Genomic DNA, 226,455 nt, shown 5'->3' on the forward strand with positions numbered 1-226,455 from the left:
GTCGCGCCAATGGTACTGCGTCTTAAGACGTGGGAGAGTAGGTCACCGCCAAACCTAGAAAAGAGCTAATTCTCTCAATACGATAACAATACAAACAAACACAAAACGCCGTCAGCTGAATAAGCTGGCGGCGTTTTGCTGTTCGAGAGGTGGCAGGGGGTAAGCGTTGCTTTTGCACCTACAGTTCGAAATGCGTGGAGACATAAACAATCTGGCCTTCAAGAAAAAAGAAGTTCACGAACACACCGCATTTTTTTCTGAATACGAAACGGCGCAGAAAGCCTTTGGATGGCTCACAAAAGCTGATGGTTTGATCAGCCGTATATTTGCGGGAGCAAATACCTCTCCCAAAAACAGCCATCCACTCTCTTTGAAATAGGGTTCCAAACTGCTTCCATCGCAATCGGTGCCGACAAGAGTCAAAAGAGTCTTCCTAAATCTGCTTTCATTTATGTCGCGCGCATCAAAGCTTTCGCGTGCTTCGATCAATCCCTTGAGCGGCGCTTCTTTGAGTAAGCTCCCACAATCTTTAGCGAGCAATGGGGTAGCAAGCAGAGGCAACATGACCAGAGATGCAGTTAGAGTTATGTAAGGAAAGTGCATGAACGAGTTGATCCGTGAATTGGCAATGAGAACTCTAAAGGTTGTAAGCTATTAGTCGAGGCTGATGTCTGCCAACCAAACCAAACCAACCAACGCCGCCTCGACACAGAATCGGAACAAGATAGCTCGGCACTCCGTTCGAGAGATCATCCAACGAAACGGCATCTCCCTTCCGCATTCGCCCCACCCCGTGCTAGCCTAGCTTGCTGAGGAGGGGCCAATGGAGAAACTGCTGCTTTCAGATATCCTCGTGCTGGCCGCTGCTGGCATGTTCGTCTTGGGATACCTGATTATCAATCAGGTGATCCTGCGCGTCATGCTGCTGATCGGCACAGCACTGTATATCTGGTATTATTTCGTCGTCGCACCAACGCCTCTGTGGCCGGCCATCTGGGCGAGCTCGGCAACCGGATTTGCTAACATAATCGGCCTTTCTGGGCTGTTACTTCGTAAATCACAATTGTCGATCCCGCGAAGGTTCAGTGATCTTTACGTTCATTTCGACATGTTGCCACCAGGAGACTTTAGAAAGCTGATGCTGGTGGCCCAGCGACGATCCCGCCCGGCGGGTTACCAATTAACGCAGGACGGCGTTGAAGTTCAAAAACTTTGCTACGTCGTTGCTGGAACAGTGACGGTAAAGAAGTTCGGCAACTCTTTCACGATGCCAGGCGCCAGTTTCGTTGGAGAGGTTTCCTTTCTTACTGGCAATTACGCGTCTGCGTCGACGTACCTTTCGCATGAAAGTGACGTTCTGGAATGGGATGTTGGCATGTTGGAGCGGCGGGCAGCGCGAGACGTTCGTTTCCGGTTGGCATTAGACGCCGTAATTTCTCTGGATCTTGCACAAAAGGTTGCGCGCGCCGGAACGCAAGGTGTTGCCGGCGCTAGGCTAACGTAACCTAACTCTGCTCAAGTCAGGACCCGCCGGTCGCGCAACGCAGGAACCGTTCGATCTGGACCTGAATGCCCGACCATCTCGACAGCAGGCGCGCGGGGTAGTCCATGACAACGTCAATTGATTGGGCACGCATGTAATGGGTGCACGTCTGGTTGAACTGTCCTTGTGCCGCTCCGCATTCCAGCACGGCGGTAAGGGAACCATTTGCATCCATTGCGGTGAAGACCCTTCCAGAGGTGCCTCTGTCAACTTTGGAAAGCCGGGTCAGGCCGAAATTGTATGGCACTGAGGCGATCGCGTTCTCGCCCTGCACGGCAACGATGCCAGTCAGGTTGGCCGCAACCTCGTCCAGATCGGCAAAATCGCCAATAAGAAGCGTGACAGGCGCGATGCCATCGGTGTCTGGGTGATGTGTGGCTGTTAATCTACGCGTCTGTTCACGACTGACCGGCAAAGCGTTTCCAATCATCATCCGAAACAACAACGACCCGTGCCGCATTCCGCTTTGCTGATCAAGCCGGTCTTCCAGATAGACCTGCGGCAGGCTGATCTCCACCTCGCGGCCTTCAAGGCTCATATCGAGGTAGAGCACCACCATTTCAGCATCGTCGGTGAATTGATTGCAGGGATCCAGCGCGGGCGTGTTCAAAAGGGTGTCATAGCTGACAGCTTGCGCTGGTTGGCTGGTTGCCAGCGCGATAAGGCTGCAGGAGATGAGCACGGAACCTGTCTTCACCCGCTAAGTATGCGCTTTTGGTGACGTCTCGGCAAATTCGGCGGTTTTTCGGGCGGGCGATTGGCCTGCATTTACCTGGTCGGAACCGAGATGCGAAGCTGGAGGGATTCCAGTCCCGGATTGACCGGCACGATGTCACCATTCGACCGATGATCAAGCGAGACGCTGTAACGCACCCCGTCTGCGCGCTCATATCCGGCATCTATGCCCGAACGAAACTCGACCGGATGGCCCAGTACTGGCCCATGATCGCGCAACCAGATGCCGGGCATAAAGGAAAACTGCGCAAACGACCTGCTGCCCCACAAATGAAACGCATTCACCGCGCCCACACCGATCCACACATCGCCCAGACTGTCCACCGAGGCGCCGATGGTGGGTTGAAAAGGGCCGAAGCTGAGCGGTAGGTCGTGGCGATAGTAAGCCTCGGCCCCGATGGAATCGGCCTCGAATATCAGTTTGCCTGCTGAGGCGACGTGGCGGGCCACGGTGGCTGCCGGTTTCACGCAGCCCGTATCGCAGTGATTGACCCACATGTCGATCAACCCTGTGAGCAAAAACAAGACTGCCAGCGTGCCGTCCATTGCAATAACCTTCCGTGTTCTCAGACAGTTAATCGAACGAACAGACAATGTCACGCAGTCGCAAAAGGGAACTGGCTTTTGTTCTAGTTTTTTGCCGAATGCGCTTGTGGTTCGCAGACTGTGAGCCTATATACACCGCATTGGCGCGGGATGGAGCAGCCCGGTAGCTCGTCAGGCTCATAACCTGAAGGTCGTAGGTTCAAATCCTACTCCCGCAACCATTGAAACCGACACCCCGCCCGTAAAACGGCGGGGTTCGTCGTTTTTAGGTGCCGAGAACGCCAAGATCGCGGCCAACTCGCCATACAATTCAATGTCATGACAGTCCGGCGCGTTTTCATTTGGATGCAGCCGGACTTCCGACACCAAGGACCGCAATAGTTCAATAGCTTGCGGCCTCGTGTTCTCCTCGTACAAGCTGTCGGCAAGATCATGAATCTTCTCTGCATAAACCTGTGCCAATGACGGATGCAAAAGAATCGGCTCTTTATCGGGGATTGCACTGAGCTTGACGGAAAGTTCTTTCTTGCGATCTTCAAGTTCATCCAGTTTTGGGCGATTGTATACTTGACAAACCCATAGACTAGGCGGGTTGTGTTTCATGCCATTTGGCAATGACCGCACAAAACGGCCCCACATGAATACCTGAAACAACAGGTTTGCTAGCGCCATTCGGTGTAAATTCGCAGTAGTCGTTTTCGTCACAGGTGTAGGTTCCGATAACCTCACCATTCTTAGTGAAGACATCGCCGCTATCCGCTGGAAAACCCTCAAGGGTCACATGCCAATGATCCATCAGTCGGCCTTCTTGTCGTCCGGCTTCTGCTTCGCCAGCTTGCGCAGATTCTCATTAAACCGTTCTTCGTCGTCGTCCGTCTCTAGTTCGCGGGCGGCTTCTTTGAAGCGGTCAAGTTGGCTTTTGTCTTGCGTGCTCAAACAACTCTCCATCGGTGGAACTGTCGGGGTAACAAATTTTCAACTTGTTACCGTTCCGGCAGTCGAATTTATCGGACAAATGAAGCAAATCATCATGATCATATGTATGCATGGTTTCAATGCTCCACCTGAGAGCGGACGCCAGATGTACGGCGTCTTGATATTTACTTAAGCCGGTTGTGTCCCGCCAAAGCTGACGCCCCATTTCCGCGATATCTACAGCCATCGGAATTGGCTTTATAAATTGCTGTCTAAAGATATCCGATATCTTTTTGCCATTGTCTTCCGACATTGGTTTCTGCTTGGAGGATTCCTTGCCAATCCGGCGACACTCAATCATCGACAACGTGGACGTCCAAATTTCGGCTTTGCCGTCTCTCGCCCAGCCGTAGACGATTTCCAACTCGCGCTGCTTGTCAGCCTCACCATTCAGCAGGCCGATAAATGCGCAGGTGTCCCAATAGAACTTTCTAGGTTTAGCCAACGGCATCACCTCTCAACAGATCAAGGTGTTCGTCCATTGATTTATCGCCCAATACGTCAAATTTCTTGAGATCATTTATCGTAATATCAGTCCACGGCACGTCCTCAAAGTCGTCGATGTCGGCACGCTTTAGGTCGCCATCCGAGTTGTAATGAAGCGCTCCAGTCAGGTTTACTCTGTGTCCCTCCCAGACCTCACTCCAGTTGTGTGCCGGACCTATCTTTTCAGATAATTCCTCAGACAATACGCATGTGAACTTCTTCTCAGATAAGCGATCGATAACATCAAGAGCAGGCTTACCATTCCATCTCGTTAGACCAGAGATTTCGCCTTCAACTGTTCCGTATTCGGTGCGTTGCCAATCCGGCTTGCTCTCACGCTCTGCTATTTCAGCGCGTTCAATCGCAGCTTTCGCTTTCTTCGCATTCTGCGGGCGAATACTAAACGGATCACTCCCCGAAAACGCAATTTCCGTTCTTGTTATGGTGCTAGTATTTCTTTCGATCACCCGCTTAAGTGCTGGCATTGCATCAATGACAACACCGCCGACACGGCCTTCCAGCAGGTCTTTAACATCTTTCTCCAGAAGGCCGGATACGCGGTTAGCTTCCAAAACAACCGACAACTCTGGCTTAGATGGGAACGGCTCTGCCATCAGAGTAAATGGGGGGCTGTTTGTGTGGGCCTCGGTTAGACGCCACACAATCTGTCGTTCATTTGGGTTAACCGCCTCGGAGCGCTCTAAGGCTTCGATCATGTCCAGCACTTGGTTCAGAGCGTCAGACACAGTTAAGAACTCCCCTGCCAAGGGGTCCGGATAGACCGTCACTGAAAACGTCTTAGCCATACTTGTCCTTCTTTGGCCGCTTTATGCGACCACCGATGAGCCACGGTATGTCAACCGCTTGCCCTTAACTGACACTAACAAGTTAATGCCTCGTTGTGAATCATCTACTCCATTTGCGACCCGATTATTGTAACGGAAATCAAATTCCGCAGCATAGCGGTGAAGGTGCTGTTTACCGCAGTGCTGATAGACACCCTTCATGCCGCGCTTGAAGATGCTGTAGAAGCCTTCGACCGTGTTGGTGTGCATTTTGCGATCCTCCAGGTTCACATACTCACCAGCGCTGTGATTGGTCCAACCATGGGCTTCAAACACGCGGCCAGCGCCGATGTTTTGATACTGACGGGCTTCGTCGGTCATAACATACGCTTCTTTGGCGATGTTCTCTTGCAGGATAGGGATCAGAGTGGACTTTTTGAGGTCGTCCACAACGATAGACTTGGCGCGTTTCGTGGCGCGATCCACCAGCGTCAGCATTTTCATCTTGTGAGAACCGCCACGGGCCTTTGGGTGCTTAGTCACGCCCGGTTCTTTGCCGATGAAAGTTTCATCGACCTCCACAATGCCACCATCGTTGCCGAAGCCAGCCAGCGCACCGTCGCGCATGCACTCGCGGATGCGGTGCGTCAGGAACCAAGCGGATTTATAGGTGATGCCCAGAACGCGGTGCAGTTGGTGGCTGCTGATGCCCTTCTTGCTGGACACCATCAGGTGAATGGCTTGCAGCCACAGGTGCAGCGGCAGGTGGCTTTCTTCAAATATCGTGCCTTTGCGCACAGTGAACTGCTTACGGCACTCACGGCACTTCCACAGGCCGTGGCGCTCAACGCCTTCCGGGTTCTTCTTGCTGGGCTTAGAACGGACGCCCACGAGAGGATAGGCGCAATCCACAGCGCCGCAATGCTGGCATACCGGACCATCGGGCCAGATGATGCTTTCAACGTGCTTAAAGGCTTCGGCCTCGTCGTACATGTATGGTTTGGTAAGAACAGACATTGTGGGTTTCCTTAACTCTATGAGTTATATGTAGGAATTCGCCTTGGGTTTGTCAAGTATACAATTACCCAGTTTTGTCTTCATCGACGCATGGAACATCCCTTCGCTGATTGCGTCCACAATCTTGGCGATTTTGGATAAAACAGTACGAAGTTCGGCTTCCAATCTGGTGTGGCTGGACGTGTTCTCAACTTGAAGCCTGTTCCATTCGCGATGATATTCTGACACAAACTCTGCCATCAGCGCTGGATGCATCAGTTTCTGTTTCAGGCCCTTCAAAACGCGATCTTCCACCTCTTTGCGTTTGATGAGCAGACGATTGTCGCAGGTGCCCTTATTGCGAGCAGAGGCGCAGCCGTATTTGGACTTGTTCATCAACGTGTATGACCCGCCACAACATCCACACTTAAGCAAGCCTGAGAAAAGATGTTTGACGCGCCGAGCCGCCCCAAGGGTTTTACCGCCGCGACCTTCGGGCGCTGCGACTATTTCATGCCGGATTGCTCCTTGCCGATGTTTGACGCGGGCCCAGAGATCGTCATCAATTATGCGCAAGTCCGGGACCTCATTCCGAACCCATTGATCTTCTGAATTTAGGCGGGCTTGGCGTTTTCCAGTGACTGGATCTTTAATATAGCGTTGTCGATTCCAAACACGCTGGCCGATAAACAGTTCGTTATTTAGAATGCCGGTTCCACGTTTCTAATTGCCCGAAATGGTTGAGAACGACCACGTTCCAGTCCCTTTGCCAGATCTTGGCGCGGGCACACCTTCGGCATTTAGGGCGACAGCAATCGCCCGGGCTGAAAGGCCGGTTTCGTAGTCTTCAAAGATCCGCCTTACGACGCGCGCCTCTTCGGCACTAATAACGAGATCCCCTGTACTCCAAGTTCCATCAGGTAGAAGCTGTCGATCAAGGCTTTAGCCATAACTGCGTCCGCCTCCAGATTTACCGGCAACAACGCGTCCCTCAAGTCCGCGATGGGTCTTTTGAGCGAGGTTCTTTAGAAACAAGGCATTCATCGTGCCGCCAAGGCCGATGTGCATCTCGTTGATCTCGCCTTCCGCCTTAGTGACGATATCAACACCCAGAAACCTCATACGTTTATGAAGGGCTGCGATGTGTTCTTGATCCCGAGACAAACGATCAAGCGTGAGCCTCCCCCTTTGAAGTGGTCCGTCCCTATAGTTGGGAAACGGAGGGCCATAAATGGCCATCAAGAGACCCAAGCCCGAAGAGATTGTCGTGAAGTTGCGGCAGGTTGAAGTTCTGATGGGGCAAGGAATGCCTCGGATAGATGCAATCAGACAAATCGGTGTGACTGAGCAAACTTACTACCGCTGGAAGAAGAAGTACGGCGGAATGGGCACAGAACAACTCAAGGAACTGAAGCGGCTACAGAAGGAGAACGAGCGGCTTCGGCGAGCTGTTTTGGACCTGACGCTGGACAAGTTGATCCTGTCCGAGGCCGCAAAGGGAAACTTCTGAGCCCATCCCGTCGCCGTGCCTGCATCGATCATGTGCGCAGCCAATTGAAGGTTTCCGAGCGTCGCGTTTGCCGCGTCTTGGGCCAGCACCGATCCACACAGAGACGCGTGCCGGTTGGTCGGACTGACGAAGACCGTCTGGTTGCGGACATGATCGAGATGACACGTCAGCATGGGCGATACGGTTACCGTCGGATTGCCGCTCTGCTGAGAGATGCAGGCTGGCAGGTGAACGATGAACGTGTCGAGCGCCTATGGCGGCGATGCTGCTGAACGCGCTGACACCGCCGGACACCGTACCACTTGTATCCGTGGCCGATCTGCGTGATGTGTCGGATGCGAAAGAGGAAGCGCTCAACGCTTGGGACGCGCGGCTTGAGAGTATCTTTGCTGAGTATCACTCCCATCCGCAACGGTTGCGCCCGGTGCGCGCGGTCATGGAAGAACGCCTGCTGCGTGCTTTCGCAGGTTTGTTAAACCAACTCCGGTAGGAAGACCTTGGGATTGAGCAATACATCTGGCGCTCGCAAGATGATGCGAAGGTACGCAACAGCCACGCTTCATATGATGACCGTGTATTTCGCTGGGACACGCCACCGGAAGGCGGGCACCCGGGCGAGGCGCACAACTGTCGGTGTCATGCGGAACCCATCGCGCCGGGAGTGCAAAGCAACGTCGTGCTCGCTGATTTTGCACCCACCGCAGATAGCTTTCCGAACGGCAATGGTACTGTACGACGCTTGAGCAATGGATTGCTCGCGCGATCACCCGCAGGGTTGGCGGCCTATGCTGCCCTTGAAGCCAGTAACCAACTTCAAGCTTTCACCCGGGCAGCAAACCGACAGCAAGTGCGCGATGCGGCAATCATCATGGGCGCTGACCTAGGTACAGTGGAGGGCATCCTCGCAGCACAAGCGTATGCTGTGGCGAGGGAACTTGCCGAAAACGGCTTCTTGTCTGATGTGCCTGAACGGGGTAACCGAGCAAAGATTATTGCGGAAGCCATTGGCCTGTATGAAATGTACCAGCCGGGTCTGTTCACGCTGCCAAACGAGGAGGCGGCAGCAGCGGTGGAACTCGCCCGCCAGCTAGCCGCTGAAGCACTGGCCACGATGGAAGCGAGTCGGCTCATCCCGGTGGACGGCGAACTGGCGCAGGGCTGGGTTGAGGTGTTCCCTGAACTTACGGAAGATGAGCGCCGCTTGGAGCTACTGCCGGGCTTCACACCGGAACGGATCGAGCAGTGGCTTGAAACGTATCCGATTGAAGATTTAGGTCTGCCTAACCACACCGGATCGCCGATCCCTGATGATCCGACCGACAGCATCATTTCGACTCCGATCCCAGAAGAAACCGGGCCGAATATCGTTGCAGTCCAACCAGGTGAGCCGACTCCGATCAATCCAAGCGATGACGAAGCCACTCAACGCGGGCATCGCCGAGAAAATGAATCCGCGCAGATTCTGGGGCAGAATGGCTTTGACATCATACAGAACCCGGTGATCGACGGACCAAAACGTCCCGATTATTTAATCAACGGAGAGGTTTACGATCACTACGCACCGTCAAATGACCGCGCCCGAAACATTTGGTCCGAAGTCAAAGGCAAAATCGAAAGGGGGCAGACTGAAAACACTGTCATTGGTCTTTATGATAGCAATGTAGATGAAGACGCTCTTCGACAACAGTTTGAGAACTGGCCAATTGAGGGGCTTGGCGATGTGATTATCATTCGCTCTGACGGAACCATTGGGAGGCTGTGATGGCTATCGAGTATCATATTTACACCGATCTGAACATCGAAACGTTGACGAGCCGAACCGAAGCTGCCGCCAAAGGTACGCAAGATCTCTGGGAAGGTTGGTGGGTTAACGATGACCTGGGTCCGTTCCACGAGGAGATCATGGAGGATTACGGTGACCAAAAAGGGTACAAAACGAGAATGACATCGCGCCATTTCAAGGATCGCAGCGTCGAGGCGCGCGCTAGATTAATTGAGTTTTTTGACTCCCTGCCAGGAAGGAAACTCATTTTGAACGGCGACAGCTTTGTCGATTACCGCAAGAGCTGAGAGCAAGAGCAGCCATTGGTGCATTTGCAGCGAAAGCTCACTTTGTCCCGCGATACAGTCGTTCGCCTATAGCCCTATTTCGCGGTTGCAGCGAATGGCCGCAATGTCGGACCGCACTGCAGCATCGCAGGGTAGCGCTGGATGTCGGCTCTGGGCCGTCCTTGTCACCGGCCGGAGCCAAGACTGGGCAGGTGCTGCGCTGCCTTCGACGGCGGCTCTGAGCCCGTCCTCAACACAGGCTTCAGTTAGTTTGGCCAAGGTTCGGCATGGCATCCGAAGTCGCCTCTGAGTCCAATCAGGATAAGGTTCTTTCCAATTTGACGATAATTTATAGTATCACTCTCTGAACGCCTCACTCTGGAATTGTGCCATGCTCTTTGAAGATATCGTCAACCTGAACCTGCATCCGGTCACCCAACCTGACTACAGCGCTGAGTGTCGCGCAAAGCTTGATAGCGAGGGGGTATTGGTGCTTGAGGATTTCATTAGTCCCGCCGCTCTGACCCTGATGCATGCTGAAGGCACCGCTGCACAGGATAAGGCCTATTTTTGCGCCCAAAGTCACTCGGTCTATCTCACACCTGATAATCCGGCGTATCCAGACGATCATCCTGCGAACCGCAAAGTTCTGTCGTCCAAAGGATGCATTTGCGACGATGTGATCGGCGCGATGTCCCCTTTGCGGGTCCTCTATGATGAGCCGACCTTCCGGGATTTCGTGGCCGAGACCACCGGCCAGACTGAGTTGCACCCTTACGCTGATCCGCTTTCATCGATCAACGTCCACTACGCCAACCGCGATCAAGAACTGGGGTGGCACTTTGACAATTCGAGCTTTGCAATCACCTTGCTCATCCAGAAACCGGATGCTGGCAGCCGGTTTGAGTACGTTAAGGGGTTGAGGGACGCGGACGCTGGCGAAATGAACTATGACGGTGTGGATGAGCTGTTTCGTGGAGCCATTCAGCCGCAGGTTCTGTCCATGGAGCCGGGAACTTTGGTTTTATTTCGTGGACGAAACTCAATCCATCGCGTCACTCCCAACGAGAGCGACCGGACACGAATGCTTGCGGTTTTGGCCTACAACGCTGAACCTGGCGTGACACTGTCCGAAAGCGCTAGAATGACGTTCTATGGCCGTTTGGATTAGAACTCAAAACACAGAGCGGTTGCCTACGATTTGAGGCTAATTCGCTTATGCCGACTTCGGTCGGTGCGCTCTCGCAATGGCAAAATGGAGTGACAGCTTCATCCCGCACTGTGCGAGCTCACCACTCCAGAGATTGTGCGCAAGCAGCGAACGGCAGGTTCGACGGGCCGCGCCGCAGCATCTTGACCGGACGCTGAACGGCAGGAAAGGGCCGTTGGTGAAGACGGCCCGATAGCGTTAGATTGCAATAGCCTCCGCAATCGCTAGGGCGTCCTCCAACTCGACACCAAGATACCGAACTGTGCTGTCCATCATTGTGTGACCCAGCAATAGCTGAACCGCCCGTAGGTTGCCTGTCTTCCTGTAGATCTGCGTGACCTTGGTGCGCCGCATCGAATGTGTTCCATATGCGCTCGCCTCCAGTCCAATAGATGTGATCCAGTCGCGCACGATCCGCGCGTACTGTCGCGTCGAAATGTGTAGGCGCTCATGGAACCGACCCGGCCAAAGGTACTCTGAGCCGATCATGAGCTCATCCTCCATCCACTTCTCGACAGAGGCACGCGTGCCTTCGGAGATCTCGAAGCGCACGGGTTTCTGTGTCTTACTCTGCAAGACAGATGCCCGTTCCTTGATCTGATCCGACGCCATCACATCGACGGCTTTCATCTTCACCAGGTCACAGCCTCAGAGCCTGCTGTCGATCACCATGTTGAACAGTGCGAGGTCGCGATGGTTCTCGGCCAATTCAAGTCGCACCCGGATTGCCCATACATGCTTCGGTTTCAGCGGTCGCTTCTGGCCGACGATGCGTCCCTCGTTCCAAGCGGGGCGAAGTGCGCGAATGGCAGGTAGGTTTGGTGTTTGAATAACTGATCCTCTAATCTGCCATGCCCTCCCACAACGACAACCCGACGTTGAAGCGCCATTTTATCACAGAATACAGCATTGCCTCCGAGGGCTGCTGAGAGCCCTCCTGCTTATTGGCGACTTGCGCAGAATCCGGCGCGGTCGGCGATAATCGACTTTCGCTTCAAACATGCAATAGTAGTCGGCACCGATAGTGAAGCATATTCGAACAGACATTGGCTTTCTGTGAAATGCCACACCTGAGCAGATCGATCTGGTACCTCAGATATCGTGCGATGCAGCTACGCGACCTAATTGAGTGATACAGTGGGTTCGCTCGTTTCAGCAAACGATTACGAGGCATCGAAAGCGTCGGTTTGGACCCAGAAGTGAGCAGCAGATGCATGCCAGCCCTTCTCGTTTTGAACATGACAAAACACTGACAATCCAGTTCATCCAGTTGAAGGCGTGCATTCGCTAAACTGGATTCGAGGTGCGAACCCAAATGTGCCAGAACCGAGACTGAAGGATAGAACAAATGACCAAGCAAAATGACAAAGCACTTTCCCGCCGCAAGGCATTCACTGCCATCGGTGGCCTGGCTGTGGCCGCCTATGTGGCACCCACATTGACCACACTTTCTGCGGCACATGCCGCCAGTTCGTCTTCATCCGCCAGCCCAGCTTCGGCGGCGAGCCCGGCCTCCAAAACAAGCCCGGCCTCGAAAGTAAGCCGTGCCTCGGCCACCAGCCGACCTTCGAGCTCGTCAAGCTCCTCTTCACCAAGCTCAACGTCGTCTCCGACATCCCCAAGCGGCCCAAGCAGTCCCAGCAAGTCGATGACGCAAAGCGAGTGCAGAGACTCCGGCGGCACAGTCGTTACGCGCGATGATGGAGTTTCGGTTTGTAGCCGAAGCTAAGTCGGAAATATCTCATTCGAAACACCCGGTCTGCTTGCAATTCATTTGCTGGCAGACCGGACTGCTTTAGGGCACGTTGGAAATTGAGTAGGATGAGCGGAACCAGCTCAGGATTGAAACGTGGCAAATACGCGATATCTGAATTTTGAAGGTTTGAATCACTCCGTCGCGCTTGAAAACGCGGCGCCTTTAGAGACGATGGTGTCGGAGGTATTGTCCGCGTGGCCTCATCAGATTTCCGCGACACAGCCCCAAAACCCACCATTTGTCACAATCAGACCAGCGGATGACGGTCGGTGGTCGTTGGTGACCGAAGACGCGCCATCCGACGTTCGGATTTGGGACTCAGTCAATACCGTCTGTGATCTCGTGGCGGAAACGGCTTGGGAACGTCTGCGGTCCGAGCCTGAATTGCTTTGCCTACACGCCGCGGCTGTCAATTTCGATGGACGGTTGGTTGTCTTCCCCAATGCGCGGCGCGCGGGCAAGAGCACGCTTGCCATTGCGCTGGCGCGGCTTGGTCGGCAGCTTTACACGGACGACTTCTTGCCCGTGCGAATTGATGCAAGCAATCAGACTTGTCTTGGTATTGCGAATGGGGCACCGCCACGTATTCGTCTTCCGGTTCCGCAAGGCTTCAGCGATGCTTTTCACGCGTGGGTGGGTCAGGATCGTGGCCCGTCAAATCGACAGTACAAGTATCTTTTGGACGCTCAGATAGCGCCACATGGAGAAACATTGCCGCTTGGCGCAATGGTGGTGCTTGATCGGCAGGATGATCCGGTCGAACCAGCCCTCGCCCCCATGGCGCGCGAGGATGCGCTGGAAAGCCTGATCTCTCAGAACTTTGCCCGCACACGACATGCTGGCGCGATCCTGAAATCGATCGACGTGATCACGCGGCACCTTCCGATCTATCGGTTGAGCTATCACAGTGGTGAGGCTGCAGCAGAATACCTATCGAACCATGCCGATTTGAAATCGCTTCCCGCGGCTCAGTTTGCAGAACTTGCACAGGATGATCGCCAAGCGCCGTTGAACCAGATTGGCCAATCGACCCCCGAATTCGCGGCGGTGCGGCAGTATGTTCAGGCAACGAACGTGACCGAGACGCAGGCGGGCAACGACAGTTTTCTTGCAGATGGCACAGGTTTGGCCATTTTTCGATTGAACCCGGTCTCGACTGCGATCTGGCGGTTGCTGGAAGAGCCGACCGATCTGGACGAAGTCGTGTCCCTTCTGGCAGCAGCCTTTCCCGATGTCCCCGCAGATCAGATCACCACTGATTGCGAGCAGTTGATGCGTGGTCTGGCCGAGGCGCGTCTGATCCTGCCGGTGGCTTCAAAGGTTGCGGCGCAATGAAACGCAAAAATCGCATATCACGCCGCGAGGCTTTGAAGCGTCTGGGCTTGGGCGCGGCCGGCGCCTATATCGCCCCTAGCTTAGCTGGATTGAGCATGGCCAGAGCCGCATCAAGTTCATCGGCACCGTCGCCTGCAAGCAGGGCAACACCCCCAAGTCCGGCGTCACCCGCTTCCCGCCCTAGCCCAGTGAGCAGAGCGAGCGCCCCTTCAGATCCAAGCCGACCAGGCGGTCCAAATGGTCCAAATGGCAACGGTGGGTCGCAGCCGAGTGGCCCTAGCGGACCCGGCAAATGCAAACGATCTGCGATTTCAGGGGACGCCCAGATATCGCGCCGGGATTACCAACGTGCGCAACGCGCCATTTCGCGTGGTGACGCGCGACCGTTGCGCGAAGTGCTAAGCAACGTTCGCGCCAAACACCCCGGGAAAGTTTTACATGTCGGGTTTTCCGAGAACGGGACCAGACCGACCTTCAACGTGTTGATTGTTGGGTCGTCTGGCGCCGTGATTTCGGTGACCGTTGACGCCAAATCCGGCCGAGTCACAAGCATGCGGAAGTGCTGAATGCGTATTCTGATCGTCGAAGATGAACAAAAGATTGCGGAACTGATTGCCGATGTTCTGAAAGGCGAAGGCCTTGTCCCCGAGATCGCCCGGGACGGGGAAGAAGGATGGTTTCTCGGCAGCACCGAAAGCTATGCTGCGGCGATCCTTGATATTGGTCTGCCCAAACGGGATGGGCTTTCGGTTCTGCGTAGCTGGCGTGATGAAGGCCAGGATATGCCGGTTATTTTGCTGACCGCTCGGGCAAACTGGAACGAACGGGTCGAAGGCATTGATGCAGGCGCGGACGACTATCTGGGAAAGCCCTTTCAGATGGAAGAACTCATCGCACGCCTTCGCGCGTTGCTGCGGCGTTCAAGCGGGCAGAAAACAACGACATTGGAAGCCGGACCGCTGCGTATTGACCTCAGACAGATGCGCGTGTCCATCGACGGGCGCCCGTTGAAGGTCACACCTTTGGAGTACCGGCTTCTCAATTACCTCATGCACAATCGTGGTCAGGTGGTTGCGCAAGAGGAGCTTGCCGAAAACATCTACTTCCGAGATCAGGAGCCCGACAGCAATGCAATTGAAGTCCTGGTCGGGCGCTTGCGCCGCAAGATCGGTGGGGATGTGATCGAAACGCGACGCGGGTTTGGCTATATGATAGCTGAAGATCCGCAATGAGGATGTCGCTAAGCCTGCGTCTGTTGCTGGCGGCTGCCATCACGACCACACTGGCGCTGGTCGCGACGGTTATCGTGTTCAACTTCTTGTTCCGGCTGTATTTTGAAGACCGGGCGCGCGATGAGCTGGAGACTTACCTCCTACTTTTGACCGGCAACATTGGCGTAAGCGCTGTCGGTGAAGTTGAAGTCACGCCCATATCGGACCCTCGGTTCAATCAGGCCTTGTCTGGCTATTACTGGCAAATCCAAGTTGATGACAAAGATCCCGTTCTGTCGCCTTCGTTCTGGGCGGCGCCTTTGGCGTTGGATCGCCCGGATGCGCCGGGGGTCATCTCGTTTGCCAACGTCATCACAGATGCAGGTGGGGCGGTCGCCGTCGCGAGTTGGGTGATCACGATCGGAGAGGGCGCCACCCAGCGAGAGGTCTTTCTGGCGATTGCCATTGACCGCGAAGACCTGGATCTGTCGGTTTCAGGATTTCTGACCAACTCTGTTATTTGGCTGGCCATATTGGGCCTGTTTCTGTTCGCGGCGGGTTGGGTTCAGGTCAAACTTGGGCTGAACCCACTGAAAAAAATTCGTTCAGAAATTGGCGATGTCAGCAAATCGCCCAAGGTGCGGTTATCATCGGATTATCCGTCCGAGGTTTTGCCGCTTGTTGAAGAAGTGAACCAACTTCTGGATGCAAATGCAGAGGCACTTGAACGGGCCCGCTCACGCGCCGGAAATCTGGCGCATGGTTTGAAAACCCCGCTGACGATCATGCACGGAGTCGAACGCAAGTTGCGCCGTGGCGGGAACGATGCGCTTGCCGACGAATTGATGTCGGAAATCACCAGCATTCAACACACGGTCGAGCGTGAACTGGCGCAGAGCCGCGACAGCCATCAGAGACGGCGGCGCTGTGCTATTCACCCGATTGCCACCCGTCTGCATCGCGCCCTGAGCCGCCAACCCGGGGCCGAGCACATTCAATGGGATATCGAAGTGCCTGAGACCTTGTATGCACCCTTTGATGAGTTTGATTTGACTGAACTGATGGGCAACTTGCTTGATAACGCGATGAAATGGTCGGAAAGTCTTATCTGCGTGCGGGCCGGGCAGGATGGCTCGCACGCTTTCCTGTCCGTCGATGACGACGGCTCCGGCATTCCGGACGCTCAGATATCTTCCGTTCTGAAACGTGGCGGTAGACTCGACGCAAAGCAACCGGGGGCGGGTCTGGGTTTGACCATTGTAAACGATATGGCCCAAGCGCACGGCTGCGTTCTGTCGCTCCAACGCTCATCACTAGGGGGGCTGAGCGCGCGCATAACGTGGTCGGTGAGCCGCGCGTAAACAATGTCTTACAGCTTCCGTCCTGCAGCCCAAATCGACAGAAGGTTTGTCCGCACTGTCGTCACTCAGTGTGCGAAAATGCTGCACGATCCACGATCGGCAGGAATGCGAAAGCTGCATCGCGGCGGCAAAGGGGCCTTTGCCGTCTGTGGTGCGCAACCGATGGTCGTGTCGCGCGGTCCAGATTTCGGTCTCTTCGATATCCTCGACCGGCCCGCGGCAGATGAATTTCAACATCAGGCCCATCTCGACGATGAAGCTGAAACCAAGGCCGACCATGATCCGAAACGCCCAGAACAGCGGCCAGACATTCGGGACCGTGTCGTCGGCGGCCTGTTTGATCTGCGCTTCGGTCGCGTCACGCGGGTCATCCAGATAGCGATTGAGCAGATAGGCATAGCCTAGATTGCCGCCGTGATCCTCAAACACTGCGCGCACGGCAGGCGGCGTTTCGCCCCGTTGTTCGCGGATCGTCATCAACGCATCATAGGCGATCATGCCTGACCGGATACGATCCTCGGATTCCGCAACAAGTTCGTTGATGCCCGGCATTTCGTCGTCAACGATCCGTGCCAATCAGCCCAATCACCCATGAAAACCAAAACGCTAAAATCAGCAGGACGGCGGGCAGTATCGCGACCCGCACCATCGCGACGTGATACCGGGTTATCCAGGGCTGAAGCAGGGGCAGCTTCTGCACGATCAAGACCGCGATCTCGGCCGAACCGGCATCGGTGCGCGCCCGCGCCTCGCGCCCGATCAGCGCCGCACGTTCCCGCGTGATCCTCTGGTCGGCGGCGTCGAACAGCCATTTCCCCGCGCGACGGTTGAGCCCCGCACGCAGGACCCCGCCCAGCACAAAGATCAGGGCTGCAGGGCCGGTGCGGCCCATGTCGCCTGATACCCAACCCGAAATGGCCCATGCCAGCGCCGCCCCCTGAATAGGCCAGACCAACCCCGCAAAAACCGCAAACGTTCCCGCAATACGCAACGGCCTGGCAACGGGCCCGACAATGCGTGCGCTCGCGCGCTGCGATACAGTCGCATAGCCATTTCCGGGTGCTCTATTTGACGTCGCCTGTGGTTCTGATGCAAGATTGCACACCACCCCTCATGTCCTCAAAACACGGTACAAGGCGGGGATCACCAGCACAGTCAGTAGGGTTGACGAGGCCAGTCCGAACAGCAGCGAAATCGCCAAGCCCTGAAAAATTGGATCGTTCAGGATCACTGCCGCGCCGATCATCGCAGCGAGTGCTGTCAAGAGGATCGGCTTGAACCGTACAGACCCGGCTTCAAGCAGCACCTCTGTCAGTTCGCGGTCCGGCGTTTTGGCGTGCCGGATGAAATCAACGAGCAGGATCGAGTTGCGCACGATGATCCCCGCGAGCGCGATAAATCCGATCATCGAGGTCGCTGTGAACGCGGCGCCAAACAGCCAGTGGCCACCGAGAATCCCAATGAAAGTCAGCGGCACCGGCGTCAGGATCACCAAAGGTAATTTGAACGACCCGAATTGACCGACTACGAGGATGTAGATGCCCAGAAGCGCGACAATAAAGGCGGCTCCCATGTCGCGGAACGTGACCCACGTGACCTCCCATTCGCCGTCCCAAAGCAAGGTTGGGTGGCTTTCATCCTGTGGCTGGCCATTCAGCGCGATGATGGGTTTGGGCAGATCGCTCCAGTCCTGTGCGTCAAGCGCGTCCTGAACAGCGAGCAGGCCGTATAGCGGTGCCTCAAAGCTGCCTGCAAGTTCAGCCATCACCATTTCCGCCGCGCGCGCATTGTGGCGGAAAACTGGGAACGATGCGCGTTCCTCAGTGATCCGCACCACGTCGCCAAGTTCAACGACGCTGCGGTCGCCCGGCAAGACGTTGGCCGGGATCGGCGTCGTCAGGAAATCTTCTCCAAGTGTGCGTTGCCCGATCGGTCGCTCTAGCCGGATCGGGATAGGTTGCCGCCCGCCGCCACGGTGCGAATACCCAACCGTTATACCACCGTTAAGAATTGCAATTGTGTTGAGCGCGTCCGCCTCTTGCACCCGAAAAAACTCGACGTCATCTGTGGATACCGTCGCGCGCAACCGTCGGGCCGGAACACCATAGGAGTTGTCGATGTCGACGATGAATGGAACCGACCGAAAGGCGGTTTCAACGCGCGCCGCCACCGCACGGCGGGTGTCGGCATCAGGCCCATAGATTTCTGCCAGCAAGGTCGCTAGCACAGGAGGGCCCGGGGGGGGTTCGACCACCTTCAGGTTGGCTCCTGGCACAACCTCTAGTTCAGAAAGACGCTCGCGGATACCGAGTGCAATTTCGTGGCTTGATCGGTCGCGGTGGTCCTTCCCAAACAGGTTGATCGCAACGTCGCCCTGTTCTGGCAATGCCCGCAGGTAGGAATGGCGCACGAGGCCATTGAAGTTGAACGGCGCGGCAGTGCCAGCGTGGGTCTGAACCGAACGCACCTCTGGCAGGTCCAGGACGATCCTGGCAACCTGTTGTGCGACAGCGTCAGTTGCCTCGACCGAGGAACCTTCCGGCATGTCGATCGCAACCGACAGTTCGGATTTGTTGTCAAACGGCAGCAGCTTGACCGTCACATCCTGCGTGTAAAACAGCGCCACTGAGGCGAGCGTCAAGACCGTAACCCCCGCAATCAACAGCCAGCTTCGGGCCTTGGTCGCAAGGATCGGTGTGGCAACGGCGCGATACATCCGGCCAAGCGCGCCGCCTTGCGCGTCTTCGTGATGCGACGGCGCAGATTTACCTGCCGCCTTCAGCATCAGCCAAGGCGTCACCGTCACCGCGACAAAGAAGGAAAAGATCATTGCGGCAGACGCATTTGCCGGAATTGGGCTCATGTAGGGACCCATCATGCCGGACACGAACAGCATCGGCAGCAAAGCGGCCACTACGGTTAAGGTCGCGATGATCGTCGGATTGCCAACCTCTGCCACCGCGTCAATTGCGGCCTGACGCCGGGGCCGGTCGTCTGCCATGCCCCAGTGACGGGCGATATTTTCGATCACAACAATCGCGTCATCGACCAGAATCCCGATGGAAAAGATCAGCGCGAACAACGACACGCGGTTCAGCGTGTAGCCCATCAACCACGACGCAAACAGCGTCAGCAGGATTGTCACCGGAATGACAAGCGCCACCACAAGCGCTTCGCGCCGCCCAATGGCGACCCAGACCAGCGCGATAATGGAAACGGTCGCAAGGCCTAGGTGATAAAGCAGTTCATTCGCCTTCTCGTTGGCGCTTTCGCCATAATCCCGAGTGACTTCAATGTGCATGTCGTCGGGGATCAGCCCGCCTTCCAACGCCTCGACCCGGTGCAACACCGCTTCGGCCACCAGCACCGCATTTGACCCTGCACGTTTTGCAACGGCAAGGGTGACGGACGGCACCCTCGTGACGACGTCTTCGGATTTCGTCACGGTGGACACAAGAAGTTCCCCGCGGTCAGATGAAAAACCAACATCCGCGACATCACGCACGTAAACCGGGCGATTGTCCCGTGTAATCAGCAGAAGGTTGGCGATCTCTTGCGGCGAACGCAGGGTCTCTCCGGCCAAAAGGGAAATCTGTTGCCCCGCGTCGCGAATGCGACCGGCAGGAAACGCGGTATTCGCGCCCGCGACCTTGTTGGCAAGTTGTTGAAGTGTCACGCCATAAAGCGCCAGCCGCGCCGGATCAGGTGCAACCCGCAACATTTCGGGTGTTTCGCCCACGATATAGGTCAGGCCGACATCCGGTATCTTGGCAACCTCGGTGCGCAGTTCCCGTGCGATGCGGGTCAGATCGTTGGGCGCTATCCGCGCAGCTGCCTCAGGTGTCGGAGACAGCGTGAGCGCAAGGATGGCAACGTCATCAATGCCACGTCCGACGATCATTGGTTCGGGCACGCCGACGGGAATACGGTTGAGGTTCGCGCGCACCTTGTCATGCACACGCAGCACGGCGGAATCCCCGGTGGTGCCGACTTCGAAGCGTGCTGTCACGACCACCTGATCGTCGAAAGATTGCGAATAGACGTGTTCGACGTCTTCGATGCTCTTGACGATGGTCTCAAGCGGCTCGGTGATCAGTTTGACCGCATCATCGGCTTTCAACCCATCGGCCCGAACATGAATATCAACCATAGGAACGGAAATCTGCGGCTCTTCCTCGCGCGGCAAGCTAACCAACGCGACGAGGCCGAAGACAAAGGCCGCAAGCAGGAACAGTGGCGTCAACGGCGAGGTAATGAACGCCCGCGTCAGCCCGCCCGCGATGCCCAGCGGTGTCGAAGGCTGCGTCACGGGGTCACCACGATGTCGCCGGGGGCAAGCCCACTCAGAACCTCGACCATTGCCGCGCCATCCTGAACGATGGGTTCGCCAAGCACGACTGCGCGATCCATGCGATCGTCGCCTACCATAACAACTACGAAATCGATACCTGATCGCGTTTCGACCGCGACCTCGGGTACCAGCAAAGTCATTCTTTTCCCGACCGGCAACTCAACAAGCACGCGCGAATTGACGAACGCGGTGTCGAGTTTTTCGAACTCCACATCTGCGATCACGCGGCCATTTTCGATTTGGGGATAAAGCTTGGCAACCCGGCCAGCGATATCCGCGCCCTCCGCATGCATCCTTATCTCTGCGCCCTCAGCCAGCGACGTCGCATGACGTTCGGGGATCGCGAGCCGCAGGAAAAACCCGCCGCCACCGATTAAGGCTATCGGCTCTCCTGGTAATATCACCGCGCCAAGCGTCGCAGGCACCGACAGCACCCGACCTTCGCCAGGGGCCAGCACCCCGCCTTCCGTCGCTTGTTGGGTGATCACGTCGCGCTGCGCTTCGGCTGTGGCGATCTGGCTGCGCAAGACATCGACAACCGTACGCAACTGATCAAGGCGCTGCACGGTTGCCACACCACGATCGACCAGCTCCTGCCCGCGTAAAAGTTCACTTTCAGCCGTCGAAAGCTGCGCCTTGAACGCGGTAATCTGCGCTTCTAGCGCAGCAATTTGAAACACGATTTTGTCGTCGCCGACCAAGGCGATCTGCTGGCCAGATTTGACCAGATCACCCTCGGTCACCGAAAGCTCGACCACCAACCCGCCAATCCGCGCCCGCGCTGGTACCGTTTCCCTTGCTTCAACCCGGCCATAGACGGCTTTCCATTCCGTCACGGATGTTTCGGCAAGGGTCAATGTCTCAGCCCAAGCCGATCCAGCAGTTAGCAAGCTGGCTATCAGTATCGCGATGCGCATTCCACTGTCCTTAAAAGGCTTTACCAGGTTTCACACCGAGCATCGTAAAAATCCAGGCCGCCGGGCAGAACCCGGTGAACGCTGATTGCAATAGGTTTGCGCCAACAAAGACCGTCAGCCAGACGAAATAGGAAGAAACCAAGTAAGTCAGCGCGACTGAGAGGAGGGTCATAAAACCCGCAAAGGCAAAGACTGTGCGATCAAGTGACATTGTTCCAATCCCTTTTGTCCATCAATGTGGTTTGCATACTAAATTCGTTTTCGAGCAGCCACTTGGTGTCGAGGAGGAAGGCAATTATCAGAGGCTGGCTTAGAGCAGGATGTCCCGAAACCGCGCCAACCACCCCCGCTCTGCCACTTTTCGCGCAACTCATACGCCGCAATCGTGCCACCAAGCCCTGTGCCTACATCAACAATTTGGGCCATTGTGTTGCCTCCTGATTTCTAAAGGCCGCAAGGCATTCCCGACGCGGAATCGCAGCAACTACTTTACAGGAAATATAGGCGGTCAGCCCTTAATCGGAATGATTTGGATCAACTTGGTATTCGCGATCCAGACGGACAGACGCGTGCTTCTTAGGTGTCGAATGCTACCGTCGTTGCAATAATTCCAGTGCCAGCTTCGAGACCTCGTGCAACGCCTCTTGCGGAGCGGAATCTGCCGCTGCGGCCAGGGCTTCCAGAAACCACGCAACGAACGGCGTTGCCTCAACCTGACCTTGTCTTCCCTTCCGTCCCTCCTGCAACGCCGCATAATAGCCGGGCTTGTCGTGCTTGATCTGGCGCGAAAGCGAGAACGGCGAAGGTTGGGCAGTCGCAAAAAAATGCTCGACGATCATGCGTCCGATCCGACCGTTGCCATCCTGGTCCTCCCCCACTGAAATGGTCCGCCCTTATAGCTAGGAAACGGAGGAAAAGAGTTGATACCCTTGTTTGGGCTGGCCTGCCATCCGAGAACTGGACCACTTAAGTGGGGCCGATCAGCGATGCGATGACAACTCAAGTGGTTAACCACAGGCTAATATTTGTTTCCGAACAAACCGCTATGTCGCTTCAAACCTACGCGGCCAGTTGGCGGCAAAGTATGCTGCGTCGACTGTGAAAGTTAGCCTCTCCAAAGATGGTGTTTTGGATATCTGCTCTGCATTAATGTCTTGGGTTAATTTTGCGAATGGCAGCAAATTCCGCGATCCGGCCGACCTTGGCTTCCCAATGCTGCGATCTCCACTAACTTCTGCTTAGGGGAAGTCTCAGCGGCGGGAGCGACGGGGTCAAGGTCCGCTATGGGCCGCGGGCGTTGTCGCCGCCACGCAACGGCTAGAATGGACGTTGATGTCCCGTGTTTGTGAGCGCACACGCTCAACCACATCACACAAAAATTACCGGCCGCAGAATTTCTGCGGCCGGTAGAACTTTAATATGAATTGTTTAAAATTAGTTTTCGCTGGTCAGTAATCTGTCGAAGAATAAGATTTGTCAGATGCGCTGTAACTCTGATCGTCAGAGTAGCAGCCCGCGAGAGCCAGAACGCCAGTCACAAGAATAACGATACGTGTCATAAGAATTTCCTCCGATTAGTTGCGAACTGCGTCCCAGACACCGCCGACACCGTCTCCGGTCACGTCGCCGCGCGCTGAATCGCCTGCCCAAAAATAGAGCGGCTTGCCTTTGAGGGTCCATTGGCGCGTGCCATCTTTTCGATCGATTATCCCCAATGCGCCATCGGCTTCGGCGGACGCTCCAGCAGTGAAAGGAGGCCACGATGTCGCGCAGTCATCGTAGCAGTTCGACTTGTCCTTGGCGTCTTTTCGGAATGTGTAGAGTGTCATGCCAGTTTTTGCAGAAACGATAACTTTACCGATGTCAGAATTGACGGCAGCCAATGTCTGAGCCGAAGCTGCGGTGCCCAGAATGGTGAAGGCCACGATTACAGAAATAAGATTGCGGTTCATGATATTTGATCCTTCCTAATTTTGTTCATTCAATGTGGAGCTCGTCTGCCCTCACTGCTGACCATTACGCATCGGCACCCGCAATTATTCCCGCTGTTCAGAAAAAAGTTGAATTTTTTGACTTTGCGAAACGTAAACACCTTGAAACATTGATATGGAGAAGGTGGTGGACCGCGCGATTGAACTGCAGACCGAATGGCAAGAAAGTTGCATCGTTGGACCTGTCGTTACACTAAGGGCGTATCTTCCGCGCATTCACTCCAGGGAATATCGAGAGGTTGGATTGTCGACTGAACTGAAACCAGCTCTGATCGCGTTTTTGCCGAGGCTAAGACGATTTGCGCGGTCTTTAACGCGATCTGTGAGTGAAGCAGATGATCTTGTTCAGGACGCCTGCTTGCGCGCGCTGAGCCGGTCAGAACAATGGGATCCTTCCCAACCCTTAGATCGATGGATGTTTCGTATCACACGAAACCTCTGGATCAGCGAGATTCGCAAACGCAAGGTACGTTTGGGTCAGGGCCATGTGCCGGCGGACGAAACGCATGAACTGCAGACCACTGATACAGGCGAGGCACACCTTGCCGCAGCGCAGTTGCAAAGCCGCGTTTTCGCCTTACCTGACGAATTGGCGGCGGTGCTTATGACGGTATCGGTGGAAGGCTATAGCTATGCAGAGGCGGCAGAGCTATTTGATATCCCGGTTGGCACTGTAATGAGCCGCGTTCATCGTGCCAGAAAAGCCTTGGCAAAACAGATTGCGGAAACCAAGGGAGCAATCCAGTGACGCAGTATGAGGACAAACTGAGCGCGTTCCTTGACGACGAGTTGTCGGTTGCGGAGAATCGCGAGATCGAAGAGGCGTTGGCCAGTGATCCCAAGTTGCAATCCGCTCTGGAAGATTTGATGGCGGCAGACGTGTTGGCCAAGGAAGAATTTGCGGCAATGCTTGACGAGCCTGTTCCATTTGAGTTGGCATCCGCCATTCAGAATGCGCAAACGAAAACGACAGCGAATGCGTCCTCTCCCCCTAAAGTGCTTAGTAGGTTGACCACCGCAACTGCGATAATTGCCTTGGCGATTGGTGGTTTGTTTGGGTATCTGGGTGGTGCCGCGCAAAACGCTCAACTTGCCTCAACACCAGACTGGCTTGCGAGTGTCGCCGAATATCACACTGTGTATGCGGGCCAAAAGCGGCATCTGGTAGAAGTTGGAGCCGACGAAGCCGAACATATTCAGGCTTGGCTTTCCAAGTCGGTGGGATCGGATGTCCGCATTCCGGATCTTTCCGACCAGGGTCTAACCTTTCAAGGCGCTCGTCTATTGGTGGCGAGCGGGAAACCTGTAGCACAATTGATGTATACAGATGCAAACGAACGTGTCGTGGCCTTGTGCCAAATCAAATCAAGTAAACCGCTGGGTGAGTTTGTAGAACGCAATATAAATTCGTTCGATATGGTGACATGGGGCGCAGCAAACGCCAACTTCGTGGTGATCGGAGACGAAGGACAGCATGATCTGAACAGGATTGCTCAGGCAGCCGCGGCACAGGTTTAGAGCTTGGAGTTTAAATACCAATTGCATTCGCAGCCGGGCTATTGGGAGCATTTGCCACATCTTCAAGTGCTGCAGCGCCGCCTGTAAGACCGAACTTTCGGGGGTCTGTTCCGGTAAGGGGCGGGGTCGTAGGTTAGTGGAACCAGCCGTTCATGTGTAGCGGGGCGAATGCCTCGATCAAGCTCAAAGCTACGGGCATGCAGTCGGTAGATAAGGATTGAGTTTTTTGTCGAGGACTTCGAAACGTATCCGCCTTTTCGACCAGTTGTAGAACTGCGTTTCTTCTTCAGATGGTGCGATCAAGACGGCATGATAATCAAGAAGTATAGTGCCAGTCGGACCCGTTCTATCGTCGCGACTTCGGGAAGGCGCATCTCCCAAATGGAACTTAGTTCGGTGTCATAGCGAACAGGTCTTGGCACTAAAATACACGCTTCATCGGTATTGCCAGGTGCTCCACGATGAACATACATTCCTAACGCTGAAGCCCAAGACCAACTTGCGAGAAGAAAAAGAACCCAGGGTCCCATACTAAGAAACCGCTCTGAGGTTTGGCTGGGTGCTGAAATGCTTGCAATCTTATGTAGATAGCCAGCTAATCCCATGACAAAAAATAAGGTGATTGCCCCGTCAACCGTTGTTCCTATTGCCCAGATCGCAAAAACAAGTAACGCCCCGCCGAACAAAACGAGGACGGCGAGCACCGACAATGCTTTAGCTGACCGAGATGCAATGGGAGGAGGTCGCTTGGCATATCCTCTCCGTCAGTGGATTGCAGCCTGAACTGTTTGCGTGGTTGCTGTGGGGTGGTGAGAAAACTCGATGTGATCATGTGCATATCATTGCGGCACGCCAGACATTCACTGGACGTCCCTTGGAGGTTCTCACATCGGTCCGTGAGACGGAACGACTGGAGCGCGATCTCCGCGAACGCTTGCAGCTCGGCGAGCTCCCGTGGCAAGCCACATAGGAATTGTGCAGTGAGTGCACCTAATGACTCTAAGGTAAACCAGCCCATTGCGGGCATTCAGCGGTCCGATACTTGTTGGATTGCGACTTTTGCAATCCTGAACGTGGCCGTGGTCGCGGCATGGAGTGGGACGGTGGATGTGATGCGATCACAAACTGTGAATGGGCTGCGGGCGTTCCAAGTTCACTAACAGCGCACTTTTTTGCGAATAACCTAGTAGCGAGTTGGTGCCAGACCCGCTTGGAACCAGTTGAGAAAGCTGACAATCGAATAGACGGGTCGCCCTGTGATCTTTGCGATATCTGCTGCATAGGGTGCCATGTTGGTGCATTCGAGCACGATTGCGCCAACGGTTTCCCGCCTTAAAACGAGCCGCTGTGCCGTCGCGTGCATTTCAGCTTGGCAGGCTGCAAAATTCATGTCTGGCAAATCGTCGAAAACCGCCGTGGCAAACGCTCCGTCACGCGGCAATCCTTCTATTGGCAGGTCGTCTCGTGCGCCCGCCGCGCGCAAATGCGCTGCACTCAGGCTCTCTTTTGATATTGTCAGAATACCGGCTTCTTGGTTTGTGGGCAGCGTCGCTTCCACCATCGGCACCTGCATCAAAGGCGAGCTGGCAAAGGGGACACCTAAGGCGTCTTTTAGCTCATCTTGCATGAGCGACAGGAATCCGCAGGAAGTTGTTAGCCCTGCGCACCCGTCGGCAATTAACTCGCGTCCGACCTGAACAAACCCGTCCAAAAGGGCACGAGGGTCTTCGTGTACTACTTTTTGGGCACTTGCTCCGCCGACCGCGCGCATATGAACAGGGAAGTCCCATGTGTGTTGGTGTCCGATATCGCCAAGCGGACGCGGAAAGCTTGTTTCTAACATCAATATTCCGACGGCGGCTTTTCCCATGTCGTTTCCTATTTCGCCCGTACGATAGGCTTGCCATCAACAGTATAGGGCTGAAGTTCGGTCAAAAGCAGCTTCATGAATTCTTTGCCGAGTTGCGAGAGCGGTCGCGTGGCAGAGGTGATCACGGCCATATCCATAACAATTGAGGGTTCGAAACGACGGGCAATAAAGCGGTCATCATAGTCGAACTCCAATCCGAAACGGTCCAGCAACGCAACGCCCATACCTTCCTTCACGAAGGCAAGCAGGTTCTTGAACAAATGCGAATGCACCCTGGCTTTTAACGGGATATCCGATTTTTCAAACGCCTCGCGCAGTCGTCGCTGTGTGATATGATCAGGCCCCATCACCAAGAAAGGCTCGCCTTTCAAAAGCTCAGGGGTGAGCACATCGTATCGCTTCAGAGGATTGCCTTTGTGCAGCGCAATGCGCGTTTCCACATGCAATGGGTAATATTGCAGCGTGTCATAGAGCATCGGCATCTCGCATATCCCGATCTCGAACAGTCCCGAAAGGACCCACTCCTGAATTTTGGAGCTATATTGCGACTGGAACGAAATGTTCATATCCGGTCTGGTTTCTGCAAACTCGGCGATCAGCTTGGGCATAAACCCGAACGACATGGAGTGTTGCGAGGCGATCTGCAGTTGCCCAGCCTGCTTGTTTTGCAAATCAACGACGGTCTGAGTGACATGGTCAAGTCCACGCACCACAGTGTCAATCTCGCGGTGCATCAGCTCTGCCTCAGGCGTCGGGACAAGTCGGCCTTGCAAGCGTTCAAAAAGCATTAACCCGGTCTGGCGTTCAAGTTGGGCCAGTAGGTTTGAAATCCCCGGCTGAGAAATTCCCAAGGACTCCGCTGCGCCAGTGACGGTGCCGGTCTCAATGATGGCATGAAAAGCCTGAAGCTGTCGGAAGCGTAGCCGCATATCTTTAAGTATCACTTTAAGTTATGTGATTGCCAGCAAATAGTATTGGAAATGATACCCAACGACTGCCAGACTGAATTTCAACCTTGAAGGAAAGCTGCTCAATGACATCAGAGCATATTATTGTTATCGGCGCCGGAATTGTCGGCACGTCTTCAGCCATCTGGCTGCGCCGGGCGGGGTATGATGTCACGCTTCTTGATAAGGGCGAGCCGGGCATGGGTGCCTCTTATGGAAACGGCGGAATTCTGGCCAGTTGCTCTGTGGTGCCTGTCACTGCGCCCGGCCTTCTCAAGAAAAGCCCGACATATCTCGCCGATCCGAATTTCCCGCTTTTCCTACGCTGGAGCTATGTGCCCAAACTTGTGCCATGGCTGATCAAATACATGTCCCACGCAAATGAGGGCGACACACGCCGCATTAGCCAAGGTCTGGCGACGATTGTCGGCGACAGCCTTGAGCAACATCAGGCTTTGACGGCGGGCAACAGGGCCGCGAAATGGGTGCAAGAAAGCGACTATAGTTTTGCATACCCTGACCGCAGCGCATTTGAAGCAGATGCGTTCGCTTGGCAACTGCGCGGCGAGGCGGGGTTTGACCCCGCGTTCATCGAAGGCAACGCCGTTCAGGAAGCGGAGCCGATCTTAGGCCCGAAGACGAAGCTTTTGGCAGTGCTCAAGAACCATGGGTTCATTCTGAACCCCGGCTCGTACGTAGGAGATCTTGTCGAGCAGCTTAAAGAGATGGGCGGTAAGTTTGTTCAGGCGGAAGTCAAAGATTTTGAACTTGGCGGCGGTCAAGTCAGTGCAGTGGACACCAACCTGGGTCGCATCCACTGCGACAAGGCCGTTGTTTCATCGGGAGTCTGGTCCAAACCACTGATGCAGAGACTGGGCCTGAACGTCCCGCTTGAAGCCGAACGTGGCTATCACATCATGTTCAAAAAACCGAACCTCAAGCCCAACAATCCGATGATGCTGACCGCTGGGAAATTCGTTACCACAGCGATGGACCAAGGCGTGCGATGCGCAGGCGTGGTCGAGTTTGGGGGGCTAAGCGAGAAGCCCTCAAAAGCACCGCTGAAGCTGCTGCGCCGAAAAGCGCAAGAGATGTTTCCAGACCTCACCTACGAGAGTGACGAAGAATGGCTTGGCTATCGTCCTGCGCCATCTGATAGCTTGCCCCTAATCGGTGAACTTCGCGAAACCGGCGTTTTCACAGCGTTTGGCCATCACCACATTGGCCTGACTGGTGGACCCAAAACGGGTCGTCTGGTTGCTGATATGATTGCTGGAAACCACACCAATAACGATATTCGCCCCTTCGAGCCAATGCGCTTTGCGGTGGGCAAATAACCAAGACCAATAAACAATAACTCAGGGAGAGAATGATGAAACCACTAAGCAAAACAATAAGCACCGCCGCCATGACAGTGGCGCTTGCGATGACGGGCACAGCCGCAATGGCTGAGCAATGGGACATGCCTATGGCCTACGCGGCGACAAACTTCCACTCGGAAATGGGTGTCGTATTTGCAGATAAAGTGCGCGAATATACCGGCGGCGAGATCGATATCACGGTTCATCCCGGTGGCTCGCTCTTCAAAGGTGGCGAAATCAAGCGCGCCGTCCAAACTGGTCAAGCCCCGATCGGCGAACGCTTCATGTCGGCCCACGCTAACGAAGCCCCGCTTTTGGGCTGGGACAACCTGCCATTCATTGCAACGACCTATGAGCAGAACGACAAGCTTTGGGCTGCGGCCAAAGACAAGGTGAACGCACAGCTATCCGATCAGAATCTCGTTGTGCTCTACACATGCCCATGGCCGGGGCAGGGCTTCTATTTCAAGAAAGAAGTCACCTCGTCGAAAGACACTCAAGGGGTAAAGTTCCGCTCGTACAACACGGCCACGGCCACTTTTGCGGAAGAACTGGGCATGATCCCTGTGCAGGTTGAAGCGGCTGAGCTGAGCCAAGCGTTGGCGACAGGTGTGGCAGAGGCGTTCATTTCGTCAGGCTCGACAGGTTATGACCGCAAAGTATGGGAAACCCTGACGCACTATTACAAAGTGAACGCATGGCTGCCGCGCAACTACGTTATGGTCAATAAGGGCGTCTGGGAAGGCCTGAGTGCGGACATGCAAGCCAACGTCCAGAAGGCCGCCGATGAGACAAGCACAGCATGTGCCGCTAAGTCGTCAGAGCTTGCCAACTGGTATTTTGAACAGCTGGAAGCCAACGGAATGAAAGTTGAAGACGCGGATGCCGAGTTCCTTGCCGAACTTGAAGTCATCGGCGCGAAAATGACAGCCGACTGGCTGGCGGAAGCGGGCGAGGATGGCCAAGCTATCCTTGATGCATACAACGCCAACTAAGCATAAAGGCAGCGGTCCCAGACAATCCGGGGCCGCTGCCACACTTTTCCAGGGGAAATTCGATGCGAGATTGGCAACCATTATTGGGGCTGCCCTTATGGGTCTGGCTCTTTGTGTTCCCAGCGCTTCTGGCGCTCTTTTGTCTCTGGCAGGGCCCCAAGGCAGCGGCGCTTTTATCGCCCGTCTGGAGGTTTCTCGACAAAGTCTACAAGGCAGCCGGTGCATTGGCCGCATGCTTTATGGTGCTGATTTTGTTGCTGATCATCGGCCAGATGATCGCCCGCTGGTCCAGCCTCACCTTCCCCGGATCGACCGAGTATGCAGGTTACGCCATGGCCGCGACATCCTTTTTCGCGCTGGCCTATACGCTGACGCAAGGTGGCCACATCCGCGTGTCCGTTCTGCTTAATCTTAACAGGCACACCAAGTTCTGGCTTGATGCTGGGGCGATGTTCATTGCCGCCATTACAGCCACATATTTTGCGCGCTACGCGATCAAAACCAACATCATGTCCGAGATGCTCAACGACCGCACACAAGGACAAGACTTCGTCCCGGAGTGGCTGCTGACGTTCTTCTCCATGTTCGCCAACTCTCCTGCTAAATGGGCAGAAATGTGGGCCAAGACGGGCTCTGAATGGGTTTACACACCCGTCTGGCTGCCACAGCTGCCGATGTCGATTGGCACGGTGCTGCTGGCAATCGCAATCTGGGATTATCTCACTCGGCTCCTCGCTCTTCGTGAAAGTCAGATTCACGGGGAGGTTCTGGAATGAGCGAACTTTACGCCACAGCGATTTTCCTTTTCGTGCTCTTCACCCTTCTGGGAGGCTCCGTATGGATCGGGCTCGCGCTAATGGGCGTGGCTTGGGTTGGTATGGAGCTGTTCACGACGCGCCCCGCAGGGGATGCGATGATCACCACAATCTGGACTGGGGCCTCAAGTTGGACCCTTACGGCCTTGCCGCTGTTTATCTGGATGGGCGAGATTTTGTATCGAACGCGATTATCCCAAGACATGTTTCGTGGCCTTGCGCCATGGATGCGCTTCTTGCCCGGGGGCCTTTTGCACACCAACATCGCGGGCTGCACAATCTTCGCAGCGGTCTCTGGTTCATCCGCCGCGACCCTGAATATGGTTGGCAAAATGTCGATCCCCGAGCTGCGCAAGCGTGGTTACCCCGAGTATATGATCATCGGAACATTGGCGGGTGCGGCGACGCTGGGGCTGATGATCCCGCCGTCCCTTACACTGATCGTCTATGGTGTGACGATCAACGAAAGCATAACCAAGCTTTTCATGGCAGGTGTCTTTCCCGGCCTCGTCTTGGCGGGGCTGTTCATGCTCTACATTATGGCCTGGCACTTCATCTACAAAGACCAGCGCCCAGAACCGGAACCTGCCATGCCGCTTGGCAAGCGCCTTTCCGAAAGCCGCTTTCTGCTGCCGCTTTTCGGGCTTGTCTTCGTGGTCATTGGCTCGATGTATCTTGGCTATGCGACGGCGACCGAGGCCGCCGCCGTTGGTGTCGTCGGGGCGCTCGCGCTTTCAGGGATGCAAGGCTCGCTTGATTGGGAGACGTTCAAAGACAGCCTGATGGGGGCCACGAAAACCTCGGCCATGATCGCCTTTATTCTCATGGGTGCGGCGTTCTTGTCGCTTTCGATGGGCTTCACCGGCCTGCCACGCGCGCTGGCTGAACTGATCGAAAGTTACAATCTGTCGCCCGTGGCGCTTATCGCTGTGCTGACAGTTTTCTACCTGATCCTCGGCATGTTCATGGACGGCCTGTCCTCGGTGGTTTTGACAATGGCCATTGTTGAACCAATGATCCGTGCTGCAGGCATCGATGTGATCTGGTTTGGTATCTTCCTTGTCGTCGTGATTGAAACCGCGCAAGTCACGCCGCCGATCGGTTTCAACCTTTTCGTGCTGCAAGGTATGACCCGTCACGATATCGGATATATCGCCAAAACAGCGATCCCCATGGTTGGCCTCATGTTGCTCATGGTGGTTATCTTGGTGATCTGGCCCGAGCTGGCCACATGGTTGCCCAACAACATCCGCCAAGGTCCAGGCGGTTAAACCACGATGCTAGAGGCGCTGGGACTTATTGCGCGCTACGGGCGCTTTGTGCTGGTGGGTGGTCTTGGTGCAGGACTTGTCTTGCCCGGGGTTGCTCTGGCGCTTCGCCCTTGGCTAAGCGAACTGGTCTTGCTTTTGCTTTTTCTCACTGCGTTTCGCGTTGGCCTGCCCGCTGCGCTGGAAGGGTTGAACCAAACTCGTAACACGCTTGGCGTTGTGCTCGCATACCAACTGGCATTGCCCTTGCTTTGCATCGCCGTCTTCGCCGGTTTTGGCCTCGCTCAAAGCCCCGTTGCCATTGCGCTGACGCTCATGCTCTCCGCCCCGTCAGTGACGGCAAGCCCGAACATGGCAGTGCTGCTCGGACACTCGCCCGAGCCGGGGTTTCGGTTGCTCATCCTTGGCACGTTGATCCTGCCGCTTACGATTATTCCCATTTTCTGGGTCTCACCTGCGCTTGGTAGCCTGCCGGAAGCGATCCATGCCGCGTTACGCCTAGGCCTATCGATCTGCGCCACAATCGCATTGGCCTTCATACTGCGCGCAGTTCTGCGGCCTGACATGCACAGGTCCGAGATCCACGCGCTTGACGGGCTGACCTCGCTCGCTCTGGCTGTGATCGTCGTCGGCCTGATGAGCGCCGTTGCGCCCGCATTGTTGACCGCCCCTAGGACGCTTGCAAAATGGCTTGTTGTCGCCTTAGTTGCCAACCTTGGCATACAGACACTGGCCTATCTGGGGTTACGTCGCATTGGCGACGCGCGCACCGCAGCACCCATGGCCCTGGTAGCCGGAAATCGCAATGTTGCGCTTTTCCTCGTCGCCTCGACTGCGACCCAAACTGACGAGTTTCTTTTGTTTTTGGGGTGTTATCAGTTCCCCATGTACCTCACCCCGATCCTTATGCGGCGACTTTTTGGGAGAGGATAGAAAGGGTGATCAGGCGGGTTGAGAGAAAAGCCGCGAGCTATCAGGCTACGGGTCACATGCTCCAATACAACGGTAAGGTAATGTCGTTTGTGACGACTGATTGATTAATTTGCGTCGGCTTGGAGCATACCTGACGTTTGATGAAACAAACTGATGCGCCGTCCAGCAACGCCGACTGGCTTCGGGCGTCCGTGTTAGGCGCGGATCAGCTCTGCCGCGGTCAGCATCGTTGAAATCTCGTCGGCGGAAACATGTGCTATTGCATCTAGAATGCTCAAACCCGGCACGAAGCCCGCTATGCCTTGGGGATATTCGGGAAGGGTGGGGTTCAGAAACCAAAGCGAGATATCCGCCTTGGCAAAGCTTTCGCCATCATAGAGCGCCTTGCCACCGATCATATTGACATAACTTTCAGCGCCAATCGCCCGGCACGCTGCGATGATCCGTGCCTGGCCGGTCAGGTCTGGGTCAAGCGACAGGTCAGAGGTGCGCCGGATCACTGTATTGATCCCCAATGCTGCGCAGGTCCGCTCCAACGCAAAGCAGGTGGTGTCGGTGAAATCCGCGGGCTTGTCTGCATCGGTGATATGCTCGGCCACCGCCGCCACAAGGTCGGTAGCTAAGGAAACATAAGGGGCCTTGGCATAAGAGCTGACGATGGTCTTTCTGAGCTTTTCCAAGGCCAAGACCGCAGCATGGCCGAATGTTTTGTTACAGATCAAATCCATTCGGGGATGCTTGTTGACGGGTATGGTGAACAGGAATTCCTGCCCCCCCACGAGCAATCGGTTGCGATGCATCCAACCTTGCTGAATGAATTGAACATCGTCCAATAACCAAAACTCATCCGCTGCCGAGATAAGCTGGAAATACCCAAGATAGGGGAAAAGATAGGGCTGCATGATGGCAACCCTGCGCGGTGTTTTCCCGTCCGTCATCGCTTTTGGCTCAATAAGACGTCCGGGTCGTGCACCGGGCGTGCGCGCATCGTCGCGTATAGGCGTGACCAGTTTTCGAACCGTGCGCGTTCCTCGGGCGGTAACTCTTGGTAGGCTGGCTTGTCATAAGGTTCTTGCAGGGCAAGATCGGCGCGCAACGCGTCTAGCGTTTCAAATCGACCAAAGGGCGGCTTGTCGGCGCGCACGCTTTCATAGCCAAAAACCTCCATCAACGGGCCATTCACGGCTTCGATATAGGCGATCGCATCATCGGACAATTCGTCCAGAAACTTGTTTGAATTGCCCGACAAAAGCGGCTTGTCCAGATTGGACCACATGGCGGAGCGTTTGGCATCGGATTGCGCGCTTCTGCTTTTTTCCGAAAAGCGCAGCATTTCGGGGTCAAACTCCAACTCAAGTTCGTCGCACACCCGTCGCAACTCGGCCTCGGGTTCGACAATCAGATCTTCATAGCGCAACATGCCAACCGGCGTTTGCGCAGGAAGTTCAGATTTCGCCTGAAGATAGCCGGTCTGATCTTGGTTCCAGCGCTCAGCCGCCCGAAGGACCCCGCCGCGCATCACAGGTCCATTGACCCACGACACTGCCATATCGCGAGGATCTCGGGTCATGAACAAAAAGCGCGGGCGCGTGCTTTGCGTTAACAACATCGGCAGATACCGGAACGAGGAGTTTTCCTTGGTGAACACATGTGCCTTGCCACCGCTGCGGGCTTCAGCGGCATAAAGGGCGGCGGCCATCTCGCCTGCATGGGTCAGATCGGTCAAAAGCGCCGCACGCCGCGTCAATGTCCATTCGTCAATTGCCCAGTGACTGACCTTGGCGTCAAAAAGATCAAGAACTGCCCCGCGCAGTTCGTCGCTGCTGACGGCATAGCGGTTGGCACATTCGCTCATCACCTTGAACAAATGGGCCGCACCGGGCGCCGAAACGTCGGGATGGGCGTCGAAAATCTTGGCAATCAAATTGCTGCCTGAGCGTTCTGAACAGAGCAAAAAAATAGGCGCGTTCAAAAGGGCCATTTAGCGGCTTCCATCTGCTGCGGTTTTTTCTCCAGCACGCACCATCGCGATGATCTGCGCGATGATATCTTCGTTAGAGGCCAGTCGCATTTCTGGGGCATTCGAAAGGCTGAACACATGGTCAAACAAATGCTGCGCGTTGGGAATAGGCGTTGCCGAAAGGTCTTTCGGGACAAGCGGGCGGTAGTATTTGCGCATGATGACCGGCCCGCTAGCTGCGTCGATATCAACGGGGACAGGCGCTAGAAAAGCGGTATGGGCAAGAGGTGATATGGTTTCGACATCACCGGCGAAGGGGCGAATATCAAGGCCGGTATCAATCACAAGCGACTTCATCCGCCGTTCTTGAAATTTATAGAATTGCCGCCAATAGGGCATGCGTTCCAGCCGGTCGATAATCGCCGCCGCCGAAAGGTCGCTCAGCTTGAAGTTTGAGGCACAGAAATTTGCGCTGTCGGGCAGTCTTGCCGCGTAATTCACAAGCGCGCGGATCGTTTCGTCTTGATCGGCGTCACAAAGGATGAACCCGCCTTCGCCCACGCCCCAAGGTTTGGTGTGATGGGCCGAGATTGTTTCTATCGGGGCATGTTTTTCGCCAGAGCTCGCAGGACGGTCAAAAAGGCCCGTCGCATTGTCGACCACAAAGCTTTTGCCGTGGCGTGAACAAAAATCTGCAACATCATCCCAATCGGATTGGGTCGCGAAGACATTGGTATAAATAACGCCATCGTAGCTAGAAAGCGGCAACGCCTTCAAAGCGTCAAGGTCAAAGCGCCCCTGCGCGTCGCAATCAATGATCTGTGTTTCCGACAGCGGGCCAACCTTGCAGGAAAAAAAGTTAAAGGCACTTGCGACCCAGCGAAACCCCGGCGACTGGGCCTGTAATTCATGAAGCCCGCAGGCCAAATGCAAAGCTGACGTTCCGTTGTTCACAGCGATGACGCGTCGATGTGCGGGAACGTTGGTCAGGGCCGCGACCATCGATTCCAACAGCGCCGCGACAGGGCCGCCATTGGCATGGTGGTTGGCTGCAATCGACAGCGACAGAAGTTCCGCCATGCGCTGATGGTCATAGATTTTATTCTCAATGAACTGGATCGGCCCTTGGGAAAAGGGGGCAGACAATTCGTCGTTTGAGGCGGGTTCGGGTACGTCCGCAGCCGTCGCCAATTCAACCAGTTTGGGATCACGCAGGCCGTACCGGCGGGTGTACGAGTTTTCGACCCCAAGCAGGGGGGTGTTCAATTTTGGTAAGGCTGCTGCCAACTGGCGCTGATAGACAGATGTCCAGTTTGATCGCATCGCGGTCTCGGGGCTGAAGGCGGCTAGTGTGCCACCAAGATCGACGAACTGAAAACGAGCGAACTTCTCCCAGGCTTTGAAGGCCAGCCAAGTTGTTAGTGATCCGCCCGCGGCACCAATGACGAGCGGCAAGCGTGCTGTATTCTGGTGTGCTTCCAACGCTGAGCAAAGCTGCTCAAGGATATTCTCACGCTCAAGGCGCGCTTGACCCGCATCGACGATTATGGTGGTCAGTGAGGCAAGGCCAAGCGCGTCGATCAGCGCACGATTGCTGTCGTTGCCGATAAAAATCACATCGCGGTCGCGCAGTGCATCGGTGAATTTGTGCAAACTACCTGTGATCGCCGCAACCTTGAATTCGTGGCCTGAGAACCCTTTTTCCACCACATTTTCGCAATGCACGTCTGGCACGAAATGCTCAATCAACGCTTCGCAAACCGCGCGGTTTTCGTATGGTGTTCCCTCAATCCGGTCAGACGCAGGCCATGGCACCAGTGAGGCCACGAAATGCATACCATCATCGGGTCGCGCTGCATCGCGCATGAAGCCTAGAAGCTCAGCCAGCATCCCGCCTTCGGCAAACATACTGCCACCGATGCCAAGCATTTCGTCCAGCGTTTTGCCAGATGTGGTCAAGATTTTGTCGCGGGCGACGCCAAGCCTTTCGAGTTTCGCAAGGCGTTCCCAAAAGCCGTGGTTGATTTTGCAGAAGGCGAAGCGTTCGTTACCTTCCATCAGGCGCAAAACATGTTCAAACCCGGGTTGATCCACGTCTAGAACTGGTGCTGCGCGGAAACCCTCGGCGCGGTCGTGCATCAAATAATCAGCATATCCAGACGGGTCGGCTTCTGAGGCCGTATTTTTGGGACCTGCCGAAACTAAATTCAGCGCGCGTTTGATGAGCTTCAATGTCAGATCCCTTGACGGGTGGTGTTGCAATTTGAAGGCGGCCGGGTCCAATAAATCGTCAGCCATTAATGGCTGAGACCATGATTAATGCAGCCAACCGCACAATTGACAGCACTAAACCAGAATCGCGCGACCGTCCATGGATTAGCACCCGTCTGCACAAGCACGAATTCGGCTAGGGCGAGGCGAATACTGCTGCGGCGTTGTTGCGATCTGGCCTGCGATACCGGAAGCATCAGATCGCTGATAGGCCAGCATTTGTGTTCAACAGGAATTGTGTGAAAATGGGGCTGCTTGCTGCGCCGATGGCACGCGCGTTGCCGCCGATGCTACCAGCCTCAATTTGCGGAGCAACAAGGCCCCTCGTGTCTTGGTTGACCAGATATCGCCGGACTCGTTCGACCAATTCGTTTCGGACGCCTTCGGGAAAAGCGCCGTCAATCAGGATCGCTTCGAAGTCGATGACTGCACAGATCGACAGCGATGCTTTGGCAAGCTCTTGCGCGGTTTCGCCGATCCAAGGTTCGACATAACGTGCCAAAGACGTCCAGTCTTGCGGGGTCTGCCAAAGGATTTCCGGGTTCAAACCAGCTTCAATCAATCGCGATTCCAGCAAATGGATCGAGGCCACATCGATCAGTTGTCGGCTTTCCCCCAAAGGGCCAGTGCTGCGCATAGAGCCCAGAGCACCGGCATTGCCTTGGTTGCCCTCAAACACCGTATCGTTCAAAACGACGCCCCCACCGACGAACGAGCCTATGAAGAAATAAGCATAGTCGCGCAAATCTTTTCTATCGCCATAAAGGTGTTCAGCCCGGCAGGCTGCGGTCGCGTCATTCACGACAAAAACCGGAAGATCGCTGAACTTCCCGACCTCCTTCGCAAAGTCGATGCCTTTCCATGATTTGAACATTTCGGCGGGTGCCCCGATCAGGTCATGCCATTTCCAAAGCTCAAATGGTGTGCCGATGCCGATGCCGCAAATGCGCCGATGGATATCAGGGTCCAGGTCGTCGGTCAGTGTGGCAAGGCCCTGTTCAAGAAAGCTGAACACGGCGTCAGGCAGTGGGTAGGCATAAGATGTATCAACCTGCGCGCGCACATTGCCCGCGAAATCCAAAAGAAGAAGGGTCGCGCTGCGGCGCCCGATTTTCAGCCCAAGTGACAGCACCCCATCGGGGTTCAGTTCCATAGGGATTGACGGCTTGCCCACTTTGCCGCGGATCGGTTCGCCGCGTTTAAGGATGCCGTCCTTTTCAAGTTTGCGCAGGATCACCGAAACCGTCTGTGGTGACAGACCCGTTTTGCGGGCCAAATCAATTCCTGGCATCGCGCCACGGCGTTGCAGCATGGAAAGAAGTAGCCGCTCATTGTGGTCGCGAACCCCCCTTTGGTTCACGCCGCCACTTCTGTCGTTTATTGTTCCGCCATCCATAACGCCGACCATATCTCTCTCTCCCGCAACGAGAAAGATGCCCATGGTCAATTAATAAGTAAAGTTTATTTATTTATTGACAGCGCTAACAGAATCGGTCCTTTTGGATATCAACCTGCGGCGGGAAGAGCGTCCGGGTCCGGATCGGGGAGGAGCCTGATCCAATGAGATCCACAATGATCCTTGGGAGGATATCATGAGAAAACTACTGACTTCTTCAGTTCTGGCACTGACCGCCATCGCTGGCACCGCTTCTGCGGATGGGATCAGCGCATGCCTGATCACCAAGACCGACACCAACCCGTTTTTCGTTAAGATGCGTGAAGGTGCAGAAGCAAAAGCTGGTGAACTGGGCATCACCTTGAACAGCTATGCAGGCAAGGTTGACGGCGACCATGAAGCACAAGTCGCCGCAATTGAGACCTGCATCGCAAATGGTGCAAAGGGCATCCTTTTGACCGCATCGGACACCAGTTCGATCGTTCCCGCAGTACAGCAGGCACGCGATGCTGGTATACTTGTCATTGCGCTGGATACTCCGCTTGATCCGGTTGACGCGGCAGATATGACATTTGCGACTGATAACTTCCTTGCTGGCGAACTGATTGGTCAATGGGCAGCAGCCGCACTGGGTGATGAGGCGGCAAACGCCAAAATTGCGATGCTTGATCTGGCGGTCAGCCAGCCCACTGTCGGCGTTCTGCGCGACCAAGGCTTTCTGCAAGGCTTTGGCATCGAGCTTGGTGACCCAAATAAATGGGGCGACGAAACCGACCCGCGGATCGTTGGTCACGACGTGACGGCAGGCAACGAAGAAGGCGGTCGCAAGGCGATGGAAAACCTGCTGGCCAGTGACCCGATGATCAATGTGGTCTATACGATCAACGAACCGGCTGCGGCTGGTGCCTATGAAGCGTTGAAGGCGATTGGCCGCGAAAACGACGTTCTGATTGTTTCGGTTGACGGTGGCTGCCCCGGCGTTGCCAACGTCAAGGACGGCGTCATTGGTGCGACGTCACAACAATATCCGCTGCTGATGGCGTCCAAGGGCATTGAGGCGATCGCTGCTTGGGCTGCCGACGGCACCAAGCCCGAGGCGACGTCTGGCAAAGCCTTCTTTGATACCGGTGTTGCACTGATCACAGACCAGCCCGTGGACGGTGTCGAAAGCATCGACTCCACCGAGGGTGCCAATCTCTGCTGGGGTTGATTTAGCCCAACTAAGCCGAAATGGTGAAAGACAGGGCGGGACATTTCCTGCCCTGTCACGAAACTCACAATAGCTCCAGAAGGGAAAGCAGATGTCCCAGTCAGACGATTTTGAGGCCGTTGCGTCGAGCGCGTCATCCGATGTCGCCTCATTCGATGGCCACTCAAAAGGGTTCATTGACCGCTTCCACAGCGCGCTGCACACAACGCCTGCGCTTGTCCCGCTGATCGTGCTTGTCGCGGCGATTGCCATTTTTGGGGCACTTCTGGGAAGCAAGTTCTTTTCCCCCTTTGCGCTGACACTGATCCTGCAACAGGTGCAGATCGTTGGCATCGTGGCGGCCGCGCAAAGCCTTGTCATTTTAACCGCTGGTATCGACCTGAGTGTTGGCGCGATTGCAGTGATATCTTCGGTGATCATGGGCCAGTTTACGTTCCGCTATGGCGTGCCGGTTGAATTGGCCGTCGTATTTGGTTTGATTGTCGGAACGGGGATCGGCTTTGTGAACGGCTGGTTGGTCGCTGCGATGAAACTGCCGCCATTCATTGTCACACTGGGTATGTGGCAGATTGTTCTGGCGGCCAATTTTCTTTATTCGGCAAACGAAACCATTCGCAGCCAGGAAATCGCTGAAAACGCCCCGCTACTACAACTGCTGGGCGCCAAGTTCAATATTGGCGGAGCCGTCTTCACCTACGGCGTCATTTTCATGCTTCTGCTGGTCCTTCTGCTGGCCTATGTGTTGCGCCACACCGCTTGGGGCCGCCATGTATATGCAATTGGCGACGATCCCGAAGCCGCAGAGCTTGCCGGGGTGAATGTAAAAAGAACGACGATTTCGGTTTACGCTCTGGCTGGTCTGATCTGTGCCTTTGCTGGTTGGGCCTTGATCGGTCGCATCGGGTCAGTGTCTCCCACGTCGGGCCAATTGCTCAATATCGAAAGTATTACCGCTGTCGTCATTGGGGGCATCTCGCTCTTCGGCGGGCGGGGCTCGATCTTGGGCACGCTTTTCGGTGCTCTGATTGTCGGGGTGTTCACACTTGGTCTGCGGCTTTTGGGCGCGGACGCACAGTGGACCTTCTTGCTGATCGGCGCTCTTATCATCGCGGCTGTCGCCGTCGACCAATGGATCAGAAAGGTAGCAGCGTAATGGAACCGATCTTAAAAGGCCGTGGACTTGTAAAACGCTACGGCAAAGTGACGGCCCTTGACCATTGTGACTTCGACCTGATGCCGGGCGAGATTCTGGCCGTCATCGGCGACAATGGCGCGGGTAAAAGCACCCTTATCAAGGCAGTGTCGGGTGCTGTCGTTGCGGATGCAGGCACCGTGACGATGGACGGTGAAGAGGTTCGCTTCGCCAACCCGATTGAGGCCCGTGAGGCCGGAATTGAAACCGTTTATCAAACCCTTGCAATGTCTCCGGCCCTATCGATTTCCGACAACATGTTTATGGGGCGGGAGCTGCGGCGTCCCGGCTTTCGCGGCAAGTGGTTGCGTCAGCTGGATCGCCCCGCGATGGAGAAATTCGCCCGCGACAAGCTGACTGAACTTGGGTTGATGACAATCCAGAACATCAATCAGGCAGTCGAAACCTTGTCGGGTGGGCAACGCCAAGGCGTCGCCGTCGCCCGCGCCGCCGCTTTCGGGTCCAAGGTTATCATCCTGGACGAACCCACCGCCGCCCTTGGCGTCAAGGAAAGCCGCAAGGTGCTTGAACTGATTCAGGACGTGAAGTCGCGCGGCATTCCGATCATCCTGATCAGCCACAACATGCCCCATGTGTTCGAACTTGCCGACCGCATCCACGTGCATCGGCTGGGCAAACGGCTTTGTGTGATCGATCCGAAAGATTATACCATGTCCGATGCAGTCGCCTTTATGACTGGGGCAAAAGAAGCACCCGAGGCCGCGTGAAACCCCCGGCCTTGACCATAGCCGAATTGGCAGAACATGTGCGTGCTGCACCGCGCAAAGGAACCCGACGTTTGGTCGCGGTTGGGGGCGCGCCTGCCAGTGGGAAATCCACCTTGGCCGAGGCGCTTGCCGATCACCTGACGAACGATGGCTGCCCCGCAAAAGTCGTGCCGATGGATGGGTTTCACCTGCACAACCAAATCCTAGTGGAACGGGATTTGCTGAACCGCAAAGGCGCGCCGCAGACATTTGATGCGCAGGGTTTCCTGCACCTAATCACCCGCCTGCATGACGAGCCCGAGGTCTTCTTCCCCCTGTTTGATCGGGACCGCGACATCGCGATTGCTGGTGCGGGTCTTGTTGATCAAGACTGCAACACCGTGATTGTCGAAGGCAACTACCTGCTTCAAGACCTCCCGATCTGGCGCGACCTGCGTGCCCATTGGGATCTGGCGCTGTGCTTGGAGGTTGAGGAACAAGTGCTGCATGATCGGCTTGTCGCACGTTGGCTGAAACACGGGCTATCGCCCAAACAGGCAGAGGTTCGCGCTGCGGAAAACGACCTTAAGAACGCGCAGTTGGTTCGGCAGTTTCAATTGCCTGCCGACATCATCGTCGCATCCTGATCCCTACGGCGCATGATGAATTCGCCAGTTAGATGTATCGTTCTATACGGCTAGCGCCATGGCCACGCACCTATATAGAAATACAAGAAGCAAGGGCCTCGCCATGAATATTGATCAACTGCGAGCACCACGTCACCAGTTTGACACGCCCGAGCATCGGGATTGGCTGCGCGCGGATGCAAAACGGCAGTTTGCCTTTTTCAGCGCCAGCCTGCGACCGGACGATGGGTTCTATGTTCTGGGTCATGACGGTGCGCCGCTTGATGACAGCGTGCAGCAGCTGCACACGACGACCCGGCTGACCCATTCCTATGCTTTGGGGAAGCTTGCGGGGCAGAGTGGCTGCGACGCGGTGATCGACAAGGGCATGTCTTTTCTATGGAGTCATCACCGCGATGGGCAGCATGGCGGGTATCTGTGGGCGTTAGACGGCGGTGCAATGCATGACGCGCGCAAGCTGGCCTATGGGCATGTCTTCGTCCTGCTGGCAGGGGCCAGCGCCAAACTGGCCGGTCACCCGGATGCCGACCGATTGATCGACGATGTGACCGCGGTGCTGGATAAGAGGTTTTGGGAGGACGAAGCCGGACTTTTCTCCGATGAACTGAACCGCGATTGGTCACCGTTTTCGAACTATCGCGGCATGAACGCCAACATGCACGGGGTCGAAGCGCTTTTAGCGGCTTATGAGGCAACCGGGCGCGAGCGGTATCTGCAACAGGCTGGCCGCGTTCTGGACTTCTTCATCGGCAAAATCGGCCCGCGTGAAAACTGGCGGCTGCCCGAGCATTACACCGAGGACTGGCAGATTGACCGTGGCCATAGCGGCGACCCGATGTTCCGCCCGGCCGGCACCACACCCGGCCATTCGTTCGAACTTGCGCGGCTCTTGATGCAATATTGGGATTTACGCGGGCGGCCCGACGACACCTCGCGCGATGCCGCTTGGGCGCTGGTCGAGCGCGCGTTGACCGACGCATGGGATGTCGAGAACGGTGGGTTGTTTTATACGCTGGAATTCGGCGGGTCGCCCGCCATTCGCGATCGATATTGGTGGCCCGTGACCGAGGCGATCGGCGTTCTTGCCAGCTTCCTGAAGCTTGGAGGTACTGACGTGCAAGTCGATTGGTACGCCCGCTTGTGGCAGTTCGCGGATACGCATTTCATTGATCATGATCGTGGCGGCTGGTATCCGGAAATTGACGTTCAGGGTAAGCCGACTGTCACACAGTTTCACGGCAAGCCGGATATCTACCATTCGATCCAGGCATGCCTGTTTCCGCTGACGCCAAAACTATCGCGAATGGCTGGGCATTTGCGCGGCGTTCTGGGTGACTACGTCTAATAGTGCATCGACATGATGTGCGTCAAAGCGTGATCCGATGGATTTCGGCACCTATTCTATGTCCGGGTTAACATAGTTTTGTCGCGCCGGACCCGACGGCCGACGGCACGACATGACTGAAAGAGGATCAAATGTATAAGAAAATTCTTGTTCCGATGGCGCTGGACCACGGTATCTCTGCCAGGACGCTTGAGATTGCGAACAACCTGTTGGCAGAGGGTGGCGAAATCACGGCACTGCACGTGCACGAAGCCCCACAGGGCGCAGTTAGCGCTTATCTGAGCGAAGATATGTTGCGTGACGGGTTGGAAACTGCCCGCGAGATTTTGGAGCAGAAAACGGCTGGTCTGAAAGGCGTGACACCGGTTCTTTTGCAAGGTCACACCGCGCAGACCATCGTCGACTACGCACATGAGAATGACTTTGATTGCGTCGTGATTGGATCGCACAAACCCGGCCTGACCGATTTTTTCCTGGGATCAACGGCAGCGCGCGTGGTGCGCCACTGTCGCTGTGCCGTTCATGTGCAGAGAACCAGCGGCTAACAAGCCGAATTCAAAGAACCTCGCGGAAGAGTGCGGTTAGGTTCTCTTCGGTCAGCTCAATTGGATTTCCACCGCAGGACGGATCAATCAGCGCGCCTTTCACCAGCGTTTCGATGTCGGGATTGCCTACACCAAGTTCGCTGACGCGCTTTGGGATGGCTAGGCTGTCGTTGAAGTCTTGAACGAAGCTCTGGAAGCCCTCAAACCCGCCCTTGATCCCAAGGTATCCGGCGGCCAGATCAAATCTGTCTTTGATCGCGGGCGCATTGAATCGCAGCACTGCGGGCATACAGATCGCGTTCGTGGTGCCGTGGTGAGTGTGATACATCGCGCCTATGGGATGGCTAAGCGCATGGATCGCGCCCAGCCCTTTCTGGAAAGCGGTCGCACCCATCGCAGCCGCGCTCATCATATTTGCACGGGCTTCGATATCGGTTCCGTCGGCATAGGCTCGGGGCAAGTTGTCGATGACCAGCTTCATTCCCTCAAGGGCGATCCCTTGGCTCATCGGGTGATAATGCGGGCTTGAATAGGCCTCAACGCAATGGGCGAAGGCGTCCAACCCGGTGCCCGCTGTGATGAATTTCGGCATGCCGACGGTCAGCTCAGGGTCACAGATAACGACGCTGGGCAGCACTTTGGGATGGAAGATGATTTTCTTTTCGTGGGTTTGGGAATTGGTGATGACGCTTGCGCGCCCGACTTCCGACCCAGTGCCAGCGGTGGTCGGCACGGCAACGATAGGGGCAATTGCGTCGGCATCCGCACGCGTCCACCAATCGCCAATATCCTCGAAATCCCATACCGGTCTGGTTTGCCCAGCCATGAAGGCGACCACCTTGCCAAGGTCCAAGCCCGATCCACCCCCGAATGCGATGACCCCGTCATGCCCGCCCGCGATGTAGGCTTTGACGCCATCCGTCAAATTGGCCTCGTTCGGGTTCGGATCGACCTGCGAAAACAAACCGTGCCCCAGCCCGGCGGCCTCCATGATGTCCAACGTGTCCTTTGTGATCGGCAGATCAGCCAACCCCTTGTCTGTGACCAGAAGCGGACGTTTGATGCCGGCATGTTTGCAGGCTTCAGGCAACTCCTTAATCCGGCCAGCGCCAAACTTGATTGCGGTCGGATAGGACCAGTTTCCAACAAGGCTCATGATGTTACCTTTTTTAGATGATAGGATTTCGGACGCGTGAGGTTCTGGTAGCCGATCACAGACAAACCACCCCCGCGCCCAGTGTTTTTGCAGCCTGTCCAGCACAGACCCGGATCAAGATAATCTGCGCGGTTCATAAAGACCGTGCCGGTTTCGACCTGATCGCCAACGGCCTGCGCACGCTCAAGGTCACGGGTCCAGAGCGAAGCGGTCAAACCAAACTCGCTGTCATTCATCAGGCGGATCGCCTCGGCATCATCCTTGACGGACATGATGCCAACAACCGGGCCAAAACTTTCGTCGCGCATCACACGCATGTCGTGGGTCACATTGGTCAGAATCTGAGGGGTCAGATAGGCACCGCCATCGTCTTCCGGGAACCTGTTGATATGCGCCTTTGCGCCATCTGCCAGCGCTTCATCAATTTGCGCGCGCACTTCGGCCGCGAACCGCACATTTGCCATCGGGCCAAGTGTGGTCGCCGCGGTCAGCGGGTTGCCCAGCTTGTAACCTTTCACGATCTCAACCGCCTTGGCGACGAATTCGTCAAACAGGCTTTCATGCACATAGATACGCTCGATCCCGCAACAGCACTGCCCGGCGTTGAACATGGCACCGTCAATCAGGGTGTCGACTGCCGCATCCAGATCGGCGTCGTCCATGACATAGCCGGGGTCTTTACCGCCAAGTTCGGTGCCGACACCGGTAAAGGTGCCCGCCGCTGCACGCTCCATCGCTTGCCCGCCGCCGACCGAGCCGGTGAAGTTCACGAAATCAAACGCATTGCCCGCGATCAGATCGTTGGTCACATCATGCGACAGGAAGATGTTCTGAAAGACGCCTTCGGGAATGCCAGCCGAATGGAAAGCCGCTGCCATACGCTCGCCAACCAAAAGTGTCTGGGTCGCGTGTTTCAGCACCACGCTGTTGCCAGCGATCAAAGCCGGCGCAACCGTGTTGATCGCGGTCATGTAGGGATAATTCCACGGGGCCACGACAAACACGACACCGTGCGGAATGCGCTTGATATAACGCTTGAACGTCGCGTCTTCGCCGACTTTGATATCGGCCAGAGCCTCCGCTGCGATGGTGGCCATATGCGTCGCACGCTCGTTGAAGCCACCGAACTCGCCGCCATAGCGCACCGGACGACCCATCATATGGGCAAGTTCCGGCACAATCTCGTCATTCATCGCGCCGACGGCCGTAACCCCTGCCTGCACAAGGTCGATACGCTCTTGAAGCGGACGTGCAGCCCATGCCGCCTGTGCGTCGCGCGCCCGACCCACCACAGCAAACGCGTCCTTGCGTGACAGCGCCTCACGCGTTGCAAAAACCGACCCGTCAATCGGTGACACACAGTTCAATACCTGGCCCATGACCCAACTTCCTCGTGCTTTTTCTGGCTAAAAATATCCCCGCCGGAGGCAAGAAATCTCTGTTTACGCCCGTTCAAACCCGCGCGCGATTTCCCAATCGGTCACCACGCTTTCAAATTCTTCGATCTCGACCTCGGCAGCGCGGGTGTAGTGATCCACGACATCATCCCCCATCGCCGCGCGCAACATGGTTGACCCATGCAGCGCATCGCGTGCGGCTTGCAGGTTGCCCGGGATCATCCCTGTGTCGCCCTTATAGGTGTCGCCAGTTGATGGGGCTTGCAGGTCCAGCTTTTCCTCGATTCCAGCAATCCCGGCGGCCAACATCCCAGCCATCGCCAGATAGGGGTTCATATCAGACCCCGGAATGCGGCATTCGACGCGCACCGCCTTGGTGCCCTCACCACAAAGCCGATAGCCCGCAGTGCGATTGTCGACAGACCAGATGATCCGCGTGGGCGCAAACGTCCCCTTCATGAACCGCTTATAACTGTTGATGTAGGGCGCCATAAAATAGGTGTAATCGGGCGCGTATTTCAAAAGCCCCGCCATGTAGTTCTTCATCAGCGCGGACATGCCAAGCTTGTCGCTTTCATCGACGAAAGCGGGCTTGCCGTCTTTCCACAGCGACTGGTGCACATGGGACGAGCTGCCGACCTTGTCGCGATGCCATTTGGGCAGAAAACTTGCCGCGTGACCTTGTTGCCACGCGATTTCCTTGATCGCGTGCTTGGCGATGGTGTGATAGGCGGCGGTGTCCATCGCGGGGGCGTATTTGATGTTCAGTTCTTCCTGACCACACTCGGCTTCGCCCTTGGAGTTTTCAATCGGCAGACCGGCGTTCCACAGATGATTGCGGATCGGCCGCATCACGTGCTCTTCCTTCGTGGTTTGCAGGATGTGGTAGTCTTCATTGTAGCTTGAGATCGGCGTCAGATCGCGAAAGCCACCTTTGCTGATTTCATCAAAGCTTTTCTCGAACAGGAAAAACTCCAACTCGGTCGCGCACATGGCGTCAAAGCCCATCGCCTCAAGTCGGGCGACCTGACGTTTCAGGATTGCGCGCGGTGAATGGGGCACGTCTTCATGTGTGTGGTGGTCCAGAACATCGCACAGCACCATGACCGTGCCGTCCAGCCACGGCACCGGGCGCAGCGTGTCCAGATCGGGTTTCATGACATAATCGCCATACCCGTTTTCCCAACTGGTCGAGGCATAACCGTCCGGCGTTGCCATCTCTAGGTCCGTGGCCAGCAGGTAGTTGCAGCAATGGGTTTCCTCCCACGCGCCCGCAACGAAGTGGCCTGCGTGGAACCGTTTGCCCATCAGGCGGCCCTGCATATCGACAAAGCACACCAATACGGTATCGACCTCGCCCGCCGAGGTTTGGGACTTCAGATCATCAAAAGAAAGAGATGGCGACATTATTGAACCCTCTGAGAGTGAGCCGGGCGAGGTCCCCCGCCCGGCAAGTTATTGTGTGCAGATTACCCGTAACGGTACGGACGACCAGCTTTTTGCATGTCTGAGTTATATTTCTTGATGATGTCCACGACCTTCGCCTTGGTTTCGGACTCTGCCGCAATTTCATCCCAGAATTTGACAGCGGCGTCTTCGACTTGTGCCCATTCGGCGTCGGGAATGGTGGTCAGTTCCATCTTGGGACCATCCACGCGCAGGCTGGCTTCACCACCCCAATACCACCACTGGCGATAATAATGCGACTGATCACAGCAGACACGGAACAGCGTTTGCAGGTCTTCTGGCAGCTCGTTCCAGCGATCCATATTGGCGAAGAACGACCCGGCCCATGCACCCGAGATGTTGTTGGTCAGGAAGTAATTGGTCACATCAGCCCAACCGACGGTGTAATCCTCAGTAATGCCGGACCATGCGATGCCGTCAAGTTCGCCAGTTTGGACCGCAACTTCGATGTCCTCCCATGGCAATGTGACGGGCACGACGCCGAACTGCGCCAAGAAGCGGCCAGCCGTTGGGAAGGTGAACACGCGTTTGCCCTTCAAATCCTCAAGCGAATTGATCGGGTCTTTGGTGGCAAAGTGGCATGGATCCCATGCGCCTGCGCTAATGTGTTTCACGCCAACCGCAGAGTATTCCGCGTCCCAGATCTCGTTCAGGCCGTATTGGTTGAACAGGACCGGTACATCGAGCGAGTAGCGTGACGCAAACGGGAAGTATCCGCCAAACACGGTGACTTCGGTGGGTGACGCCATCGAGTCATCATCCGACTGCACCGCGTCAATCGTGCCGCGCTGCATCGCCTGAAACAGCTCGCCTGTGGGCACCAACTGGTCGGCGAAGAACAACTCGATCTGCATCCGGTCGCCAGCGATTGTGTTGAACATATCAATTGCAGGCTTGACCACATGCTCGGCCAATGCGGCCCCAGCATAGGTTTGCATCCGCCATTTGATCGTCGATTGGGCAAGCGCGGGTGTGGCAAGGGGCGCGGCCAATGCACCGACACCTGCGCCAGCGATAAACTTACGTCTCGTAGTCATTTGTCTTTCTCCTTGTTGCAAATTGCTTCGGCCCGTTTGCCCGAGCTCTTAATTCTAGTTTCCGTAAACCCATCCCGGCAGCCATAGAGCGATTTCCGGGAAGATGATGACCAGAGTCAGGGCCAGCACCATCACCAACACGAAGGGCAGGATGGAGCCATAAATGTCGCGCAACGTGATTTCCGGCGGCGCCATCGCACGCATCAGAAACAAGTTGTAGCCGAAAGGCGGCGTCATATAGGCGATCTGAGTCGTTATTGTGTACAGCACACCATACCAGATCAAATCGAACCCAAGGGCGGCGACCAGCGGCACATAAAGCGGGGCGACGATCACCAACATCGCCGTGTCGTCCAGGAACGTTCCCATCAGGATAAAGCTAAGCTGCATCAGGATCAGGATGACCCATGGGTTCAGGCCAAGACGTTCTGTGAACAAGGTCTCGATCGCCTTCACGGCGCCCAATCCGTCGAACACAGCCCCAAAGGCCAGGGCTGCAAGAATGATCCACATGAACATGCAACTGATGCCCAGCGTCATGCGCACGGATGTCTCGAATACTTCCTTGGTCATTCGCCCCTTGAAAACGGCTGCAAGAAAGGCGGTTATCGCGCCGATAGCAGAGCTTTCGACCAATGATGTCCAACCGTTCACAAAGGGCACCATCATGGTCGCGAAAATGATCAGCGGCAGCATGCCGGCGCGCAGCAGCGCCAGCTTTTCTGACATTGGAATGTCGCGTTCTTCCTTTGGAAGCGCCGGGCCAAGGGTCGGGTTCAGGTGGCAGCGCACAGCGATATAGATGATGAACATCGCGGCCATCATCAAACCCGGCAGGACGCCCGCCAGCCACAATTGCCCCACCGGCTGGCGCGCGATCATGGCGTACAGCACCAGCACAACCGATGGTGGCACCAGAATGCCAAGCGACGACCCGGCCTGAATGACACCCGTTACCATCCGTTTGTCGTAGCCCCGCTTCAGCAGTTCAGGCAGGGCAATCGTCGCGCCAATGGCCATACCCGCCACGCTGAGGCCGTTCATCGCCGAGATCAGGACCATCAGGCCGATTGTCCCGATTGCCAGCCCACCTTTGAGCCCACCCATCCAGACGTGAAACATCTTGTAGAGATCGTCGGCAATCTTTGATTCCGACAACACGTAGCCCATGAAAATGAACATCGGCAGGGTCAGCAGAGGGTACCATTTCATCAGTTTCATGGCCGATGAAAAGGCAAGGTCATAGCCGCCTCTGTCCCCCCAAAGGACAAGTGCCGCAATCACCGCGACAAAGCCAATCGCGCCAAACACCCGCTGGCCGGTCAAAAGCATCGCCATCATGGTTGCAAACATGAAGATCGCGATCATCTCATACGACATGATCAATCTCCTCGCCGCGCAGGCGCAGTATGTCTTTGAACAGTTCGGAAATGGCCTGAAGCAGCATCAGCGTGATCCCGGTGCACATGATCACTTTGATCGGCCAGAGATAGGGCCGCCACGCTGTGGGGCTGCGCTCGCCACCGTAGCTGAAGGAATATATTGTGCTGTCGACGCCGCCCCACAGCAGCACGCCCAGATAAAAGATCAGGAACATCACCGTAATGATGTCGATGGCGGCCTTGCGTCGTGTGCTCCACCCGCCGTAAAGCAGATCCATCCGCACATTTGATCCCATCTGGATCGAATAGGGCCCGCCCAAAATGTAATAGGTCACCATCGCAAATTGCGCCATTTCCAACGTCCAGAGCGATGGGTTGAAAAAGGTTTTCGAAATCGACGACCATAGCAGGATCGCCATCATGACGAAGATGCCATACATGGTGACCCGGCCAACCCGATAGTTGATTTGATCAACGATGCTGATGAATTTGCGAAGCGCTGTCATGGTCTGGCGATTTCCAATGGTTTGCGGGCTGCAGCGACCATGTCCAGTGTGTCGGCGATGTGGTCTGCCATGACCTCGGCAGTGGTCGGAGTGTCGATCAGGTCGTTTCGTATCTCGATCATGACATTGTCCAACCCGCGTGTTTCGCCGTGTTTGGCCAGCGTATAGGTCACGCCGTCACGGGCGGCGTAGGGCTCGTTTATCGCCGCACGATAAGAGCCTCGATCTTGCTCAATCTGCACGGCTGCATTTGCGATCTTACTGTTGCTGTCATGCAGATACCCAAGGTCGAGCATCCTGCGTTCGCCATGAAAAATCGGCGTGAAACTGTGGATCGTGACAAGCAGCACCGGGGCATCCGCGCGCGCCATCTGTTGATCAATCACGGCGTCCACCGCATTGTGAAATGGCACGTGAACCATATCGAAACGGCGCTGCTTTTCGGCGGCGGGTAAGTTCGTATTGCCGGGAATGTCAAACACTTCGCTGCGGGCAGGGATGCAATCCGGCGCTTCAAGCGGGCGGTTGCAGTCATAGACCATGCGCGAAATCTGGCCTGCGACAAGCGGGGCATCAAGTCGCGCGCTAAGGTATTTTGCGACATCCAGCGCGCCGATATCCCATGCGGCATGAGAAAGGCGCGCGTCGTCAGTCAGGCCAAGTCCTTCGTATTCCGGTGGAATGAAAGGCGAGGCATGCTCACAGACCAGCACGACCGGCGATTTGCCCGCAGCACCAATCAGCATAGCTGCAGGCCAAGCTGTCTTGCGCATATTCCTTGCCCCCCCGTTTGGCGTTGTGTAATTATCACTACAGTGAGCCAGCTTGTGTCAAGAAATATTCTGTAGTTATCTCTACATCGCGCCAATGACTGATAGAAATGGTGACAAATGGGAAAGAAACCTCTCGTCAAAGACCGGATCAGGGAAAAGCAGGACGAGCTGACTGCGGCTGAACGGCGGCTGACGGCCACGCTTTTGGACGATTCGCTGGTCGCGGGGTTGCAGTCGATCACCAAACTGGCCGAAAGCGCCGAAGTCTCAACGCCCACGATTATTCGTTTGGCCCGCAAGCTGGGATATCAAGGCTTTCCTGACCTGCAAGACGCTATTCGCGACGAAATCGCCGCCCAGATGAAAGAGCCGCTGGCAAAGCTGGAAGCCGCAGAACTGTCGGGTGGGAAAGATCATATTATCAGTCGATTCGCCGAAGCCGTGTCGCGCAATATCAACCGCACGCTGGAACGTCTTGATCTGGAAGAATTTGACAAGGCCGCAGCCCTTTTGTCCGACCCCAATCGACGGCTTTACCTGCTTGGCGGGCGGATCACCCGGTCAAACGCGCATTACTTTTTCAACCATTTGCAGATCATCCGACCCGGGGTGACGCAGTTGGATTTCTCGCCCAGCGTCTGGCCGCAATCGCTTCTAGACATGGATGAAAACGCGACGCTGATCGTATTTGATATTCGACGGTATGAAAAAGAACTGGAGCGTTTGGCGAAATTGGTGGTCGATCAAGGGGCGAATATCGTTCTGTTCACCGATCAGTGGGGGTCACCAATCGAACGATATGCCACGTTTTGTTTTCGAAGCATGGTCGAAGTGCCGTCAAGCTGGGATTCAACGCTGGCGATTAACTTCATGGTCGAAGCTCTTGTGGCCGAAATCCAAAGCCGCAGCCACAGCGCAGACCGCATCGCAGCCTTGGAAAACATGATCGGCGAATCGCGGATTTTTCGAAGCAACTGACCAAGCAGGTTGGCCGCTTCAATATGCTTGGCGCGTGGACGGGTTCGTTCAGCCGTTGTCAGGCTTGTCGATGAGTCCCTGCATCTTGCCGATTGCCGCGCGCATCATTTCTTCCAAGCCAACACGCACGCGGTTCGCCAGTTCAACAAACTGCTCCATCGCAGGCTGTAGGGCTGGGATGCGTTCGCCGATCGAAGGTGCAAAAATATAGAGTATGGTCAACAGACACGCCAAAACCACCACAAGGATGAAACCACGGCGGAACCCATTGGGGCTGGCCACTTCGCCGTCGACACCGTCGACTGTTGAGCCGTCGGTATCACCTTCAGGCGCGTCGAGCGTCGAGTTGATTTCTTCAATATCAGGCAGGACATCGCGACGCTTGATGTCGTCGGGCGTCAGCGGTTGTTCGTCTTGTTCCGTGGCTTGCTCATCGGACGTTTCGCGCTTGGTGGCGTCTGGCCCGGCCCCCGGCGCTTCGTCCAGACCAAGATCGGGCTGGGTTTCAAGGTTTTCGCGGTCGTCCTCTCGCGCCTTAAGTTCGCGTTCGGCTTCTTCTTGCAAGATACTGCGAACGCCATCATCCAGCTTTCGCGCGGCTAGGGAAGGCGCTTCGCCATCATCTTCGCCATCCTCGGCTTGTTCGTCCGACGTGTCCGGTTCGGCGGGCGCGGTTTCAAGCGGGGCGTCGCCGTCTGCCTCCTCGTCATCAAACTCGTCTATATTATCAAAGGGGGATGGCGTAGCTACTTCGTCGACTTCAGCGCTGGCTTCAACATCAGCTTCAACACTGACTTCAGCATTAGGTGCCAGTTGAAACCACGCGTGGCCGCAATTGGAACACTGAACATCACGCCCGGTTTCGGGCATCACGCGATCATCTACTTCGTACTGCGCGCCGCAACTTGGGCAAACCAGACGCATATTTTTTCCTCGACCCCTGCCGTTCAGCTAGGGTTTTCCCTGCCATTTCGATCTCAATATGGCAGTTTCACTGCGAAAATCAAACCATTGCAAGCACTGCATTGAAACAAATGCTTAGCTGAGGCAAAACTGTCGCCAAGCAAAAGCGAGGACCGCGCATGATCGAGCTGCAACAAGTGTCCTACGGATATGGGGACAGCACGCTTCTATCTGACATTACCATGAAACTTGCACCGGGTTCGTTTCACTTTCTGACAGGCCCTTCCGGGGCCGGGAAAACGACACTGATCAAGATGTGTTATGGCGAACTGATTGCAACGCAGGGGCGGGTGACGCTGTTTGATCAGGACGCGCAACACATGTCGCGCGATGATGTGGCGAACGCGCGCAGGCGGATCGGTGTTGTTCATCAGGACTGTCAGTTTCTGGATCACCTAAGTCTGGCCGAGAACGTGTCACTGCCTTTGACCGTTTCAGGGCGCAGTCTTGCCAACCCGTCCGAGCTTGACGACCTGCTTGCATGGGTTGGCCTGTCTGAGCAGCGTGACGCCAAACCGCCGGAACTGTCGGGCGGCGAACGTCAGCGGGCCGCGCTGGCTCGTGCCGTGGTGACGTCGCCGGATGTGATATTGGCGGACGAGCCAACAGGCAACGTCGATTGGGACATGTCGCTTCGCCTGCTCAAGCTGCTGGTCGAACTGAACCGCATGGGCAAGACGGTGTTGATCGCCACCCATGACATGAACCTGATCCGATCGACCAAGGCGCAGGTGCAGGCGCGTGTTTTGCGTATCTCTAATAAACACGTCAATCAGGCGGGAGCGGATTTATGAACGTGCGTTTAAGCACTTTGATGCATTTCGTGGCAGGCGACGCGCAGGCCGACCGCGTCGTGCCACCGACCGGGTTCACTGCACGTCTGACAGTATTTGCGGCAGCCTCGATGGCTTTTTTGGCGGTGTTCGCGTTGGCGCTGTCCTTGGCGACAGGTCGTCTGGCTGATCGCTGGGGCGATGCGCTTGCCAAAAGTTCGACCATCCGCATCACTGCGCCGGTTGATCAGATGGACGCGCAGGTGCTGGCCGTGATGGAAGTGCTGGCGACGACCCCCGGCGTGAAAGAGGCCCGCCCCCTCAGCGACGACGAACAACGCGCCTTGCTAGAGCCGTGGTTCGGGCCAGACCTGCCACTTGATCAGTTGCCCATCCCGAAGCTGGTCGAGGTGATCGAGGATGCGGATGGATACGACCCGGAAGGCCTGCGCGCCCGCCTGACGGGCGAGGCTCCGGGTGCCATACTGGATGACCATGCGCGCTGGCGTGAACCGCTGGTGCGCGCTGCCAAGCGCTTGCGCGCGCTGGGTTTCGTAGCCATCGTGCTGATAACGGCGCTGGCTGGTGTGGTGATCACCCTTGCCGCGTCCGCCGCGCTGTCGGCAAATGAGCAAGTGATCCGGGTGCTGCGGCTGGTTGGGGCGCATGACAGATACATCGCCCACGCCTTTGTGCGTCGCTATACCCTGCGTGCGCTGGGCGGCGCTGTTGTCGGCACGGTGTTGGGCAGCTTGGCAATCCTGCTGCTGCCATCCGCCGGGGATCAGGGGAATTTTCTGACTGGACTAGGATTTGAGCGGTGGGAATGGCTCTGGCCTGCCCTCATACCGCTTTTCGCCGCCCTTGTCGCGTTTTTGGCCACCCGCCAAACCGCCCAGAATGTCTTGCAGGAGAAACGCTGATGCGTCACGCATTCCAATGGCTCCGCTCGCTCGTGTTTATCGTCCAAATGTACATCATGTTGGCAGTCATCGGCTTCGGTTTTGTTCCGCTGATCTGGTTCAACAAGAAATATGCGATGGTTGCCATTCACAGCTATTGCCGCTGGGTGCGCTGGACCGCGTCATGGATGATCGGGTTGCGTTCGGAAATTCGCGGCGACCCACCGAGTGATGAGGTGCTGATTGGTGCGAAACACCAGAGCTTTTTTGACATTATCTTGATCGCAAGTGCAGTCCCCGCGCCGAAATACATCATGAAGAAGCAACTGACCTGGGCGCCGGTGATTGGGCTGTATGCAAAGTATACGAACAGTATTCCCGTGGATCGCGGCAAGCGCGGGCAGGCGATCAAGCAGATGGTTGAAGATGTCCGCTCTGGCACCGCAAAGCCGGGGCAGTTGGTGATTTTCCCGCAAGGCACACGGGTCGCGGCGGGTGCCAAGAAGCCTTATAAGGTCGGAACCGGGGTGCTTTATCGCGAAACCGGGCAACCGTGTGTGCCTGCCTCAACCAATGTCGGCGTGTTCTGGAAGCGTCATGGCATCATGCGTTATCCCGGCCTTGCGGTGGTCGAATTTCACCCCCGGATCGAACCGGGGCTATCGCTTGAAGACTTCATGTCAAAGCTGGAAGAGACGGTTGAAGCCGGGTCCAACGCGTTGATGAAAGAGGCCGGGCTTGAGGTCGAAACTTGATGGATTTTATTGCCACCCTTCAGGACTTAGAGGCACATTACGGAACCCCCGGCGAGGCATCTTTGGTAAAGGTCGCACGCCACCTGACGCCGACCTATCGAAAATGGATCATGGCCTCGCGGTTTTGCGTTCTGACGACCGTCGGGCCCGACGGCACTGATGGCAGTCCGCGCGGCGATGATGGCCCCGTGGTGGTCGAACTGGACGCCCAGACCTTGGCCCTGCCTGATTGGCGCGGCAACGAGCGGATCGACAGTCTGCGCAACATCGTGCGTGATCCGCGCGTGTCGCTGATGTTCATGGTGCCGGGATCAAACAATGTCGTGCGGGTCAATGGCGAGGCTCGGCTGACCGCTGACGCCCCGCTGCGCGCCCGGTTTGAGAAATCTGGCAAGCTACCCCGCACGGTCATCGTTATCCACATTCACGAGGTCTATTCCCAGTGTGCCCGTGCCATCATGCGTGCCGGTTTGTGGACGTCCGGCGATGAAAGCGCGGGACTTCCGACAGTGGGCGACATGCTGAACGAAATGACCTCGGGCGCGTTCGACGGTGAAACCTATGACAAGACGTGGCCGGACCGGGCCAAGGCAAGTCTTTGGTGAGGGTTGATCCACGCAGTGCCGTTAGGAAGCGCTGAACTGCTCAAACGCCTCGCGCGCCTTAGCGCTGTATGAGATAGACGGACCGCCACCCATATAAGACGCCATTGCCAGCGCCTCGTTCAATTCGTCCAGCGTTGCCCCAAGCCGCACCAATGACCGCACATGAAAGCCGATGCAGCTGTCGCAGCGGGTCGAGATGGCAATGCCAAGCGCGATGAACTCTTTTGTCTTCTCGCTCAGCGCGCCATTTGTCTTGGCGGCTGTTCCCATCTGGACGAAGCCTTTCAGGGTTGCGGGAATGTCTTTGGCAAGATGATTGATGTTGCCTTCGGTCTCGGCAAGAAATGATTTCCAGTCCACGAATGATCCTCCTTGGGGGTCACTCGTGACTATCATTTGGGTCAGGTCGCAAACCAACCCCGCCCACGAAGACGTGATGGGTGCGCGGGGTGCCAAATTGGCCGATCTTTAGGCAGCCAGCCCCTTGGCACCCATTTTCAGGAACTTTTCACGGCGCTCTTTCAACAGCGCGTCGCCCTTCTGGCGCTTCTTCAGTGCCTTCAGCTCGGCTTCGATGGCCTTGCCGACGGCGTTGATGGATTCGCTGCGACCGCGTTGAGCGCCGCCCATCGGTTCGGGGATGATCTGGTCAATCACGCCCAGTTGCTTCAGGTCCTGAGCGGTGAGGCGCAGCGCCTCGGCGGCTTCGCGCATCTTGTCTGAATCCTTCCACAGGATTGACGCGCAGCCTTCCGGGCTGATTACCGAATAGATCGAATGTTCAAGCATCATCACAGTGTTGGCGGTGGCCAGCGCCACTGCGCCACCTGACCCGCCTTCGCCGATGATCACCGAGATCACGGGGGACTTCACATTCAGGCTGCGTTCGGTCGACCGCGCGATCGCCTCGGATTGGCCGCGTTCTTCGGCACCTTTGCCGGGATAGGCGCCGGGGGTGTCCACCAGCATGACAATCGGCAATCCGAAGCGGTCGGCAAGATCCATCAGGCGGATCACTTTGCGGTAGCCTTCAGGGCGGGCCATGCCAAAATTGCGTTCAATCCGTGACTTTGTGTCATTGCCCTTTTCCTGACCCATCACAACGACGGGAACGTCGCCCAGCCGTGCAAGCCCGCCCATAACGGCGTGGTCATCGGCAAAGTTGCGGTCGCCGGCCAGCGGCGTATATTCGGTAAACAGGGCTTCGATATAGTCCTTGCAATGCGGCCGGTCAGGATGGCGGGCCACCTGACATTTCCGCCACGGGGTCAGATCTTTATACAGTTCTTTCAGAAGGGCGCTGGCCTTGGCGTCCAACCCTGCGGCTTCGCCCTCCACGTCCATCTCTTTGTTGGCGCGGGCAAGGGCGCGCAGTTCCTCGGCCTTGCCTTCGATTTCAGCCAGCGGTTTTTCGAACTCAAGATAGTTGGTCATGGGTCAGCCTGATTGCGTATCGTTCCTAGCTATATGCCGCTTGCGGCGCGGCAATACAACTGCTGCTCTTTTCGTTTGGTGTGCAAGTTGGCAAGATTTGTGCGCTCATCCTGGGGCAAGAAGAACGTGGAAGAGCTTGAAGGAGCTGCCATGCGTTACGAAGACCGATTGCTGCGCGTGCTGACCTATATCCACGACAATCCTGATGGAGATTTGTCGCTGGACCAACTGGCGGACGTCGCCGCCATGTCGCGGTTTCACTGGCATCGCGTGTTTCACGCCATGACCGGCGAAACCTGCGCGCAGGCGGTGCGCCGGATGCGTCTGCATCGTGCGGCGGGGCGGCTGGTGCGTGAAGATACCCCGGTCGAGGTCATCGCCCGCGACTGCGGCTATCCCAACCCCCGCAGTTTCGGTCACGCGTTTCGCACGTCATATGGCAAGACCCCAATAGCCTTTCGCGCAACCGGCCGGCTAGACGCCCCGGTGCTTTTGCATCGAACAGGAGAGATCAAAATGTATCCAATTGATATTCGTGAAACTGACGCGCGTCGCGCGATCGGCCTGCCTCATAAGGGCGCTTACATGAACATCGGAAAAACGTTCGAGGCCGCGTCGGCCATGATCGCTGCCCGCAATTTATGGCCCCAATGTGGCCCGATGCTGGGCCTGTATTATGACGATCCCGACTCGGTTGCCGAAGATGACCTGCGCAGCTTTGCTGGGGTCGAATGGCGCGGTGAAGATGTTCCGGATGGTTTTGAAGTTGTGGATATTGCGGCAGGGCGTACGGCCGTTTTGACCTTCAAAGGGCCATATGCGACGCTCAAATCCGGCTATGACACGTTGTATGGCGAGTGGTTGCCGAAATCTGGTGAAACGCCTGCCAATACGCCTTGTTACGAGGTTAATCTGAACGACCCGCGCGACACGGACCCTGACGAGTTGCTGACCGAGATTTACTTGCCGTTGGCGTGAATTGATGCGTGGCGGGCCATTCGACCCGCCACGATCAGGTTTCAGATCAGAGCGCCATGTCGATCAGTTTCGCAAATTGTGCTTCACTCAGCACCTGACGCCAATGATCGGTGCAGTTTGACCGCATCATCACCAACTTGACCTCGTTCGCGCCGATCTTGTCGGCGATGGCTTGGCGTTCGTCAGAGGGGGCACCTTCCACGATGGCTTTGCGAAGGTCGGCGCGCAATTGCACCGTTTCAGCCTCCAGCGCTTTTCGGACGGCTGGCATGGTTGCGACCCAATCCTTCAGGGCGGCGCGCTGGGTTTCGTCCAGCTCCAACGCGTCCATGTTTTTGGCCAGAATGCCGGTCAATTGGATGACAGGGCGCGACAGGCCAGTCTGCGCCGGGTTTGAGGGTTGCATTTGCGCCAGAGCAGCGCCGGTCAGGCTAAGGCTAAGGGCGGTGGCGAAAAGAAGCGGTTTCATTATTGAACCTTTCAGATTGGGTTGCGTCCCCAAGCGGGCCTCGTCATGACCCAAGCCCAACCTATCCCCCCTACGTGCGATTCCCATGCGACCGGATGCCCTGCGACAGGGTGTATCAACAGAAAAGGCCCCGCGCTGGGCGAGGCCTTTTCTGTAAGGGATTGGCGATCAGCTGTTTGCGATCAACTCAGCCTGCGCCACGATCACTTCGGCTTGTTTGATCGAGGCGATGTCGACCAAGCGGCCCTTATAGACTGTTGCGCCTTCGCCATTTGCCTTGGCTTGTTCCATCGCGGCCAGGATTTCGCGTGCTTCGGCTACGGCCTCATTCGATGGGGTGAAGACGTCGTTGGCCAGCGCGATTTGTTTCGGGTGGATGGCCCATTTGCCAACCATACCCAACGTGGCCGAGCGTTTCGCCTGCGCGACAAAACCTTCATCGTCCGAGAAGTCGCCAAACGGGCCGTCAACCGGCAGCACACCATGCGTGCGACAGGCGGCGACAATGGCGGCCTGCGCCCAGTGCCACGGGTCCGACCAATGCTTTTCGCCCTCGCGCAGCATGTAGTAGTTTTCCTGCGTGCCGCCGATACCGGTGGTTTGCATTCCCATTGACGCAGCGAAATCGGCAGCCCCCAGCGACATCGCCTGAAGGCGCGGTGAAGACGCGGCGATGGCTTCGACATGGGCAATGCCGGCAGCGCTTTCGATGATCACTTCGAATGCGACGGGTTTCGTGCGCCCTTTGGCGCGTTCAATCGCGGTGACCAGCGCGTCGACGGCATAGACATCCTCGGCGCACCCGACTTTCGGGATCATGATCTGGTCCAGACGCTCGCCTGCTTGCTCCATCAAATCGACCACGTCGCGATACCAATAGGGCGTGTCCAATCCGTTGATGCGAACGGATACGTGCTTGGTGCCCCAGTCGATGGTGTTGATCGCCTCGATCGCGTTGGCGCGCGCCATGTCCTTGTCCGAAGGCGCGACGCTGTCTTCCAGGTCAATGTTAATCACATCGGCGGCCGAGGTCGCCATTTTTGCGAACAGTTTGGTATTCGACGCCGGGCCAAACAACTGGCAGCGGTTCGGGCGGGCTGGGGCGGTGGGTTGGATGCGGAAGGACATGTGTCGCCTTTCAGTAATGAAGTTGCGATTTCTCGGCTGCAATCGTTATTAAATTGCCGCGATATCCGCAAGATCATTTTGCACTCGCAGAATCTCCGCTTTGCGGCAGTGCAGCAAGCCGAGTTTTCTTTCGCCATTCGCAAGCTGGTGGGATAAACTACACTCGTGGGTCACTTCTGCCGAAGGTTCTTCGAAAAGATCCCTGCCTCACGCGAACTTAGCAATCTATTTCTTCTGATAGTCGTGAATTATCCCTCTGCAATTTTCTGAAGAGGGCGCGCGCATGATCAAGACACCATATCTTCTGTTTTTGGGCGATGTGCCCGACCAACTGGCGGCGAAGGTGGCTCAGGGCATCAAAGACTGGCGCCCGGAAAATGCCGTGGGCCAGCTGCGGCTGGACGGCTGTGGCGCCGATCTTGGCTTGGCCGACATGACGTTGACGGAAGCGAAGGCGGCAAGTGCCAAGACACTGGTCATCGGTGTGGCCAACCGTGGTGGCGTGATCTCGCAGGCGTGGAAAAAGGTGCTGGTGATGGCGCTTGAGGAAGGGTTCGACCTTGCGTCGGGCCTGCATAACCTTCTGCGCGACGAGCCCGATCTGGTCGCGGTGGCCGAAGCAACCGGGCAAGAGCTGCATGATGTGCGCCTGCCCGAAGTCAAATACCCGATCGCCAACGGCGTAAAGCGCACCGGCAAGCGTAGCTTGGCTGTTGGCACGGATTGTTCGGTTGGCAAGATGTATACGGCGCTGGCGATGGATAAACTGATGCGCGAACGCGGGATGAAATCGACCTTCCGCGCCACCGGGCAAACCGGCATCCTGATCACCGGGGACGGCGCGCCCTTGGATGCGGTGGTGGCGGATTTCATGGCGGGATCGGTCGAATATATCTCGCCCGACAACGACCCTGACCACTGGGATTTGATCGAGGGGCAGGGGTCGCTGTTCCATGCCTCGTATTCCGGGGTGACGATGGCCCTGATCCATGGCGGCCAGCCCGATGCGCTGATCCTGTGCCACGAACCCACGCGCGAACATATGCGCGGACTGCCCGATTATCAGCTTCCATCGCTGGAAGACCTTCGCGATGTTGCCTTGACCTTGGCAAAGGTGGTCAACCCAGCCTGTCAGGTGATCGGTATTTCGGTCAACACGCAACATATGGCTGAAGATGCCGCCACGTCCTATCTGGCAGAGCTTGAAGCCAAGATGGGCCTGCCCGCCACCGATCCGTTCCGGTTTGGGGCCGACAAGCTGGTGGATGCGTTGGCGGCGGTCTAAGTTGCCGTTCAGGCTAAACAGGGGGCAGACATGAAAATTTCGGTCACGGCAGATGTGTTCAAGCTGGCGCAGGTTTTCACCATCTCGCGCGGGTCGCGCACCGAGGCGAAAGTGCTGACTGTTCGGATCACGGATGGCGATCATCAAGGCTGGGGCGAATGTGTGCCTTACGCGCGCTACGGCGAAACGCTTGAAAGCGTCACGGAACAGATCATCGGCCTGCCCGCTGATGTGACGCGTCAGGCGCTGTTGGACCTTCTGCCAGCAGGCGCCGCGCGCAACGCCGTGGATTGCGCCTTGTGGGATCTTGAGGGCAAGCGCGCGGGCAAACGTGTCTGGGAACTGGCTGGCCTGCCCGAACCGGGGCCCGAGATCACCGCTTATACCCTGTCACTGGCCGAACCCGCCGAGATGCAGGCGCAGGCCGAAATACATGCCCATCGCCCACTATTGAAGATCAAGCTGGGCACACCCAACGACATGGCCCGGCTTGAGGCAGTGCGCAAAGGGGCGCCCAAGGCCCGCATCATCGTGGACGCAAACGAAGGGTGGTCGGCCGATGTCTATGCCGACCTTGCCCCGCACCTTGTGCGGCTGGGCGTCGATCTGGTCGAACAACCTCTACCAGCAGGCGAGGATCATGCGCTGATCGGTATGGATCGCCCGGTGCCGGTTTGTGCCGATGAAAGCTGCCATGATCGCGCCAGCTTGCCGGGGCTGAAGGGCAAGTATGACGTGGTGAACATCAAGTTGGACAAGACCGGCGGCTTGACCGAAGCGCTGGCGCTGCGTGATGCCGCCTTGGCCGAGGGGTATAAGGTCATGGTTGGCTGCATGGTCGGCTCATCACTGGCGATGGCGCCTGCCACGCTGGTCGCGCAGGGCGCGATGGTGACGGATTTGGACGGGCCGCTTTTGTTGGCGGAGGATCGCGATACACCGCTTGAGTTTGACGCCAAGGGTGTGCACCCCCCCACGGCGCGTTTGTGGGGGTGAAGGGATTAACTGCGCCCGGCGATTTGGGTCAGGAACACGCCCAACCCCATAACGGCGATCCCAGACACGCGCCAAAAGGTCAGCGTGCTTGGCTGTGCGCCGAACAGGCCGAAATGGTCGATGGCAGCGGCGGATACAAGCTGGCCCAACAGCACAAAAAACACCGCATTTCCAACCCCGAAGCTGGGCGCAACCCAAGTGATGGTCAGCACATAAAACGCCACAAGACAGCCCGCGAAGAAAAGATGCGGCGGCGCGCTGACCGCGCCTTTGAGCGAGCCACCTGCGAACAGAAACACGATACCCGTGGTCAGCAGGGCCACAAGAAACAAGATGAAACCCGCAGAAATCGGCGACCCCAACCGCTGCCCCAGCGCCGCATTCAACGCGGCCAAAATTGGAATGCCAATCCCGGCGGTCAGCATGATGGCGGCGGATTGTGTCGCAGTCGGCATTGGAATTCCCTTTTGACTCTTTCGATGACCCGAGTATCAACAGCCAGAACAGGAAACGCCGCGCGGGTCAACGCACCCCGCACGCGTCACACCAAGGAGATCAGACATGACCCGCACCGTTTACGTGAACGGAGAGTACTTGCCCGAAACCGAGGCCAAAATCTCAATCTTTGACCGTGGCTTCCTGTTTGCCGACGCGGTGTATGAAGTGACCAGCGTGCTGGGCGGCAAGCTGATCGCATTTGACGGTCATGCCGAACGTTTGCAGCGGTCGCTGAACGAGTTGGACATGGGAAACCCGATCTCGACCGATGATCTGTTGGAAGTTCATCGGGAATTGGTGCGTCAGAACGATATCGACGAAGGGCTGATCTATCTTCAGATCTCGCGCGGGGCCGCCTCTGATCGCGATTTTGCGTTCCCGGACCCTGAAAAGGTGATGCCGACCGTGGTTCTCTTCACCCAGTCGAAGCCGGGGTTGGCCGCGACTGTGAAGCCGATGAAAGTGATCTCGATTGATGATATCCGCTGGGGTCGCCGCGACATCAAGACGGTGCAACTGCTCTACCCCTCAATGGGGAAGATGATGGCGAAGGCTGCCGGTGCTGATGACGCTTGGATGGTGGAGGACGGCTACGTCACCGAAGGCACGTCGAACAACGTCTATATCGTGAAAGATGGCAAAATCATCACGCGCGCGCTGTCCAACGACATCCTGCATGGGATCACCCGCGCCGCTGTGTTGCGCTATGCCGAAGAGGCGCAAATGGAGGTCGAGGAACGTAACTTCACCATCGAAGAAGCCCAGAACGCGGATGAAGCCTTCTTCACCTCGGCCTCCGCTTTCGTGATGCCGGTCGTACAGATCGACGACAAACCACTGGGTGGTGGCGAGCCGGGCCGGGTGGCACTGCGCCTGCGCGAAATTTATCTGGATGAAAGCCTGAAAGCGGCGGTTTGAACGTCATTTCGCGGGCAAGGGGAAGGGTCGCGCATGCGGCCCTTTTTCATTTCTGGGTCAGAAGAAAGCAGCCGCTGTCGCGTTGCCACTGCCCCGGCCCCAGATCGTAATCTTCGACCAGTTCGGGGCGTTCAAATCTGGCGCAAAGGCGGTAAGACGTTGCCGACGTTTTTTCGTAGACATATGGCGCATCTGTCACCGGATCAGCCATCGGCAGTTTGTCGGCGCAACGTTCATCGGTGGCGAGCGTATTGGGCACAGCGTCGTCCAGATCATAACGGCAGGCAACAAAGGACTGTAATTCACGTAGATCAGCCAGACGCGCCATGTCACGTTTTTCGGCCCGCGCGGCGATCGGGCCACCCGTGACCATCAAACCGGCCACAATTGCCGCCGCGACCAGCCCACCAATCAGCAAGGGGGCAAAGGTGTCACTTTGCATCGGCGCCCTCGTATTCTTCTTGTCTGAAATAGGCGAAAACTGACCCTGCGACACCCGCCACCACCAGTGCCTTGAGGATAAAGCGCAGCGTCAAGTCACCGCTGAGCAGCGCATAGATCACCGCCATCAGATCGCCCAACAATGAAATAGAGGCAAGGAATAGCGTCACATAACCAAACCATTTGCGAACTCCTGAACGACGCTTGCCGGGATCGGCCTTCGTGGCCTGCACGGTGCGGCGGTTCAGAACAAGGAAGGTTGGGGTGAAAACGACAAGGGCCGCGATGGACCAACGTGTCGAATTAAGCGCATAGCGGCCTTCACCTTCCACAAGCGGGTCGGCGACCCAATGGTCGATGAGGCTATGCAATAGCGCAACGAGGTGCCATGCCGTCATCGCTAACGCGACGAACATGATGCCATAAAAGAACGCCTCGCGCGCGGACACATAGGGGCGCGGGCGGGGGACCGGGGTGGGGAAGTCAATCTCGGCCCACGCGTCCAGCGCTTCTGCGACTTCGTTGGGTGCCCAGCCGGATCGAGACAGCGCAGATCGAATGTCGTCGCGACTTTTCCCGGCCGCTAAAGCGTCGCGGGTGAACTCGGCAAGTTGATCAGATGGGCGCATCGGGCACCTCCTATGAACTGGTTACAAGGGCAGATTGGCACCGCGATAGGATGTCGGCCAAGTTCAGTTTTTTGGGTCCAGCACGTTTTCTTTGAACGCAACTTCAAAGGCGGCTTGTTTGTCTGGGCTGGCGTCGGATTGATGCTTCGCCTTCCAGTCGTCATAGGGCATGCCGTAATATGCCTCGCGCCCCTCGGCTTTCGACATTTCGATGCCACGTTCGCTGGCGGCTTCCTGATACCAGCGCGACAGGCAATTGCGGCAAAACCCGGCCAAATTCATCATGTCGATGTTCTGAACGTCCTGACGGTCTTCCATCAGATGCTTTTGCAACCGGCGAAAAGCGGCGGCTTCAACTTCGATACGGGTTTGGTCATCCATGGCGTGTCCTTTGGATCGATAGGGTCGCATTAATAGGTGGGGACAGGGCGCCTAAGGTCAACCTTTGACGTTGGCGCCCCCTAGGAAAGGGAATGCCCGCGTCTTTGCAGATCACAGCCTGATTTTCGCCAGTGTTTCGGTCAGGACCGGGGCCAGCCGCTCTGCCCAGCCGCGTTGTTGATCTTCGGTTTCGATCAGGTCATTGCGGATTTCGATCAGCACATTGACCCGACCGGGCAATACCGCGTGACGGTCGATGCTGTCGCCATCAAGATGGCCGCCGTAAGGTTCGTTTTCACCGACGCACAGGTCCGGCTCTTCCCTCAGGCGCGCGATCAAGGGCGTGGCAAGCCGGCTGTCACGATCATGAAGAATGGCGATGTGCCAGGGCCGCATTTCGCGCCCTTGCAACTGCGCCGTATAGGAATGCATCGCTACGATCACCGTGTTGTCCTGCCGGGAAGCCAGCCGGCTGACCGCTGCGTGATAGGGGTGGTAAAGCGCATCAAGCCTGCGGGTCCGCTCAGCCTCGTCCACGTCGCGATTGGCGGGAACCACCGTTCCGTCGTAAAGCTTCATCACAAGCGTCGGATCATCCTCGCCCCGGTTCGGGTCGATCACAAGACGCGAGAAGTTCGACAGAATTGCAGGCGCGTCCAGCAGCTCGGACAGGTGGCGTGTGACGCCCGCTGCACCGACATCATAGGCGATATGGCGGGCCATATCTTCGGGCGCGACGCCCAGATCGCCGCCACCCACGCAGGGTGGCACGGTATTGGTCGCGTGGTCGCAAGTGATCAGCCAGCGCGATGGCCGATCCTCGCCAAGCATGTGATAGGGGTGGTATGTCATGTTTGTGTCATTCATATTTGCCAGACCCGTTTATGCGAGCCTTTTGGTAAGCGCCAGTTGTCAGCGCTAACATTTTCGGGCATAGAACAAACGACCCGAATTTTAGCCCAAATTAAAGGAGATGTGCCCCGTGAGACGCCATCGCAACGTCAAGATTGTCGCCACGCTCGGCCCAGCTTCCAAAGATTACGATACGATTCGCGCCTTGTTCGAGGCAGGCGCCGACGTGTTCCGCATGAACATGTCGCACGGAACCCATGACGAACAACGCGAGCGCCACGCCCTCGTGCGCAAAGTCGAAAAGGACATGGAGCGTCCAATTGCGATTCTTGCCGATTTGCAGGGACCCAAGCTGCGGTGCGGGGTCTTTTCCGCAGGGGCTGCCGAAATCGAAGAAGGTCAGGACTTCCGCTTCGATCTGGACAAAACCCCGGGCGAAGGGCATCGCGTCTGCCTTCCACACCCGGAAATTTTTGCGGCACTGAAAGCCGGATCGACCCTGCTGGTGAATGACGGCAAGTTGCGCATGAAGGTCAAGGAATGTGGCCCGGATTTCGCCAATTGCATCGTCGAAGTTGGCGGCACGATTTCTGATCGAAAGGGCGTGAACGTGCCGGACGTCGTATTGCCGCTGGCCGCTTTGTCGGACAAAGACCGCGCCGATCTGGAATTTGCCTGCCAATTGGGTGTCGACTGGTTGGCGCTTAGCTTTGTTCAGCGTGCCGCAGATGTTGAAGAGGCGCGCGAACTGGCGAAGGGGCGTGCCGCCATTTTGTCGAAAATCGAAAAACCTGCGGCCGTGGATGCGTTTGATGCGATTTTGGAGGCCTCTGACGGGATCATGGTCGCGCGTGGTGACCTTGGGGTTGAATTACCGGTTCATGCAGTTCCGCCAATCCAGAAACGCCTTATCCAGCTTTGCCGCCGTGCGGGCAAGCCAGTGATTGTGGCTACACAGATGCTAGAAAGCATGATCGAAAGCCCAATGCCCACAAGGGCCGAGGTCTCGGACGTGGCGAATGCCATTTATGATGGCACGGATGCTGTCATGTTGTCGGCAGAAAGCGCCGCAGGTCAGTATCCGATCGAGGCTGTCGCGACGATGAACGCCGTTGCGGTTGAGGTTGAGCACGACCAGACCTATCTGGATCAGGTTGATGCCCACCGTGTGGCATCGCGCAGCGGAGTTGCCGATGGGATCGTGGCGGCTGCCCGCGAGATTGCCGAAACAACCGAGATCAAAGCGATCTGTTGTTTCACACAGTCGGGCACAACTGCGCTGTTGACCTCGCGCGAACGTCCGCGCGTACCGATCATTGCTCTGACACCCCTGCGTGGCACAGCGCGGCGGTTGTGTCTGTCATGGGGCACAAACTGTTTCGTCACACCCGACGAGGTTTTGCGATTCAAGGCGGCTGTCGTCTCGGCGGCGCGTGCAGCACGCAGTGCTGGATTTGCCACGGAAGACGACCAAATCGTTGTCACCGCCGGTGTTCCCTTCAATGTTCCGGGTACAACAAATATCCTTCGTGTCGCCCCATGTGACGAACGGCAAATTTTTGCCACAGATCACGAGTAACCTGTTTTCCGCGCAACAGGGGTGGGGTGTCGAGGAGTGAGTTATGAGGGAAGACACGTTTATGGTTGTCGGGATTGTGGTGCTTGCGCTGTCGATTCCGTCTTTTTTGTCCGCGATCCGGGAAGGTCGGGCGCCAAGGGTGCCAGCGATCATGTTCATGATTGGTGGCGGGCTGATTGCCCTTGCGATCTTGCATCGGCCCGGCGGCTATCAGATCGAGGATATTTTTACCGCGTTCCGCACCGTTTTCGGTCGCCTGAAGGTGATGCTGGCGGCCTAGATAGTTTGCCTGCCACAGCGGGCAGAATCCACTTGCCAGCCTGATTGATTCCGCCTATACGCCGCACTTCATGCGCGACCGGCTCAAGTGGCATGCCGAGTCGTGCAAACACCGAACCCATGAAGGAGACGGAAATGCCCAAGATGAAGACCAAGTCGAGCGCGAAGAAGCGCTTTAAGGTTACAGCGACAGGTAAAGTCCTTGCAGGTCAGGCCGGCAAACGCCACGGCATGATCAAACGCTCTAACAAGTTCCTGCGCAATGCGCGCGGCACCACAACCCTGTCCGCCCCCGACGCCAAGATCGTCAAGGGCTTCATGCCCTACGATCGTTAAGAGGAGATACTGATATGTCCCGCGTTAAAGGTGGAACCACAACTCACGCCCGTCACAAAAAAGTCGTCAAAGCTGCAAAAGGCTTTTATGGCCGTCGCAAGAATACCTTTAAGGTAGCGCGCCAAGCCGTCGACAAAGCGAACCAATATGCAACCCGTGACCGCAAGAACCGCAAGCGCAACTTCCGCGCCCTGTGGATCCAACGGATCAACGCAGCTGTGCGTTCGCATGACGAAACACTGACCTATTCGCGCTTCATCAACGGCCTGACCATGGCTGGTGTTGAAGTGGACCGTAAGGTTCTGGCCGATCTGGCCGTGCACGAGCCCGACGCGTTCGGTGCGATCGTTGAAAAAGCACAGGCTGCTCTGGCTGCTTAAGCCAAGCCGCATTTGAATACGGAAAAGCCGTTGGGGAAACCCGGCGGCTTTTTTGTTGGGTGAGGGATGGATGTCTGGTGTGCGGGACTTTTCTGCCGTTCGAATGTTGTACCAACTCTTTCCATGAGGCATCTTTCGCACATGGAAAATGCTGAATTGCGAAGTCTACTTCAAAAATTAGTCGAAACCTTCAATGAGGTCCCAAAGCCAGAGCCGCTTTCCTCATTCGAAAATTCGCACGATGACGAGGAAGTTGCGATCTTCAATAGCACCAATTGGGAAACTGCTACCTATTGGGAGTTTTGTCATGGGCTTGAAGGCTGGATTATTTGCTCACCAGAAACAAGAGTTTACCTGACCCCTCGACTGTTAAGAATGTTACTCCTTAGGCAGGATGGCAAACACGAGGGCGCAGCGGACAACCTTTCGTTCGAGTTACTTCCACACCTTCAAGAGCCGACAGTATTTGGCTTGCTGAACTCTGGACAAATGTCGGCTGTAATCGACGCAGTCGCCTATGTTGATCGTACTCGTTGGTACCCAAGTGGAAGCGATGCGGCAGGTGACTTGGCACGGTGTTGGGGGCTTCAAGATAGTTGAACTTCGGGCTCAAAGCCGACATTCCCATATTTTTCACCCCCAAATGTCGATTTTGCCGATCCTCAATCGTCTGGTACACAGAAAGGCCTGAAGCCTTTCCCAGCAGATGAAAGGAAAGACCATGCAATACATGCTTCTGATTTATGGCCAGGAGGGCACTGGCCCGCAGCCCGGCACCGACGAATTCGGCCCGTTCATGCAGGGCTACATGGACTTCACCCAAAAAATGAAGGACGCGGGCAAGCTTGTTTCGGGCGACGCGTTGCAGCCGATTGCGACCGCGACCACCGTGGCTGTGCGCGATGGGAAGTCGGAAACCCTCGACGGCCCTTTCGCTGAAACCAAAGAACAGTTGGGCGGCTATTACCTGCTTGATTGCCCCGATCTGGACGATGCCCTGAAATGTGCGGCCGAAATTCCGACCGCCAAATACGGGCGCGTCGAAGTGCGCCCCGTGGTTATCTGGGACTGAACCCACATGCTGCCCCCGGTTGAAGTTCGCGCGCTTGTCACGCGATTGATCCGCGAAGACTGGGGGCGCATTCTGTCGTCGCTCGTCTCCTCGACCGGGGATTATGGGCTTGCCGAAGACAGCTTGCAGGATGCGGTTGTGTCGGCGTTGGAACAATGGCCGCGCAAAGGTGTCCCCCGCCACCCGGACGCCTGGATGATCACTGTGGCGCGCCGCAAAGCGCTGGACCGGATCAGGCGAAGCCAGACGGCACTGCGCAAATCGAGCGATTTGACCCTGTGGCTGGAACAACACCGCAATGATCCCGAGGACCGTGCGATGATGATCCCCGACCACCGGCTAGAGATGATTTATACCTGCTGCCACCCCGCGCTTGAAGAAAAGTCGCGTGTCGCCCTGACCCTGCGCGCGCTGGGCGGGCTGACCACCGCCGAGATAGCCGGGGCATTTCTGGACAAAACCGAAACCATGGCGGCCCGCCTGACGCGGGCCAAGAAAAAGCTGCGCGCGGCAGGTATCGCCTTCAAACTACCCGAACCGGAGGACTTGCACGACCGCACGGATGCGGTGCTGCGGGTGATTTACCTGATCTTTACAGAAGGCCATTGGTCTTCGGACGGGCAAATGTCGCGCACCGATCTGGTGAACGAGGCGATCCGGCTGGGCCGTATCCTGACCGGGCTATTGCCGGACCATGCCGAGGCAAAGGGGCTGCTGGCCCTGATGCTGCTGGGTGACAGCCGCCGCCTGGCACGCAAGGGCGACGATGGTGCCTTCTTGCCGCTAGAGGCGCAGAACCGCGCCCGTTGGGATCGCGCCAAGATCCGCGAAGGCGGCGCGCTGGTCGAAACGGCGCTGTCTATGGGACCGGCTGGCCCCTATGCGATACAGGCGGCAATCAGCGCACTTCACGCCAATGCTGCCAGCTTCACCGCCACCGATTGGCCACAGATCGTGGCACTTTATGAGGTGCTGGCCCAACGCCAACCCAACCCGATTGTGCGGATCAATCAGGCCGCTGCCCTGTCTTATGCCAAGGGGCCACAGGCTGGGTTAAGCCTGCTGGACACGCTGTGCGTCGATGACAAACTGAACGGGTATCAACCCTATCACGCCTGTCGCGCCGATCTTCTGGCGCGGCTGGGGCGCAGGCAGGACGCCGCTGCAAGCTACCGCACCGCGATATCCCTTGCCGTCGCGCCGGAAGACAAAGCGTTTCTTTCAAACCGCCTTCGCGCCTTGACCGCCCCCTGAGCACCCGCGCCCGCTTGCCATTTTGCCCTGCATTCGCTAGCTGGAAGCGGTGCGACGCAAAGGGGCTGACATGGACGACCTTAGAACAAAATACCTTGATGCAATCGGCGGTGCTGCGGACGAAGCGACACTGGAAGATATCCGCGTGCAAGCCGTCGGCAAGAAGGGCGAAGTGGCCTTGAAAATGCGCGAGCTGGGCAAGATGACGCCGGAAGAACGCCAAGTCGCTGGCCCCAAGCTGAACGCACTGAAGGACGAGATCAACTCGGCCATCGCCGCCAAGAAATCCGGGCTGGCTGATGCCGCGCTGGACGAGCGTTTGCGCACCGAATGGCTGGACGTGACCCTGCCGGGCCGCCCGCAACGCCAAGGCACCATCCACCCGATTTCGCAGGTCACGGAGGAGATCAGCGCGATCTTTGGCGACATGGGTTTCGCGGTTGCCGAAGGTCCGCAGATCGAAAGCGACTGGTATAACTTCGACGCCCTGAACATCCCGGCGGACCACCCCACCCGGACCGAGATGGACACCTTCTATATGACCATGCCGGACGGCGACGAGCGTCCGCCCCACGTGCTGCGCACCCATACCAGCCCCGTGCAAATCCGCGCGATGATGGCGCAGGGTGCTCCGATCCGCGTGATCGCGCCGGGCCGTGTTTACCGCGCCGATTACGACCAGACCCACACCCCGATGTTCCATCAGGTCGAGGGGCTGGCGATCGACAAAGATATCTCGATGGCGAACCTGAAATGGACGCTGGAAGAATTCTGCCGCGCGTTCTTTGAAATCGACGGGATCGAACTGCGCTTCCGCGCCTCGCACTTCCCCTTCACCGAACCGTCGGCCGAAGTCGACATTCGCTGCTCGTGGGAAGGCGGCACCCTGAAATTGGGCGAGGGCGACGACTGGATGGAAATCTTGGGCAGCGGCATGGTGCATCCGAAAGTGCTGCAATCGGCGGGCGTGGACCCGGACGAATGGCAAGGCTTCGCCTTCGGCCTCGGCATCGACCGTCTGGCCATGCTGAAATACGGCATCCCCGACCTGCGCGCGTTCTTTGACAGCGACCTGCGCTGGTTGCGACATTACGGGTTCAGCTCGCTGGATGTGCCGACGATGCGTGGGGGGTTGAGTAGGTGAGTGCCTCAGCCCTAATTGCTGCGACTATCGGCTCTGGAACTGCGTTGTTCATCGCTTTTGTCGCCTATCCAATCCAAAAAAGAAGAGACAGACGGCTATTAGTTGAAACTGAGCGCAGGCATGCATATCGCCGCTTTGTTACTGAAGCGGTTGGCTATTCTAGGATCAGAACTGATTCTGGGTCAGAACTGGAAGAAACCATTCGTGGACTAGCCAGCGCAGCTCATGAGCTGGCACTTTATGCTCCGCCGGAAGTCATGCGTCTGGCAAAAAATTACATATACTCCGAAACGGTCCTTCAGGCAAAAAAATCCGCGTTGCCGAAGGAAGAGTGGAAGAATCTCGGACACAATCCTCATGAGGTTCAAATGTTCACTGCCATGCGCAAAGACCTTTTTGGAGACAAAGACCTGTCAAATGATGAGATCCAGGCGTTTTTGCGGCTTGAAATCTTGGAAGAGGACAAGACATGAAATTCTCTGTCTCCCGACTGACCAACCACCTCGACTCCACAGCATCCGTGGGTGAATCCACCGATACCTGCACCAAACCGGAGCTTTCCCAATGAGCGACGACGACATCGAAGACCTGCAAGTCACCTATCCCGGCGCCGGAACCTTCAAGTTTGGCGACAGTGCCAAGCTGTCGGCCAAGCTGATCAAGCGGGTGCGGGCGGGGCAGAAGCATGCGACCTCTGGCGCTCTACGAGACTTCGCGGACGACCCGGATGCGATGCCCAAGGTCGGTCGCTGCGATATCGCGGCAAACTGGGACGGCACGCCTGCGCTGGTGATCCGCACCAAGTCGGTCGAACAAGTCCGGTTTTGCGATGTCACCGAGGAATTGGCCCATGCCGAGGGCGAAACGCTGGAAGGGTGGCAACGGGGCCATAAGGCCTATTTTGAACGCAACGGCGGGTTTGATCCCGAGATGATGTTGCTGTTCGAACATTTCGAAGTGGTTGAAGATTTGGCAAGCCGACCGGCGATGCAGACAGAGGATAAGACATGAAATTCACACTCTCCTGGCTGAAAGATCACCTCGACACCACAGCCTCGGTCGATGAAATCGCGGACGCCTGCACCGATCTGGGGCTGGAGGTTGAGGGTATCTATAACCCCTTGGACCGTCTGGGCGCGTTCACGCTCGCCAAGGTCAAATCGGCTGAAAAACATCCCGACGCGGACCGTCTGAAAGTCTGCACCGTGGAAACCAACGAAGGCGATGTACAAATCGTTTGCGGCGCACCCAATGCGCGCGAGGGGATCACCGTGGTCCTCGCCAAACCCGGCGATTATGTGCCCGGCATCGACGTGACGCTCTCGGTCGGCAAAATCCGTGGTGTCGAAAGTCACGGTATGATGGCGTCTGAGCGCGAGTTGGAGCTGTCCGACGAGCATGATGGTATTATCGAGCTTCCCTCGGGCGAGGTGGGCGAGAAATTCGTCGACTGGCTCGCCGCCAATGACCCCGCGCTGGTCGATCCGGTGATCGAGATTGCGATCACGCCGAACCGCCCCGACGCGCTGGGCGTGCGCGGCGTTGCGCGTGACTTGGCGGCGCGGGGGCTGGGCACATTGAAGCCTCTGAAAGAGCATAAGGTCAAAGGCAACGGCGCCAGCCCGATCAATGTGACCATCGACGCCGACACCAAAGACGCAAACCCGCTGTTCATGGGCCGTCTGATCAAGGGCGTGAAGAACGGGCCGTCGCCGGCGTGGTTGCAAGCGCGTCTGCGCGCGATTGGGCTGCGCCCGATCTCGGCCCTTGTCGATATCACCAACTTCTTCACCTACGACATGAACCGCCCGCTGCACGTGTTTGACGCCGACAAGGTCAAAGGCGACCTGCGCGTGCATCGCGCCAAGGGGGGCGAGACGCTGATGGGGCTGGACGAGAAGGAATATACCTTCGCGCCCGGCATGGTCATCATTTCGGATAATGAAGGTGTGGAGTCCATCGGCGGCATCATGGGCGGTCTGCCCACCGGTGCGACCTTTGACACCACCAACGTATTTCTAGAGGCCGCGTTCTGGGACACGAAACAAATTGCCCGCACCGGGCGTGCTCTGAAGATCAATTCCGATGCGCGCTATCGCAACGAACGCGGTATCGATCCGGCCTATAATGCGCAGGCGATCGAGGCCGCGACCCAGATGATCCTTGATCTTTGCGGCGGTGAGCCGTCGGACGTGGTGACTGCTGGCGAAGTGCCGGATACAAGCCGTGCTTACAAGCTGGACACTGACCGGGTGCAATCGCTGGTCGGCATGGACATTCCGGCGGATGAACAGCGCAAGACGCTGACCGCGCTGGGTTTCACCATCAAGGACGGCATGGCCCATGTGCCAAGCTGGCGCCCCGACGTGCAAGGCTCGGCCGATCTGGTCGAGGAGGTCGCGCGGGTGGCGAGCCTGACCAAGTTGGTCGGCAAGCCGCTGCCGCGTGCCCATGTGGGCGTGCCCAAGGCGATCCTGACGCCTTTGCAGAAACGCGAAGGCATGGCGCGCCGCACCGTGGCCGCGCTGGGCTACAACGAATGTGTGACCTACAGCTTCATTGATGAGGGCAGTGCCAAGCGGTTTGGCGGTGGGGCAGATGTGACGCAGTTGCAAAACCCGATCTCGTCCGAGATGAGCCATATGCGCCCGTCTTTGCTGCCCGGTCTGCTGCAAGCCGCCGCCCGCAACCAGGCGCGCGGTTTCATGGATCTGGCGCTGTTCGAGGTTGGTCCTGTGTTCAGCGGCGGTGAGCCGGAAGAATATGAACAGATGGTCACCGGCATCCTCGTCGGCCATACCGGCCCGCGCGACCGGTTTGGCGCGCGCCGTCCCGTCGATACCTATGACGCCAAGGCGGATGTAGAAGAGGTGCTGAACGCCATCGGCGCCCCTGCCAAGCTGACCTATGTGCGCGACATGAACGCGTGGTGGCACCCCGGACGCTCGGCCAAGCTAGGGCTGGGGCCGAAGAACATCCTTGGCGCGTTTGGCGAGCTACACCCGAAAGCGATTGCCGAGATGGACGTGAAAGGCCCCGTTGTGGCCTTCGCTGTGCATCTGGCGAAGGTGCCGTTCCCGAAAGCCAAAGGCACAGGGCGCGGCGCGCTGGGGGCCAGTGATTTGCAACCCGTCGAACGCGACTTCGCCTTCGTGGTGGATGCCGACGTGGAGGCGATCAACTTGGTGAACGCCGCCGCCGGGGCCGACAAGGCGCTGATCGTCGACGTGAATGTCTTTGACGAATTCATCGGCGGATCGCTTGGCGAGGGCAAGAAATCCCTCGCCATCACCGTGCGCCTGCAACCGCGTGACGCGACCCTGACCGACAAGGACATCGAAGCGGTCAGCGCCAAGATCGTTGAGAAGGTGGGCAAGGCCACTGGCGGCACATTGCGCGGCTGAACTGACTCGCGTGGCCCTAAGGGGCTGCACCAACAAGGAGGAATGACATGACCCTGAACGTATACCTGTCCGGCGAGATTCACACCGATTGGCGCGAGCAAATCATCGACGGCGCGAAGGGGCTGGATGTCACGTTTTCGTCGCCCGTCACCGATCACGATGCCTCGGACGATTGCGGCGTGGATATTCTGGGTGCCGAGGACAACAAGTATTGGCACGACCACAAGGGCGCGATGGTGAATGCGATCCGCACACGCAAAGCGATCGAGGATGCCGACGTGGTCGTCGTCCGGTTTGGCGAGAAATACCGCCAGTGGAACGCCGCGTTTGACGCTGGATATGCCGCCGCGAAAGGCAAATCCCTGATCGTTTTGCAGCAACCCGAACATGACCACCCCTTGAAAGAAGTCGACGCAGCAGCGCTTGCTGTCGCGCGCGAACCCCATCAGGTGGTCGAGATCCTGCGCTATGTCCTGACAGGCAGCATAAGCCGCTAGGCATTCGTCAACAATCTATGGGTAACAGCAGACTGTTTTTCCCCACGAAACAATATGCAAACGTGAATGTTTTGCGCTAGGCTTCGCGCAGGTCGGTGGAAACACGCCGGCAATTTATGTGTAGTGAGGACAGTATGCTTTCAGAATTCAAAGACTTCATCGCCAAGGGCAATGTCATGGACATGGCTGTTGGTATCATCATCGGTGCCGCATTCACCGCCATTGTCAGTTCACTGGTGGCTGATCTGATCAACCCGATCATTGGGTTGTTCATGGGCGGCATTGATTTCACCAACATGTACGCCACCCTGTCCGGCACCGTCCCGGAAGGTGCGTCGCTTGAAGCGGCGCGCGAAAGTGGTGCCGCCGTGTTTGCCTATGGGTCGTTCATTATGGCGATCATCAACTTCCTGATCATCGCTTATGTGGTGTTCATGTTGGTGCGTTTCGTCAACAAGGCGAAAGACGCAGCCGCGAAGGACGAAGAAGCCGCAGAAGAAGCCCCCGCTGGCCCATCTGAGGTGGACCTGCTGGTCGAAATCCGCGATGCGTTGAAGAAGTAGCACCGTCGAACAGACACTCGGTAAGGGCGCCCGCAACCCGGGCGTCCTTTTCTTTTGGCTTTTTTGTGAAGCGTCTGGTGAAGCGGTGTTTTTCGTTTGACACTGGACGCGGGCCAGCATACATCGGCCCCCGATGTGAGATGGCGTGGTAGCTCAGCTGGTTAGAGCACAGCACTCATAATGCTGGGGTCGGCGGTTCAAGTCCGCCCCACGCTACCACATCCGGCAACGTCCTGTGTTTGCAGGAAACCAGCAAAAGAAAGCCCCGCCATGTGTGGGGCTTCTTTTGTTTTTGGGGCTTCATTTCAAGTGATAGGTCAGCGCGCTTTTGATCAGCAGTCGCAAGGTGTCACGGGGCAGATCTTGCCCGTCCGTGAAATGAATGGCGCGGTTGCCGTCATAGGTGAAACCGTCGGGAAACAGGGTCTGAAAATCTGACATAAGTGTCGTTTGGCAGTGGACGAACAACGCAAAGCCGCCGGATTTTGGGACGCCCAGGCGGATCGTTGTGCCGGATTTGCTGTCAGGTGTCAGATAGGCGGGTTGGCCCCACTTCAACGTCTCTTCAATGCGTCCAACACCGGGTGTCTCTTTCGCGGTTGTGAAAATCAGACGGCGTAAGTCCAGAAGCCCCGCTCGCGCGTCGGGCGGGAAGCTATCAAACGTGTCGGCCACAGCCGCGTTTGCGAAAAGAGGTGAAAGGTCGGGCATGGAGACAGGGTGCTGCCCCGCCGCCCATGTGTCAAAGAAAAAGCCCCGCCAGATGGCAGGGCTTTTCCAAATCTTGGTTAAACGTCAGATCTTCAGCGCATCTTCTGCCGAGATATAGTCGATGCCAAGCGCTTCACCCACTGCGGCGTAGGTCAGCTTACCCGCATGAACATTCAACCCGTTCAGCAGATGTTCGTCATCCTTGCAAGCTTGCTTCCAGCCCTTGCCGGCCAGTGCCAGCATGAAAGGCATCGTGGCGTTGCCAAGTGCGATGGTCGAGGTGCGGGCAACCGCACCTGGCATGTTGGCCACGCAGTAATGCACAATGCCGTCCACGTCGTAGATCGGTTCGGCATGGGTGGTGGCCTTTGACGTTTCAAAGCACCCGCCTTGATCGATGGCAACATCCACCAGAACGGACCCCGGTTTCATCAAGGACAATTGTTCGCGGCTGATCAGCTTGGGCGCTGCTGCGCCGGGGATCAATACGGCACCAACCACCATATCAACGCGCGGCAGCAACTCGGCCACAGCCGCCATGTCGGAATACTGCGTTGTCAGCCGCCCCATGAACACATCATCCAGATATGACAGACGCGGCACAGAACGATCCAGCACGGTGACGTTCGCGCCCATGCCGACAGCGACACGTGCTGCAGCTGCGCCCACCACGCCGCCGCCGATGATGGCCACGTTGGCCGGGCGCACGCCGGGCACGCCACCCATCAGCACGCCGCTGCCGCCATTGGCCTTTTGCAGCGCCCAAGACCCGCTTTGCGGCGCCAGGCGACCGGCAACCTCGGACATCGGGGCCAGCAGGGGCAGGCCGCCACTGCGGTCCGTCACGGTTTCATAGGCAATCGCGGTGCACCCGCTGTCCAGCAGGTCTTTGGTCTGTTCGGGGTCCGGGGCCAGGTGCAGATAGGTGAACAGAAGCTGCCCTTCGCGCAGCATCTTGCGCTCAACGGCTTGCGGTTCCTTCACCTTCACGATCATGTCGGCCTTGGCGAACACTTCTTTCGCGGTATCCAGAACGGTGGCGCCAACGGCGACATAGTCGTCGTCCATGAACCCGGCGCCGACGCCAGCGTTGGTCTCGACGATGACGCTGTGACCGCGTGCAATCGCTTCGCCTGCAGCAGCGGGCGTCAGACCAACGCGAAACTCCTGCGGTTTGATTTCTTTCGGGCATCCGATCAGCATGGGGTATCCTCCTCATTCCCTATCGTCGGTTAATTCGATCTTTCAGGGGACAAGTTTGCGCGCATCTCTGCGCAATTGCTTTGAAAAGAAGTGGCGCAGGTGATAGGAAGTGTCGAATAAATCACCGCAATGATGCCAAAGTGCGCAAGAAGTTTGTGAGAAAATGGAACTGGACAGCATAGACCGTCGCATCCTTGGGGTGTTGCAACGCACGGGCCGGATATCCAACTCGGACCTGTCCGAGCGGATCAACCTTTCCCCTTCTGCCTGCCATCGCCGGGTGCAAAGGCTTGAGGCCGATGGTTATATCCGTGATTATGTTGCGTTGCTGGATGCGCGCAAAATGGGCTGCCCCTCCACCATTTTTGTCGAGATCACTCTGTCTGGTCAGGCGGATGAGTTGCTGGATGCGTTCGAACGCGAGGTCGCCTTGGTCCCCGATGTGCTGGAATGTCACCTGATGGCCGGGACGGCGGATTATATTCTGAAGGTCGTCGCACAAGACACCGAGGACTTTGCCCGCATTCACCGTCAGTATCTGGCGCGGCTTCCGGGGGTGCAAGGGATGCAAAGCTCGTTCGCGCTGCGCACCGTGTTTAAAACCACTGCGCTTCCGGTTTAGGCCGCGCGCGCGGCCAGTGGTTGCTCTTTCACCGGCAAGTGGACGATGGCCGAAAAGGCACCGACGCCGACGCCAATCCACCACACCATGGTATAATCGCCGAACGCGTCATACATCCGCCCGCCCAGCCAAACACCCAGGAAGCTGCCCAACTGGTGTGAGAAGAAGACGATCCCATACAGCGTGCCCATATAGCGCAGCCCATAGATATGCGCGACCAGACCAGAGGTCAGCGGAACCGTGGCCAGCCACAGCGACCCCATTGCGATGGAAAAGACGATGACGGATGTCGGTGTGATCGGCATCAGGATAAACAGTGCGGCGACCACAGTCCGCGCCGCATAAATCCCTGCCAGCAAGTATTTCTTGGAATAGGTCTTGCCCAGATAACCCGCCAAGAGCGTGCCCGCGATGTTGGCCAACCCGATCAGGGAGATCGAGATTGCCCCCAGCGCCGACGTGGTCGAAACGCCGATCGTCGCCAATGTGCCAGAGGGGTCAATCGCGCCACACATCTCGGTCACGAAGGCGGGAAAGTGGGCGGTGATGAAGGCCAGCTGATAGCCGCAGGAAAAGAAGCCCAGAAAGATCAGCGCGAAGCTGGGATCGCGCATCGCCTTGGTCAGGATCTGACCCATGCTGTCTTCAAGTTCGGCTTTCGACGCGATTGTTTCGGTCTTCATCAGGGGAAGCAGCGCCAGCGTTGCAAGGATCGCGGCGGCGAAGATGACGAAGACGTTCTGCCATGGCATGAAGCCCAGCAGGTATTCCGCCAGCGGTGCGCCGAACACCTGACCTGCCGACCCCGCAGCAGTCGCGATGGCCAGCGACATAGACCGGTTGTCATCGCTGGCCGCCCGCCCAACAACGGCCAGAATCACACCGAAGCCCGTGCCAGCGATGCCGAAGCCCACGGCGATTTCTAACAGTTGGTGCGCTTCTGGTGTGACCGCATAGGACGACGCCACAAGCCCCACCGCATAGATCAGCGCCCCCATGATGATGGCCTTGCGGTCTCCGATTTTTTCAGCGATAGCCCCAAAGATCGGCTGCCCAATGCCCCACGCCAGATTCTGGATGGCAATCGCCAACGAGAACTCGGCACGCGGCCAGTTGAACTCGGTCGCAATCGGGATCTGAAACACGCCAAAGCTCGCGCGGATCGCGAAGCTGACAAGGATGATCAAACAGCCTGCCACAAGGACGGGCGTGATAAGGGGTGCGCGTGTCTCGGTCATCCGGGTACGGTCTGCGAAATCGACCAACTGGTCAATTCTTCGTTCGTCATGGGCCACTTCATCTTTCCTTATGGGTGGAAGCATCTTATTCCTCGGCTATGACAAGCCTGATCGAGATTTATGAGACCCTGGCCCAGAAGGGCGAGATCACCCGCGACCCGGCACAAGAGGCCTGTCTGCCCGCGCTGGAAGACATCCGCGCGCATCTGGAGGCCGCACCCACCCGCAAGCGGGGCATTCTGGGCGGGTTGTTCCACAACAAGGTCGAGGACGTGCCGCAAGGGCTGTATCTGTGGGGGGGCGTCGGGCGCGGCAAGTCCATGCTGATGGACCTGTTCGTCGACAGCCTTGAAACATCCGCCAAGCGTCGCGTCCATTTTCACGCCTTCATGCAAGAGGTGCACGAGGGCATGGCCGCCGCACGTAAGACAGGCGTCGATGATCCGCTGTCCCCGGTGGCCGACAAGATCGCTGCCGATGTGCGCCTGTTTGCCTTTGATGAAATGCAGATCACCGACATCACCGATGCGATGCTTGTGGGCCGTCTGTTTGAAAAGCTGTTTGATGCGGGCGTCGTGGTGGTCACGACCTCGAACCGGCACCCGGACGAACTGTATAAGGATGGGCTGAACCGACAGTTGTTCCTGCCCTTCATCGCCCTGATCAAGGATCAGATGGTGGTGCATGAACTGGTCAGCCCGAATGATTATCGGCAGGACCGTCTGGCGGGTGAACAAGTGTATTTCACCCCCGCTGGGGCTGAGGCGCGTAAGGCGATCGACGCAATCTGGCGTGACCTGACCGGAGGTGATGCCGAGCCTTTGACCCTGACCGTCAAAGGGCGCGATGTCGTCCTGCCTGCCTATCGCAATGGGGCGGCAAGGGCCGGGTTCCATGACCTGTGTGGCGCGATGCTGGGGCCGGGGGATTATCTGACCATTGCCAACGCGGTGAAGCTTTTGGTGCTGGAAGATATCCCGCGCCTAAGCCGGTCGAATTTCAACGAGGCGAAGCGGTTCGTAACTCTGATCGACGCACTTTATGAGGCGAAGGTCAGGTTGATCGCATCTGCCGCCGCCCAGCCCGAAATGCTGTATGTCGAGGGCGAAGGCTCGTTCGAATTTGAACGCACCGCCAGCCGCTTGCGCGAAATGCAGGATAAGGATTGGGGTGGCGAATAAAACGGGGCCGCCCTTTGGCGACCCCTAGGTCATAACCCGCCCGCCTAACTTACCGCATCGTGACTGACAGAACGTAGGCGTCAGCGCGCCGACCGCAGGAACAAGAAAACACCAGTGCTATTGCTGCACTAAGCGTCGTGATCCAAGGTCGGGGAAAGGTATGGCAGGGGCGGTCTCAGTTTCGTTTGCATAGGCGGTGGAGTTTGTGATCACAAACAAACACGCCACGTTTTGCATCACCCGAAACATGAGACCCCCCGGTCATATGTACTGCTCGACAAGCCGTTCACTTATTGTGAACTTTACCTGAAGAATACCCTATTTGTAGAGGCTAACCACTTATTTGGCAACGGTTTTCACCGAATCACTTGCCGATTCGTTTGATGAGGAAAAAGTGATTCTTTTCGGGGGGTTGGTAGGCGAAGTGAATCCAGATCGGGGTCGCTCGAGAAAATTAATTTGTAATCACGTTGTGCGTTTCCGGTGGGACTAGCCGTTCTCTCGCAATACATTTCCGGCCAAATACAGCGAACCGCAAATCAAGATACGGCTTTCGGGTGCATGTTCTGTGATTTCGGCAATCGCCTCAGCAACCGACCCCGCCTGCGATGCCGCTAGTCCAACTGCCGCGGCTTCGCGCGCCGTAATGTCTGCTGGCAGGGTGTTGGCCTCGCCGGGAATAGACACTGCTGTAAGGCTTTCGGCGACACGCGCCAGTGGGCGCAGATATCCGGCGATGTCCTTGGTGTTTAACATGCCGCAGATCAAATGGGTTGGCCGCTTGGGCATATCCGCCAAAACCTTCGCCAAGGTCTGACCTGCCGCCGGGTTGTGTCCGCCGTCCAGCCATAGCTCGGCATCACCGGCGGCCTTCGCCAAGGGACCGTCGCGCAGGCGTTGCATTCGGGCGGGCCATGTCACATCGCGCATCGCGGCCCCGCACGCGTCTTCGTCAAACCCAAGCTGGCGCAGGGCGGCGACAGCAGCACCGGCGTTTTCCATTTGGTGAGGGCCGATCAGGGCTGGCATCGGCAGGTCCAGCAGGCCCGTTTCATCTTGAAAGACAAACCGTCCACGCTCTTCCCACATGTGCCAGTGCTGGCCGTGGGCGAACAGGGGGCAGCCCTGCTTCGCGGCGCGCGCCTCGATCACCTCAAGCGCGTCATCAGGTTGTGGGCCGACGATGCAGGGCACGCCGCGTTTCAGAATGCCTGCCTTTTCACCAGCGATGGCGGCGAGAGTGTCGCCCAGAAACTGCGTGTGGTCGATCGAGATCGGCGTGATGATCGTCAACTCTGGCTTGGCCACAACGTTGGTCGCATCCAACCGTCCACCCAGCCCCGTTTCCAACAGTGTAAAATCGGCGGGGGTCTCAACGAAGGCCATGAGCGCCGCGACGGTCGTAATCTCAAAATACGTGATCGTCTCGTCACCATTGGCAGCATAACAGCGGTCGAGCACGTCGGTCAGGGCGTCCTCGTCGATCAACGTGCCGGCCAGCCTGATGCGTTCATGGAACCGCGCCAAATGCGGCGAGGTATAGGCGTGCACGCGCTTGCCCGCCCCCTCAAGCCCCGCACGCAGCATGGCCTGGGTCGAGCCTTTGCCATTTGTGCCCGCCAGATGGATCACCGGGGGCAAGCGGTCTTGTGGATCACCAACGGCGTGCAAAAGTCGCCAAACCCGGTCCAACGTCAGATCAATGATCTTTGGGTGAAGGGACATCATCCGCTCTAGGATGACGTCCGAACCGGAGGCGCTCACGTCTTGGGAGCCTCGTCTTTGGGCTTGGCGGGGGCGTCTTCGGGCTTTTCTTTGGTCTCGACCACATCCTCCGGTTTGGGCAGATCGCCCATCACGGCGGGGCCTTTGCCAGTCAACATGCGCAGGATGGTGACAAGTTCGTCTTTCATATCCTTGCGATGGGTGACGCGATCCAACATGCCGTGGTCCAACAGGTATTCGGCACGCTGGAAGCCATCAGGCAGCTTTTCACGGATGGTTTGTTCGATGACGCGGGGGCCAGCAAAGCAGATCAAAGCGTTGGGTTCAGCAATATGAACATCGCCCAACATGGCATAGGACGCCGTCACACCGCCGGTGGTCGGGTGGGTCAGCACGACGATATAGGGAAGCCCGGCCTCTTTCAGCATCTGCACGGCCACGGTGGTGCGCGGCATTTGCATGAGGCTAAGAATACCTTCCTGCATCCGCGCGCCGCCTGCAGCGGAAAACAGAACCAGCGGGCGTTTGGCAGCCACGGCGCGTTCGGCGGCGGCGATGATCGCGTTGCCGACATACATGCCCATGGACCCCGCCATGAAGCTGAAATCTTGCGCGGCGGCGACGATGGGTGTGCGACCAATCTTACCTTCGGCCACCAGCATCGCCTCACGTTCGCCCGTGTCTTTGCGGGCTGCTTTGATGCGGTCGGGATATCTTTTCTGGTCTTTGAAATGCAAAGGGTCGTCAAGCGGGGCGGGCACGTCGACCTCGGTGAAAACATTGCCGTCAAACAGCGCGTGAAACCGTTCACGCGGGGTAATGCCCATGTGGTGGTCACAACTGGTGCAAACGTTCAGGTTCTCGGTAAATTCGCGGTGAAACAACATGGTTCCGCATTCCGAGCATTTGGTCCACAAATTCTCGGGCACCTCGCGGCGTGAGAAAAGCGAGTTGATACGCGGGCGGACGTAGTTCGAGATCCAGTTCATCGCCTGTCTTCCTTGATCGGTTTCGTTTTAACTAGTCCGCTTGTGCGGTATTTGCAATTGGCTGGTTGCGCTGAGTGAACAGCCACCACAGCGCAAAGGCCGCTAGCACAAGAAAGGTTTGCGACAACATTGACAATGTCATCTGCGCGCCGGTCAGGTCCATTTCGGTCAGATACAGCGAAAAACCGTCCAGCGTTCCTTTGGTGCCGGAAAAGACCAACATCGCATTGTTCCCGAAATGCAAACCGGCGGCAGCACCGATATTTCCCGTGCGCAGGGTGACAACGGCTAGAACAATACCGATGACGGTTGTGTGGATCACGTAGAAAATCGCGTTGATGCCATAGGCGTAGGGGTCGTAGTGCAGCAGTCCAAAGGCCAGCGACGGCAAGATCGCCCAGATCCAGATCGACCGGAAACGTGCCCGAAGTTGTTGAAGGATATAGCCTCGAAACACCAGTTCTTCGGCGAATATCTGTAACAAGACCAACCCCAGTGCAGGCACAATCAGCAGCGCCCAACTGGCAAGGGCCATGGATTGCTGGGTCGGGGTGTCCGTGATGGGCGTCAAGAAAAGTGGCTGCAAAAATTGCAAGATGACGGCCGCAATACTGATGCCAATGGCGACCAACAGGCCGCGGCGGAAGTGGTGCCAGTTGACCCGAAGTGCAGGTCCGAACAGGCTGCGAAAACCACGCTTATGTAGCGTTCTTACGGCAATCCAGAGGCCAATATGATAGCCTAGAAACGTCAGAAAAAATATCGACGCCTCGGCAGGTGTTGACGCATCAAGAATCTTTGCAGGGTCCGTGCCCAGCAGTTTTGCACCAACAATGAAGACGGCAAATGTGACCGCAAAAAATGCGGCATGAATGATGACGATGCCCAGCAGAGTCCGCCAAATCTGATTGCGGGGATAGGCCGGGGACCAGAAACTCTCGGCGGTGTCATGACTTTCGGGGGTGGGGGAAATGGACAATTGGATACCTGACTATAAGAACACTTGGCCGTTATGATGGGCGCGATCTGACGGATGGACAACCGGGATTAGTTGGAGGCATTCTAGGATTTTACAAGTTTATGCCCGGAACGCGTTGCGCCGGGTTGGGGGTGTAATGGATCGACAACTGAAAAACAGCCGTGCTGGTGCTTTGCGCATAGGGGCGGCAATCGGAATTCTGATCGGCCTGACCGGCTGTCTTGGCGGTGACGGAAAGTTCGGGCCGAAATTGTCAGACAGCGCGATCTTCTCGAACGAACGCGCGACACCGCGCGCCGATCTGGTGCGCGCAAAATCCGTCATGGGCGGGTTGGTGACCATCGCCGCGCCGAAAGGCTTCTGTATCGACACAAGTGCGCATCAAGACACCTCGTCAGGTGCGTTCATTCCTATCGGTGCCTGTGCCGCGTTAACCAAAGACGCCGGCGACCCGAAACCCGCAAAGCCCGCGTTCCTGACGGCAACTGTTCTTCCGATGCCGGTCCAGGCAGCGGCTTTGCCCAATAACCCCGACGCCCGCATGCGAGAGGCCCGTGCCTTTGTCCAAAGCGACAAAGGTCGTGCGGCGCTAAGCCGGGCGGGCAATGCCGGCACCGTTACCTTAATGGACATGAAGTCCGCTTCAAATGTGCTTTTTGTGCGGGTGAGAGACACGTCTGATGGTCTGCCCTTTGCGCTGTCAAACACGACATGGCGCGCGTTTTTCGAATTGAACGGGCAGCTTGTGACCGCCAGTGCAACGGCTTTCGCCGATCAACCCTTCGGTCAGGGCAAAGGCTATGAGCTGTTGAAAGATTTCGTCGCGGCCATCCGCAAGGCCAGCCCGAAGGTCTAGGGCGGCGGCTCACGGGGCGCGTCAGGTGGTTTGCGCAAACGAACCTATTCTGTTTTAAGAATGAACACCGAAAGCAGGCGAATCTTAGCAGGGCAAGAACACATCATGTTGCGACGTGTGAACGGTATCCTTGATCAATGGTTGCAGCGACGTGCATTGCAGCGTTGGCAGTCGGCCTTGCAGCAGGCCCAAACCCTTGACCTTGCATCGTTGCGCGCAGTGCGCGGTCGCGCGCGGCAAATGCGTCAGGCGTTGGACCGTGTGCTTCATGTGGCGGATGGCCGTCTGACGCTGCCATTGATCGGGTCGGATGCCATCCAAAAGCCGCTGCATTGCGACTGGGCCTATCGACCAGAGCTGTGGCGCGGCCCGCTGTCGCCCCCCGGCCAAGCCGCCGTGGAAAGCAAGGCGACATTCGGCGGCGAGGCAACGCTGTTTCACGATTGCCGGGTTTCCGAACTGACAGTCCGGCAGGTGCGCAACACACGCGAAAGCGACTTGGCCCCGTTTGGCCTGCGAATGGATGTGTTCGGCTTTGACGGATCTTTCCTGTCGTTGGTGATCGAGCTGCCTCAATCGGCAACTGACGGACTGAAACGCAACCATCTTGTCCGCCTGACCACGCTGGTCGAGATGGAGAAACCGTTAGAGGTGTTTGCCCGCCTCAACATTCAGCACGGCCCCAACACCGAACAAATCGTTCGCGCTCTGCCCGACACGGACGCCGAGGCGGTCGTCGAATTTGATCTTGCCTACACCAATCTGAACGAGAAGCGGGTCGACCGAATGTGGGTCGACCTGGTCTTTGAAAACCCCGAGATGAGCCAGGTGATCCTGCGCGATGTAACGTTCAGCCGACGCCCGCGGGCCGAGGTCTGATCCCGAACCGACTGGATAAGGAGCGTGAGGTGACGAAACTTCAACTGGCAAAGGCGCGCATTCAGGCGGGCATTTGGGAAGGCGTTCTGACAACGGCTGACGCGCAGGATGCGGCCCCGGCGCTTGAAGTGACGCATCTGACCCAAACCATCGACGGCGTGACGGTCACGCCGCACCCCGATCGGGCTGGTGCGTATTTTGTGAAAGTCCCGATCCCGGCGGATGCCCTGACAGAGGGCGTCCAGACTTTCGTGATCGCGGATAAGGAAAGCGGCGTGCAACTCGACACGTTCTCGATTGTGACGGGGCAGCCGCTGGAAACCGATATCCGCGCCGAAGTCGACCTGCTGCGCGAAGAACTTGATATGCTCAAGCGTGCGTTTCGCCGCCACTGCATGGAAACTGGCTAGGCCATGTCACGGCTTTTGGTCAGCGCCTGTCTGATGGGACAAATGGTGCGCTATGACGGCCGAGCCAAGACCTTTGTGCACGCGTGTTTGACAAGATGGGACGCCGATGGCCGCGTCGTCCCGTTTTGCCCAGAACTGTCGGGTGGGCTTGCTATCCCGCGACGGTCGGCCGAGATTGAACCGGGATATAACGGCGATGATGTCCTGGCTGGGCGTGCCAAAGTCGTTGACTGTGACGGCGCAGACGTGACCGCCGCTTTCGTCGCTGGCGCGCGGTTGGCGGTTGATCTGGCCCGCAACCGCGATTGCAGCTATGCATTGCTGACCGAGGCCAGCCCGTCCTGCGGATCATCCCTGCTTTACAGCGGGCATCACGATTGCACGCGACGGGCGGGGTTTGGTGTCACCACCGCAGCCTTGCGCGCGGCTGGGGTTACCGTTTTCGCCCCAGATCAGATCGACGCACTGGCGGCGGATTGCGCATGGTAAGCCGTGTCGGTTACGCAGCGTTTCGAATGACAGCGTCTGTGACCTCGTCCAGATTTGCCGCAACTGACAGGAGACCGCCCGCATGACAAGCTATCCGACCCTTCTCGCCCCCCTTGATCTGGGCTTCACGACCCTGAAGAACCGCGTGCTGATGGGCTCCATGCACACCGGGCTAGAGGAACGTGGCGACTGGCCGCGCGTGGCCGAGTTCTATGCCGAACGTGCCCGTGGTGGGGCGGCGTTGATCGTGACCGGCGGTATGGCCCCGAACCCCGAAGGCGGTGTGTATCCGGGCGCGGCAGGTCTTTACACCGACGAGGATATCGCCAACCACCGGATCGTCACCGACCGCGTGCACGCAGAAGGCGGCAAGATCGCCATGCAGATCCTTCATGCCGGGCGTTATGCCTATGGACCGGATTGCGTGTCTGCCAGCCCGATCAAATCGCCCATTTCGCCTTTCCCGCCGAAAGAGCTGGACGAGGATGGAATCCAGAAACAGATCGCCGATTTCGCCACCGCCGCCGTCCGCGCAAAAGAGGCGGGCTATGACGGGGTCGAGGTTATGGGGTCCGAGGGTTATTTTCTGAACCAGTTTCTTGTCACCCACACCAACAAACGCGAAGACCGCTGGGGTGGGTCGTATGAAAATCGGATGCGCCTGCCCATCGAGGTCGTGAAAGCCGTGCGCGCCGCTGTTGGGCCTGAGTTCATCATCATCTATCGACTGTCGATGATCGACCTTGTGCCCAACGGATCGACCTTCGACGAGGTTGTCCAACTGGCCAAAGAGATCGAGAAAGCGGGCGCCACCATTATCAACACAGGCATCGGCTGGCACGAGGCACGCATTCCGACCATCGCGACCTCGGTCCCGCGCGCGGCCTTCACGTGGGTCACGAAAAAGCTGATGGGGCAAGTGTCGCTGCCGATCATCACGTCAAACCGGATCAATCACCCTGACGTGGCAGAAGAGGTTCTTGCGGGCGGCGCGGCAGATATGGTGTCGATGGCACGGCCTTTCCTTGCCGACCCCGATTTCGTTGCCAAAGCGGCCGAGGGTCGCGCGGGCGACATCGCCCCCTGTATCGCGTGCAACCAAGCCTGTCTGGACCATACGTTCGGCGGCAAGATCTCGACCTGCCTGGTAAACCCGCGCGCCTGTTATGAAACCGAGCTGCGCTATGACATGATCGACACGCCCAAATCCATCGCCATCGTGGGCGCTGGCCCCGCGGGTCTGTCCACCGCGCTGGTGGCAGACGAACGCGGCCACAAGGTCACGCTGTTTGATCGGGCCGATCAGGTGGGTGGTCAGCTGAACATGGCCAAGAAAATCCCCGGCAAAGAAGAATTCATCGGACTGGTCGATTGGTATGACCGGATGGTCGCGGCCTCGGACATCGACCTGCAACTGGGCAAAGAGGTCACGGCGGATGACCTTGATGGGTTTGACGAGGTGATCATTGCCACCGGTGTTATCCCACGCGATCCGGGGATCGACGGGCAGGGGTCTGACAACGTCCTGTCCTATATCGACGTGCTGCGCCACGAGGTGCCGGTGGGCGACCGCGTGGCCATTATCGGCGCGGGCGGCATTGGGTTCGACGTGGCCGAGTTTCTGACGCAAGCGGGCGAAAGCCCGACCGAAAACCTTGAAGAATGGCTCGCCGAATGGGGCGTGGCCGATCCGGCCAAAGCGCGGGGTGGGCTGTCACCCGACGGTCCGAAACCCGAAGCGCCCGCACGCCACGTCACCCTGATGCAGCGCAAGGCCAAAGCGCTGGGCAAGGGGCTGGGCAAAACGACCGGCTGGATTCACCGCGCGACCCTGAAGATGAAAGGGGTCGAGATGGTGGGCGGCGTAAACTACGAGCGCATCACCGATGAAGGGCTGATGGTCTCGACCGGCGAGGCGCGCGAAGATCCGCGCGTGATCGAAGTCGACAACGTCATCCTTTGCGCAGGCCAAGTCAGCGACCGCAGCTTGGCGGACGCGCTAGAGGCGCGTGGAAAGACACCTCATGTCATTGGCGGCGCGGATGTGGCCGCGGAGCTTGACGCCAAACGCGCCATCGACCAAGGATCGCGCTTGGCGGCCTCGCTCTGATCTGATCATGTGATCCGGGGTAGCGCCGCGGAGGTCACATGGTTTTCATCGCCGTCTTTGCCGGGCTTATGCCCGTCTTTCTTCTGGTCGGGCTGGGTGGGCTGTTGCGCAACCGCTTGTCGGTGAACGCGTGGCAGGGGCTGGATCGCCTGAACTTCGAGATTCTGTTCCCCGCGCTTCTGTTCGTCGCGGCCGCCAGCCGCCCCATCGAGATTGAAAAGCTGGTAATTATGGCCCCGGTGGTGTGGGCGATCCTCTCGGTCGGTTTGGGGCTTGGTTGGCTGGTTCGCCATGTCGGGCCCGACCGGTTTCTGGATTTCGCGGGTGCTTGGCAGGTTGGCTGGCGCTTCAACACAGCCCTTGGTCTGGTCGCGGTTGAGCTGCTGACCCATGGCGGCGCTGGCGAAATGGCTGTGGCAGTCGGTATGGGTGTGCCCGTGGCAAATCTGTTCGCCGTATCTGCCCTGTCACGCGGCGGGGCGCTGGGCTTCGGGGCGACGGTGGCGAAAATCGCCCTGAACCCGTTCCTGCTGGCAAGTCTTGGCGGCGTGGTGTTCGGCCTGATGGGCTGGCGCCTGCCCACGCCCATTATGGCACCGATCGAGATGTTGGCGCGCGCAGCGATCCCCATCGCGCTTTTGTCCATCGGCGCGACGATGAACTGGGGCGCGCTGGCGCGGCTGGATCGTTTTAACGGCGCGATATGCGCCATCAAGTTGGTGGCTCTACCTCTGTTCGCACTGGCAGTTGGTTTGGTCTTCAACCTCGATCCGGCCATCGCCTCGTTGCTGGTGGTGTTCGCGGCTCTGCCCACCGCGTCCGCCGCGCATGTGTTGGCATCTGCTTTTGGCGCGGACCGAAATCTGGTGGCGACGTTGATTGCGCAGACCACTTTATTGGCCGCGATCAGTTTGCCGATTTGGATCAGTCTCGCAGAGCTAATCTTTTCAACGAGATAGCGCCCTGTCGTCGTTTCCAGACCCACAACGATCCCTGCAATTACCCCCGTATTGTCTGTTGTTCTTCACAGTCTTGCCCCAATTCAAACCGATACAGGTCAGCACTGGGGTGTAATAGTGGAAAGAGTGAAATGGATCGACTGACCGAAATGGAAGCCTTCGCCACTGTTGTGGATCAAGGCGGATTCACGGACGCTGCCAAGAAGATGGGGATCTCGAAATCGGCGGTGTCCAAACATGTGTCCAGCCTAGAGGCGCGCCTTGGCGCCCGGCTTTTAAACCGCACAACGCGACGAGTCAGCCCGACCGAAATTGGCCTTGCCTATTACGACCGCGCACGCCGGGTTTTGAACGACGCGGGCGAGGCGGATGCGCTCGTGACTTCGATGCAATCTGCCCCGTCGGGCATTTTACGAATATCGGTTGCGACGGATTTTGGAGTCAATCATCTGAGCCCGGTTCTGGGTGAGTTTCTGCATGATTTCCCTGACGTGCATGTGAATATGGATTTGGCCAACCGCTATGTAGAGCTGATTTCCGAAGGGTTCGATATGGCGATCCGTGTGGGAGAGTTGGAAGACAGCTCGTTGCGCGCGCGAAAAATCTCGACAACCACCCGCCGAATGGTCGGCAGCCCCGCCTATTTCGAGCAGTATGGTCGCCCCACGCGCATCGACGATCTGAATGAACACAAGCTTCTGCATTATTCGAACCAGAGTTCGGGCAATGTCTGGAAAGTTCCCGCCCCGTCAGGTGAGATGCGGCAAGTCCGCTCGGCAGGTTGGCTGAGTGTGAATGACGGCCAATCCCTTCTGAACGCTGCCATTTCCGGCCTTGGCATCGCCTATCTGCCAAGCTTTCTTTATGCAGACGCGTTGGAACAAGGCTTGGTGGTCGACGCGATCCCAGACTTGCCGAAGGATGTTCAAGGTATTTATGCCGTCTATCCGCCGGGCCGGTTCACCCAGCCCAAAGTGCGCGCGTTCATCGACTTTTTGGTGCACGCCTTTGCTGATAAGGGGCCGGACCACTGGTAGGCGCGACCGGCACCTATTCGGTGCTGGTCAGAACCGCCTCGACCCGCCGGTTCAGCTCGCGCCCTTGCGGGGTTAGGTTGGCGGCAAGCGGCATCAAAAAACCGACGCCCTGCGCCGAAAGTTGTGCGGGGTTTGCGCCGTAAAGCTTGATCAGACTGTTCATCACAGATGTCGCCCGTTTGCGTGACAGGGCGACGTTACCGTCAAGACTGCCTTCTGCATCAGTGTGCCCCACCAGAATGATCTGCCGTGCAGGGTTCTGAGCCAGATATTTCGCAAGCTCCGCCAAAACGGGCACGTCTTCGTCGGTTAGCTGCGACGACCCCGTTGCAAAGCTTAGTCCGCTAAGGACCGTACGCCCGCTGGTTTCAAGCTGTTTGCCAATTGGACCCGACGGCTGAACGCGAACCGTGGTCGTCGAGGTGGTTTGCGGGGCCGAGACCTTGGTATTTGTGCTGCCCGCAGGGCTGACTTGCACCAGTTCGACAAAAGCATCCTCTTTCGACCGACTGACCAGAAGGCCGGCAAACTGGTCGCCCTTGCGCGCGCTCAGATAATGAAAGTCGCCCAGATCGACATACATGTCCGGCGCCTTGAAGTGCCCGACCTCGAAACGGAAATCATAGCCTCCGCAGGATACGGTCTGGCATTGCAACAGGATTTCATAACCGTCTGCGACCAACTGATCGCGCAAGCTGACCAGAATTTGAAAGCTTGTCTGGCTTGTGCCGTTCACTTTCCAAGCCTGCCTGTTGACCTGCCCTTCAGCGGCAATGGTGGGAACTGTTTCGCCATCAAACCGCGCGACCGCGAGGTTGGCGCGCGCCGCATCTTGCTTATCACTGGCCCGCAGCTTCGCACCGGCTGGCAGATCAAGGGCGTAGGCCGGCGACGTTGCAAAAGCGCAGGACATTACCAAGAATCCCAGTCGAAATAGTCGGGACATGCAGATCACCGATGGTTTGCGTGATAGGCGTCGTTGGGTTGCATGCCCACAGCCGATGCCATGCGGTTGGACATCGAGAAAAACCCGACAGTCGCGGCAATATCCCAGATATCGCGATCCGAAAAACCGGCCTGCCGCAGCGCTTCGCGGTCGGCTTCTTGTGTTTCGGACGAGGTTTTGGTGATCTTCTCGGCAAAGCTCAGCATGGTGTGCTGGCGGTCGTCCAGATCGGCCATGCGCCAGTTCATCACCAACGCTTCGCCCAGCTTCGGGTTGCCGGACAGTTCGCGCACCGCGGCTCCATGGGCGACTTGGCAATACCAACACCGATTGATCGAGCTGACGACCACCGCGATCATTTCACGTTCCAGCTTCGAAAGCCCGCTGTCGCCCAGCATCAGCTCGTTATACATATCTGAAAACGCGCGCAATTTTTCCATGTCGAAGGCATAGGCCTTCAGAACATTTGGCACCAATCCCAGCTTTTCGTCGCATATGTCGAAGTATTTCTGAATATCTTCGGGCAGGGGATCGACCATCGGCAGGTTCAGCGCCGTGACACCAGAGTTGTTATGTTTCATCGTCGTTCATCCCTGCGATGGCTTGGTGCGATAATGGTAATGCCCGACAAGGTGCATCCCTATATTTGTATAAAGCGGATTGGCTGCATGGTTGCCTTGGGTCACGATCAGGGCGATATATTTCGCGCCTTGCGATTTGCCCCAGATGGCCGCTTGTTTCAGCAGGTTCAGACCAGTGCCCTGACGGCGCAATTCCTTGTCCACATGCAGGGCGTGAACCATCGCAATGTCTTCATGCAGCCCGACAAACCCGACGCCTGACGGGGTGTCGTCGGTGCGGGCCAACAGGCCGGTCTTTGGGCATTTTGCCCGCTCCATCACTGCGCGGCGGGCTTCGCCCACGCCGCCTGCGTTCCACAATTCGTGCATGATCGACAGCGTCGGCCAAATTGAAAACGCCGAAACGGGCGGGGGTGCGTTTTTGGTCAACTCGTCGATCCCGATGACCCAAAAATTCACTGGATCGACGATATGATAACCGTGCTTTTCCAGCATATCATCCAAGTGTTCGTCGCCGTGGCGGATCTGAAACAACGGGTTCATACCCAGCTCTCGCATCGCTTTTTCGGCAACCGGCAGGTCGGCTTCGGTGGTCGGCCAATTCTCGGTCGCCGCCGAGACGCGCTTGCCGCCACCCGCGCCATCACGAATGACCCATGCGCCAACGCGCTTTGTGTTGGCGGGTGGCCAGGTTGCCTCGCACGCCTCGATGATAGCGTCAACGCTGGGAAGCTCGTTTTTCATGTGTCCTCCGGAAAAAGCTTAGAAAGGGTCTGGGCTGCAGCGTCAAGCCGGGCAGCGTCGGTGCCGCGGATCACGACGTTAGCGCCAAATTGCCCGTTTTCAATGAATGGATAAGATCCGAAACCGAGGTCGGCATAGTCTTGCGCCAGTTTACCAAGGGGCCCGGCGATCTCGCTCTCGGCACTCTCGATCCGCACAGATATGGATTGCAACGGGGTGCCGCCCGTTAAGCCGGGCAAAACACTGTCGACCATCGCCTTAAAAATAGAGGGAACACCCGCCATCACATGGACATTTTCCAGCGTGAAGCCGGGCGCGACTGACACCGGGTTTTCGATCAAGGTCGCGTGGTCCGGGATGCGCGCCATGCGTTGGCGAGCTTCGTTGAACTCCTGACCCTTGGCGGCGTAATGGGCCGCCAGCAGGTCGCGTGCATCGTCGCGGATGTCGATATGGTCTCCGAAGGCTCGCGCAATACAGTCGGCGGTGATGTCGTCATGCGTCGGGCCGATCCCGCCTGAGGTAAAAACATGATCATAGCTTTCAGAAAGAGCCTTCACAGCAGTTTCAATCGCGGGGGCATCGTCCGAGACGACGCGCACTTCCTTCAGATCGATCCCACATTCGGTAAGCTTACCCGCGAGGTGATGCGTGTTCGCATCCCTTGTCCGGCCTGACAAAATCTCGTCTCCGATTACCAACATGGCAGCTGTCGGGTTGGGCATAACTTGCTCCTTTCCTACTTCCGGTATAGGCCCGCGTTATGAAATTTCCCAGCCCTCTTGTGCCCGCAACGCTCATTCGCCGCTACAAGCGCTTTTTGGCGGATTGCCTGTTGGAGGACGGTCGCGAAGTGACGGCCCATTGCGCCAATCCCGGTTCGATGATGGGGCTGGCTGAGCCGGGTATGAAAATCTGGCTGGAACCCAACGACGACCCCAAGAAGAAGCTGAAGTTTGGCTGGCGGTTGGTCGACCATGAAAACGAGCATTTCACCGGCGTTGATACCTCGGTGCCGAACCGCGCTTTGCGCGCGGCGCTAGAGGCACGTTCGGTCGCTGGTTTGGGCGAATATCATACGGTTCGGGCGGAGGTGAAATACGGCGAAAACAGCCGCATCGACTTTCTGTTGGAAGGCCCGGGTCTGACCTATGTCGAGGTGAAATCAGTGACCCTGTCCCGCCAGCCCGGCTTGGCTGAGTTCCCCGACAGTGTGACCGCCCGCGGCACCAAGCATCTGGGTGAGCTTGCGAAAGTGGTCGGGCAGGGGCATCGCGCAGTGATGCTCTATCTTGTGCAGCGCACGGATTGTGACCGGTTTGATCTGGCCCGTGACATTGACCCGACCTATGCCGCTGCGTTTGTTGACGCGCGCGCCGCCGGGGTCGACCTCATCGTGCTGGGCACACAGATCAGCCCCGATGGCATCCATGTCGCGGCCCCTCTGGCGTCTTTGGCCTGAACATCCTATTTAGGGGCGAAGCAAGAGGACCAACCCATGGACGACACGATGCGCGTGACCAAAGAAGGCATTCGCCTATACGACCCTTCCGACTTTGCCGGAATGCATAAGGCGGGACATTTGGCCGCCGATATTCTGGACCGGATCGCGCCGATGGTGAAGCCGGGTGCCACCACCGCCGAACTTGACGCCGCGATCGAGGCAATGGTGGACGAGGCCGGCGCGGTGTCTGCCACCATTGGGTATAAAGGCTATAAGCACGCGTCCTGCATTTCGTTGAACCATGTGGTCTGCCACGGCATCCCCGGATCGAAAACGCCCAAGGGCAAGAACGAGAAGTCAGCGCGCAAGCACGACGAATTGATCGACGGCGACATCCTGAACGTTGATGTGACGGTGATTGTGGACGGCTGGTATGGCGACACAAGCCGCATGTATAAGGTCGGCACGCTGAAGCCTTTCGCAGAACGTCTGATCCAAGTGACTCATGATGCCCTGATGAAGGGGATCGAGGCCGTGCGCCCCGGAAACACGTTCGGAGACATCGGCCACGCCATCCAGTCCCATGTGGAAAGCCAGCGCATGTCAGTGGTGCGCGATTTCTGCGGGCACGGTCTGGGGCAAGTGTTCCACGCCCCACCCAATGTGCTGCATTACGGGCGTCCCGGTATGGGCCCTGTGCTGGAAGAAGGCATGTTCTTCACCATCGAGCCGATGGTCAATCTGGGCCGCCCGGAAACCAAGATCCTTGCCGATGACTGGACAGCGATCACCCGCGACAAATCCTTGTCGGCGCAGTTCGAACATTCGGTCGGGGTCACGGCGGATGGGTGCGATATCTTCACGCTGTCGCCTGCGGGAAATTTCCATCCAACTTGGGGTTAAGCGCGCCGGTTGACTTGGGGGAAACTTCTACCGTTTCTCTCCCTTGACCGCAAAATATCCTTTTGAATTCAGGGTGTTTCTGTTGCCGATGTCCTTCGGTTGGGATTCCTTCGCTTTTCCGTTTGCACTCGCAGAAACTCGTGCCTAGGTTCCATATGCCGACCCGCAAGAGGTGGGGCGGCTTCCGCGACACTCATGCGCGGCTGTTTCTACGAAAAACGGAGGGTGTCCCATGACCCACTTCCGCTCCTTCACCCCGAAATCCATCATCACATCCATTGGTGCCGCCGCAGCTTTACTGCTGTCGACCAACGCGACCGTTGCCGAAGAAGTGACGCTTCGCTTTCAGCATTTCGTGTCGCCCTTATCGGCGAACCCGACCTATTTCATGGCCCCATGGGCCGAGAAAATCGAGAAGGATTCCGGCGGACGCATCAAGGTCGAACTTTACCCGGCCATGCAACTGGGCGGCAAAGCCACCAGCCAGTATGACCTGATCCGCGACGGCGCGATTGACGGCGGCTGGGTCATTCCCGGCTATCAACCCGGTCGTTTCCCCGAAGCCGAGGCGATGGAGCTGCCCTTCATGGTCACCAAATCCGGCGAAGAGGCGTCGAAAGCCGCGTGGGTCTATACCCAGAAATATCTGATGGATGACTTCGCGGATGTGAAGGTGATTGCCGCCCACATGCATGGGCGCGGGATCGTTCACAAGAAGGGCGATCCGATTGCTAGCGTCGCGGACTTCAAGAATCTGAAGCTGCGCGGCCCGTCGCGGACCTCGACCCTGCTATTGGACAAGCTTGGTGCCACGCCGATTGGCATGCCCGTGCCCGCCTTTCCCGAGGCGCTCGCAAAAGGTGTGGTCGATGGTGGTGTGATCACTTGGGAAATGTCGCCGTCGCTGAAGCTGAACGAGCTGACGGACAGCCACACCGATGTTGCGGGCGATAAGTCGCTGTATAACCTCTATTTCATCTGGGCGATGAACAAGAATGTCTATGAGGGGCTGCCCGACGACCTGAAGGCCGTGATCGACGCGAATTCAGGCTTTCACACGTCGGCTCTGGCAGGTCGCGCGCATGATACCGGCGACGTGGTTGGGCGCGAGAAAATGGCGGCAGACGGCAATGCCATTGCAGAATTGTCGGAAGATGAGACTGCCAAAATTCGCGCGCTGGGCGACGAAGTCATCGCCGAGTGGATTGAGGACATGAACGGCAAAGGCCTTGATGGCGCTGCGATGGTGCGCGACGCGCAGGCGGCGGTGTCGGTCACGCGGGCGCAGTAAGCCGCAGAAATTTTAGCAAAGGGCCGTCCCTCGGGGCGGCCCTTTTGTCATGCGCGTCCCACTCGTTCGAGGATCGAGATTGTCGTATCCCCATATCGCCGGGCATCCAGCAATTCGACCCCGTCCGGGGGCGTGATCGCCGCGCTTTCTTCCCAAACGATCAGCGCATCTGGCGCGACCCATCCGCCCTTGATCGCGGCGTCCAATGCTTTTTCGCCCAACCCACTGCCGTAAGGTGGATCAAGAAAGATTAGGTCGTGGGGCTGCCCATCAGGCAAACGCGTCGCGTCACGTTTCACCACTGTCACGTCATCCGCACATCGACACTTGGCGATGTTTTCGCGGATCAGGGACAGCGCTTTGCGCCCATCATCCACGAAGGTCACATGGGATGCGCCGCGCGACAGGGCCTCAAGCCCCAACGCGCCGGTGCCAGCAAACAGGTCCAGCACCCGTGCGCCCTCTATCGGGTCGCCAAAACGGCCGCCGATCAGCATGGAAAACAGGCTCTCGCGCACCCGGTCGGTGGTCGGGCGTAGATGCGCGCCCGCGTCGCCTTTACCAACATTGGCCAGCGCCAGCCCACGAAAACGGCCTGCGATGATCCTCATTTCAACAGCGGTTTCAGGTCTGATGCCGAGTCAGCGACAATCGCTTTGTCCGGCGACTTGCCGCTTTCGAGCAGCCGTTTGCCGACCATATGGGCGCGCGGGTCGTTCATCGCGTCAACCGCCAGCAGCGTATCGCCCTGAAAATACCAGAAGCTCGCGCTGGCGTCGTCGCCATCACGGCGCGTGACCACGTTGTCGTAGCCCACATTGAGCCCGGCAATCTGAAGCTTCACGTCATACTGATCCGACCAGAACCACGGGGTGGCGATATAGTCTACGTTTTTGCCCATTATGTTGCGGGCGACAATTTCGGCCTGATCAATGGCGTTTGGAACGCTTTCCAGCCGGATGCGGGCGCCATGATAAGGGAAGGACGCACAATCGCCAGCCGCCCAGATGGCGGGATCGGACGTGCGACCCAGCGCGTCGGTCTGGATGCCGTTGTCAATTTCCAACCCGGCAGCCTCGGCCAAGGCGGTGTCCGGCGCGATGCCCACGCCGACAATCGCGAAATCCACCTCAAGCGTAGTGCCGTCAGACAAAACGGCCCCGGTTACGCGTCCGTCACCTGTCAGTCGGTCCAACCCAACCCCTTCGCGGATATCGACGCCGTGGGCGGTGTGCAGAGCGCGGAAATAGTCCGAGGTTTCGGGTGCTGCGACACGTTGCAGGATACGGTCTGCCATCTCAACAAGGGTGACCTTCAGGCCCTTCTTGGCAGCGACGGCCGCGGCCTCCAACCCGATATAGCCGCCACCGATGATCAACACGCGGCGGCCTTGCGAGAACTCCGCCGCCATCCGGTCCACGTCATCAAGCGTGCGCACAACATGAACGCCCTCAAGTGCGCCGCCGATTGAGGCAGGCAGACGGCGGGGCACGGACCCGGTGGTCAGCGCCAGTTGGTCATAGGGGAGTTTCTCGTCCCCGATCACCACCTGATGATTGGCCGTGTCAATTGCGTCCACATATGTGCCAAGACGCAGGGTGATGTTGTTTTCCGCATAGAAACTCTCGGGGCGCAGATACAGTCGCTCCACTTCCATCTCGCCCAACAAATAGGCTTTGGACAGCGGCGGGCGCTGATACGGCGGCGCAGTTTCAGCCCCGATCAGCGTGATATCGCCGTCAAAGCCAGAGTTCCTTAGCTTGGCTACCAAGGATGATCCGGCTTGCCCGGCACCGATGACAACAATGTGAGACATGCGGGACTTCCATTCTTACTGACCTGACGCGGTTTGCAGACTATGACTAGAGGAAGGAGAAACACAATCAAGGAAGTCAAAAAATGAGCATATCAGTTGGTGACAAACTGCCAGGTGCGACGTTGTTACGGATGGGTGCGGACGGACCTGAAGCGGTCGAACTTTCGTCTCTGACGGATGGGAAAAAGGTTGTGATTTTCGCATTGCCCGGCGCCTATACCGGCACTTGCACAACCGCGCATGTACCCAGCTTCATGCGCACAAAGCCTGAGTTTGACAAAAAAGGCGTGGACGAAGTCATTTGTATTTCAGTGAATGATCCCTTCGTCATGCAGGCTTGGGGTGAAAGTACAGGGGCGACAGCGGCGGGCATCACGATGTTGGGAGACGCCGAAGGCGCGTTTACCAAAGCGGTGGGAATGGTATTCAACGCGCCGCCCGCAGGCCTGATCAATCGCTCGCGTCGCTATGCGTTGTATGCTGAAAACGGGGTGGTGAAAGTGTTGAACGCCGAAGAAAACCCGGGCGTGTGCGAAACATCAGGTGGCGAGGCGCTGTTGGCGGAAATGTCCGCCTAGTCGCCTTCCTCGACTGTTGTTTTTCGAAAGGGGCCGTACGAGGTGAGGATGTCAATCTCCCCTTCGACGGTCTCTTTTTCTGCGGTCAGGAATTGTTCGACGGCATCGCGAAAGCCCGGCTCGGCGATCCAGTGCAGTGAATGGGTGGTGACGGGCAGATAGCCGCGGGCAAGTTTATGTTCGCCCTGCGCTCCAGCCTCGACCCGGTGCAGTTTGTGTTCGATTGCGAAGTCGATGGCCTGATAATAGCAAAGCTCGAAATGCAGGCAGGGATGGTGTTCGAGCGCGCCCCAATAGCGGCCAAACAGCGTCTCGCGCCCGATCACGTTCAGCGCGCCTGCGACCGGGTGATTGTCGCGCAAGGCAAGGACCAACAGCAAATCGTTACGCATCGTGTTGTGCAGCTCGTCAAAGAAGTCGCGTGTCAGGTAGGGGCGGCCCCATTTGCGCGCGCCGGTGTCTTGATAGAATTGCCAAAAAATATCCCAGTGATGCGGTTGGATATCCTCGCCCGTCAGGGTCACAATCTCGCCGCCGAAGTTCTGCGCTTGTTTGCGTTCGCGTCGTATCTGTTTGCGCTTTCGCGAACTCAGGTTTTCCAGAAAGCTGTCGAAGTCGCGATAGCCGTGGTTTTCCCAGTGAAACTGTTGACCAATCCGGTGAAGCAGGCCCATCTGTGCGCCAGCCTGCGCCTCGTCTTTTGTGCAGAAGGTGACATGGGCGGAACTCAGGCTGTTCTCGGCCGCAATCTGAACCATGCCTTGCACCAGTCCAGCGCGCCCAATTGTTTCATACCCGGGGCGCGTTAAGAAACGTCGCCCGGTGACTGGGGTGAACGGGACAGCCAGTTGCAGCTTGGGGTAATACTGTCCGCCAGCGCGTTGAAAAGCGTCGGCCCAACTGTGATCAAAAACATACTCGCCCTGACTGTGTGTTTTGCCGAAAAGCGGCGCGACGGCGATGATCTGCCCTTCCGCATGAACACTTAGATAATGCGGCTGCCAACCAGTGCCTTGGCCGACGCTGGCCGAACGTTCCAGAGCCAGCAAAAACCGATGCGTTGTGAACGGGTCAATTGGGCGGGCGCCGTCAGAGACCTCGGGGCAGGCACAGGCATCCCAATCCTGCGCGGTGATACTGGCAAGGCTTTGGTGGGTGTGAATTTCGATTTGAGTGTCTGTCACCGGAACATTGGGCCCAACTCAGCGCGCGCGGTCAAGCCGCATAGCCTTCGAAGGTTATGTTGTCGGCAATCTTGCGCGCTTCGATCTCAGCTTCCTTCGACCGGATGGTCCAGCACAGGACCGGAACACCCTGCGCCTTCAGGCGCGCAACAGCCGGGTTGTGCAGATCGCGGGCGTCATGGCTGATGAAGCTTGCGCCAACCCGCTCGAAATCCGGGATGTCCCGCAGGTATTTGCGCGTGGCTGCCGGAACGAGGGAGTTATTCTTGTGCAAGAACGCTTCTGTGGTCAGGCCAAGCGCCCGCCCGCTGTCATGGGCGGCGAAGGCAGCAACCGAATGCGGGTTGAACGACATCACAGCGACGTCGCCGACATAGCCGTCCAACGCTTCGGCCGTCGCCTTTTCCAGCGGACCAGTACGGGGGCCCATCGCCCCATCCTGGTCTTTCATTTCAACCAACACCGGCACACGACCGGCGACGATTTCCAGAACCTCGCCGAACGTGGGGACGCCTTCGTGACCATGGTTCAGGGTCATAGCGCCCAATTCGACCGAGGAACGCTGCTGGATCGGCCCTTTCTGCCCGGTCAACCTGCCCAAATCATAGTCGTGAAACACCATGGCCTGCGCGTCTTTTGACAATTGCAGATCAATTTCGATCCCATACCCCGCAGCGATGGCAGCAAGGATAGCGGCGCGCGAGTTTTCGGGGCGACCCGCCGTGATATCGTGAAGCGCCCGGTGTGCAATGGGGCGCGTCAGAAAGCTTTCGGGTAATGGGGTCGGGGATCGGGTCATTTGATCTGGAAGATGCCTTCGATTTCGACCGCGACTCCGAAGGGAAGGCTGGCGGCTGACACAGCGGATCGCGCATGGCGGCCCGCGTCGCCCAAGGCTTCGACCATGAAATCCGACGCGCCATTGATCACTTTGGGTTGGTCGGCAAAATCGCTGGTCGAGTTCACGAAGCCAACCAGCTTCACCACCCGTTGAAGACGGTCCAGATCGCCACCACACGCCGCTTTGACCTGCGCAAGTAGGCTGATCGCGCAGCCGCGCGCCGCTTGGGCACCAGCTTCGGCGGTCATGTTGTCACCCAGTTTTCCGGTTAGAAACGCGCCGTCTTTCGTCGAGATTTGGCCGGATACGTGCACAAGGTCGCCGACCTGCACATAGGGCACATAGTTGGCCGCAGGGGCTGGGGCATCGGGTAGCGTTACGCCAAGTTCTGCAAGCCGGGTTTCAAAATTGCTCATCTCGCGTCCTTTTCAGTTGATCCTGCACGTCGCGCGCGGGTTTGAACGGACGCTAACTTGCGATCAGTTTCCTGAAAAGGGTGAAAGCGATACGATCAGCCCGCTTGACGACCTTTCCTTTCTAACTCTCGCGCAGGGCTGTGCCAAAAAAAGTTGCGAGCGGTTGAAGCAAGTATGACATCGGGCTGCGGTCCCCGGTCTTGATGAACGCCGTGGCGGGCATTCCGGGTAGCAGCACCACACCCGGTGGCAGGTGAGCGCGCTCGTTGTCGGCTACTTTGATCTCGATCTTGTAAAAACTTTGCCCCGATTTCTCATCCGCGAACGCATCAGCGGAAATCGTGTCGATTGATGCCAACAGGTCGGGTGCCCCTCGGTTGTCGAAGGACGGGAAGGTCAGCGTAACGGGTTGGCCGACGAATACCTGGTCGATGTCGGACGGTTGGATCTGCGCGGTGACCTGCAAGGGCCGGTCTTGTGGGATGATGTGCAACATGGCCTGGCCGGGTTGAGCCACGGACGCGGGCGCATGGACTTGCAAACCATGCACAACGCCCGACACCGGCGCGCGGATGCGCAGCCGATCCAATTCGGCGGCGATACTACGCATCTTTTCGGACAGTTCAGCGGCTGTGGCTTGATGATCTCTCAGCTCTGCAATCGCCCTTTCGCGTTGTTCGGCCTGAAGGGTCAGCTTTTGTAGTTGGGTCTCGGTCAGCCGCAAATCTGCCTCGGCTTGTGTGGCCGCGATTTCGGCCAGTCGCCCGCTTAGAACAGCCTCTTCCCGTCGAAGGGCGGCGACGCGCGGGTATGGCGCCAAACCTTCGCCAAGCAAGCCTTCTTGGCGGTGTAGATCGTCGCGGAGTAGCGCGAGTTGCCTTTTTACGGTCGACGCCTGCGCGTCCAATCCAGTTTTCTGCTGCTCAATTTGAGACGCTCGTTTGTCCAGCTGTGCAGACTGAGTGCGGGCTAAATTGCGGCGTGACATGAACAGCCGTGTTTGTCCGGCCAACATATCCGCGATCTGTGGCGAGGTTTGGGCGTCTTGGCGCAGTGTCGCGGGATAGGTGACGGTCTTCGCGTCGTCCTGTTCGGCGGTCAGGCGAGCAATGCGGGCCAGAACCTCGCGGTACTGTCTTTTGATTATGGCCTGTCGCGACCGGTGCCGCGCGCCGTCCAACGTGATGAGTGTATCGCCTGCATGAACCAGATCGCCTTCCCTGATCAATATGGAGGCTATGACACCGCCATCGGGATGTTGCAGGACGTGTTGATGTCGATCCGCGTGGATTGTGCCCTGCGCCACCACAGCGCCTGCGATCTGGGTCGTGGTGGACCACGCGCCAAATCCGCCGACCAAAACAAACAAAGTGATAAAGCCGAACAGCAGAAAGCGACGGGCGGAGAGATCATGATCGTTCATCATACACTCCGCCGGCGCTGTGTATGGCATGTAGCTGATGGGCGTTTTGCACGGACTTTCTAAGGACTTCGTCACGCGGCCCGCATTCTGTCACACAGCCACGGTCCAGAACCATCAACAGGTCGCAGTGCTGTATCGCCGCGGGACGGTGGGCCATGATCATCACCGCGCCGCCGCGTGCCTTCACGCCTTGTATCGCCGCGTTCAGCGCGTTGGACCCGTCATGGTCGAGGTTCGAGTTTGGTTCGTCCAAAATAACCAAGGGCGGCGCGCCGAATAACGCGCGGGCAAGGCAGATACGCTGCATCTGGCCACCTGACATCTTGCTGTCGCCGGGTGTGACCGTCGTGTCATAGCCATCGGGCAGGGACAGAATCAGCTCATGTGCGCCTGCGGCCATCGCGGCGGCCACGACGCTGGCATCGTCCGCGTCTGGGCAAAGACCTGCGATGTTGTCCGCGATTGTGCCGTCAAACAGCACCACCCGCTGCGGCAAATATCCGATAACGCGGCCCTCGGTTTTTGGTGTGTATTGGAGCAGTGCTGCACCGCCCAGCCGAACGGTGCCGCCAGAGGGCGTTACCGCCCCGGTCATTACCTGTGCCAGCGTGGTTTTACCGGCACCAGACGGGCCGATGACCCCCAACGCCATGCCGGCTGACAGCGTGAACGAGATGCCTTGAAGGACGGCGAAGCTGTTGCCGTCGGGAATGACGGTGACATTGCTGACCTGCACATGCGCTGGTGGGGTGGGAAGGGTCGTTCGTCGTGCCATCGGCGCCGCATCAGTCGTCCGCTTGGCAAGAGAAAGCCAGCCGGATCTGGCGTGCTGCACAACAGGCCATTGGCCGATCGCCAGATCGACAGGGGCCAATGCGCGCGACAGAAGGATGGATCCGGCAATCATCGCCCCCGGCGAGATTGCATCTTGCACCGCCAGATATGCCCCAACACCTAACATCGCCGATTGCAGGAACTGGCGAAACGTCTTTGAAAAAACCGCGAACTGGCTCTGGCGATCCGATATGCGTAGCCCATCGCGCAAGCTCGCGGCGCGGATATTTTGCCACTGGCGGGCCGCATGGTCCGCCACGCCAAGGGCGCGCGCCATCTGCGCCTCTGTCCGCAAACGGCCGGCGAGTTGATCTGCCCTAACCGTCTGTGAAGCAATCACAGAGGCAGGCCCGCTGGTCAGCTTTTGATTGATCAGCGTGATTGCCACCAGAAATACGCCCCCGATCAGCGCCAGCGCCCCCAGCCACGGGTGGAAAATCGTGATCGCCAGCAGGAAAACCGGCGTCCATGGAATGTCGAACAAGGCCGTGATGACAGGGCTGGCGAACAGCCGTCGGATGGCATCAACATCACGCACGGCACTGGTTGGGGCAGTCTGGTCTGACGCAGTTTGGTTTGAACGCAGATCAGACATGAACACATGCTCGTCCAGATCATTTTGAAAGCGGGCCCCGGCACGCGCAAGGATGCGGCTGCGGGCATAGTCAAGGAAACCCATCATGAGAAACAGAAAGGCCATCAACAACGTCAGCGAGACCAATGTTGCTTCCGATCGGCTGCTGAGCACGCGGTCATAGATTTGCAGCATATAGATTGGCGCGGTCAGCATCAGAAGGTTCACGAAAACCGAAAAAATCGCGGCGCTGATCAACAGCCCGTTCATCCTGCGGCGTATTTTTCGCAGTTCTTCCCGGCCATATTCCATTTTCGCGTGCCGCATCTAGTTTGACCCTAAAAAAAGCCCCCCAGCATCATGTGCACCCGCGCAGAGCACGAATTTCGGCGGGAATCGGCTTGTAAACTGTCGTCAAATAGACACATAAAAAAGCTGCAGATCCCTTAATGGGTTTGCATAGAACTGCTGCGCACTATGTGTGACGTGAACAATAGAATTGCTGCCAAACAAAGATATCCATGTGACCAAACTGATTACGAAGTTTTCTCCGGCGATAGCTGGCCTTGTTCTTGTGACGCTTGGTGCTTGTGCGCAGGCACCGGCCCCGTCGGGCTATGACGACCCGCACGAGGCTCAAAACCGCCGCACGCATGGTGCGAACATTGATCTGGACCGTGCGCTGGTATCGCCCGCGTCAAACGTCTATGGCGAAGTTCTGCCGCGCGAGGTTCGCGATACTGTCGAATTGTTCTCGGACAATGCGGGTTTGCCGGGTGTCGTTGTGAACAACATCCTTCAGGGTAATATCGAAGATGCGGCGCATAACTCGATCCGGTTCCTGTTCAACACCACGTTCGGCCTGCTGGGCATGTTGGATGTGGCAACTGATATCGGGCTGGAAGAACGTAAAAGCGATTTCGGTGAAACACTGCACGTTTGGGGTGCGCCGGAAGGCGACTATGTGGTCTTGCCTTTCTTTGGTCCGTCAACCGAACGCGATGGTTTTGGGATCGTGGCAGACTTTTTCTTGAACCCACTAAGCTTGGTCTTGCCGACAGAAGTGAAACACCTTCCCAAGGCCACTTGGGTTCTGGCAAAGTTCGGCGATCGCTACACGTTTGGCGACACCATTGACGAGTTCTACTATAGTGAAGACGGATATCAGCTGATGCAGCTCTATTATCTCGATTCGCGCCGCTATGAGCTTGGCATCGAAGTCGACGACACTGAACTTGAGGATATTTATGATGCGTATGATGGGTAACCAAACCGCAATGACCCGCCGCGCGGTTCTGGGTGGATTGGCCGGGCTTAGCGTACTGGCGCTGTTGCCGGGCCGCGCCTTGGCTGCGATTTCTGCTGAGAAGGCAGAAAGCCTGATTGGCAAGGTTGTCAATGACATCAATGGGATCATCAATTCCGGCGCGTCAGAAGCGACGATGATCAAGAATTTCGAGAAAGTATTCGTCAGATATGCAGATGTGGACTTCATTGCGTTGTCCGCGCTTGGCCCTGACGGCCGTTCGGCCAGTGCATCGCAGAAAAGCGCTTTCATAAAAGCGTTCCGCGGTTACATCGCGCGCCGCTATGGTAGCCGTTTCCGCGAATTTCAGGGGGGCAGCATCAATGTTGTCAGCTCGAAAGCGGTCAAAAGCCGGTTTGAAGTTCTGACCAAGACCCAGTTGAAGGGGAAATCGCCCTTTGACGTGGTGTTCGTTGTGTCTGCGAAGAACGGCAAGTTTATCGACATGCAGGTCGAGGGAATTTCGATTGTGAAGTCTGAGCGCAAAGAGATTGGCGCGATGCTTGATCGTCGCAAGGGCGATCTGAATAAGCTGATTGCGGATCTGAAAGCCGGTTGAACGGCCTGATCCAGTTATTGAGTTAGAACGCCTCTGCGCTGCCTAGCGCGGGGGCGTCTTTACATTTGGCACGCGGCTCCGCGCCGACCTGTCCATCCCCTAAGCTTGCAAAAGGTTGCATCCGCAAGTATTTGGAATGGTTCAAGGACAAGGGAGCTTCGGATTGGCAGACGCGCAATGGCCCAAAGGAACGCAGAAGGAAAGCTTCGGCTTTTTGGCGCAAGTATTGGCGCGCCGGGTGGATAACGAATTGAAAGCAGAATTGGCCAATCTGGATTTGGACTTCCGATTTTTCATGACATTGATGCAACTGCTTGCGCAGGACGGTCAAAGCCAGCGCGAATTGGGCAGCAAGCTTAACCTTCCCGAATACCAAGTCAGCCGAAACCTTGCTGCGATGGTGAAGGACGATCTGGTTGAACGTCGGACAAGCCCAACCAGCCGCCGCACCACGCAAGTGTTCCTGACAGGTAAAGGGCGCGCGCTGGCGCAGCAAATGCCGCCGCTGATCAACACGCTGAATGATACATTCCTTAGTGCGCTTAACGGTGACGAGCGTGCGATGCTGATCACATTGCTGCAACGGGTTCTGTCAACGACGGCATAAAATGCCCCTAAGACGTGCGCCTAGTTCTTGCCGAAGATCGACCGCATCACACCGATCAACGCATCCTCGACCGCTTCGCCAATCGACTGACCGCCTTGTGGTCGATTGCCTTGACCACCGAAGCCTTGGTCTTCGGACGAGAAGACCTGGCCGTCAAAGCGCGGGGCGTTGCCGGGGCGGATCATTGGAAGCGGGTTCGGGACAAGTTCTGACTGAATGCGCACCATCGCCTCGCGCCACATCTCGGCGGGCAAGCCGCCGCCTGTGACACCTTTCAGCGGTGTGTTGTCATCATAGCCCATCCACACGCCCATCACGTAATCGGCGGTAAATCCGATGAACCACGCATCGCGGGCCGAGTTCGTGGTGCCCGTCTTGCCCGCAATCTCAAGCCCATTGATTTTCGCACGACTGCCGGTGCCAGCTTCGACCACGCGGCTCATCATATAGACCAGTTGTTGCGCGGCTTGTTGCGAGATGACGCGCTCACCGATCCCGCCGGTTTGCGTCATTAGCGGATCGCTGTCACCAACAAGGCTGAGGTCTGTCAGACCATAAGGTATCACAGCAGACCCGCCGTTCAGGATGCCTGCGAAAGCCCCCGTGGTTTCAATCAATGTGCTTTCCGAAGCCCCCAGCGCCAGTGCGGGCCCGGCTGCCAGATCGCTTTCGATGCCGAACATCGACGCGACGCTGCGCACGGCCTCCAGCCCCACATCTTCGGCCACTTTCACGGCAGGGACGTTCAGGGATCGCGCCAGCGCCTCGGTCAGGCTGACATTGCCGTAGTGCTTGCGGGTATAGTTCTTCGGGCACCACTGGCCGGACCCGGGGACGTTCAGGCAGTAAGGCTCATCTAAGATGAAATCATCCCAGCGATAGCCCATGTCCAACGCGGCCGCATAGACGAACGGCTTGAAGGCCGATCCAGTTTGGCGCTTGGCCTGCGTGGCCCGGTTGAACGCGCCCGTCACTTTGGTTTCGCGTCCACCGACCATACCGCGCACCGCACCATCCGAGCTCATCACGACAATGGCGGCTTCTGCTTTGGATCCAGACGAAACCTTGGTCGCAAAAATCTCGGCCATCGCCTGTTCGGTGGCGGTTTGAATGCGAGGGTCCAGTGTCGTTTTGATGATCACGTCTTCTGTGGTCTTGCGCGTAAGGAACGCGGGTAGGTCGCCCATGATCCAGTCGGCAAAATACCCACCAGCCTGCGCCTTTGCGGCGCTGGACAAGGTTGCAGGATTGTTTTGGGCCTTTGCTGTCTGCTCGTTGCTCAGAAAGCCCTGTTCATTCATCAGGCGCAGCACCGTTGCGGCGCGGTCCTGCGACCGCTTCAGATTTGCGGTCGGCGCATAGACGGACGGTTTGGGCAACATGCCAGCCAGCATCGCAGCTTGGGCTGGGTTCAGCTCGGACGCCGGGATTGCGAAATAACGCTGGGCGGCGGCGTCAAACCCGTGCGACCCGGCACCAAGATAGGCACGGTTCAGATAGATCGTCAGGATTTCATCTTTTGAAAACTTGGCCTCCAACGCCATCGCATAGATCGCTTCTTTGATCTTGCGACGAAGCGAGCCTTGGCGGCAGTCCGCCTCGTAAGCCGCTTCGTTCTTCCACTGATCAGGGTCGAAGGGCACCCCAAGGCAAAGCAGCTTCGCCACCTGCTGGGTCAACGTCGATCCGCCATGCCCGGACAGGGGGCCGCGCCCTTCGCTCAGGTTGATGCGCACAGCGCTGGCGATGCCGCGGGGGCTTAGGCCCAGATGGCCATAGAACCTTTTGTCCTCGCTCGCGATGATTGCATCGCTCAAGTAAGGGCTGACGGTTTCTGTCGTGATCGTGCGGCCGCGTTGGTCGCCACGCCACGCATAGACCGCGCCATAACGGTCAAGGATTGTCACCGACCCCTTCGCGCGCCCATCAAGAAGCGCGTTCAAGTCCGGAATGGTCGATGCGAAATAGAATACAGCAAGTCCGATAATCAATGCGACGACTGCGGCACTTTTCCAGGTCAGCCGCCAGATCAGGCGGAAAACCCAACTAATCAGGAAAATCGGCCAGCCAAGGATACCCTTGGGCCGCTGCGTGCGCCGTGTGCGCTTGGCCGTAGGCTTGCGGGCCTTGCGCCGCGCAGGCTGCTTCGCCGCTGGCTTCTTTTTCGAATAGCGTTTGTCTGCCACCAATTTGGGGCGCTTTGGGCCGGATGGGCTCATGATACTGGTTCCGCGTCTGCTCGGTCGATCCAAATTTAGCGAATCGTTGTCCTAGAGTGTAGCCCGTTCGCTTGGGAGCTGCGACTTATCGCACTGTTTAAAAAATAGGCAGACCATTGTGCAGGCGCAGCATTTTTTGCGCAATGCCTGTTTTGGAGGTCGGCGAACCTCTGCCGCCACTGTTCTTCCCCCTCTCTGCCTAGCTGAATGACCGCATAGGGCACGCTGTTTGGTGCGTGCCCGGATGTGGGACAGAAAGGAAAAGAACGTGAAACTGATCATAGCAGCGATCAAGCCGTTCAAACTGGAAGAGGTGCGCGAGGCGCTGACCTCGGTCGGGGTGTCGGGGATGATGGTCACTGAAATCAAAGGGTTCGGCGCGCAGTCGGGTCATACCGAAATATATCGCGGCGCAGAATACGCCGTGAATTTCCTGCCAAAACTGAAATTGGAAATCGTCGTGAGCGACGATCTGGCCCCTGACGTGGTCGAGACGATCGCGAAGTCGGCACATACCGGCAAGATCGGCGATGGCAAAATTTTCACATTGGATGTTGGCGACGCTTTGCGCGTGCGCACCGGCGAAACCGGCTTGGACGCCCTTTGAGCGCGCGAAAGGAATGAAAATGACACGTAAATTTGCACTTACAACGGCCTTGCTGGTAACCCTTCCCGGCTTGGCGATAGCGCAAGAGGCCAGCGGTGAAACCGCCGCCCACACGCAATTCATCCTGACATCTGTGCTGTTCCTTCTGGGCGGTGTGCTGGTCTTCTGGATGGCCGCTGGTTTCGCCATGCTGGAGGCCGGTTTGGTTCGGTCCAAGAACGTAACCATGCAGCTGACCAAGAACATCGCGCTCTTCTCGATCGCGGCGATCATGTATTGGCTGTCGGGCTACGGCATTATGTATCCCGCTGACTGGCTGATCGAAGGCTGGCTGGGACCGTTTTTCGCGGTCACTTCGCTTGATCCAGTCGGCGTTGCTTCTGAAGCTGTCGATGTAGGCTATGCCTCCGGCGCGTCCGACTTCTTCTTCCAGCTGATGTTTTGCGCGACAACGGCCTCGATCGTGTCCGGCACCTTGGCAGAGCGCATCAAGCTGTGGCCCTTCCTTGCCTTCGTCGTCGTGCTGACCGGCTTCATCTATCCGATTGAGGCAAGCTGGCAGTGGGGCGGCGGCTGGTTGTCGAATGCAGGCTTTTCGGACTTTGCAGGCTCGACTCTGGTGCACGCTGCGGGTGGCTTTGCCGCTTTGGCTGGCGCCCTGATCCTTGGACCGCGTCTTGGCAAATACAAAGACGGCCGCACAATTCCGATGCCGGGGTCCAACCTGACACTTGCAACGCTTGGCACGTTTATCCTGTGGCTGGGTTGGTTTGGCTTCAATGGCGGTTCGCAACTGGCGATGGGCACGATCTCGGATATCTCGGACGTGGCGCGGATCTTTGCCAACACCAATATGGCGGCCGCGTCCGGTGCCATCGTGGCGATGGTGATGACACAGCTTTTGTTCAAAAAGGTCGACCTGACGATGACCTTGAACGGTGCGCTGGCAGGGCTGGTGTCAATCACTGCCGAACCGCTGGCCCCGTCACTGTTCCAGTCGCTGATCATTGGCGGCATCGGGGGTGCGATTGTGGTCTTCGTGGTCCCCCTGCTGGATCGGCTGAAGATCGACGACGTGGTTGGTGCGATCCCGGTGCACCTTGTGGCGGGTTTCTGGGGAACGTTCATCGTGGCCTGGACCAACGCAGATGCCAGCTTCGGCACCCAGATCATGGGCTTCCTTGCCATCGGTATCTTCGTCTTCGTGGTCAGCTTCATCTTCTTCGGGGTCATCAAGGCCACGATAGGCCTGCGGGTCAGCGAAGAAGAGGAAGTCAATGGCCTCGACATGGCCGAACTGGGCATGGAAGCCTACCCGGAATTCACCAACGGGTAAGACAATAAACGCCGGGGGACAAACCCCCGGTCCACGCTGGCCGCGCAAATGCCAAGGCCAACAGGGTGGAAAAGGGGGCTGGAAGGTCCCCTTTTCTTTTTGTTTTGACTGCGAACGCTTTCTTGAACGACTGGATTGAGGCCAAGGGCGGATACGGATTTCCGGCGGCTGCTCGGTAAGGTATACTCCTTGGAGTGGAGGTGCGCAGATATGGCAGATATTTTGACACCCGAAGAGCGCCAGGAACTTCTAATCCCGTTGGGTGAAGCCGGATGGGGAGCGGTCCCGGACCGTGATGCAATCCGGAAAGTATATATCTTCCCCAATTTTGTAGAGGCGTGGGGCTGGATGTCCCGCGTAGCGATCTGGTGTGAAAAGTGGAACCATCACCCGGAATGGCTTAATGTCTATCGCACTGTCGATGTCACCTTGGCGACACATGATGTCGACGGTCTAAGCAATCTGGATATTAAGCTGGCGAAGAAAATGGACGCCCTCGCGGAGGCATCGAGCGGTGCAAGCTTTCAATCCGACCGTTCGGAGCCAATCGCCTGTCTGTGCAATCTGGACGCACGCGGTTGAGAACCAAGCGTTCAAAGCCTGATCGCAACAAGCTGAACCGGGCTCGCGCTTGGTATGCTGGACGGCGGCGCGGTCAATAGCGAAAGGCTGAACCGCTGAGAAACGGCTGGGGCCTAAACCCCAACCTTCACAATCGCCTCTGCCAGCAGGGGCACGGTCTCTTCATTCAACCCAGCAATGTTCATCCGCGAGTCGCCCACCATATAGATGCCATGATCAACACGCAGGGCCTCGACCTGTTCGGGCGTGGCGCCAAGGCGCGAGAACATGCCGCGGTGATCGGCGATGAAGCCGAAGCGGTCCGAGCCTGTGCGGGCGCGTAGCTCTCCTGCCAACGCCTCACGCAGGGACAACATGCCTTTGCGAACGTCCTCTAGTTCAGTCATCCACTCGGCTTTCAGCCCCTCATCCTCAAGGATCATGGTGACAAGGCGTGCACCGTGATCGGGCGGGAAGCTGAAATTCTGGCGGTTCAGGTGGGTCAGGTTCTGCTGGGTGATGCCAGCCTGTTCGGCATTTTCCGAGATGCAGGTCAAAAGCCCGGTACGCTCGCGGTAGATGCCGAAGTTTTTCGAGCAGCTGGCCGCGATCATAGCCTCGGGCACTGTCTGCGCGATCAGGCGGACACCGGCGGCGTCTTCTTCCAGCCCGTCACCAAATCCCTGATAGGCGATGTCGATCAGGGGCGTCGCACCCTTTTCAACGATCAATGCGGCGACCTCTTTCCACTGGGGCAAGATCAGGTTCGCACCGGTTGGGTTGTGGCAACAGCCGTGCAGCAGAACAGCGTCGCCTGCCTTGATGGCCTTCAGGTCCTCCATCATCCCGTCAAAATCGACCGCGCGGCTTTCATTGTCGAAATAGCGATACTCGGCCATTTTCATACCGAGATGCTTGATGATCGAAGGGTGGTTGGGCCATGTGGGCGCGGACAGCCAGATCGTGGCATCGGGCGACGCCATCTTGATCAACTCGACCGCTTGGTGGATCGCGCCAGTGCCGCCGGGCTGTGCGGCCATCGACAGGCGGTCAGCATCGACGCTATCGCCCAACACCAGACCGGACAGCGCACGGCCATAGGCAGGATCGCCAGCCAGCGCGGTATAGGATTTGGTGCTTTCGATATCCCACAACACTTTCTCGGCGGCTTTGACAGCCCGCATTACGGGCGTCACGCCCTGCGCGTTCTTGTAAACACCGACGCCAAGGTCGATCTTCCCTTCGCGCGGATCTTCGCGGTATTGCTGCATCAGCGCCATGATCTTGTCGGTCGGTTGGGCGTTCAGATTCTTGAACATGGTCTATTCTCCGGTTCCGACATTCAGGTCGTTGTACATGCCCCATTCTGCCCAGCTTCCGTCGTAAACGGCGTGGCGATCATGGCCCATGCGTTCCAGTGCCAGCGCAAGGATCGAGGCGGTGACGCCCGACCCGCAGCTTAGGATCGCGGGTTTTTCAAGACGCACGCCAGCGGTCTCGAAAACCCTGCGTGCCTCGTCAGGGGACTTTAACGTGCCGTCCTCGTTCAGCAGGTCGCTGTAGGGCACGTTTTTCGAATTCGGGATGTGGCCAGACCGCAACCCTTCGCGCGGCTCGGGCGCGTCACCGCGGAACCGATCAGCGGGACGCGCGTCCACAATTTCGTAATCGCCCAGTTTCGAGGCTGCAGCGACTTGCGTCACATCTTTTACCATATGTGCCTGGCGAACCACGGTCATGTGGCGGTCGCGCACGACCGGGGGCATGTCTTCGATCGGATGACCTTCGGCTTGCCATTTGGGCAGACCGCCATCCAACACTGCAATATCCTTGTGGCCCATCAGGCGAAACATCCACCAGACGCGCGCGGCAGAATACAGGCCCATACCGTCATAGACAACGATCTGGTGGCCATCGCCGACGCCCATGGCGCGCACCCGCGACATGAACTTCTCAACCGGAGGCATCATGTGTGGAAGATCGGTGCGCAGGTCGGCAATTTCGTCGATGTCGAAATACCGAGCACCGGGAACATGCGCGGCATGGTATTCGGCGCGCGGATCGCGGCCCATATCGGGCAAATACCAGCTGGCATCGAGTATGCGCAGGTCTGGATCATTCAGATGCTTGGCAAGCCAGTCGGTCGAGACCAGCGTTTTCGGGTCGCTATGCGGCATGACTTTCCCTCCGGTCAGTTTGCATTATCTGACTAGTGCGCGAGGCGTCGATACGCAAGACTGGGCGCGCAAACATGCTCAATGTGAAAGGAAAAAGGGAAGGCCGAAGCCCTCCCTTGTAACGCGTCCTAAAAATGCTTTTTGTCTTATTTCGCGATCATGTTGCGGATCACACCGACGATGGCCAAAAGCACGCCGCCACCGACACCACCTGTTGCCATCTGCGCAAGGATTGACCCGATATCCAGACCTCCGGCGGCATTGGCAACGCCACCCGCCCCCAGCATCGACAGGATGGTGCCACCAAGGCCGCCACCTGCGATACCGGCGATCGAGTTGATCAGAGTGCCTTGGTTCAGGTTTTTCAAAAGGCCGCCAGCGACGTTGCCGCCGACAGCGCCGGAGATCAGCCCAAGAATCAATTCCATGATTTATCCTTATTTTGCCGGATTGAATCATTTCCATTCGAAGTCAACCCGTTCTTCGGTGTACCAACAGAAGCACGCCTTCTTTCGCCAGCTAAGGGGAAAACTGCCAAAAAATGCCCCGCGTTGCACCGTCAACGATCGCCGTTGGTTTGGTGCTAAGAAGAGGCGACCCGGCGCAATGCCATGTCCAGCGCTTCACGAAACCGCGCCCTGTCGGATTTTGAGAACGCCCGCCCGCCGCCTTGTCGAAAAGGATCCGCGGCGCGCAGGTCGGTCATGAGATCGCGCATGGCAAGTTGTTCGCGCACGTTGCTTTCGGTGAAAGGCTCGCCGCTGTGGCGCAGAACCTGCGCGCCAGCCCCGACGCATTTGGCGGCCAGCGGGATATCCCCTGTTACCACAACATCTGTCGGCCCCGCACGATCTGCAATCCACATATCGGCCACGTCAGGACCGTCGGGGACATAGATCATCTCGACCAATGGGTTTTGCGACGGGCGCAGGCCGCCGTTGGATACAAACAGCACTTTCGTCTTGTGACGGGTAGCGACCGCTTCGGCTTCGGCCTTCACCGGGCAGGCGTCTGCATCAACATAGACGACCATTTTGACCTAGGCCCAAAGCGCTTCGGCGTGGAAGGCTACGTGGTCTTCCATGAAGGTCGACACAAAGAAATAGCTGTGGTCATAGCCCGGCTGCATACGGAACGTGGCTTGCTGACGGCGGCTGGCGATGGCGTGGGACAATGCCTCGGGTCGCAGAAGGTCGATGAACTGGTCCTTGGTGCCCGTGTCGATCAACATCGGTCCGTCAAAGCCGCGCTGTGTCATCAGATGGCTGGTGTCATGGGCGAGCCAATCGGCATTGTCTTCGTCGCCCAGATAAGCCGCGAACTGTTTGCGGCCCCAATCGGAGGCGGTCGGGTTGCAGATGGGTGAAAATGCCGACACGGATCGGAACTGTTCAGGCAAGGTCATCGCAATTGTCAGCGCACCGTGCCCGCCCATCGAATGCCCGGTAATCCCCTGCCGCTCCGGGTCCAGTGCGAATTTCTCAAACACCAAACCGGGCAAATCCTCGGTCACGTAGTCCCACATCTGAAAATGTGGTGCCCATGGATCTTTGGTCGCGTTCACGTAGAAGCCGGCCCCTTGCCCCAAATCGAATGCGTCGTCATCTGCGACGCCGTCGCCGCGCGGGCTGGTGTCGGGGAAGATCAGCGCAATGCCTTGTTCGGCCGCCCAGCTCTGCGCGCCCGCTTTTGTCATGGCGTTTTCATGGGTGCAGGTCAGGCCTGCGAGAAACCAAAGGACGGGAACGGGGCCGTCCTGTGCTTCGACCGGAAGGAAAAGTCCGAAAGTCATGTCCGTACCTGTCGCGGTCGAGGCGTGCTTGTAGACCCCTTGAATGCCGCCAAAGCAGGCATTTTCCGATAGCGTTTCCATCCGTATCTCCCTCCAAAAATCCTGTACAGCTAACTAGACGCGGGGTGCTAAGGCAATGGGGAAAGCTCGGATGAAGAAACAGATCATCCCAACAGACCAGAACGCGCCGCCCAAGTGATAGAAATGTGCGGGATCGCTTGTCCAATCAGCGGTGACGCGCAGAACCGCGCCGATATGCAGAAAGTTCAGGAACACGCGGTCAAAGCGGGTGCCCTCGATCAGGCGGCCAGAGTGTCCCAGAAGCGCGCGCAGCATGACGATAACGGTGATCGTTCCGATCGCCCCCACACCAAGCGCGTGGTGAACCTGCCCAATATTTGCCAAGTCTGTCAGAGACACCAGCGCAAGAAGCGCCATGGATAGGGGTAGCCATGCATAGCCTGCGTGTTGTGCGAACAAAAGCGGCTCGCTTGTGACTGCAAAGCCGCGCCAGCGTGACAGGCGCAGCGCAAGGGCGATGGCGGCCAGCGCGGCAAGTGCACCGGTGACGGTCTGGGCGCCGAGAATGATCCAGCTTGCAGCCGCCGCTGCACTTAGCCCAATGGCGATCTGATCAACGGGGCCGAACTGGGCGGGCAGATTGTCTTCGCCGCGCTTTTTAAGCCAGTTGCGGCTGAAGGCGGGCGTCACGCGACCGCCGATATGGACCATCAGAACAAAGCTGAGCGCGAAGCCCATGGTCAGGCCAAGGTCAGCATCTGCCATCAGGAATATTGCCTGTGCCAATCCCAAGCCAAGCACGACCAATGCGACCACGTAGTTGCGACGGTTTCGCGCGGCAATCAACTCGCGCAGTACCAAAAGGGCCACAATAGGCAGAAACGCCAGCGCGACGGTGTGAGACAACCCGCCTTCGGGCGCGGCAAACATCGCGATACGCGCGGTCAGCCACAGGGCAAACAACCCAGCCACCGATTTTGGCCCCAAGGCAGGGCGACCCGTCCAGTTGGGGATTGCGGTGAATAAAAACCCTGACAGCGCAGCGGGCAGATAGCCCCACAGCATCTCGTGTTGGTGCCAGAGCAGCGGGTCGTTCATCCGTTCGACCAGTCCGGCGTGATAGATCAGCCAGATCGGAATGGCGGTGCCGGCGAACAGCGCGGCGAAGGGGAAAAACAGTCGGTAAGGACCGGACAGAAGAGTCATGGGGCCATCCAGGCAAGAATCGCGGACAAGGTCAGAATTGATGCACTTGTCGATATCAGGATCGCAGATGAAACGCGCTGCGGTGCAACGCCATAGTGCTGGGCTAAGATATAGACATTCCCGGCCACAGGCAGGGCCGATGTTGCCACCATAACGCTGGCAGCAAAGCGGTCGACGTCGAATACGTAAAACGCCAATACGCCAACGGCCAGCGGATGCAGAACAAGTTTAGCGAAGGACAGCCAGACCGCGACGCTGACCCTCTCTGCAGATTTGGCGGCAAGGGAGGCACCGATTGCGAACAGTGCGCCGGGGGTCGAAGCGCCCGCAAGCAAGTCTAAGAACCGGTTCACCGGGTCGGGAAGGTCCCAACCGGAAGCGGCCCATGCGAAACCTAGCGCCATAGACACAATCATCGGGTTGCTAAACAGGCCTTTGCCCACGGTGCGCAACACAACCGGGCTGACGCGGCCATCACGCGAGCCTGTGATCAGGATCACGATGAGGCTGCTAAACAGGAACAGGTCGACCGCAAGAACCAGCATTACCGGGCCAATAGCCGCTTCCCCCATCAACAGTGCAAGCATCGGGACGCCGAGAAAGCCGACATTGCCGACCACAGCGCACTGAGCCTCGACTGCGGCTTCCTCGATCCCCCGTTTGCGGAAAAGGGCGACAGCGGTGGCCAACAAGTAGACCGCCCCTGCACCGAGAGCATAGGCCCAGATGAAGGGCCAACTGAGGACCTCCGCCAGACCAAGATTGGCCGAAAAACGAAACAGCATCGCCGACAGCGCAAAGTAGAACACAAAGCGGGTCAGGTAGGCGGTAGCCTCTGGCGGGAAAAAGCCACGTGCGGCGGCGCCGAAGCCCAGTCCGATGAGCGCGAAGAAGGGCAGGGTTTGCAGCAAAACGTCGATCATGTTGCAGCCCTAGCATGGGGGATGGCGGTTGGCGAGATGCGGGCGCGCCACGCATCGGATTGAGTGTCGATTGTTCTCGGGGTGGCTGCTATTGCCAGGACACTATGAGCGAGAAAAGGCGTTAACCGCCCCCGATAATCACCCCAGCTGCAAAGACCAATGCACCGCCCACAACGACTTGCAGTGTGGCCCGCCAGAAGGGCGTTTGCATAAACCGGTTCTGGATCCACACAATTGCCCAAAGTTCGACGAAAACAACAAGAAGCGCGATGGTGGTTGCGGTCCAGAAATCTGTGATGAGGTACGGCAAAGCGTGCCCCAACCCGCCCAGTGTTGTCATGATGCCTGACGCAAAACCGCGCTTGACCGGGCTGCCGCGGCCAGAAAGCTCTCCGTCATCTGACGCCGCTTCGGTGAAACCCATCGAGATACCCGCTCCGACGCTGGCGGCAAGGCCGACAAGGAATGTTGTGTGTGTGTCATGGGTGGCGAAGGCGGTGGCAAAGATCGGGGCAAGGGTCGAGACCGAGCCATCCATCAGACCAGCCAGCCCCGGCTGCACCCATGTCAGAACAAACTGGCGGTGCGCGTCGGCGTCTTCTTCCGACCGGGCCTCGCCGCCTAGATGATCAGCTTCCAACTGGCCTGCGATGTTGCCATGATCCGCTTCGGCTGCGGCCAGATCGCCCAGCAACTTCCGCGTATTGGCATCGCTCGTCCGGTCAGCGGCTTTGCGATAAAACTGCTCTGCTTGCCGCTCCATCTCGCGAGCTTCGCCGCGAATGGTTTCAAGCCCTAGGTTTTCCACCAGCCAAACCGGGCGACGGGCATAGAACCCGGCCACATGTTCGCGCCGGATCAGCGGGATCATGTCGCCAAAGCGCGCTTTGTGGGCGTCAATCAGGATACGGCGATGTTCGTCCTCTTCTTCGGCCATGCCGTCAAAAACCTTTGCCGATGCGGGGAAATCGGCGCGCAGGTATTCGGCATACTGGCGATAGATACGCGCATCGTCTTCCTCGTTTGAGATGGCGAGGGCGAGGATTTCCTGCTCGGACAGGTCCGAGAAACGACGACGATTAAGGGTGCCGGAAAGCATGAAAAAGCTCCTGAATTAGAACGGTTCTAATCTAGTGATTTCCGGCGCGGACACAAGCCTGCAAATCGACGCGAGGCGGGTCCGCAAAGCGCGGCCCGCCCTGAGGTCTGTTCTGTTTCGAAATGACTCAGTAAAGGACCACGCCGCGGATGCTTTCACCCGCATGCATCAAATCGAAGCCTTTGTTGATGTCTTCCAAGCCCATCGTGTGGGTGATCATCGGGTCAATTTCGATCTTGCCGTCCATGTACCAGTCGACGATTTGCGGCACGTCGGTGCGGCCGCGTGCGCCGCCAAAGGCCGTGCCGCGCCAGACCCGGCCGGTGACCAGTTGGAAGGGACGGGTCGAGATTTCGGCACCTGCAGGTGCGACGCCGATGACGATGCTTTCGCCCCAACCCTTATGCGCGCTTTCCAACGCCGTGCGCATGACGCCGACATTGCCAGTGGCGTCGAATGTGTAATCCGCGCCGCCGCCGGTTACCTCGACCAAATGCGCGACCAAATCACCTTCGACTTTCGAGGGGTTCACGAAATGGGTCATGCCAAACCGGGTTGCCATGTCGACTTTGGAATCGTTTAGGTCCACACCGACGATCTGATCCGCCCCGGCCATACGCAGGCCTTGCAGTACGTTCAGGCCAATACCGCCCAGACCAAAGACGATGGCTGTCGACCCGATTTCAACCTTGGCCGTGTTGATCACCGCGCCGATGCCGGTGGTCACGCCGCAGCCGATATAGCAGATTTTGTCAAACGGCGCGTCCTTGCGCACTTTCGCCAAAGCGATTTCTGGCACGACGGTGTGATTGGCGAAGGTCGAACAGCCCATATAGTGCAGGATCGGCGTGCCATCCAGCATCGAGAAGCGGCTGGTCCCATCGGGCATCAGCCCTTGGCCTTGCGTCGTGCGGATCGATTGGCATAAGTTCGTCTTCGGGTTCAAACAATACTCGCATTCGCGACATTCCGGTGTGTAAAGGGGGATCACGTGATCGCCGACCTCAAGCGTAGTGACACCCGGTCCGACCTCGACCACCACGCCCGCGCCTTCGTGACCCAGGATCGCGGGGAACAGCCCTTCTGGGTCTGCGCCCGACAGGGTGAACAGATCAGTGTGACAAAGTCCGGTGGCCTTGATTTCGACCAGAACCTCGCCCGCTTTTGGGCCTTCCAGGTTCACCTCCATGATCTCAAGTGGCTTACCAGCTTCGACGGCGACTGCAGCACGGGTGCGCATGGTGTTTCTCCTGTTCAATGATGGATGTAGGGTGCGGGAAAAACGAGGGCGTTTCAACCTTGGATCGACCGACCCTTGCCATGTCGCGACATTGCAGCGCAAATAGAGCCATGAAGTTTTATATGATCCTTCCCGTCGTTGCTGCCTTGACCGCCTGTCAGGCGGGAAAGCAACCTTTACCCGCGCCAGACACATTTGCCCCCAGCTGTGGTCAGGACCGGTTTCGCGGGTTGGTCGGTCAAGACGCCGCAATTTTGCGCGAGGTCGATCTGCCCAGTGCCACGCGTGTGGTGAAACCCGACATGGCTTTGACGCAAGACTATCGTCCTGGCAGGCTGAACATCTCGATTGACGCAGATGGGATCATTGACCGCGTCTGGTGCGCCTAAGCGACAAGATGCAAAAAGGGCGGCGCGTTCGCGACGCACCGCCTCCAGCTTCTAATCTGACCGATCTTACTTGCGATAGTCGCGGTGGCAAGCCTTGCAGGTGCCGCCGATTTGCCCCAGTGCCGCGCCCAGTGCAGCCTCGTCGCCTATCGGACCCATACTGCTGGCGATCATAACCATATCTTCGGATTTCTTCACGAAATCTTCGAAATTCTCCCAAATCGCGGGTAGCGCTTCGGTTGCCGGGTCGGTTTCGTTCGCCTCAAATTTTGCAGGTATCAAAACACCTTTCTCGGCCATGATCGCGACGGATGCATCGGCAATCGCGGCATCAAAAGGCGCTTCGCCTTTCGACATTTCGGACAGCGTCTTCATCCCGTCGCCAATCGCCTTCATGGTTTTCATGCGTTCGATCACAACCGGGTTTTTAGCATCTTCATGAGCCAGAAGGGGCGCCGCCAGCGGTGCGCTGAAAGCCATCGCAAGCAAAGTTGTTTTGACGAAATTCATGGGTGATCCTTTCAAAGACACAAAATTTCAGTGATGTTACGCACAGGAATTCAAAAGGAAAATGAAAGGATTGTGATCGGCGGGAAGCATGAGCCTTGAACGTCTTACAAGGCGTGGATGCCGCCCAGAAGCATGTCGGTCACGAGGTCGGCATATTCTTCACGCTCCAGCCCCTTGCCGGGTTGGTTCCACATGTAATACCAATTCAGAATACCAAAAACCGACATCGTGACGGCACGCAGGTTGCGGCTGCCGGTGAAGGCGTCGGGGGCTTCTTCGCGAAGTGCAGCACCCATCATGTCGACCATACGGCGTTGTAGTTCGATCAAGGGCGCTTGCTGATTGGGGTCCAACACGCCAAGGCTATCCAGCTGCAATTTATGTTCTGCATCCGCGCCCCGATAGGCTTGAAGAATTGCCCGGACAAGACCGCGCAGCCCATCGGTTTCAGGTGCGGCTTCAACCTCGGCCACCAGTCCGGACAGGTGCGTGTCAAGAATGTCGAAAAGCAGCGCTTCTTTGCTGTCATAGTAATGATAGATCAGCGCCTTTGATACGCCGCAATGCTTCGCCGCTGCTGTCATCGAGGCGCGGTCGAAGCCATGTTCGGCGAAATAGGCCGCCGCCCCTTTGCGGATGGCGGCGCGCTTTTCCTCATGGTCGCGGGCAATTCCTCGCGGCATCGTTCACTCCTTCGGGCGGTTGTCCACGACCCTTACCGCTTTCCCTTCGCTGCGCGCAACCTTACCGCCTGCTGCAACGTGCACCTTGGCACTGACGCCGACATTGGACTTGATCTTTGCCGACAAGGTGCGGGCGGCAGCTTCAGCGCCGTCTTGCGACAATCCCTCGGCCATTTCTACGTGGACATGCATTTCGTCCATGCGGCCCGGGCGGTTCAGTTCGATCTGGAAATGTGGGCCCAGGGCCGGGACGTCCATCAACTGCTCTTCAATCTGGGTCGGGAAGACGTTCACGCCGCGCAGGATGATCATGTCGTCCGAACGTCCGGTGATCTTTTCCATCCGGCGCATCGACCGGGCAGTGCCGGGCAGAAGGCGGGTCAAGTCACGGGTGCGATAACGGATGATCGGGAACCCTTCCTTGGTCAGCGAGGTGAACACCAGCTCGCCCAATTCGCCGTCCTCGACCACCTCGCCGGTGTCGGGGTTGATGATCTCGGGATAGAAGTGGTCTTCCCAGATGTGCAGTCCATCCTTGGTTTCAACGCATTCGTTGGCGACGCCCGGCCCGATCACCTCGGACAGACCATAGATGTCGACCGCGTGCATGTCGAAGGCGTCCTCAATCTCGCGGCGCATGTTGTTGGTCCATGGCTCGGCGCCGAAGATGCCGACTTTCAGCGGGCTTTTACGCGGATCAAGCCCCTGCTTGGCGTATTCGTCCAGAATGGACAACGCGTAGGACGGGGTAACTGTGATGCCATCGGCGCGGAAGTCTTCGATCAGGCGCACCTGGCGTTGCGTCATGCCGCCGGACACCGGCACCACGGTCAATCCCAACGCCTCGGCCCCGCCATGCACGCCCAGACCACCGGTGAACAGGCCATAGCCATAGGCGTTGTGCAGCACGTCACCGGGGCGCAGACCCGACGCCCGCATACAGCGCGCCACAACCGTGGACCACATTTCCAAGTCGTTTTTCGTATAGCCAACCACCGTCGGCTGCCCCGTCGTGCCCGAACTTGCGTGAACGCGCGCGATTTCACCGCGCGGGACGGCAAACAGGCCGAACGGATAGTTGTCGCGCAGGTCTTGCTTCACCGTGAAGGGGAATTTCGCCAGATCCGAAAGCGATTTCAGGTCGTCTGGGTGCACGCCCGTGTCGTCAAAGCTTTTGCGATAGAACGGCACGTTGTCATAGGCGTGTTTCAGTGACCATTTCATGCGCTTAAGCTGAAGGGCGGCAATTTCGTCGCGCGATGCAATTTCGATTGGGTCAAGGTCTGCCTTGCGGGGGGTCAGGTCTTCCATATCTCTCCTCCGGCGGGTCGTTCCCCGCCTTTTTCAGTCGACTTCGTCGAAATGTGTGCCGGATATCTGTCGCGAATGGCCGCGGAAAATGGCAACCTCGCGCCTGTCTTCGCCGGTGACGGTCACGTCATAGATGCCCGATCGGCCGCTCCGACTTGTCTCGCGGGCTGTTGCGATCAGCAATTCGCCCAGCTTGCCCGGCGCCAAATAAGTGATTGAGTTGTGCTGCGCGACCACGCGGTGGTTGTAGCTGTTGCAGGCAAAGGCGAAGGCGCTGTCGGCCAGCGTGAAGATGAACCCGCCGTGACAAATGCCATGCCCGTTTGCCATGTCATCGCGCACAGCCATCGAGATCACAGCGTGACCGGGTCCGATTGCATCCAAAGACATGCCCAACCCCTGCGAGGCCGGATCGTCGTCCCACATCATCTTTGCGGCGCGTTCTGCACGGTCTTGTGGCGTCATCTTCCCCCCAACATGTTTTGATGAGGATGCACAAAACCGACCGTTCGGTCAATAGTGTTGTAGGAATGCGCCCGACGCGGCATCTAGACGCCAAAATACTGGTGCCGGATCATCTGCTGAAAACGGAAAAACCCCCGATGTAGACCCGGTGCCGCAAACTGGGTGGGGGCTGTTACTGCGACACCGGGTTGAGCTTTCGCTCTCTCTACAGCTTCAGATATGCCCGGTTAACGCGGCGTCAAAAGGGAAGACTTGTGTTAACTTCCGCCCCAAAGCGCGGCTAAATCTAGGCAGGGATTGATTTCTTAACCATTGATCGGCAGTCTGAAGCTATGACCATGCAAAACCTGACGCCCTTTCCCGGGCAAGGCCGGCCGCCCGATCAAGTTGCCTTCAACCGTATGGAGCTTGGGGCTATCATGGGCCTTTATGGCCGAATGGTCGCTGCAGGCGAATGGCGCGATTATGGGATGAGCTTCCTGCGAGACGTCGCCATTTTTTCCGTTTTTCGGCGCACTGCGGAAACACCCCTTTACCGGATTGAGAAACGCCCCAAGCTGCGCAACCGGCAAGGACAATATGCGGTGATCGGGATGGATGGGCGCATTTTGAAACGTGGGGGCGACCTGTGCGCGGTGCTGCGGGTGCTGGAACGTAAGCTCATTCGCGCAGTCGAATAGGCGCTACAGCCTGCGCCGGGCTGTGACCGGCCCGTCGCCTTGTGCTTCGATGCGCGCGATACCTTCTTGGATATCCTCATACGCGACCGCCATGTGATAGGCGTTGGCATGGATCATCTGCGTGCCGTCCACAACAATCGCCACATGCCCTTTCCAAAACAGAAGATCGCTACGTTGAAGGGGAGCGTCCTTGGCGATTGCAGTGCCAAGCGCCTCTTGCATGTCACTGTCACCGGGGCAGTCATGCCCGGCCGCCAGCAGCGCGGCCTGCACGAGGCCGGAACAATCTATCCCGTCACGCGAATTGCCGCCCCACAGATAGGGTGTACCCAAGAACAGCTCGGCGGTGGCAACGATATCGGGGCGCTTTTCATCGGTTGAACTTAGATGCGCCTTGGGCAGGAAAAGACCCGCGTCGGTTTCGGCAAAACGACCAGAAGCCCCAACAACAGTGACGCGCGCGCCAAATGACAACGTGTCGATTGCCCGCTGCTTGAAGTCGGGTTCCGGGTAGAGATGCGATCCAAGATTGCTGACCCAATGTGTCGTTGAACCGTCATCGGTCAGACAAGACGAGGACATATAACCGACATATCCGTCCCGTTCGGCCTGAACGAAAGCAAACCCGTCGCGGTCGTCCAATTGCAAAACGCGCTCGCCGAACAAAGCCTGCCTGTTACGCGCGCCATTGGGTGCGCGCAGGATATCTGCGACGCCAACGCCCGCGCGGCGCCACGTGCCGTCGGTATAGGCCGGGGCATCGACAATCCCGCGCAGGCTTTGGTGCGCGACGTGATCGTTTGCGGGGGTTAGGCGGGCGTCCATCACAGGTCCAACATTTCTGGCAGGGCGGCCAGCAACGCGCGTGCGCCCATGCCAACGCCGCCTTTCGGGCGGGCAGGGGCGGGCGTCGGGTTCCAGCCATAGATGTCGAAATGCATATAGCGCGGGGTGTCGGTTACAAAGCGGTTTAGAAACAGCGCCGCTGTGATTGAGCCTGCAAAGCCGCCTTTTGGTGCGTTGTCCAGATCGGCGATGCCCGGTTCAATCATGCTTTCATAAGGTGTCCAAAGCGGCAGTTCCCAGACCGGGTCAGCGGCGGCCTCAGCCCCCCTGCGCAGAGCATCCGCATCCTCGCTTTTTGTCGCATAGAACGGCGACAAGTCGGGGCCAACTGCGACCCGCGCAGCCCCGGTCAGAGTCGCCATCGAGATCATCAGGTCCGGTGTTTCTTCATCTGCCAGCGCCAGCGCGTCGGCCAGCACCAGTCGGCCTTCTGCATCCGTGTTGTTGACCTCGACCGTCAGGCCTTTGCGCGAAGTCAGGATGTCACTGGGCCGAAAGGCGTTGCCAGCGACGGCGTTTTCGACCGCCGGGATCAGCACGCGAAGCTGCATTTTCACGCCAAGCGCCATGATCATCTTTGCAAGACCAAGCACGGTGGCCGCCCCGCCCATATCTTTCTTCATCAACCCCATCGAAGCGCCGGTTTTCAGGTTCAACCCACCGGTGTCAAAGCACACGCCTTTGCCAACCAGCGTCAGTGTCGGTCCAGCATCGCCCCAGCGCATGTCGATCAGCCGAGGCGCGCGATCCGCCGCACGGCCGACCGCATGGATCATCGGTAGGTTGTCATCCAATAGGGCATCACCCTTCGTCACGCTGACAGTTGCGCCATGATCCTTAGCCAGGGTTTGGATCGCCGCTTCCAGTTCGTCAGGGCCCATATCCTCGGTCGGGGTGTTGATCAGGTCGCGGGTTAGCGCCTCGCCTGCGGCAATCGCTTCTAGCCTGGCTGCATCGATACCATCGGGCGCGACGATCATGGCTTGCGGCACGTTCTGGCTGGCGTATCGGTCGAAGCGATAGCCTTCCAGCAACCACCCAAGCGCGGCTTCTTCCAGCGCGGCAGGTTCCAGCGCATGTTGCAGCCGATAAGTGCCGTTTGGCAGCTTGGCGCGCGCTGCCGCTATGCCAAACCGTCCACGTGCGCGCGCGGCGGCGTCGCCGTTGCCGACCAACGCCAGGGCGGGCACGCCGTCCTCGTCCGGGATCACCAGAACCTCGCCCAACGTGCCTTGGAAACCGTTTGCTTTGGCCCAAACGCGGGCCGGTTCGGGCAACGCGTCCAAGACGACCTCGTCCCCTTTTTCAATTAAGATCAGGGGGATGGCGTCGGGCGTGTCGGGGGCGAAAGTCAGGGTCATCTGGGCCTCGGCTCATTGAAGTTTGGCACAGCTTAACGCCACCGTGCGCCACTGCAAGGCCAAGGGGAACAGCGGCCACCTTTCGCCTAGATCGACATGTCCTGAATATCCCAAACGGCAATCAGGCTGCGCTCGCCAATGCGCCCCAACCGGGCCAGCGTGGCGTTGAACCCCGCAAAGTCAGAGCCTTGTGAAAGGTCAAGCACGTCGCGCGCAACCCGTCCAAGAGTGGTCATGCCGACCTTATTGGCGATTGCGATCAAGTCGCGTACGCCGTCGCGCACGGCGTCGGTCTGACCAAGCCGCTGAGCTTTTTGCACGCTCGCCAACCCGATCGCCAATTCTTCAAGCGTCTGATTAACCTCTTTATCAGCGTGGGCTGGCCCAAGCTGAGCATATAGCCGTTCCAATTGCGCGCGATCCAGTCGCACGGATTCCCTAACGTTCAAATTTACAATGATCGACACCGGCACACCCTCAGTAATTTTCCCTCACGAGGGAGATTGTGACGTAACGGCCTCAAGAAATCGTATACCGATAATGCAAAATTACCTCGAATTTCATACGATTGCAGCATACACACAAGGAACTTGAACCGGAGGATCTTATGGAACGAGCGCAACCGCTGCCAACTTACCTTGCACAACGCTATCAGGGCTGGAAAGCCACGGGATATGCGGAAAACAAAGCATGGTATCGCCGTTTGGCCGAAGATGGCCAGCATCCGCGCGCGATGGTGATTTCTTGCTGTGATTCGCGCATCCATGTGACCGCCATTTTTGGTGCCGATCAGGGCGAGTTTTTTTTGCACCGAAACATCGCGAATCTTGTGCCGCCATATGCGCCAGATGGTGATTATCACGGGACATCGGCGGCAGTTGAGTATGCTGTGAAGGCGCTGAAAGTCGCGCATCTGATCGTTCTGGGTCATTCAACTTGCGGCGGCGTGAAGGGGTTTCACGATATGTGCCACGGACGCGCGCCTGAACTGGCCGAAAAAACCTCGTTCATTGGCCGCTGGATGGACATTCTGCGCCCCGGCTATGAACGGCTGGGCGGCAATGATGCCGAGATTGACGACGCCATGCTGGAAAAAGAGGCCGTCAAAGTGTCGATGGACAACCTGATGACCTTCCCCTTCGTGCGCGATGCGGTTGAGGCTGAAAAGCTGTCCCTTCATGGGCTGTGGAACGATATTGGCGAAGGTGGTCTGGAATTTTACGACGCCAAGACCGATTCATTCCTGCCCGTCTAAGTAAAGGGTCGGCGGTTGTTTCACACGATCCTTTCGCAATTGGTCGGAACCGCGATTGCGCTGTTTGCTCGCGTGGTGACCGCCGTTCGCGGTGTGTGGCAGGGCGTTGAGCCTGTGCCGCGCCAGCGGGTCTATTTCGCCAACCATACCTCAAATGGTGATTTCGTTCTGATCTGGACAGTGCTGCCACCCGCCCTTCGGGCGCGCACCCGCCCGGTGGCGGCGGCGGATTACTGGCTGACCGGGAAGCTGAAAACCTTTATCGGGCGCGAGGTGTTCAACTCCGTTCTGATTGACCGAAACCCGCAAACGCGACGCGAAGACCCGATTGTGCAGATGGTCACCGCTTTGGACGATGGGGCAAGTCTGATCCTGTTTCCCGAAGGCACGCGGAATATGACAGATCAGACGCTTTTGCCGTTCAAACCGGGGCTTTATCACCTTGCACAGAAACGCCCAGATGTTGAGATCGTGCCCACATGGATCGATAACCTGACCTCGGTCATGCCGAAGGGCAAGATCATCCCCGTGCCGCTTTTGTGCTCGGTCACATTCGGCGCGCCGCTTGAGGTGATCGAAGGTGAAGACAAGGCCAAATTTCTTGCGAGGGCCGAAGCTGCGCTGGCTGCATTGGCACAGGAGGTCGCCCGATGACCGCGCCCGCTGAATTCACCACGCTTATCGGCGGGGTCTTTGCCATTCTGGTTGTCGCGACCGTTATTGGTCAGGTCTTGAAATCCCGTATGGGGCCAGACAACGAAGTGGTCGAAAACCTTGTCGCGCGCATCAATGCGTGGTGGGGCATGGTGGTCCTGCTGGCCTTGGCGATGCTGGGCGGGCAGGCGGGTGTCGTGATCTTGTTTGCGCTGCTCAGCTTCGCAGGTTTGCGCGAGTTTCTGACGTTGACGGCCAAACGGCGGGCGGACCATTGGGCGCTGGCCGTCAGCTTCTTCATTATCCTACCTGTTCAATACGCGCTGATCTGGGCGGATTGGTATGGGATGTTCTCGGTCTTCATTCCCGTTTATGCTTTTCTATTATTACCCATCGTGGTGGCGGTCCAAGGCGACACTGACGGATATCTGACTCGCGTGGCGGAAACACAGTGGGGCCTGATGATCTGCGTCTTTGCCGCCAGCCATGTGCCTGCGCTGCTATCGCTGAACATTCCCGGATACGAAGGCAAAAACGTGCTGTTGGTCGCCTTCCTTGTGGTCGTGGTGCAGCTGTCAGACGTGCTGCAATATGTATGGGGCAAGATGATCGGTCGTCACAAAATCGCGCCGCGCTTATCGCCCTCTAAAACGTGGGAGGGGTTTGTGGGCGGCATCGCCAGCGCCTCGGCCGTGGGGGCAGGGCTGTGGTGGATGACACCATTTTCGCCCCTTGAAGCCGCAGGGCTTGCGCTGGTCATCACCCTGATGGGCTTTTTCGGAGGTCTGGTGATGTCCGCCATCAAACGCGACAAGGGGGTGAAGGACTGGGGGCATTTGATTGCGGGTCATGGCGGTTTCATCGACCGGCTGGACAGCGTCGTGTTTTCCGCCCCGATCTTCTTTCATCTGGTCCGCTATTTTTGGTCCGTCGCCTAATCGGAAAGTGAGGCCTAATGGCTCAACGTCGCCCCATCACCACCCGTGACCGTAAGTGGGCACAGCGCATGGCCGCTTGGCTTGCGCAAAAAGAGGTGACGCCGAACCGGATCAGCCAAGCCTCGATTCTGTTCGCAGCCGTGGCAGGCGCGGCGTTCTGGCTGTCCGGTGGCGTGTCCGCCCTGTGGTTGGTCGTTGCGGCGCTGGGCGTGCAGGGGCGGCTGTTGTGCAACCTGTTTGACGGCATGGTGGCCGTCGAAGGTGGCCGCGCCGAACCCGATGGCCCGTTCTGGAACGAGGCACCCGACCGCTATGCCGATATTCTGATCCTTGTCGGGATGGGGTTGGGGGTGGGAGCCCCGGCGCTGGGCTGGGCGGCGGCAACCATGGCCGTGCTGACGGCCTATACTCGCGAAGCCGGGGCTGCTCAGGGGTTGGAGCCCGACTTTTCCGGCCCGATGGCGAAACAACACCGCATGGCACTTGCGACTGTCGTGGCGGTGGTCGCCATCTTCTTGCCAGCCGTTTTCGGGCACGCGACTTTGGCAGTGGCGCTTTGGGTCATCGTGCTTGGCACAGCATTGACGGCGGCCGCCCGCGGGATGCGCATGATCGCGACGTTGAAATCGCGCTGACGGTCGATCCGTGTTAAACTTCGCCTATTAGAGCGAAGGAAATTACACATGAAACTGATCTTTGGCGCACTGAAGGGGTTTGCGATTCTCGCAATTGTCCTTGTTGCGATAGCTTTTCTGCTGCCGTCTGAGGTTTCGGTCAGTCGGACGACAGTGATTGCCGCCCCAGCCGACGATATTTTCCCCCATGTCAATTCGATGCAGGCCACGCAAGACTGGTCGCCGTGGCTGTCACGTGATGCGGATGTTGAATTGGTCTATGAAGGCCCGGAACAGGGTGTCGGGAACACGTTGCGCTGGATGTCTGACCAGCCGGACGTTGGCAATGGCATTCAAGTGATCACCGCAAGTACCGAGAACGAGCGCGTGGAAACCGCGCTTGATTTCGGCCCCCAAGGCCTTGCCAACGCCTATATTGATCTGGAGCCGGTCGACGGCGGCACTCAGGTGACATGGGGATTTGATACTAAGCTGGGGATGAACCCAATGGCCCGTTGGATGGGCCTGATGTTCGATGGCTGGATTGGTAAGGACTATGAAGTGGGGTTGGCGAATTTGAAGGCGTTGGTCGAGGGCGGCTAACAACGTGTCTATTAAAGTCAGCTTGGCGGGACGAAGCTGCCGTTAGTCTTATTCAGTTCAATGACGGCTTTCAGTTTTCAACACTATTCAATAACGTGTTGCAGAATGAACTATTTGAATTCCCCGACAGGACTTGAACATGCGTGATCCGCGCTACGATATCCTTTTTGAACCTATCAAAATTGGTCCGGTCACGACCCGTAATCGGTTCTACCAAGTGCCCCATTGTACAGGCATGGGGCACCGATACCCGCAGGCCGAGGCACGGCTTCGTGGAATGAAGGCCGAAGGGGGATGGGGCGTTGTGTCCACGCAAGAGGCCGAAATTCATGCAAGCTCTGACCTGACACCGGCAAATGAGGCGCGAATTTGGGGTGCCGAGGACATTCCGGCTTTGCGGCTTCTCACGGATGCAGTGCACGAACATGGCAGTCTGGCCGCGATTCAACTGGTCCACAATGGCCTGCACTCTGCGAACCGCTACAGCCGTGTCGCGCCAATCGCACCATCTTCCGCCATTGTGGACGGTGATGATCCGGTGCAAGCGCGGGCGATGGACAAGACGGACATTGCAGCATTTCGTAAATGGCATGTAGACGCAGCTTTGCGGGCACAAGATGCAGGGTTCGATATCATCTATGCCTATGCAGGCCACGACATGACGCTTCTGCAGCACTTCCTGTTGGCCCGTCATAACCACCGCACAGATGAATACGGTGGGTCATTTGAAAATCGTTTACGGCTGTTCCGCGAAGTGATTGAAGACACAAAAGAAGCGGTGGGCGAAACCTGCGCGGTTGCAGTCCGCCTTGCGGTGGATGAATTGCTTGGAGCTGGTGGCATTCAGCACGATGCAGAAGCCCGCGACATAATCGAAGCTTTGGCAGAAGAACCCGATCTGTGGGATGTGAATTTGTCCGATTGGTCCAACGATAGCCAAACCTCGCGCTTCTCGGATGAAGGGTTTCAAGAACGATACACAGGCTTCGTCAAATCAGTCACCACCAAACCAGTGGTTGGGGTTGGCCGCTATACCTCGCCCGACACCATGGCGCGGGTCATCAAAAGCGGCCATCTGGATTTGATTGGCGCTGCACGTCCTTCCATTGCGGACCCGTTCTTACCCAACAAAATCGAGGCAGGAGAGATCGAAGCAATCCGCGAGTGCATTGGCTGCAACATCTGCGTCATGGGCGACAACACCAGCACACCGATGCGCTGCACCCAAAACCCGACCATGGCAGAGGAATGGCGGCGCGGTTGGCACCCCGAAATCATCCCTCAGGTCACAAAATCGGATCCCTATTTGATCGTCGGCGGCGGCCCCGCAGGGCTAGAGGCTACGCGAGCCTTAGTGCAGCGTGGCGCAGACGTTACCTTGTCCGAGGCTGGCACCACTTGGGGCGGTCGGGTCACGTCTGAAAGTGCATTGCCCGGCCTTGCTGCGTGGGGCCGTGTACGCGACTGGCGATTGTGGCAATTGCAGCAAGCCTCAAATGCTGAACTCTATCTTGAAAGCCCGCTTAAGGCGTCTGATATCCCTGAGTTTGGTATCCCCCATGTTGCCTTAGCAACCGGATCGACGTGGCGTGCAGATGGCGTCGGCCGCGCGCATCGTCGGCCGCTTCCATTTCTTGATCTGGCCCGTGTGCTGACACCTGATGACATCATGACGAAGGGCGCTGCTGCGGTATCCGCCGACGGTCCTGTTGTGATCTTCGACGATGATCGCTTTTACATGGCAAGCGTTCTGGCAGAAGTCTTGGTCAATGCAGGCCGCGAGGTGGTGTTCGTCACGCCTGCGCCAATCGTGTCGCCGTGGTCGGAAAATACGCTGGAACAAGGCCGCATTCAGCGCCGTCTAATCGAAAAACAGGTGCGTATTATCCCATTGCACAATTTAGCGGATATGTCGCCAGATACGCTCACGCTGTCCTGCGTCTACACAGGAACAACCCAAGTGATAGATTGCACAAAACTTGTCACCGTCACATCTCGACGCCCCAACGATCAGCTCTGGTTGGACCTCATCGCAATGAAAGATCAATGGGCGGATGCGGGCATCCAGACCGTGAAACGGATTGGGGATTGCTACGCCCCAAGCCTAATCGCAATGGCCGTTCAGGCGGGTCACACTTACGCGCGTCACGCAGAGCTTGAAATCGAACCGCAGCCGTTACGAGAAGATTTCGGACACGTCTAAGAGCGATCATCCTTTGGCATAGCGGACCTTTGCAAAGACGCAGAAAATTGGAAGTCCCGGACTCAGAGCCGACTTCGGATGCGGCACACCATTTCCTGATATGATGAAATGTCAACGTCGGGTTGTCGTTGTGGGAGGGCATGGCGGGTCGGAGGACCGGTCATGGAAACACCAAACTTACCTGCCATTCGCGCTCTTCGTCCTGCCTGGAACAAGGGCCGCATCGTCGGTCAGAAACCCCCGCTGCAGCCCAAACACGTTTGGGCAATCAGGGTTCGACTTGAACTGGCCGAAAACCATCGCGACCTCGTGTTGTTCAACATGGCAATCGACAGCAAGCTTCGCGGGTGCGATCTCGTGAGAATGAAAGTTGTCGATGTTATGGCGTCGGGCCAGATCAGGGATCGTGCATCGGTGTTGCAGAGCAAAACGCAAAAACCAGTACGGTTTGAGATTTCGGAAGGCACACGTGCGTCGGTCGAGAAGTGGATGCAGGACGAACTTATGGTTGGGTCAGAGTATCTTTGGCCAGGTCGTTTTCACGAACGCCTACACATCTCAACTCGCCAGTACGCGCGGATCGTCCGCGACTGGGTAACGTCGATCGGCCTTGAAGCGACAGCCTATGGAACGCACTCGACGCGGCGCACAAAGGTGACACAGATTTACAAGAAGACAGGCAACCTGCGCGCTGTTCAATTGTTGCTGGGTCACACAAAGATGGACAGCACAGTTCGGTATCTCGGCGTCGAACTAGAGGACGCATCGGCCATCGCTGAAGCGATTGAAATCTAACCATTTGGGCCGCCTTCATGGGCGACCCAAAGCGGGCATTCGTCGCCACCCCTGGTTGCTATCGCGCAGCCCTTCGAAGCAGTCGTTCGTGCGCCTTGCAGCATTTTCCTGAAGAATATGGGAGAAACGCGAACAAACGAAATTACAGGCGAACATTCGTTGCTAATCCGCCATGCGTTCGTCGCGCGTAATCTTGGGTCTAAATGCACCCATGACCATTTCCGTGACCAGCGGGATGACGTTTGACATACCCACCAGTTTTTCACGTTCCTCAAGCGCCAGAAACGCCTCGCTCAGCTTGCCGTTGGGGACTGATGCTTCGGCCAGAGTCAGCAACTCCGGCATCATCGGGACGAGGAACACGAAGGCGTTAACCGTCAGAAAGGCCGTGCAGGCCAGTTTGATCCGCATCCACCAGGCGCGCTCGCCATATGCAAGCCAAAGGATCAGATCGGTCACAATCTTCAAGCCCAGCCCTGGAAGGATCAGAATGTACGCGCTTTGCAGTTTGTAGATGTAGACCGTGATGGTCGTCTCGGGGCTGCTATGGGCAAAGAGTGCGCCAATCACGATGTGGGACAGGATGCCGCCCACATACATGATGGTCCCAATTTCGTGCAGGAAGCCGATGAATTTGCGCATGGTGGGTCTCCGGTGGTTTGAAGTTGGCCGGGGGCATGGTCGACGGCGGCGTATCCGCCGACTGACCGCTACAGCATTACCGAAACTCGAAAGCTTCGGTGTGAATGTTTCCGCGACTGACGCCCTCCTTCTTCAGGTCTTTCATTAGGCCGTCGATCATCGGTTTCGGACCGCACATGAAGTATTCGTAGGTGCCCAGCGGGTCGGGCAGGTTTTCCTTCATCTTATCGACCCGGGCAAAGTTACCCTCGTCCGAGAAAAGCGGGATCAGAGTGATGTTTCGCAATTCGCTGGCCCGCGCCTTCAATTCATCGAGGAAGATCGCGTCCTGTTCCTCGCGTGCCGCGTAGACCAGGTGGATTTGCCGATCGTCACCCGGCTGCATCGCGCGCAGTTTCGACAAAAACGGTGTCAGGCCAATGCCGCCGGCCAGCCAGACTTGCTTCCTTCCGATAGCTCCTGCGGCGTCGAAACGACCATAGGGACCACGAACCATGACGTCTCTTCCAGGCTGCAGTTCTTCGCGCACTTTGCGGGTCCAGTCCCCAAGTACCTTCATAGTGAACCGGAGCCGATCTTCGCCGGGCGAACTCGATATTGTGAAGGGATGCGGTTCCGACCAGCCCTTGCCCTGCACTTCCACAAAAGCAAACTGGCCGGGCTTGAAATCGATCATGTCGCCGACCGGCTTTAGAACCACTTCAGTGGCGCGCTCCAAAGCGTTGACCGCCTCAATCGTGAACGGAATAGCCGTGCGCCTGTTCATCCCGAACAGAGAGTAGATAAGAGATGCAGTACCGAGAATTGCTGCCAGCATCAGCAGGATACCTGAAGCGCTGAACCGGTCAAAAAAGATGCCCGGTGCGGTCATGAAATGGCCGATTATCAGCACGTAGACCACAGCCATGACTTTGTGGGTCGGGCGCCAGCGCGAATACCGTATCTTTCGGTTCAACGCCACGAACAGTCCAATAACCAAGAAGATCAACCCCAGCATGCCTAGCGGCGCGGACGGCACTAACGCATTCGCGACCGGATCAACGCTTTCGGGTAGCTCCTTGGGCACACCAAAAAAGTGAACCAATGCGAAGATTGCCGCGAAAGTGCCCGCGACACGGTGCACCTGGTACATGCGATCCAACCCGCCAAAGAGATCTTCAAAAACTTCCATTCGCGCGGACAGAACCACGGAAGACGTCATCAGAAGAAACGCGATCCCTCCCAGCATCGTGGTGCCGGTCGTGCGCGGACCGTGAGCTTCCGGCGGAAATCCCAAATGTAAGATGATGAACAACACTAGCGCTGCTGCGATAGCAAGTGGTCCCTGTTGGCGAAGCATGATCAGGTTCTCCTCGTATTTCAACTATTCTGCTGGGGGTGGATTGATGGCGGCGCGGGCCGCGACGTTAACGGAGAACCCAAGAAGGAACTCTTCTTCGGTCAAGACGGCATCGTTGTTTGCATCGGCACGTCTGAAGTCGGACATCAGCGACTGGCGGTGTTCGGTGCGCGTGATCTCGTTGTCACCGTCACGATCCCAAAAGGCGAATACGACACGCATGGCGGTCTCAAAGGCCTCCGCCCTGCCTGCATCCTCGGCCACTTGTTCCAAGCCGAAGCCCCAAGAAAGGAACTCTCCCAAAGACAGCTTGTTGTTTTGGTCGTTGTCCATCGAGACAAACACATCGCCGCCGAAATTCGAGAACTCGCCTTGGTCTATATATCCGCGTTCGGCCGTATCCACCGACTGGAAGGCTAACTTGGCGAGGTCGCCTCCTTCGCTGGATTGAGCAATGGCGCCGACCGGAGCCGCGAGCGCTCCAATCAGCAGTGAAGTTGTGAAAGTTGTCCGCATGAATGGGTCCCCCTTGTTGAATGTGATCGTGCTAAGCGCGAGTCGCTTGACTTGTATATGCATAACTTGCAATTGCAAATGTTGTAAACACACATATACAAATGCAACACTTGCAGTGCACGAGGCGCGGGGTTATGGCATTGACTAGGAGGCACTACGTCATGACCCAAGTCCCTGAACCAAATGGGATTCGAGAGAGTAGCTTCGGCTTTCTAATCCAGACGCTTGCGCGGCGTATTGATGCTGACATGAAAGAACGCCTGAAAGAACACGGCGTAGACTTGAAGATTTTTGCCAACCTCATGTTCCTATCTGCCAAGGATGGCATAACGCAGCGTGAAATCGGAAACGAGTTGAACTTCCCTGACTACTACACCAGCAGAAACGTCGATGCCTTGATCCAGGAAGGTTTCGCCGAACGACGCCCAGACCCAAAGAGCCGTCGGACAACCCTGATCTTTCTAACCCCGAAGGGTCGTAAGAAGGCTGCCGAGCTGCCGAAGGTCATCTGGGCATCGAATGAGAAGTCATTGGCCAGACTGAGCGCAAACGAACGAAACCAGGTGATGCATTTGCTGAAGAAAGCTGCTGGAATGGGCTGAGGCGCATCGGTTGGTCGCGTCTGTCACCCAGCAGGAAACTGGTGGCCTACTCCGGGAATGCCTAAGTGCCTTGCCGACGACCCTCATTGGGGCGGACAAACACCGAACCGTGCAAAGCCGACATCGGTGCATCACGCAGCATTCGACACATTGGGTTCTGAGCCGACATCGGTTGCGGTGCAGTGAACAACCATCTTGCAGAAGCCATGACCGTAGCTAGCGACCCATAGCGATCATTCATCAAGTGACCCCCGTGGGTCGGCGCGACAGGACAAACCGGACTCAGTTGTTCTTGCAGAAATTTGGGCGTGACCACCCTATGGGGCTAAACCCTGCCACACGCCTTACGTTGGACTAGCGCGACGTTGTTCGATAAGTCCAAATCCGCAGATCAGCGAGCGCCTTCACGGTCGCGGCGAGGACCAGCACGCAAAGCGCTACCTTCGATATCGTCTCCATTGTTCCTTCAATCAACATTGCATGAACCACGCTTCCCGCAACAACCACCGCCGCAAGGGCCGTGTGGTAGCGGCGCCAATGACGCGGTCGCAGGCGCAATCGTCGGCGCAGCACGCCAAGCAGCGCGGCGGCGAAGACGGCCCACATGGCAATCACGCCCCAGGCTGAAAACGGCGTCGGCGACCTGAACAGAAATGCATCAATTACGTCTGGTGGGCTGGTTATCCAAAGTGCCAAAACGTGAACTATGACGCTCACAACCGTTGCGACCCCGACCCAGCGATGCGCGCGCCGCCCACGAAACCCTGACAGGCCGGGTAGGTATCCGGCCACCAACAAAGGCTGAACAAGCAAGAGGGTCATTGCGAATATTCCAGCGAACCCAGCCAGGATGTAGATCGGATCGCGCCATGCAAGAAGTGGGCTCGATGCTGACAAAGCAATCGGTGCGGCGGTGACAATGGTCAGAGCCATCCAAATCAGAACAGCACGAACCAAAATCATTTGCTTTTTGCCCAGTCCGATCAAACCGGCTGGAGGACGAAATGCGCCTCAAGTTCGGTATTCTTGGCGCTCGACATCACGGGACGCAGAAAAACAGTTTCGAAGTCATCGCTGTCATAGGCAAGGTGGCCGTGCGGTTGGCCGAAGGCCGGCACAATTTGCGGCATCTCAAGGCGGAATTTCCCGTTTGCGTCTGTAAGGGTGGCGCCATGACTGTGAGGGTCGCGTTCATGCCCTTCGGTCGTATGCGCCCAGATTTGAATGCGTTGGCCTGAAAGCGCGGTACCATCACCTGCGCGGCGCACAGTGCCCGTCATCCAAAACCCGCCACCGCCGATCCGATCCACGATAGGCGCGCCGGGTATATAGTTGTTCGACCCACCCCGCATCGAGCGTGTTGGCGCAAGGCTTTGAGCACGCGCGGGGACAATGAGGCCGGACGCTCCGGATACCGCCAAGGCACCGCCTGCGACAATCAACTTGCGACGCGTGATCAGCGAATGTGTCATTTTTAATGCCTCTTTTTGAGCGTTTGAGCGCACTGTAGATTAGCGAACCTGCGCGTTAGTGCTCCAGCATCACACCACCGCTTTTTCCCATTCGAACGGGCGGTTCAGGCAACGTTATTCTGCTTGGCCAGAGGTCTTTAGATAGCGCGCCATACCCTCGATATTCTCGCCACGCCATGCATCGTATTGCCCCCAATCTTTGTAGGCATCCATAGTGACCTCGGATTTCAGTTGCTCCACTGACTTTCCGGCTTTCAGTCCATCAAGCACCGCAGCTTGCAGATCGACCATATAGGTATGTGCGTCATCAAGATCGGATTTGTTGCCTATGGCGCCGTGACCGGGCGCAAAGACTTCAAAATCCAGCGCCTGCGCAGCTTCGATCTGTTTGAACCACCCGCCAATATCCGAGCCGGCGAAATCACGAAATGGAAGCCGCTTGGGCGCAGCAACGTCGACAATGAACGCTACGTTCTCGGGGCGGACGATCGTGACCAGCATGTGATTGTCATGACCAGCGCCGAGATTAGTAATCTCAATCGTTTTGCCGCCGACCGTCATTGAATGTGCGTCCCCGACACGCAGATCGGGCGTGACACCGTCGATTGCATCCGGAGCATCCTCGTGGGCGATCACCACCGCGCCTTCATGCGCGCCACCGCCCGAACCATGGTCGCCATGACTGTGCGAATAGATCAGATGGCTTACCTTTTCTTGTCCGATTTCACCCAGATTGGCGTTAAGCCACATTCCAGCCTCGGCATTTATCGGATCAATGCGGACAACACCTTCCGAAGTCGCCACCAGAAGCGAGTTGTGGAAGTCATTTCGCATCAAATAGACGTCGCCTGTCACTGGTTCGATGGTGCGTGTCACGTCTTGTGCGAACGCCGGAGCGGCGAAAATGACCAAAAACAATCCTATTAGTAGTCTCATCGAGCCCTCCCAAGCTTAAAGAACGATTGGGATTGAGTATGCGGTCGATCAACATATCCGTCGTGTCACTTTCCTGTGAGCACATCAGACGGCGAATTGTTGCGTAGACAGTCGATTCAGCGGGACCTAGATGCGTTCAACCGATGCTCACAATCACATACCGATCACTACATCAAGATCGGCACACTGCGCCAATTGAGTTTGCATATGTTCAGCTATCAGAACTTTGGTCTTGCCGCGCTCTGGTGCGCATTGAAAGTCTCCAAACGCACATTGTGGTGGCCAGCCAACCGACCAGTGACAGGTGAAACTATCTCCTCCACAAACGACATTTTCTGCATTGCAATGTTTTTGCTATCGAAGGTTCTTCCTGCAACTGCGCCAAGCAAGGCTGCGCCGAGTATAACAGGTTCTGCTGCCTCAGAGTGCGCATTGCTCCATCGCCCAAATTATATCGTCACGATGCTGCTCGACGGTAACGAGGCAGTGATCCACGGTCTGTGGCGAGAAGTAATGCTCTTTGTCGAGAATGTTGACTGTCCCTATGACCTCTTCCAAGCAAATCGGCACATTTAACGCAGCGCCACATCCAAGGCTTTCAATCAAGGCATGGTCCGGGAAATAGATCGCGAACTCCGCAACGGTGTTCGCAACAAAAACCTCACCGCGTTCTACGACCTGTTCTGTCCAGGCCCCTTGCGACATCGATTTGGTCCCGGACACCGGATAAGCGTCGGCGTGAGATGTATAAACCCGCCGCGCAAGACCAGCGGCGCGGTCCAGCACCGTCACGGTGAACAACCGCCCCCCGGTTTGCGTGTGCAAGGCACGATAGATTGCCTCGGGGGACGGTTGATGGGTCATTCCTTTTCGACCAGACGGTAGAAGACGTAGTCAGATGTGGCGCCGTTGACGAACCCTTTGATGTTGTCCCGCATCGCGACCTGTTTGATCGCCTGGAACATGATAACGAACGGCGCTTCGGCCTGGGTCTCTTTCTGGAGCTCCAGATACATGCTGAGCCGCTTGTCCGCGTCCTGCTCGCCCAGGGCTGCCATGGTTTTGGCGTTCATCTCTGCAGGTGGCATCCATGCGTTGCGCCAAGTCGTGGTCGAGGCGTATTTGTCGTCGGAGTTATCCTTGTTGAACGCAAATGCCTTGGCGTTGGAATGCGGGTCCATGAAGTCAGGGCCCCAATACAGCAACATCGCCTCATGGGTTCGTGCGCGGTATTTGGTGATGACCTGCGCGCCTGTGCCTGCAATGATTTCGAGGTTAATCCCGCCTTTGGCGAAAGAGGCCTGCAACGCCTGTGCCATTTCCACGAAGGTGGGGGCCGAAATCACATCCATTGTGACGTTAATCGGCGTCTCTACCCCGGCATCCGCCAGGATCTGTTTGGCTTTTTCGGGGTCGTAGTTGAACGGTGTGTCGGTTAACGCGCCCGGAAAACCATCCGGCCAAAATGCCTGATGCACCTTCATCTGACCCTTGAGCATGCCATTGGCCATGCCTTGATAATCCACCAGATACCGTGCGGCTTCCCATACGGCGGGATCGGTCAGACTGTCAGTTTTCTGATTGAACGACACCCAATGCACGGCGGCTTGCGGGTAGGTCTCTACACGCACACCATCAACCCCCTCAAGGCCGGCGATCTGACCGGGATCAAGGTCCTTGGCCATGTCGATATCGCCCGCTTCAAGCTGCAATCGTTGGGTTGCACCTTCGGGGTTGTGTTGAATGACGATGCGGTCCATCGACGGGCGGCCCTGATAATAATCAGGGTTGGCATCGAGCGAGAGGATATCGGCAGGACGATAGGTGCCCAAGCTGAACGGCCCGGTGCCCGCAGAGTTCTTGTTCAACCACGCATGGCCCATGTCGCCGTCGACCTCGTTGGCCATGACGGTTTGCATGTCCACGACTGATGCCGGGCGTGCGGCGAGCACGTTCAAAACGAAAGATGGCGCAAAGTCGCCCTCGTAACGCACGATGACCGTATTGCCTTCTGCGGTGACCATTTCGGCGATGTTGTCAGCGGTCCAACCCAACTGAGTCAGGATGAAGGATGGTGCCTTATCAAGGGCGACGACACGGGTCCATGATCCGACCACATCCTCGGCTCGCACCGGATTGCCAGAGTGGAATTTAACTCCGTCGCGCAAGGTGAAAGTGACAGTCTTGGCGGTGGCGTCGACGGTCCACTCGGTGGCCAACGCAGGGGCCAACACAGTCGTGTCGGTCGCATCATAGCGCACCAGCGTGTCATACGTGTTGGCAACATATTCGCCTGAGCTGAATTCGTAAGCCGAGGCTGGATCGATCGTGACAATGTCGTCGATGTTTTGGGCCACCACAAGCATGTTGTCTGGCGTTGCGGCTGTCACCGGCGAAAGCGCCAAGGCGCTTGCCAGAAGTCCCGCAATGAACGTTGTCTTTAGGTTAAGCATGTCGTCCCCCTAGTGGTTGGTGCCCTCGAACAGAGGTCTGCAGCAACTGCTGCGAATAAGGAAGTTTGGCCGAGAATTGTACGCTAGACCTCTACTTCTATGATTTCAACAATCTCGCCGTCCTTCGTGACCGCAAGCCTGTCGCATATGCAACCCGCGGCTGAGAGGTGTGCGACACGATCTGACAGGCGAGCCAGTGTTCCTCGCGCAGGTCAGCCATCAGGTTGTGAAGCGCCGTGTGTAATGGATTGTCTGAAGCGGAGGTCGGCGCATCCAACAAAAGAAACTTCGGCTCATGCGCCAGCGCGCGGGACATGGCCATCTGCTGGTGTAGGCCACCAGCATCGCGTGCGCGCAAGCGTGACCGACAGGTACCGCATGTCACTGAAATTAGTTGAAGACTGGAAAGAGCTTTGTCTAGCTCAGGCGGACCCGCTGGAAACAGAGAACCTGTATGACGCGGTTGATCGAAAAAACCTCTCGGCAGTCCTTGTCAGAACTGATGCTCCGGCGGACCATCGACCTTCGAGGTCGTGCGCCGCGGCTCGGATAAAGAGCTAGCGGACATTCACAGCAGATGCAGCATTGGTCAGTTCGGGCTCAGAGTTGCCATTCACCCAAGTAAAAAAGCCCCACCAAAAGGCAGGGCTTTCACAACTAATTCGTTATGAGCATTCAACCCTTCTTCAGAACCTCACGGCCCAGAAGCTCGGCGATCTGAACGGCGTTCAGGGCAGCCCCTTTGCGCAGGTTGTCCGACACACACCACAGGTTCAGGCCGTTTTCCACGGTCACGTCCTGACGGATGCGACTGACGAAGGTGGCATAGTCGCCGACGCATTCCACCGGGGTGACATAGCCACCGTCTTCGCGCTTATCCACGACCAGAATGCCGGGAGATTCACGCAAAATGTCGCGGGCTTCGTCCTCGTCCAGAAACTCCTCGGTCTCGATGTTCACCGATTCCGAGTGGCCGACGAAAACCGGGACGCGCACGCAGGTGGCGGTCACCTTGATCGACGGGTCGACGATCTTCTTCGTCTCGGCGACCATTTTCCATTCTTCTTTCGTGTCGCCGCTGTCCATAAAGACATCAATATGCGGGATCACGTTGAAGGCGATTTGCTTGGGGTAAACCGAAGGCTCGACTTCCTGGCCCGGCACATACATGCCCTTGGTCTGGTTCCACAGCTCGTCAATCGCGTCTTTGCCCGAGCCGGACACCGACTGATAGGTCGACACGACAACGCGCTTGATCTTGGCGCGGTCATGCAACGGCTTCAGCGCCACAACCATCTGCGCGGTTGAGCAATTGGGGTTCGCGATGATGTTCTTCTTGGCATACCCGTGGATCGCCTGTGGGTTCACCTCGGGCACGATCAGCGGAATGTCAGCGTCGTAGCGATAGAGCGACGAGTTGTCGATGACCACACAACCGGCCTTTGCCGCCTTGGGGGCGTATTGCTTGGTGGCCTCGGACCCGACGGCGAACAGGGCTATATCCCAACCAGTGAAATCGAACGTGTCGAGGTCTTTGGTCTTAAGGGTGGTATCGCCAAAGCTGACTTCGGTGCCGAGCGACCGGCGCGACGCAAGCGCGACAATCTCGTCCACAGGAAACTGGCGCTCTGCCAGAATGTTCAGCATCTCGCGGCCTACGTTACCCGTAGCGCCAACGACAGCGATTTTATAGCCCATCACGGCCTCCTATATGTATGTATGGCCCGCCAGCCTAAGCGTAGACTCGGCTGGACCAAGGGCGTCCATAGCGCAATTGCCGCGCTTGCGAAAGGTTCTAGCACGCTCTTGCAGCAATTTATCATTGACTTGCCCGCTTCTAGCTGTGATACGGGCACAATTCTGTCCGGCTGACGCGTGAGCAGCCCGCCCTACTTTTACGGCAGACAGAGATCCAAGGCGCATATCGCGCCTGATACAAGTTCCCAAATCACGCGGGGTTCTGACGGCCAGATCGGCGGGCAGGAAACTGTATAGGGCACTCGGCCCACCGCGAGCATTGGCCGCTAACCGAAGCGATGGGGCATTTGCCCCCAAACCCGCGTGATAGCGGTGTGCCAGCGTGCATGCCAGAAAGACGATAATGACAAAATTTACAGAGCTCGGGCTTGACCCGAAGCTGGTCACAACCGTGACCGAAGCCGGATATGAAACGCCGACACCCATCCAGATCAAAGCAATCCCGCTGGTCCTTGAAGGCCGCGATGTAATGGGTCTGGCCCAGACCGGCACCGGAAAAACGGCAGCCTTCGGCCTGCCTTTGATCCACCAACTTTTGGGCAATCATGACAAGCGCGAACCGAAATCGGTTAAGGCGCTGATCCTTGCCCCCACACGCGAACTGGTGAACCAGATCGCAGTGAACCTGCACGACTATGTAAGCGGCACCCACTTGAAAGTACGCACCGTGGTGGGCGGCATGTCGATCAAAAAGCAAATCAACACTCTGGCGCCGGGCATCGACATTCTGGTCGCCACCCCCGGTCGTTTGATTGACCTGATGGACCGCAAAGCGATCCGTATGGACACGGCGAAGTTCCTTGTCCTCGACGAAGCTGACCAGATGCTTGACATGGGGTTCATTCATGCGCTGCGCCGGATTGCGCCCGAACTGGGCACGCCGCGTCAGACGATGCTGTTTTCGGCCACCATGCCAAAGCAGATGGAAGAACTGTCGCGCGCCTATCTGACCAACCCGGCCAAGGTGCAGGTGTCACCTCCGGGTAAAGCCGCCGATAAGGTGACACAGGGCATTTATTACTCGCCCGGTCGCAATGAAAAGATCACGCTGCTGATTGACCTTTTGGGCCATGACGCGGACTCGCTGTCGCTGGTGTTTTCGCGCACCAAGCACGGGGCCGAAAAGCTGATGAAAACGCTCGTTGCGGAAGGCTTCAAAGCCGTTTCGATTCACGGCAACAAAAGCCAGGGGCAACGTGATCGTGCGCTGGCCGCGTTCCGGTCGGGTGAAGCACGTGTTCTGGTTGCCACCGATGTGGCTGCCCGTGGCATCGACATTCCGGGCGTCAGCCACGTCTACAATTTCGACCTGCCCGAGGTTGCCGAAAACTACGTCCACCGCATTGGCCGGACGGCCCGTGCGGGCGCTGGTGGCGATGCGATTTCCTTCGTGTCAGGTGTCGAACTTGGCCTGCTGCGTGACATCGAAAAGGTGATGAAGATCGACATCCCGATCCTTGGCGGAACGCGTCCGGCAGAAGAAAAACGCCCGACCCGCAATCAGGGTGGCGGCGGCGGTCGTCGCGGTGGTGGCGGCGGGCGCAAACCCCGCGCCCATGGCGGAGGTGATACGCGGTCTGGTCAATCGGCTGGCCGAGGCGCCCCCAAACCCGCCAACAGCTCAAAGCGTCGCCGCCCGCGTCGTGGTGCGAAGTCGGCTTAGTCTGTGCGATCTTCGCTGAGAAGATAGAGCAGACAGCCGATCAGCCCCGGCACAGCAAAAAACAGGAACACGGCCTGATAGGGGGCCGTGACCGCGACGTCGGGCCCTTGTGCCGCACGGAACACACTGGCCGAGCTGTATTGGAAAATCCCGACGCCGCCGATCCCGAACATATTCATCAGCGTCACGCCGCGCCCGACAAGATGCGGCGGATAGAAGCTGCGCCCATGCGCCATGATCAAAGGGAAGCTCGCGCCGAACAGCCCGATGGCCGCCATGGTCAACGACACCTGCCAAACGCCAGCGCCGGGGACGGCCCATAGTAAGAAGACCAATCCGACCGCGATCATGTTGCCAACAAAGATCACCCATTTTCGCGTGCCAAAGATCCGGTCCAACGGGCCATAGGCGAAACTGCCGATGACCATAGCCAAGGCAATCGCCATTGTGGCCCAGCCAATGCCGGTGGTGTCCAGACCATAGACATCACGCAGATAGGGCCCCGCCCAACTGCCCCTTAACCCGGCGGCGGCGGTATAGTTCACGAACATGATAGGGAAAATCGCCCACAGTGCGGGCATTTTCAGCAAGTCCAGAACCGACCCTTTCGGCGTGCCTTCTTTGGCGACCAGTTTCGGTGGGTTGTCGACCGCCAGCATGATCAGGGCGGCCACCACAAGCGTCACCGCCGATAAGGCCCAAAGACAAGCGCGCCAACCAAATTGCTCGACCGCCAGCGCCATCGGCAAAGCACCCGCGATATTGCCCAGTGACCCGATGCCAATCACCATGCCGGCCAAAGTGCCGAAGACCGCAGGGGAATACATGCGCGCAAAGATGAAATAGCTCGCCATCAGAACCGGCGAACAACCGATCCCGATCAGGACCATCGCATAAAGGATGTGATCGGGCGTGGTGGCCACCGCGAAAAGCGCGGCACCTCCGGCACCGCCGAGCGCCAACAGCGCAGCCGCCACTTTGCGCGGCCCGATATTGTCCAAGCCCCAGCCCACCGGAAGCTGCATCAATGCAAACACCAGAAACCAAGCCCCCGAAGCGCGGGCAAGATCCTCAGGCGAGGCACCCAGATCGGCCTTCAGCGCAGGCGTCATCACCGCCAGAAAGGCGCGATAGAACTGGCTCAGCACATAAGCAATAATCAGGGTGGCGATACCAAGCCGCATCGGCTCCTCCTAAAGACAACGCGGCCACAAGATATGGCCGCGTGTCAAAAAGCAAGCAGAGAGGTCTTGCGGCGAAAGGCTGATCAGCCGCCCCGCACCGTGTCGATCATCAACTGCACGTTTTCCGGGTCTGCATCGGGTGTGATCCCATGGCCAAGGTTGAAAATATGGGGGCCGTTTTTGAACGCCTCGACGACTTTCCGGGTCTCGTCAACCAGCGCCTGACCGCCCGTGACCATGTGGCTTGAGGCAAGGTTGCCCTGCACACAGCCATCGACCTGCACATGCTTGGCGGCCCAGTCCGGGCTGACCGAGTTGTCGATCGCCACACAATCCACACCGGTCGCCTTGGCAAAGCCGATATAGCCGTCGCCCGCTTCGCGCGGGAAGCCGATGACGGGAATGCCGGGGTGACGCTTCTTCAGGGCTTGCGTGATCACGCGGGCGGGCTCGACCGCGTATTTCTGGAAATCGGCGCTGTTCAGCGACCCAGCCCAGCTGTCAAACAGCTTGACCACCTCGGCACCGGCGTCGATCTGCATCGACAGGTATTCGATGGTCGCCTCGGTCAATCGGTCCATCAGCGCGTCGAACACCGCAGGATTCTCAGCTTTCAAGGCATGCGCCGGGCCCTGGTCCTTGGTGCCCTGGCCTGCGATCATATAGGTCGCGACCGTCCACGGCATCCCGGCAAAGCCGATCAGCGTGGTCTCGTCGGGCAACTCGCCGCGCAGAATGCGGACCGTTTCGTAGATCGGGTTTAGCGTCTTGTGGATGTCATCTTTGCCCAACAGCTTGTCGAAATCGGCTTGGCTGGTGATCGTGGACAGGCGCGGGCCTTCGCCGGTGACGAACCACAGGTCAGCGCCAAGCGCCTGTGGTACCAAAAGGATGTCGGCGAACAGGATCGCGGCATCAAATCCGTAACGGCGAATGGGTTGTAGCGTGACCTCGGCGGCCAGCTCGGGGTTATAGCACAGCTTGAGGAAATCGCCTGCCTGTGCCCGTGTCGCGCGATATTCGGGCAGATACCGCCCCGCCTGACGCATCATCCAGATCGGTGGCGTGGGAAGTGTTTCGCCCGCCAGTGCGCGCAGAATGGTTTTTTGCTGGGACATGATGGCGGGCCTTTCCTGACTGCGTTTGAGCCGTGGTCCCTCACGCGCGACAGGATGTCAAGCGTGCGGGGTGCCGCAGGCATGGACAGCCCCGATCTTCCGGCGTAAATGGGGTGCCATGACACATGCATATCCGACCCCCGACGCCCCGCTGAAAATCGGCACCCGTGGCAGCCCGCTGGCACTGGCGCAGGCCTATGAAACCCGCCGCCGCCTGATGGCCGCCTTCGACCTGCCGGAAGCCGCGTTTGAGGTGGTGGTCATACAGACCACGGGTGATGACCGCGCGTTGATCGACGCGGACCGCCCGTTGAAAGAGATTGGCAACAAAGGTCTGTTCACCAAGGAAATCGAAGAGGCGATGCTGGATGGCCGCATCGACATCGCCGTGCACTCGATGAAGGACATGCCAACTGAACAGCCCGAGGGGTTGGTTCTGGACTGCAACCTGCCGCGTGAAGACACGCGCGATGCGTTCGTGTCGATCAATTACCGCTCAATCAGTGATCTTCCCAAGGGTGCCGTTGTCGGCACCTCGTCCTTGCGCCGCAAAGCCCAGCTTCTGAACCGTCGCCCCGATCTTGAGGTTGTCGAGTTTCGCGGCAACGTCCAGACCCGCCTGAAAAAGCTCGAGGATGAGGTGGCCGAGGCGACCTTCCTCGCGATGGCTGGCTTGAACCGCTTGGGAATGGACGGCGTGCCAAAAACAGCCATTCCGACTAACGAGATGCTGAACGCCGTCGCCCAAGGCGCCATTGGCATCGAACGGCGCGCCGACGACATGCGCGCCAAAGAGATGCTGGATGCCATCCACGACGCGGAAACCGGGCAACGACTGGCGGCTGAGCGCGCGTTTCTGGGCGCATTGGACGGGTCTTGCGAGACCCCGATTGCCGCCCTTGCCACTCTGGATGGCGACACGTTGACCCTGCGCGGGGAAATCCTGCGCACCGATGGGTCAGAGGCTGAATCGGATCAGATGTCGGGGCCTGTATCAGACGGACCCGCGCTTGGCATCAAGCTGGCCGAAGAGCTTTTGTCGCGGGTTGGCGACGATTTCTTCGACTGGAAGTAACGTTTTTGCCCGGCGCTTACGCCGGGCAAGATTGACCTTCTGATCAGATGCGTTCGATGGCCAGCGCGATGCCCTGACCGCCGCCGATGCACATGGTGATCAGCGCTTTCGATCCACCAATCCGTTCCAATTCATACAGCGCCTTGATCGTGATGATCGCGCCAGTTGCCCCGACCGGGTGTCCCAAGGCGATGGCACCGCCGTTTGGGTTCACTTTGGCTGGGTCCAGACCAAGACCCTTGTTTACGGCGATGGCTTGCGCAGCAAAGGCCTCGTTTGATTCGATCACATCGAAATCCGCGACGCTCAGCCCGGTTTTTGCCAACAGGTTTTCGACCGCTGGCACAGGGCCAATGCCCATCACTTCGGGCCGCACGCCTGCGTGGCCATAGCTGATGATGCGGGCCATGGGCTTCAGACCCGCGCGGTCTGCCGCATCGGCGCGTGCCAGCACCAAAGCCGCCGCCCCGTCGTTGATGCCCGAGGCATTGCCCGCCGTGACGCTCCCATCCTTCTGGAACACGGTGCGCAGACCGGCCAAAGCCTCGGCCGTTGTGGGTTTGGGGTGTTCGTCGCGGGCAAATTCCACCGTTTCGCGGCGCTGTTTGACCTCGATCGGGACGATCTGGGTGTCGAAATGGCCAGCCTCGATGGCCGCAGCAGCGCGTTTCTGGCTTTCCAGCGCGAAGGCGTCTTGATCTGCGCGGCTGACATCATGTTCGGCCGCGACGTTTTCGGCGGTCACACCCATATGCCCGGTGCCAAACGGGCAGTTCAGCGCGCCCAGCATCATATCTTGTGCACCGGTGTCGCCCATTTTCTGGCCCCAACGAGCTTGGGGTAGAATGTAGGGTGCACGGCTCATGCTTTCGGCACCGCCTGCCACACCAAAGTCGCTATCCCCCAGCAGCAGGGATTGTGCGACAGACACCACCGCCTGAAGCCCGGACCCGCATAGACGGTTTACGTTCATCGCGGGGGTGGTGTCGGGAATGCCTGCCTCGATCATGGCGACGCGCGAAAGATACATATCACGTGGCTCGGTGTTGATGACGTGGCCAAAGGCGACGTGGCCGATCTGGCCCGACTCGACGCCCGCGCGCACCATTGCCTCGCGCGTGACACTGGAACCCAGTGCGCTGGGTGGGGTTGCGGCCAGACTGCCGCCAAAGGTGCCAATTGCGGTGCGAGCGCCGCCAAGAATTACGATGTCGGACATGGGAATCCCCTTTTATGGTCTGATGTCGAGGCAGGATCGCACAGCAAAGGTCGCTTTGTCGCCCCTACGCGCCGAAAAAACGGCGGTCGTTAATGTCAGGCTTGATCGTCTTCGGTCAGGTCGTGGTCAAGGGTCGCAATGAGCTCGGACACGCGGGTGCGAAACTTTGCATCATCCGCGCCCAGAAGGGCAGACAGTTGCCTTTCATATTGGTGGGCAATCGGCGTCAGCGCCTGGATCATGTCGCGCCCTTTTGGCGTCAGGCTCAGTTCGACAAGTCGGCGATCATGGGGGTTCACTGTCTTGGTGACATAACCCGCAGCTTCCAGCCGGGACGCAGCGCGGCTGACTTTGGGCTTGTCCATGTCCACCCGTGCATGAATTTCGCGAACACTGACGCTGTCCGCCTGGCTTAGATGGGCCACCACACGCCATTCGGATACCGAGATGCCATAGGCTTTCCGGTAGTGTTTCGAAAAACCTGCGCTGACACGGCTGGACAGCACCGACAGTTGATAGGGAAGGAAGTCATCAAGCTTGAATGAACTCACGCGCGCGCCTTTCGTTTCGTTCCCAACAGGTTGCCCGCAACACACAGGCAAGGCAAGCCACATCCGGCACGTGTATTGCGTGCAATGTTACAGGATAGGGAGGATCGCTGGACCGAGCGTCAGACCCACTTGGCCAAGGGTGGCAGGCTCATCAACACAGCGTTGGCGTCATGGCCAGTGGTCAGGCCAAACTTGGTGCCACGGTCATACACCAGATTATATTCGGCATAGAGCCCCCGGTGGACGAGCTGCTTATCTTTGTCAGCGTCGTTCCAAGGTGTGTCGCAGCGGGTTTCGGTGACGGGCACGAAAGCGGGTAGGAACGCGCGGCCAATGTCTTTGGTGAAGGCAAAGTCAGCCTCCCAATCGCCGGTGTTCAGGTCATCATAGAAGATGCCGCCAACACCGCGCGCGCGACCGCGGTGGGGGATAAAGAAATATTCGTCCGCCCAAGCTTTGAACTTGTCATAATAGGCAATGTCGTGACGCTGGCACGCGGCTTCCAACTGGCTGTGGAAATGGGCGGTATCTTCGTCATATTCGATACAGGGGTTCAGGTCGGCCCCGCCACCGAACCACCACGCATTTGGCGTCCAGAACATCCGAGTGTTCATATGAACGGCGGGCGTGTGCGGGTTTTGCATATGCGCCACAAGGCTGATGCCCGACGCCCAGAACCGAGGATCGTCCGCCATCCCCGGCACGCCGCGCGCGGCCATGGCTTTCTGCGCAGATTTGCCAAGTGTGCCGTATACGGTCGAGATATTGACGCCCACTTTTTCGAAGACGCGGCCATTGCGCATAACGCTCATCATGCCGCCACCTGCGTCACTTCCGTCGTCGGAGTTGCGGGTCGTTTCGCTGACCTCAAACCGTCCAGCGGGCTGGTTGGCAAATGGGCCACTTGTCTGGGTGTCTTCCAGACCTTCGAACGCGGCGACGATCTGGTCGCGAAGGTCACGAAACCATGCGCTTGCGCGGGCTTTCTGGTCTTCCATCTTGTCGGTCAAGTGCCTCTCCTTCAGTCGCGTGGCGGCTCTGTGTTATTGGCTTTTATGTTCGTGAAGTAAGGGGCGGGTATCAGTGCGCCGGGTTGCCGACGGCGTCCAGCAGGCTGCGCCCGCCGTCAACTGTCAGGATGTGTCCGGTCATGAAGCCCGCGCCTGCTGAGGATAGGAATTGCACCGCGTCTGCCACTTCGTTGGCCGAAGCGATGCGGCCAAGGGGGGTGCCTTCCAAAATATCTGCACGAGTTTCACCAGCTTCGCGAATCGAGTCGCGCAAGCTTGCGCTCATCACTGACCCAAAAGCGACGGCATTAACGCGGATGCGGTTTGACGCCAACGCAACGGCCAGCGACCGCGTCATTTGATCCAGCGCCGCGCTGGCAATTGAAAAGGCCATCAATCCCGGTTGCGTGCGATAGGCAGCGATAGATGACAGGTTTACAATCGCCCCCAGCGGCGCGGTCTGTTCATCCTCCCCTAAATCTTCCCCTTGCTGGATCATACGTTTCGCCACCAATTGGCTCAGGCGCAGGCTGGTCATCAGGTTCTGGTCCAGCAGCATTTGCACCGCTGTGTTGTCGGCATCAAGCGGGTCGGCCAACATCACCTGACGCGAGGCGTTCACCAAAATGTCGACGCGCTCAAACGCGTCGATGGTGGCGGACAGAAGGTTCGCAATGGTCAGTTTTTCACGCAGATCGCCTGCGAAAATACGAGTATTTGACGGATCATCCGCATCACTGTCGGGGTTTGGCCCCCATTCGTCCAAAAGGCGCGCTTCATCCATGTCAGCGCAAACCACGTTCGCCCCGTGATCCGCAAAATGGCGGGCAATGGACAGGCCGATACCATTGGCTGCGCCCGTGATGATGGCGGTTTTGCCAGTGATGGAAAAGGACATATGTGCCTCCTGATTCCCGGTGAGCCTAGCTGATCCTAGCGCCGTGTGCGACGTGGCTTTGTGCCGCTTAGCAGTTTGAACCCCGGCGTGCCGCCCAATTCTTCGACCTCGCGAAACAACTCGCCCAGCGTGTCCTCGTAAGGCAGATGCCGGTTGGCGACCATCACAAACCGACCTGACGGGCTCAGCATCGCGGCTGCGGACCGAATGAAGGCGCGACCGAGATTCGGATCGCCGGCGCGGCCTGTGTGAAACGGCGGGTTTGAAATGACGACGTCATAGGGGGCTGGCGGGCGAAAGCGGGTCGCATCGTCCCAGATAAAATTGGCGCGCGGGTCGGTGATGTTGATCTTTGCACACTCAAGCGCCACCAGATCAGCCTCAATCAAATCGAGCGAGGTGACGCCAGAGCGTTCCAGAATATGCCGCGAAAGATACCCCCAGCCCGCGCCCAGATCGGCTACGCGGCCCTTGATTTCAGCCGGCATGGCTGCGGCAAGAACCGCCGACCCCTTGTCGACCCTGTCTGCCGAAAACACACCGGGCCGTGTGGTGAAACCGCCTTCTAGCTGCGTGTCCACAGCCGCCCAATCCGCGACGTCCGCGTTTTTAAACCAGATCAGCTTGCCATGCGCTTTGGAAAGCGTACCAAGCAGATCGGCCCTCTTTTTCAAGGCTTTCAGCAGGCTGTCAATCCCATCGGTCTTTTGCCCATCCAGCAAAACCAACCCGCCATTCGTGGCCTTTGTGGCGGCCTGCACCCAAGAGTGCGCCAATGTTTTCGACCGGGGTGCACAAACCAAAGCTGCCGCAAATTCACTGTCTGGCAGTGTGGAAACGGTATCGAAACCGCGCGACGTCCAATGATCATGATCAGGAAAAAAGCGGCTGTAGATCGTCACTTGGTCTTTTGGCAACGCCGACAGGTCCTGTTCGGCGGTTGGCCCGACAACCAGGATGCGACCGTCTTCCGGCAGTGACACCGCGCCGTCGCGCAGTGCTAGGGATAATCTTGTGTGAAGCATGTTGATCACCGCTGACGCGGCTACTCCTTTTCCATCGTGCATTGCAGCGGATGCTGATGCTCGCGCGCCATATGCATGACTTGGGTCACTTTTGTCTCGGCGACCTCGTGGGAAAAGACACCGGCCACGGCCAGCCCTTTTTTATGCACTGTCAGCATAAGCTCAAACGCCTGCGCGTGGTTCATGCCAAAGAACCGTTCCAGCACCATTACAACGAATTCCATTGGTGTGAAATCGTCGTTCAAAATCAAAACCTTATACATCGGCGGGCGCTTGGTCTTCGGTTTCGTGACCACAGCAAGGCCAGCATCGCCGTCATCGGCGTCGTCGCCTTGTGACAAGATGAAGGGCAGTCTGGCCATGTGGGCTTCACTCCGAAGGTTGTAAAAGGGCATGTTTGGACCACAGAATATATAGTCGTCATCCCCAAAGAAAAGAGGCAGCGTGCAGGGTCTTATGAAAGGCACATACAAAATGGCCGCGCAAGTCACAACAATTGGTTTCGATGCGGACGATACCTTGTGGCAAAACGAGCAGTTCTTTCAAATCACCCAGACACGTTTCGCCGAGCTTCTGGCCGATTTTGCGGACCCCGATCACCTATCTGAAAGGCTGTTGCAGGCCGAGATGCGCAACCTTGGCCACTACGGCTTCGGTGTGAAGGGCTTTACCCTGTCCATGATTGAAACCGCGATCGAGGTGACGGATGGCAAAGTCCCCGGTCACGTCATTCAGGCGTTGATTGATGCGGGGCAGGAAATGCTATCACACCCGATTGAACTGCTGCCCCATGCCGGGGATGTGGTGGGTGAACTGGCGAAAACCCATAACATCCTTCTGATCACCAAGGGCGACCTGCTGGATCAGGAACGCAAGTTGGCGCAGTCGGGTCTTGGCGACTATTTCGATGGGGTTCAGATCGTGTCTGACAAGTCGCCCGCTGTTTACAAGCGGGCATTTTTGCCCTTTGGCGGCGTGCAGAAGGCGGTAATGGTTGGCAATTCGCTGAAGTCCGACGTGATCCCGGCGCTTGAGGCCGGTGCTTGGGCCGTGCATGTCCCGCATGACCTGACATGGAGCTATGAGCAGGCGATGGCTCCGATTGCGCATGAAAAATTTCGTACCTTGCGCGATCTATCGCGACTGCCAGCAATTTTGAACGAACTGCCCCAGATATAGGTTCCGGCGCAGGCCGCGCCACTACATCTGCCGTCCGTGTCCTGTGCGCCACGAAATAGGCCATTGAAAATAAGGTGTTTTCTCAAACGTAATCTTCGTGTTACGCTGAAAAAAACAAATCAGCCGGACATAAGATCCAGGCGATTGAGGCAGAAAAGGTGGACGACGTGCAAAAACGTCCGTGGCAGTGGGTCCGTATTGGGCTGTTCCTTGCAGTAATTGGCTGTGTTGTGCAGATTGCGCCATCGCGTGCGCAAGCGGCACCCTACGCAGCGATGGTGATAGATGCGCGCACCGGCGAGGTGCTTCATTCGCGCAATGCGGATACGCGGCTGCATCCAGCCTCTTTAACCAAAATGATGACGCTGTATATCGCATTTCAAGCGATCAAGCGCGGCGAGATTTCACCCGATACGGTTGTGACGATCACCAGCAAAGCGGCGTCCGAACCGCCCTCGAAACTAGGGTTGCGAGCGGGGCAGAAAATCAAGTTCCGCTATTTGATCCGTGCGGCAAGTGTCAAATCCGCCAATGATGCGGCGACTGCGATCGGCATTGCGATTTCCGGGTCCGAAGCGGCTTTTGCCCGTCGGATGAACCGGACTGCAAAGGCGCTGGGTATGTCGCGCACACATTTCAAAAACGCCCACGGGCTGACCGAAAAGGGCCACCTGTCGACCGCGCGCGATATGACCGCGCTGGGCCGCCACCTGTTTTTTGATCACCCCGGTTACTACAACCTGTTTTCGCGCATCACGACGGATGCGGGGATGAAGCCCGTGTCAAACACCAACCGGCGGTTTCTGAGAAATTATAAGGGCGCAGATGGCATTAAAACCGGCTACACGCGCGCCGCTGGCTTCAATCTGGTGGCGTCCGCGGAACGCGGTTCTAAGCGAATTATCACAACGGTTTTTGGTGGCCAATCGACCGCATCGCGCAATGCAAAAGTTGCCGAACTGATGGATCTTGGCTTCCGCCGCGCGCCCAACCGCGCTTCGGTGCGCAAACCGGCGCTGCCTGCCTATACAGCCGAGGCGCGTGAAACACCGCAACCCGGCGCGTTTGGCAAGACCATTCGTTTGATCACAGCCGTCAAACTGAGCCCGCGCCCCAGCCCACGCCCGATCAAACAAGATCCAGCCGCACAAGCCCAGCTTGCTGCCCTGACCGAAAGCATCAAAGACGCCGTCGCGACGGCAATTGCTGAGCCTTTGGAGGAGCCGGAGGTCGTGGCAGATGCCTTGCCGCAAGTGCAGGCGCAAGAGCCGACAACAACAACGCCCGTGGCCGAGATTGTTACGGCCTCAGTTGAGGCTCCGGCTCCCACCCCCACCGCGCAACCATTCGTCGGCAAGCCTGCTGCGCCAGTGACGGCGGCCGCCCCGCCAGCCCGTCCCGCCGCAATCATTCTGACGTCACTTGCGTCACAAGCCCCCTCGACCGCCGAACCTGAAGTGGTGACGCGTATGTCGACCTCAGGTGGGCGTCATTGGGCGATTAATGTGGGTGTGCTTGGGTCACGCTATCAGGCCGAACGCACCCTTCTGAAAACCGCATTGAAAGAGATCGACACGCTGGACGAGGCCCTTCGCAAAGTTGTTCGCCGCTCGGACGGGTGGCATGCGAATTTCGTGGGGATGTCACAGACTCAAGCCGATCTGGCTTGCCGTCGACTGACCGCACGCAACACACGTTGCAACGTGCTAGGTCCGTCCTGAACGGTGCTCACGCCTTACTCTGACGCGCCCTTCGTTGCGACAATGTCGAATGCCGCCGCCATCAAGGCGCGGGTGTAATCCGTCTGCGGGGCGTCAAAAATCTGATCTGCCGGACCGCTTTCCACAACATCGCCCGCGCGCATAACCAACACGTGATGAGATAGCGCGCGCACCACGCGCAGGTCATGTGAGATGAACAGATAGGCCAGCCCGTGCTTCTTCTGAAGGCCGCGCAATAGCTCGACAATCTGCACCTGCACGGTCATATCCAGCGCCGAGGTTGGTTCATCCAGAACGACCAGTTTTGGGCGCAGGATCATCGCCCGTGCGATGGCGATACGTTGGCGTTGTCCGCCGGAAAACTCGTGCGGATAGCGATCCATTGTGGCGGGGTCGAGCCCGACCTCCAACATGATTTCCGTCACCATTTCGCGCCGATCCCGACCGGGTTCTAATCCGTGCACGGAGAGGCCTTCGGCGATAATCTCTTCCGCCGTCATGCGCGGCGACAATGACCCATAGGGGTCTTGGAACACGATCTGCATGTCGCGCCGAAGCGGTTGCAGTTGGCGCGACTTGCGCCCCTGAATATCCTCGCCCAGAAACACCACCGGGCCATCCGAGCTAATCAACCGCATCACGGCCAGTGCCAGCGTCGTCTTGCCCGACCCGCTTTCACCGACAATCCCAACGGTTTCACCCGCGCGGACCGAGAAGCTGGCGGCGTTCACGGCCTTCACATGCCCGACCGTGCGCCGCAGAAAGCCGCGCTGGATCGGGAACCAGATGCGCAGGTCTTTGGTCGCGGCAATTTCCGGTGCGTCTGCGGGCACCGGGTCGGGGCGGCCATGCGCCTCGGCATTGATCAGGGTGCGGGTGTAGTCGTGTTTGGGGTTGGCAAACAGCGCGGCGGTTGGGCCTTCTTCAACGATGATGCCATCTTTCATCACGCAGACGCGATCCGCAATTTTACGCACGATGCCAAGGTCATGGGTGATGAACAGCAAGCCCATCCCTTCGCTGTCTTTCAATTCGGCCAGAAGGTCGAGGATCTGCGCCTGAATGGTTACGTCCAGTGCCGTGGTTGGTTCATCCGCGATCAGAAGTTCGGGCCCGTTTGCCAGCGCCATGGCGATCATCACTCGCTGCCGTTGCCCGCCGGACAATTGGTGCGGATAATGCGCAAGCCGCGTTTCGGCGTCGCGGATACCGACCTTGTTCAGAAGCTCAAGGATGCGCGCGCGGACCGCGTCCCCGGTCAGACCTTGGTGCAGCTCAATCGACTCGGCCAGTTGCTTTTCGATCGTGTGCAGCGGATTCAGCGATGTCATCGGTTCCTGAAAGATGAAGCTGATGTCATTGCCGCGCACGTCGCGCAAGTCGGATGGCGATGCGCCAATCATCTCGCGCCCATCATAGGTGATCGACCCGCTGACTTGTGCGCTATCCGGCAGAAGCGATACGGTGGATAACGCAGTGACGGATTTGCCCGATCCGCTTTCGCCCACAATGGCGACCGTTTCGCCTTTGCCAACCTCGAAGCTGACACCCTGCACGGCGGGGTGAAGCTGGCCGTCCTGACGGAATGAGACATGCAGGTCTTTGACGTTCAGAACGCTCATTGGAAGGTCTTTCGCGGGTCAAATGCGTCGCGCACGCCCTCAAAAATGAAGACAAGCAAGGACAGCAGGATCGAAAAGGTCAAGAAGGCGGTGAACCCCAGCCACGGCGCCTGCAGGTTGGCTTTGGCTTGGCGTGTCAGCTCGCCCAGCGATGGGGAGGAGGACGGTAGGCCGAAGCCCAGGAAGTCCAGCGTTGCAAGGGTCGAGATTGTGCCGGTGATGATAAACGGCAGCATGGTCAGCGTGGCGACCATCGCGTTGGGCAGCACATGGCGCACCATGATCACCCGGTTCGATACCCCCAAAGCACGCGCCGCGCGGACATATTCGAAATTGCGCGCGCGCAGGAATTCGGCGCGGACGACGCCCACCAGCGCGGGCCAGCCGAACAGCACGGTGACAAACACCAAAAGCCAGAAACTTCGTCCTAAAATCGCGAACAGAATGATGATGACGTAAAGCGATGGCGTTGAGCTCCAGATTTCCAAGATGCGTTGGAACACAAGATCCACCCAGCCGCCGAAATAGCCTTGGATGGCCCCGGCGGCGATGCCGACGACGGACGTTAGCACGGTCACGATGATGGTGAAAAAGACCGACAACCGGAAGCCATAGATGACACGCGCGGATACATCGCGCGACGTGTCATCCGTGCCCAATATGTTCTGGCTGGTAGGGGGCGATGGCACTGCGCCGCCTGTGTCGACAATGGTGGTGAAGCTGTAAGGGATCGGCGGCCAAAGCAGCCAGCCTTTCTCGATCTCGGCCCCGTCCACCATGCCGGTTTCGGACTGCGCGATGACATCTTCCGGGTCGTCCCAGCAGGCATCAAGCCCGCCGGATTTGATCAGGCACCGGACTTCGATATCGCCATAATTCGCCTCGGTCCTGAAATCTCCGCCAAAGGTGGTTTCGGGATAAAACTTGAAGATCGGAGCGTAGAGTTCACCCTGATAGCTAACCACGATGGGTTTGTCGTTGGCGATGAATTCAGCCAGCAGTGATAGGCCAAACAGGATGCAAAACAGGATCAGCGACCAGAAGGCACGATTGTTTCTGCGAAAATTGCGCCAACGGCGTTGGTTCAGGGGGGACAGTTGGAATGCGGATTGGGCCATGATCAGACCTCGCGCCCTTCAAAGTCGATGCGGGGATCGACAAACACATACATAAGGTCAGACAGGATGCCGACGAGCAGACCGATCAGGCCGAAGACGAACAGCGTGCCGAAGATAACGGGATAGTCGCGCTGCAACGCGGCCTCGAACCCAAGCCGCCCTAGCCCGTCAAGCGAGAATAGCGTTTCGATGATCACAGAGCCGCCAAAGAAAACGCCAAGAAAAACGGCGGGGAAGCCTGCGATCACGATCAACATCGCATTGCGGAACACGTGGCCATACAGCACCCGACTTTCCGCCAGACCTTTGGCGCGGGCGGTCACCACGTATTGCTTCTTTATCTCGTCCAGAAAGCTGTTCTTGGTCAGCAGAGTCAGTGTCGCAAAACTCGCGATGGTCGAGGCAAAAACCGGCAGGGTGATGTGCCAGAAATAGTCGACGATCTTACCCCAAAGGCTCATCTCGCTCCAATTGTCAGAGGTCAGGCCGCGAAGCGGGAACCATTGCAGGTAAGACCCGCCTGCAAAGACGACCAGCAAAAGGATGGCGAACAGAAAGCCGGGGATCGCATAGGCCACGATGATCACGCCCGACGTCCATGTGTCGAATTTCGACCCATCGCGCACAGCTTTGCGCACGCCCAGCGGGATCGAGATCATATAGGCGATCACGGTGGACCAAAGCCCCAAGGTGATCGACACCGGCAGTTTTTCGGCCACCAATTCGAACACGCCGATAGACCGGAAATAGCTTTCGCCGAAATCCAGACGGACATAGTTCCATAACATCGAAAAGAACCGTTCGACCGGGGGTTTATCGAAGCCGAATTCTTTCTCCAACTCCGCAATGAATTCAGGCGGCAAGCCGCGCGCGCCAAGATAGCGTTCATCCCCGCCACCGCCCGCACCCGCGTCAGCGCCACCACCTGCGATGGTGGCAAACACGTCGCCTTCGCCCTCCATCTGGGCGATGATCTGTTCGATTGGGCCACCGGGGACAAACTGGGTCAGGGTGAAGTTGATCACCATGATCCCCAGCAAAGTCGGGATGATCAAAAGAAGCCTGCGCAGAATATATGCGCCCATTTGGGTCTCGCTCTCTTACTCGTGCGGTTCGTGCGCGTCGCGGGTCAGCGAAGCACGCCGTCTGCCTTCAGTTTTTCTGCTTTTTCGGCATTAAACCACCAAAAGTCCAGATAGCCCAGATCATAGGGGGGCAGGGGGTCGGGATGTTCGAACTGGTCGTAATAAGCAACCGTGTGTTTATTTTTGTACCATTGAGGGACCGAGAATTTCAGCGCCCGCATGACCCGGTCTAGCGCTTTGGTGGCAATCACAAGATCGTCCTTAGTGTCGGCATTGCGAATGATGTCGATCAGGGTGTCCACGGCGGGGTCTGCGACGCCGGGCGAGTTGAAGACCGACACCGCAGCCTCTTTCGAGCCGAAGGCCTGTTCCAGATTGCTGCCGGGTTCATAGCCGAACGCCATTTGATCGGTGATGACGTCATAATCGAACGCATAGCGGCGGTCGACGAATTGGGATGTATCGACCCGGTTCAGAACAGCATCGACGCCGATTTTGCGCAGGTTTTCGACATAGGGCGTGATCACGCGATCAAAGGTGGGTGAGAAGGTCAGAAATTCGACCCGCAGCGTTTTGCCCGCTTCATTGCGTCGCATCCCGTCATTGCCGACGACCCATCCGGCCTCTTCAAGCAGGCCGGAAGCCTTGCGCGCGTTTCGTCGGTCAAATTGCTTGTCGCCCGAGGTTGGCGCCATGATCGCCTCGCCCAACGCGCCTTCGGGCAGCTTGTCGGCCAGTGGTTCCAGCAGCGCCAGTTCTTCGGGCGAGGGTGTGCCGGTGGCTTCAAGATATGAGTTCTCGGCAAAGCTGTTCACGCGTTCGTAAAGGCCATAAAACAACGCCTCGTTCGACCAATTGAAGTTGAACATCAGGCCGATAGCTTCACGCACGCGGATATCCTGAAACTTTTCGCGACGCATGTTGAACACGAAACCTTGCCCCGGGGCCTGACTGCCATCGTCCAGTTCGGCCTTGATCACGTGGCCCGATTTGACCGCTGGGAAGTCATAAGACGTGGCCCACTCTTTCGAGCTGTTTTCCAGCCGGAAGGTGTAACTTCCCGCCGAAAAGCCTTCGATGGCCGCATTGCTGTCGGCGAAGTATTCGATGCGGATCGTGTCGAAATTCCAACGCCCCTTGTTGATCGGCACGTCCTTGCCCCAGTAGTCGGGGTTGCGCTTGTAAACGATGCGTTGGTTGATTTTGTAGCTGTCCAGCATATACGGGCCGGTGCCCATCGCTTGCTCTAAACGGCTTTCGTCCAGCCGCGCGCCGGTCTTTTCAAACCACGCTTTCGACATGACAGGCGTTGCCGAGGCTTGGCCGATGCGTTCGCGGACCGGGGCATCTGGCTGAAAGGTGAATTTGACCCGCGCCGGGTCAAGGGCTTCGACGCTGGCGATGATCCGGCTGACGCCTTCGCGATAACTGATCAGACCTTGCTCCATGAACAGATCATGCGTGAAGACCACATCCTCGGCGGTCATGGGGCTGCCATCGGCAAACGCAGCCTCGGGGCGCAGGGTGAAGATAACCCAGCTTTGATCTTCGGGATATTCAAGACTTTCCGCGAGCAGCCCGTAGGAGGTTCCGCTTTCGTCGGCAGTGGCGGTCATCAGACGTTCAATGTTGATCGAGGCCAGCGCCCCGGGCACACCCTTGCGCGCATAGGGGTTGAAGCTGTCAAAAGTGCCGTTTGATGATGAGATGACGATCTCGCCACCTTTCGGCGCGTCCGGGTTCACATAGTCCAGATGGGTGAAATCTGCGCTGTATTTCGGCTGGCCAAAGTATGAATAGGCGTGTGACGTGATCGTCGTCTCGGCACGGGCCAGCAGCGGCGTCAGCACCAGAACAAGACCCATCAACAATCCCCAGAACATGGTGAGGCGGGTATCGGGCGTTTTCGCTTTGGCGTGCGACTGGACAGGCATCATCTGGCTTCCCTCATACGGTTCAACGGCTTTACGTTTTCACAAGCTAATGGCGCGGTCCAATAAACTGCAAGGCGCGATTTGGTGATCGGGGCGCGATCCGGGGTAATCAGGGATCATATCGCAAAGAAAAGGGCCGCCCCGGTGTCGGGACGGCCCTGAAAAACGGATAGGTCAGCGCTTAGCCGCCAATGGTTTGCAGATAGGCGATCAGATCGGCGCGGTCTTCTTCCTTTTTCAGACCCGCATAGGTCATCTTGTTGCCCGGCGCGTAAGCTTTCGGGTTAGCCAGCCATTCGTTCAGCTCGTCCGGGCCCCAATTTCCGCCAAGCCCAGCCAGTGCGTCCGAATAGTTAAAGCCGTCAACGCCGCCAATCGGGCGGTCAATAAGGCCATAAAGGTGTGGACCGGTGCCATTGGCGCCGTCTTCCAGCTTGTGACAGGCTTTGCACTTGCCATAGACCTTTTCGCCCTTGGCGGGATCGGCTGCGGCCAACAGGTCCGCAAACGGAACAGCCTCTTCGGCTTCTTCTTCTGCGCCACCTTCTGCGTCGGTCGCAATCATGTAGCCGGTGGCGGTGTGGCCATCTTCGCCGTGACCACCTGCTTCTGTTGAATACAGGCTGTCTGCCGCCCAAGAGCCCAGCAGGAAGAACAGGAGGGCACCGATTACGGCGGCCCCGGCTTTCGTCATTGTCATTGTGTCGAACATGTCGCGTTCCGTCTCATCCAAAGTCAAAAGCCTTCTAGCCGCTTCCATTGCCATGTTTCAAGCGATATGACAGCCGACGAGCTGCACTTTAACGCTAACCGGCAGAAATGGACCGCGAAATGACCAGCCGTATCGCCTTTCAGGGGGAACCTGGCGCCTATTCGCACGAGGCCTGCATCGCGGCCCGTCCCGACCTTGATCCGATGCCGTGTGAGACCTTTGAAGAGGTGATTGAAGCGGTGCGAAGCGGCGCGGCTGAACAAGCCATGTTGCCGATCGAGAACACGACCTATGGCCGGGTGGCCGATATTCACCGTCTGTTGCCCGAAAGCAGTCTGCATATCCAGGACGAAGCCTTCGTGCGCGTGCGCATCAGCCTGCTGGGTCTGCCGGGGTCAAAAGTTGACGATATCAAGACAGTGCGCGCGCACCTGGTGCTGCTGCCACAATCTGCCACGTTCCTGAAAAGTCACGGCATTCGCGGGATTTCGGCGGCGGACAGCGCAGGTGCTGCGGCAAAACTGGCGCAGGCAAAGACCGCTGGCGAAGGCGTGCTTGCCTCGTCATTGGCCGGGCAGATTTACGGGCTGGACGTGCTGGCTGAAGATGTTGAGGATCACGGCCATAATACCACGCGATTTGTCATCATGGGGCGCGAGCCAGACCATAGGCGGCGCGGTGACCATGGCATGATGACCACGTTCGTGTTCGAAGTGCGCAACATTCCTGCCGCGCTTTACAAGGCGATGGGTGGTTTTGCGACCAATGGCGTGAACATGACCAAACTGGAAAGCTACATGGTGGACGGCTCGTTCACCGCAACGCGGTTCTATGCCGATATCGAAGGGCATCCTGACGACCGCAAGGTGCAACTGGCCTTGGAAGAACTGGATTATTTCACTTCGACCCTGGAAATCCTTGGCGTCTATCCGCGCGACCCGGCCCGCGACTGATCAGCGAATCGGGTGCGTGGTGGGGCGATAGCGGTTTTCAATCGACTGGGCGTAATCAGCGACCCGCTTGCGAAACCGTTTGACCATAGAAGCTCGCGCAAGCTTCATGGATTGCAACAACAGCCGCGCAGGGATCGATTTGGGCCGCATGTCGATGCTGAGGTTCATGCGCGTGCGATTGCGCGACAGCGACATCAGTTCGACTTCCACCACCGCTTCGATCCCCGATACTTTCGAAAATAGCGAGAGCTGGTGTGGGGCCTCATAGGTCTTCAGAAGCATATCAGCAACGCGGGTGCGGTTGCGAAACGGGAAAGACGCATGCCACGTCATCCCCTGACCCGGCGCGCTCAGGTTGTCGGTGCGTGTGACCTGGGCCCCGCGACGCAGCGCGGCCCGTTCCATCCCATCGAAATCCGACACGGCTTCAAACACCTGCTCCAACGTGGCTTCGATGTCTTCGCGGGTCTTGAACTTCATGCGTGGTCTCTTTGGTTTCTATCCGAAGGTTGCCTGTTTGTGGTCTTAATCAAGCCGATCCGCAAGCCAGTTTGACAGCAGGAACTGCGCGATAGACCCCTTTCTGGCGGGCGAAATGGCGGGTTTCTGGCCTGCGAACACCTCTAGCATATCTTCGCGCGACACCCACATGGCTTGTTCCAGCTCGTTGGGGTCAATGGTGATCTCGGTCGTGGTGGCCGTGCCGCGTGTGCCGATCATCAGCGACGACGGATAGGGCCAGGGTTGCGACGCCAGATAGTCGACCGGGCCAACCCGCACGCCGGTTTCTTCAAACACTTCGCGCCGTGTGGCGGCTTCGATGGTTTCGCCTGGTTCCAAAAAGCCAGCCAGAAGCGAGAACATGCCTTCGGGCCACCGCGCGCCACGACCAACCAGAACCGCGTTGCCGTGGGTGATCAACATGATCACCACGGGATCGGTGCGCGGAAAATGTGACCGATCACAGGCGGGGCAATTGCGCTGCCAGCCTGCCTGCGCCGGGACGCTTTTCGTCCCGCAATTGGCGCAATAGCGGTGGATGCGGTGCCATTCCAGAATACTGCGGGCAGAGGCGGCCACTTCAGCCTCAAGCGGCGTAAGCTGGGCCATGATACCGCGCAACTCGGCAAACCCGTGATTGTCGGGCGTGTCGGGAAGATGTTGCCATGTCTGGTCAAGAAACGCGGTCGGGTCGGGTATGTCGCCCTCGGGCTGCCATTTCGAGACATCAGTGGCGAACAATGGGCCTTTATCGTCCAGACCTAGAAACACCAGCTTATCTTGCCGTGGCATGATTCCGGGGTGGCTTAAAGTCAAACAGGCCAGATCAATCTGGAGTGTAGCGCTCTGCTTGACCATCGGCTTGCCGCGCCAGATGGGCAGGATGCGCGCGGTTTCAGCAAGGCGCGCAAGGCCGCTGATATCGCCACGCTTTTCCGCTGCGCGGTCTAAAAGGCCTGCACCGAAGGTAACCTGCTCGGCGATTTTCATAGCACCCCCATGTGTAAAAACGTGCGGCGAACGCTAGCAGGATGGCTGGTGATTGCCACCCGCATTTACAACACAATAAGAAAACACGCTAAAGTTGCATAAAATATCTTTCAAATCACTCCTGAATGTTTTTCTATGAGGCGGAGTAGCGGTAGGAGAGTAAACGGTGTTGAAGCGGTTGGAGCAATGCAGGTCCCCCAAGGGCGCAACGCAGGCACGATTGCGCATTCTGGCGACGACTGATCTGCACATGCACATTTTGCCCTACGACTATCTCGCCGACCGTCCGGTGGAAGGGTGGGGGCTGACCAACACAGCCAAATTGATCGAAGCGGCGCGAGCCGAAGAACCCAATACGATCCTGTTGGACAATGGCGATTTTCTACACGGCACAGCCATGGGTGATCTGGTGGTCGAACAATATCGTGCGGCTGGTGGGGCGGACGCCCCCAAGGTGCATCCGATGATCGCGGCCATGGATAATCTGGGCTATGACGCCGGCACGTTGGGCAACCATGACTTTGATCGTGGGGTCGAGGTTCTTTTTGATGCAATTGCGCAGGCAGGCTTTCCCATCGTTTCTGCCAACACGGTTTTGAAGCGGGCGGCTGTGCCGACGCAGGACACCACCTTGGTTCCGCCATTTGCGATGCTCAACCGCCAGATCATCGACACAAACGGTACACCAAAAGATATCCGAATAGCGGTGATCGGCTTTCTGCCGCCCGGTTCGCTGAAGCTGGGTCATAATTCCGGTAAAGCCCCCGAGACGCGAGATATCGTTGAGACCGCGAAGGCCTTTGTGCCCCATCTGAGGGCGCGCGGGGCGGATGTCATCGTTGCGCTTGCCCATTCTGGGATCGGCGATGCCACCCATGTGGAGGGGATGGAAAACGCCCTGTTGCCGCTGTCTGGCGTCGCGGGGATTGACGCCATAGTCGGTGGTCATTCCCATCAGACCTTCCCGGACCAAACCTCGCCCGTTGTTGGGCCTGATGGGCTGAGCGATTACCTGAACCGCGTGCCGACCGTCGTGCCGGGGTTCTGGGGGTCGCATCTGGGGGTGATTGATCTGACGCTGGAACATGATGGTGACGGTTGGCGCGTCCTTTCTGGTAAGGCGAGTTTGCGAAAGGTCGAAGCCGCACGCTGTCCACGAGCAACTGCGACGCCCCAGACGCACCAAGCCTCTAATGGTTTTCCGAACTGGTTTCAGCTGCTGCATGAACGCACGTTGTCGCACATGCGCACGCCAATCGCGCAATGTTCGCAGGATCTCGACAACTACCTTGCCCTTGTTGGTGGCGATCGCGCAACACGGCTTGTGCAAGAGGCGATGAGTGATCACGCCCGGCGGTATCAGGTCGAGATTCTTGGCAGTGATCTTCCGGTTCTGGCCTCAAGCGCGCCGTTCAAGTCCGGGGGGCTTGCGGGGCCGAACTATTATTCGCATGTGCATGCGGGTCAGATGACGCTCAGGTCTTTGTCTGACCTTTATGTGTTCCCAAATGAACTGACGTTGATCCGCGCGACCGGAGTGTTTCTGAAAATCTGGCTAGAGCGGTCGGCCAGCTTGTTCAATCAAGTGTTGCCAGGGGAACGGGCGGTGGCGCTGAAAGACGCTGGCACGCCGGGGTATCTGCTCGAATCGGTGCTGGGTTTGACTTATCAGATCGACCTCAGCCAACCCGCGCGCTTCACGCCCGCCGGGGCGGCGTCTGGGTTGGGTGGCGGGCGCATTTTTGATCTTCGCCATAATGGACAGCTGGTTGGCGATGATGACACTTTTCTGCTGGCCACCAGTGATTACCGCGCCTGCGGTGGAGGTGGCTATCCCATCGCCCCGGCAGACCAGATTGTTGCCACGCCCCCACTGGCCATTCGCGATGTTTTGAAAGCCTATGTGCAACAGACGGGTCTGATCAAAGTTGGCGCGGACCCGATCTGGCGGTTTGCAGACGTTGCAGGCGCAAGCGTTTGGTTCAAGTCCTCGCCCAACGCCCAACCGGCCTGCCAAAATCACCCGTGGTTATCCATTCGCTGTGTTACAGACCGTGACGAAGATGGGTTTGCCCATTACGAGATGGAACTCTGAGGCTTGCATCGACGGTTTTCGCCTCATATATGAGGGTCGAGAGGTTGGCGCGGGCAGGCACCTCGCCAATCTGGTCAGGTCCGGAAGGAAGCAGCCACAACGAGCCCCGCTTGGGTCGTGTTCAGCCTCTCACCCAGTTTCAAATTCGCAAAATTTGGAACCCCGACAGGCGAAACAAAGTTTTGCCGGACGGGACACCACCCAAAGGCCCGCCAAATTGCAGGCCATAGATGATCGGAGGGCCAATATGAATGTCGTCATCACCCTTCGGGCAGGAATTTGCTAAGCGGGTTTATCCCCTTTCTGCCTGAGCACGCACACCCCAAGCCGCGTTTGCGCGCGGGGTGCAATGCCATGCTGAAACAGGCAGACCAATGACACACACACTTACGGACCTTGGTTGGTCCCCTTTCTTCGAAGCGCAGCGCGACGACGCTGCCGACTTGACCCCTTACCGGATCACCGACATTCACCGCAGCCGCATGAATGCGCTGGGCGAGGCGGGCGAGGTCACCCTGACCTCTCCCAAGATCGTGGCCGGCGAATTGGCGGTTGGCGATTGGGTTTTGGCCGACCCAGAGCTTCGCATACAACGATGTTTGGAGCGAAAATCACTGCTTCAACGACGTGCCGCCGGGACCGATGCACATACGCAGCTAATCGCGGCGAATGTCGATACCCTGTTTATCGTGACCTCGTGCAATGATGATTTCAACATTGCCCGGATCGAACGGTTTTTGGCACTGGCACATGAGGCTGGATGTTATCCTGTTCTGGTCCTGACAAAAGCGGACCTGTGCGATGATCCCCTTCGATACGAGGCCGAGGCACAGACCCTTGACCCGATGCTGACGATCCTGACCGTCAACGCCCGCGACCCATCCGGTGCGGCAGCGGTGGCGGCGTGGTGCAAAGCCCCGCAAACGGCGGCCTTTATCGGGTCGTCCGGCGTGGGCAAAACAACCCTAACCAATGGCTTGACTGGGGGCGACGCCGACACCGGCGGTGTCCGCGAAGACGATGCCAAGGGCCGCCACATCACAACCTCGCGCAGTATGCGTCCCATGCTGCAGGGCGGTTGGATCATTGATATGCCCGGCATGCGCGCGTTACGTCTTTTGGACACCCGCGAGGGGATCGACAGCGTTTTTGACGATCTGGCCGAGCTGGAAACCCAATGTCGGTTTTCCGACTGTGCGCATGAAACCGAGCCAGGGTGTGCCGTGCGCGCGGCCATCGACGCGGGAGAGCTTGATCTGGACCGTTTGGCACGCTGGCGCAAATTGCGCGCCGGTGATGCAAAGAACACCGAGACGGTGGCCGAAAGCCGCGCGCGACAGCGAAAGTTCTCGAAAATGGTGAAGAGCGTTACCAAGGGCGCAGGAAAGCGCAAAGGACGTTAGTCCAAGGGGATATCGCTTGGCGCGCGTCCGCAAATCAGGTCGCACTGAGACAACTGACAGGATAGGGTCGGAACATGGCCAGTCACGATGCAAAAGATGATGAGGAAAAAGCTGAAATCCGAACGCGGTGGGCCGAGGATCGAACGATCATGGCCAATGAACGCACGTTTTCAGCTTGGATGGGAACCGGCCTTGGCGCGGTGGGTGTTGCGATCGGGTTAAAGGCCGTGTTTGGGGCGTTTGATCCAACCTGGGCGGCCAAACTGGTCGCGACTTTGTTCTTGCTGGCAGCGATCGTGATCTATTGGGCGGCACGGCGGCAGGCTTGCAAAACTCTGTCGCGGCTATCTGAAAACGATGCAGAAGCGTTACCGACACAGTCTTTCACCCGTCTTGCCGCTTTGATGACTGTGGCAACGGTTGGGGTCGGGGGGATCTTGTGGGCGTTGTGACCAGCGACCGCATCTTTGGTGGACCCCTGCCTCGCCCCGCTTTAGTCTTCTGTGACTGGACGAATCTCGACAAAGGTTGACGATGAGCGACACCACTCCCGACACGGCGCAAGCGGCCCAGCCCTATCAGGTTCTGGCGCGCAAATACCGCCCAGAAACGTTCGCCGATCTGATCGGGCAAGAGGCGATGGTGCGCACGCTCAAGAACGCGTTCGAAGCCGACCGGATCGCGCAGGCCTTTGTAATGACGGGCATTCGCGGTGTGGGCAAAACCACCACGGCGCGGATCATCGCCAAGGGCATGAACTGCATCGGGCCAGACGGCACGGGCGGACCAACTGTCGAGCCCTGCGGCAAGTGTGAACATTGCGTTGCCATCGCCGAAGGCCGCCATGTGGATGTGATGGAGATGGACGCCGCCTCGCGCACTGGTGTGGGGGATATTCGCGAGATTATCGACAGTGTTCATTATCGTGCGGCATCGGCGCGGTATAAGATCTATATCATCGACGAAGTTCACATGCTGTCGACCAGTGCGTTCAACGCCCTGCTCAAGACGCTTGAAGAGCCGCCTGAGCACGTGAAATTCATTTTTGCGACCACCGAAATCCGTAAAGTGCCCGTCACGGTTCTGAGCCGCTGTCAGCGGTTTGACCTGCGCCGGATCGAACCTGAGGACATGCTGGCCATGTTGCGCCGGATTGCCGATGCGGAAGGGGCTGCGATCGCCGATGATGCGCTGGCGCTGATCACGCGCGCCGCCGAAGGCTCGGCCCGTGATGCGCAATCGCTGCTGGATCAGGCGATCAGCCATGGTGCCGGTGAAACGACCGCCGAACAGGTGCGCGCCATGTTGGGGCTGGCGGATCGGGGCCGGGTGCTGGACCTGATGGATCTGATTCTAAAAGGGAATGCGGCGGGGGCTTTGGTTGAGCTTGGTGGTCAATATGCCGACGGCGCTGATCCAATGGCGGTGTTGCGTGATCTGGCCGAAGTTTCGCACTGGCTGAGCGTGATCAAGATCACACCAGAGGCCGTCGAAGACCCGACGGTGTCATCGGAAGAGCGCAATCGCGGGCAAACCATGTCGCGCGAACTGCCGATGCGGGTTCTGTCGCGGATGTGGCAGATGTTGCTGAAGGCGATTGAAGAGATCTCGGTTGCGCCAAATTCGATGATGGCAGCTGAAATGGCGGTCATTCGGCTGACCCATGTGGCCGACTTGCCTACGCCGGAAGAATTGGTGCGCAGGTTGAAGGACCAGCCTGGGCCGCCAGCCGGGCCGATAGGCGGTGCCCCTGCGCCATCGGGTGGCAGTGGACCGAGTGCGACCTCTGTATCGCGCGGTTCGGTTTCTGGTGGCGGGTCAAGCGGTGGCGCAACTGCTTTGGCCGTATCGCAGGAACCGGAAAACGCCTTGGCGCGCTATACCCGGTTCGAGGATGTGATCGAATTGATCCGATCTAACCGCGATGTGAAGCTGTTGGTCGAGGTTGAGGGCGGCCTGCGGCTTGCAGCTTACGCACCGGGCCGGATCGAATTCACGCCCGCTGATGGGGCACCATCCGACCTTGCCGCCCGTCTTGCGCAACGTCTGCAAGGATGGACTGGTGTGCGTTGGGGCGTCACGCTGGTGAATGGATGTGAGGCGGCGACGATTACTGAGACGCGGGATGGTGAAAAGCTTGCGCTGGAAGAAGAAGCGGCGGCGCACCCTTTGGTTCAAGCGGTGATCGCAAACTTTCCCAAGGCGCGGATCACTGAAATTCGCACCGCAGCAGACATGGCCGATGAAGCCGCCGCAGAAGCCCTGCCAGAGGTTGACGACGAATGGGATCCGTTTGAGGAAGAGTAGATGAAAAGCTCAACGCGTTCCGAGATTGCGATCCTTGAAGAGGTCAAGTCACTTGCGGTTGAATACTACCAACTGACCGGTAAGCCTCTCGGTGTGACGGGCGAGATCGCCGAGATGGAGGCTGCCAGGCTGCTTGACCTAGAACTCGCCGAAGCACGCACTCCCGGTTTCGACGCGTATCGAACAACAACGGACAGAAAAGAGAAAATTCAAATCAAGGGACGCTGGAAGAATGATGGGGCGTCTTGGGGCCGTGTTTCGAAGATAAACACGGATCAAGAATTCGATGCTGTTCAGCTTGTGCTGTTACAAGGAAACTACGAAGTATTTGAAATCTGGGAAGCCACGCGGGACGATATCATCGAAAGACTGAATGCCCCTGGCTCCAAGGCGCGCAATGAACGCCGGTCTATGGGTGTTTCACAGTTCAAGTCCATTGCTGATCTTGTCTGGCCGTGCCACGCCTTGTAAGCGGGGCGGCCCGACCGTATCTAAGACTGAACCGAATACACAAGATCGAGGAGCATAAAATGCTGAAGGGACTGGGTGGTCTTGGCGATATGGCCAAGATGATGAAAGCCGCACAAGAGATGCAGACCAAGATGTCGGATATGCAAGAAAGCCTGTCTACGATGACCGTGGTCGGGGAAAGTGGTGCCGGTTTGGTGCGGGCCACTGCGACCGCAAAGGGCGTGTTGACGGGCCTGGACATTGACCCTTCGATCTTCAACCCCGACGAAAAGGAAGTGGTCGAGGATTTGATCCTTGCCGCGATCAAGGATGCTCAGGCCAAGGCGCAGGACCGCAGCGAAACCGAGATGTCACGCCTGACCGAAGAACTTGGTCTGCCCAAGGACATGAACCTGCCGTTCTAAGGCAGAAAACCGCATGTCAGAAGCCCCGCGTGATATCGAGAACCTGATCGAGTTAATGGCGAAACTGCCCGGACTCGGTCCGCGGTCTGCGCGGCGAGCGGTGCTGTATCTGATCCGCAAGCGTGCGCTTGTGCTGACGCCGCTCGCGGACGCGATGGCCGCGGTGGCCGAGACGGCGCGCGAATGTATCACCTGCGGAAATGTATCGACTGCAAACCAGTGCGATATCTGTGCGTCCGAGAAACGTGCAGTGGGCGAGATTTGCGTGGTCGAAGATGTCGCCGACCTTTGGGCGATGGAACGTGCTGGTCGTTTCAAAGGGCGCTATCACGTGCTGGGCGGAACCCTGTCGGCACTTGATGCGGTCGGCCCGGAAGACCTTGGCATTCCCCGCCTGATCCAGCGCGTTATTGATGAAAATGTGACCGAGGTCATCTTGGCACTGAACGCGACTGTCGACGGTCAAACCACGGCGCATTACATCGCAGAAGAGCTGGAAGGGCGTTGTGCCGTTTCATCTCTGGCACAGGGTGTGCCGATAGGAGGCGAGCTGGATTATCTGGACGAAGGCACAATTTCGGCAGCATTGGCCGCGCGCAAACGGTATTGAGCTTGTCGCGAACCGGGGCCGCTTAAAACTGATCCAGCAGACGTTTTAGGTAGTCGCGTTCCAGATCGGGGCGATCACCGTCACCGGATCGGCGGCGCAGTTCGTTCATCAACTCTTGCGCGCGTCGATAGACGTCTTCACCATCTTCAAGCGGGTTATCTGTGCCGACCGCACCGGATTGACCGTCGGGGTTGCGACCAAGCGGGTCGCGTTGGCTTGATCTGCGGCCTTCGCCGGGGCTGCTGCCCTGTTCACCTTCGCGCTGGGCTTGTTGGTTTTGCATGGCTTCGTCGAACTGGCGCATCCCTTCGCGCAAGGCCTCCATCGCGTCGGCCTGTCGGCCCAGCGCTTCGGGCAGGTCGCCCTGTTCCAATGCGTCAGCGGCGTCACCCATGGCGCGCCCGGCCTCGTCCAGCGCGTCGCGCGCGGCTTGGCCTGCTTCGTCGCTGGCACCGGGCAGGTTGCGGCGTTGGGCTTCAAGTTGCCGTTGTAAATCGCTTTGGCGCTGCGCCAGATCGTTGCCTTGCCCGGGGCTGTTGTTCTGTTCGGGCCCTGCGCCTTCGCCATCTTGCCCTTGTTGGCCGCCAGTCCCATCATGGCTTTGGCCACGCCCCTGACCGCCGTCGCGCCCTTCGTTGCCCTCAGCCTCGCCCGCCTGCGATCCTTGCCCTTGTTCCTGCAGGTCGCGGAAAGCCTGATCCGACAGACCTTGTTGTTCGCGCAGTGTGTCCTGAAGACCCTCGCGCGCGCTTTCTCCGGGTTGGCTGGGCTGCCCGTTCTGCGCCATCTGCATGTTTTCCATCATCTGGCGCAGTTGATCGAGCATCTGCATCGCCTCGTCCTCGCGCCCTTCACGCATCAACTCTTCGATACGGTCCATCATATCTTCAATGTCGGCCTGCGACATCTCGATCCCGTTTTCAGGTGGCGGCTGATCAGATTGCGGTGCGTTCTGCTGGTTCTGCGCCAGCTGATCCATGTAGTCGCGCATCGCCTCGCGGACCTCGTCCATCAGTTCGGCCAGCTCTTCTTCGCTGGCCCCGTCGCGCATGGCTTGTTCCAACCTATCTTGTGCCTGCTGCATCCGGGCAAGCGCGTCGGCAAGCCGGCCATCGTCAAGTTCGACGGCGACGTCCCACAGTAAGGTGGCGATCTCGTCGCGCAGGTCTTCTGGCAGGCCTGAAGGCAGGTCAGAAAAGGCGATGCCAGCTTCCAGTCGCCGGATGCCCCCGCGTAGCCGTAAGTAGACGCCGTCGGGTAGCTTAAGGTCGTCGGGGCGGTTCAGCACAGCCCGCAGGATTTGCGCAACGCGGCGTCCGTTCTGGCGTGACCACATCAGATCGCGGCGTTGTTCGACCAGTGCTTTGGCAACGGGATGCAGAAAACGGCGGGCGGGAAGAATAATGCCCAGCGGGGTCGACGTGCCGGTTTGTTCTGCGCCATCTTCGACCTTCAGCGTCAGGTTGATCGGCAGGCCCGCCCACGGGTGTTCGATCAGGTTTTCCTCCAACACCCCTTCGATCAGCGTTCGTGCGCCGCGATAGGGCAATGGTAGGTCAACAATCAAAGGTGGGCGGGGTTCCGGGTCGACTGCCAGCCCATGGCGGCGATCCATGCGGTCAAGCCCAAGTGACGCTTCGGCGTGACCTGCAGTGACGGCGTAATCATCGGTCGCGATGAACGGAAGCGAAAAATCGCCAGCAATGCGGCGCGACAGGTCCCCGTCTATGCCTACATTGGGCGGGGTGTCGCCGATTGCGGTGATGTGCCAAGTCGCCCCGCCGGGACCGTCGATGCTGAGCAGGCTATTTTTGGTGATGATCTGGACATAGCTTTGCAGGGTCGGGCCTTTAATCGGCGCGCCGGACAGATCGGCGTCGATGGTAAAGGCGCTAAGGTCGCCATACAGCCGCAGGGTCAGGCGGCTGCCCGTGGGCACGGCCAGTGGTCCGGGGGGTTGGTCGGCCAGATACAGGCTGGGGCGTCCAGTGTAGCCGGGCGGCTCAATCCACCCTTCCCAACTGGCGCTGGCGATTGGCTGAGCGCTGGCGTTCGTGCCCGTGACCGACGCCGCGCGGTCCATCCACGGGGTAAAGCCAAGCGCCAAAGCGGCACCTGTGGCGGCTATCAGACGCAAGCCATAAGGGTCATTCAGCGCGACGCGCAGGTCGGGCGCAACGGGCCTTACGCCCTTTAAACGCTGGGCCATCCGGTGCAAATGGGCCTGCCACAGATCACGCGAGGCCGGGTCATTGCGTCCGGTCGCCTGTTCGTCTTGCAGGGCTGCAATCGGGTGGCCAGGCAGGCTGTCATCCAGCCGGGCTAGGCGCTCGGCCCGGCTGGGCCACGAGAATTTTCGAACCCCCCAAATCAGCGCGATAAGGGCTATGGCCGCGCCAACCATCATCGCGCCGCTCGCTGCGGGGGATGGGCCGATGGTCCAGAAGCTCCACACTGCGAAAGCTGCCAGAAGGATTGTCGCAAGCGGCCAGAAAGCATGCCAGAACCGCTCCAAAACCATGCCAGCCCCTGTCAGACGCAAAGGCCATCTGAGATGCGGTTGCACCTCGTTAGGTAGGGTGGGGCGGGTCATTGGACCCGCGTTGGGTTCACAGCCATGAAGGGATGGTATCGCGTCCTAGCATCTGTTCATAGGTGGGTCGCGCACGGATGACTTCAAATTGATCGCCCATCACCAGAACTTCGGGGATCAGGGGGCGGGAGTTATACTCGGAGGCCATCACCGCGCCGTAGGCGCCCGCGGACCGGAAGGCGATCAGGTCCTCGGGTCGAAGGCTGTCCAGATCGCGCCCCTTTGCGAATGTATCGCCGGTTTCGCAGATCGGCCCGACGATGTCATAGCGGGCTTTTTCGTCGCCGGGTGTCGCCTCGATCACTGGAATAATGTCGTGATGGGCTTCATACATCGACGGGCGCACAAGGTCGTTCATCGCGGCGTCCACGATCAGGAAGTCCTGTCCTTCGCCTTCCTTCACATAGATCACGGATGTGACCATCAGGCCCGCATTGCCGGATACCAGCCGTCCCGGTTCAATCTCGATCTCGCAGCCCAGATGCCCCACGGTTTCGCGCACCATCTGGCCGTATTCGATGGGCAGCGGGGGTGCGGTGTTTGATCGCTCGTAAGGAATGCCAAGCCCGCCGCCTAGATCAAGGCGGGTGATGTCGTGGCCGTCTGCGCGTAGGGCTTCAGTCAGTTGCGCAACCTTCTGGTAAGCTTGGCGGAACGGCTCCAGCTTGGTCAGTTGGCTGCCGATATGCACGTCGATGCCGACGGCCTTCAGGCCGGGCAGGGTGGCAATTTCGGCGTAAACGTCGCGGGCACGGGTGATTGGGATACCGAACTTGTTTTCAGACTTGCCGGTCGAGATCTTGGCGTGGGTTTTGGCATCGACGTCCGGGTTTATGCGGACGGTCACGGGCGCGACCACCCCCATATCAGAGGCAACCTGCGACAGCACCCGCATCTCGGGTTCGCTTTCCAGATTGAACTGACGGATACCATGGGCCAGCGCCAGTCGCATTTCGTCGCGGGTCTTGCCGACACCGGAAAAGACGATCCGGTCGCCCGGCACGCCAGCGGCCAGCGCGCGGCGGTATTCACCTTCTGACACCACGTCCATGCCCGCGCCCAAGTCACCCAGCAGCTTCAAGACGGCAAGGTTCGAGTTGGATTTGACCGCGAAGCAGACAAGGTGGTCCGCCCAGTCCAGCGCTTCGGTGAACAGCCCGATATGACGTTTCAGCGTGGCGGCGGAATAGACATAGAAGGGCGTGCCGACCTTGGCGGCGATCTCGGGGATTGCCACGTCTTCGGCGTGCAGGATGCCGTCGCGGTAAAGGAAATGATCCATGGGCGGGCCTTTCGGGCAGCTGGGCTTACTGGCGGGCTTGTTGTTCTGCGATGTCTTCCGGGCTACCGGGACGAATAGGCTCGCCATCGGCACCGCAGGCAGCCAGACTCAGAAGGGCGAGGATCAGGGTGACGCGGATCATGACAGCACCTCCTTCCAACGAGCGATCTGTTTGCGAACCTCGGACGGGGCCGTGCCGCCATAGGATGTGCGGCTCGCGACGGAATTATGCACGCCAAGAACGCCGAAGACCTCGTCGGTGATCGCATCATGGATCGACTGCATGTCGGCGAGCGACAGGTCGGGCAGGTCGCAGCCGCGGGTTTCGGCCATAGCCACCAGCGACCCGGTCACGTGGTGGGCGTCGCGGAACGGCATGTTCAATGCGCGCACCAGCCAGTCGGCAAGATCGGTCGCGGTCGAGAAACCGGAAGAAGCCGCAGCCTCAAGTGCGTCCGTATTTGCTGCCATGTCTGACACCATGCCAGTCATTGCGGCCAGTGCCAGCATCAGGTTGTCGGCGGCGTCAAACACCTGTTCCTTGTCTTCCTGCATGTCCTTGGAATAGGCGAGCGGCAGCCCCTTCATCACGGTCATCAGGCCCACGGTGGCCCCCATGATCCGCCCGATTTTGGCGCGGATCAGTTCAGCCGCGTCTGGGTTGCGCTTTTGTGGCATGATCGACGAACCGGTGGACCATTTGTCAGACATGCGCACGAAACGGAACTGGGCGGATGACCAGATCACCAACTCTTCTGCAAAGCGACTAAGGTGCATGGCGCAGATGGACGCTGACGTCAGGAACTCCAACGCGAAATCACGGTCGGCCACGGCGTCCAGCGAATTGGCGGTGGGGCGGTCAAAGCCCAAGGCCTCGGCGGTCATGTGGCGGTCGATAGGGAAGGACGTGCCAGCGAGGGCTGCTGATCCCAAGGGGCACTCGTTCATCCGGGTGCGCGCATCGCGGAAACGAGACATATCACGGGCAAACATCTCGACATAAGCCATCATGTGGTGGCCCCATGTCACTGGTTGGGCCGTTTGCAGGTGCGTGAAACCTGGCATGACCCAGTCCGCCCCTGCTTCAGCCTGACCGATCAAAGCGCGGATCAGCGCCTCCAACCCCTCGATTGCCGCGTCCATCTGGTCACGCACCCACAGGCGGAAATCGGTAGCGACCTGATCATTGCGCGACCGGGCCGTGTGCAGACGGCCAGCGGGCTCACCGACGATTTCTTTCAGGCGAGCTTCGACATTCATGTGGATATCTTCAAGCGCTGTCGAGAAGGCGAAACTGCCGCCTTCAATCTCACTCAGGACTTGCGTCAGACCTTCGTGGATCGCTTCGGCGTCTTGCTCCGTGATGACACCGGTTGCTGCCAGCATTAAGGCGTGCGCACGCGATCCGTCGATATCTTGCCGCGCCATGCGCTGGTCATAGCCGATCGAGGCGTTGATTGCCTCCATGATTGCATCGGGGCCAGCGGAAAAGCGGCCACCCCACATGGCGTTGGTGGTTTTGCTGTCGTCACTCATTGTCAGCCTTTCGGAAGGTCGGATCTGCGTTGACTTGCTATACGCGGCGCAGGGCAAAGGCGCAATTGGGCAGCGGCGGTTGGCAAAAATTTGGGGCGCGACAAAGGATGCGCGGGCCCTGTCAGCGCGAGATTGCCGATCCGCGCCGCAAGGCTTTGAGGTCTGCGCAAACAGGCGTATTGTCTGCACTCGGCGCACAAATCTGCTCGGACGAGGCTGCGATGGCTGGGGTGTCAAAAGGCATGCAAACCGGAAGAATCTCAAGGCGACAGGCAGCAGGGCTGCTTTTGGCCGCAAGTATTATGCCTAAAGCCGCGCTGGCCGATGCGGGGTTTGCGGCATGGCTGGCCAGTTTCCGTACACGGGCTGCCTCAAGCGGCATTCCGGCCAACACCCTGCGCGCGCTGGAGAAGGTGCGTTTCCTGCCCGAGGTGGTCAGGTCAGACAAAGCGCCCGCAGAAACATCAAGATCGCTTGGCGACTATCTCGCCTCGGCAGCGTCGCCGCAGCGGATCAAGGGTGGGCAAGTCGTTATGGCGCGCTATCCGACCCTGCTGGGGCGGATCGAGAAACATTTTGAGGTTCCGCGTGAGATCATCGTGGCGATCTGGGGCATGGAAAGCAGCTATGGGGCTGTGCGCGGGTCGGCCCCGGTTCTGTCGACCCTGGCGTCGCTGGCCTATGATGGCCGTCGCCGCAATCTGTTCGAAGAAGAGCTGCTGGCTGCCTTGCATATCCTTGCCTCTGGCGACACATCACTTAGCCGGTTGAACGGATCTTATGCGGGGGCCATGGGGCACACGCAGTTCATGCCAAGTTCGTTCTTGCGCCATGCGGTTGATTTCAACCGCGATGGTCGGCGCGACATTTGGGCCGATGATCCGACGGACGCGCTGGCCTCGACTGCGGCGTATCTGCGTGCGAAGGGTTGGCACGAAGGACAACCTTGGGCTTATGAAGTGCAATTGCCGAAAGGCTTCGATCTGGCGCGCACCGGGCGCGTCCATACGCGGCGGCAACGTGATTGGGCGCAGCTTGGCGTGACCCACGCGTCGGGCGAAAAGCTTAGCGGTTCGGCCTTCGGCGCGCTGATTCTGCCAGCCGGCCCCACCGGCCCTGTGTTCATGATCTTCGACAATTTCCACGTGCTGAAGACCTATAATTATGCCGACAGCTACGTTATCGGCGTGGGGCATCTGTCTGACCGTCTAGCCGGGCGCGGACCCATTCGCGCCAAGTTCCCCGGAGACCCGTGGGGTATGACCACCGCCGAGCGGCAAGAGTTGCAAAGCCGCCTGAACGCGTTGGGCTTCAAGGCCGGGCGCCCGGATGGTGTGATCGGTGAAAAGGGGCGTGCGGCGATACGGTCTTATCAGACTGCGCGCGGCGTGCCGGTTACCGGCGTTCCCAGCCGGGACTTGCTGGCGGGACTTCGCTAGCCACCTGATTAAAGCGAAAGCAGCTTGTGGTGTGGTTGTTTAACAAGCCACAGGCCTCCATCCAAGCATAGATGATTGTGGGGCCGCAGAACTTGAACCCAGCCTTTTTCAGATCTTTAGACATCTGTTCGGTCAATGGGCTTGAGGTCGGGACCTCCGCAAGGCTGGCGTATCGCGACACCTGCGGCACGCCGTCGACATACCCCCAAATCAAATCTGCAAAAGCCTGCGCGCCGCCAAGATTCAGATAGGCTTGCGCGTTGCCGATGGTAGCTTCGATCTTGCCGCGGTGGCGGACGATCCCGGCATTGCCCAGCAATCGCGTCACCTCGTCGTCGCCCCATTTGGCGATAACGTCGGGGTCGAACCCTTCAAAGGCAGCGCGGAATGCGTCACGTTTGCGCAGAATGGTGATCCAACTCAGCCCGGCCTGAAACCCGTCAAGGATCAGCTTTTCCCACAACGCCCGGCCATCATATTCCGGCACGCCCCATTCGGTGTCGTGATAGGTGACATAAAGCGGATCATCTCCGCACCATGTGCAGCGCTGGGTCATAAGAGAGCTTTCTTCTGAGATACGTAAAATTAGCAGGAAATTGAGGATTTCACTGCTTGTTAGCATATGTGGCGCATCAATGTCTCATCGCTGCGATGGAGATTTTCAATGATGCGTAATTTGAGATGGGATGAGGTGCCTGGAATAGCGCCGATGGGCGACCAACCGATGAGCGACCCACTCTCCGTCGCCCTTGATCTGCGCGACCACGAAGCGCTGGACTTGGTGCGCCATGCATTGCGCCACAAACAGGTGAAACTGGCCTATCAACCGGTTGTGCAGACGGCCAATCCAGACCGTATGGCATTTTATGAAGGCCTGTTGCGGGTGCATGACGCCTCTGGCCGAGTGATTCCCGCAAAAAGCTTTATTGGAGCCGTCGAAGACACCGAGATGGGGCGCATTCTTGACGCGCTGGCCTTGGAAAAGGGGCTGGAAGTTTTGGCAGCGGAACCGGGGCTGCGATTGGCGGTTAACATGTCGGCCCGTTCGATCGCCTATCCGGGCTGGAAACAGGTGTTGGAACGCGGCCTGCAGGACAACCCGACTGTGGGTGAGCGCCTGATTCTTGAGATTACAGAACGTACAGCCATCACCATGCCGGATCTGGTGCAGGTCTTCATGGCGGACCTGCAGCAAAAAGGGATCAGCTTCGCGCTGGATGACTTTGGCGCAGGCTTCACTTCTTTCCGTTATCTCAAAGACTTCTACTTCGACATCCTGAAGATCGACGGCGAGTTCATCCGCGGCATCCATCAAGACGCTGACAATCAGATCCTGACCGAAGCAATGTTGTCCCTAGCACGCCATTTCGACATGTTCACGGTGGCGGAAAGTGTCGAAAACTATAAGGACGCGACTTATCTTGCTTCGATTGGCGTGGATTGCATGCAGGGGTATTATTTTGGTGCGCCGACGATCAATCCCTATTGGCAGAAGGTGGCCTGATCCGGCTGCCCACTTAAGGTTCCCTGACAGAGCAAGTGCGTGCGACTTGATTTCCTCTGCAATGCAGCACAGGATGCGTTCAACATCGGATATCAGTTCGAAAAAACGTCGTTTCGCGGCGGTTTGCCGGCGCTTATCCGTCAGTTTGGAGGAAAAGGAACCATCATGACCAACGTTGTTATCGTATCCGCCGCGCGGACTGCCGTCGGCAGTTTCTCGGGCTCGTTTGCAAACACGCCCGCCCACGACTTGGGGTCCGCTGTGCTTGAGGCCGTCGTCGTCCGCGCCGGAGTCGACAAAAGCGAGATTGATGAAACCATTCTGGGTCAGGTTCTTCAGGCCGGACAAGGGCAGAACCCCGCGCGCCAAGCGCATATCAACGCCGGATTTCCCAAAGAAAGCTCGGCGTGGAGCATTAACCAAGTCTGCGGTTCGGGTCTGCGCACCGTGGCGCTTGGTGCCCAGCATGTGATGCTTGGCGATTCGGCCATCGTTGCCGCTGGCGGTCAGGAAAGCATGTCGCTTAGCGCCCACGTTGCGCATTTACGTGCAGGTCACAAGATGGGCGACATGAAGTTCATCGACTCGATGATCAAGGACGGCCTTTGGGATGCCTTCAACGGCTACCACATGGGTCAAACCGCCGAGAATGTGGCCCAGCAATGGCAGATCACCCGCGAGATGCAGGATGAATTCGCTGTCGCCTCGCAAAATAAAGCAGAGGCCGCCCAGAAGGCTGGCAAATTCGCGGATGAGATCGTCCCCTTTGTCGTAAAGACCCGCAAAGGCGAAACTATCGTCGATCAGGATGAATACATCCGCCATGGCGCGACAATGGAAGCCATGCAGAAGCTGCGCCCGGCCTTCACCAAAGACGGATCGGTAACTGCGGCCAACGCCTCGGGCATCAATGACGGTGCAGCCGCGGTATTGCTGATGAGCGCGGAAGAAGCCGAAAAGCGTGGGCTGGAGCCGCTGGCGCGCATCGCATCCTATGCCACCGCAGGGCTTGATCCGTCGATCATGGGTGTCGGACCGATCCATGCCTCAAAAAAGGCGTTGGAAAAGGCGGGCTGGAAAGCGCAAGACCTTGACCTTGTGGAAGCCAATGAGGCGTTCGCCGCGCAGGCTTGCGCCGTGAACAAAGACATGGAGTGGGACACGTCCGTTGTGAACGTGAACGGCGGTGCAATTGCCATCGGCCACCCCATTGGTGCCTCGGGCTGCCGTATTCTGAACACGCTGTTGTTTGAGATGAAGCGCCGCGACGCCAAGAAGGGTCTTGCGACACTTTGCATTGGCGGCGGTATGGGCGTGGCAATGTGCCTTGAACGTCCCTGAGCCATCGCCGGGCTGAAAAGAAAAGGCGCCTCTGGGCGCCTTTTTGCTACATTGCGGAAAGGCGGGGAAATAATCTCTGCAATTCTGAAAATGTTTACGCAATAATATTGCGTAGCGAGTGTATAAAAGGTAACAGAGTTTCCATACCTAGATAATATATTGGAGGAATACATGGCTCGAGTTGCACTGGTTACCGGTGGTTCGCGCGGCATTGGCGCTGCGATTTCCAAGGCTCTGAAAGCAGAGGGCTATAACGTGGCGGCCACATATGCGGGCAATGATGCAAGCGCTTCGGCCTTTACGGAAGAAACCGGCATCAAGACCTACAAGTGGAATGTTGCTGACTACGAGGCCTCGGCGAAAGGGCTGGCACAGGTCGAAGCGGATCTCGGACCGATTGACGTTGTGGTTGCCAATGCGGGTATCACCCGCGACGCTCCGTTTCACAAGATGACGCCCGAACAGTGGCACGAGGTGATTGATACCAACCTGACCGGCGTGTTTAACACGGTTCACCCGATTTGGCCCGGTATGCGCGAACGCAAGTTTGGCCGGATCATCGTGATCAGCTCGATTAATGGTCAGAAGGGGCAGTTCGCTCAGGTGAACTATGCCGCGACCAAGGCGGGCGATCTTGGCATCATCAAATCGCTGGCCCAAGAAGGCGCGCGCGCAGGCATCACCGCCAACGCAATCTGCCCCGGCTATATCGCAACCGAGATGGTGATGGCTGTGCCTGAAAAGGTACGCGAATCGATCATCGCCGGTATCCCGGCGGGACGTCTGGGCGAGCCGGAAGAGATCGCACGTTGCGTGACTTTCCTTGCGTCGGACGATGCGCAGTTCATCAATGGCTCGACCATTTCGGCCAACGGGGCGCAGTTCTTCGTCTGATCTCGCCTTGAAATCGCATTATTGGGGACTGGCCAAACCGGCTGGTCCCCTCTTTCTTGGGCAACGCCGAATTGGTCCTGAGGGACTCGGAGATGTGCATTGATCAGTCTTTCAAGGTCACAAATTAGATGATACCTAACCGAAATGACCGACTGCCTACCGTCACCGACATGACCATAATCCCGGTCGAGAAGCTGATATGACAACCGGCAAGGCAACCCTAGTGGGCTTTAGCGCGGTGCTGTTGTGGTCTCTGTTGGCTCTTTTTACTGTGGGAACCGTCCCTGTGCCGCCCTTTCAACTGGCGGCCATGGCGTTTCTGATTGGCGGTTCTGTCGGGTTGGTCTGGATCGGATGGGCCGGGAACTTGGGCGCGCTGCGGCGAGTTGGGTGGCGCGTTTACCTGTTCGGGACGCTCGGCCTGTTTGGTTATCACGCACTTTATTTCTCGGCCCTGCGCATCGCACCGGCTGCCGAAGCGGGGTTGATTGCGTATCTTTGGCCGTTGTTGATCGTGCTTTTCTCGGGCCTATTGCCAGGCGAGCAGCTAAGGCCGCTTCACATTATCGGCGCGCTTGTGTCCTTCGTGGGCGCGGCGATCATCGTTTTGGGCGGATCGAGCGGGTTTAGCGCAGATGCACTGCCCGGCTTTGGCCTCGCGTTTCTATGCGCGCTGACATGGTCGGGGTATTCGGTTCTTTCACGCAGGCTGGGAAACACGCCGACCGCCTCTGTCGTCGTTTTTTGCCTTTTGACGGCAGTGCTTGCGACCGGTGCGCATCTGACATGGGAAGTTACAGCGTGGCCAGTCGACGCCCTTGGTTGGGCCGCGGTTCTAGGTCTGGGGCTAGGCCCAGTCGGACTTGCGTTTTACGTGTGGGATATTGGAGTGAAGCTGGGCGACATTCAACTATTGGGCGTCGCTAGCTATAGCGCGCCGCTGTTGTCGACACTTATCCTGATCGTTGCAGGCGTGGCGGAGCCCCGTCTGTCATTGATCCTTGCTGGTCTTCTTATCACGGTTGGCGCGGTGATGGCCGCGCGGGCCAGTTCGGCACAAAGCGCAGGCAACTGACCCGGTCTGATAGGCCCTAGGCGGTTGCGAGACGCTCAATTTCCTCTTTGAGCAGGAGTTTCTGCTTCTTCAGCTCAGAAATCTCGTGGTCGCTGCTGCCGGGCGACCGTTGGATCGCCTCGACCTTTTCAGAGAGAACCTCGTGTTTCCTCCGCAGCTCTTCAAGATGCGAACTCATGCTCATGGGCGTTCCTCCTCTGATGTAAATGGACAGATTGAGTGCACCACATATTTGGCAGCTTGTCACGAGGTCGTTGCATCCAAATGACGAAAATCCGCGATGAGTTCGATCCGAACCCGGTGCCTGCGGCGTCTAGTCCAAGGACAAGGCCGCGCCTGTACGCAAAATCGCGGCGACCTCGGGTGTGTAATGATCGCGGTCGGCTTCGTGCATAATGCCTTCGTGCAAAATAAGGGGAGCCGCCAGTCGGAACGCGCCACGTCCACCTTTTCGCGCCTGCACGATCACCAGTGATGCCGCCCGTCCGATGCGCGGGCAAAGAGGCTTCACCACCACCGAACCAAGCCTGCTATCCATTGCGGCTAAGACCTCGGGCAGTCGTTCGGCATTTTGGATCAGGGTAATGTATCCGGCGGGTGACAGGCGTCGCGTCGCCTGATCCAGCCAAGTGGAAAGCGGCGTGTCTTCGCCCAACGCGCCTTCGCGCACCGCATCGGGGGAGGCGGTGCCTCGGTCGCGCCGAAAGTAGGGCGGGTTCATAATAACGTGATCAAACCCGTCATTGCGCAGCGCGGCCGGCATGTTTGCCAGATCGCCTTTGTGTACGGTCAGGGGAATTTTGTTTTGCTTGGCGTTGAGCTTCGCAAGATCAGCGTAAATGGTTTGCCGCTCCAACCCCACCAGTCGCAGCCCGGCGACGCGCCGCCCAAGACAAAGTGACGCGGCCCCGGCACCGCACCCAAGTTCAAGAACCGATTGTCCGGGGGATGCCGGGACAGATGCGGCCAGAAAAACCGGGTCAACGCCCGCGCGATACCCGGTCGCGGGCTGTGCTAGCGTCAATTGCCCGCCCAAAAATGCATCTTTTGTCAGTTCGGGGGCCGCAGGTGTCATGGTTTACCCTTCGTATTCCACGCCATTATCGCGCAAAACGGCGCGCGCAAGGAATAAATCTTTTTCAAGGACCATTAAGCGGCGCGGCAGGATTCCGATCGAACCTTCCAGCGCACTCATATGGACGTCCATCGCAAAGCAGTTTATATCCTCGCCATCAAGAAGGGCCGTGACAAACGGGATCAAAGTTGGGTCTGTGGTGCGAAGAAGCTCTCTCATAGATATGGACTTAATGGCAGGTCCATGGCTTTGTCGAGCCGGATGACGGGCAATCTGACGGGAAGGTGATCATGCTGATCGAAGCTGCACATAAACCGCACGAACGTTTGGGTGCGCATCTCGAAGACGAGATGGCCGCCGTGAACGCCTTGATCAGTCAACGCATGGCATCAAAGAACGCCCCGCGCATTCCCGAGGTGACAGCTCATCTGGTTGATGCGGGCGGCAAACGTCTGCGACCCATGCTGACCTTGGCGGCGGCGAAGCTGTGCGGATACCAAGGGCCCTATCACATCCATCTGGCCGCAACGGTCGAGTTCATTCACACCGCCACGCTGTTGCATGACGATGTGGTCGATGAAAGTGGTCAGCGCCGCGGACGGCCCACCGCCAACTTGTTGTGGGACAACAAGTCCAGCGTTTTGGTCGGCGACTATCTATTTTCGCGCAGTTTCCAGCTGATGGTGGAAACCGGCAATTTGCGGGTTCTGGATATTCTGGCCAATGCCTCGGCCACGATTGCCGAAGGCGAGGTGTTACAACTGACCGCCGCGCAGGATCTGGCGACGGACGAGGCGATTTATCTGCAAGTGGTGCGCGGCAAGACCGCCGCGCTGTTTTCCGCCGCGACCGAAGTCGGCGGTGTGATCGCAGGGGCAAACGAGGCGCAGGTGAAAGCACTGTATGACTACGGTGATGCGCTGGGCGTGTCGTTCCAGATTGTGGACGACCTGTTGGATTTCACCGGCGGAGATGCCATTGGCAAGAATATTGGCGACGACTTCCGCGAACGCAAACTGACGCTACCGCTGATCAAAGCCGTTGCAAAAGCGGACGAGGAGGAGCGTTCCTTCTGGTCGCGCACGATCGAAAAAGGTCGCCAGCATGATGGCGATTTGGACTATGCGCTGGGGCTTTTGAACAAGCACGGCGCATTGGAAGAAACGCGCACGGACGCCATGGTTTGGGCGGACAAGGCGAAGGCTGCGCTGACGGTTCTGCCGGATGACCCGATCCGCGATATGTTGCGCGAGATTGCCGACTACGTCGTGGCGCGGATTAACTAAGGCGCGCGGGTTCGACCCACCAATCAGGCTGCTGATCTGCCACCAACCGGGCCGCGTTTTGCGCGGCCTGTTCTGTTTCAAACAACGCAAAACATGTGGCCCCCGACCCTGACATTCGGGCAAGTCGCGCATCCGGCAGTGCCGTTAAGGCGGCCAGCACGTCAGCGATGATCGGGGCGTGCGCAATCGCGGGCGCTTCCAGATCGTTGCGTTGAGACGCCAGCCAGTCAATGAAAGCCCGCGTCTTCAGACCTTGCGGCAGTCGCTTGGGCATCGGCGGGTTTGCCTTGTTGGGTAGGGCTTTGAAGACAGCAGGCGTCGCAACGTCGACGCCGGGGTTGGCAAGCACCGCAAACAGCGGTGGTAGTCCGGAGCAGGGGGCGACATCTTCGCCAATGCCACGCATCCGTGCGGCATGGCGAAGCAGGCAGACACGCACATCGGCACCCAGCCCGGTCACGCCTTCGGGCAAGCGGGTGTTGCCGGTGATCTCGGACAGCGCAAGAACTGTGGCGGCAGCGTCTGAACTACCGCCACCGATTCCGGCGGCGGTTGGCAGGTGTTTGGACAAGACGATGTGGACTGGCACGTCGAAAAGGGCAGCTGCGCGGACGGCAAGGTTGGTTTCGTCCGTCGGCACACCTTCGGCACGCGGGCCGGTGACCTCGAACTTCGACACGGTTGCAGGCATCACGGTCACGCGGTCGCCCACATCAGCGAACACCACAAGGCTATCGAGCAGGTGATAGCCATCTTTGCGCTGACCCGTCACATGCAGCGTCAGGTTCACCTTTGCAGGGGCAAAGATTTTGCTGATGGTCATTCGGGTTTGGTCAGGGGGGCGGCCCCTTCTTCTGCCAAGACGACATCCAATCCGACCTCAAGCTTGCGGCGTATACGATCAGGCTTAAGTTCTTCCAGATCAGTGTCGTCAGCGATGAAGCTAAGCGCGCGGCTCCATTGGAACCGAGCCTCGCGTTTGCGACCAACGGCCCAATAGGTATCACCCAGATGATCGTTCAGGATCGGGTCAACTGGCATCAGCTCGACCGCGCGTTCCATGTTCTTGACGGCTTCGTCATAGCGCCCCAACCGGAACTGAGCCCAACCCAGGCTGTCGACGATGTATCCGCTTTCGGGGCGGGCTGCGACCGCGCGTTCGATCATGTCCAGCGCTTCGTCCATATTGGTCTGCCGTTCGACATAGGTGTAACCCAGGTAATTCAGCACGTTGGGCTCTTCCGGGCTAAGCTCCAGCGCTTTGCGAAAATCGGCCTCGGCCGCTGGCCATTTGTCTATTTTGGTCAGTGCAATGGCGCGCTGAAAATAAGTGGCCCATTGGCCGGGCAGATCTTCGGCAAAGCCCTCGATTGCTTTATCATAGGCGGCGCGGGCTTCTTTGAAGCGGTCTTGTTGCATCAACGTGTCACCAAGCGCGACGCGGAACCGAAGCGTGTCAGGATAGGCGTCGGCCAGAGCTTTCAGTTCGTCGATCGCCTCGTCAAATTTTTCGGAACGACGCAGGACATCCGTGCGACCCAGTGCGGCCTCTTGATACAGGAGGCTGCCCGTGGGCACGCGACCATAGGCGTCGACGGCAAGGTCGTGAAGCTCCATCCGTTCAAGCAGCCGCGCAGACAGTAGGATGGTGCCCGCGTTGTCGGGGTTCAGATGTTCGGAAAGGCGGCTGAAAATAAGCGCAATGGTCGGGTCGGCATCGACGCTTCGGCTTTCAGCGACGGCAAAAAACAGTTCGGCAACGCCGTCATTGGGCGATGTGATGCCGGTGAAGGGCAAAACCTCGCCTGCTTCAAGCTTGGCAATGATGTCGGCAACTTCCGGGTCGACCTGCCCGGTGGCGCTTTGTTTTAAAAGCGCCAGCGCGTCTGTATGGCGGTCAAGTTGGCTCAGCACCTGCACATAGGCCAAAATGCCGCCGCGATTCAGTTGCAAATCGCCTTCTTCACCGCTGAAAATGCTTGCCGCGCCTTCGAAATCTCCGACATGTGCCAGTGCCAGCGCCTTTTGGAACTGGGCGAAGGCACGGGTGCTTTGGTCTTCGGACAGTCTGTCAAACACCTCGAGCGCCTGCGACATACGGCCCTGACCCAGACTGATCCAAGCGGTGGTCATCTGGTCAACCATGCCAGCGATCGAAATCCCGCCTTCCAGCAGGGCGAGGGCGTCGTCCCACTGTTCGTTCGCCAACGCGTCGCCCAGAAGAACCAATCCGGCCAATTGATTGTCAGGATTGATTGACGTCAGACGGTGGGCGAAAGGCAGGGCCTTGTCGATCTCGCCCAGTGCTGTATGGGCCACGACCAGACCTTCAAGTATGTCGGTGCGATCCGCATTGTCAGACAGGGCGCGCGTGCCGTATTCGACCACCTTGACGAAATCGCCTGACAGATCGGCTTGGCGTGCCGCCAGATAAGGGCCGGCAGCCGTATCAGCTTGCCCCGTTATTGGCGCTATACCGACAAGACAGGCCGCCGTGATCATAGTGGCGATGAGCTTACGGGAGGTTGGAAATCTAAGGGGCACCACGTGTAAATCTCTTGTTAGATGGCTTCGTAAGTTGAAGCGTTGCTTTGGAACCTAATCGGCATATGCGGCGAAAACAATGAGGGGCGGCACATGGCCACCCCTCACGTTTACGTTTTCTGGAAACACGCCGCTACATGTTCGGATAATTCGGCCCGTCACCGCCCTGCGGAACCGTCCAGATGATGTTTTGGCTTGGGTCCTTGATGTCACAGGTCTTGCAATGAACGCAGTTCTGAAAGTTGATCACAAAGCGCGGATCTTTGCCGGCTTCCTCAACCACCTCATAAACGCCCGCCGGGCAGTACCGTTGCGCGGGTTCTGCGAATTCGGGCAAGTTGACCTTGATCGGCAGATCGGGGTCAGCCAGCTTCAGGTGGCAGGGCTGGCTTTCTTCATGGTTCGTGGCGGCGAAGGCGACATTGGTCAGGCGGTCAAATGACAGTTTGCCGTCCGGTTTCGGATAGTCGATGACAGCGAAGTCGGCGGCTTTCCCCGTGGCCTGCGCGTCGTTCTTGCCGTGTTTGACGGTGCCAAAAGGCGAAAACCCAAACAGCGACTGCACCCACATATCTACCCCGCCCAGCATCAGCGACGCGGTCAGGCCAAATTTCGACCACAGAGGTTTTACATTGCGCACTTTCTTCAGGTCTTTGGCAACCTCGCCTGTGCGCAGCTCGACCTCGTAATCCGACAACTCGTCACCCGCGCGACCTTCTGCGATGGCCTTCACCGCCGCGTCTGCCGCCGCAATGCCCGACAACATCGCGTTGTGATTGCCCTTGATGCGCGGCACGTTCACCAACCCGACCGAACAGCCAAGCAGAGCGCCACCGGGGAACGAGGCTTTCGGCATCGACTGATACCCGCCTTCGGAAATCGCCCGCGCGCCGTAAGCCACGCGTTTGCCGCCCTCAAGCAGTTTTGCAATCTCGGGGTGATGCTTGAAGCGCTGGAATTCCATATAAGGATAGAGGTGCGGGTTCTTATAGTTCAGGTGAACCACAAAGCCGACGTAAACCTGATTGTTTTCTAGGTGATAGATGAACGATCCACCGCCTGCATTCTTACCCAGCGGCCAGCCCATCGTGTGGGTCACGGTGCCTTCGTTGTGTTTTTCTGGGTCAATCTCCCAGATCTCTTTCATACCAAGGCCGAACTTCTGCGCGTCGCGGCCTGCTTGCAGGTCATATTTGGCGATGATTTCCTTCGCCAGCGACCCGCGAACACCTTCCGAGATGAAGACGTATTTGCCGTGCAGTTCCATCCCCGGCTCGGTGTTGGGGCCATAAGATCCATCCGGTTCCAGCCCGAAAACGCCAGCGACAACGCCTTTGACTTCGCCGTTGTCGCCAAAAACCAGATCGGAACACGCCATGCCGGGGAAGATTTCGACCCCAAGCTCTTCGGCCTGTTCCGCCATCCAGCGGCAGACATTCGCCATCGAAACGATATAGTTGCCGTGGTTGTTCATCAAAGGCGGCATCGGCCAGTTGGGCACACGCAGGTGACCTGCTGGGCCAAGCACAAGGAAGTTGTCTTTCTTCACGGCCGTTTTGATCGGCGCGCCTTTTTCTTTCCAGTCGGGGATAAGCTTATCAAGCCCACAAGTGTCCAGCACCGCGCCTGACAAGATATGCGCGCCAACTTCGGACCCTTTTTCAAGCACAACCACATTCAGGTCTGCGTTTTGTTGCTTCAGGCGTATCGCAGCCGACAGACCAGCGGGGCCCGCGCCCACGATGACCACATCGTATTCCATGCTTTCGCGTTCAATGTCGCTCATTTTCTTTTCCCCGGATAGACCGTTTCGCAAGATCGTTAGCTTGGCGCATCGCGCGGGTCAATCAGGACACTGCGTTACAAGGGGGGCCAGCGGGTGTTTTTGGCCCATTCGCACGCTGTTTGCGCTGACATTGCCGTTCGGCGATGTCGCGCCAACTTGGGGCGCGTCCCACAAACAATGACGTTGCAAATCGCGCGAGTTTGCTAGATTTTCGGCGCAACCGGGTGCTTTGCCCGACGTAATGATCAAGAAGACACGGTGATAACTTCGCCGATGCGTTCGCGCGCATTGGCCACGGCAGAATGAATAGGCCTTATGGATAAGATACCGCTGACGCGCGCGGGTCACACTGCGCTGAACAACGAACTGAAAATCCTCAAATCCGAGGAGCGCCCGGCGATCATCCGCGCGATTGCTGAAGCGCGTGAGCATGGCGATCTGTCTGAAAACGCCGAATACCATTCCGCCCGCGAAAAGCAGAGCTTCATCGAAGGTCGGATAAAGGAACTTGAGGGCGTTTTGTCGTTGGCCGAGGTGATTGACCCGGCAAACCTGAATGGTGCCGTCAAATTTTCGGCCACAGTCACCATCGTTGATGAAGATACGGAAGCAGAAAAGACCTTTCAGATCGTGGGTGAGCCCGAAGCGGATATTGAGAATGGCAAGCTCAACATCAAATCTCCCTTGGCGCGTGCGCTGATCGGCAAGGAAGAAGGCGACAGCGTCGAAGTGCGCACGCCTGGTGGAGAAAAAGCATACGAGATCCTGAAGATTGAATGGATCTGACGCCCCGTGGGGCGGATAAGAGGACCGAATGAACGACAAGGCGAATAACGGACCAGCAAGCCTGGGAACGGGGCGCAGAGCGCTTCATGCGCAGGTTCCGTCGCTGAGCGCGGGCGAGGTCATTGGCCTATTGCTGTCTGGCCTTTGGCTGGCGGGCTGTATTCTGTTTTTCATCGTTCTGGGTTTCGGCAAAAGCGAAGACGCGGGGCTTGCTGGCCCGTTGCAGTTTTTGATGACGCTTGTGGCGGTGATTATGCCTGTGGCGGTCATCTGGGTGGCGGTCGCTGCCCTCAGGTCTGCGCGGATCATGCGCGACGAAAGTGTGCGCCTTAGTGCGGCAATAGATGCCATGCGATCCGCCTATATCCAACAGCAGCAGGGTTTTACGGGCACGCCCGCACAAGCCTCGAAGGTCGAACAGAAGCTGGACGAAATCGCACAGGTCAGCCGCAAGACGGAAAGTGCGTTGGCGACCTTCACGTCGATTCGCCCCGGCATGCCGACGCTCGCCAACCCAACACCGCCAGACCCCAACCCCGCCATTGTGTCGGAAGCAACCGGACAGGCGACCGCCGATCAGACCAGTCTTGCTCTTGGCACGCCGGTCGAGGATTTGAACCCGCCGCTATCTGTCGAAGATTTTATTCGCGCCTTGCATTTCCCCGAAACCGCCGAGGACGCAGATGGCTTTCGTGCCCTGCGTCGCGCGCTTGACGACCGTCGCGTGGCAGGTTTGGTGCAGGCATCACAAGACGTTCTGACCCTGCTGTCGCAAGACGGGATATATATGGACGACCTGCGACCTGATCGCGCGCGGCCCGAGATCTGGCGCAAGTTTGCGGCTGGTGAGCGTGGGCGCGGTGTGGCCGCTTTGGGCGGCGTGCGTGACCGGTCATCTTTGGCGCTGACGGCTGGGCGAATGAAGCAAGACCCGATATTCCGGGATGCCGCGCACCACTTTTTACGCCGTTTTGACCAAACATTCGCAGGTTTCGAAAAGAACGCCTCGGATGAAAATATTGCGGCTTTGGCCGACACGCGAACGGCGCGCGCCTTCATGTTGTTGGGCCGCGTGACCGGAATATTCGACTAAGTGCTGCGCCCGCGCATTACGACGCCCCCGGCCAGATAGCCCAAGACCGCAATAGCTGCGCTGATCATGACAAACCGCGATATCCCCTGTGCGGTCACCCCCCAAGAGGCGACGGCCAGCGCAAAGGCAGCGATCATTGCCAGTGCGGCACCACCAACCAACAGTGTTGCTGACCTCAGGCCGCCGCGCTGACGCCCCCGCCATATCCGCTTCAGGGCATGCACCATGCGGCCCATGTCCGCCTGTATGGCCACCAAAGCGGGCACGACAAGCAAGACAAGCACCATGCCAAAGCCCAGCCCATAAGTCAGGGTGATCACGGTGGGTTTCAGAAATTGCGCTTGGCGCGACGATTCGTAAAGCAGTGGCCCCAGCCCCAGAACTGTTGTCATCGTGGTCAGCATAACCGCCCGCAATCGGTCTGCCGCCCCGTCGATGATTGCAGGAACCAGCCCACGCTCGCGTGCATATTCGTCGATGGTTGTAACTAACACGATTGAATCGTTGATGATGATCCCGGTCATCCCGATCAGCCCAACGACCGAGAACATGGATAGCGGCACATCCCAATGAACGTGACCAAAGATCGCTCCGACCAACCCGAACGGAATGATCGCCATGACCACCAGTGGGCGGGTCCAACTTGAAAAGATCCACGCAAGCGTCAGGAAAATGCCCAGCAGCACCAGGATCAGACCAGATTGCGCGTCAGATAGGAACTCTTTCTGCTGTTCGGCCAAACCGCCCAGTTGGAAGGCGATGCCGAATTCCTCGGCCAATTCTGGCAGGATCTCAGTTTCGATTGTGCGTTGGATCTCCTCGGCGCGTGCGGCGTTGTTTTCGTCGATGTCGCCCGTGACCTTAACCAATCGGATGCCGTTTTCACGTTGCACACTGGCAAACCCAGTGCGCGACCGGACCGAGACAAGGTCGGCGAGGTTCACATAAGTGCCGCTTTCCGTACGCAGTTGCGTGCGTTCCAGAAAGTCTGACGTTAGTTCCTCTTCTGGAAGCTGAACTCGGATTTCAGCCGACCGCGTGCCATCGGGATAGCTCGCGGCTTCGATCCCGTTCAGCCGGTTGCGTAACACGCGCCCCAACCCGTCGATGGTAAAGCCAAGCGCCTGACCTTGTGCGGTCAGATCAAGGATCAGTTCTTCTTTGTCATAAGACAGGCTGTCTTCCAGTGCCGAGACTTCGGGAAATGCCGTCATGCGGGTTCTGAACGCTTCGGATGCCGCTTTCAGCTGTTCAGAGGTCGCGCCAAAAAGTTCAACATCCAAACTGTCGCCGCCGGGGCCATAGCGGTTGCCACGGAATGACAGCACCTCTAGCAGCGGGTGGTTCGCAACCGCGTCCTGAAGCGCGCCAACAACGGCAAATGCGCTATAGGGGCGCAGGTCGGCGTCGATCAGCTCGACCGAAACGGACCCAAGCAAATCGGTATCTTTGCTGTCCACACCTGACAAACCCCGCCCGGCATTGCCGCCAATTTGGGACAGCGCGTGCACCACAGGGTTGCGCCCGTGCTCGGCTTCAAATTCAGCACCGGTCTTTTCGACGGCGTCTTGGACAAGCCGCATCATGTCGAGCGTGTCATCCTTCGTCGCGCCCGAAACCATTGCGAAATTGCCGGTGACCGAGGACCGTTCGGGTGCATTGAAGAAGCGGAAGGTCAGGTCACCCCGAATAAAGATCGAAGCCTGACTGGCAAGGATCAAAAGGGTCATTGCGATAACTGGATAGCGGGCCTTGATCACGAAGCCCATCAGGGGGCGGAACGCGTGGTCGCGCACCCAGCGGAACCCCTTGTTCACCTGACGTGACGGCCAGTCATACCAGTGTTCTTTGGCGGTGTGCGTCAGGGCGTGGGACATGTGATGCGGCAGGATCAGGAAGCATTCTATCAAAGACGCCGCCAGCACGACGATCACGGTGAAGGGAATGTCGGCGATCATGTCGCCAAACCGACCGCCAATGGCGGTCAGGCCGAAAAATGCGATGACTGTTGTCAGAGTGGCGGAAAACACCGGGGGGAACATCCGCTTTGCAGCGTTTTCAGCGGCCTCAACCGGGCCTTCACCCAACCGACGCGCCCGGAAATCAGCATGTTCGCCCACGACAATCGCGTCATCGACAACGATCCCCAGCGTGATGATCAGCGCAAAAAGAGAGATCATGTTGAGGGTTAGCCCCGACATATACATCAGGAAAATCGCGGATGTCATCGCGACCGGAATGCCAGCTGCCACCCAAAACGCGGTGCGGGCGTTCAGGAACAAAAATAGCAGCAGAAGGACAAGCGACAGCCCCTGCAAGCCGTTCTTCATCAGCATGTTGATCCGCGCCGTGATCAGGTCGGACCGGGTGCGCACGAGCGAGATTTTGACGCCTTCGGGCAGGGTTGTCAGAAGCTCGGCGCGCACCTCTTCGACGATTTCCTGCATTCGGATTGCGTCGCCTTGCGCGGATCGTGACACGTTAAGGGCAATCGCGGCGTCGTCGCCCACGAAATAGGATCGGTTGCGGTCAACGCCTTCGATCTTCACCTGCGCGACATCGCCAACGGTTAGTTTCGACCCATCAGGGTTCGAGCGAAGGACAATCGCCGCAAGTTGATCGGCGCTTCGTTTTGCGATGCCTGTGCGTACACGCGCCGCGCCGGATGCGACGTCGCCTGCCGGGGCGGCAGTGGCCTCGCCTGCGATTGCTTCTGCGATCTGGGCCATCGTCACATCATGTTCGATCAGCGAAAGCGAGGTCACTTCGATGATCGTACGAGGGGCAACAAATCCGCGTATCCCGGTGCGCGTCACCCCCTGTTCAAACAGGCGAATGATCATCTCATCAGCAAAACGCCCGAGCTGTTCGATTCCGACAGGGCCGGAAATCACCACATCAGTCACGCTGTCACGCCACGCACCGCGCCTGACCTGCGGCGTTTCGGCATCTTCTGGCAGGTCTGACAGCTCGTCCACGGCGGTTTGCACGTCGTCGGCTGCACGGGCGACATCCCAGCCGGGTTCAAACTCCAGTGTGATGCTGGCGCTGCCTTCGAAAGACCGCGAACTGACGCTTTCCACGCCGTCAACCGCCAACAGCGCGGGTTCCATGATCTGGACAATCGCTTCGTCCACATCCTCGGCCCCGGCGCCCTGCCACGTGGTCTGTACCGAAACGCTTTCAATCACCACATCGGGAAAGAACTGTGCGCGCATTCGGGGATAGGAAAACACGCCAAGCACAATCAGAACCACAAGAAGAAGGTTCGCGACCGTGGCGTGGCGCGTAAAATAGGACAGAAGGTTCAGGTCACGTCCCATCCGCTAGTTCCCCATCCGCTGTTCCAGCCGCGCGAGCGTGTCTGCAGGAAGTGTGCCCTCATCAAGCTGGGCAAGGATGCGATTGCGTGCCTCATCGGGCATTCGTTCGTTGCTCTCCACGAAGTTGCGAAGAAGCGCGACACGTGCGGGGTCAAGCGTGATCATCTCGGCTTTTGGTTCAGGTGCTATGCCTTCGCCGTCGCGCACCGGACGGACGCGAATACCGGCGCCAAGGGCCGGGGTGCGTTCTGTCACGATCTCTTGCCCCTCAAGCGCCGTGGCTTTGACGATCACGTCATTGCCCTGACGGCGCAGCAATTCGACTTTGGCGCTGGTCAGGCGATCCTCGGGACCAAGCACAAGCACTTCGTTTTGTGCGTTTAGCGCCGAGGCAGGTAGCAGGACGGTGCCTTCCAGTGCAGGTTCGGCCACGACGACTGTGACGAAATCACCGGGGCGCATCCCCGGCGCGGGCGCAAGCGAGGCGAAAATTTGGCGACCCGTTTGCCCTTCGCCGACATCAGCGCTTTCGCGGTCAATGCGCCCGGTTGTGGTCAGGTTTACGCCGGTGGCGTCCAGCCGGACAGTGACATCGGTGTTGGTCAGCGTGCCGTCAGACCCCAACAGCCGCGCATATTGCGCTGCCGAGACGCGAAACCGCATCTCAAGCGCGGATGGGTCGATGATCCGCCCAAGTTTTTCGTTGGCCGTGACAACGCCACCACGCAGGGCGGTTACATCGGTCAGAACACCGCTGATTTCGGCAACGATTTGGGTTTCGTCAAGGCGGCGTTGGGCTTCGTCTAACTGGATTTTACTGCGCCGCAAGGCCGCGTCGGCGGTCGACACGCGGGCTTGTGCGGTGATCACGGATTGTCGTTTGGCCAGCACAGCTTGTTGCGCCGCCGAAGCTGCAAGGGCGGCGGTTTCCACAGCCGCTTCGGTTCCTACACGCCGCTGCACCAGATCGCGTTGCCGTGTCAGGGCTGCTTCGCGCAGGTCGGCCTGACGCTTGGCATTGTCCAGATCGTCACCGGCCAGTTCCAAAGCCGCACGCGCGTCGCGCAGTTCCGCTTCGGCCTGCGTTACGTCGGTCTCGGCCAACTCGCGGGCAAACTCAAAATCCGTTGGGTCGATGCGCAGCAATTGATCGCCCTCGCGTACCACGCCGCCAGTTTCAAAGTTTGGCGCGATCTCGGTCACAGTGCCGCCGGTCAACGCGCGGACGTCCAGTTCCCGGCGGGCCGAGAGTTCACCATATGCCGTCAGCACAGGCGTCAGGGTTTGCGCCGTGACGGTCATGACATTGGCCGAAAACACCCGTTCGCGGGCGGTCGGTTCGGCGCTATCGCGTTCAGCGCGGGCCTTGAAGGCAGAATTCACCATGCCAGCAGCCATTGCCACCAACCCAAGGGTTGCGGCCAGAAGAAGCAGCCCGGTCAGGCTTCGGCCCAGAAAACGCATGTTACTACTCCACTAAACGCCACAACATCCTGTCCTGCTCGGCCCCTGCAAGCAAGCGGCGCGTGGTCACAGTTGCGGCAAGTCAACGATCAGCAAACCGATTACGCTTTAAACGGATGGGCAGATCATTTCCGTCGTTTATGTTCGTCTAATCGCGGAAAAATTTCGACGAAGTTGCATGGCATGTGGCGGTAGTCCAACTGGTGAACCAAAATGTCGTCCCATGCGTCCTTGCACGCACCGGGGCTGCCGGGCAGGGCAAACAGATATGTACCGTTGGCCACGCCGCCCGTGGCGCGGCTTTGCACAGCCGAGGTGCCGATTTTGTTCATCGAAATAATGGTGAACACGGTCGCGAACGCCTCGATTTCCTTTTCATAGACATCGCGATGCGCCTCGACAGAGACATCGCGCCCCGTCAGCCCGGTGCCGCCGGTGGATATGACCACGTCAATGTCGGGGTCCAGCGACCAGGCGCGCAGTTGATCCGCGATGTCGCCGCGTTCATCGCGGACAATCATTCGGTCGGCAAGAATGTGGCCCGCGTCCTCCAGCCGGGCGACCAAAGTGTCGCCGGATCGGTCCTCGTCCAGCTTGCGCGAGTCAGAGACCGTCAGCACGGCGATACGCACCGGAATGAAATCACGGGTGGCGGCGGCGTCGGGCGTGATGTGGGACATGTGTTGATCCTAGCTAAGTGAAATCCAGTTGGGCGTTGGGCCGAGGTTCCAAACCTGCGTCGTGCCGATGTGGCCGCGCGCACCCCAAGCGTCGTGGATATGACCGCACAGGAGCCACTTCGGTGACAAACACTTCGCCGCATCCAGCACCGCATATGATCCCAAAGCCCCAAATTCAGAGTGCTGATCAGCCACGCCGTTTGGTGGCGAGTGAGAGATCAGGATATCGGCGTGCTCAATCGGGGATAGCATCGCATGCGCCTCGTTTTCGGTCAGGTCAAATGACTGCCACGGAATCGAAGGGGGTGGCGGAATGGCGCCGCCAATGCCTGCGATGGTCACGTCGTCAATCGTGATCGTTTCACCGTGCAAGATGGTCACGTCGCTGCCCGCAAAGGCGGCGCGCAGTTCGGTATCGGTTTCGTTGTTGCCGGGCACAAATACGGCCCGCGCGCCCCAATTGGCGAATGGGGCGACAAATTCAGCCAGCCCTTTGCGCTGATGGGCGTAATCACCCAAGCCAAGGATCAAGTCCGCGTCTTCAGCCGCCTTGAGCAAGTTTTTGGCCGCCAGCGTGCTAAGATGTAGGTCAGAAAAGGCGAGGATCTTCATTCCAAGTCTCGCAGCTTGGCCCGAATGGACAGAAGATCCGCCCAAGCCTCGCGTTTGGCGACAGGGTTGCGCAGAAGATAGGCCGGGTGCGTCATCGGCATGACGGGCTTGCCCCAACCCTGATCCCAGTTGCCACGCATCCGCAGGATGCCCTTGCGCCCCAACACCGTCTGACACGGCGTGTTGCCCATCAGGACCAGCAGGTCCGGCGCAACCAGTTGCACGTGGCGTTCCAGAAAGGGTGCCATCATCGCGATTTCGTCAGCGCTGGGGTCGCGGTTGTTGGGTGGGCGCCACGGCATGACGTTGGTGATATAGATCGCATCTTTCGACAGGGGGGCGTCGCGCCCCAAGCCGATCGCGGCAAACATCTTGTCCAGAAGCTGCCCTGCGCGCCCGACGAACGGCTTGCCCGCGATATCTTCGTCCCGGCCGGGTGCTTCGCCGATGATCATCACGCGTGCGCCGGGGTTGCCATCAGCGATCACCGTATTGCGCGCCCCGCGCTTCAACTCGCAGCCTTCGAAGGCTGCGATTGCATTACGCAGCGCCTCCAGATCACCGGCCGCAGCAGCCGCCTGTTTTGCCAAGGCAACATAGTCGGCTTGGGGTGCAGCGGGTTGTTTCGTCGGGGTAGCAGGAGCGGGGCTATCTGGCGACACTTTCACGGGTTTTGGCGGGGTTGGTTCCAGTGCATAGCGGTCGACTGGCTCATCCCCGATCGCGTCTACCGCGCCCAGTTCGATATACCACTCCAGAAGCGCCTTCGCGCTATGCCAGTCTTGTGCCGATTCCATGGGGTATAGCCTAAGTGCGCGCGCAAGGAAGGTAAACGATCTGTTGTGCCAATCAGACGCAGAAGGGATGGACGCGCCCGCCCCCCGATCCTATAAGCATCTAACCACAGGACGGAGGCCCAAATGACATTCCGCCAACGCCATCTTTTGGGGATCGAACAGCTTCACCCCGAAGAGATTAAAACCGTTCTTGATCTGGCCGACAGCTATGTGGATCTGAACCGTTCCACGCAGAAACGATCTGATGCTCTGGCCGGACTGACCCAGATCAACATGTTCTTCGAAAACTCGACCCGCACGCAGGCCTCGTTCGAGATTGCCGGCAAGCGTCTGGGTGCGGACGTAATGAACATGGCAATGCAGGCTTCGTCGATCAAAAAAGGCGAGACGCTGATTGATACGGCACTGACACTGAACGCCATGCACCCGGATTTGCTGGTGGTGCGTCACCCCCAATCGGGCGCGGTGAACCTGTTGGCCGAGAAGGTGAATTGCGCGGTGTTGAACGCGGGGGACGGGCGGCACGAACACCCCACGCAGGCGCTGTTGGATGCGTTGACAATCCGACGCGAGAAGGGGCGGCTGCATCGTCTGACCGTGGCCATCTGCGGCGACATTGCCCACAGCCGCGTGGCGCGGTCCAACCTGATCCTGCTGGGCAAAATGGAAAACCGCGTGCGCCTTGTTGGGCCGCCAACGCTGATGCCCTCCCAAATCGACCAGTTCGGGGTCGAGGTCTATGACGACATGGAGGAAGGTCTGAAGGACGCCGATGTCGTGATGATGCTGCGCCTTCAGCGTGAACGGATGGATGGCGGCTTTATCCCGTCCGAACGTGAATACTATCACCGCTTCGGATTGGACGCTGAAAAGCTGGCCCATGCCAAGCCCGACGCCATCGTCATGCATCCCGGCCCGATGAACCGGGGGGTCGAAATTGACGGCACCATCGCCGACGACATCAACCGATCCGTCATTCAGGAGCAGGTCGAAATGGGCGTCGCCGTGCGCATGGCCGCGATGGACCTTCTGGCCCGCAACCTGCGCGCCTACCGTGCCGCCAAGCCCGAGGGTGTCTATGTCTGAGCATGACTTCGAACTGGAACCCCGTTTGGAAAGCCAGACCGGCCCTGCGCTTGAGCCGGGCGAGCGGCTGATCGAAAGCTTCTCCGGCAACCTGACCACCTATGTGAAAGAGCACGTCTTGCTGGCTGCGCTGGGGTCCGTTCTGATGTCTGGCATCCTGATCTATATGGGCAATCCCCATGCCTGGACTGGTGTTGTCGGGGCTGTCGCCGCCATCGCCGTGCGCGGGGTCTATGTGGCGCGCGAACAGGTCGGGTTCACATGGTATCTGACAAACCGGCGGCTGATCGGTCCGGGGGGCCGCTCGATCCTGCTGGGTAATATCGCCAAGGTGAACACCATTTTCTCGGCCGCTCAGGTTGTGACAGCCACAGGCGACAAGTACATGATGAAGTATCAGGCCGACACCAAGGCCACCCAAGCCGCGATCAATCGCGCGCGTGGGGCGTAAGGGGAGCCTTGGCATGACAACCACGTTCACGAATGCCCGTTTGATTGACGCGGAATCCGGTACTGATGCGCTGGGCAGTCTGACCATCGAGGCTGGTCTTATCGTCGCCGTAAACGACGGGGAAACCGGCACATTGATCGACTGCGGCGGCAAATGCCTTGCGCCCGGTATCGTCGATATCGGCGTGAAAATCGGCGAACCCGGCGAACGTCACAAGGAAAGTTTCCGCAGTGCGGGGCTGGCGGCTGCGGCGGGTGGGGTCACGACGATGGTGATCCGGCCCGATACAACGCCATCGGTCGATACGCCCGAAACGCTGGCCTTCGTGGCGCGGCGGGCAAGTCAGGTCGCGCCGGTGAATGTTCGGTCGATGGCTGCGTTGACCAAGGGCCGCGAAGGTCGCGAAATGGTCGAGATGGGATTTATGCTGGATGCAGGCGCCGTCGCCTTCACCGATTGCGATCATGTTGTCACCGACAACAAGGTTTATTCCCGCGCGATGACCTATGCGCGCAGCCTTGGCGCTTTGATCATCGGCCACCCGCAAGACCCGAACATGTCGAAGGGGGCCGCCGTGACCTCGGGCAAGTTCGCCAGCTTGCGCGGATTGCCAGCGGTCAGCCCGATGGCCGAACGCATGGGGCTGGAACGTGATCTGGCCTTGGTCGAAATGACTGGTGTCGCCTATCACGCCGACAACTTGTCGACCGCACAGGCGTTACCAGCTTTGGGGCGCGCCAAGGCGGCGGGGCTGGATGTGACCGCTGGGGTCAACATTCACCACCTGACGTTGAATGAGCTGGACGTGGGCGACTATCGCACCTTCTTTAAGGTCAAGCCGCCGCTGCGGTCCGAAGACGACCGACTGGCGATGGCCGACGCCGTGGCGACAGGGGTGATCGACATCATCTCGTCCATGCACACCCCGCAGGATGAAGAAAGCAAACGCTTGCCGTTTGAAGAGGCCGCGTCGGGCGCGGTCGCGTTGGAAACCCTGCTGCCCGCTGCTATGCGGCTGGTCCATGCCGGGTTGATTGACCTGCCGACGCTGTGGCGGGCCGTATCGTTGAACCCTGCGCGCCGCTTTGGTCTGCCGGGCGGAGAACTGACACAAGGCACCCCCGCCGATCTGGTTCTGTTCGACCCCGACGCACCCTTCGTGCTGGACCGGTTCCAGCTGAACTCGAAATCCAAGAACACGCCCTTCGATGGGGCGCGGATGGAAGGTCGTGTGCTGGGCACATGGGTCGGCGGCGAACGTGTGTTTGGCTGACTTGATCCGACCCGTGCGCCGGGCTGACCTTGCGCAAATGAATGCGATGATCCTGCGCGCCAAGGCGCATTGGGGGTATGATGCGGCGTTCATGGAAGCGGTCGTTGATGAGTTGACCATCACACCGGACGATCTAGGCCCCGATTTGGTGATCTGGCACGATCGGGCACCGCTTGGCATGGCGCATGTGTCGGTCGACGGCGCCACCGCACAGCTGGAGGATCTTTTTGTCGACCCCAGCGCCATGGGGCAGGGCATTGGGGCTGCTTTGTTTCAATGGGCCGCCGTGCGCGCGCGGACCCTTGGTGCACGCGTGTTGCGGATTGATAGCGATCCATTTGCCCTGCCGTTTTACCAGCATATGGGTGCAATCGTTGTGGGCGAGGTGCCGTCAGGCTCCATCCCCGGACGCATGTTGCCGCTTCTTGACTACGGCCTTGACGTGCACGACCAAGCCCCGCAAAGCTGACATAAAAAAGGGACCATTTATGCCAGACATCACTTCGGGCCCTCTGGCCTTAATCCTTGTGGCTGTCGCGGGCTACCTGCTTGGCTCGATCCCCTTCGGCATCGTTATGGCCCGCCTTTTTGGGCTGGGTGATCTACGCCAGATCGGGTCGGGCAACATCGGGGCCACCAATGTGCTGCGCACGGGCAATAAACCGGCCGCGCTGCTGACCTTGCTGGGCGATGCGGGCAAGGGCGGCGCGGCGGTTCTGGTCGCACGCACATTGTTTGCGGAAGATGCGGCACAGGTTGCGGGTTTCGCGGCCTTCCTTGGTCACTGTTTCCCGGTGTTTCTGGGCTTCAAAGGCGGTAAAGGCGTTGCCACCTGGCTGGGCACGATGCTCGCCTTGTCGTTCCCACTTGGGCTCGCGGCCTGTGCGACGTGGCTTGTCGCCGCGCTCGTCTTCCGCATCTCGTCTCTGGCTGCATTGGTTGCAGCCGCTGCATCGCCAGTCGTCGCCTTGTTGATCGGCAAGCCCGCGCTTTTGGTTTTATCGATCGCGCTTGCGGTGTTGATTTTCGCCCGCCATCGCGCGAACATTGAACGACTGATGGCAGGGGAAGAACCCCGCATCGGACGCAAAAAGTAACCTAATCAGGGGACAGATCATGAGCTTCATGGACTCAATTCGGACGTGTTTTTCGAAATACGTCACTTTTCAGGGCCGCGCCCAGCGGTCCGAGTTTTGGTATTTCGTGCTGTTCCTTTTCGTTGGGCAATTTGTTCTTGGCATGATTGACAGTTTTCTGTTTGGCACCGTGACAACCATTGAAGGTGGGTTCGAAGCGCAGACAAATACGCCAGTGCTATCTGGCCTGTTCGGTCTGGCGACATTGCTTCCCGCGATCTCGGTTGCAGTTCGTCGGTTGCATGACACGGATCGCTCCGGTTGGTGGTATTGGATCGCGCTTATCCCGCTGATTGGCACGATTATCCTGATCGTTTGGTTTGCCAGCAAAGGCACCAATGGTCCGAACAGCTATGGTGATGATCCACTAGGCGGAAGAGGGTATGGTGGATCTGACGATGGTAATTATGCCGCGTCGTCGATCCCGCGTGCGGGCGATCAGAGTTAATCCACCCGAAACGCCTTATCTCGCGATGTCGCGCCTTGCGTCAAAACAAGGCGCGATTTTGCTATGCCAAGGGCGTTTGCAAGTAGTTTCACAACGGCTTTGGTGGCCTTGCCGTCTTCGGGCACTGCGGTCACCGAAACACGCAGTTGGCCGTCGCGTTCCTCGACCTGATTGCGCGCGGCTTTAGGTGTGACGCGGACCGACAACAGCGCGCCGGGTTTTGCCAGATGGGACAGGTCGCCTTTCTTCATGGCGCTATCCTGTGGGGCAGGGCTGGACGATGCAAGCGCGCTGGGCCACTCTGCACCCAAAAATAGGAGCGCGCGTGATGACCAAGACCGGGTTTTTCTGGGACGAGAAATGCTTTTGGCATGCGGGTGGGAATTACGCTGGCAATCTGCCAGTGGGCGGATTGGTGCAACCACTTGCCGCTGGTGGCTTGCCGGAAAACCCTGAAACCAAGCGCCGCCTGAAAAACCTGATGGATGTGACCGGCCTGACTGGCGCGCTTCATACGCAGACCGCGCACAAGGCTGATCGCGACATGCTTGCGCGGGTGCATCCGACGACGTTTCTGGACGAGTTCAAACGCGTGTCCGACACGGGCGGAGGAGAGCTGGGCCTGCGCACCCCATTCGGGCAGGGCGGATACGAAATCGCAGCGCTGTCGGCGGGCCTTTCCGTCGCCGCGCTTGAGGCCGTTTTGAAAGGCCATGTGGACAACGCCTATGCGTTGTCGCGCCCGCCGGGCCATCACTGTCTTCCCGATTTCCCCAATGGGTTTTGCCTTCTGGCCAACCTCGCGATTGCCATACGCAATGCACAGTCCAAGGGGCTGGCTAAACGGTTCGTGGTGCTGGATTGGGATGTGCACCATGGGAATGGCACCGAGGCAATTTTTATTGAGGACCCTGATGTCCTGACCATCTCGATCCATCAGGAACGAAACTATCCGACCGATACCGGCGACGCAGAGGTGCGCGGCGAGGGGGCTGGCGCTGGGGCAAACATGAACATCCCACTGCCGCCGGGGGCCGGGCACGCCACCTATCTTGAGGCGATGGAGCGGCTTGTCATCCCCGCGATCCGCACCCATGAACCTGATGTGATCGTGATCGCCTGTGGTTATGACGCCGCGCTGATCGACCCGCTGTCTTGTATGCTCGCGACGGCCGATACGTTTCGCCAATTGACCCGCATGGTGATGGAACTGGCCGATGATCTGTGCGAAGGGCGGCTGATGATGGCGCATGAAGGCGGATATTCCGAGGTCTATGTGCCCTTCTGCGGCCATGCGGTGCTAGAGGAAATGTCAGGCGCCAAAATCTACGCCGCCGACCCGCTGGCTGACACTTTTAACGCGCGCCAACCCAACGAACGGATGGTTGGCGTTTTTTCGGACCTGATCACTGAACTGCGAGATTTTTTCAATGTTAAGTGACGTAACATCTTGACGTGGGCGACCTGACACACGACATGTGCCCTAAGCCAGCCGCAGAAGCGGCCAAGCCTGCATTTTGCCAGATCAAGGACAAAACCATGCCTGACCGCAACCAAGCTGCGCTGGATTTCCTGCTGACCCGCCGCTCGCGCCCCGCCAAAACGCTGACCGGACCTGCGCCTGATCGCGTCGCGCTTGAACCGATCCTATCCGCAGCCGCTCGCAGCCCTGACCATGGCAAGCTGGAGCCGTGGCGCTTTATCGTTTTGGAACAGGGTGCGATGGGGCGTCTGGCCGACCTCGTCGGCAGCCGCGGCGTGGCGTTGGGTGAGCCGCCCGAGCAGATTGCAAAAGCGCAATCGGCCTTTACCGACAGCCCGTTGGCGGTCGTGGTCGTTTCTGCGCCCGTATCCTCGCCCAAAGTGCCAAAAATCGAGCAGGTGTATTCTGCGGGGGCGGTTTGTCTTGCGCTTCTAAACGCCGCGCTTGCGTCCGGTTGGGGGGCGAATTGGCTGTCGGGCTGGGCCAGTCATGATCGCGTGTTCCTAAGCGAAGGACTGGGCTTGCAAGATCATGAAAGCGTTGCGGGCATCATTCATATCGGCACCGAAACAAGCGCGCCGCCGGAACGGCCACGCCCGGACCTGACCGCCATAACCACATGGGTAGACACATGATCCTTGAAGATTTCTTCCGCTCGGTTGGTCAGATGACCGACCCCCGGTTTCGCAATGTTCTGATGAAGGGGCTAGCTCTGACAGTCGGCCTGCTGATTGCGGTGACGGTCGCGATGACGTGGCTGGTGGGCTTTTTGGTGCCGGACACGTTGTCTTTGCCGTTCATCGGAGAGGTCTCGTGGGTGGACGGCATCGCTTGGTGGGCGTCGTTTCTTGCGATGATTGTCTTGTCCGTTGTCCTCATGGTGCCTGTCGCGGGTGCCTTCACCGGCATTTTTCTGGATGACGTCGCGGACGCTGTCGAGGCGCGGCATTACCCCGAACTCCCCCCCGCGCCCGACGTGCCAATGGTCGAGACGATCCGCGATAGCTTGGGCTTTTTTGGCGTGATCGTGGGCGTCAACCTGATCGCGCTGATCCTGTTTTTCTTTGTCGGCCCGCTGGCCCCGATCCTGTTTTGGGTGGTGAACGGCTATCTTCTGGGGCGCGAGTATTTCCAGATGGCCGCCATGCGCCGCGTTGGCCGCGCCGAGGCCAACCGCATGCGCGCGCGCCACAACATGCAGATCTGGTTTGCGGGCACGTTGATGGCTATTCCCTTGTCGATCCCGCTGGTGAACCTGCTGATCCCGATCTTGGGTGCGGCAACATTCACTCATTTGTTCCACCGCGTTTCGCGCAAATAGGGTTGCCAAAACCCCGATCAACCTAGCCTCACGATCAGATTGCAAAAAAGTATCTCGCAAAATGATCCGATATACACAGCGCCGCGTATTGAGGTTATGTTGACACTGAACCTTGATCCCCCGCCCCTCCGGCCACCCATGCCCTGTGTGCGTCGTCATGAAGGAAAACCGGTGTTGCAAAAGAAAACCGAGATTTCGGAGCAGACTGTCTGGATGCTCGCTGTTCGGGATAATCGTGATCGAGACGCATTTTGCGCGCTGTTTGATCATTTCGCGCCGCGCCTGAAAGGTTTCATCATGCGGACCGGGTGTTCTGCCGCGCAGGCGGAAGAGATTGTTCAGGACGTCATGCTAACGGTGTGGCGCAAGGCGGCGATGTTTGACCCGCACCGCGCGCAGGTGTCGGCGTGGATCTATCAGATCGCCCGCAATCGCCACATTGATGTTGTGCGCAAGGAAAACCGCCCGGTGCCGGACGAACTGGCAGAAGATCCCGGATCGGAACCTGACGCCAGCCAGATACTGGCGATCGAACAGGAAGCTGGCGAGTTGAAGAAAGCTTTGTCGTCGCTCAAACCCGAGCAACGCGAAATAATCGAGAAGGCCTATCTGGGCGAGCTGACACATCAAGAAATCAGCGACCAGACCGGCCTGCCACTTGGAACAATAAAATCCCGTATCCGACTTGGTCTGGAACGGTTGAGACATGAACTAAAGGGAATGCGATAATGTCCGCAATTACCCATCATATACCGGATGCAATTCTGGCGGCATACACCTCGGGCAGCCTTCCGCACCATTATGCAGTCGCGGTGGCCAGCCATGTGTCGCTGTGTCTGCAATGTCGCGCATCGCTGGAAGCCCATCAAAATATGGGTGGCGCGCTGTTGGATGCGACAGACCGTGTGGCCGTGTCCGGTCACATGAAGGCCGATTTGCTCGCGCAACTGGATGCGCCGGTGACGCCAGAGCCAGTCTATACGCGTCAGGGCATCTATCCACGTCCCGTGGTCGAGGCCCTGAAAGGCCAAGATCCACGCTGGAAATCCGTAGGTATGGGGGTTCGCCAGTCGATCCTTTCGGAAACGAAGGAAGGATCGGTTCGGTTGCTTTATATTCCCCCCGGTCAGGCCGTTCCCGATCACGGGCATAACGGGATGGAGATGACTTTGGTGCTTCAGGGCAGCTTCAGCGATGAGACCGGCCATTTCGGTGTCGGTGACATCGAGATTGCTAATGAAGACCTGGATCACACCCCCACCGCGGACCCCGGCGAGGCCTGCATTTGCCTTGCCGCGACTGACGCACCGTTGCGGTTCAATGCACTGATGCCGCGCCTTTTGCAGCCGTTCTTTCGAATTTAGGCCACCACTCAGTCCACCGTGTAACGGTACGAAAGAGCCAGCGTATCAGCGCTGGTTCTTTTTATTTATCAGGTGCTTAAAGGCAAATGCCTCACGTTTGCGTGACCCTGTGAAACACTGTGAACCACCTGCCGAACCCGTCCGTATTCCTAGCATGAGTAACAGTTAACCATGGGCACTTTGCCTGCCAACTAGGAGACCAACTTATGAAAAATACTTTCAAAACCGCCGCTGCCGCACTCGCTTTGACTATCGCTGCGAACACCGCCCATGCTGACAATATTGTCGAGATTGCCGCCGCGGACGAGCGTTTCTCGACCCTCGTGGCAGCCGTTGGTGCTGCGGGTCTGGCCGAAACCCTGTCCGGCCCCGGCCCCTTCACAGTGTATGCCCCCGTGAATGATGCCTTTGCCGCCCTTCCTGAAGGTACGGTTGAGACATTGCTGAAGCCCGAAAACAAAGGTCAGTTGACTGACGTGTTGTTGTATCACGTCGATGATCGGAAACTGACTGCCGGCATGATCCCGCAGGGCTCGAACTATTTCAAACCAGTGCTGACCAGTGCACGTCTGTGCATCACGGCTGGTGCTGATGGTGTGAAGATCGCGGACGGCACGGGCGAAATGGCGAATGTCATCATTGCCGACATTATGGCCGATAATGGCGTGATTCATGTGGTCGACAAAGTGCTGTTGCCCGGCGCGCGCCCTGCTTGCCACTAAGGCATAGAACAGGGGCGACAACCCGTTGGTAATAAAGATGCCGCCCGGTTTGGGCGGCATTTTCTTTTGTAGACCTATGGGCGCTGGCACAGACTAACGTTAGAGCAGCTTTATTTACCGCGATAGACAAGCAGGTCCGGCAGGTATTCCAACAGTCGCATCGCCCACGAAAAGGGTGCGGGGAAGTCGGTGCGAAAGCGGGTTTTACGCATCGCTTTCAGCACATGTTTGGCAGCGTCCTCGGGCGACATCAACATTGGCATCTTGAACGCGTTCTTCTGGGTCAGGCGGGTTTTGATGAAGCCCGGATTGACGATCCGAACCACAACGCCCGTGTCTTTCAGGTCAAACCGCATGGTTTCGGCCAAGCTGACGATGGCGGCTTTGCTTGCGCTGTAACCGATCGACGCCGGAAGGCCGCGATAGCCCGCAAGTGATCCGATCAGGGTGATGTCACCGCGTCCATTTTTGGTTAACGCAGGCACGACTTCGCCCATGACATGCATCGCGCCGATGAAATTGACGTTGCACATCATCATAGCTGATTTGCTGTCCCATTCGGTGGCACGCATCGGATCATAAGCGCCTGCGATATAGACGATCCCGTCAACCTCGCCAACTTTTTCGACCGCGTCGCGCACCATATCTGGGTCGGTCACGTCGATGGTCACGACGCGGGCATCTGTCAGTTCGTCCGCAAGACTTTGCAAGCGTTCCTCGCTGCGCGCAGACACGACCAACTTGGCGCCCTCTTTGTCCAGATCATGGGCCAAGGCACGGCCCAGACCTTCGCTGGCCCCGATCAGCCAATATGTTCTGCCGGAAAACTCAATCATTGCTCTGTTCCCTGATAGGTCTTGCTGTCAGACACCAATGGCTCGGGCGGGGCAGGCTTTCGCAGGAACGGCGCGCGCTTGAAATACAGGATCAATGCCTGCCAATAGATCAGAAATACGACGCGTAACGCCCCGAACGGACGGCGAAGCGCGGCCCATGCAAGCGATGCGTTGGTGGCGGGCCTGCGGTCGCCAGCCAGCGTTGCCAGCACACCTTCATCCCCGTTTTCATAAAGGATGCGAATGTCGAACTGATCATCGGTCATTCCAAAGTTGAAGCGGTATTGCCCTTCGACCTTCTGGAAGGGGGACACATGCATCATCTTTTCGGCAATGATCGCGTCGCGCTTTTCGATTGGGCTAAAATCCTCATGCGCGCAAAAATAGCAATGGCGGTGCCCAAATGTGTTGTTCACCTCGGCAATAAAAGCGCGCGGCGTGCCGTCTTTGGTGGCAATCCAAAAGCTGATCGGGTTGAAGTGAAACCCAAGAAAACTAGGTTGCGTCAGCAAGGTCAGGTCATGGTCCTTGGTATCTAAGCCGCGCTGTTCGAGCTCGTCACTGAACCAATCAAGACCCTGCCCATCACCGCGCGGGCCACCATGATGCTTGTCCCAAAGCGACCAAAGGTTAAATCGGTTGCGGGACAGAAGGGCGGGGTTGGTTTCGCTGGACAGGTCGCATAGCACGTAATCTACGCCATAGGTGAAGGCGTTTTTCAACTTGCCGCGGCGGGCATGCAGCGTGTGGGCTTGGATATGTTCGACCATCTTGCCCCTATTACGCATGAAACATGTGTTTGGATCACGAACAAATCAGGGCATTGATAAAAACTGTCAAACGGCGAAATGGTTGCAAGCCCATTTTTTTGTTAGTCTTTTTGATCCAAGCGGGTCAGGCAGCCGTAATCTTTCCATGTGGTTTTAAGGATGAGGCATCAATGCTCGACCAACAGCGTGGCCCGCGTAGAAAGATTGCGATTGTCGGAGGTGGTATTTCCGGCCTGTCCGCAGCGTATTATCTGTCGCCAAACCATGACGTCACGATTTACGAAGCTGCACCGCGTCTGGGCGGCCATGCACGCACAGTTATGGCTGGCAAGAATGGCGACCAGCCGGTGGATACCGGGTTTATCGTATTCAACTACGTGACCTACCCTTATCTAACGCGCCTTTTTCGCGAACTGGACGTGCCTGTCACCAAAAGCGAGATGAGCTTCGGGGCTAGCATCGACAACGGTTGGCTGGAATATGGTTTAAGCAATCTGAAATGCATCACCGCCCAACGGCGAAATCTGTTGCGTCCGCAGTTTTATAAGATGATCGCGGACATCGTCCGCTTTGGAAAACGTGCCGAGGAGGCTGCGAAGGACAACGACAAGACCATCGGTGAATTGGTGGACGAGCTTGGCCTTGGTCAGTGGTTTCGCAACAACTATCTTATGCCGATGTGTGGCGCGATCTGGTCAACGCCGGTGGACGATGTCGATCAGTTTCCGGCCAAATCCCTTGTTCAGTTTTTCCGCAACCACGCGCTATTGGCCGGTTTGGGCGAACACCAGTGGTGGACCGTCAAGGGCGGCAGCGTTGAGTATGTGAAACGGCTTGAGGCGGCTCTGCGCGCGCGGGGCGTCGACATTTGCCTTGGCGCGCCGGTGACCCGGGTCGAACGCATGTCATATGGCGTCACGGTTCAGACCGCCACGGGCGCGGACAAGGGTTATGACGACATCATTCTGGCCTGCCACTCCAATCAGGCGCTGGCCATGTTGGGTGACAATGCAACCGAGCTTGAGGCCAGTGCGCTTGGCCGCATTCGTTATCAGCCTAACAAGGCCGTGCTGCATTGCGACCCCGGCCAGATGCCAAAGCGAAAGGCCGCTTGGTCCAGCTGGGCCTATCGCTCGCAGGATGGTGATATTGGCGTCACCTATTGGATGAACAAGCTGCAGAATATCCCCGAAAGCGACCCGCTATTCGTAACATTGAACCCGTCCGCCCCTATCCCAGCGGACAAGATCTATGATCAGGTCGAGTTCGCCCACCCTGTATTTGATAAGCCCGCGTTGCAGGCTCAGCAGGAATTGCGCGCCATGCAGGGGATGAACCGGACGTGGTTTGCCGGTGCCTATCACCGCCATGGTTTCCACGAAGACGGCATCGCCAGCGCGATGCGTATTGTGCGGATGATCAACAAAGATGCTCCATCGAAAGGATCCGAAATTGCGTTTGACGAACAAAGCTCTGAAGTCGAAATTCCTGTCCACCTGTGAACGGTTGCGCGACGGGCAATTGACCCTGCGCACCCCGGAAGGCGACAGTTATCAGTTCGGCACGTCCGGCCCTGAAGCCGAGATGGTGATCCGCGATTGGGCCGCCGTGTCTGCGATGGCCGCGCATGGGCAGGTCGGGCTGGGCGAAACCTATGTGCAAGGCATGTGGGACACATCGTCGATCGAAACGCTGATGTCGGTCGCCATGCGCAACCGCGACCACCTTGGCAGTTACGATCAGGCGAGCGTTTTGAACCGTGCAAAATTCCGGCTTGTCGACACCATGCTGCGCGCGAATTCCCGCCGTGGGTCGCGCAAGAACATCCGCTCGCATTATGACGTCGGCAACGAGTTTTATCAGCTGTGGCTGGATGAGGGCATGACCTATTCATCTGGTATTTTTGCTGACGGCAGTGATGACCTGACCGACGCACAGACCCGCAAGAACGCGCGCGCGCTGTCCCGGCTTGGGGCGGGCGAACGCGTGCTGGAAATCGGCTGCGGTTGGGGCGGATTTGCCGAACATGCTACCCATGTCGGTCGTGATGTGACGGGCGTGACAATCTCGCGCAACCAACACTCCTACGCGGAATGCCGTTTGGATGGGCGCGCCGATATTCAACTGCGCGACTATCGCGACATCAACGGAAAATACGACAACATCGTCTCGATCGAGATGATCGAGGCCGTGGGCGCGCGCTATTGGCCCAGTTATTTCTCGGTTCTGAAGGACAATCTTGCAGAAGGCGGGCGGGTGTTGCTTCAGGCGATCACCGTCAAGGACAGCTTCTTTGAGACCTACAAAACCTCGTCCGATTATATCCGGCAGTATGTGTTTCCCGGCGGGATGCTTCTGTCTGAAAGTGTGATTGACGACCAAGCGCGCAAGGCAGGGTTGCAGGTGCAGGACAGTTTTGCCTTCGGTCAGGACTATGCCAAAACCTGCCGCATCTGGGCCGAACGCTTTACCGCTAAAAAGCGCAAGATTGCCGAGATGGGTTATGGCGAAGCGTTCCAGCGCAATTGGCAATACTACCTTGAGATTTGTGCCGCGTCCTTTGCCGTCGGCCACACAAACGTTGTTCAGGTGGAGCTGGCTCATGCTCATGCTTAGAACCCTGCTGACCTTGATCTTGCTGGCGGGAACGCCGGCGCCTGCACTGGCGCAAAGCAACGTTGCCGCTGTGGCGCTTCCGGGGGCTGAGGTGCGCGGCACCGCGACGCTGCGCTTTCTGGGGTTGCCGCTGTATCAGGCGCGGCTTTTCACTGTTGGCGCGGCGGCGTTGGACTGGAACAAGGATTTTGGGATCGAGCTGACGTATCTGCGCAACTTGTCACAATATGATCTGGTTGAGGCCACGATGCGTGAATTCAAACGCACCGGCGGCGCGCTGCCGTTAGAGGGTCAGTTGAACAAGTGTTTTGACGCGGTCAACAAAGGAGACCGCTATCTGGCCGTATCAAACGGCGTGGATAAGGTCGGCTTTTGGCGTAACGGCCAACGCACCTGCACACTGTCACATCCACAGATCAAAAGCCGTTTTATGGGTATTTTCGTGGGCGACAACACGCGTTCGAAATCCTTCACGCGAAAGCTGATTGGATCCTAAGATGGTCTATCCGCGCGTCAGCCTGTATGCCCTGATGCTGGCCGCGGCTGGTATCCCGCTATATATCCATCTGCCGCGCTTTGCCTCGGTTAATCTTGGGATTGGTCTTGGCGCGATTGGGGCGATATTGTTGGTCATTCGTCTTGTTGATCTGGTGCAAGACCCCCTGCTGGGCTGGGCCATTGATCGTTGGCCCAAAGCTCAAGCCCTGTTTGCAATGCTGGCCGCCGCCGGGTTGGCCATCGGCTTTCCGATTTTATTCGCGTTGCAGCCGGGTGGTTCCGTCACCTTTAGGCTGATCGCAGTGCTGGTGCTTTTATTTTCGGCCTATAGCCTTGGCATGATCCTTCTTTATGGGCGCAGCGCGACGCTTGCGAAGTCAACGGATGAACACGATCTGATGACGCTGGCCGCCTTTCGTGAAAGCGGCATGTTGGCGGGGGTGGTGATTGCGGCCATTGCGCCAGCAGTGTTCTTGGGGCTGGGAGCAAGTGGGCAGGGCTATCCTGCTTTCGGGTTATTTCTGGGCGCGCTTGCGATCGCGGTCGCCGTGATGAGCTTTCCGATCTGGCGTCGCACGCCGATCTTGGGCGAGGGCTTGACCTTTTCGGGTTTGGCCGGGGCTGGAGCGCTGCGCCTCTTGGTTTTGGCATTGGTCAATAGTTTGCCCGTTGCGGTGACGTCCACGTTGTTTCTGTTCTTCGTCGAAGACCGCCTGCAACTTCCCGGCAAAGCTGGCCCCCTACTGATCCTGTTCTTCTTGTGCGCGGGGTTAAGCGTCCCGCTTTGGACGCGCCTCAGCCGGCTTGTTGGAACCAAGATGACGCTCGTGATCTCTATGCCGCTGGCGATCCTTGGCTTTGTGGGGGCAGCCTTCCTTGCGCCCGGAAGCCTTGTTGGCTTTGCGATCATTTGCGTGGCCTCGGGTGCGGCTTTGGGGGCCGATATGGTGGTTCTGCCGGCGATGTTTTCAGTCGTGTTGACGAAGGCAGGGCTAAGCGCGTCAACGGCCTTTGGCATCTGGTCCTTCGCGGGCAAGTTGGGGTTGGCGCTTGCGGCGTTTGCCGTCTTGCCGCTGCTGGAACGCAACGGCTTTCAGCCCGGCCAAATCAACAGTGATGGCGCTTTGAACACGTTGAACATCGCCTATGCCGTCGTGCCCTGCATCCTGAAACTCTGCGCCTTCGGCCTTGTACTGGCGCTTCCTACTGAGGAGAGATACGAATGAAACTCCTGACCGCGCTTTTGCTACTGATCTTGGCCGCAACATTCGCCAAGACAGTGCTATTAAGTTTCCGCGCCCAAAGCCCGGATGATTATGCAGACACCGGCCCCGCTTTCTCGTTGAAACAGCACCTGTCAGGCACATTCGCCTCGGAAGGGCTGATCTATGGTCCCAAGGGAAAGCTGACCAACAGTTTCGTGGCCGAAATGGTGGGCGAATGGGATGGCGATACCGGCACGCTGACGGAGAAATTCACCTACTCCAACGGGCGCGAGCAGAACCGGAAATGGTTTTTGAAACTGGGCGAGGGCAACACATTCACCGCCACCGCTGACGACATTGTGGGCGAGGCGCAGGGCGTCGTGTCAGGCTCGACCGTGTCGATGCGCTACCAGATTGTTTTGCCGCCAGAAGCAGGCGGCCATACCCTGACCGCGACCGATTGGCTGTACCTGACACAAGACGGTGTCATCATGAACAAGTCGGAAATGCGCAAGTTTGGACTGAAGGTGGCTGAGTTGATCGCCACCATGCGCCCAGTGCCGGGCGTACAGCCTTAACCCCAACCCCACCACCCGAATATCGAACAAGAGAGTATTATGTCACGCCCCGCACCCCTTCTGGCCATAGCCATTCTGGTCCTGTCGATTGTCTTCATGCTGTCGCCGCTGTTCAGCAGTAATTTCGCCGGCTATTCACCCGACCAGTTTCCCACCAAAGAAACCTTCTGGCCGGTGCAGCCCGCGGGGTGGGCGTTTAGCATTTGGGGTCTGATCTATGTCTGGCTGATTGTCGGCGCGGCTTGGGGGCTTTTGAAAGCACCAAACGACGCCGATTGGCAACGCATGCGCGGCCCCTTGATGATCAGTCTGGCGTTGGGCTGCTTCTGGATCGCGGCGGCGAATGCCTCGCCCATTTGGGCAACCGTGATCATCGTCGTGATGGCTGTGACGGCGATCCTTGCGATGTTGCGCGCGGGGCCGCAAGACCCTTGGTGGCAACTTCGCCCCGTCGCCCTTTACGCTGGATGGCTGACGGCTGCGACCGGCGTGGGTGCGGGTGTTGTCTTGGGCGGGTATGAGGTTCTGTCACCGCAGGTCGCCGCACTGGTTATGCTGGTGATCGTGCTGATCGTTGCGCTTTATGTGCAATCGTTGCGTCGCGGGGCGTGGTCCTATCCCCTCGCCATCATCTGGGCGCTGTTCGGGGTCATTGCGGCCAACTGGCCTGCGCAAAACTGGGCTGTCATTGGCGTTGCGGTTGTGGGCATTGTGCTGCTGGGCGCGCGCGCCGTCTCAGGTCTGCGCACAATTTAACCCGCACCTCAAACCGGAATGTTTGAGTATTTCTTGATATCGCGCAGCACCACATTGGTCTGCGCGCTTTCCACCGCTTTCAGTTTGAACAGAAAGCCTTCAAGGAAAGCATTGAAACCCGACAGGTTGTGGCACAACACACGCAGGTGGTAATCCGCCTGACCGGTTGTTGCGAAACATTCGACCACGTCCGGACGGCGGTTCACGGCCTGAATAAACTCCTCGACTTTTTCGGGATCATGGCGGGTCAGTTGCACGTGCACGATGGCCTGAAAGCTTAGTCCGGCCTTCGCCGGGTTCACGATCGCTCCGTAACGTTCGATTATCTGCGCCTCTTCCAACGCACGCACCTTGCGCCAACAGGCCGAGGTCGACATCCCGACCGCATCGGCGAGGTCGGCATTGGAAATTGTGCTATCCTTTTGCAGCAATTCGAGAATACGGCGGTCTTTTTCGTCAAGCTTCATGGGTGGAGTTTCCAGAATTCAAGGCATTCGCGGTATGTCCTGCCAAATATCGTAATTCACTCGGTCAATAAAGGTATGAACCACCAGCCCTGATGGAATACCATGGAAAAGATGCCAGGAGGGCCCGCCATGTCACGCCAAGACACCGCATTTTCAACCTATCAATTGTCAGACCGCTATGCCCGCCCGTCCGGCCGCGTTTTCCTGACCGGAACACAGGCGCTGGTGCGCATCATGCTGGATCAGGCGCGGCGGGATCAGAAGGTCGGGCTGAACACCGCAGGCTTCGTTTCGGGCTATCGCGGATCGCCGCTTGGCGCGTTGGATCTTGAGTTGTGGCGCGAGAAGAAACGCGTGGCGGATAACAACATCACCTTCCTACCCGCCGTCAATGAAGACCTTGGCGCGACCGCTGTTCTGGGCGCGCAACAAGCCAGTCTGGACCCGGACTGCGAGGTCGAGGGCGTCTTTTCCATGTGGTACGGCAAAGGGCCGGGGGTTGATCGGTCTGGCGACGCGTTGAAACACGGCAACGCCTATGGCTCGGCCCCCAAAGGTGGCGTTCTGGTGGTTGCGGGCGATGACCACGGCTGCGTCTCCTCCTCGATGCCGCATCAATCGGATGTGGCGTTCATGGCGTGGTTCATGCCCACGCTGAACCCGGCGTCTGTGGGGGAATATCTGGCGTTTGGCGAATACGGCTTTGCATTGTCGCGGTTCAGCGGCACATGGGTCGGGTTCAAGGCCATTTCGGAAACAGTCGAATCCGGCCAGTCGGTGGAATTGACCCCCGACCGCGAATTCTCGTTTCCAGCCATCGACCTGCCGCCCGGCGGATTGCATGTGCGACAGGCCGACCTGCCCAGCCCCGAGATTGAGACGCGCATTGGCCATAAACTTGACGCCGTGCGCGCCTTTGTCGAAGCCAATCCGATTGACGAACCCATATACGACATTGCTGACGCGAAGTTCGGGTTTGTCACCACCGGCAAGGGCCATCTGGACTTGCTAGAGGCACTGCGCCTTCTGGGCGTGGACGAAGCAAAATGCCACGCGTTGGGCATCGATATTTACAAGGTCGGTATGGTTTGGCCGCTTGCCCGCCGGGATGCGTTGCGCTTTGTACGCGGCAAGGCCGAAGTGCTGGTGGTCGAAGAAAAACGGGGCATCATCGAAAGCCAGTTCAAGGAATACTTCTATGACTGGCCGGGCGACAAACCCAACCGCATGGTGGGCAAATATGACAGCCAAGGTGAGCCCTTGATCCCTTGGACAGGAGAGCTTAGCCCGCTGATGCTGGTTCCCATCGTGGCCGCGCGGCTGGATCAGGTTTTTCCATGCGAAAACTTCACCACGAAAGCCGCAGCACTGTTGCAACAGCCGCCCTGTGTGCTGAAAACTGAAGGTGCGTCGCGCACGCCCTATTTCTGTTCCGGCTGTCCGCACAACACGTCAACCAAGCTGCCCGATGGCAGTTCTGCCGCTTCCGGTATTGGTTGTCATGTGATGGCCAGCTGGATGAACCGCAACACGGTCGGCTATGCCCAGATGGGCGGCGAGGGCGTGCCTTGGGTCGCCACCTCCAAGTTCAACGGTGGCAAGCATATCTTCCAAAACCTTGGGGAAGGTACGTGGTATCACTCCGGCTCCCTCGCGATCCGGCAGGCCATCGCTGCGGGCACCAATATCACCTATAAAATCCTTTATAATGATGCGGTTGCGATGACCGGCGGGCAGCCCGTGGATGGTCCGATCAGTGTCGCGGGTATCGTGCAGACTTGTCGCGCCGAGGGGGTCGAGCGGATCGCGCTGTTGTCCGACGACATCAGCAAATTCTCGCATTCAGATTTCCCAAAGGGCACGACTTTCCACGACCGATCCGAGCTTGATCAGGTACAGCGCGAATTGCGCGACATTTCCGGCGTCACAGTGCTGGTCTATGAACAAACCTGCGCCACGGAAAAACGCCGCCGCCGCAAACGCGGCACGATGGCGGACCAGAAAACCGTCCCGTATATCAACCCGCTGGTTTGTGAGGGCTGCGGCGACTGCTCGGTCGAGAGCAATTGTCTAAGCGTCGAACCGCTGGACACCGAGTTCGGGCGCAAGCGGAAGATTAACCAGTCCAACTGCAATAAGGACATGTCCTGCCTGAATGGGTTTTGTCCCAGCTTCGTCACGATCGAAGGTGCGACCCGTCGCAAGCGTGATCCTTTGAAGCTTGATGTGGCGGCAATACTTCAGGATGTTGCGTCGCCCAAGCTGCCAAACATCTCGAACCCGTTTGACCTGTTGGTGACGGGTGTGGGCGGAACTGGTGTGGTGACAGTTGGTGCGTTGATCACGATGGCTGCCCATCTGGAAGGCAAGGGGTCAAGCGTGCTGGACTTCACTGGCTTTGCCCAGAAGTTCGGCACGGTTCTTAGTTATATCCGATTGGGTGACTCGCCCAAAGCTGTGCATCAAGTGCGCATCGACAAAGGGTCGGCGGATGCGGTGATCGGCTGCGATATGGTTGTATCTTCTTCGCCCAAAGCGTCGGTGCATTACCAGCCCGGCACCAAAGTCGTTTTGAACCGAGCCGAGATGCCGACGGGCGATCTTGTCCTGTCGCGCGATGCAAGTCTGCAAATTGACGTGCGCGAAGCTGCGGTCAAGACGGCGGTCGGGGCGGAAAACGTTGCAGGATTCGACGCGAACCATGCCGCAGAAACCCTTTTAGGCGATACCGTGTATGCCAATGTCATCATGCTGGGCTATGCGTGGCAAATGGGTCTTGTGCCGGTGTCGGAGGTCGCGCTGAAACAGGCGATCCAACTGAACGCCGTGAAGGTGCCGGAAAACACGCGCGCCTTCGATCTTGGCCGTGTTCTGGCCGCCGCACCCGATCGCGTGGCGTTGGATGATCCGAAACCATCAGCGGATCAAAAACCGGCGGATCTGATTGAGGCGCGTGCGGCTTTCCTGACGGACTACCAGAACGCGGCCTATGCTGACCGCTATCGACTGACCCTTGCGAATTTTGCGGCACAGTTGCCGGATGGATTGCGGGCCGATTTGCTTTCTGCTGCGGCAAAAAGCCTGTTCAAACTTATGTCCTATAAAGACGAATACGAGGTGGCGCGGCTGCACACGCAAATGGGGTTCGCCGACCAGTTGAAGCAGGAATTTGAGGAAGGGTATTCAGTGAAATACCACTTTGCGCCGCCCCTTTTGCCGCTGGGCAAGGATGCACGCGGACGTCCGCGTAAACGTGCCTTCGGGCCGTGGATGCGCCCGGTCTTAACGGGGTTGGCCCGACTGAAGTCCTTGCGTGGCACCATGTTTGACCCGTTTGGCTATACAGCAGAACGCCGCGAGGAAGTGGAGTTGATTGCATGGTATGAAAACGGATTGCGGACGATGTCGGGCCGGGTCAGTGAACACAACGCAGATGATGTGCGTGAGTTCCTGTCTGCCCCGCTTGAGATGCGCGGATACGGCCGGGTTAAGCGGGCGTCGGTGGCTGAGGTCAAGCCGCAAGCTGACGCAGCGCTGAACCGCATGTTGTCTGCCTAGTCTGAAGCCTGTACATTCCGACGTTCTTGGACTTTGCGAATTAATGCTCGTGTCCGGGTGAACCAATAAGGAGCATGGCATGGGTTTGCTGCAAGACGGTAAGTGGGTCGACCAATGGTATGATACGAAGTCCAGCGGCGGGCGGTTTCTGCGCAAAGCCCCGCAGTTTCGCAACTGGGTCACGGCTGATGGATCGGCAGGGCCAAGCGGCGAAGCAGGTTTCAAGGCCGAACCGGATCGCTATCATTTATATGTTTCGCTTGCCTGCCCGTGGGCGCATCGCACACTGATCTTGCGTGCGCTCAAGGGGTTGGAAGGCATGATCCCGATCTCGATTGTTCATTGGTATATGGCGCAGGATGGTTGGACCTTTCAGCCGGTTGACGGATCGATGCCCGACACCGTCAACGGGGCGCAGTTCATGCATCAGGTCTATACCACCGCGCAATCAGATTACTCGGGCCGGGTGACGGTGCCTGTTCTTTGGGACAAGAAAAACAAGACGATTGTTTCCAATGAGTCTTCCGAGATCATCCGCATGTTCAACGCGGCTTTTGACGGTGTCGGCGCTACGCCGGGCGACTACTATCCCGCGCCGCTTAGAGATGAAATCGACACCCTGAACGACCGGATTTATAGCACCGTCAACAATGGCGTTTACAAGGCCGGGTTTGCCACTTCGCAAGAGGCTTACGAAGAAGCCGTCGTGCCGCTGTTCGACACTTTGGACGACCTTGAAAAGCGGCTGTCCACGCAACGATACCTGACCGGCAGTACCATCACCGAAGCTGACTGGCGCCTGTTCACCACGCTGGTTCGGTTCGACCCGGTCTATGTCGGGCACTTTAAATGCAACCTTCGCCGGATTGTCGACTACCCGAACCTGTGGGGCTATGTGCGCGATCTTTATCAACAGACGGGCATCGCTGAGACGGTGGATATGGTGCATATCAAAAACCACTATTACGCCAGCCACGACACAATCAATCCAAGCGGTGTTGTACCGAAAGGGCCGGATGTTGATTTCAACGCGCCACATGATCGCGCGAAGCTGGCGTAAAGGCTATTCGACGGTCGGGAAAACTGCGGTTTTCTTGACCGTCCCATAGACAAAACTGGTGTCGATCGAGGCGATGCCTCCGATTGGATGGATGCGATTGCGGATGAAATCCTCATACGCATCCAGATCAGACACCACGACGCGCAATTGGTAATCCGTGGCCCCGGTCAGAACATGGCATTCCAGCACCTCGTCAATCGACATAACGCGCCGCTCAAAGCGCTGCACGTCCTCGGCGTTGTGACGTTCCAGCCGGATGCGGACAAAAACCGTGATCGGCAAACCATAGGCTGCCGCGTCCGCTTCGACGGCAAAGCCGCGAATGGCACCCGAACTTTCAAGATTGCGCAAACGGCGCAGGCAAGGCGACGGCGACAGGTTCACAGCCTCGGCCAGATCCTGATTGGTCATGCGGCCGTTCTGCTGCAAAGCGCGAATAATTTGACGATCTTTTTGATCCAACTGCGACTCCTTTGGCAGGAAATGCTAATATTGATGTCAAAAGTGGCATAATTCGCAATCTCTGCAAAGCCCGAATCCGGTACGATTGTAGCAAGACTTGAAAAGGAGCTTGCCATGTCCACGTCCGCCAAGACCGGTTTTGCCACACGCGCCATCCACCACGCCTATGACCCGCAGGATTACGAAGGGGCGCTGACGCCTCCGCTTCACCTGACATCTACTTTCGCGTTTGAAACAGCCGAAGCGGGCGGCGAGATGTTTGCGGGCGAGCGTCCGGGCTATATCTATTCGCGCATCTCAAACCCAACCTGCGATCTGCTGGAACAACGCATCGCGACGTTGGAAGGGGCCGAGGCCGGGTTGGCCTTGTCGTCGGGCATGGGTGCAATCACCGCGACCCTTTGGACGCTACTTTCGCCCGGGGACGAGGTTATCGTGGACAAGACGCTTTATGGCTGCACCTTCGCCTTCATGCAGCACGGGCTGGCGAAATGGGGCGTGAAGATCACACATGTCGACATGACTGACCCGGACAACCTGCGCACCAAAATCAGCGACAAAACCCGCGTGGTGTATTTCGAAACACCCGCCAATCCGAACATGCGGTTGGTGAATATCGCGGCGGTGTCGGATATCGCGCACGCGTCGGGCGCGACGGTGGTGGTGGACAACACCTATGCCACGCCATACCTGACCCGCCCGATTGAACATGGCGCAGATATCGTGCTGCATTCCGCCACCAAATATCTGGGGGGCCACGGTGACGTCGTGGCTGGCCTCGTGGTCGGCACGTTAGAGCAGATCACCGAAATCCGCCTTGTTGGTATGAAGGATATGACCGGCGCTGTGATGGCACCTTTCAATGCGATGTTGATCCTGCGCGGTCTGAAAACACTGGCGCTGCGGATGGATCGGCATTGTGCTTCGGCCATGACATTGGCCAAGTGGTTAGAGGCTCATCCGTCGGTGAATGTGGTGCATTTCCCCGGACTTGAAAGCTTCCCCCAACACGAAGTCGCCAAAGCTCAGATGGACCAATCTGGCGCAATGATTGCGTTCGAGGTGGACGGAGGCCTTGCTGGTGGCATCGCAATGATGAACCGCCTGACGATGATCCAGCGCGCTGTATCACTTGGTGATGCGGAAACGCTGATCCAGCATCCGGTCTCGATGACCCATTCGACTTACGCACCCGAAGAACGCGCTGAGCATGGTATCTCGGACGGGCTAATCCGCTTGTCTGTCGGGCTGGAAGAGGTTGAGGATATTCTGGCTGATCTGGATGCCGCGCTGACCCCGGTCATGCGACACGCCGCAGAATAAGCTGGCGTCCGGGCGGTGTGGGCCGCCAGATGCGACTTGCAACATTGATCGAAAATGCCGGTATGCAGCATCAGACACCTGCCATACCATAGCGTCGTCGCGCGTGCCTAAGCCGCGCATGACAGACGCTTAGACCAAGGGACAACGCCATGACGCCGCAGGACGCCGCCAAACAGACCGCAGACATCCAGCATCTCAAGACCATCGAACAACGGCTTTTGTGGCTGTCGCATTGGATGATCCACCACGCCAACCATATCCGCCCGAAGGCGGACGGGATCAAGATCGGCGGTCATCAGGCGTCGTCCGCATCCATGGTGTCGATCATGACGGCGTTGTATTTTTCGACCCTAAAGCCCGAGGATCGGGTGGCGGTGAAGCCCCATGCAAGTCCGATTTTTCATGCGATGCAGTATCTGATGGGCAGTCAGACGCGCGAGAAGATGGAGAATTTCCGCGGCTATGGCGGCGTGCAAAGCTACCCTTCGCGCACCAAGGATATCGACGATGTGGATTTCTCGACCGGGTCGGTGGGGCTGGGCGTGGCGATCACGTCGTTCGCCTCGATAATTCAGGATTACATCACCGCTAAGCCCTGGGGCAAAGACGCGCCGATGGGTCGGATGGTGGCGCTGGCGGGCGACGCAGAGCTGGACGAGGGCAATATCTATGAGTGCCTTCAGGAAGGCTGGAAGAACGACCTGCGCAACACGTGGTGGATCATTGATTATAACCGCCAATCGCTTGATGGTATCGTGCGTGAAGGTCTGTTTGAACGGGTCGAAAAGATCTTTGACGCTTTCGGCTGGGACGTCGTGCGGATCAAACATGGCGTGCTGCAACGTGCGGCGTTTGCAGAGCCGGGCGGCGAGGCATTGCGCGACTGGATCGACGCCTGCCCGAACCAGCAATATTCGGCGCTGACCTATATGGGCGGCGCGGTTTGGCGCAAGCGTCTGATGGATGATCTGGGCGATCAGGGGGACGTGACCGCGTTGATCGACCGGCGCACGGACGACGAACTGGCGGACCTGATGGAAAACCTTGGCGGCAACTGCGTTGAGACAATGGCCGAGACTTTCGCCGCCATTGACCACGACCGCCCGACCTGTTTTCTGGCCTACACGATTAAGGGTTGGGGCACACCGATTGCGGGCCACAAGGACAACCACGGTGGGTTGATGAACAAGACGCAGTTTGCCGAATGGCAGGCCGATATGAGTGTGCCCGATGGGCAGGAATGGGAACCGCTTGCGACCGTCGACGACCCCGCCACGCTTCAGAATTTTCTGGCGAGCGTGCCGTTCTTCGCCAAAGGCACACGGCGGTTTGCCGATGACAAGCTGGACGTGCCAGCGATTGAGCTGAGCGCGGATCGCGAGATTTCGACCCAGATGGCGTTTGGCAAGGTGTTGGATGATCTGTCGAAAGGCGACAGTGATCTGGCGGCTCGGATCGTGACAACCTCGCCCGATGTGACGGGCACCACCAATCT

At 58.0% G+C, this 226,455-nt stretch carries 233 protein-coding genes, 2 tRNA genes, 1 other RNA gene and 3 pseudogenes (1 of these 239 only partly in view); 119 read left to right on the forward strand and 120 right to left on the reverse strand.

All coding sequences use genetic code 11. The annotated features are described in order from the left end of the window. Positions 1-234: 234 nt before the first annotated feature. Positions 235-564, reverse strand: coding sequence for a hypothetical protein (locus MUY35_RS11310; RefSeq protein WP_248368226.1), 330 nt, complete (start codon positions 562-564; stop codon positions 235-237). Positions 565-823: 259 nt separating this feature from the next. Between MUY35_RS11310 and MUY35_RS11315 the strand changes: the two genes are divergently transcribed. Beyond that, positions 824-1,504 (forward strand): cyclic nucleotide-binding domain-containing protein, encoded by a 681-nt coding sequence (locus MUY35_RS11315; protein ID WP_248368229.1) that lies wholly within the window; start codon positions 824-826, stop codon positions 1,502-1,504. 16 nt (positions 1,505-1,520) lie between these two features. Here MUY35_RS11315 and MUY35_RS11320 read toward each other — a convergent pair whose 3' ends face one another. Together MUY35_RS11320 and MUY35_RS11325 are read right to left on the reverse strand one after the other, a co-directional pair. Continuing rightward, positions 1,521-2,225 carry a hypothetical protein gene (locus tag MUY35_RS11320; protein WP_248368232.1) on the reverse strand — a complete coding sequence of 235 codons (705 nt, stop codon included), beginning with the start codon at positions 2,223-2,225 and terminating at the stop codon, positions 1,521-1,523. A gap of 86 nt (positions 2,226-2,311) precedes the next feature. Next, a complete protein-coding gene (locus MUY35_RS11325; RefSeq protein ID WP_248368235.1) occupies positions 2,312-2,824 on the reverse strand; it encodes an acyloxyacyl hydrolase in 513 nt (170 codons plus the stop codon). A 144-nt stretch (positions 2,825-2,968) separates the two neighbouring features. On the opposite strand from MUY35_RS11325, the gene MUY35_RS11330 reads away from it, so the two are divergent. After that, a tRNA-Met gene (locus tag MUY35_RS11330) sits at positions 2,969-3,045 on the forward strand. Positions 3,046-3,407: 362 nt separating this feature from the next. Here MUY35_RS11330 and MUY35_RS11335 read toward each other — a convergent pair. From MUY35_RS11335 to MUY35_RS11360, 6 genes are read right to left on the reverse strand one after another with little or no spacing between them, the layout of a single operon-like run. Beyond that, positions 3,408-3,620: a hypothetical protein gene (locus MUY35_RS11335; RefSeq protein ID WP_248368238.1), complete on the reverse strand. Its 213-nt coding sequence runs from the start codon at positions 3,618-3,620 to the stop codon at positions 3,408-3,410. Next, positions 3,620-3,760: a hypothetical protein gene (locus tag MUY35_RS11340; RefSeq protein ID WP_248368241.1), complete on the reverse strand. Its 141-nt coding sequence runs from the start codon at positions 3,758-3,760 to the stop codon at positions 3,620-3,622. The genes MUY35_RS11335 and MUY35_RS11340 overlap by 1 nt, the downstream gene beginning before the upstream one ends. Then, on the reverse strand, positions 3,732-4,244 hold the full coding sequence (locus tag MUY35_RS11345; protein WP_248368252.1) for a PIN domain-containing protein: 513 nt from the start codon (positions 4,242-4,244) through the stop codon (positions 3,732-3,734). Before MUY35_RS11345 ends, MUY35_RS11340 begins: the two co-directional genes overlap by 29 nt. Continuing rightward, positions 4,237-5,091, reverse strand: coding sequence for a hypothetical protein (locus tag MUY35_RS11350; protein WP_248368254.1), 855 nt, complete (start codon positions 5,089-5,091; stop codon positions 4,237-4,239). The genes MUY35_RS11345 and MUY35_RS11350 overlap by 8 nt, the downstream gene beginning before the upstream one ends. A gap of 21 nt (positions 5,092-5,112) precedes the next feature. After that, on the reverse strand, positions 5,113-6,087 hold the full coding sequence (locus MUY35_RS11355; RefSeq protein ID WP_248368256.1) for an IS1595 family transposase: 975 nt from the start codon (positions 6,085-6,087) through the stop codon (positions 5,113-5,115). Positions 6,088-6,111: 24 nt separating this feature from the next. Next, entirely contained in the window at positions 6,112-6,501 is a 390-nt protein-coding gene (locus MUY35_RS11360; RefSeq protein ID WP_282569274.1) for a zinc ribbon domain-containing protein, read from the reverse strand. 12 nt (positions 6,502-6,513) lie between these two features. On the opposite strand from MUY35_RS11360, the gene MUY35_RS11365 reads away from it, so the two are divergent. Further along, entirely contained in the window at positions 6,514-6,678 is a 165-nt protein-coding gene (locus MUY35_RS11365; protein WP_248368260.1) for a hypothetical protein, read from the forward strand. Positions 6,679-7,008: 330 nt separating this feature from the next. On the opposite strand, the gene MUY35_RS11370 is transcribed toward MUY35_RS11365, so the two are convergent. Beyond that, on the reverse strand, positions 7,009-7,305 hold the full coding sequence (locus MUY35_RS11370) for a recombinase family protein (protein WP_248368263.1): 297 nt from the start codon (positions 7,303-7,305) through the stop codon (positions 7,009-7,011). Here MUY35_RS11370 and MUY35_RS11375 point away from each other — a divergent pair. The 5 genes and pseudogenes from MUY35_RS11375 to MUY35_RS11395 all read left to right on the forward strand — a co-directional run. Beyond that, positions 7,298-7,839: pseudogene (locus MUY35_RS11375) on the forward strand (transposase); the annotation flags it as partial. The gene MUY35_RS11370 and the pseudogene MUY35_RS11375 overlap by 8 nt on opposite strands. Beyond that, complete coding sequence (locus MUY35_RS11380; protein ID WP_248368271.1) at positions 7,830-8,066, forward strand: hypothetical protein; 237 nt, start codon at positions 7,830-7,832, stop codon at positions 8,064-8,066. The pseudogene MUY35_RS11375 and the gene MUY35_RS11380, both read left to right, overlap by 10 nt. Before the next feature lie 171 nt (positions 8,067-8,237). Beyond that, complete coding sequence (locus MUY35_RS17185; RefSeq protein ID WP_248368273.1) at positions 8,238-9,338, forward strand: hypothetical protein; 1,101 nt, start codon at positions 8,238-8,240, stop codon at positions 9,336-9,338. Then, positions 9,338-9,646, forward strand: coding sequence for a hypothetical protein (locus MUY35_RS11390; protein ID WP_248368275.1), 309 nt, complete (start codon positions 9,338-9,340; stop codon positions 9,644-9,646). Before MUY35_RS17185 ends, MUY35_RS11390 begins: the two co-directional genes overlap by 1 nt. Positions 9,647-10,016: 370 nt before the next feature. Continuing rightward, positions 10,017-10,796, forward strand: a complete 780-nt coding sequence (locus MUY35_RS11395) for a 2OG-Fe(II) oxygenase (protein ID WP_248368278.1) — start codon at positions 10,017-10,019, stop codon at positions 10,794-10,796. Between the two features lie 237 nt (positions 10,797-11,033). Here the strand turns inward: MUY35_RS11395 and MUY35_RS11400 are convergent. Continuing rightward, positions 11,034-11,666, reverse strand: a pseudogene (locus MUY35_RS11400) (tyrosine-type recombinase/integrase). 591 nt (positions 11,667-12,257) lie between these two features. Continuing rightward, positions 12,258-12,518 carry a hypothetical protein gene (locus MUY35_RS11405; protein ID WP_248368281.1) on the reverse strand — a complete coding sequence of 87 codons (261 nt, stop codon included), beginning with the start codon at positions 12,516-12,518 and terminating at the stop codon, positions 12,258-12,260. Between the two features lie 352 nt (positions 12,519-12,870). Between MUY35_RS11405 and MUY35_RS17190 the strand changes: the two genes are divergently transcribed. The 3 genes from MUY35_RS17190 to MUY35_RS11420 all read left to right on the forward strand — a co-directional run bounded on the left by MUY35_RS17190 (position 12,871) and on the right by MUY35_RS11420 (position 16,498). After that, positions 12,871-13,926 (forward strand): PqqD family protein, encoded by a 1,056-nt coding sequence (locus MUY35_RS17190; protein WP_248368284.1) that lies wholly within the window; start codon positions 12,871-12,873, stop codon positions 13,924-13,926. 566 nt (positions 13,927-14,492) lie between these two features. Then, entirely contained in the window at positions 14,493-15,158 is a 666-nt protein-coding gene (locus tag MUY35_RS11415; RefSeq protein WP_248368286.1) for a response regulator transcription factor, read from the forward strand. Beyond that, a complete protein-coding gene (locus MUY35_RS11420) occupies positions 15,155-16,498 on the forward strand; it encodes a HAMP domain-containing sensor histidine kinase (RefSeq protein ID WP_248368288.1) in 1,344 nt (447 codons plus the stop codon). Before MUY35_RS11415 ends, MUY35_RS11420 begins: the two co-directional genes overlap by 4 nt. On the opposite strand, the gene MUY35_RS11425 is transcribed toward MUY35_RS11420, so the two are convergent. The 7 genes from MUY35_RS11425 to MUY35_RS11450 form a co-directional block, all read right to left on the reverse strand. After that, positions 16,451-17,074, reverse strand: coding sequence for a cytochrome ubiquinol oxidase subunit I (locus tag MUY35_RS11425; protein WP_348984509.1), 624 nt, complete (start codon positions 17,072-17,074; stop codon positions 16,451-16,453). The two genes, MUY35_RS11420 and MUY35_RS11425, sit on opposite strands and share 48 nt — an antisense overlap. After that, positions 17,058-17,489: a hypothetical protein gene (locus MUY35_RS17195; protein ID WP_348984510.1), complete on the reverse strand. Its 432-nt coding sequence runs from the start codon at positions 17,487-17,489 to the stop codon at positions 17,058-17,060. Before MUY35_RS17195 ends, MUY35_RS11425 begins: the two co-directional genes overlap by 17 nt. 120 nt (positions 17,490-17,609) lie before the next feature. Continuing rightward, the gene (locus tag MUY35_RS11430; RefSeq protein WP_248368291.1) at positions 17,610-20,807 is read right to left on the reverse strand and encodes an efflux RND transporter permease subunit; all 3,198 of its coding nucleotides are present in this window, start codon (positions 20,805-20,807) and stop codon (positions 17,610-17,612) included. Then, complete coding sequence (locus MUY35_RS11435; protein WP_248368299.1) at positions 20,804-21,766, reverse strand: efflux RND transporter periplasmic adaptor subunit; 963 nt, start codon at positions 21,764-21,766, stop codon at positions 20,804-20,806. The genes MUY35_RS11430 and MUY35_RS11435 overlap by 4 nt, the downstream gene beginning before the upstream one ends. Before the next feature lie 10 nt (positions 21,767-21,776). Next, positions 21,777-21,977: a DUF2892 domain-containing protein gene (locus tag MUY35_RS11440; RefSeq protein WP_248368301.1), complete on the reverse strand. Its 201-nt coding sequence runs from the start codon at positions 21,975-21,977 to the stop codon at positions 21,777-21,779. Positions 21,978-22,356: 379 nt separating this feature from the next. After that, positions 22,357-22,605, reverse strand: a complete 249-nt coding sequence (locus MUY35_RS11445; protein ID WP_248368304.1) for a hypothetical protein — start codon at positions 22,603-22,605, stop codon at positions 22,357-22,359. Positions 22,606-23,340: 735 nt separating this feature from the next. Beyond that, a complete protein-coding gene (locus MUY35_RS11450; protein ID WP_248368306.1) occupies positions 23,341-23,718 on the reverse strand; it encodes a hypothetical protein in 378 nt (125 codons plus the stop codon). Between the two features lie 166 nt (positions 23,719-23,884). Here MUY35_RS11450 and MUY35_RS11455 point away from each other — a divergent pair, with 166 nt between their 5' ends. Both MUY35_RS11455 and MUY35_RS11460 read left to right on the forward strand, forming a co-directional pair. Continuing rightward, positions 23,885-24,505, forward strand: coding sequence for an RNA polymerase sigma factor (locus MUY35_RS11455; RefSeq protein WP_248368308.1), 621 nt, complete (start codon positions 23,885-23,887; stop codon positions 24,503-24,505). Next, the gene (locus MUY35_RS11460) at positions 24,502-25,275 is read left to right on the forward strand and encodes an anti-sigma factor (protein WP_348984511.1); all 774 of its coding nucleotides are present in this window, start codon (positions 24,502-24,504) and stop codon (positions 25,273-25,275) included. Before MUY35_RS11455 ends, MUY35_RS11460 begins: the two co-directional genes overlap by 4 nt. A gap of 1,183 nt (positions 25,276-26,458) precedes the next feature. Here MUY35_RS11460 and MUY35_RS11465 read toward each other — a convergent pair. Beyond that, a complete protein-coding gene (locus tag MUY35_RS11465; protein WP_248368311.1) occupies positions 26,459-27,145 on the reverse strand; it encodes an aspartate/glutamate racemase family protein in 687 nt (228 codons plus the stop codon). 8 nt (positions 27,146-27,153) lie between these two features. Further along, positions 27,154-28,074 (reverse strand): LysR family transcriptional regulator, encoded by a 921-nt coding sequence (locus MUY35_RS11470; protein WP_248368313.1) that lies wholly within the window; start codon positions 28,072-28,074, stop codon positions 27,154-27,156. Between the two features lie 104 nt (positions 28,075-28,178). On the opposite strand from MUY35_RS11470, the gene MUY35_RS11475 reads away from it, so the two are divergent. The 5 genes from MUY35_RS11475 to MUY35_RS11495 all read left to right on the forward strand — a co-directional run bounded on the left by MUY35_RS11475 (position 28,179) and on the right by MUY35_RS11495 (position 33,464). Then, positions 28,179-29,429, forward strand: coding sequence for an FAD-binding oxidoreductase (locus MUY35_RS11475; RefSeq protein WP_248368315.1), 1,251 nt, complete (start codon positions 28,179-28,181; stop codon positions 29,427-29,429). A 35-nt stretch (positions 29,430-29,464) separates the two neighbouring features. After that, complete coding sequence (locus MUY35_RS11480; protein WP_248368317.1) at positions 29,465-30,448, forward strand: TRAP transporter substrate-binding protein; 984 nt, start codon at positions 29,465-29,467, stop codon at positions 30,446-30,448. A 62-nt stretch (positions 30,449-30,510) separates the two neighbouring features. Next, positions 30,511-31,224: a TRAP transporter small permease subunit gene (locus tag MUY35_RS11485; protein ID WP_248368320.1), complete on the forward strand. Its 714-nt coding sequence runs from the start codon at positions 30,511-30,513 to the stop codon at positions 31,222-31,224. After that, positions 31,221-32,534: a TRAP transporter large permease subunit gene (locus MUY35_RS11490; protein ID WP_248368323.1), complete on the forward strand. Its 1,314-nt coding sequence runs from the start codon at positions 31,221-31,223 to the stop codon at positions 32,532-32,534. Before MUY35_RS11485 ends, MUY35_RS11490 begins: the two co-directional genes overlap by 4 nt. A 6-nt stretch (positions 32,535-32,540) precedes the next feature. Next, complete coding sequence (locus MUY35_RS11495; protein WP_248368326.1) at positions 32,541-33,464, forward strand: hypothetical protein; 924 nt, start codon at positions 32,541-32,543, stop codon at positions 33,462-33,464. Positions 33,465-33,658: 194 nt separating this feature from the next. Here MUY35_RS11495 and MUY35_RS11500 read toward each other — a convergent pair whose 3' ends face one another. The 4 genes from MUY35_RS11500 to MUY35_RS11515 all read right to left on the reverse strand — a co-directional run bounded on the left by MUY35_RS11500 (position 33,659) and on the right by MUY35_RS11515 (position 39,091). Further along, complete coding sequence (locus MUY35_RS11500; RefSeq protein ID WP_248368329.1) at positions 33,659-34,366, reverse strand: WbqC family protein; 708 nt, start codon at positions 34,364-34,366, stop codon at positions 33,659-33,661. Positions 34,367-34,398: 32 nt separating this feature from the next. Continuing rightward, positions 34,399-35,445, reverse strand: coding sequence for a sulfotransferase (locus MUY35_RS11505; RefSeq protein WP_282569263.1), 1,047 nt, complete (start codon positions 35,443-35,445; stop codon positions 34,399-34,401). Continuing rightward, on the reverse strand, positions 35,446-37,722 hold the full coding sequence (locus tag MUY35_RS11510; RefSeq protein ID WP_248368335.1) for a DegT/DnrJ/EryC1/StrS family aminotransferase: 2,277 nt from the start codon (positions 37,720-37,722) through the stop codon (positions 35,446-35,448). A gap of 169 nt (positions 37,723-37,891) precedes the next feature. Next, positions 37,892-39,091, reverse strand: coding sequence for an ROK family transcriptional regulator (locus MUY35_RS11515; protein ID WP_248369029.1), 1,200 nt, complete (start codon positions 39,089-39,091; stop codon positions 37,892-37,894). A gap of 196 nt (positions 39,092-39,287) precedes the next feature. On the opposite strand from MUY35_RS11515, the gene MUY35_RS11520 reads away from it, so the two are divergent. From MUY35_RS11520 to MUY35_RS11545, 6 genes are all read left to right on the forward strand, one after another. Further along, positions 39,288-40,301 carry a sugar ABC transporter substrate-binding protein gene (locus MUY35_RS11520; protein WP_248368338.1) on the forward strand — a complete coding sequence of 338 codons (1,014 nt, stop codon included), beginning with the start codon at positions 39,288-39,290 and terminating at the stop codon, positions 40,299-40,301. Between the two features lie 91 nt (positions 40,302-40,392). Beyond that, entirely contained in the window at positions 40,393-41,454 is a 1,062-nt protein-coding gene (locus MUY35_RS11525) for an ABC transporter permease (protein WP_248368340.1), read from the forward strand. After that, positions 41,454-42,221 (forward strand): ATP-binding cassette domain-containing protein, encoded by a 768-nt coding sequence (locus MUY35_RS11530; RefSeq protein ID WP_248368343.1) that lies wholly within the window; start codon positions 41,454-41,456, stop codon positions 42,219-42,221. The genes MUY35_RS11525 and MUY35_RS11530 overlap by 1 nt, the downstream gene beginning before the upstream one ends. An 11-nt stretch (positions 42,222-42,232) precedes the next feature. Beyond that, positions 42,233-42,847: a nucleoside/nucleotide kinase family protein gene (locus tag MUY35_RS11535; protein ID WP_248368345.1), complete on the forward strand. Its 615-nt coding sequence runs from the start codon at positions 42,233-42,235 to the stop codon at positions 42,845-42,847. A gap of 103 nt (positions 42,848-42,950) precedes the next feature. Further along, entirely contained in the window at positions 42,951-44,192 is a 1,242-nt protein-coding gene (locus tag MUY35_RS11540; RefSeq protein WP_248368348.1) for an AGE family epimerase/isomerase, read from the forward strand. Between the two features lie 131 nt (positions 44,193-44,323). Beyond that, entirely contained in the window at positions 44,324-44,737 is a 414-nt protein-coding gene (locus MUY35_RS11545) for a universal stress protein (protein ID WP_248368351.1), read from the forward strand. A gap of 10 nt (positions 44,738-44,747) precedes the next feature. On the opposite strand, the gene MUY35_RS11550 is transcribed toward MUY35_RS11545, so the two are convergent. The 7 genes from MUY35_RS11550 to MUY35_RS11580 form a co-directional block, all read right to left on the reverse strand. Further along, a complete protein-coding gene (locus MUY35_RS11550) occupies positions 44,748-45,893 on the reverse strand; it encodes an iron-containing alcohol dehydrogenase (protein WP_248368354.1) in 1,146 nt (381 codons plus the stop codon). Next, positions 45,890-47,272, reverse strand: a complete 1,383-nt coding sequence (locus MUY35_RS11555; RefSeq protein WP_248368372.1) for an aldehyde dehydrogenase family protein — start codon at positions 47,270-47,272, stop codon at positions 45,890-45,892. The genes MUY35_RS11550 and MUY35_RS11555 overlap by 4 nt, the downstream gene beginning before the upstream one ends. Before the next feature lie 63 nt (positions 47,273-47,335). Continuing rightward, positions 47,336-48,697, reverse strand: coding sequence for a glutamine synthetase family protein (locus MUY35_RS11560; RefSeq protein WP_248368374.1), 1,362 nt, complete (start codon positions 48,695-48,697; stop codon positions 47,336-47,338). A gap of 62 nt (positions 48,698-48,759) precedes the next feature. Further along, complete coding sequence (locus MUY35_RS11565) at positions 48,760-49,794, reverse strand: TRAP transporter substrate-binding protein (RefSeq protein WP_248368375.1); 1,035 nt, start codon at positions 49,792-49,794, stop codon at positions 48,760-48,762. Positions 49,795-49,848: 54 nt separating this feature from the next. Continuing rightward, complete coding sequence (locus tag MUY35_RS11570) at positions 49,849-51,174, reverse strand: TRAP transporter large permease subunit (protein WP_248368377.1); 1,326 nt, start codon at positions 51,172-51,174, stop codon at positions 49,849-49,851. Continuing rightward, the gene (locus MUY35_RS11575; protein WP_248368379.1) at positions 51,164-51,682 is read right to left on the reverse strand and encodes a TRAP transporter small permease subunit; all 519 of its coding nucleotides are present in this window, start codon (positions 51,680-51,682) and stop codon (positions 51,164-51,166) included. Before MUY35_RS11575 ends, MUY35_RS11570 begins: the two co-directional genes overlap by 11 nt. Beyond that, positions 51,679-52,455 (reverse strand): N-formylglutamate amidohydrolase, encoded by a 777-nt coding sequence (locus MUY35_RS11580; RefSeq protein WP_248368381.1) that lies wholly within the window; start codon positions 52,453-52,455, stop codon positions 51,679-51,681. The genes MUY35_RS11575 and MUY35_RS11580 overlap by 4 nt, the downstream gene beginning before the upstream one ends. 117 nt (positions 52,456-52,572) lie before the next feature. On the opposite strand from MUY35_RS11580, the gene MUY35_RS11585 reads away from it, so the two are divergent. Further along, positions 52,573-53,433 carry a MurR/RpiR family transcriptional regulator gene (locus tag MUY35_RS11585; protein WP_248368382.1) on the forward strand — a complete coding sequence of 287 codons (861 nt, stop codon included), beginning with the start codon at positions 52,573-52,575 and terminating at the stop codon, positions 53,431-53,433. 48 nt (positions 53,434-53,481) lie between these two features. Here the strand turns inward: MUY35_RS11585 and MUY35_RS11590 are convergent, their stop codons facing one another. After that, a complete protein-coding gene (locus MUY35_RS11590; RefSeq protein WP_248368384.1) occupies positions 53,482-54,357 on the reverse strand; it encodes a zinc-ribbon domain-containing protein in 876 nt (291 codons plus the stop codon). Between the two features lie 158 nt (positions 54,358-54,515). On the opposite strand from MUY35_RS11590, the gene MUY35_RS11595 reads away from it, so the two are divergent. Genes MUY35_RS11595 through MUY35_RS11610 form a run of 4 tightly spaced genes read left to right on the forward strand, consistent with a single transcriptional unit; the run spans position 54,516 to position 57,431 of the window. Next, positions 54,516-55,190 carry an ATP-binding cassette domain-containing protein gene (locus MUY35_RS11595; protein ID WP_248368385.1) on the forward strand — a complete coding sequence of 225 codons (675 nt, stop codon included), beginning with the start codon at positions 54,516-54,518 and terminating at the stop codon, positions 55,188-55,190. Beyond that, entirely contained in the window at positions 55,187-56,092 is a 906-nt protein-coding gene (locus MUY35_RS11600; protein WP_248368386.1) for an FtsX-like permease family protein, read from the forward strand. Before MUY35_RS11595 ends, MUY35_RS11600 begins: the two co-directional genes overlap by 4 nt. Next, positions 56,092-56,826: a lysophospholipid acyltransferase family protein gene (locus tag MUY35_RS11605; protein ID WP_248368387.1), complete on the forward strand. Its 735-nt coding sequence runs from the start codon at positions 56,092-56,094 to the stop codon at positions 56,824-56,826. Before MUY35_RS11600 ends, MUY35_RS11605 begins: the two co-directional genes overlap by 1 nt. Then, complete coding sequence (locus MUY35_RS11610) at positions 56,826-57,431, forward strand: pyridoxamine 5'-phosphate oxidase family protein (RefSeq protein WP_248368395.1); 606 nt, start codon at positions 56,826-56,828, stop codon at positions 57,429-57,431. Before MUY35_RS11605 ends, MUY35_RS11610 begins: the two co-directional genes overlap by 1 nt. 21 nt (positions 57,432-57,452) lie before the next feature. Here MUY35_RS11610 and MUY35_RS11615 read toward each other — a convergent pair whose 3' ends face one another. After that, positions 57,453-57,791: a carboxymuconolactone decarboxylase family protein gene (locus MUY35_RS11615; RefSeq protein ID WP_248368398.1), complete on the reverse strand. Its 339-nt coding sequence runs from the start codon at positions 57,789-57,791 to the stop codon at positions 57,453-57,455. A 108-nt stretch (positions 57,792-57,899) separates the two neighbouring features. Then, positions 57,900-58,865, reverse strand: a complete 966-nt coding sequence (locus MUY35_RS11620; RefSeq protein WP_248368401.1) for an acetyl-CoA carboxylase carboxyltransferase subunit alpha — start codon at positions 58,863-58,865, stop codon at positions 57,900-57,902. Positions 58,866-59,015: 150 nt separating this feature from the next. On the opposite strand from MUY35_RS11620, the gene MUY35_RS11625 reads away from it, so the two are divergent. Beyond that, entirely contained in the window at positions 59,016-59,843 is an 828-nt protein-coding gene (locus MUY35_RS11625) for an AraC family transcriptional regulator (protein ID WP_248368403.1), read from the forward strand. Positions 59,844-59,889: 46 nt separating this feature from the next. Here MUY35_RS11625 and MUY35_RS11630 read toward each other — a convergent pair whose 3' ends face one another. Then, complete coding sequence (locus MUY35_RS11630) at positions 59,890-60,312, reverse strand: hypothetical protein (RefSeq protein ID WP_248368412.1); 423 nt, start codon at positions 60,310-60,312, stop codon at positions 59,890-59,892. 168 nt (positions 60,313-60,480) lie between these two features. Then, on the reverse strand, positions 60,481-61,440 hold the full coding sequence (locus MUY35_RS11635; RefSeq protein WP_248368423.1) for a CoA ester lyase: 960 nt from the start codon (positions 61,438-61,440) through the stop codon (positions 60,481-60,483). A 283-nt stretch (positions 61,441-61,723) separates the two neighbouring features. Here MUY35_RS11635 and dgcN point away from each other — a divergent pair, with 283 nt between their 5' ends. Together dgcN and dgcA are read left to right on the forward strand one after the other, a co-directional pair. After that, positions 61,724-62,725 (forward strand): N-acetyltransferase DgcN, encoded by a 1,002-nt coding sequence (gene dgcN, locus MUY35_RS11640; RefSeq protein ID WP_248368425.1) that lies wholly within the window; start codon positions 61,724-61,726, stop codon positions 62,723-62,725. 30 nt (positions 62,726-62,755) lie between these two features. Further along, positions 62,756-63,721 carry an N-acetyl-D-Glu racemase DgcA gene (gene dgcA, locus MUY35_RS11645; RefSeq protein ID WP_248368427.1) on the forward strand — a complete coding sequence of 322 codons (966 nt, stop codon included), beginning with the start codon at positions 62,756-62,758 and terminating at the stop codon, positions 63,719-63,721. Between the two features lie 5 nt (positions 63,722-63,726). Here dgcA and MUY35_RS11650 read toward each other — a convergent pair whose 3' ends face one another. After that, entirely contained in the window at positions 63,727-64,176 is a 450-nt protein-coding gene (locus MUY35_RS11650) for a DMT family transporter (RefSeq protein WP_248368430.1), read from the reverse strand. Between the two features lie 106 nt (positions 64,177-64,282). On the opposite strand from MUY35_RS11650, the gene MUY35_RS11655 reads away from it, so the two are divergent. Then, positions 64,283-65,137, forward strand: a complete 855-nt coding sequence (locus tag MUY35_RS11655) for a D-amino-acid transaminase (RefSeq protein ID WP_248368444.1) — start codon at positions 64,283-64,285, stop codon at positions 65,135-65,137. Between the two features lie 46 nt (positions 65,138-65,183). On the opposite strand, the gene MUY35_RS11660 is transcribed toward MUY35_RS11655, so the two are convergent. The 4 genes from MUY35_RS11660 to MUY35_RS11675 form a co-directional block, all read right to left on the reverse strand. Next, on the reverse strand, positions 65,184-65,579 hold the full coding sequence (locus MUY35_RS11660; RefSeq protein ID WP_248368447.1) for a hypothetical protein: 396 nt from the start codon (positions 65,577-65,579) through the stop codon (positions 65,184-65,186). After that, on the reverse strand, positions 65,569-66,207 hold the full coding sequence (locus MUY35_RS11665) for a DUF5671 domain-containing protein (protein WP_248368449.1): 639 nt from the start codon (positions 66,205-66,207) through the stop codon (positions 65,569-65,571). The genes MUY35_RS11660 and MUY35_RS11665 overlap by 11 nt, the downstream gene beginning before the upstream one ends. A gap of 63 nt (positions 66,208-66,270) precedes the next feature. Beyond that, positions 66,271-66,588: a DUF1244 domain-containing protein gene (locus MUY35_RS11670; protein WP_248368451.1), complete on the reverse strand. Its 318-nt coding sequence runs from the start codon at positions 66,586-66,588 to the stop codon at positions 66,271-66,273. Positions 66,589-66,699: 111 nt separating this feature from the next. Next, complete coding sequence (locus tag MUY35_RS11675; RefSeq protein ID WP_248368455.1) at positions 66,700-67,440, reverse strand: N-formylglutamate amidohydrolase; 741 nt, start codon at positions 67,438-67,440, stop codon at positions 66,700-66,702. Between the two features lie 130 nt (positions 67,441-67,570). On the opposite strand from MUY35_RS11675, the gene pyk reads away from it, so the two are divergent. The 14 genes from pyk to MUY35_RS11745 all read left to right on the forward strand — a co-directional run bounded on the left by pyk (position 67,571) and on the right by MUY35_RS11745 (position 78,167). Further along, the gene (gene pyk, locus MUY35_RS11680; RefSeq protein ID WP_248368459.1) at positions 67,571-69,019 is read left to right on the forward strand and encodes a pyruvate kinase; all 1,449 of its coding nucleotides are present in this window, start codon (positions 67,571-67,573) and stop codon (positions 69,017-69,019) included. A gap of 43 nt (positions 69,020-69,062) precedes the next feature. Next, on the forward strand, positions 69,063-69,299 hold the full coding sequence (locus MUY35_RS11685; RefSeq protein ID WP_248368462.1) for a hypothetical protein: 237 nt from the start codon (positions 69,063-69,065) through the stop codon (positions 69,297-69,299). Between the two features lie 134 nt (positions 69,300-69,433). Further along, positions 69,434-69,634, forward strand: coding sequence for a 50S ribosomal protein L35 (gene rpmI, locus MUY35_RS11690; RefSeq protein WP_248368465.1), 201 nt, complete (start codon positions 69,434-69,436; stop codon positions 69,632-69,634). 14 nt (positions 69,635-69,648) lie between these two features. Next, positions 69,649-70,014 (forward strand): 50S ribosomal protein L20, encoded by a 366-nt coding sequence (gene rplT, locus MUY35_RS11695; protein WP_248368467.1) that lies wholly within the window; start codon positions 69,649-69,651, stop codon positions 70,012-70,014. 141 nt (positions 70,015-70,155) lie between these two features. After that, positions 70,156-70,614, forward strand: a complete 459-nt coding sequence (locus MUY35_RS11700; RefSeq protein WP_248368469.1) for a hypothetical protein — start codon at positions 70,156-70,158, stop codon at positions 70,612-70,614. Between the two features lie 121 nt (positions 70,615-70,735). Further along, positions 70,736-71,086, forward strand: a complete 351-nt coding sequence (locus MUY35_RS11705; RefSeq protein WP_248368471.1) for a YciI family protein — start codon at positions 70,736-70,738, stop codon at positions 71,084-71,086. A 6-nt stretch (positions 71,087-71,092) separates the two neighbouring features. Next, on the forward strand, positions 71,093-72,340 hold the full coding sequence (locus tag MUY35_RS11710) for a sigma-70 family RNA polymerase sigma factor (RefSeq protein WP_248368473.1): 1,248 nt from the start codon (positions 71,093-71,095) through the stop codon (positions 72,338-72,340). Positions 72,341-72,410: 70 nt separating this feature from the next. Further along, positions 72,411-73,484, forward strand: coding sequence for a phenylalanine--tRNA ligase subunit alpha (pheS, locus tag MUY35_RS11715; protein ID WP_248368489.1), 1,074 nt, complete (start codon positions 72,411-72,413; stop codon positions 73,482-73,484). After that, entirely contained in the window at positions 73,481-73,957 is a 477-nt protein-coding gene (locus tag MUY35_RS11720; protein WP_248368493.1) for a hypothetical protein, read from the forward strand. Before pheS ends, MUY35_RS11720 begins: the two co-directional genes overlap by 4 nt. Before the next feature lie 91 nt (positions 73,958-74,048). Beyond that, a complete protein-coding gene (locus MUY35_RS11725; protein WP_248368495.1) occupies positions 74,049-74,495 on the forward strand; it encodes an ASCH domain-containing protein in 447 nt (148 codons plus the stop codon). After that, complete coding sequence (gene pheT / locus MUY35_RS11730) at positions 74,492-76,888, forward strand: phenylalanine--tRNA ligase subunit beta (RefSeq protein ID WP_248368506.1); 2,397 nt, start codon at positions 74,492-74,494, stop codon at positions 76,886-76,888. Before MUY35_RS11725 ends, pheT begins: the two co-directional genes overlap by 4 nt. A gap of 47 nt (positions 76,889-76,935) precedes the next feature. Further along, positions 76,936-77,385 (forward strand): YtoQ family protein, encoded by a 450-nt coding sequence (locus MUY35_RS11735; protein ID WP_248368509.1) that lies wholly within the window; start codon positions 76,936-76,938, stop codon positions 77,383-77,385. 134 nt (positions 77,386-77,519) lie between these two features. Next, positions 77,520-77,948, forward strand: coding sequence for a large conductance mechanosensitive channel protein MscL (gene mscL, locus MUY35_RS11740; RefSeq protein ID WP_248368512.1), 429 nt, complete (start codon positions 77,520-77,522; stop codon positions 77,946-77,948). A gap of 142 nt (positions 77,949-78,090) precedes the next feature. After that, positions 78,091-78,167: transfer RNA gene (locus MUY35_RS11745), tRNA-Met, on the forward strand. A gap of 81 nt (positions 78,168-78,248) precedes the next feature. Here MUY35_RS11745 and MUY35_RS11750 read toward each other — a convergent pair. Beyond that, the gene (locus tag MUY35_RS11750; RefSeq protein WP_248368514.1) at positions 78,249-78,659 is read right to left on the reverse strand and encodes a DUF1801 domain-containing protein; all 411 of its coding nucleotides are present in this window, start codon (positions 78,657-78,659) and stop codon (positions 78,249-78,251) included. 84 nt (positions 78,660-78,743) lie between these two features. After that, the gene (gene ald, locus MUY35_RS11755) at positions 78,744-79,862 is read right to left on the reverse strand and encodes an alanine dehydrogenase (protein ID WP_248368517.1); all 1,119 of its coding nucleotides are present in this window, start codon (positions 79,860-79,862) and stop codon (positions 78,744-78,746) included. A 163-nt stretch (positions 79,863-80,025) separates the two neighbouring features. Between ald and MUY35_RS11760 the strand changes: the two genes are divergently transcribed. Continuing rightward, positions 80,026-80,484, forward strand: coding sequence for an Lrp/AsnC family transcriptional regulator (locus MUY35_RS11760; RefSeq protein WP_248368520.1), 459 nt, complete (start codon positions 80,026-80,028; stop codon positions 80,482-80,484). Here the strand turns inward: MUY35_RS11760 and MUY35_RS11765 are convergent. Further along, entirely contained in the window at positions 80,481-81,722 is a 1,242-nt protein-coding gene (locus tag MUY35_RS11765) for an MFS transporter (protein WP_248369031.1), read from the reverse strand. The genes MUY35_RS11760 and MUY35_RS11765 overlap by 4 nt on opposite strands. A 98-nt stretch (positions 81,723-81,820) precedes the next feature. Here MUY35_RS11765 and zapE point away from each other — a divergent pair, with 98 nt between their 5' ends. Then, positions 81,821-82,903, forward strand: coding sequence for a cell division protein ZapE (gene zapE / locus MUY35_RS11770; RefSeq protein WP_248368525.1), 1,083 nt, complete (start codon positions 81,821-81,823; stop codon positions 82,901-82,903). Between the two features lie 489 nt (positions 82,904-83,392). Here the strand turns inward: zapE and MUY35_RS11775 are convergent, their stop codons facing one another. The 3 genes from MUY35_RS11775 to MUY35_RS11785 are packed head-to-tail and all read right to left on the reverse strand — an operon-like array spanning position 83,393 to position 86,596. After that, complete coding sequence (locus MUY35_RS11775; RefSeq protein WP_248368528.1) at positions 83,393-84,667, reverse strand: folylpolyglutamate synthase/dihydrofolate synthase family protein; 1,275 nt, start codon at positions 84,665-84,667, stop codon at positions 83,393-83,395. Then, positions 84,664-85,617 (reverse strand): acetyl-CoA carboxylase, carboxyltransferase subunit beta, encoded by a 954-nt coding sequence (accD, locus tag MUY35_RS11780; protein WP_248368531.1) that lies wholly within the window; start codon positions 85,615-85,617, stop codon positions 84,664-84,666. Before accD ends, MUY35_RS11775 begins: the two co-directional genes overlap by 4 nt. A 31-nt stretch (positions 85,618-85,648) precedes the next feature. Next, complete coding sequence (locus MUY35_RS11785; RefSeq protein WP_248368534.1) at positions 85,649-86,596, reverse strand: type II CAAX endopeptidase family protein; 948 nt, start codon at positions 86,594-86,596, stop codon at positions 85,649-85,651. 136 nt (positions 86,597-86,732) lie between these two features. On the opposite strand from MUY35_RS11785, the gene MUY35_RS11790 reads away from it, so the two are divergent. From MUY35_RS11790 to MUY35_RS11820, 7 genes are all read left to right on the forward strand, one after another. Next, positions 86,733-87,452, forward strand: coding sequence for a hypothetical protein (locus tag MUY35_RS11790; protein WP_248368537.1), 720 nt, complete (start codon positions 86,733-86,735; stop codon positions 87,450-87,452). 105 nt (positions 87,453-87,557) lie between these two features. Continuing rightward, positions 87,558-88,331 (forward strand): DUF6478 family protein, encoded by a 774-nt coding sequence (locus MUY35_RS11795; RefSeq protein WP_248368539.1) that lies wholly within the window; start codon positions 87,558-87,560, stop codon positions 88,329-88,331. 29 nt (positions 88,332-88,360) lie between these two features. Continuing rightward, positions 88,361-88,741 carry a hypothetical protein gene (locus MUY35_RS11800; RefSeq protein ID WP_248368541.1) on the forward strand — a complete coding sequence of 127 codons (381 nt, stop codon included), beginning with the start codon at positions 88,361-88,363 and terminating at the stop codon, positions 88,739-88,741. A 3-nt stretch (positions 88,742-88,744) separates the two neighbouring features. Next, on the forward strand, positions 88,745-89,230 hold the full coding sequence (locus MUY35_RS11805) for a DUF523 domain-containing protein (protein WP_248368543.1): 486 nt from the start codon (positions 88,745-88,747) through the stop codon (positions 89,228-89,230). Between the two features lie 82 nt (positions 89,231-89,312). Beyond that, entirely contained in the window at positions 89,313-91,340 is a 2,028-nt protein-coding gene (locus tag MUY35_RS11810) for an NADPH-dependent 2,4-dienoyl-CoA reductase (protein WP_248368545.1), read from the forward strand. A gap of 38 nt (positions 91,341-91,378) precedes the next feature. Beyond that, positions 91,379-92,299: an AEC family transporter gene (locus MUY35_RS11815; protein WP_248368547.1), complete on the forward strand. Its 921-nt coding sequence runs from the start codon at positions 91,379-91,381 to the stop codon at positions 92,297-92,299. A gap of 131 nt (positions 92,300-92,430) precedes the next feature. Beyond that, on the forward strand, positions 92,431-93,336 hold the full coding sequence (locus MUY35_RS11820) for a LysR family transcriptional regulator (protein WP_248368549.1): 906 nt from the start codon (positions 92,431-92,433) through the stop codon (positions 93,334-93,336). A 13-nt stretch (positions 93,337-93,349) separates the two neighbouring features. On the opposite strand, the gene MUY35_RS11825 is transcribed toward MUY35_RS11820, so the two are convergent. From MUY35_RS11825 to MUY35_RS11840, 4 genes are read right to left on the reverse strand one after another with little or no spacing between them, the layout of a single operon-like run. After that, complete coding sequence (locus tag MUY35_RS11825) at positions 93,350-94,282, reverse strand: OmpA family protein (protein WP_248368551.1); 933 nt, start codon at positions 94,280-94,282, stop codon at positions 93,350-93,352. Between the two features lie 5 nt (positions 94,283-94,287). Beyond that, positions 94,288-94,863, reverse strand: a complete 576-nt coding sequence (locus MUY35_RS11830) for a peroxidase-related enzyme (RefSeq protein WP_248368553.1) — start codon at positions 94,861-94,863, stop codon at positions 94,288-94,290. Between the two features lie 6 nt (positions 94,864-94,869). Further along, entirely contained in the window at positions 94,870-95,607 is a 738-nt protein-coding gene (locus tag MUY35_RS11835) for a GNAT family N-acetyltransferase (RefSeq protein WP_248368555.1), read from the reverse strand. Further along, entirely contained in the window at positions 95,604-96,332 is a 729-nt protein-coding gene (locus MUY35_RS11840; RefSeq protein ID WP_248368557.1) for a molybdopterin-binding protein, read from the reverse strand. Before MUY35_RS11840 ends, MUY35_RS11835 begins: the two co-directional genes overlap by 4 nt. 38 nt (positions 96,333-96,370) lie before the next feature. Here MUY35_RS11840 and sfsA point away from each other — a divergent pair, with 38 nt between their 5' ends. The 3 genes from sfsA to MUY35_RS11855 all read left to right on the forward strand — a co-directional run bounded on the left by sfsA (position 96,371) and on the right by MUY35_RS11855 (position 99,245). Further along, positions 96,371-97,069 (forward strand): DNA/RNA nuclease SfsA, encoded by a 699-nt coding sequence (sfsA, locus tag MUY35_RS11845; RefSeq protein ID WP_248368559.1) that lies wholly within the window; start codon positions 96,371-96,373, stop codon positions 97,067-97,069. Positions 97,070-97,105: 36 nt separating this feature from the next. Beyond that, a complete protein-coding gene (gene map / locus MUY35_RS11850; RefSeq protein ID WP_248368561.1) occupies positions 97,106-97,954 on the forward strand; it encodes a type I methionyl aminopeptidase in 849 nt (282 codons plus the stop codon). A gap of 232 nt (positions 97,955-98,186) precedes the next feature. Beyond that, positions 98,187-99,245 (forward strand): TRAP transporter substrate-binding protein, encoded by a 1,059-nt coding sequence (locus MUY35_RS11855; RefSeq protein WP_248368563.1) that lies wholly within the window; start codon positions 98,187-98,189, stop codon positions 99,243-99,245. A gap of 47 nt (positions 99,246-99,292) precedes the next feature. Here MUY35_RS11855 and rsmD read toward each other — a convergent pair whose 3' ends face one another. Together rsmD and MUY35_RS11865 are read right to left on the reverse strand one after the other, a co-directional pair. Further along, positions 99,293-99,856 (reverse strand): 16S rRNA (guanine(966)-N(2))-methyltransferase RsmD, encoded by a 564-nt coding sequence (gene rsmD, locus MUY35_RS11860; protein WP_248368565.1) that lies wholly within the window; start codon positions 99,854-99,856, stop codon positions 99,293-99,295. Beyond that, positions 99,853-101,061 carry an FAD-dependent oxidoreductase gene (locus MUY35_RS11865; protein ID WP_248368568.1) on the reverse strand — a complete coding sequence of 403 codons (1,209 nt, stop codon included), beginning with the start codon at positions 101,059-101,061 and terminating at the stop codon, positions 99,853-99,855. Before MUY35_RS11865 ends, rsmD begins: the two co-directional genes overlap by 4 nt. An 83-nt stretch (positions 101,062-101,144) precedes the next feature. On the opposite strand from MUY35_RS11865, the gene MUY35_RS11870 reads away from it, so the two are divergent. Then, positions 101,145-101,639 (forward strand): peroxiredoxin, encoded by a 495-nt coding sequence (locus MUY35_RS11870; protein ID WP_248368581.1) that lies wholly within the window; start codon positions 101,145-101,147, stop codon positions 101,637-101,639. Here MUY35_RS11870 and MUY35_RS11875 read toward each other — a convergent pair. The 5 genes from MUY35_RS11875 to MUY35_RS11895 form a co-directional block, all read right to left on the reverse strand. Continuing rightward, positions 101,636-102,823: a GNAT family N-acetyltransferase gene (locus tag MUY35_RS11875; protein WP_248368584.1), complete on the reverse strand. Its 1,188-nt coding sequence runs from the start codon at positions 102,821-102,823 to the stop codon at positions 101,636-101,638. The two genes, MUY35_RS11870 and MUY35_RS11875, sit on opposite strands and share 4 nt — an antisense overlap. A gap of 31 nt (positions 102,824-102,854) precedes the next feature. Then, entirely contained in the window at positions 102,855-103,622 is a 768-nt protein-coding gene (locus tag MUY35_RS11880; RefSeq protein ID WP_248368586.1) for a glycerophosphodiester phosphodiesterase family protein, read from the reverse strand. Next, positions 103,619-104,080, reverse strand: coding sequence for a RidA family protein (locus MUY35_RS11885; RefSeq protein WP_248368597.1), 462 nt, complete (start codon positions 104,078-104,080; stop codon positions 103,619-103,621). Before MUY35_RS11885 ends, MUY35_RS11880 begins: the two co-directional genes overlap by 4 nt. 121 nt (positions 104,081-104,201) lie before the next feature. Next, entirely contained in the window at positions 104,202-105,503 is a 1,302-nt protein-coding gene (locus MUY35_RS11890; RefSeq protein ID WP_248368599.1) for an HlyD family type I secretion periplasmic adaptor subunit, read from the reverse strand. Next, complete coding sequence (locus MUY35_RS11895; protein ID WP_248368601.1) at positions 105,490-107,238, reverse strand: type I secretion system permease/ATPase; 1,749 nt, start codon at positions 107,236-107,238, stop codon at positions 105,490-105,492. Before MUY35_RS11895 ends, MUY35_RS11890 begins: the two co-directional genes overlap by 14 nt. A gap of 196 nt (positions 107,239-107,434) precedes the next feature. Between MUY35_RS11895 and MUY35_RS11900 the strand changes: the two genes are divergently transcribed. The 3 genes from MUY35_RS11900 (at position 107,435) to MUY35_RS11910 (ending at position 109,383) form a co-directional block, all read left to right on the forward strand. Next, positions 107,435-108,178: a VacJ family lipoprotein gene (locus MUY35_RS11900; RefSeq protein WP_248368610.1), complete on the forward strand. Its 744-nt coding sequence runs from the start codon at positions 107,435-107,437 to the stop codon at positions 108,176-108,178. Then, positions 108,171-108,776: an ABC transporter substrate-binding protein gene (locus MUY35_RS11905; protein WP_348984512.1), complete on the forward strand. Its 606-nt coding sequence runs from the start codon at positions 108,171-108,173 to the stop codon at positions 108,774-108,776. Before MUY35_RS11900 ends, MUY35_RS11905 begins: the two co-directional genes overlap by 8 nt. Before the next feature lie 163 nt (positions 108,777-108,939). Then, positions 108,940-109,383, forward strand: a complete 444-nt coding sequence (locus MUY35_RS11910) for a MarR family winged helix-turn-helix transcriptional regulator (protein ID WP_248368612.1) — start codon at positions 108,940-108,942, stop codon at positions 109,381-109,383. A 20-nt stretch (positions 109,384-109,403) separates the two neighbouring features. Here MUY35_RS11910 and MUY35_RS11915 read toward each other — a convergent pair whose 3' ends face one another. Continuing rightward, on the reverse strand, positions 109,404-111,602 hold the full coding sequence (locus MUY35_RS11915; RefSeq protein ID WP_248368614.1) for a transglycosylase domain-containing protein: 2,199 nt from the start codon (positions 111,600-111,602) through the stop codon (positions 109,404-109,406). A gap of 268 nt (positions 111,603-111,870) precedes the next feature. On the opposite strand from MUY35_RS11915, the gene MUY35_RS11920 reads away from it, so the two are divergent. The 3 genes and pseudogenes from MUY35_RS11920 to MUY35_RS11930 all read left to right on the forward strand — a co-directional run. Beyond that, a complete protein-coding gene (locus MUY35_RS11920; protein ID WP_248368617.1) occupies positions 111,871-112,209 on the forward strand; it encodes a P-II family nitrogen regulator in 339 nt (112 codons plus the stop codon). A 13-nt stretch (positions 112,210-112,222) separates the two neighbouring features. After that, the gene (gene amt, locus MUY35_RS11925) at positions 112,223-113,545 is read left to right on the forward strand and encodes an ammonium transporter (protein ID WP_248368619.1); all 1,323 of its coding nucleotides are present in this window, start codon (positions 112,223-112,225) and stop codon (positions 113,543-113,545) included. 210 nt (positions 113,546-113,755) lie between these two features. After that, a pseudogene (locus MUY35_RS11930) lies at positions 113,756-114,043 on the forward strand (4a-hydroxytetrahydrobiopterin dehydratase); the annotation flags it as partial. Between the two features lie 197 nt (positions 114,044-114,240). Here MUY35_RS11930 and MUY35_RS11935 read toward each other — a convergent pair. The 9 genes from MUY35_RS11935 to MUY35_RS11975 all read right to left on the reverse strand — a co-directional run bounded on the left by MUY35_RS11935 (position 114,241) and on the right by MUY35_RS11975 (position 122,564). Then, complete coding sequence (locus MUY35_RS11935; RefSeq protein WP_248368622.1) at positions 114,241-115,425, reverse strand: amino acid aminotransferase; 1,185 nt, start codon at positions 115,423-115,425, stop codon at positions 114,241-114,243. A gap of 3 nt (positions 115,426-115,428) precedes the next feature. Then, the gene (gene sseA / locus MUY35_RS11940; RefSeq protein ID WP_248368625.1) at positions 115,429-116,283 is read right to left on the reverse strand and encodes a 3-mercaptopyruvate sulfurtransferase; all 855 of its coding nucleotides are present in this window, start codon (positions 116,281-116,283) and stop codon (positions 115,429-115,431) included. A 146-nt stretch (positions 116,284-116,429) separates the two neighbouring features. Beyond that, positions 116,430-116,711: a hypothetical protein gene (locus MUY35_RS11945; protein ID WP_248368628.1), complete on the reverse strand. Its 282-nt coding sequence runs from the start codon at positions 116,709-116,711 to the stop codon at positions 116,430-116,432. Between the two features lie 155 nt (positions 116,712-116,866). Next, complete coding sequence (locus MUY35_RS11950; protein ID WP_248368631.1) at positions 116,867-117,316, reverse strand: YaiI/YqxD family protein; 450 nt, start codon at positions 117,314-117,316, stop codon at positions 116,867-116,869. Positions 117,317-117,322: 6 nt separating this feature from the next. Then, positions 117,323-118,156 (reverse strand): S-formylglutathione hydrolase, encoded by an 834-nt coding sequence (fghA, locus tag MUY35_RS11955; protein ID WP_248368633.1) that lies wholly within the window; start codon positions 118,154-118,156, stop codon positions 117,323-117,325. A 33-nt stretch (positions 118,157-118,189) separates the two neighbouring features. Then, a complete protein-coding gene (locus MUY35_RS11960; protein ID WP_248368635.1) occupies positions 118,190-119,302 on the reverse strand; it encodes an NnrS family protein in 1,113 nt (370 codons plus the stop codon). After that, positions 119,299-120,225, reverse strand: coding sequence for an AEC family transporter (locus tag MUY35_RS11965; protein ID WP_248368637.1), 927 nt, complete (start codon positions 120,223-120,225; stop codon positions 119,299-119,301). Before MUY35_RS11965 ends, MUY35_RS11960 begins: the two co-directional genes overlap by 4 nt. A gap of 121 nt (positions 120,226-120,346) precedes the next feature. After that, positions 120,347-121,324: an iron exporter MbfA gene (mbfA, locus tag MUY35_RS11970; RefSeq protein WP_248368639.1), complete on the reverse strand. Its 978-nt coding sequence runs from the start codon at positions 121,322-121,324 to the stop codon at positions 120,347-120,349. Positions 121,325-121,451: 127 nt separating this feature from the next. Continuing rightward, positions 121,452-122,564, reverse strand: coding sequence for an S-(hydroxymethyl)glutathione dehydrogenase/class III alcohol dehydrogenase (locus tag MUY35_RS11975; RefSeq protein WP_248368641.1), 1,113 nt, complete (start codon positions 122,562-122,564; stop codon positions 121,452-121,454). A 110-nt stretch (positions 122,565-122,674) separates the two neighbouring features. Here MUY35_RS11975 and MUY35_RS11980 point away from each other — a divergent pair, with 110 nt between their 5' ends. Next, positions 122,675-122,953 carry an I78 family peptidase inhibitor gene (locus MUY35_RS11980; RefSeq protein ID WP_248368643.1) on the forward strand — a complete coding sequence of 93 codons (279 nt, stop codon included), beginning with the start codon at positions 122,675-122,677 and terminating at the stop codon, positions 122,951-122,953. A gap of 66 nt (positions 122,954-123,019) precedes the next feature. Here the strand turns inward: MUY35_RS11980 and MUY35_RS11985 are convergent, their stop codons facing one another. From MUY35_RS11985 to paaI, 4 genes are all read right to left on the reverse strand, one after another. Then, positions 123,020-123,463: a cytochrome c gene (locus MUY35_RS11985; RefSeq protein ID WP_248368645.1), complete on the reverse strand. Its 444-nt coding sequence runs from the start codon at positions 123,461-123,463 to the stop codon at positions 123,020-123,022. Between the two features lie 104 nt (positions 123,464-123,567). Next, a complete protein-coding gene (locus tag MUY35_RS11990; RefSeq protein ID WP_248368657.1) occupies positions 123,568-124,146 on the reverse strand; it encodes a TetR/AcrR family transcriptional regulator in 579 nt (192 codons plus the stop codon). 3 nt (positions 124,147-124,149) lie between these two features. Next, positions 124,150-125,457, reverse strand: coding sequence for a phenylacetate--CoA ligase PaaK (paaK, locus tag MUY35_RS11995; protein WP_248368661.1), 1,308 nt, complete (start codon positions 125,455-125,457; stop codon positions 124,150-124,152). A 33-nt stretch (positions 125,458-125,490) separates the two neighbouring features. After that, a complete protein-coding gene (gene paaI, locus MUY35_RS12000; RefSeq protein ID WP_248368664.1) occupies positions 125,491-125,922 on the reverse strand; it encodes a hydroxyphenylacetyl-CoA thioesterase PaaI in 432 nt (143 codons plus the stop codon). Positions 125,923-126,254: 332 nt separating this feature from the next. On the opposite strand from paaI, the gene MUY35_RS12005 reads away from it, so the two are divergent. Then, entirely contained in the window at positions 126,255-126,602 is a 348-nt protein-coding gene (locus tag MUY35_RS12005) for a DUF2794 domain-containing protein (protein WP_248368667.1), read from the forward strand. A 3-nt stretch (positions 126,603-126,605) separates the two neighbouring features. Here MUY35_RS12005 and MUY35_RS12010 read toward each other — a convergent pair whose 3' ends face one another. The 3 genes from MUY35_RS12010 to MUY35_RS12020 form a co-directional block, all read right to left on the reverse strand. Then, positions 126,606-127,427 carry a C40 family peptidase gene (locus tag MUY35_RS12010; RefSeq protein WP_248368670.1) on the reverse strand — a complete coding sequence of 274 codons (822 nt, stop codon included), beginning with the start codon at positions 127,425-127,427 and terminating at the stop codon, positions 126,606-126,608. Further along, positions 127,427-128,809 carry a leucyl aminopeptidase family protein gene (locus MUY35_RS12015; RefSeq protein ID WP_248368674.1) on the reverse strand — a complete coding sequence of 461 codons (1,383 nt, stop codon included), beginning with the start codon at positions 128,807-128,809 and terminating at the stop codon, positions 127,427-127,429. Before MUY35_RS12015 ends, MUY35_RS12010 begins: the two co-directional genes overlap by 1 nt. Before the next feature lie 86 nt (positions 128,810-128,895). Further along, a complete protein-coding gene (locus tag MUY35_RS12020; protein WP_248368677.1) occupies positions 128,896-129,276 on the reverse strand; it encodes a hypothetical protein in 381 nt (126 codons plus the stop codon). Between the two features lie 140 nt (positions 129,277-129,416). On the opposite strand from MUY35_RS12020, the gene MUY35_RS12025 reads away from it, so the two are divergent. The 7 genes from MUY35_RS12025 to MUY35_RS12055 all read left to right on the forward strand — a co-directional run bounded on the left by MUY35_RS12025 (position 129,417) and on the right by MUY35_RS12055 (position 135,871). Beyond that, positions 129,417-130,064, forward strand: a complete 648-nt coding sequence (locus tag MUY35_RS12025) for a carbonic anhydrase (RefSeq protein ID WP_248368680.1) — start codon at positions 129,417-129,419, stop codon at positions 130,062-130,064. 15 nt (positions 130,065-130,079) lie between these two features. Then, positions 130,080-130,718 (forward strand): lysophospholipid acyltransferase family protein, encoded by a 639-nt coding sequence (locus MUY35_RS12030; protein WP_248368682.1) that lies wholly within the window; start codon positions 130,080-130,082, stop codon positions 130,716-130,718. Continuing rightward, on the forward strand, positions 130,715-131,656 hold the full coding sequence (locus tag MUY35_RS12035) for a phosphatidate cytidylyltransferase (RefSeq protein WP_248368684.1): 942 nt from the start codon (positions 130,715-130,717) through the stop codon (positions 131,654-131,656). The genes MUY35_RS12030 and MUY35_RS12035 overlap by 4 nt, the downstream gene beginning before the upstream one ends. Positions 131,657-131,673: 17 nt before the next feature. Next, a complete protein-coding gene (locus MUY35_RS12040; RefSeq protein ID WP_248368686.1) occupies positions 131,674-132,291 on the forward strand; it encodes a CDP-alcohol phosphatidyltransferase family protein in 618 nt (205 codons plus the stop codon). A 48-nt stretch (positions 132,292-132,339) separates the two neighbouring features. Further along, the gene (locus MUY35_RS12045; protein ID WP_248368688.1) at positions 132,340-132,873 is read left to right on the forward strand and encodes an SRPBCC family protein; all 534 of its coding nucleotides are present in this window, start codon (positions 132,340-132,342) and stop codon (positions 132,871-132,873) included. 139 nt (positions 132,874-133,012) lie between these two features. Continuing rightward, positions 133,013-135,076 (forward strand): NAD(P)-binding protein, encoded by a 2,064-nt coding sequence (locus MUY35_RS12050; protein ID WP_248368690.1) that lies wholly within the window; start codon positions 133,013-133,015, stop codon positions 135,074-135,076. 162 nt (positions 135,077-135,238) lie between these two features. Continuing rightward, positions 135,239-135,871 (forward strand): tyrosine-type recombinase/integrase, encoded by a 633-nt coding sequence (locus MUY35_RS12055; RefSeq protein ID WP_248368692.1) that lies wholly within the window; start codon positions 135,239-135,241, stop codon positions 135,869-135,871. 162 nt (positions 135,872-136,033) lie between these two features. On the opposite strand, the gene MUY35_RS12060 is transcribed toward MUY35_RS12055, so the two are convergent. The 3 genes from MUY35_RS12060 to MUY35_RS12070 all read right to left on the reverse strand — a co-directional run bounded on the left by MUY35_RS12060 (position 136,034) and on the right by MUY35_RS12070 (position 138,368). After that, entirely contained in the window at positions 136,034-136,513 is a 480-nt protein-coding gene (locus MUY35_RS12060; RefSeq protein WP_248368694.1) for an enoyl-CoA hydratase, read from the reverse strand. Positions 136,514-136,589: 76 nt separating this feature from the next. Further along, entirely contained in the window at positions 136,590-137,876 is a 1,287-nt protein-coding gene (locus MUY35_RS12065) for a ferric reductase-like transmembrane domain-containing protein (protein WP_248368696.1), read from the reverse strand. Continuing rightward, positions 137,877-138,368 carry a signal transduction protein gene (locus MUY35_RS12070; protein ID WP_248368699.1) on the reverse strand — a complete coding sequence of 164 codons (492 nt, stop codon included), beginning with the start codon at positions 138,366-138,368 and terminating at the stop codon, positions 137,877-137,879. Positions 138,369-138,529: 161 nt separating this feature from the next. On the opposite strand from MUY35_RS12070, the gene MUY35_RS12075 reads away from it, so the two are divergent. After that, on the forward strand, positions 138,530-138,970 hold the full coding sequence (locus MUY35_RS12075; protein WP_248368702.1) for a MarR family winged helix-turn-helix transcriptional regulator: 441 nt from the start codon (positions 138,530-138,532) through the stop codon (positions 138,968-138,970). A gap of 354 nt (positions 138,971-139,324) precedes the next feature. Here the strand turns inward: MUY35_RS12075 and MUY35_RS12080 are convergent, their stop codons facing one another. The 6 genes from MUY35_RS12080 to MUY35_RS12105 all read right to left on the reverse strand — a co-directional run bounded on the left by MUY35_RS12080 (position 139,325) and on the right by MUY35_RS12105 (position 145,529). Further along, positions 139,325-139,933, reverse strand: a complete 609-nt coding sequence (locus MUY35_RS12080; RefSeq protein WP_248368709.1) for a ferric reductase-like transmembrane domain-containing protein — start codon at positions 139,931-139,933, stop codon at positions 139,325-139,327. A 20-nt stretch (positions 139,934-139,953) separates the two neighbouring features. After that, positions 139,954-140,442 (reverse strand): twin-arginine translocation pathway signal, encoded by a 489-nt coding sequence (locus MUY35_RS12085; RefSeq protein WP_248368711.1) that lies wholly within the window; start codon positions 140,440-140,442, stop codon positions 139,954-139,956. A 114-nt stretch (positions 140,443-140,556) separates the two neighbouring features. Then, positions 140,557-141,378, reverse strand: a complete 822-nt coding sequence (locus MUY35_RS12090) for a hypothetical protein (protein ID WP_248368713.1) — start codon at positions 141,376-141,378, stop codon at positions 140,557-140,559. A gap of 420 nt (positions 141,379-141,798) precedes the next feature. After that, positions 141,799-142,242 (reverse strand): GAF domain-containing protein, encoded by a 444-nt coding sequence (locus MUY35_RS12095; protein WP_248368716.1) that lies wholly within the window; start codon positions 142,240-142,242, stop codon positions 141,799-141,801. Further along, the gene (locus tag MUY35_RS12100) at positions 142,239-143,831 is read right to left on the reverse strand and encodes an ABC transporter substrate-binding protein (RefSeq protein WP_248368718.1); all 1,593 of its coding nucleotides are present in this window, start codon (positions 143,829-143,831) and stop codon (positions 142,239-142,241) included. The genes MUY35_RS12095 and MUY35_RS12100 overlap by 4 nt, the downstream gene beginning before the upstream one ends. 675 nt (positions 143,832-144,506) lie before the next feature. Then, positions 144,507-145,529, reverse strand: a complete 1,023-nt coding sequence (locus tag MUY35_RS12105) for an aspartate-semialdehyde dehydrogenase (RefSeq protein WP_248368720.1) — start codon at positions 145,527-145,529, stop codon at positions 144,507-144,509. A 403-nt stretch (positions 145,530-145,932) separates the two neighbouring features. Here MUY35_RS12105 and MUY35_RS12110 point away from each other — a divergent pair, with 403 nt between their 5' ends. Beyond that, entirely contained in the window at positions 145,933-147,252 is a 1,320-nt protein-coding gene (locus MUY35_RS12110; protein ID WP_248368731.1) for a DEAD/DEAH box helicase, read from the forward strand. Here MUY35_RS12110 and MUY35_RS12115 read toward each other — a convergent pair. Continuing rightward, positions 147,249-148,436: an MFS transporter gene (locus tag MUY35_RS12115; protein WP_248368733.1), complete on the reverse strand. Its 1,188-nt coding sequence runs from the start codon at positions 148,434-148,436 to the stop codon at positions 147,249-147,251. The two genes, MUY35_RS12110 and MUY35_RS12115, sit on opposite strands and share 4 nt — an antisense overlap. Positions 148,437-148,519: 83 nt before the next feature. Then, the gene (hemE, locus tag MUY35_RS12120; RefSeq protein ID WP_248368735.1) at positions 148,520-149,554 is read right to left on the reverse strand and encodes a uroporphyrinogen decarboxylase; all 1,035 of its coding nucleotides are present in this window, start codon (positions 149,552-149,554) and stop codon (positions 148,520-148,522) included. A 118-nt stretch (positions 149,555-149,672) separates the two neighbouring features. Between hemE and hemC the strand changes: the two genes are divergently transcribed. Further along, positions 149,673-150,629: a hydroxymethylbilane synthase gene (hemC, locus tag MUY35_RS12125; RefSeq protein ID WP_248368745.1), complete on the forward strand. Its 957-nt coding sequence runs from the start codon at positions 149,673-149,675 to the stop codon at positions 150,627-150,629. A 43-nt stretch (positions 150,630-150,672) separates the two neighbouring features. On the opposite strand, the gene MUY35_RS12130 is transcribed toward hemC, so the two are convergent. From MUY35_RS12130 to clpS, 6 genes are all read right to left on the reverse strand, one after another. After that, entirely contained in the window at positions 150,673-151,848 is a 1,176-nt protein-coding gene (locus MUY35_RS12130; protein ID WP_248368747.1) for an acetyl-CoA C-acyltransferase family protein, read from the reverse strand. Between the two features lie 95 nt (positions 151,849-151,943). Next, complete coding sequence (locus MUY35_RS12135; protein WP_248368758.1) at positions 151,944-152,399, reverse strand: MarR family transcriptional regulator; 456 nt, start codon at positions 152,397-152,399, stop codon at positions 151,944-151,946. Between the two features lie 119 nt (positions 152,400-152,518). Continuing rightward, on the reverse strand, positions 152,519-153,409 hold the full coding sequence (hemF, locus tag MUY35_RS12140; protein ID WP_248368761.1) for an oxygen-dependent coproporphyrinogen oxidase: 891 nt from the start codon (positions 153,407-153,409) through the stop codon (positions 152,519-152,521). Positions 153,410-153,479: 70 nt separating this feature from the next. Further along, the gene (locus MUY35_RS12145) at positions 153,480-154,307 is read right to left on the reverse strand and encodes an SDR family oxidoreductase (RefSeq protein WP_248368764.1); all 828 of its coding nucleotides are present in this window, start codon (positions 154,305-154,307) and stop codon (positions 153,480-153,482) included. Positions 154,308-154,342: 35 nt separating this feature from the next. Continuing rightward, positions 154,343-155,332, reverse strand: coding sequence for a class I SAM-dependent methyltransferase (locus MUY35_RS12150; protein ID WP_248368768.1), 990 nt, complete (start codon positions 155,330-155,332; stop codon positions 154,343-154,345). Between the two features lie 20 nt (positions 155,333-155,352). Then, positions 155,353-155,694: an ATP-dependent Clp protease adapter ClpS gene (clpS, locus tag MUY35_RS12155; RefSeq protein WP_248368771.1), complete on the reverse strand. Its 342-nt coding sequence runs from the start codon at positions 155,692-155,694 to the stop codon at positions 155,353-155,355. Positions 155,695-155,806: 112 nt separating this feature from the next. Here clpS and MUY35_RS12160 point away from each other — a divergent pair, with 112 nt between their 5' ends. Next, complete coding sequence (locus MUY35_RS12160) at positions 155,807-156,511, forward strand: HAD family hydrolase (protein WP_248369037.1); 705 nt, start codon at positions 155,807-155,809, stop codon at positions 156,509-156,511. A gap of 230 nt (positions 156,512-156,741) precedes the next feature. Beyond that, entirely contained in the window at positions 156,742-158,232 is a 1,491-nt protein-coding gene (locus MUY35_RS12165; RefSeq protein WP_348984514.1) for a D-alanyl-D-alanine carboxypeptidase family protein, read from the forward strand. Positions 158,233-158,246: 14 nt separating this feature from the next. Here the strand turns inward: MUY35_RS12165 and MUY35_RS12170 are convergent, their stop codons facing one another. The 5 genes from MUY35_RS12170 to MUY35_RS12190 form a co-directional block, all read right to left on the reverse strand. Next, on the reverse strand, positions 158,247-159,854 hold the full coding sequence (locus tag MUY35_RS12170; protein ID WP_248368775.1) for an ABC transporter ATP-binding protein: 1,608 nt from the start codon (positions 159,852-159,854) through the stop codon (positions 158,247-158,249). Next, entirely contained in the window at positions 159,851-160,972 is a 1,122-nt protein-coding gene (locus MUY35_RS12175) for an ABC transporter permease (protein WP_248368790.1), read from the reverse strand. Before MUY35_RS12175 ends, MUY35_RS12170 begins: the two co-directional genes overlap by 4 nt. Positions 160,973-160,974: 2 nt before the next feature. Then, positions 160,975-162,057 (reverse strand): microcin C ABC transporter permease YejB, encoded by a 1,083-nt coding sequence (locus tag MUY35_RS12180; RefSeq protein WP_248368793.1) that lies wholly within the window; start codon positions 162,055-162,057, stop codon positions 160,975-160,977. Between the two features lie 44 nt (positions 162,058-162,101). Further along, positions 162,102-163,994: an extracellular solute-binding protein gene (locus tag MUY35_RS12185; RefSeq protein WP_248368796.1), complete on the reverse strand. Its 1,893-nt coding sequence runs from the start codon at positions 163,992-163,994 to the stop codon at positions 162,102-162,104. Positions 163,995-164,172: 178 nt separating this feature from the next. Then, positions 164,173-164,703, reverse strand: coding sequence for a cytochrome c family protein (locus MUY35_RS12190; RefSeq protein WP_248368799.1), 531 nt, complete (start codon positions 164,701-164,703; stop codon positions 164,173-164,175). A 119-nt stretch (positions 164,704-164,822) separates the two neighbouring features. Here MUY35_RS12190 and MUY35_RS12195 point away from each other — a divergent pair, with 119 nt between their 5' ends. Next, positions 164,823-165,656: a prephenate dehydratase gene (locus tag MUY35_RS12195; protein ID WP_248368802.1), complete on the forward strand. Its 834-nt coding sequence runs from the start codon at positions 164,823-164,825 to the stop codon at positions 165,654-165,656. Here the strand turns inward: MUY35_RS12195 and MUY35_RS12200 are convergent, their stop codons facing one another. After that, positions 165,657-166,136: an SRPBCC family protein gene (locus tag MUY35_RS12200; RefSeq protein ID WP_248368804.1), complete on the reverse strand. Its 480-nt coding sequence runs from the start codon at positions 166,134-166,136 to the stop codon at positions 165,657-165,659. It abuts the gene before it with no gap. A gap of 45 nt (positions 166,137-166,181) precedes the next feature. Then, entirely contained in the window at positions 166,182-167,147 is a 966-nt protein-coding gene (nudC, locus tag MUY35_RS12205) for an NAD(+) diphosphatase (RefSeq protein ID WP_248368806.1), read from the reverse strand. A 166-nt stretch (positions 167,148-167,313) separates the two neighbouring features. Here nudC and MUY35_RS12210 point away from each other — a divergent pair, with 166 nt between their 5' ends. The 8 genes from MUY35_RS12210 (at position 167,314) to recR (ending at position 174,437) form a co-directional block, all read left to right on the forward strand. Continuing rightward, positions 167,314-169,242: a bifunctional 2',3'-cyclic-nucleotide 2'-phosphodiesterase/3'-nucleotidase gene (locus MUY35_RS12210; protein ID WP_248368825.1), complete on the forward strand. Its 1,929-nt coding sequence runs from the start codon at positions 167,314-167,316 to the stop codon at positions 169,240-169,242. 37 nt (positions 169,243-169,279) lie between these two features. Continuing rightward, an RNA gene (ffs, locus tag MUY35_RS12215) (signal recognition particle sRNA small type) lies at positions 169,280-169,377 on the forward strand. A gap of 239 nt (positions 169,378-169,616) precedes the next feature. Continuing rightward, entirely contained in the window at positions 169,617-170,645 is a 1,029-nt protein-coding gene (gene rsgA, locus MUY35_RS12220) for a ribosome small subunit-dependent GTPase A (RefSeq protein WP_248368827.1), read from the forward strand. Between the two features lie 74 nt (positions 170,646-170,719). Further along, positions 170,720-171,097 (forward strand): DUF202 domain-containing protein, encoded by a 378-nt coding sequence (locus MUY35_RS12225; protein ID WP_248368829.1) that lies wholly within the window; start codon positions 170,720-170,722, stop codon positions 171,095-171,097. Between the two features lie 82 nt (positions 171,098-171,179). Then, complete coding sequence (locus MUY35_RS12230) at positions 171,180-172,952, forward strand: DNA polymerase III subunit gamma/tau (protein ID WP_248368842.1); 1,773 nt, start codon at positions 171,180-171,182, stop codon at positions 172,950-172,952. Further along, positions 172,953-173,423, forward strand: coding sequence for a hypothetical protein (locus MUY35_RS12235; RefSeq protein WP_248368844.1), 471 nt, complete (start codon positions 172,953-172,955; stop codon positions 173,421-173,423). 59 nt (positions 173,424-173,482) lie between these two features. Beyond that, on the forward strand, positions 173,483-173,827 hold the full coding sequence (locus tag MUY35_RS12240; protein WP_248368846.1) for a YbaB/EbfC family nucleoid-associated protein: 345 nt from the start codon (positions 173,483-173,485) through the stop codon (positions 173,825-173,827). 13 nt (positions 173,828-173,840) lie between these two features. Then, the gene (gene recR / locus MUY35_RS12245) at positions 173,841-174,437 is read left to right on the forward strand and encodes a recombination mediator RecR (protein WP_248368848.1); all 597 of its coding nucleotides are present in this window, start codon (positions 173,841-173,843) and stop codon (positions 174,435-174,437) included. Positions 174,438-174,459: 22 nt separating this feature from the next. Here the strand turns inward: recR and MUY35_RS12250 are convergent, their stop codons facing one another. The 3 genes from MUY35_RS12250 to argH all read right to left on the reverse strand — a co-directional run bounded on the left by MUY35_RS12250 (position 174,460) and on the right by argH (position 179,848). Then, positions 174,460-177,030, reverse strand: coding sequence for a TIGR02302 family protein (locus MUY35_RS12250; protein WP_248368850.1), 2,571 nt, complete (start codon positions 177,028-177,030; stop codon positions 174,460-174,462). A 16-nt stretch (positions 177,031-177,046) separates the two neighbouring features. Then, entirely contained in the window at positions 177,047-178,312 is a 1,266-nt protein-coding gene (gene lysA / locus MUY35_RS12255; RefSeq protein WP_248368858.1) for a diaminopimelate decarboxylase, read from the reverse strand. A 138-nt stretch (positions 178,313-178,450) separates the two neighbouring features. Then, on the reverse strand, positions 178,451-179,848 hold the full coding sequence (argH, locus tag MUY35_RS12260; RefSeq protein ID WP_248368865.1) for an argininosuccinate lyase: 1,398 nt from the start codon (positions 179,846-179,848) through the stop codon (positions 178,451-178,453). A 287-nt stretch (positions 179,849-180,135) separates the two neighbouring features. On the opposite strand from argH, the gene MUY35_RS12265 reads away from it, so the two are divergent. Next, positions 180,136-181,287 carry a lytic murein transglycosylase gene (locus MUY35_RS12265; RefSeq protein ID WP_248368867.1) on the forward strand — a complete coding sequence of 384 codons (1,152 nt, stop codon included), beginning with the start codon at positions 180,136-180,138 and terminating at the stop codon, positions 181,285-181,287. On the opposite strand, the gene MUY35_RS12270 is transcribed toward MUY35_RS12265, so the two are convergent. Continuing rightward, a complete protein-coding gene (locus MUY35_RS12270; RefSeq protein ID WP_248368869.1) occupies positions 181,244-181,843 on the reverse strand; it encodes a DNA-3-methyladenine glycosylase I in 600 nt (199 codons plus the stop codon). The two genes, MUY35_RS12265 and MUY35_RS12270, sit on opposite strands and share 44 nt — an antisense overlap. 168 nt (positions 181,844-182,011) lie before the next feature. Here MUY35_RS12270 and MUY35_RS12275 point away from each other — a divergent pair, with 168 nt between their 5' ends. The 4 genes from MUY35_RS12275 (at position 182,012) to MUY35_RS12290 (ending at position 186,101) form a co-directional block, all read left to right on the forward strand. Next, a complete protein-coding gene (locus MUY35_RS12275; protein ID WP_248369042.1) occupies positions 182,012-182,791 on the forward strand; it encodes an EAL domain-containing protein in 780 nt (259 codons plus the stop codon). A gap of 165 nt (positions 182,792-182,956) precedes the next feature. After that, positions 182,957-184,132 (forward strand): acetyl-CoA C-acetyltransferase, encoded by a 1,176-nt coding sequence (locus MUY35_RS12280; RefSeq protein WP_248368871.1) that lies wholly within the window; start codon positions 182,957-182,959, stop codon positions 184,130-184,132. A 171-nt stretch (positions 184,133-184,303) separates the two neighbouring features. Beyond that, on the forward strand, positions 184,304-185,026 hold the full coding sequence (phbB, locus tag MUY35_RS12285) for an acetoacetyl-CoA reductase (RefSeq protein ID WP_248368872.1): 723 nt from the start codon (positions 184,304-184,306) through the stop codon (positions 185,024-185,026). Positions 185,027-185,225: 199 nt separating this feature from the next. Further along, positions 185,226-186,101, forward strand: a complete 876-nt coding sequence (locus MUY35_RS12290; RefSeq protein WP_248368873.1) for an EamA family transporter — start codon at positions 185,226-185,228, stop codon at positions 186,099-186,101. Between the two features lie 16 nt (positions 186,102-186,117). Here MUY35_RS12290 and MUY35_RS12295 read toward each other — a convergent pair whose 3' ends face one another. The 3 genes from MUY35_RS12295 to MUY35_RS12305 form a co-directional block, all read right to left on the reverse strand. Further along, a complete protein-coding gene (locus MUY35_RS12295; protein ID WP_248368874.1) occupies positions 186,118-186,285 on the reverse strand; it encodes a DUF465 domain-containing protein in 168 nt (55 codons plus the stop codon). A 129-nt stretch (positions 186,286-186,414) separates the two neighbouring features. Further along, positions 186,415-187,176: a methyltransferase gene (locus tag MUY35_RS12300; RefSeq protein ID WP_248368876.1), complete on the reverse strand. Its 762-nt coding sequence runs from the start codon at positions 187,174-187,176 to the stop codon at positions 186,415-186,417. 3 nt (positions 187,177-187,179) lie between these two features. Beyond that, positions 187,180-187,395, reverse strand: a complete 216-nt coding sequence (locus MUY35_RS12305) for a DUF2007 domain-containing protein (RefSeq protein WP_248368878.1) — start codon at positions 187,393-187,395, stop codon at positions 187,180-187,182. Positions 187,396-187,466: 71 nt separating this feature from the next. Between MUY35_RS12305 and MUY35_RS12310 the strand changes: the two genes are divergently transcribed. Then, the gene (locus tag MUY35_RS12310) at positions 187,467-188,462 is read left to right on the forward strand and encodes a polyprenyl synthetase family protein (protein WP_248368880.1); all 996 of its coding nucleotides are present in this window, start codon (positions 187,467-187,469) and stop codon (positions 188,460-188,462) included. Here MUY35_RS12310 and MUY35_RS12315 read toward each other — a convergent pair. The 3 genes from MUY35_RS12315 to MUY35_RS12325 all read right to left on the reverse strand — a co-directional run bounded on the left by MUY35_RS12315 (position 188,455) and on the right by MUY35_RS12325 (position 192,792). Then, complete coding sequence (locus MUY35_RS12315; protein ID WP_248368882.1) at positions 188,455-189,285, reverse strand: 4-(cytidine 5'-diphospho)-2-C-methyl-D-erythritol kinase; 831 nt, start codon at positions 189,283-189,285, stop codon at positions 188,455-188,457. The two genes, MUY35_RS12310 and MUY35_RS12315, sit on opposite strands and share 8 nt — an antisense overlap. Beyond that, the gene (locus tag MUY35_RS12320) at positions 189,282-191,009 is read right to left on the reverse strand and encodes a tetratricopeptide repeat protein (protein WP_248368885.1); all 1,728 of its coding nucleotides are present in this window, start codon (positions 191,007-191,009) and stop codon (positions 189,282-189,284) included. The genes MUY35_RS12315 and MUY35_RS12320 overlap by 4 nt, the downstream gene beginning before the upstream one ends. Positions 191,010-191,139: 130 nt before the next feature. Then, positions 191,140-192,792 (reverse strand): electron transfer flavoprotein-ubiquinone oxidoreductase, encoded by a 1,653-nt coding sequence (locus tag MUY35_RS12325; RefSeq protein WP_248368887.1) that lies wholly within the window; start codon positions 192,790-192,792, stop codon positions 191,140-191,142. Positions 192,793-193,107: 315 nt separating this feature from the next. Between MUY35_RS12325 and greA the strand changes: the two genes are divergently transcribed. Further along, positions 193,108-193,578 (forward strand): transcription elongation factor GreA, encoded by a 471-nt coding sequence (greA, locus tag MUY35_RS12330; protein WP_248368890.1) that lies wholly within the window; start codon positions 193,108-193,110, stop codon positions 193,576-193,578. Between the two features lie 28 nt (positions 193,579-193,606). Beyond that, positions 193,607-194,671: a hypothetical protein gene (locus MUY35_RS12335; RefSeq protein WP_248368893.1), complete on the forward strand. Its 1,065-nt coding sequence runs from the start codon at positions 193,607-193,609 to the stop codon at positions 194,669-194,671. On the opposite strand, the gene MUY35_RS12340 is transcribed toward MUY35_RS12335, so the two are convergent. The 5 genes from MUY35_RS12340 to MUY35_RS12360 form a co-directional block, all read right to left on the reverse strand. Beyond that, positions 194,668-197,994 (reverse strand): efflux RND transporter permease subunit, encoded by a 3,327-nt coding sequence (locus MUY35_RS12340; RefSeq protein WP_248368895.1) that lies wholly within the window; start codon positions 197,992-197,994, stop codon positions 194,668-194,670. The two genes, MUY35_RS12335 and MUY35_RS12340, sit on opposite strands and share 4 nt — an antisense overlap. A gap of 3 nt (positions 197,995-197,997) precedes the next feature. Further along, positions 197,998-199,458, reverse strand: a complete 1,461-nt coding sequence (locus tag MUY35_RS12345) for an HlyD family efflux transporter periplasmic adaptor subunit (protein ID WP_248368896.1) — start codon at positions 199,456-199,458, stop codon at positions 197,998-198,000. Positions 199,459-199,583: 125 nt separating this feature from the next. Continuing rightward, on the reverse strand, positions 199,584-200,138 hold the full coding sequence (gene moaB / locus MUY35_RS12350) for a molybdenum cofactor biosynthesis protein B (protein ID WP_248368897.1): 555 nt from the start codon (positions 200,136-200,138) through the stop codon (positions 199,584-199,586). 9 nt (positions 200,139-200,147) lie between these two features. Continuing rightward, positions 200,148-200,750 carry a metallophosphoesterase gene (locus MUY35_RS12355; protein WP_248368900.1) on the reverse strand — a complete coding sequence of 201 codons (603 nt, stop codon included), beginning with the start codon at positions 200,748-200,750 and terminating at the stop codon, positions 200,148-200,150. Continuing rightward, entirely contained in the window at positions 200,747-201,547 is an 801-nt protein-coding gene (locus MUY35_RS12360) for a uracil-DNA glycosylase (protein ID WP_248368902.1), read from the reverse strand. The genes MUY35_RS12355 and MUY35_RS12360 overlap by 4 nt, the downstream gene beginning before the upstream one ends. Before the next feature lie 123 nt (positions 201,548-201,670). On the opposite strand from MUY35_RS12360, the gene MUY35_RS12365 reads away from it, so the two are divergent. Genes MUY35_RS12365 through MUY35_RS12390 form a run of 6 tightly spaced genes read left to right on the forward strand, consistent with a single transcriptional unit; the run spans position 201,671 to position 205,941 of the window. Then, positions 201,671-202,633 (forward strand): aspartate carbamoyltransferase catalytic subunit, encoded by a 963-nt coding sequence (locus tag MUY35_RS12365; protein WP_248368904.1) that lies wholly within the window; start codon positions 201,671-201,673, stop codon positions 202,631-202,633. Beyond that, entirely contained in the window at positions 202,626-203,084 is a 459-nt protein-coding gene (locus MUY35_RS12370; protein WP_248368906.1) for a hypothetical protein, read from the forward strand. The genes MUY35_RS12365 and MUY35_RS12370 overlap by 8 nt, the downstream gene beginning before the upstream one ends. Positions 203,085-203,097: 13 nt before the next feature. Next, positions 203,098-204,357, forward strand: coding sequence for a dihydroorotase (pyrC, locus tag MUY35_RS12375; RefSeq protein ID WP_248368908.1), 1,260 nt, complete (start codon positions 203,098-203,100; stop codon positions 204,355-204,357). Beyond that, positions 204,350-204,826 (forward strand): GNAT family N-acetyltransferase, encoded by a 477-nt coding sequence (locus tag MUY35_RS12380; protein WP_248368910.1) that lies wholly within the window; start codon positions 204,350-204,352, stop codon positions 204,824-204,826. Before pyrC ends, MUY35_RS12380 begins: the two co-directional genes overlap by 8 nt. Before the next feature lie 19 nt (positions 204,827-204,845). Further along, positions 204,846-205,454 carry a glycerol-3-phosphate 1-O-acyltransferase PlsY gene (plsY, locus tag MUY35_RS12385; protein ID WP_248368912.1) on the forward strand — a complete coding sequence of 203 codons (609 nt, stop codon included), beginning with the start codon at positions 204,846-204,848 and terminating at the stop codon, positions 205,452-205,454. Between the two features lie 19 nt (positions 205,455-205,473). Then, positions 205,474-205,941 (forward strand): DUF805 domain-containing protein, encoded by a 468-nt coding sequence (locus MUY35_RS12390; protein ID WP_248368914.1) that lies wholly within the window; start codon positions 205,474-205,476, stop codon positions 205,939-205,941. Here the strand turns inward: MUY35_RS12390 and MUY35_RS12395 are convergent. Further along, positions 205,938-206,192, reverse strand: coding sequence for a DUF167 domain-containing protein (locus tag MUY35_RS12395; protein WP_248368917.1), 255 nt, complete (start codon positions 206,190-206,192; stop codon positions 205,938-205,940). The genes MUY35_RS12390 and MUY35_RS12395 overlap by 4 nt on opposite strands. A 77-nt stretch (positions 206,193-206,269) precedes the next feature. On the opposite strand from MUY35_RS12395, the gene MUY35_RS12400 reads away from it, so the two are divergent. The 6 genes from MUY35_RS12400 to MUY35_RS12425 all read left to right on the forward strand — a co-directional run bounded on the left by MUY35_RS12400 (position 206,270) and on the right by MUY35_RS12425 (position 210,831). Beyond that, entirely contained in the window at positions 206,270-207,382 is a 1,113-nt protein-coding gene (locus tag MUY35_RS12400) for a class II histone deacetylase (RefSeq protein WP_248368920.1), read from the forward strand. 98 nt (positions 207,383-207,480) lie between these two features. After that, positions 207,481-208,059, forward strand: a complete 579-nt coding sequence (locus tag MUY35_RS12405; protein ID WP_248368923.1) for a nitroreductase — start codon at positions 207,481-207,483, stop codon at positions 208,057-208,059. After that, a complete protein-coding gene (locus MUY35_RS12410; RefSeq protein WP_248368926.1) occupies positions 208,056-208,745 on the forward strand; it encodes an EI24 domain-containing protein in 690 nt (229 codons plus the stop codon). Before MUY35_RS12405 ends, MUY35_RS12410 begins: the two co-directional genes overlap by 4 nt. A gap of 96 nt (positions 208,746-208,841) precedes the next feature. Beyond that, positions 208,842-209,474, forward strand: coding sequence for a sigma-70 family RNA polymerase sigma factor (locus MUY35_RS12415; RefSeq protein WP_282569272.1), 633 nt, complete (start codon positions 208,842-208,844; stop codon positions 209,472-209,474). Then, positions 209,474-210,109 (forward strand): ChrR family anti-sigma-E factor, encoded by a 636-nt coding sequence (locus tag MUY35_RS12420; protein ID WP_248368928.1) that lies wholly within the window; start codon positions 209,474-209,476, stop codon positions 210,107-210,109. Before MUY35_RS12415 ends, MUY35_RS12420 begins: the two co-directional genes overlap by 1 nt. Before the next feature lie 206 nt (positions 210,110-210,315). Further along, positions 210,316-210,831: a fasciclin domain-containing protein gene (locus tag MUY35_RS12425; protein WP_248368930.1), complete on the forward strand. Its 516-nt coding sequence runs from the start codon at positions 210,316-210,318 to the stop codon at positions 210,829-210,831. A gap of 110 nt (positions 210,832-210,941) precedes the next feature. On the opposite strand, the gene MUY35_RS12430 is transcribed toward MUY35_RS12425, so the two are convergent. Both MUY35_RS12430 and MUY35_RS12435 read right to left on the reverse strand, forming a co-directional pair. Continuing rightward, positions 210,942-211,667: an SDR family NAD(P)-dependent oxidoreductase gene (locus MUY35_RS12430; protein WP_248368932.1), complete on the reverse strand. Its 726-nt coding sequence runs from the start codon at positions 211,665-211,667 to the stop codon at positions 210,942-210,944. Then, positions 211,664-212,437, reverse strand: coding sequence for a DUF1365 domain-containing protein (locus tag MUY35_RS12435; protein WP_248368934.1), 774 nt, complete (start codon positions 212,435-212,437; stop codon positions 211,664-211,666). Before MUY35_RS12435 ends, MUY35_RS12430 begins: the two co-directional genes overlap by 4 nt. A gap of 170 nt (positions 212,438-212,607) precedes the next feature. On the opposite strand from MUY35_RS12435, the gene MUY35_RS12440 reads away from it, so the two are divergent. Genes MUY35_RS12440 through MUY35_RS12465 form a run of 6 tightly spaced genes read left to right on the forward strand, consistent with a single transcriptional unit; the run spans position 212,608 to position 218,090 of the window. After that, positions 212,608-213,939, forward strand: a complete 1,332-nt coding sequence (locus MUY35_RS12440) for an FAD-dependent oxidoreductase (RefSeq protein ID WP_248368936.1) — start codon at positions 212,608-212,610, stop codon at positions 213,937-213,939. Continuing rightward, the gene (locus tag MUY35_RS12445; RefSeq protein ID WP_248368938.1) at positions 213,890-215,053 is read left to right on the forward strand and encodes a cyclopropane-fatty-acyl-phospholipid synthase family protein; all 1,164 of its coding nucleotides are present in this window, start codon (positions 213,890-213,892) and stop codon (positions 215,051-215,053) included. The genes MUY35_RS12440 and MUY35_RS12445 overlap by 50 nt, the downstream gene beginning before the upstream one ends. Further along, positions 215,040-215,549 carry a hypothetical protein gene (locus MUY35_RS12450; protein ID WP_248368940.1) on the forward strand — a complete coding sequence of 170 codons (510 nt, stop codon included), beginning with the start codon at positions 215,040-215,042 and terminating at the stop codon, positions 215,547-215,549. Before MUY35_RS12445 ends, MUY35_RS12450 begins: the two co-directional genes overlap by 14 nt. Position 215,550: 1 nt before the next feature. Next, complete coding sequence (locus tag MUY35_RS12455) at positions 215,551-216,777, forward strand: MFS transporter (RefSeq protein WP_248368942.1); 1,227 nt, start codon at positions 215,551-215,553, stop codon at positions 216,775-216,777. Further along, on the forward strand, positions 216,774-217,334 hold the full coding sequence (locus MUY35_RS12460) for a DUF3833 domain-containing protein (protein WP_248368945.1): 561 nt from the start codon (positions 216,774-216,776) through the stop codon (positions 217,332-217,334). Before MUY35_RS12455 ends, MUY35_RS12460 begins: the two co-directional genes overlap by 4 nt. Before the next feature lie 39 nt (positions 217,335-217,373). Further along, positions 217,374-218,090 carry a tryptophan-rich sensory protein gene (locus MUY35_RS12465; RefSeq protein ID WP_248368948.1) on the forward strand — a complete coding sequence of 239 codons (717 nt, stop codon included), beginning with the start codon at positions 217,374-217,376 and terminating at the stop codon, positions 218,088-218,090. Between the two features lie 8 nt (positions 218,091-218,098). Here the strand turns inward: MUY35_RS12465 and MUY35_RS12470 are convergent, their stop codons facing one another. After that, positions 218,099-218,557: an Lrp/AsnC family transcriptional regulator gene (locus tag MUY35_RS12470; protein WP_248368950.1), complete on the reverse strand. Its 459-nt coding sequence runs from the start codon at positions 218,555-218,557 to the stop codon at positions 218,099-218,101. A 129-nt stretch (positions 218,558-218,686) separates the two neighbouring features. Here MUY35_RS12470 and MUY35_RS12475 point away from each other — a divergent pair, with 129 nt between their 5' ends. Beyond that, entirely contained in the window at positions 218,687-222,115 is a 3,429-nt protein-coding gene (locus MUY35_RS12475) for an indolepyruvate ferredoxin oxidoreductase family protein (RefSeq protein WP_248368952.1), read from the forward strand. A 79-nt stretch (positions 222,116-222,194) separates the two neighbouring features. Next, entirely contained in the window at positions 222,195-223,175 is a 981-nt protein-coding gene (locus MUY35_RS12480) for a glutathione S-transferase family protein (protein ID WP_248368954.1), read from the forward strand. Positions 223,176-223,178: 3 nt separating this feature from the next. Here the strand turns inward: MUY35_RS12480 and MUY35_RS12485 are convergent, their stop codons facing one another. After that, entirely contained in the window at positions 223,179-223,637 is a 459-nt protein-coding gene (locus MUY35_RS12485) for an Lrp/AsnC family transcriptional regulator (protein WP_248368956.1), read from the reverse strand. A 114-nt stretch (positions 223,638-223,751) separates the two neighbouring features. On the opposite strand from MUY35_RS12485, the gene MUY35_RS12490 reads away from it, so the two are divergent. Then, positions 223,752-224,960, forward strand: a complete 1,209-nt coding sequence (locus MUY35_RS12490) for a methionine gamma-lyase (RefSeq protein ID WP_248368961.1) — start codon at positions 223,752-223,754, stop codon at positions 224,958-224,960. A gap of 149 nt (positions 224,961-225,109) precedes the next feature. After that, positions 225,110-226,455, forward strand: the 5' portion of a protein-coding gene (locus MUY35_RS12495) for a transketolase (protein ID WP_248368966.1). The gene runs 1,057 nt beyond the window's last position; only the first 1,346 of its 2,403 coding nucleotides appear in the window; the start codon lies at positions 225,110-225,112; the stop codon falls past the right edge of the window.

This window comes from Aliiroseovarius sp. S1339, from assembly GCF_023195695.1.
Taxonomy (GTDB): Bacteria; Pseudomonadota; Alphaproteobacteria; order Rhodobacterales; family Rhodobacteraceae; genus Aliiroseovarius.

Coding starts and splice junctions, on each gene's coding strand:
- MUY35_RS11310 (WP_248368226.1), bottom strand. CDS start 564: ATGTTGCCTCTGCTTGCTACCCCATTGCTCGCTAAAGATTGTGGGAGC.
- MUY35_RS11315 (WP_248368229.1), top strand. CDS start 824: ATGGAGAAACTGCTGCTTTCAGATATCCTCGTGCTGGCCGCTGCTGGC.
- MUY35_RS11325 (WP_248368235.1), bottom strand. CDS start 2,824: ATGGACGGCACGCTGGCAGTCTTGTTTTTGCTCACAGGGTTGATCGAC.
- MUY35_RS11335 (WP_248368238.1), bottom strand. CDS start 3,620: ATGGATCATTGGCATGTGACCCTTGAGGGTTTTCCAGCGGATAGCGGC.
- MUY35_RS11350 (WP_248368254.1), bottom strand. CDS start 5,091: ATGGCTAAGACGTTTTCAGTGACGGTCTATCCGGACCCCTTGGCAGGG.
- MUY35_RS11355 (WP_248368256.1), bottom strand. CDS start 6,087: ATGTCTGTTCTTACCAAACCATACATGTACGACGAGGCCGAAGCCTTT.
- MUY35_RS11365 (WP_248368260.1), top strand. CDS start 6,514: ATGTTTGACGCGCCGAGCCGCCCCAAGGGTTTTACCGCCGCGACCTTC.
- MUY35_RS11370 (WP_248368263.1), bottom strand. CDS start 7,305: ATGGCCATTTATGGCCCTCCGTTTCCCAACTATAGGGACGGACCACTT.
- MUY35_RS11380 (WP_248368271.1), top strand. CDS start 7,830: ATGGCGGCGATGCTGCTGAACGCGCTGACACCGCCGGACACCGTACCA.
- MUY35_RS11390 (WP_248368275.1), top strand. CDS start 9,338: ATGGCTATCGAGTATCATATTTACACCGATCTGAACATCGAAACGTTG.
- MUY35_RS11395 (WP_248368278.1), top strand. CDS start 10,017: ATGCTCTTTGAAGATATCGTCAACCTGAACCTGCATCCGGTCACCCAA.
- MUY35_RS11415 (WP_248368286.1), top strand. CDS start 14,493: ATGCGTATTCTGATCGTCGAAGATGAACAAAAGATTGCGGAACTGATT.
- MUY35_RS11420 (WP_248368288.1), top strand. CDS start 15,155: ATGAGGATGTCGCTAAGCCTGCGTCTGTTGCTGGCGGCTGCCATCACG.
- MUY35_RS11435 (WP_248368299.1), bottom strand. CDS start 21,766: ATGCGCATCGCGATACTGATAGCCAGCTTGCTAACTGCTGGATCGGCT.
- MUY35_RS11440 (WP_248368301.1), bottom strand. CDS start 21,977: ATGTCACTTGATCGCACAGTCTTTGCCTTTGCGGGTTTTATGACCCTC.
- MUY35_RS11445 (WP_248368304.1), bottom strand. CDS start 22,605: ATGATCGTCGAGCATTTTTTTGCGACTGCCCAACCTTCGCCGTTCTCG.
- MUY35_RS11450 (WP_248368306.1), bottom strand. CDS start 23,718: ATGAACCGCAATCTTATTTCTGTAATCGTGGCCTTCACCATTCTGGGC.
- MUY35_RS11465 (WP_248368311.1), bottom strand. CDS start 27,145: ATGGGAAAAGCCGCCGTCGGAATATTGATGTTAGAAACAAGCTTTCCG.
- MUY35_RS11470 (WP_248368313.1), bottom strand. CDS start 28,074: ATGCGGCTACGCTTCCGACAGCTTCAGGCTTTTCATGCCATCATTGAG.
- MUY35_RS11475 (WP_248368315.1), top strand. CDS start 28,179: ATGACATCAGAGCATATTATTGTTATCGGCGCCGGAATTGTCGGCACG.
- MUY35_RS11480 (WP_248368317.1), top strand. CDS start 29,465: ATGAAACCACTAAGCAAAACAATAAGCACCGCCGCCATGACAGTGGCG.
- MUY35_RS11485 (WP_248368320.1), top strand. CDS start 30,511: ATGCGAGATTGGCAACCATTATTGGGGCTGCCCTTATGGGTCTGGCTC.
- MUY35_RS11490 (WP_248368323.1), top strand. CDS start 31,221: ATGAGCGAACTTTACGCCACAGCGATTTTCCTTTTCGTGCTCTTCACC.
- MUY35_RS11495 (WP_248368326.1), top strand. CDS start 32,541: ATGCTAGAGGCGCTGGGACTTATTGCGCGCTACGGGCGCTTTGTGCTG.
- MUY35_RS11500 (WP_248368329.1), bottom strand. CDS start 34,366: ATGCAGCCCTATCTTTTCCCCTATCTTGGGTATTTCCAGCTTATCTCG.
- MUY35_RS11505 (WP_282569263.1), bottom strand. CDS start 35,445: ATGGCCCTTTTGAACGCGCCTATTTTTTTGCTCTGTTCAGAACGCTCA.
- MUY35_RS11510 (WP_248368335.1), bottom strand. CDS start 37,722: ATGGCTGACGATTTATTGGACCCGGCCGCCTTCAAATTGCAACACCAC.
- MUY35_RS11515 (WP_248369029.1), bottom strand. CDS start 39,091: ATGGATGGCGGAACAATAAACGACAGAAGTGGCGGCGTGAACCAAAGG.
- MUY35_RS11520 (WP_248368338.1), top strand. CDS start 39,288: ATGAGAAAACTACTGACTTCTTCAGTTCTGGCACTGACCGCCATCGCT.
- MUY35_RS11525 (WP_248368340.1), top strand. CDS start 40,393: ATGTCCCAGTCAGACGATTTTGAGGCCGTTGCGTCGAGCGCGTCATCC.
- MUY35_RS11530 (WP_248368343.1), top strand. CDS start 41,454: ATGGAACCGATCTTAAAAGGCCGTGGACTTGTAAAACGCTACGGCAAA.
- MUY35_RS11540 (WP_248368348.1), top strand. CDS start 42,951: ATGAATATTGATCAACTGCGAGCACCACGTCACCAGTTTGACACGCCC.
- MUY35_RS11545 (WP_248368351.1), top strand. CDS start 44,324: ATGTATAAGAAAATTCTTGTTCCGATGGCGCTGGACCACGGTATCTCT.
- MUY35_RS11550 (WP_248368354.1), bottom strand. CDS start 45,893: ATGAGCCTTGTTGGAAACTGGTCCTATCCGACCGCAATCAAGTTTGGC.
- MUY35_RS11555 (WP_248368372.1), bottom strand. CDS start 47,272: ATGGGCCAGGTATTGAACTGTGTGTCACCGATTGACGGGTCGGTTTTT.
- MUY35_RS11560 (WP_248368374.1), bottom strand. CDS start 48,697: ATGTCGCCATCTCTTTCTTTTGATGATCTGAAGTCCCAAACCTCGGCG.
- MUY35_RS11565 (WP_248368375.1), bottom strand. CDS start 49,794: ATGACTACGAGACGTAAGTTTATCGCTGGCGCAGGTGTCGGTGCATTG.
- MUY35_RS11570 (WP_248368377.1), bottom strand. CDS start 51,174: ATGTCGTATGAGATGATCGCGATCTTCATGTTTGCAACCATGATGGCG.
- MUY35_RS11575 (WP_248368379.1), bottom strand. CDS start 51,682: ATGACAGCGCTTCGCAAATTCATCAGCATCGTTGATCAAATCAACTAT.
- MUY35_RS11580 (WP_248368381.1), bottom strand. CDS start 52,455: ATGCGCAAGACAGCTTGGCCTGCAGCTATGCTGATTGGTGCTGCGGGC.
- MUY35_RS11585 (WP_248368382.1), top strand. CDS start 52,573: ATGGGAAAGAAACCTCTCGTCAAAGACCGGATCAGGGAAAAGCAGGAC.
- MUY35_RS11590 (WP_248368384.1), bottom strand. CDS start 54,357: ATGCGTCTGGTTTGCCCAAGTTGCGGCGCGCAGTACGAAGTAGATGAT.
- MUY35_RS11595 (WP_248368385.1), top strand. CDS start 54,516: ATGATCGAGCTGCAACAAGTGTCCTACGGATATGGGGACAGCACGCTT.
- MUY35_RS11600 (WP_248368386.1), top strand. CDS start 55,187: ATGAACGTGCGTTTAAGCACTTTGATGCATTTCGTGGCAGGCGACGCG.
- MUY35_RS11605 (WP_248368387.1), top strand. CDS start 56,092: ATGCGTCACGCATTCCAATGGCTCCGCTCGCTCGTGTTTATCGTCCAA.
- MUY35_RS11610 (WP_248368395.1), top strand. CDS start 56,826: ATGGATTTTATTGCCACCCTTCAGGACTTAGAGGCACATTACGGAACC.
- MUY35_RS11620 (WP_248368401.1), bottom strand. CDS start 58,865: ATGACCAACTATCTTGAGTTCGAAAAACCGCTGGCTGAAATCGAAGGC.
- MUY35_RS11625 (WP_248368403.1), top strand. CDS start 59,016: ATGCGTTACGAAGACCGATTGCTGCGCGTGCTGACCTATATCCACGAC.
- MUY35_RS11630 (WP_248368412.1), bottom strand. CDS start 60,312: ATGAAACCGCTTCTTTTCGCCACCGCCCTTAGCCTTAGCCTGACCGGC.
- MUY35_RS11635 (WP_248368423.1), bottom strand. CDS start 61,440: ATGTCCTTCCGCATCCAACCCACCGCCCCAGCCCGCCCGAACCGCTGC.
- dgcN (WP_248368425.1), top strand. CDS start 61,724: ATGATCAAGACACCATATCTTCTGTTTTTGGGCGATGTGCCCGACCAA.
- dgcA (WP_248368427.1), top strand. CDS start 62,756: ATGAAAATTTCGGTCACGGCAGATGTGTTCAAGCTGGCGCAGGTTTTC.
- MUY35_RS11650 (WP_248368430.1), bottom strand. CDS start 64,176: ATGCCGACTGCGACACAATCCGCCGCCATCATGCTGACCGCCGGGATT.
- MUY35_RS11655 (WP_248368444.1), top strand. CDS start 64,283: ATGACCCGCACCGTTTACGTGAACGGAGAGTACTTGCCCGAAACCGAG.
- MUY35_RS11660 (WP_248368447.1), bottom strand. CDS start 65,579: ATGCAAAGTGACACCTTTGCCCCCTTGCTGATTGGTGGGCTGGTCGCG.
- MUY35_RS11665 (WP_248368449.1), bottom strand. CDS start 66,207: ATGCGCCCATCTGATCAACTTGCCGAGTTCACCCGCGACGCTTTAGCG.
- MUY35_RS11670 (WP_248368451.1), bottom strand. CDS start 66,588: ATGGATGACCAAACCCGTATCGAAGTTGAAGCCGCCGCTTTTCGCCGG.
- MUY35_RS11675 (WP_248368455.1), bottom strand. CDS start 67,440: ATGACATACCACCCCTATCACATGCTTGGCGAGGATCGGCCATCGCGC.
- MUY35_RS11685 (WP_248368462.1), top strand. CDS start 69,063: ATGAGGGAAGACACGTTTATGGTTGTCGGGATTGTGGTGCTTGCGCTG.
- rpmI (WP_248368465.1), top strand. CDS start 69,434: ATGCCCAAGATGAAGACCAAGTCGAGCGCGAAGAAGCGCTTTAAGGTT.
- rplT (WP_248368467.1), top strand. CDS start 69,649: ATGTCCCGCGTTAAAGGTGGAACCACAACTCACGCCCGTCACAAAAAA.
- MUY35_RS11700 (WP_248368469.1), top strand. CDS start 70,156: ATGGAAAATGCTGAATTGCGAAGTCTACTTCAAAAATTAGTCGAAACC.
- MUY35_RS11705 (WP_248368471.1), top strand. CDS start 70,736: ATGCAATACATGCTTCTGATTTATGGCCAGGAGGGCACTGGCCCGCAG.
- MUY35_RS11710 (WP_248368473.1), top strand. CDS start 71,093: ATGCTGCCCCCGGTTGAAGTTCGCGCGCTTGTCACGCGATTGATCCGC.
- pheS (WP_248368489.1), top strand. CDS start 72,411: ATGGACGACCTTAGAACAAAATACCTTGATGCAATCGGCGGTGCTGCG.
- MUY35_RS11725 (WP_248368495.1), top strand. CDS start 74,049: ATGAGCGACGACGACATCGAAGACCTGCAAGTCACCTATCCCGGCGCC.
- pheT (WP_248368506.1), top strand. CDS start 74,492: ATGAAATTCACACTCTCCTGGCTGAAAGATCACCTCGACACCACAGCC.
- MUY35_RS11735 (WP_248368509.1), top strand. CDS start 76,936: ATGACCCTGAACGTATACCTGTCCGGCGAGATTCACACCGATTGGCGC.
- mscL (WP_248368512.1), top strand. CDS start 77,520: ATGCTTTCAGAATTCAAAGACTTCATCGCCAAGGGCAATGTCATGGAC.
- MUY35_RS11750 (WP_248368514.1), bottom strand. CDS start 78,659: ATGCCCGACCTTTCACCTCTTTTCGCAAACGCGGCTGTGGCCGACACG.
- ald (WP_248368517.1), bottom strand. CDS start 79,862: ATGCTGATCGGATGCCCGAAAGAAATCAAACCGCAGGAGTTTCGCGTT.
- MUY35_RS11760 (WP_248368520.1), top strand. CDS start 80,026: ATGGAACTGGACAGCATAGACCGTCGCATCCTTGGGGTGTTGCAACGC.
- MUY35_RS11765 (WP_248369031.1), bottom strand. CDS start 81,722: ATGACCGAGACACGCGCACCCCTTATCACGCCCGTCCTTGTGGCAGGC.
- zapE (WP_248368525.1), top strand. CDS start 81,821: ATGACAAGCCTGATCGAGATTTATGAGACCCTGGCCCAGAAGGGCGAG.
- accD (WP_248368531.1), bottom strand. CDS start 85,617: ATGAACTGGATCTCGAACTACGTCCGCCCGCGTATCAACTCGCTTTTC.
- MUY35_RS11790 (WP_248368537.1), top strand. CDS start 86,733: ATGGATCGACAACTGAAAAACAGCCGTGCTGGTGCTTTGCGCATAGGG.
- MUY35_RS11795 (WP_248368539.1), top strand. CDS start 87,558: ATGTTGCGACGTGTGAACGGTATCCTTGATCAATGGTTGCAGCGACGT.
- MUY35_RS11805 (WP_248368543.1), top strand. CDS start 88,745: ATGTCACGGCTTTTGGTCAGCGCCTGTCTGATGGGACAAATGGTGCGC.
- MUY35_RS11810 (WP_248368545.1), top strand. CDS start 89,313: ATGACAAGCTATCCGACCCTTCTCGCCCCCCTTGATCTGGGCTTCACG.
- MUY35_RS11815 (WP_248368547.1), top strand. CDS start 91,379: ATGGTTTTCATCGCCGTCTTTGCCGGGCTTATGCCCGTCTTTCTTCTG.
- MUY35_RS11820 (WP_248368549.1), top strand. CDS start 92,431: ATGGATCGACTGACCGAAATGGAAGCCTTCGCCACTGTTGTGGATCAA.
- MUY35_RS11825 (WP_248368551.1), bottom strand. CDS start 94,282: ATGTCCCGACTATTTCGACTGGGATTCTTGGTAATGTCCTGCGCTTTT.
- MUY35_RS11830 (WP_248368553.1), bottom strand. CDS start 94,863: ATGAAACATAACAACTCTGGTGTCACGGCGCTGAACCTGCCGATGGTC.
- MUY35_RS11835 (WP_248368555.1), bottom strand. CDS start 95,607: ATGAAAAACGAGCTTCCCAGCGTTGACGCTATCATCGAGGCGTGCGAG.
- MUY35_RS11840 (WP_248368557.1), bottom strand. CDS start 96,332: ATGCCCAACCCGACAGCTGCCATGTTGGTAATCGGAGACGAGATTTTG.
- sfsA (WP_248368559.1), top strand. CDS start 96,371: ATGAAATTTCCCAGCCCTCTTGTGCCCGCAACGCTCATTCGCCGCTAC.
- map (WP_248368561.1), top strand. CDS start 97,106: ATGGACGACACGATGCGCGTGACCAAAGAAGGCATTCGCCTATACGAC.
- MUY35_RS11855 (WP_248368563.1), top strand. CDS start 98,187: ATGACCCACTTCCGCTCCTTCACCCCGAAATCCATCATCACATCCATT.
- rsmD (WP_248368565.1), bottom strand. CDS start 99,856: ATGAGGATCATCGCAGGCCGTTTTCGTGGGCTGGCGCTGGCCAATGTT.
- MUY35_RS11865 (WP_248368568.1), bottom strand. CDS start 101,061: ATGTCTCACATTGTTGTCATCGGTGCCGGGCAAGCCGGATCATCCTTG.
- MUY35_RS11870 (WP_248368581.1), top strand. CDS start 101,145: ATGAGCATATCAGTTGGTGACAAACTGCCAGGTGCGACGTTGTTACGG.
- MUY35_RS11880 (WP_248368586.1), bottom strand. CDS start 103,622: ATGACCCGATCCCCGACCCCATTACCCGAAAGCTTTCTGACGCGCCCC.
- MUY35_RS11885 (WP_248368597.1), bottom strand. CDS start 104,080: ATGAGCAATTTTGAAACCCGGCTTGCAGAACTTGGCGTAACGCTACCC.
- MUY35_RS11890 (WP_248368599.1), bottom strand. CDS start 105,503: ATGAACGATCATGATCTCTCCGCCCGTCGCTTTCTGCTGTTCGGCTTT.
- MUY35_RS11895 (WP_248368601.1), bottom strand. CDS start 107,238: ATGCGGCACGCGAAAATGGAATATGGCCGGGAAGAACTGCGAAAAATA.
- MUY35_RS11905 (WP_348984512.1), top strand. CDS start 108,171: ATGGGTAACCAAACCGCAATGACCCGCCGCGCGGTTCTGGGTGGATTG.
- MUY35_RS11915 (WP_248368614.1), bottom strand. CDS start 111,602: ATGAGCCCATCCGGCCCAAAGCGCCCCAAATTGGTGGCAGACAAACGC.
- amt (WP_248368619.1), top strand. CDS start 112,223: ATGAAAATGACACGTAAATTTGCACTTACAACGGCCTTGCTGGTAACC.
- MUY35_RS11935 (WP_248368622.1), bottom strand. CDS start 115,425: ATGTTCAAGAATCTGAACGCCCAACCGACCGACAAGATCATGGCGCTG.
- sseA (WP_248368625.1), bottom strand. CDS start 116,283: ATGCCGCATAGCGACCCGAAAACGCTGGTCTCGACCGACTGGCTTGCC.
- MUY35_RS11945 (WP_248368628.1), bottom strand. CDS start 116,711: ATGGAATTGATTCTTGGGCTGATCTCCGGCGCTGTCGGCGGCAACGTC.
- MUY35_RS11950 (WP_248368631.1), bottom strand. CDS start 117,316: ATGGTCGTCTATGTTGATGCAGACGCCTGCCCGGTGAAGGCCGAAGCC.
- fghA (WP_248368633.1), bottom strand. CDS start 118,156: ATGGAAACGCTATCGGAAAATGCCTGCTTTGGCGGCATTCAAGGGGTC.
- MUY35_RS11960 (WP_248368635.1), bottom strand. CDS start 119,302: ATGACTCTTCTGTCCGGTCCTTACCGACTGTTTTTCCCCTTCGCCGCG.
- MUY35_RS11965 (WP_248368637.1), bottom strand. CDS start 120,225: ATGATCGACGTTTTGCTGCAAACCCTGCCCTTCTTCGCGCTCATCGGA.
- mbfA (WP_248368639.1), bottom strand. CDS start 121,324: ATGCTTTCCGGCACCCTTAATCGTCGTCGTTTCTCGGACCTGTCCGAG.
- MUY35_RS11975 (WP_248368641.1), bottom strand. CDS start 122,564: ATGCGCACCCGTGCTGCAGTCGCCGTCGAAGCTGGTAAGCCACTTGAG.
- MUY35_RS11980 (WP_248368643.1), top strand. CDS start 122,675: ATGAAGTTTTATATGATCCTTCCCGTCGTTGCTGCCTTGACCGCCTGT.
- MUY35_RS11985 (WP_248368645.1), bottom strand. CDS start 123,463: ATGAATTTCGTCAAAACAACTTTGCTTGCGATGGCTTTCAGCGCACCG.
- MUY35_RS11990 (WP_248368657.1), bottom strand. CDS start 124,146: ATGCCGCGAGGAATTGCCCGCGACCATGAGGAAAAGCGCGCCGCCATC.
- paaK (WP_248368661.1), bottom strand. CDS start 125,457: ATGGAAGACCTGACCCCCCGCAAGGCAGACCTTGACCCAATCGAAATT.
- paaI (WP_248368664.1), bottom strand. CDS start 125,922: ATGACGCCACAAGACCGTGCAGAACGCGCCGCAAAGATGATGTGGGAC.
- MUY35_RS12005 (WP_248368667.1), top strand. CDS start 126,255: ATGACCATGCAAAACCTGACGCCCTTTCCCGGGCAAGGCCGGCCGCCC.
- MUY35_RS12010 (WP_248368670.1), bottom strand. CDS start 127,427: ATGGACGCCCGCCTAACCCCCGCAAACGATCACGTCGCGCACCAAAGC.
- MUY35_RS12015 (WP_248368674.1), bottom strand. CDS start 128,809: ATGACCCTGACTTTCGCCCCCGACACGCCCGACGCCATCCCCCTGATC.
- MUY35_RS12025 (WP_248368680.1), top strand. CDS start 129,417: ATGGAACGAGCGCAACCGCTGCCAACTTACCTTGCACAACGCTATCAG.
- MUY35_RS12035 (WP_248368684.1), top strand. CDS start 130,715: ATGACCGCGCCCGCTGAATTCACCACGCTTATCGGCGGGGTCTTTGCC.
- MUY35_RS12040 (WP_248368686.1), top strand. CDS start 131,674: ATGGCTCAACGTCGCCCCATCACCACCCGTGACCGTAAGTGGGCACAG.
- MUY35_RS12045 (WP_248368688.1), top strand. CDS start 132,340: ATGAAACTGATCTTTGGCGCACTGAAGGGGTTTGCGATTCTCGCAATT.
- MUY35_RS12050 (WP_248368690.1), top strand. CDS start 133,013: ATGCGTGATCCGCGCTACGATATCCTTTTTGAACCTATCAAAATTGGT.
- MUY35_RS12055 (WP_248368692.1), top strand. CDS start 135,239: ATGGAAACACCAAACTTACCTGCCATTCGCGCTCTTCGTCCTGCCTGG.
- MUY35_RS12060 (WP_248368694.1), bottom strand. CDS start 136,513: ATGCGCAAATTCATCGGCTTCCTGCACGAAATTGGGACCATCATGTAT.
- MUY35_RS12070 (WP_248368699.1), bottom strand. CDS start 138,368: ATGCGGACAACTTTCACAACTTCACTGCTGATTGGAGCGCTCGCGGCT.
- MUY35_RS12075 (WP_248368702.1), top strand. CDS start 138,530: ATGACCCAAGTCCCTGAACCAAATGGGATTCGAGAGAGTAGCTTCGGC.
- MUY35_RS12080 (WP_248368709.1), bottom strand. CDS start 139,933: ATGATTTTGGTTCGTGCTGTTCTGATTTGGATGGCTCTGACCATTGTC.
- MUY35_RS12085 (WP_248368711.1), bottom strand. CDS start 140,442: ATGACACATTCGCTGATCACGCGTCGCAAGTTGATTGTCGCAGGCGGT.
- MUY35_RS12090 (WP_248368713.1), bottom strand. CDS start 141,378: ATGAGACTACTAATAGGATTGTTTTTGGTCATTTTCGCCGCTCCGGCG.
- MUY35_RS12095 (WP_248368716.1), bottom strand. CDS start 142,242: ATGACCCATCAACCGTCCCCCGAGGCAATCTATCGTGCCTTGCACACG.
- MUY35_RS12100 (WP_248368718.1), bottom strand. CDS start 143,831: ATGCTTAACCTAAAGACAACGTTCATTGCGGGACTTCTGGCAAGCGCC.
- MUY35_RS12105 (WP_248368720.1), bottom strand. CDS start 145,529: ATGGGCTATAAAATCGCTGTCGTTGGCGCTACGGGTAACGTAGGCCGC.
- MUY35_RS12110 (WP_248368731.1), top strand. CDS start 145,933: ATGACAAAATTTACAGAGCTCGGGCTTGACCCGAAGCTGGTCACAACC.
- MUY35_RS12115 (WP_248368733.1), bottom strand. CDS start 148,436: ATGCGGCTTGGTATCGCCACCCTGATTATTGCTTATGTGCTGAGCCAG.
- hemE (WP_248368735.1), bottom strand. CDS start 149,554: ATGTCCCAGCAAAAAACCATTCTGCGCGCACTGGCGGGCGAAACACTT.
- hemC (WP_248368745.1), top strand. CDS start 149,673: ATGACACATGCATATCCGACCCCCGACGCCCCGCTGAAAATCGGCACC.
- MUY35_RS12130 (WP_248368747.1), bottom strand. CDS start 151,848: ATGTCCGACATCGTAATTCTTGGCGGCGCTCGCACCGCAATTGGCACC.
- MUY35_RS12145 (WP_248368764.1), bottom strand. CDS start 154,307: ATGTCCTTTTCCATCACTGGCAAAACCGCCATCATCACGGGCGCAGCC.
- MUY35_RS12150 (WP_248368768.1), bottom strand. CDS start 155,332: ATGCTTCACACAAGATTATCCCTAGCACTGCGCGACGGCGCGGTGTCA.
- clpS (WP_248368771.1), bottom strand. CDS start 155,694: ATGGCCAGACTGCCCTTCATCTTGTCACAAGGCGACGACGCCGATGAC.
- MUY35_RS12160 (WP_248369037.1), top strand. CDS start 155,807: ATGGCCGCGCAAGTCACAACAATTGGTTTCGATGCGGACGATACCTTG.
- MUY35_RS12170 (WP_248368775.1), bottom strand. CDS start 159,854: ATGAGCGTTCTGAACGTCAAAGACCTGCATGTCTCATTCCGTCAGGAC.
- MUY35_RS12175 (WP_248368790.1), bottom strand. CDS start 160,972: ATGGCCCAATCCGCATTCCAACTGTCCCCCCTGAACCAACGCCGTTGG.
- MUY35_RS12180 (WP_248368793.1), bottom strand. CDS start 162,057: ATGGGCGCATATATTCTGCGCAGGCTTCTTTTGATCATCCCGACTTTG.
- MUY35_RS12185 (WP_248368796.1), bottom strand. CDS start 163,994: ATGATGCCTGTCCAGTCGCACGCCAAAGCGAAAACGCCCGATACCCGC.
- MUY35_RS12190 (WP_248368799.1), bottom strand. CDS start 164,703: ATGTTCGACACAATGACAATGACGAAAGCCGGGGCCGCCGTAATCGGT.
- MUY35_RS12195 (WP_248368802.1), top strand. CDS start 164,823: ATGACCAGCCGTATCGCCTTTCAGGGGGAACCTGGCGCCTATTCGCAC.
- MUY35_RS12200 (WP_248368804.1), bottom strand. CDS start 166,136: ATGAAGTTCAAGACCCGCGAAGACATCGAAGCCACGTTGGAGCAGGTG.
- nudC (WP_248368806.1), bottom strand. CDS start 167,147: ATGAAAATCGCCGAGCAGGTTACCTTCGGTGCAGGCCTTTTAGACCGC.
- rsgA (WP_248368827.1), top strand. CDS start 169,617: ATGACACACACACTTACGGACCTTGGTTGGTCCCCTTTCTTCGAAGCG.
- MUY35_RS12225 (WP_248368829.1), top strand. CDS start 170,720: ATGGCCAGTCACGATGCAAAAGATGATGAGGAAAAAGCTGAAATCCGA.
- MUY35_RS12230 (WP_248368842.1), top strand. CDS start 171,180: ATGAGCGACACCACTCCCGACACGGCGCAAGCGGCCCAGCCCTATCAG.
- MUY35_RS12235 (WP_248368844.1), top strand. CDS start 172,953: ATGAAAAGCTCAACGCGTTCCGAGATTGCGATCCTTGAAGAGGTCAAG.
- MUY35_RS12240 (WP_248368846.1), top strand. CDS start 173,483: ATGCTGAAGGGACTGGGTGGTCTTGGCGATATGGCCAAGATGATGAAA.
- recR (WP_248368848.1), top strand. CDS start 173,841: ATGTCAGAAGCCCCGCGTGATATCGAGAACCTGATCGAGTTAATGGCG.
- MUY35_RS12250 (WP_248368850.1), bottom strand. CDS start 177,030: ATGACCCGCCCCACCCTACCTAACGAGGTGCAACCGCATCTCAGATGG.
- lysA (WP_248368858.1), bottom strand. CDS start 178,312: ATGGATCATTTCCTTTACCGCGACGGCATCCTGCACGCCGAAGACGTG.
- argH (WP_248368865.1), bottom strand. CDS start 179,848: ATGAGTGACGACAGCAAAACCACCAACGCCATGTGGGGTGGCCGCTTT.
- MUY35_RS12270 (WP_248368869.1), bottom strand. CDS start 181,843: ATGACCCAGCGCTGCACATGGTGCGGAGATGATCCGCTTTATGTCACC.
- MUY35_RS12275 (WP_248369042.1), top strand. CDS start 182,012: ATGAGCGACCCACTCTCCGTCGCCCTTGATCTGCGCGACCACGAAGCG.
- MUY35_RS12280 (WP_248368871.1), top strand. CDS start 182,957: ATGACCAACGTTGTTATCGTATCCGCCGCGCGGACTGCCGTCGGCAGT.
- phbB (WP_248368872.1), top strand. CDS start 184,304: ATGGCTCGAGTTGCACTGGTTACCGGTGGTTCGCGCGGCATTGGCGCT.
- MUY35_RS12290 (WP_248368873.1), top strand. CDS start 185,226: ATGACAACCGGCAAGGCAACCCTAGTGGGCTTTAGCGCGGTGCTGTTG.
- MUY35_RS12295 (WP_248368874.1), bottom strand. CDS start 186,285: ATGAGCATGAGTTCGCATCTTGAAGAGCTGCGGAGGAAACACGAGGTT.
- MUY35_RS12300 (WP_248368876.1), bottom strand. CDS start 187,176: ATGACACCTGCGGCCCCCGAACTGACAAAAGATGCATTTTTGGGCGGG.
- MUY35_RS12305 (WP_248368878.1), bottom strand. CDS start 187,395: ATGAGAGAGCTTCTTCGCACCACAGACCCAACTTTGATCCCGTTTGTC.
- MUY35_RS12310 (WP_248368880.1), top strand. CDS start 187,467: ATGCTGATCGAAGCTGCACATAAACCGCACGAACGTTTGGGTGCGCAT.
- MUY35_RS12315 (WP_248368882.1), bottom strand. CDS start 189,285: ATGACCATCAGCAAAATCTTTGCCCCTGCAAAGGTGAACCTGACGCTG.
- MUY35_RS12325 (WP_248368887.1), bottom strand. CDS start 192,792: ATGAGCGACATTGAACGCGAAAGCATGGAATACGATGTGGTCATCGTG.
- greA (WP_248368890.1), top strand. CDS start 193,108: ATGGATAAGATACCGCTGACGCGCGCGGGTCACACTGCGCTGAACAAC.
- MUY35_RS12335 (WP_248368893.1), top strand. CDS start 193,607: ATGAACGACAAGGCGAATAACGGACCAGCAAGCCTGGGAACGGGGCGC.
- MUY35_RS12340 (WP_248368895.1), bottom strand. CDS start 197,994: ATGGGACGTGACCTGAACCTTCTGTCCTATTTTACGCGCCACGCCACG.
- MUY35_RS12345 (WP_248368896.1), bottom strand. CDS start 199,458: ATGCGTTTTCTGGGCCGAAGCCTGACCGGGCTGCTTCTTCTGGCCGCA.
- moaB (WP_248368897.1), bottom strand. CDS start 200,138: ATGTCCCACATCACGCCCGACGCCGCCGCCACCCGTGATTTCATTCCG.
- MUY35_RS12355 (WP_248368900.1), bottom strand. CDS start 200,750: ATGAAGATCCTCGCCTTTTCTGACCTACATCTTAGCACGCTGGCGGCC.
- MUY35_RS12360 (WP_248368902.1), bottom strand. CDS start 201,547: ATGGAATCGGCACAAGACTGGCATAGCGCGAAGGCGCTTCTGGAGTGG.
- MUY35_RS12365 (WP_248368904.1), top strand. CDS start 201,671: ATGACATTCCGCCAACGCCATCTTTTGGGGATCGAACAGCTTCACCCC.
- MUY35_RS12370 (WP_248368906.1), top strand. CDS start 202,626: ATGTCTGAGCATGACTTCGAACTGGAACCCCGTTTGGAAAGCCAGACC.
- pyrC (WP_248368908.1), top strand. CDS start 203,098: ATGACAACCACGTTCACGAATGCCCGTTTGATTGACGCGGAATCCGGT.
- plsY (WP_248368912.1), top strand. CDS start 204,846: ATGCCAGACATCACTTCGGGCCCTCTGGCCTTAATCCTTGTGGCTGTC.
- MUY35_RS12390 (WP_248368914.1), top strand. CDS start 205,474: ATGAGCTTCATGGACTCAATTCGGACGTGTTTTTCGAAATACGTCACT.
- MUY35_RS12395 (WP_248368917.1), bottom strand. CDS start 206,192: ATGAAGAAAGGCGACCTGTCCCATCTGGCAAAACCCGGCGCGCTGTTG.
- MUY35_RS12400 (WP_248368920.1), top strand. CDS start 206,270: ATGACCAAGACCGGGTTTTTCTGGGACGAGAAATGCTTTTGGCATGCG.
- MUY35_RS12405 (WP_248368923.1), top strand. CDS start 207,481: ATGCCTGACCGCAACCAAGCTGCGCTGGATTTCCTGCTGACCCGCCGC.
- MUY35_RS12410 (WP_248368926.1), top strand. CDS start 208,056: ATGATCCTTGAAGATTTCTTCCGCTCGGTTGGTCAGATGACCGACCCC.
- MUY35_RS12415 (WP_282569272.1), top strand. CDS start 208,842: ATGTTGACACTGAACCTTGATCCCCCGCCCCTCCGGCCACCCATGCCC.
- MUY35_RS12420 (WP_248368928.1), top strand. CDS start 209,474: ATGTCCGCAATTACCCATCATATACCGGATGCAATTCTGGCGGCATAC.
- MUY35_RS12425 (WP_248368930.1), top strand. CDS start 210,316: ATGAAAAATACTTTCAAAACCGCCGCTGCCGCACTCGCTTTGACTATC.
- MUY35_RS12430 (WP_248368932.1), bottom strand. CDS start 211,667: ATGATTGAGTTTTCCGGCAGAACATATTGGCTGATCGGGGCCAGCGAA.
- MUY35_RS12435 (WP_248368934.1), bottom strand. CDS start 212,437: ATGGTCGAACATATCCAAGCCCACACGCTGCATGCCCGCCGCGGCAAG.
- MUY35_RS12440 (WP_248368936.1), top strand. CDS start 212,608: ATGCTCGACCAACAGCGTGGCCCGCGTAGAAAGATTGCGATTGTCGGA.
- MUY35_RS12450 (WP_248368940.1), top strand. CDS start 215,040: ATGCTCATGCTTAGAACCCTGCTGACCTTGATCTTGCTGGCGGGAACG.
- MUY35_RS12455 (WP_248368942.1), top strand. CDS start 215,551: ATGGTCTATCCGCGCGTCAGCCTGTATGCCCTGATGCTGGCCGCGGCT.
- MUY35_RS12460 (WP_248368945.1), top strand. CDS start 216,774: ATGAAACTCCTGACCGCGCTTTTGCTACTGATCTTGGCCGCAACATTC.
- MUY35_RS12465 (WP_248368948.1), top strand. CDS start 217,374: ATGTCACGCCCCGCACCCCTTCTGGCCATAGCCATTCTGGTCCTGTCG.
- MUY35_RS12470 (WP_248368950.1), bottom strand. CDS start 218,557: ATGAAGCTTGACGAAAAAGACCGCCGTATTCTCGAATTGCTGCAAAAG.
- MUY35_RS12475 (WP_248368952.1), top strand. CDS start 218,687: ATGTCACGCCAAGACACCGCATTTTCAACCTATCAATTGTCAGACCGC.
- MUY35_RS12480 (WP_248368954.1), top strand. CDS start 222,195: ATGGGTTTGCTGCAAGACGGTAAGTGGGTCGACCAATGGTATGATACG.
- MUY35_RS12490 (WP_248368961.1), top strand. CDS start 223,752: ATGTCCACGTCCGCCAAGACCGGTTTTGCCACACGCGCCATCCACCAC.